This window comes from Nocardioides alpinus (assembly GCF_900112035.1).
Taxonomy (GTDB): Bacteria; Actinomycetota; Actinomycetes; order Propionibacteriales; family Nocardioidaceae; genus Nocardioides; species Nocardioides alpinus.
The window spans coordinates 1-191,201 of the sequence record NZ_FOKC01000008.1; the positions used below are offsets into that span (position 1 = coordinate 1).

The window sequence follows — 191,201 nt, forward strand, 5'->3', positions numbered from 1 at the left end:
GTCATCCTCCGCGACACGACGTGCGTGTTCCCGTGGTGCACCCGACCCGCACGAGGCTGCGACATCGACCACATCACCGCCTACGACCATCAAGCTGACACCGAACACCGGCCACAACCCGGCCCAACAGACACCCGCAACCTCGCGGCACTCTGCCGGTTCCACCACCGCCTCAAAACCCACACGGCCTGGCGCTACGAGATGACCGAACCCGGCACCTTCGTCTGGACCAGCGCCCACAGCCACCGCTTCGCCCGAGACCGAGACGGCAGCACCGCACTCGACCCACCCGAACCACCCGGCCTTCCACGACCCCGCCGACCATGAACCCGCCCCACACCCCGCCGACACCACCTTGGCGGGGCCACAGGCATGTCCGGACTTCGTACAAGATGGACCTGTGTCCACCACCCAGGCCTCTGAGCCCGACGGCGCCGTGTCCCTGATGCCGCGCCACGTCGGCGTCGTGATGGACGGCAACCGTCGATGGGCACGACGCGCGCGACTGTCGAGTGCGAGCGAAGGACACCGCCGAGGCGCCGACCACATCGAAGATCTCCTCCGGTGGTGCGACGACCGACGGATAGAGCACCTGACGGTCTACGTCCTCTCTGCCGACAACATCCGCAAGAGATCGAGCGCCGAGATCGGGTTCCTCTTCGGGCTCGTCACCGACGTGCTCCCCACTCTCATCACCCGAGCAGGCACGTGGTCCCTCCACGTCACGGGTGACACAGGGCTGTTGCCCGAACGTGCCGCGGAGTCCCTGCGCCGAGCGGAGGAGCAGACGGCGGACCGCCCGTCCCACCTGACGCTGGCCATCGGCTACGACGGACGCGAGGACATCGTCGCCGGGATCCGTCGCGCGGTGCGCGAGGGCGCCCTCGATCCGTTGCACGAGCTCGAACCGGACGCGATCACCTCGCGACTCAGTGGCGGACCGGTCAAGGAGATCGACCTCGTCATCCGCACCAGCGGTGAGCAGAGGCTCTCCGGCTTCTGCCCCTGGCAGACCGCGCATGCCGAGGTCCACGTCAGCGACAGGCTGTGGCCGGACTTCGGGGAGCAGGACTTCGACGCTGCGCTCGCCCAGTTCCACGCGGCGAGCGAGCGGGCCCGGCGACACGGATGACACACCACCCGCCACCCACGGACGGCGGGGCCATGGTCAGGTCCGAGGTGTGGCTGGCCCGTCGAGGAACGCCACGATCGAGCTCCAGTAGCCGGGGTCGTCGGAGATGGAGTTGTGGTCTGCCTCGGGGAACGAAGCGACGACCGGGTCCGACAAGGACCCGACCAGCAGGTCGGTCCGCTCCGGTCGCACGATCTCGTCGCGCCCTGCCCGGACGACCAGGACAGGTGCTTCCAGGCTGGCCGCGACGGCGGCGGAGTCCCAGTGGTCCTCGATCAGCCGCGCGACCGGCAGACCGGGGAACAGGTCCATCGCCGTTGCCGCCAGGCTGTCGAACGGCGTGACCAGGACGACGTGCTCGACGGTCCGCTGGGTGGCGACGTGCACGGCGACCCCACTGCCGAGGCTCCTGCCGATGACGTCCACCGGCGCGCCGGGGTGACGTTCGCCCACGTGGTCGACCAGCGCCACGGCGTCGGCGCTCAGGGCGCGCTGACTCGGCTGCCCGTCGCTGGCGCCGTAGCCGCGGTAGGCCATCAGATAGGTCGTGTGGTCCGGGAAGAGGTCGGCCATGACCTCGCGCCACAGGTCGAGTCGCTCGCCGTTGCCGCCGAAGTAGACGAGCACCCGCGTACGGCCGGGGTTGACCACCCATCCGCGCAGGACCGCCCCGTCGACGTCCAGCTCGTGCATCGAGTCGTCGACCGCGACCCGGGTGCCGCGTCGCGGGTAGATCAGCTCCCTCGCGAGGGGAGCCAGCAGAGCATCGAGCACGACCACACCCTAGGGCCCGTTGCCAGACGCCACCGCGCCTCGGACCGCTGCGGGGTTAGCGTGACCGCGTGACCGCCTTCGTGAAGTCCGTGACCTTCGACTGCCACGACCCGCTCGCGCTCGCAGCCTTCTGAGCAGCCGCGCTCGGCTCGACCGTCGACGAGGACAGCACCCCCGAGAAGGCGTGGGTCGAGCCGGCGGGATGGGGCGGCCCGACCCTCTGGTTCCAGCGCGTCCCGGAGCCCAAGGTCGCCAAGAACCGCCAGCACTTCGACCTGCGCGCAGCAGGGCCCCTCGAGGTCGAGCGCGACCGACTCGTGGCTTTGGGCGCGCGGGTGGTCCGCCGGGCCGACGACCTGTTCGTCATGCTGGACCCCGAGGGCAACGAGTTCTGCCTGGAGACCTGACCCCACCGTCGGACGCAGTCGCCACACTGTCCCCATGGACGCAGCCGCCCTTCTAGCCCGCCTCGCGCAGGTGATCGACGCGCACGACTGGGGCGCGCTTGCTGCCCTGCTGCACCCCGACTTCACCTGCCGACTGGTCCACACCGGCGAGGTCTTCGACCGCGACCGGTGGGTGCGGCTCAACGCCGACTATCCCGGCTTCCAGCGCCTCCTCGCCCAGGACCTCGTCGTCGACGGCGACCGCGGCGTGCTGCGCGCCGAGGTCGCCGGGACCGGACCGGACGGCTCCGAGCAGGTCCTCGCCGTCGCCAGCTTCGCGACCGTCCGCGACGGTCTCATCGTCGAGCTCACCGAGGTCTGGGCCGACGTCGACCAGGCACCGCCCGAGGGCACCCGGCCACTAGCCTGACCCGGTGCTGCCCGAGCCCACCGCGCGACTGCGCTTCCGCCCGATGACGATGGCCGACCTGGACGACATGACGGCGGTCCTCTCCGCGCCGGACCCGGTGCGGGTCGACCGTCCCGCCAGGAGCCGCGACGACGCCGTCCGCTGGATCGAGTGGCAGGAGCGCAACTACGCCGCGCACGACTTCGGCCTGTGGGTCGTCGAGACCCACGACGGCGAGTTCGTCGGCGACTGCGGGCTCACCGTGCAGGACGTCGAGGGCACGCCCCACGTCGAGGTCGGCTACCACGTCATGCCGGGGCTGCGCCGTCACGGATACGCCACCGAGGCCGCGACCGCCGTACGCGACTGTGCCGCCGCCGCCGGCATCGAGCACCTGGTCGCGCTCATCCGCCCGGAGAACCTCCCCTCGCAGGGGGTCGCGCGCAAGCTCGGCATGCACGTCGAGCGGACGGCACACGTCCACGGCGGCAGCGCACTGGTGCTCGGGATGCGACTGCACCGGGCCTCGTGAGTCGCGACGCGACCTCCTCGACCACCTCGATCACCGCGGTCCGTCAGTCGTCGACGAGCCCCACGCGCAGGTACTCGGCGGCATAGGTCCCGGCCAGCAGCAGCGAGGCGTAGCGCGCCACCTCGGCGTCGGCGTCGGTGTCGAGCGTCTCGACCCGCACGCCGTGCCGGGCCGCGGCCGCGCGCAGCTGCCCCGCCTGCTCGCGTACGACGGGGTCGTCGGAGCGGTCGTCGAGGATCAGCAGCAGCGGGCGCAGGTCGGCCTGCTCCTCCGCGAACGGGTCGGCGAAGACGTCGTGCGGCTTGGTCGCCTCGATGACGGGCAGCAGGTGCTCGGCGTCGCCGGCGATGGCCGAACGACCGCTGGTGCGACGCAGCCCCTCCGCCAGCCGGCGGGCAGCGCGAGCCGCGAGGACCGAGCCGCCCCACACCAGCGGGTTGGTGTCGGCCATCGCGATCGCCAGCATCTTCGCCGGGTTGACCGCGAGGTCGTGGTGGGGCGAGCAGCTGGTCGCGACCTGGTCGAGGGACTCGGCCACCGACTCCGCGTCGGCCCGGGGGCCGAGGTGGACGTGGGCGAGGTAGTCGAGCATGACCACGGCAGTGGCGAGCTGGTCGCCGGTCACCGTCGGCAGCACCGTGACGTGGCGGCCGGCCGCGTGCTCGCCGACCAGTGACCGCGCGGGGCAGGCGACGACGACCTGGCACCCGCGGCGCACGGCCTCGGCGACGGCGGACGCCGACCCGTGGTCGTTGCCCTCCGGTGCCAGCATCACGACGAGGTCCAGCGAGCCGGCCCAGCCGGGCAGGCCGGGATTGGGCCAGGCGACGAACGGCACCGGGCACCACGGCTCGAGCACCGCCCGCAGCAGGCGCGAGTCCGGGCCGGCGGCGATGACGGCGCGCGGACGCTCCCCGTCGCGGCCCTGCGCGATCAGCTCGGCCGTCGCGCTCGCGGCCTCGTGGGCCTCGCGCCGCACCCGGGCGCCGCTCTCGGCCAGCGTGCGCAACCGCAGGTCCACCGTCTCCAGCACTCCGGCGTCATCGAGCCGGGCCTCGTCGAACCACGTCGCCACAGCTGGATTCCTCAGTGCTCAGGCGGGCTTGCGGGCCTCGTCGACCAGCAGCACCGGGATGTCGTCGCGGACGGGATAGGCATTGCCGCACCCCTGGCAGACCAGCTCGTCGGCACCGTCCACGACAGCTGCCGCCAGCTCACCGTGGCAGGCCGGGCAGACGATGATGCTCAACAGCTGCGGGTCGATGTTCACGCCGATGATCCTAGGGGTGGTCGATCAGTCGGTCGACGAGAGGACCCGCAGGTGGCCACGCTTGGCACCGCGGCTCGGGTCGTCCGTCGAGTGCAGCGGGACCGGCGCCGGAGCAGGTCGACCGGCCTCGCGGACCGCGTCAGCCAACGCGAGGAGGTCGTCGGTGCTCGGACCCTGTGCACGGGGGTCCGGGGCGAGCCGCATCACCTCCCAGCCACGCGGCGCGGAGAGGCGCTCGCTGTGGAGCTCGCACAGGTCGTAGGCGTGCGGCTCGGCGTACGTCGCCAGCGGCCCGAGGACCGCGGTCTGGTCGGCGTAGACGTACGTCAGCGTGTTGACCGCAGAACGGCCACACGCCGTGCGCGAACAACGACGGGCAAGGCTCACGCCGGTGACGCTACCCGCCGGAGGCACGCCCGGCGCTTAGGCTCGCGGCGTGGACGACGTGGGCACGACTCCTCGCGGCAAGCCCAAGGTGCGCGACCGCCGCGGTCGCGGCATGCGCGGACCGGGCGTCGCACCGGCCGTGCCCGGCACCCCCGCGCTGCGCACCGCCCGGCAGAGGTTCGACCAGCTCGTGCTCGACGTGGTCACCCCGCTCGACGAGCGCTGGCAGCGCCACCTCGGCCTGGTCGAGTACGCCGTCGAGGACACGCCGATGCTGCCCGACGACTGGGGCGACGAGACGGTGCCGCTCTCCTCGCTCGTGCGCGGCAAGGGGCAGGACGCCACCCGGCTGGTGCTCTTCCGCCGTCCGATCGAGCACCGCTCGACCAGCCGCGACGAGCTCGAGGCCATGGTGCACACGGTGGTCGTCGAGCAGCTCGCGGAGCTGCTCGGCCTCCCGCCCGGCCAGGTCGACGAGCGCTACGGCGACGAGGGCTAGGTGTGCTCGGGCGCTGCTAGCGCTGGGCCGGTCGCACGTCCGGCACCAGGCTCGTGGTCTCCAGCTGCACGAGCGGCTGCAGCGACAGTCCACGGTCGTCGACCTCGAGCGACAGCACGGCTCCGGTCCGATCGAGCGAGACGTGCGCGAGCACGGCCTCGTCGGGCAGCCGGATCCGGGCCGCGGTCGCCGGGTCGACCTCGACGCGACGCTCGTTGACGACGGCGCTGCCGTCCTCGTCCCAGGCCTGCAGGGTGAGCACGCCGGGAGCATCGGCGCCCGCCACGACCAGTCGCTTCGAGCCGGATGGGAGGGCGAGCGCGGACTCGCTCGACACCGTCGAGCCGGCGACTGCGAAGGCCAGGTCGCCGGGGGTCTGCGTCCGCAGGCTGGCCGTGACCGGTCCGGTCGCCTCGAGCCGCAGGGCCTGCACGCCCTCGGCCGTGCGGCCGCGCAGCACGCCGCTGAGGTCGATCTCGCTCACCGACGCCGGCGCGAGGGTGACCTCCTCGACGCCCGACGGCGCGAACTCGCTGTCCTCGCTGACCAGCTTGAGCGTGACCCGCACCTCGCTGTCGCCCGGGTTGGCGAGGGTGAGGGTGCGATCGGCGGGCGCGGTGCCCACCCCGACGACGTACGACGTCGCGGCGGGCGCGGCCTGCGCGTGGAGCCACTCGCGGACGGGCCGGTCGCGGCCGACAGGGTCCAGCACGTCGACCACGCTGGCGGCCAGCCGCCCGCGGGACACGCTGACCCGGATCGCGAGGGCGTCGCGGTTGGGGGTGACCTCGGACAGGTCGAAGGAGGTCGAGCGCCCGCCCGGCACCCGGACCCCGCGCAGCGCAGGGACGTCGACGAGCCCGCTGCCGTCCCAGACGGTGACGTCGGCGACCGCCGGACCCTTGTCGGGGTTGATGAGGGTCAGCGTGGAGGTGTGCTCGGCGGACGCCCCCAGGCCGGTGAACCAGCGCTCGGGTGCGGGCTGCTCGCAGCCGACGGCCGAGCCGGCACCCGACCGGGTCGCCACCAGCCCCACGGCGAGGTCGCCACTGCCGTTGACGACGACGTACTGCCGCTCGCTGCGCGCGGCGACGCCGTTGTCGAGGGTCTCGGTGTCGTCCGCACGGCCGATCCGCAGCGCGACGTCACCCGAGGCGAGGCTCGTGCTGCCGAGCTGGAGCGCGTCGGCGCCCGGCAGCCGCGGAGGGCAGACCGCGGTCGTCCGGTCGAGCGGCGCGGCCGCAGGGGCCGAGGTGGTGGTGGGCGTGTCGGCCGGGCGGACCAGGCCGAGGGCGGCCACGGTGAGGAGCGGGATGGCGACTGCGAGCAGGGTCAGCGGGGACGGGCGACGGCTGGTCGCCTCGGCGACCCGGCGCCGGCCGCCGCCGGGTGCAGGGGTGCGCTCAGTCATCGGACCGCCCACCTCTCCGTTGCCGCACGGTCGGGGCGGCCAGGACCAGCGCCGCGAGGATCGCGAGGCCCTGGACGACGAGGAGGGCCGTGCGCCACCACGACTCCGGGCCGTCGACCGCCGACGGGTCGAGCGGCCGGTCCACGCGCCAGGCGCGGGTGCTGCGGTCCTCGGCGCTGGCCTGGTCGAGGCCTGCCGTCGCGTCGAGCAGGGCCGAGACCCGACCGTCCGCGGGCGAGGTGAGCACGACGTACTCCACGCCGCGGGCACCGAGCGCCGCCACCACGCCGGGCGTGGGCGAGGAGACCAGCGCGCGGACCTCGTCGGTCAGCTCGGCGTCCTCGCCGGCGAGCGTCAGGACCTCGTCCTCCCCCACCGTGGTGCCGTCGTCGCGCCGGATGCGGTAGGTGATCCCGTCCTCGACCGAGCCGCCCAGCACGAGGACGCCGTGCTCCTGGCCGAGCAGCGAGCTCTGCTGCATGTAGACCGGCACCGACTGCTCCGCCTCGCGCGTCAGGGCGTTCTCCGGAGTGGTGAGCCACCAGCCCAGCCCGCCGAGCGGCACGAGGGCGGCGACGACGGCGAGGGTCGTCGCGAGGCCGCGCTGCCACCAGGGGTGGTGCTCGTCGAGGCGCCGCAGGTAGGCGTCGGCACCGAGCACGACCGCGACGATGGACGTCCCCTGGAGGATCACCACGAACAGTCCCAGGCTGGGCCGGGTGGTGACCGAGGGCAGGTCGAGCGTGACGTGCGACAGCACGCCGGAGACGAGGGCCGCAGCCAGTGCGACGAGCCAGCAGATGACGACCGGGACGCGCGTACGCCGCGGGATCAGCGCCGCGAACGCCAGCACGACGAGCACCACGCCGAGCCACTGCGGTGCGCCGAGGTCGTTGAGCCGGCCGGTCAGCAGGCCGTCGAAGGTCACCCGGTCGACGGTGAGGCGCCCCGCCTCCAGCAGGAGCCCGGCCGCCGAGCCGGTGGTGAGCAGCGGCACCAGCCACGGGGCCAGCAGCACCGGGGTGGCGGCCACCGCGACGACGGGTGGTCCCCAGCTGTCGCGCTCGCGCAGCAGGCGCGGGGAGATGACGGCGGCGGACCCGAGCACCACCCCGGTGGCGAGCAGGGCGAAGAGCCAGAGCCCGGGCACGAAGGCGGCGCCGAGGGCGAGCAGCAGCGCCGTTCGCCAGGCGGCCCGCCAGCGTCGGTCCCGGTCGGGGTCGACGAACCCGAGCGCCGCGTGCGCCGCCCACGGCAGCAGCGCCGCGACGGCGACGGTGCCGAAGCGGCCCTCACCCCAGGCGCCCGAGGTGACCGGCACGAGCGCATAGGTCAGCGCGCCCCAGACCACCAGCCAGCGCGGCAGCCCGAGCGGGTCGACGAGGTGGCCGACCACCTTGAGCAGCCGCCACGCCCCCCACGCGGCGATCGGCACGGCCAGCAGCATCAGGCCCGACACCACGGCGCCGGTGTGGCCGAGCAGGAACGAGGCAGCGAGCGCGAACGGCAGGACGTAGGCCGGGGCCGGCACGTCGGTGCCGGTGCCGAGCGGGAGCCACGTCGCGGTATGGAGCTGCCACCAGTCGGCGGCCGCGGCGGGCACCGGCGACAGCGCGCCACCGGTGATCGAGCCGAACGCCTCGCGACCGGCGAGCAGGGCGAGCACCCCGAAGAGCACGAGCACGACGGCGACCGGGTTGGTGAAGAACCGGGCCACGAGGCCGGTGTCGGTGAGGTAGGCGTCCTCGTCGTCCTCCGCGGACGACCCGGACGACCCGGACGAGGCGGCCGTGCCGCGGCGCTCGCCCCGGCCGGCGGCCGTGCCCGGCGCCCTGGCGAGGCGCCGGCGCTCGGCCACGTCCGCGGCCTGGCTGGTCGCGGCCGACGCGAGGTCGGTGACCACGTCGAGGCCGTGGCGGTAGGGCAGCCAGCGCGGCGCCAGCAGTCGTCGTACGGCCTCCTGCTGAGGGGGCTCGCTCCCACGGCGCGCGGCCCGCTCGCGTCGTGCGGCCAGCACCTGGCGGGGCCGGCCGTGGACCGACAGCACCGCGGCGAGCTCGTCGAGCGCCTCCCCCACCGAGCGCACGCCGAGGTAGCCCAGCACCCGGAGCAGCGAGCCGAGGAACAGGCGGACGTACTGCCAGGCGAACGCGCGCGAGGACACGTTGGCCAGCGAGGTGAAGAGCGCGGCCCGGCGCTCCTGGTAGTGGGTGTGGCGCCCGGTGAGCGGCGTACGGCGCACGCCCCGGTGGGCGGCCTCCGCGTGGAACACCACGGCCTGCGGCACGACCAGGGTCTGGTGCCCGGCCAGTGCGGCGCGCCAGCCGAAGTCGATGTCGTTGCCGAAGATCGGCAGCTCCTCGTCGAGCCCGCCCAGCGACTCCAGCACGTGCCGCTTCACCAGCATGCCGGCGGTGTTGACCGCCAGCACCTCGCGGACGGCGTCGTGCTGGCCCTGGTCGTACTCGCCGCGCTCCAGACCGGTCTCGCGGTGACCGGTGCCGGTGATGGTCAGACCGACCTCGAGGAGCCGGCGCAGCGAGGGCCACTCACGCAGCTTCGGCCCCAGGATCGCGGCGTCCGGGTGCTCGCCCGCCGCCGCGAGCAGCTCGCCCAGCGCGTCGGGATCAGGGTTGCTGTCGTCGTGGAGGAGCCAGATCCACTCGTGCTCGTCGTCCGACGGCGGCGCCGGTGGGACGAGGTCGAGCGCGTGGCGCACGGCGGCGGGATAGCTCACCGAGCCGGGGACCACGTCGAGCACCAGGCGGCCTGAGGCCTCGTCGAGGCCGGCACTGCCGAGCGCGTCACGGATGAGGGCGACGCTGTCGTCGCGGCTCGTGGTGTCGACGACTGCGACGCGGTCGACCGGGAGCGTCTGCCCGGTCAGACCTGCCAGAACTGCTGGGAGCCATCGCGCCCCGTCATGGCTGACGAGAAGCGCAGTGACGGACACCGGAGCACCTTAGCGAGGGGCCCCGCGCCGCCGAAAATGGCGGGAAAGCGTCAGACGGCGCGCTTCTTGAGCTTGCGGCGCTCGCGCTCGGACAGACCGCCCCAGATGCCGAAGCGCTCGTCGTTCATCAGTGCGGACTCGAGGCAGTCGTCGCGGACCTCGCACGTCAGGCAGACCTTCTTGGCCTCCCGGGTCGATCCGCCCTTCTCGGGGAAGAACGCCTCAGGATCCGTCTGCGCGCACAGGGCACGGTCCTGCCAACCGAGCTCCTCGCCCTCGGGTTCGAGGAGAAACAGTTCTGCTCTCATGGTGGTAAGCCCTTTCGACCCGGCTGACGACGAACAACCCAACGACACTGTGGGAATTACATGCCTGTCGTTCCCGTAAGTCAAGCCCGGATCTGATATGCGCGTTCCCCTTCCGGCAGGCTGTCCTTATGCCATCATCCCCGCTGCCGCTCCGTCGTATCACCGTCCTCTCCGGCGGCGTCGGCGGGGCCCGCTTCCTCCAGGGCCTCCTGCACGGCCTGCGCACCGGCGTCGTGCCGGGTGGGTCCGCCGACACCGAGGTCACGGTCGTGGCCAACACCGCCGACGACTGGTGGATCCACGGGCTCAAGGTGTGCCCCGACCTCGACACCGTGATGTACACCCTCGGTGAGGGCATCGACGTCGAGCGCGGCTGGGGTCGCCGCGAGGAGACGTGGAGCGCCAAGACCGAGCTGGAGGCCTACGGCGTGGAGCCGACGTGGTTCGGCCTGGGCGACCGCGACATCGCCACGCACCTCGTCCGCACCCAGATGCTCGAGGCCGGCTTCACGTTGTCGCAGGTGACCGAGGCCCTGTGCCGGCGCTGGCTGACACCCGCGCACGGGTCGAGCGTGCGCCTCCTGCCGATGAGCGACGACCGCGTCGAGACCCACATCGCGATCGCCGATCCCGACAGCGCGAGCGGCCGGTCGGTGATCCACTTCCAGGAGTACTGGGTGCGGCTGCGCGCCGCGGTGCCCGCCGAGGCCGTGCTGGTCGTCGGGCAGGACGCCGCGACTCCGGCGCCGGGGGTCCTGGCGGCCATCACGGAGGCCGACCTGGTGGTCCTGCCACCGTCCAACCCGGTCGTCTCCGTCGGCACGATCCTCGGGGTCCCCGGCATCCGCGACGCCCTCCGCGCCTCGGCGGCTCCCGTCGTCGGGCTCTCCCCCATCGTCGGCGACTCCCACGTGCACGGCATGGCCTCGCAGATGCTCACCAGCATCGGCGTCGAGGTCAGCGCGGGAGCGGTCGGCGTCCACTACGGCGCCCGGTCCGCGGGCGGGGTCATCGACGGCTGGCTGGTCGACAGCCGGGACGCCGCCCAGGTCCCGCGCCTCGAGCAGGCGGGCCTGCGCGCGCAGGCCGTCCCGCTCATGATGAGCGGGCTCGACGCGACGGCGGCCATGGCTGCCGCCGCCGTGTCGCTGGTGGCCGGGCCCGCGTGAGCGAGCGCAGCAGGCTGGAGGCGTGGGCACCGGACGGGCTGCCCGAGGTCCGTGCGGGTGACGACCTGGCGGCCCTGGTGCTCGCCGCCCTCGACGAGGGCCGCGACCTGGCCGACGGCGACGTCGTGTCGGTGACCAGCAAGATCGTGTCGAAGGCGGAGGGCCGGACCCGGATCGGCGACCGCGAGGCGGCGATCGACGAGGAGACGGTCCGCGTCGTCGCGCGTCGCGGCCCCACCCGGATCGTGCGCAACCGGCTCGGCCTGACCATGGCCGCCGCGGGCGTCGACGCCTCCAACGTCGCAGTGGGGTCGATCGTGCTGCTCCCGCTCGACCCCGACGGCTCCGCCCGCACCCTGCGTCGCGAGATCCGCCGGCGGACCGGCCTCAACGTCGGCGTCATCGTGACCGACACGTCCGGCCGGGCGTGGCGCGAGGGCCAGACCGACATCGCCATCGGCGCCGCCGGCGTCCGCGTGGCCGAGGACTTCGCCGGGCACACCGACGCGCACGGCAATCCCCTCGTGGTCACCCTCCCCGCCGTCGCCGACGAGCTTGCCGGTGCCGCCGAGCTGGTGCAGGGCAAGCTCGCGGCGCGACCGGTCGCGGTCCTGCGCGGGCGCGCCGACCTCGTGCTGCCGATCGGGCAGGACGGGCCGGGTGCCGCGTCGCTCGTGCGCCCCGACGGTGCCGACCTGTTCGGCTGGGGCGCCCGCGAGGCCGTCGTACGAGCGCTGGCGGGGGACGCCGCCGACCTCGTCCCGTTCGGCGAGCCCGCGCCGACCGTCGAGCTCGCCGCCGCCCTGGACCGGCTGCCGGACGGTGTGGACCGGACAGCCGTCGCGGCCGTCTGCTTCGCCCACGGCTGGCGGATCGAGGACTGGGAGGGCACGATCGACGGAGCCTGATGCGACGTCGTGTCCCGCGTCTCACCCGTGACTACGTAGACTCTGCCACCGCAGCCCCGCAGTCCGACGAACCGAGAGACACCAGCACCGTGGCCAAGCAGGAAAAGACCGACCGTCAGGCGGTCATCGACTCCATCCGCTCCAAGCAGTCAAAGTCCGAGAACCGGCGCGGCCTCGCGATCGTGGGCGTCTGCGTCCTCGTCGCCGTCCTCATCGTCGGAGCGGCGGCCTTCAAGCCGATCAAGGACTGGTACGACCTGCGGGCGTTCTCCTCGGACTCGCTGACCGACATCGGCGCGGAGGCCACCTCCTGCCAGGAGGTCATCACCAAGAAGGCCGACGGCAACCAGGACCACGTCGAGGTCGGCACCCCGATGACCTATCCCGACGCCCCGCCGGCCTTCGGCTCCCACTGGAACATGTGGGACACGATGGACCGCAAGCTCTACACCGAGTCGGACCGGCCCGAGCTCGGCGAGCTCGTGCACAACCTCGAGCACGGCTTCACGATCCTCTGGTACGACGAGACCATCGCCGACAGCTCCGAGAAGATGGACGAGCTGCGCGGGATCGCCTCCAAGCTCCAGGGCACCACCGACCTGCGTGACAAGTTCAAGGCCGTGCCGTGGACCTCCGCGGACGGCGAGGCCTTCCCCGAGGGCCAGCACGTCGCGTTCACGCACTGGTCGGTCGGCGGCTCCGGCGAGACCGACCCGGCCAAGCAGGTCGGCGTCTGGCAGTACTGCTCGGACCTCAGCGGTGCGGCCCTGGACACCTTCATGAAGGACTACCCCTACACGGACTCCCCCGAGCCCACGGTCGTCTGACCTGACGTGACCTCCCCCGCATGAGCACGTTCGCCGAGGTCCTGACCGCCCAGCTGCGCCGGGACCCCGGCCGGCCGCTGGTCACCTTCTACGACCACGCCACCGACGAGCGGGTCGAGCTGTCGGTGACGACGTACGCCAACTGGGTGGCCAAGGCGTCCGGGCTGCTGACCGACGTCGCCGACCTCGAGCGCGGGATGTCGCTGCGCATCGACCTCCCCCCGCACTGGCTCTCGACGGTCTTTCTCGGCGCGGCCTGGACCGTCGGCCTGCGGGTCACGACCTCCGACGCCCCGGACGCCGTCGTGTGCGGTCCCGAGGGCCTCGACGCGTGGGCACCGCGCGCCTCACGGCTGCCGGTCCTCGCGTGCAGCCTGCGCCCCCTCGGCGTACGTTTCGCCGAGCCGCTGCCCTACGGCGTGCTGGACGTCGGGGTCGAGATCTGGGGCCAGCCCGACGGGTTCGCCGCGTGGGACCCGCCCACCGGTGACGACCCGGCCACGGACGACCTCACCCAGGACCAGCTGTGGAGCAACGACCTGACGGCCGCCGTCGGGAGTTCTCTCACCGACGGCGGCCGTCTTCTGTCGGTGGCCGACCCGGCTTCCCCACCAGGAATGGCCACCTTCACCGAGCCCCTCGGAAGAGGAGGCTCGCTGGTCCTTGTCCGCCATCCCGACCCGGCCCGTCTCGACGGCGTCCATGACGCCGAACGCGTGACTGCCCGGGCCTGATCGCGGCCTGCTGCCTCACCCGGCCAGGTCGAAGGCCCCCATCCCCTCGCCCAGGAGGCGAGGATTCGAGACGCCCGACTTGCGGCCGCTGTAGACGTAGGCGCGCCCGGTCGTGCGGTCACGGACGACGTAGTCGTTGCGACCCTTGAGCGTCATGGCCTGGACGCCGAACACCCAGTCGAAGGCCGACAGGTCCGACGGCAGGCCGGCGGCCACGACGAGGCCGCCGCCCTTGACGGGCGCTGCGGGGCTGAAGCCGGAGCCGTTGCCGGCCCACACCATCAGGGTGGGCCCCGAGGTGCCGATCAGGTCGGGGATGCCGTCCCCGGTGACGTCACCGACGGCGGCGAGGCCGGTGATGGGACCCCAGCCGCTGCCCAGGACCCGGCCTGCGGCCAGCGCGCCCGCGCCGTTGCCGGCGTAGAACCAGAGCTGGCCCGAGGTGTCGCGGGCGAGCACGTCGCCGAAGCCGTCGCGATTGACGTCGCCGGCGTTGAGCAGCAGGTCCATCCCCGCGAACGAGACGCCCGTGTCGATGGGCGAGCCGAGCTCGAAGGTGTCGCGGTTGGCCACCACGACCAGCGTCTTGCCCGAGACCCCGATCAGGTCGCCGCCCGAACCGGCGACCAGCTGGGCCCCGGTGAGCATGCGCATGGACTTGAGGTTGGTCGTCGGCCCGAGCGCGGCGCCGTACGTCCCGTCCCCACGACCCGGGAGCATCCAGATGTTGCCGTTGGACGCGCGGGCGACCAGGTCCGAGCGACCGTCGCCGTTGAAGTCACCGCCGACGAGCCGGTTGTAGCCGGACCAGGAGCCGGCGACCCGCTTGGGCGCGGCGAAGCGGCCGGTGCCGTAGCCGGTCTGGAGGAGCACCCGGTTCTTGGTGCGCAGCAGGAGGTCGGCGCGACCGTCTCCGTTGACGTCGCCGGCGCCGATGAGCTGCCGGTAGTTGCCGTAGCCCTTGCGCGTCGCCTTGCGGTCGAAGCCGCCGCGACCGGTGGCGAGCAGGGTGGTCAGGCGTCCCTTGAAGCGGGCCACCAGGTCGTTGCGTCCGTCACCGTTGATGTCGCCGACCGCCGTGATGAGCGAGTAGCCGCGCAGCGACAGCTTCTTCCTGGTGTCGCCGAACTTCCCGTTGCCCTTGCCCGCCCGGATCCGGACGGCGCCGCCCTTGTCGGCGGTGACGAGGTCGGCCAGGCCGTCCCCGGTGAGGTCGGGCGAGACGATCACGTCCGCGCGCTTGTCCCAGCCGGACTTGCCGACCACGATGCGCTTCTGGAAGGACGTCAGGCCGCCGGTCGGGATGACGACGCCGCGACCGTCCGCGGCCCTACGGACCACGAGGTCCGGGTAGGGCGAGGCGTCGAGGTTGTTCTGCGGGCTCGGCTCCGACACCGCGACCGGCGCAGGTCCGACGGGCGTCACCGGTGCGACGGGCGCCGCCTGGGCGGCGTACTGCCGGATGAGCGGGAGCTGGGCGTAGAGGTACCTGCCCGGGCACGCGGTCGACCCGGCGTCGCGGTGACCGTTGATGGCCTGGAAGGTTCCCCGACCGATCGTCTGCGCGGTGGAGGCGGGGTTCACGCCGTGCAGCGAGAGCTTCCACGCGAAGAGCGCGCCGTAGGCCCGCAGCATCACGTCCGGCGGCTGCACGGTGTCGAAGTTGCCGATGGCCGACATCGCGAACGAGTAGTCGTTGTAGTTGAGCGTGTGGGCGCCCACGACGGGCTGGTCGATGCCGCCGTAGCGGCCCTCCCAGATCCGGCCGAACCGGTCGACGAGGAAGTTGTAGCCGATGTCGCTCCAGCCACGCGACTTCACGTGGTAGGCGTAGATGCTGCGCAGCAGTGCGGGGACCTGGGCCTCGGTGTAGTCGTTGGCGTTGACCGTGTGGTGGACGAAGCCGCCGCTGATCGTGCCGTAGCGCAGCGCGCTCTTGTTGCGGATGCTCTCGTCGGCACCCCACTGGGCGCGGGAGAAGATCGTGGGCTGGGCGGCGGCCTGCGCCTTGGCGCTGGTCGTCGCGGACTGGAGCGTGATGCCGTCGCCGTCCGAGCCCTCCATCGAGACGCTGCCGTCGTAGTCCTTGCCGGCAGACGTCGTCGCGCCGCCCTCGGCGGGGGCCTCGGTCTCGCTCGACCGGGCGGTGCCCGGGTCGACGAGCGCGAGGGAGAGGTCGTCGGGGAGGGTGACGCCGTCGGTGCTGGCCTTGACCTGCACGTCGTCGACCTCACCGACGAACATCGGCTCGGTGCCGGGGCGCGAGGACGCCGCCTCCGCGCTGCCGTCGTCGGGGCCGTGCTCGTCGTGGTACTCGAGCTCCTCCCAGTCGGTCCAGGAGTCACCGCTGCGGGTGCGGACCTTGAGCGAGATCTGGTCCTCCTCGAGGTCCTCGCCGTGCTCCCAGGTGACGCCGATCGCGGCGAAGCCGGTGACCGCCTGGGGCTTGCTCTGCACCCGGGCCTCGGTGGCACCACCGGCGACCGTACGGCCCTGCAGGCCGGCGAAGCTGCCGTCGGTGCCCGTCAGCGGCACCTCGGTGACCGTGGGTGTCACCGCACGGGTCGGCACGGTGGCCGACACCAGTGCTGCCCCTGCGGGGGGCTGCTGACCGGGGTGTCCACCGACGATGTCGAGGGAGACCACACCGGAGGCGGGCGTGAGGACGACGAGGACGACACCCAGGGCCAGCACCTGCTGGCAGAGGGTGACGAGTCGTGCCTGAAGAGGGCGCATGTCAGATCTACTCCTGTGTGGGGGAAGGTCACACAAGGCAGTACTTTCACACCAGTCCCACCAGTCACGGAAGGGTTTCTGAGTAACTACAACGCTGTAATTCCCAGCCGACACGCCGTTACATGCGTGTAATTCTGCAGGAATGACGACTTTTCACGTGAAGGCGCGCCAAAAATCCCCCCGACACGAGGGGTTTCGACGCGCCTGCCGCGCCTTCGTTCCTCAGTCGCGGGGCTCGCTCAACCTGGCCGCGCCCACGTCGACCGCTCGTTCCTCGCGGTCGACTGCGCGTCTCATCAGATGTCGTTGGCGAGCGCGTCGTCGCGCTCGTCCTCGGAGCTCTCCTCGCCGTCCGGCTCCTCGTCGTCGCCGTCGTAGTGGAGGTACTTGATCGCCTCGTCGACGTCACCGTCGAAGCCGACCTTGCCCTTGTCGAGCACGATCGCCCGGTCGCACATCTTCTTGACCGAGCCGGCCGAGTGGCTGACGTAGAACATCGTGATCCCGGACTCGCGGATCTCCTTCATGCGCTTGAGGCACTTGCGCTTGAAGGGCCGGTCCCCCACCGCCAGGACCTCGTCGGCGATGAAGATGTCGCAGTCGACGTGGACGGCCACGGAGAAGCCCAGGCGGGCGAACATGCCCGAGGAGTAGTTGCCCACGGGGGTGTCGAGGAAGCGCCCGACGTCGGCGAAGGAGGCGATGTCGTCGAACTTGGAGTCGGTCTCGTCCTTGGTCATCCCGAGCATCGCGGCGTTCATGTAGATGTTCTCGCGCCCGCTCAGCTCGTTGTGGAAGCCGGCGCCCGTCGCGATCAGGCCCGAGATGCGCCCGCGGGTCAGCACCTGCCCCTCGTCGGGCACCATCACGCCGCTGACCAGCTTGAGCAGGGTGGACTTGCCGGACCCGTTGAGGCCCATGAGCCCGATCGACTGCCCCTGCGGGACCTCGAACGAGACAGCATCGAGGGCCTTGAACGTCTGGTTGGAGCGGTCGCCGCGGAGCCGGTTCTGGAGCACCTTCTTCAAGGTGGGGTGGGACTGGTAGCGGAACGTCTTGGAGACGTTCTCGACCACGATGGAGGTGGTCATCAGAGTCGCTCCGGGATGGTCTTCTCGAGGCGGGAGAACACGAACTGCCCCATCGCCAGGAGGACCAGGCCGATGCCCAGCATGATGAATCCACGGGAGTAGAGGTCGTCCACGAAGTTCGGCAGCGTCGCCCCCGTCACCGGGTCGACGGCGCACGGACCGTCGCAGGTGGGGTACCAGAAGCCGCGCTGGATGAGCATCACGGCCTCGGCGACCGGGTTCGCGACGTAGAGGTCGTGGTACTTGATCGGGATCCGGTCGCCGTCGGCGATCAGGTGGTAGGGGTACATCATCGGCACGGTGAACGGCACGATGTTGATGAAGGTCTGCACGATCCGCTGGAAGTCGCGGAAGATCACGTTGATGCAGGAGAACATCAGGCCGGCCGCTGTGCCGTAGACCATGATCAGCAGGAAGCCGAGCAGCGCCGCGCCCATGCCGACCACGTCCGGCACCCACAGCGGGCCGTCGCCCCACCAACCGGTCAGCACGCACGCGATCACCAGGATGATCAGCTGCGGGACCGCGTGCCAGAGCGAGACCAGCATCGAGGCGACCGGGAACAGCTCCCGTGGCATCGCCATCTTGCCGATGACGCCCTTGTTGGACAGCAGCGAGCGGGTGCCGGCCGTGACCGACTCCGTGAAGTAGGTGACCAGCACCATGCCCGCGAACAGGTGGATGGCGAAGTTCTGCAACCCCATGCCGCGACCCAGCAGGACGCCGAAGACGAAGTAGAAGGTGAGGAACCGCGTGAAGGGGTTGATGTAGGACCACGCCAGCCCGAACGCCGTACCGGCGTAGCGCGCCTTGATCTCGCGGCGGACCATGAGCCGCAGCAGGTAGCGGCGACGGAACACCTCGAGCACGCCCGACGTGCGCGACGGGGGCGCCAGGGGGACCTGCGCCAGGTCGTGGCGGACCTCGACCGGGACCGCGTCAGTGACCGGCTGGCTCACGCATCCTCACCCTCGGTCCACGGCGCGAAAGTCTTCTCCCACGTCTCCGGCGAGGTGATCTCACCGAGCGCGTCGCGGTACTGCTGGGCGAGCTGCGGCCACTCGCGGTGGAAACGTCGGTGGATCGCGATCGTCCGCTTCAGCAGGTCGCGGTAGAGCTCGGGGTCACGCTGGTAGAGGGCGACCGACGAGCCGTCGTTCATCGACACCACGGCGGAGTCGTACTTGACGAGGTTGTACCAGGCGGAGTCCATGGCCGGGAGCTCCGCCTCGGGGAACTCGCGGGACATCTCGCGCACCGGGCGCAGCTGGCGCAGCGGCGCCAGCCCGGCCGCGACCATCGTGCTCAGGCGCCCCGGGATCTCGATGTCGGACTTGCCCTTCTTGGGGGGCTTCTTGCGTCGTACGGGCGGCAGGTCGTCACGGTCGGCGACCAGCTGGGCGTCGGAGAACTGCTTGCGGAACGCGTTGATCTCCGCCAGCTTGGTGCCGAGCTCGCCGTGGAGTGCGTGCGGCCCCCGCAGGATGTCCTCCAGCGCGAGGTGCCGCAGCTCGGCCGTCGAGTACTGCAGCGACGCGAGGTGCTTGACCTGGTGGTTGAGGCTCTCGCGCACCATCCGGCCACCGCGCTCGTAGGGCGAGTGGAGCAGCGCGGCGATGAAGCGGTTGCGCTGGTGGAAGTAGGACTGCCAGTCGACGCCGTCGTTCTTGTCGGTCCACGGGACGTGCCACACCGCCGCGCCGGGGAAGGACACTGTCGGGTAGCCCGCGGCCTTGGCGCGCAGGCCGAACTCCGAGTCGTCCCACTTGATGAAGACCGGCAGCGAGAGACCGACCTCCTCGAGCACGACCCGCGGGATGACGCACATGAACCAGCCGTTGAAGTCGACGTCGGCACGCTTGTGCAGCCAGCGCGAGGAGCGCAGGTTGCGGGCCCCGAGGTCCCACTGGCTGTAGCCGTCGAGACGGGTCTGCCACCAGAAGCGCCAGGGCTGGACGATCTCGCCGAAGGAGTGCAGCTGCGAGCGGCTGTAGAGGTTGAACATGTGGCCACCGACGATGGTGGGCCGCTTGGCGAGGTCGCCGAAGGTGACCGCACGGATCACGCCCTCCGGCTCGCAGACCACGTCGTCGTCCATCATCATGGCGTACGTCGCGGTGCCCTTGCGCACGCTCTCGAGCTGGCCGCGGGCATAGCCGCCGGAGCCGCCGAGGTTGCCCTGGACGAGCACCCGCAGCTTGTCGCCGAGGCCGGCCTTGGCGGGTGCGAAGTACTCGCTGTCGGTGACCTTGTCCTTGCCCTGGTCCATCACGAAGACGGTGTCGAGGTAGGGCTGGAGCTCCTCGGTGGAACCGAGCTGACCGAGCAGCTGGGCGCTCATGTCGGGCAGCATCGTGGTGATGCAGACGTCGACGGTGCCGTGCTCGGCGCGGTCGGCGGGGACCTGGGCGGTCCACTCGGCACCCTCGACGGTGCAGCCGTGGTCGCCGGCGACGACGTCGTACCAGTACCAGCCACCGTCGACGAACGGCTTGAGCGGCAGGCTGAACGTGAAGGTCCCCGCGTCGCCCTCGACCGTGGCGGACTCGACGCGCTGCGAGTGACCGCGCGCCATCGACTTGTAGACCGTGACCGACGAGCCCGCGCCGGTGACGTGGACCGTCAGCTCGACCTCGGTGACGATCGTGTGGCGGCGCCAGTAGGACGCCGGGAAGGCATTGAAGTAGGTGCCGAACGACAGCAGCTGGGACGGCTCGAGCCGCAGCGCGGTGCGCGAGCGGATCTGGTCGGGGTGGAGCTTGCGCCCGGTCGAGGTCGACTGCCGGATCGCGGCGTTGTTGAGGTCCTTGGCCGCCTTGTCGCCACCGACGTCGAAGCGGTCGGTGTCGAGCTTGACGTCCTCGAGGTCGACGTAGAGCGGGAAGACGTCGGTGTCCCGGTCGATCGGGAGGATCTGCCGCTGGAGCAGCCGGGTGACGGTCTCGGTGCTGGTCTCGGTGCTCATGCGTCGATACCTCCGCTGGTCAGCTCCGCGCCCTCGGTGAAGTGCGGCTTGAGCTTGTTGTCGTACATCGACAGTGCGGCCCCGATGGCCATGTGCATGTCGAGGTACTTGTAGGTGCCGAGGCGCCCGCCGAAGAGCACCATCGGCTCGGCCTTGGCGAGCTCGCGGTACTTGAGCAGCTTGGCGCGGTCGTCGGCGGTGTTGACCGGGTAGTAGGGCTCGTCGCCCTCCTCCGCGAACCGGCTGTACTCGTGCACCACGATCGACTTGCCGGGCAGGTAGGTGCGCTCGGGGTGGAGGTGCTTGAACTCCAGCACCCGGGTCCACGGGACGTCCTGGTCGTTGGCGTTGACCACGCCGGTGCCCTGGTAGTCGTCGACGTCGACGGTCTCCTGCTCGAGGTCCACCGTGCGCCAGGACAGGCGGCCCTCGGAGTTGTCGAAGTAGTCGTCGACCGGCCCGGTGTAGACGACCGGGACCTTGCCCTTGAACTGCTCCTTGACGTCACGCCAGTCGGTGTCCACGCGGACCTCGATGCGGGGGTGGTCGGCCATCCGGGTCAGCCACGCGGTGTAGCCGTCGACCGGCAGGCCCTCGTAGGTGTCGTTGAAGTAGCGGTTGTCAAAGGTGTAGCGGACCGGGAGGCGCGTGATGATGTCGGCGCTCAGCTCGGTGGGGTCGGTCTGCCACTGCTTGGCGGTGTAGCCCTTGACGAACGCCTCGTAGAGCGGGCGCCCGATGAGGCTGATCGCCTTCTCCTCGAGGTTGGTGGCGTCCTCGGTGGCGATCTCGCTGGACTGCTCGGCGATCAGCGCGCGCGCCTCGTCGGGTGTGTGCGCCTTGCCGAAGAACTGGTTGATCAGCCCGAGGTTCATCGGGAACGAGTAGACCTGGCCCTGGTACTTCGCGAACACCCGGTGCTGGTAGCCGGTGAACGAGGTGAACCGGTTGACGTACTCCCAGACCCGCTTGTTGGACGTGTGGAACAGGTGCGTGCCGTACTTGTGCACCTCGATCCCGGTCTCCTCGTCGATCTCGCTGTAGGCGTTGCCACCGAGGTGGTGACGGCGATCGATCACGAGGACCTGGAGGCCGAGCTCCTCGGCGCAGCGCTCGGCGATGGTGAGGCCGAAGAGACCGGAGCCGACGACGACGAGGTCGGGAAGCTGTGCTGAACCCTGGGACAAGGGAGGAACTCCTGTGGTGGGACGGCGCCCGTGGATCAGGGGCCGTGGGAGGCGCGTGAAGTCTAGCGAGGGGGAAGGGCAGTCTCCGTCAGGCGGCGCATCCCCCGCGCCGAGGCCATGGCACGGATCACGTTGCCGGCCTCGGCGCGTCCGCCGCGGACCGGGCTCAGCAGGACGACCGCCAGGGTGATCAGCCACGGCTTGAGCCGGACCAGGGCGTTCTCCCCGTGGCGCAGGTGCACCACGAAGAGGTTGCGGTACATGTAGAAGCCCTTCCAGCCCGACAGGTCGTGCTGCTGGTTGAAGTCGAGCTGCCGCACGAGCACGGCGTCGCGGACCGCCCAGATCCGCCGGCCGGCGCGGCGGGCGCGGACGGCGTACTCGGCGTCGTCGTAGAAGATGAAGAAGGCCGGGTCGGGGAAGCCGATCTCGGCGATGACGTCGCGGCGCACCATGAAGCCCTCGAAGGCGACGTTCTGCACCTCGACCAGCGCGGGCATCGAGGCGCGGTCGGCGTAGACCGTGTCGACCGCGGCGCGCTTGGGGCGTACGGCGAGGGGGTTGCGGAGGTCGAAGTCGATGGCCGCCTTCTCCACGAGCGTCCCGGCGAGGTCCTCGCGCACCGCGATCAGGCAGTCCTCGTCGACCGCCATCAGCGCCGCCAGGCAGTCGGGGGCCGGCACCACGTCGTCGTCCATCAGCCAGACGCGGTCGAAGCCGGCGTCGTACGCCGTCCGCACGCCGAGGTGGAAGCCGCCGGCGCCACCGAGGTTGTCGTCCGAGAAGGTCACCCGGAGGGGCAGGTCGGTGCGGGCCTCGAGCACCGCGCGGGTGTGGTCGGTGCTGGCGTTGTCGATGACGATGACTGCGTCGGGCGCGTGGGTCTGCGCAGCCAGTCCGTCGAGCATGCCGACGAGCAGGTCGGCACGGTTGAAGGTCACCACGACGACCGCCACGGTCTCGGCGCTCACGACAGGAACCTCCGGTGGCCCTCGAAGTCACCGGCGATGCCGGCCCGCATCGCGCTCACGCTGAGCCGCAGCCGCGACAGGCTGGGTCGGGTGAAGGCGTAGAACCAGGCGGTCTTCACGACGAACGCGGCGGCGTGGAGCGGGCCGCGGTAGTCGCGGAGGTTCACCAGGTTGTTGCGGGCCATGCAGTAGTGCTTGAGGTCGCTCGGCGAGTCGTTGTAGGTCGTGCGGCCGAACATCATCGGGGTGCCGAGGTTGCCGACGCTGGGGTGGCGCACGGTCGCGGTGACGACGGTGGCGACGCGTGCGCCGGCCTCCTCGGCCCGCAGCCGGTACTCGTGGTCGTCGCCCCAGATGAAGAACTCCTCGCGGGGCAGGCCGATCCGGTCGACCAGCTCCTTGGTGACGAGGACGCCGTTGAAGGGGATCACGATGCCGTCGATGCGGTCGTCGCGCGCGGCCCGGCGTACGTCGTCGACCTGGTGCACGACGCGGGTGCCACCGGGGAGCCGGATCGGGAACACCAGGCGCGACGGGTCGGCCTCGTCGACGACGAGCGGTCCCCAGAAGTCGAGGTTGTCGGTCTCGGCGAGCAGCTGCTCGAGGCAGTCGGGGTCGGGCAGGCCGTCATCGTCCATCAGCCACACCAGGTCGGCCTCGCGGTCGAGGGCCCACGCCAGCCCGTCGTGGAAGCCGCCGGCGCCACCCCGGTTGGTCGTGAGCGAGCGTGAACCGAGCGGGATCTCGCCGGTGTGGCGGTGGGTGGCGAGCCACTCCCCCGTGCCGTCGGAGGACGCGTTGTCGACGACGAGCACCTCCGCCAGCCCGTCGATCTCGCCGAGCCTCGTCACGAGGGTGTCGAGCAGCCCGAGGCGGTTGAAGGTGACCACGACCGCGACGATGCGAGGCAGGGGTCCGGTGGTCACGGCCTCCACCCTAGGGGCCGAGCCGGGGCCTCAACACACCGCGCCGAGGTCCTCCGACTGGTTGGCCGCATATCCCTCGGAGAGCGAGCCGATCGAGCCGCCGGTGACAGACGGGGGGTTCGTCGGGGTGGCCGGGGCGGGGGTCGGGGTGGGGGTGGCCGGGGCGACGGGAGCCGACTCCGACTCCGACTCCGACGCCGGCTCCGAGGCGGGGGCCTCGGCCTCGGGAGCGGCCTCGGCCGTCTCCGCCTCGGGCGCGCGCCCCTCGGCGCGCGCGATCGCGTCGGCCACCTTCTGCTGGACCAGCGCGATGTCGGGGTTGGCCGTGTTGATCATCGGCGGGACCAGCGAGAGCGTGGCGATCTTCTGGCTGCGGGCCTTGAGCGCGAGCTCCACGAAGCGGTCGACCTCGCCGCGCGGGACGTTGGTGGAGACCATGGCCGAGCTCGCGCCGGCGATGTCCTCGAAGTTGCGCAGCGCCACCTGGGGGCTGACCTGCTGGAGCATCGCGCCCATGACGCACTTCTGTCGCGCCATGCGTGAGTAGTCGTCGGAGCCCTCGCGCGCACGGGCGAACCAGAGGGTGTCGTGGCCGTTGAGCGTCCGCTTGCCCGGCTCGATGTAGTGGAACGTCTTCTCGTGGGGCAGTCCCACCGGGATCGGCTGGCGCACGTTGAGCTCGACGCCGCCGACCGCGTCCACGAGGTCCTTGAAGCCCTCGAGGTTGACCATCGCCCAGTAGTTCATCGTCAGGCCGGTGATGCCCTCGACGCCCTGGATGGTGGCGTCCACCCCGGGGCTCTCCGAGCCCTTGAAGAGGTCGGCGTGGTCGAGCGCCCAGGTGGACAGCCCGTTGAGGTACATCCCCTCGACGTCGAAGCCGTCGGGGAACTGCTTGTCCATCACCGAGCCGTCGGCGAACGGGAAGTTCTGCATGTTGCGCGGCAGCGAGATGAGGACCGCCTTGCCGGTCTCGGCGTCGATGCTGGCGACGGTCATCGAGTCCGGGCGCAGGCCCCAGCGGCCGGCACCGGAGTCGCCGCCCATCAGCAGGACGTTGTAGCGACCGTGCGAGGCACCGACGGCTGCGCCGTCGCCGAACATCGAGATCATGAACTGGCGCTGCACGCCGACGACGTGGGCTCCGAAGAGGAGGGCGCCCGCGACGCTGAAGCAGAGGAAGCCGTTCACCCCGACGATGGCGAGCCGGTGCTGGCGCTGGAGCGTCAGCGGCTGACCGATGCGCCAGGCGTCGATGAACAGGTAGGCCCAGCCGACGGCAAGGACCATCAGGCCGAGTCGCAGCACCTGGAGGAACGTCGTGTCGGTGCCGGCCCAGAAGGCGACCCCGTGCCAGACGTACGACGACACGAGGGCGACGGCGCCCAGCACGAGCAGGCCGAGCCAGGTCCGCAGCGCGATCCGGCCGACCCGGCGGTTGCCGGCGACGAGCTGCGCCGAGCCGGGAAGCACGAGGGTCATCAGCATCAGCGTCACCGCGCGACGGAACCGGACGCGCTGTGCGCGGTCGAGCGTGGTGAACCGCGTCTGCGGCGACCCGGGGGGCGGGACGGGCGGCATCGGGGGCCTTTCTTGCTGGGGGAAGTCAGCCCGACCAGTATCACCAGTCACACCCGTCCCACCGGGGTGCGACTCGCCGCAGTCCTCAGACTGTCGGACGCGGGGTGAAGCGCACGTCCAGTGCCGCGCGGATCGCGTCGTCGGGCTCGCGGTCGAGGTAGACCAGGCGCACGGCGTCCGGGTCGTCGTTGCCGGCATCCGGCCCGCTCCAGACGAGGGACAGGCCGACCTTCTCCGCCGTACGCCGCGAGGCGACGTTGATCTCGAGCAGGTAGGCCAGCACCGGTCGGTCGGGGGCCACGTCGCGGGCGGCCTCGAGCGCCGCGCCGGCCGCCTCGGCGGCGTAGCCGCGACCGCGGACGGAGGAGTCGAAGCGGTAGTAGAGGTTCCACCACGGTTCCTCCCCCGCGACGGTGCACCCGGCCATCCCGACGACGGGGCCGGCCGCCGAGTCCCGCACGCTCCAGTAGCCGAGCCCGCGCGCCCAGTCGACCTCGCTCTGGGAGAGCGTCTGCCGGGTGCGGTCGAGGTCGAGGTGACGGCCCTGCGGGAAGTGCGCCCAGCTGTCCGGGTCGGCGTGGATGCGGTGGAGGTCCGCCAGGTCGTCCTGGACCGGTCGGTCCAGCCGGAGCCGGTCGGTCCGGACGTGTCGCCAGTCCCTCACGCCTGGGTCACCCTTCCCGGCCCTCGTCGATCTCGGTCTTGCGGGCCAGCCGGTGCGCGCGGCGGATCTCGGCCTCGCGCTGGCGGCGTACGTCGGCCGGCGTCTCGGTCTCCAGCGGCGGCACCTGCCGCGACCGGCCCTCCTCGTCGATCGCCACGAAGACGAAGTAGGCGCTGGCCACGTGCAGCGGCGCGTCGGCTGCGTTGCCCCACGGCTGGGCCTCGACCCGCACGCCGATCTCCATCGACGACGTCCCGGCCCAGTTGACCTGGGCGTAGGTCTTGATGATGTCGCCGACGTGGACGGGCTCGAGGAAGGTCATCTCGTCCATCGCCGCCGTCACGGCCGGCCCTCCGCTGTGCCGGTAGGCGACGGCGCCGGCGGTCGAGTCGGCGAGCTTCATGATGTCGCCACCATGGACGTTGCCGAGCAGGTTGGCCTCGGTGCCCGAGGCGATGATCCCCAGGCTCACCCGGCTGTACGACGTGGGGCGGGGAACTGCTTGGCTCATGTCCGGCACGGTAGCGTCCGGTCGCATGGCTGATCGTCCGCAGGGCTCCGGTGTGCCCGAGAAGGGAACGCCCGAGTACGACTGGCTCTACGGAGGGAAGTCGCAGTCGCCCCCGGGCGACGCCACCCAGCAGGTCCCGACCCAGGGAGCAGCCCCCCAGGGCCAGCGCCCGGACGAGACCCGGGTGATGCCCGTGGCCCGGCGTGAGGCACGCGGGTCCGGTGGACAGCCGCCGGGCGGCACGCGTACGGCCTCGGCGGCCCCGCCGCCGCGCCCGGCCCCGAAGAAGCGCCGCTGGCGCCCACGGTTCCGCCTCGGGCTGATCCCCCTGCTGCTCCTGCTGGTGCTGGTCTACCTGGCCGGCGTCCCGCTCTACCACTGGACGCAGATCGACAAGGTCGACGCCGAGCCGAGCGGCGACCGGCCCGGTGACCAGCCGGGCACCAACTACCTCATCGTGGGCTCCGACAAGGCCGACGACCTCACCGACGAGCAGCGCGAGGTGCTCCAGACCGGCGAGCGCGGCGGCACCAACACCGACACGATCATCGTGCTGCACACCGGTTCCGGCGGGCGCACGATGATGTCGATCCCGCGCGACACGCTGGCCGAGGTGCCCGGCGAGGGCACCCAGATGATCAACGCCGCCTTCCAGATCGGCGGACCGCCGCTCCTGGTCGCCAGCGTCGAGGGCCTGACCGGCATCCACATCGACCACTACGTCGAGCTCGGCTTCGGCAGCGTCATCAACACCGTCGACGCGTTCGGCGGCGTGGAGATCTGCCCCAAGCAGGACATGGTGGACCCCCGGGCCCGCCTGGACATCAAGAAGGGCTGCCAGCAGGTCGACGGCCTCACCGCGCTGGGCTACTCCCGCTCGCGCTACGTCACCGCGCTGAGCGACCTCGACCGGGTCGCCCGCCAGCGTGAGGTGATCAGCGCCCTCGGCGACGAGGCGCTCTCGCCGTGGACCTTCATCAACCCGGTCCGCTACTGGCGGATCAATGCCGCCGCCGCGGACTCGATCCGCGTCGACGAGGGGATGAACCCGTTCGACATGGGCAGGTTCGCGCTCGCGATGACCGGCGACAGCCAGACCTGCACGATGCCCAACCTGCCGGCGCCGAGCGACCCCAACCGGATCATCGCCGACCCCGACCGGGCGCCCGCGCTCTTCAACGCGATCATCGAGGACTCGACGGTGCCGAAGCGTGCCTGCACCCCGACCGGCCGCGCCCGCTAGCGGTCAGCCCGTGCCACCCCGGGGCGGTGGGTGAGGAGGGTTCCGCCGACTCGGCACCCTCCTCGCGCACCGCCCTTGTGCGCGCCCCGACCTCGGCGTACGCTCGCGATATATCGTGATAGGTCTTCGATACATCACGACCCACCGACTCGAGGGAGCACACCATGGGACACCACTGGCCCGGCGCCGACTGGCCCGCCAACAACAACAACGAGCCCGAGCGCCGCAGCCCCTGGACCTCGGGCTCCGGTGGCGGGCGCCGCGCCGGTGGTCCCCCGCCGTGGCTCAGCGAGATCTTCGGCATGGCCGCCGGCACGCAGACGCCGCCGCAGCGCGGTCCCAAGGTCCGCCGTGGTGACGTCCGCACCGCCATCATCGACGTCCTGCACCGGGCCCGCACCGCTGAGGAGCCGATCAACGGCTACCAGGTGATCCAGGAGATCTCCGAGCTCAGCAACGGCGAGTGGCGCCCCTCCCCCGGCTCGGTCTACCCGACCATCCAGCAGCTGCAGGACGAGGGCCTCGTCGAGTCCGACGACGAGCGCGGCCGACGCACCATCCGGCTCACCGACACCGGTGTGACGTGGGCCGAGGCCAACACGGCCGAGCTGGCCTCGGTCTGGGCGCCGTTCGCCCGCACCGAGGAGCCCGCGGGCGACCAGCCCTCCGGCCAGGCCGACATCAAGAGCGAGATCGGTCAGGTCGTCAGCGCTGTCTGGCAGCTCGGCACCCAGGGCTCCGAGGCGCAGCGCCGCGCCGCGCTCGACGTCCTCGTCGACACCCGGCGCCGCCTCTACGGCATCCTCGCGGACGGACGGGACGGCGAGCGATGAGCACCCCCGATCCGCGCATGCGGATCGCCGACAGCGATCGTGAGCGGGCGATGGCCGACCTGGCCGGGCACTACGCCGACGGCCGCCTCGACCACGAGGAGTACGACGAGCGGCTCGACGCGATCTGGACCGCCCGGACCCGCGCGGACCTGGCGCTGCTGTTCAGCGACCTGCCCCGACCGCAGGTGAGCCAGCCGCCGGTGAAGGCACGCGTGCCGCAGGGCGGGCAGCGCAGGCGACTGCCGCTGCTCCCGGTGCTGGCACTGCTCATCGCCCTCAGCGTGATCGCCGAGGCGCCGCTGTGGCTGCTGATCTTCCCGCTGATGTTCCTCCGGAGCCGGCGCGGGGCCAGCTCTGCGCCTGCGGCCGGGCACCACGACTACCGGCGTACCCCCCGCTCGCAGGGCTGGTAGGTCCACCCGAGCGAGGCCCGACCCCGGCCCGGTGCACGATCTGGGACCATGTGTCCGTGACCGTCGAGGCCGGAGTGGTGCAGGCGCGCGCGCCCCACGCCCCGGCGCGCGCCCTCGCGGCGACGGTCGTGGTCGTCACCGGCGCCCTCGCCGCGCACACCTGGGCCGGCGGGACGGTGCCGACCGGGCCCGGACTCGCGCTCGTGGCAACGGTCGTGATGGCCGGCGGGCTGCTGCTCTTCACCCGTGAGGTCCCCCTCTGGGCGCTCCTCCCGGTCGTCGGCGCGGCGCAGCTCGGCCTGCACGAGTCCTTCGGCCTGGTCGCCGAGCACACGCTCCACCCGGGCCACGCCGCAGTCGCGTCGCCCGACCAGGGCTGGACCTGGCAGATGGTCGCCGCCCACGTCTTCGTCACACTGCTCACCGCGGTCCTCTGGTGGGCCGGGCGTCGCGCTGCGGCGTACGCCGTCTGGTTGCGCGTCCACCCGCAGCTCGTCGTGGTCGCCGAGCTGCGCCGTCGACGCGCCGATGTGCTGGTCCGCGTCTCGCTCGTGCACCTGCTGGTCGCGCCGAGGCGCGGGCCACCGCTGGCGGTCCGTCCCACCTGAGCCCGGTCCGGGTCCGGGTGGGCACAGCCGACCCCAGACCTGCACGACCACTCTCAGGAGAACCCGTATGTCCCACCGCACCCTCGCGCGCCTCTGCGTGCTCCCCGCCGCCACCGCGGCCATCGCCCTGTCCCTCGTCGCACCGGCCAGCGCCCACGTCGGCGCCACCGTGTCCGACGCCTCGGCGGGTGCCTACACGATCGCGACCTTCAGCGTCCCGCACGGCTGCGAGGCGTCGCCCACCACGAAGATCGAGATCCAGATCCCCGAGTCGGTGCTCTCGGTGACACCGACCCGCAACCCCTACTACGACCTCGAGGCCACCATCGAGCAGCTCGACGAGCCGCTCACCGACGGCCACGGCAACGAGGTGACCGAGCGCACCTCCTCGATCGTCTACACCGCCGACACCCCGCTCCCCGACGGCCAGCGGGACACCTTCGAGCTGTCCTTCCAGGTGCCGGACGCCGCAGGCGAGACGCTCGCCTTCCCGACGATCCAGACCTGCGAGAAGGGCTCGACCGACTGGACCCAGGTCGCGGCCGAGGGACAGGACGCGGACGAGCTGGAGTCCCCCGCGCCGTCGTTCGAGATCCTCCCCGCGAGCGGCGAGGGCGGCCACGGCGACGAGGCCGAGGAGTCCGCCGAGCAGACGAGCGAGGAGTCGACCGACGCCGGGTCCGGCAGCGCCCCCGCGACCGAGGACGCGGCCGCCGCCCCTGCTGAGGACGACAGCTCCGCAGCCCTCGGCTGGGTCGGCCTCGGCGCCGGTCTGCTCGGCCTCCTCGCGGGTGGCATCGCCCTGGCCCGGACGCGCTCCACCCCGTGACGTCACGGGCGCGACCGGCGCAGTGGCACCGGGCCCTCCCCCGTGGGTGGGCCCTGGTCGCCGCTGCGCTGGTCGCGCTCGCGCTCGTGCTCGGCAACGGTGCGGCGGCCTCGGCCCACGCCGAGCTCGTCGAGACCGACCCGGCCGAGGGATCCGTCGTCGAGACCGCACCGGAGACCGTCACGCTGACCTTCAGCGAGGCCGTACGCCTCACCTCGCAGGAGATCGCGGTCTACGACGCGCAGGGCGAGCCCGTCGCGTCGACCGCGGGCGCGAGCGGCGAGGAGGTCACCGTCGACCTCACCGGGGCCGCGGACCTGCCCGACGGGACCTACGTCGTGTCCTGGAACGTCCTCTCCGGCGACGGCCACCCGATCGCAGGAGCCCTGACCTTCTCGGTGGGCGCGCCGAGCGCGACGGTGGCCGCGCCCCCCGAGCCCGACACGTCGTCGGCGGTCGTGACCGTGCTGCGCGACGTGGTCACCGTCGCCACCCTCCTCGGGTTGCTGCTGGCTGCCGGCCTCGCCTTCTTCACCGCCTTCGTCCTCCCGCGGTCCTGGACCGGCGCGGAGGTGCGCGGCCGGCTCCGCCGGCTGACGACGTACGCCGCAGGGGCGGGCGCGCTCGGCGCGGTCCTGCAGGTCCCGCTGGCGTCGGTCTACGGCCAGGGTCTCGAGCTGGGCAGCGTCCTGACGTCCTTCGACCCCGGCGCGGTCGTCAACGAGGTGCTGGCTGCCGCGTGCGTCGTCGTGGGCCTGGGGGTCGTCCTCCGGGCGGGGTCGCGATGGCTCGTCGGCGCCGGCGCGCTCGTCGCGCTCGCCGGCCCGTCGTTGGTCGGCCACTCCCGGGCCTTCACCCCGTCAGCACTCCTGGTCGCCGCCGACGTCCTGCACGTCACCGCGGGCGCGGTCTGGCTCGGGGGGCTCGTCGGGCTCGTGCTGACGATCCGGGCCCTGGCCGGTCGCGAGGCGCTGGCCGCCGAGACCCTCGCGCGCTTCTCCACCCTTGCCGGCGGCGTGCTGCTCGCCGTCGCGGCGACGGGCACCTTCCTGGCCTGGCGCATCGTCGGCTCGTGGACGGGCCTGGTCGAGACGTCGTACGGCCGGCTGCTCCTCGTCAAGGTCGCGATCGCACTCGTCGTGGCCGGCATCGGCGGCTGGAACCGCTGGAGGGTCCTGCCGTCGGTGCACGCGGCGGTGGGCTTCGGCGACCGCGAGCGAGCGGCTGCTGCAGTCACCCGGACCGTGCGGGTCGAGGCCGTGCTGCTGGTGGCGCTCCTCGGCGTCACCGGCTTCCTCGTCAACCAGTCCCCGCGCCCGGCGCCGGTCACGCCCGCCTCAGGCACGACGGGCGTCGGGGCCGCGACCGCCGGCGACCTGCGCGTCCTCGCGGTGATGGACCCGCGGCGTACGGGCTCCAACGCGATCCTCGTGCAGGTGCAGGACGCGGCCGGCGAGCCCTACGACCCACCCACCCACCCGGTGGTCTCCGTCAGCACGGACGGCCTCGACATCGGCGAGGTCACCATGACGCCGACCGGCGCGGGCACCTACCGCGGCGAGGTCGTGGTGCCGCGCCCCGGCGAGTGGGACGTGCAGGTGAGCATCCGGCTGAGCCGCTTCGAGAACCCGGTGACGACGGTCAGGCTGACCGTCTCACGCTGAGTCGGGAGCGGGTGCGACGGTGAGCTCGACCGGCACCGTGTGCAGGAAGCCGTCGACGCGCACCTGGACGAAGAGCCGGTAGTCTCCGGGCTCCGCGATGTCTGCGTGGAACGTCAGCTCGGAGCCGTCCTCGGTGACGTCGGGCGCGTCGAGCGGGTGCAGGTGGACCATGGCGCCGGTCTCCGTGTGGAAGCCGGTGACGTGGCTGTAGGAGCCGAGGTAGGTGCCGAGCTCGACCGGGTTGCCCGCGGCGTCGCGCACCACGAGCCGCAGCAGGCCGTTGGGGCCTGCGGTCGGCGCCTGCGAGACCGTCACGTCCACGACGTGGTCCTCGGCGAGCAGGTCGCCCGGGTCACCGGGGGGCAGCGCGAGCGGGCGACCGAGCACCACGTGGTCACCGTTGCCGCCGTCGTCGACGGCGACGAACTCGGTGACGACGCGGTAGCCACCGGCGTCGGGTACGTCGAAGGGTGCGGTCCACGTGCCGTCGTCCGCGCGCGTGGGGTGCAGGTGACGGAAGACGGTGAGGTCGTCGTTGACGACGTAGAGGTGCAGCTCCTTGGTGAGCTCCTCGACGTAGTCGGTGACCGGGTCGCCGTCGAAGTCGTCGATGCGGAACCGCACCTCCCCGATGCCGTCGGGCTTCTCCCGCACCTGCAGCCCGTCCAGCGAGTAGCCCACCTCGGAGACCTGCGTCCCGTCGCCGACGGCCATCGAGACCATCCCGCCCCCGGCGTGGGAGTGGCCGGCTGCGACCTGGGTCTCGGCATCGGCGGAGCAGCCCGCGAGCACGACGAGCGCCGCGACCGACAGCGCGGGGCTGGCGCGGCGCAGGCACATGGTCACCGGGCCAGCGTACGAGGTCGCCCCCGGCTCAGAGCTGCGACTGCACCCCGTTGAGGAGCTGGCGGGCCATCACGATCCGCTGGACCTGGTTGGTGCCCTCGTAGATCTGAGTGATCTTGGCGTCGCGCATCATCCGCTCGACCGGGTAGTCGCGGGTGAAGCCGTAGCCGCCGAGCACCTGCACCGCGTTGACGGTCACCTCCATCGCGACGTCGGAGGCGAAGCACTTCGCGGCCGCACCGAAGAAGGTGAGGTCGTCGTCGCCGCGCTCGGACCGGCCGGCAGCGGCGTACGTCATCTGGCGGGCGGCCTCGACCTTCATGCCCATGTCGGCGAGCATGAACTGCATGCCCTGGAAGTCGGAGATCGACTTCCCGAACTGCTGGCGCTCCTTGGCGTAGTCCAGCGCGTAGTCCAGCGCCCCCTGCGCGACACCGACCGCCTGCGCGGCGATGGTGACGCGGGTGTGGTCGAGGGTCTGCATGGCGGTGACGAAGCCGGTGCCCTCCTCGCCGATCATCCGGCTGGCCGGGATCCGGACCTTGTCGAAGTAGACCTCGCGCGTCGGCGAGCCCTTGATGCCGAGCTTCTTCTCCGGCGCACCGAAGGAGACGCCCTCGTCGGACTTCTCCACCACGAAGGCCGAGATGCCGCCGCGGGTCTTCTTCTCCGTGTCGGTCACGGCCATGACCGTGTAGAACTCCGACTCGCCGGCGTTGGTGATCCAGCGCTTCACCCCGTCGATGACCCACTCGTCACCGTCGCGGACCGCGCGGGTCTTCATGCCACCGGCATCGGAGCCGGCGTCGGGCTCGGAGAGGCAGTAGGAGAAGCCGCCCTCGCCCCTCGCCAGCTTGGTCAGGTAGGTCGCCTTGAGCTCCTCCGAGCCCGCGATCATCACCGGCAGCGAGCCGAGCTTGTTGACCGCCGGGATCAGGCTCGAGCTGACGCACGCCCGGGCGACCTCCTCGATGACCAGGACGGTGGCGAGCGCGTCGGCCCCGGCACCGCCGTACGCCTCCGGCACGTGCGGGGCGTGGAAGTCCGACGCGAGCAGCGCGGCGGCCGCCTCGTGCGGGTAGCGCGCCTCCTCGTCCACCACGGCCGCGAACGGCGCGATCTTCGCGTCGGCGACGGCGCGGACGGCCTCGCGAATGGCCTGGTGCTCCTCGGAGAGGGCGTACATCGGGAAGTCGCTCATGGCCGGAATTGTAGGACGTCCATGCTTTGCGGAGGAGGGGTCTGCAGTGTGGCGAGGACCACCCCGCCACCGGGGTGCGGCGAGGGTGCCGTACGACGAACGCCCGGCCGGTGCCGAGGCACCGACCGGGCGTCCAGGCCGCGGGTCCGGGTCAGCGGACCTTGATCACGACCTTCTTGTCCTTGGACTTCTCGGTGAAGTCGTCACCGAGGTAGAGCACCTTGACCTTGGTCTTGCCGGCCGGGAGGGCCTTCTTGAGCTCGACCTTGACCTTGCCCTTGGCGTTGAGCACGCCCTTGCCGAGCGTCTTCTTGCCGAGCATCACCTTGACCTTGCCGGTCGGGACCTCGTTGGCGGCCTCGACGACGACCTTGAGCTTGGTCTTCTTGCCCAGCGGGGTGACCTTCTTGGTCGGCGTCGCCACGGTGGTCGACTCGTTCTCGGCCAGGACGATCGAGCCCAGGCTCGTCGGCGAGCCCGCCTTGAGGGCGCACGGCACGTCGGCCAGCATCGTCACGTCGCCCTGCTTGGTGGCGGTGAACTTGAACGCCGAGGGGACCACGATGTCGTAGGTGCCGGCACCGGGCAGGTTGACCGGCACGGTGGAGGCCGGCACGGCACCCGCGGTGGTGACCGGGTTCGGCGTGTTGAGCGTCAGCGGGGTGTTGGCCGTCGTGGGCACCGCGGTCTGCGGGAACCGGGCGTTCTGCAGCGGCAGGGCGGCGGCGTCGGAGGACGACAGCTCGTCCAGGGACGCCACCATGTCGTTGGAGAAGCCACCGATGGTGGTCGCACCGAACAGGCCCTTGGCGGCGTCGACGACGTCGCCGGGGAGCGTCACGCTGAGCAGCACCGGGATGGCCGGGGCGTCGAGGCCGGCGTTGGCGGCCGCGGGCAGCGTGGCGGTGATCGACACCGGGATGTCCCGGGCGCCGAGGCTCGGGAAGGTGCAGGTGTAGGTGGTGGCCGCGGTGGCCGCCTGGGCTGCCGGCGCCGCCAGGGCGACGAGCGCACCGGCGCTCAGCGCGCCGGCAGCAGCGAGGGCGCCGAGGCGCCGGGATGCAGTGTGGGGCATGGGGTGGTTTCCCTCCGTGGAAAAGTGTGACGGTGGTCATCCCATCACATGTGACCCCTCCTGCACATCCGCCACACCCGTCCGACTACCAACGGGTAACCGTCGCTGCGGCGCATGCCCCGGCACCGGTGGCGCCGAGCGTTATCGTGACCGGGTGAGCGCGGACTGGCAGGACCCCCGGACCATCGAGAAGATGCTCGACGACGCCGAGACGTGGGCCGTCGTCGGGCTCTCCGACAATCCCGCTCGCACGGCGTACTCGATCGCCACGCTGCTGCAGGAGAGCGGCAAGCGGATCGTTCCCATCCACCCCGACGCCCCTACCGTCCTCGGCGAGCAGGGGTACGCCACGCTCGCCGAGGTGCCCTTCCCCATCGACGTGGTCGACGTGTTCCGCCGCTCCGACGCGGCCGGCGAGTTCGCCGACCAGGCCGTCGCCATCGGTGCGGGTGGGGTCTGGTTCCAGCTCGGCGTCGTCGACGAGGCGGCCTTCGAGCGCACCACGGCCGCGGGCGTGCCGATGGTCATGGACACCTGCCCGGCCATCGAGTGGCGCCGACGCGGTCGCTGACCCGCGTCAGCCCTCCCACACCAGCGCGACGACGTGCGCGGCGATGGCGAGGCTGGAGGTCGCGGCGGGCGACGGCGCGTTGCGGATGCAGGTGATCTGGCCGGAGCTGGTGATCCGGAAGTCGTCGACCAGGCTCCCGTCGCGCTCCACGGCCTGGGCGCGTACGCCGCTGCCGGCGCGGACCACGTCGTCGGCACCGATGTCCGGGACGTAGCGCTGCGCCTTCGCCATGTAGGCGCGCTTCGACAGCGACCCCCGCACCTCGCTCGCACCCGTACGCCAGTGGGCGTGGGCCAGGTGCCAGAAGCCCGGCCAGCCGAGGGTGTCGCGCAGGTCGGCGGCCGAGACGTCGCGGCGCCGGTAGCCCTCGCGCCGGGTCGCCAGGACCGCGTTGGGTCCGACCTCGAGCCCACCGGTGACGCGGCGGGTGAAGTGGACGCCGAGGAACGGGTAGCGCGGGTCGGGCACCGGGTAGACCATGCCGCGGACCAGGTCCTGCTTGGCGGCGGAGACCGCCATGTACTCCCCGCGGAACGGCAGGATCCGCGGTCCGACCTGGCCGTCCACCTGCGCGGAGACGCGGTCGGCGTGCAGGCCGGCGGCGACGACCAGTCGGTCCACCACCACGGGTGCGTCCTCGCCGTCGACCCGCACGTGGACCTGGCCGGCCCGCCGCTCGATCGCGCCGACCGTTGCGCCGAGCCGCACCTGTCCGCCGGCGGCGGTCACCTCGGCCGCCATCGCCTCGGCGACCGCGACGTAGTCCGTGATGGCCGTGGCCGGGGAGTGCAGCGCCGCCAGGCCGGCGGCGTACGGCTCCACGTCACGGATCTGCTCGGGGGCCAGCCGTCGCAGCCCCGGGACGCCGTTGGCCGTGGCCGTCTCCTCGAGCCGGTCCAGGCGGTCGAGCTCGTCGCGGTCGACGGCGACGACGAGCTTGCCGCACTCGTCGTAGGCGATCGCGTGCTCGGCACAGAAGTCGCGGAGCAGGTGGCGACCGCGGGTGCACAGCTCGGCCTTGAGCGTGCCGGGACGGTAGTAGATGCCGGCGTGCACGACCCCGGAGTTGTGGCCGGTCTGGTGGGCCGCGAGGCGGTCCTCCTTCTCCAGGACGATCACGCGGGTCCCGGGTCGCCGGCGCACCAGCTCGCGCGCGATCGCGACGCCGACGATGCCACCGCCGACCACTCCCACCGTCTCGTCCGCCATGGGCATGACGCTGGTGGGTCACCGTGCCCTGCGTCAAGCCACAATGGCGGTATGCGCGACCTCCTCGTCCCCTCCGGCCCCGGGCTGCCCGACGGCCTGGTCGTGCCCGCGGCCGAGCTGGTGGAGCGGTTCTCGAAGTCGCCCGGACCCGGCGGCCAGTCGGTGAACACGACCGACTCGCGCGTGGAGCTGGAGTACGACGTTCGCTCGTCCGCAGCGCTCACCGAGACCCAGCGGAACCGGGCGCTGCGCCGCTGGCCCGAGGGACGGGTGTCGATCGCCGCGTCCGAGCACCGCTCCCAGCACCGCAACCGGGTCGCGGCACGTGAGCGGCTGGCCGACCTGCTGCGCGAGGCGCTCGCCCCGCCTCCGCCTCCCCGACGTCCGACGCGACCCAGCCGGGGCTCGAAGGAACGCCGCCTCAAGGCGAAGAAGGAGCGGGGCCGGACCAAGTCGCTGCGGGGGCGGGTGACCGACTGACCGGGGCGGAGCCGCTCCGGGACCTAGGACAGGTCGACGGTGCCCTCGACGGGGGTGATGCCGAGCTGCTCGAGGGCCTCCTGCATCACCCACTGCACGCCGAGGGTGTCGTCGAGCGGCACCAGCGGGCTCTCGGTGCGGCCTTCGGCCAGGCACTCGCCGACGTGGATGATCTCGTGGGAGTACCCGCGGCCGAGCGCCGGCGCGTCGATCTCCTGCGCCGGGTCCCCCTCGCGTCGCAGCACGAGGCGTGTCGGGTGGTGGAACTCCGGGCCGAGCTCGATCGAGCCCCGCGTGCCGATGATCGTCGCCCGCACGCCGGTCGCCGCCTGCAGTGAGGTCGAGAGGGCTGCCCCGCGCCCGTCGTCGTACGACAGGAGCAGCGAGGCGGTGGCGTCGGTGCCGTTGGGGAAGAGCGTGCCCGATGTCGTGACCCGGTCGGGCGTGCCGAGGAAGTGCTGGGCGAAGGAGATGGGGTAGACCCCGAGGTCGAGGACGGCGCCGCCGCCCAGCTCCGGGGCGAAGAGCCGGTGGGTGGGGTCGTAGCGCCGGTGGGCGCCGAGGTCGGCGTGCACCGAGGTGACCTCGCCGATCTCGCCGGCGGCCACCAGCTCGCGCGCCGTGGCCACCGCGGGCTGGAGGCGGGTCCACATCGCCTCCATGCAGAAGACGCCGGCCTCCCGTGCCGCCGCCACGACCTCGCGAGCGCCGTCGAGGGTCGCGGTGAAGGCCTTCTCGACCAGGACCGGGGTGCCGTGCGCGATCGCGGCCAGGGCGAGGTCGCGGTGCTGGGGGTGCGGGGTGGCGATGTAGAGCACGTCGAGGTCCGCGGCGACCACGTCGGCGTAGGTCATGCCGACCACGCCGCGCGGGGACGCGAAGGCCTCGGCCCGCTCGAGGGTGCGGCTGCCGATCGCGACGAGCTCGGCGTCGGGGACGACGGCGAAGTCGTCGAGGAACGCCTCGGCCATCCCGCCGGTGCCGGCGACACCCCATCGCGTCGTCATCAGAACCCCAGCCGGCGCTCGGCGCCCGCGGCGGCCCGGCGTACGACGTCACCCTTGGCGTGGGCGGTCTCGGCGAGCCCGGCCTGGAAGTCGACGAGGCGCTGCTGGAGATCGGGGTCGCTGGTGCCGAGGATCCGCGCGGCGAGGATGCCGGCGTTCTTGGCGTTGCCGATGGCGACGGTCGCGACGGGGATCCCGCCGGGCATCTGCACGATGGAGAGCAGGGAGTCCATGCCGTCGAGGTACTTCAGCGGCACCGGGACGCCGATGACCGGCAGCGGACTGACCGCGGCCAGCATGCCGGGCAGGTGGGCCGCTCCCCCGGCGCCGGCGATGATCACCGACAGCCCGCGCGTGTGGGCCTGCTGGCCCCACGCGATCATCTCGGTCGGCATCCGGTGCGCGGAGACCACGTCGGCCTCCCACGCGACGCCGAGCTCGGTGAGGACCTCGCCGGCGGCCTGCATCACCGGCCAGTCGGAGTCGGAACCCATCACGATGCCGACCTTCGCCTGCTCACTCATGTCACTCACGCTCGCCTTCATTCGCTTTCGTTGCCGAGGTCGCCGCGGAACCAGGCGGCGGCGTGCCGGGCGCGCTCGAGGCAGTCCTCGAGGTCGTCGCCGTAGGCGTTGACGTGGCCGACCTTCCGGCCGGGGCGGAGGTCCTTGCCGTAGAAGTGCACCCGGAGGTGCGGGTCGCGGGCCATCGCGTGCGGCAGCCCGTCGTAGAGCCGGCCGCTGTCGGTGGGTCCGCCGAGGATGTTGACCATCACGGTCCAGCGCGCACGCGGGGCCGGCGAACCCAGCGGGAGGTCCATGACGGCACGCAGATGATTCTCGAACTGGGACGTCACGGCTCCGTCCTGGGTCCAGTGGCCGGTGTTGTGGGGGCGCATCGCCAGCTCGTTGACCAGGATCCGGCCGTCGGTCGTCTCGAAGAGCTCGACGGCGAGGATGCCCGTGACGTCGAGCGCACCGGCGACGCGCAGGGCGATCTCCTGCGCCTGACCGGCGAGGGCGGGCAGGAGGTCCGGAGCGGGGGCGATCACCTCGTGGCAGATGCCGTCGAGCTGGGTGGACGCGACGATCGGGTAGGCGGCGGCCTGGCCGCTGGGGGCGCGGGCGACGAGTGCGGAGAGCTCGCGGCGGAAGTCGACGAGCTCCTCCGCCAACACCTCCACACCGGCGGCGGTCGCGGCGTCGAAGGCGACCTGCGCCTCGGCGAGGGCACGCACCACCCAGACCCCCTTGCCGTCGTAGCCGCCGCGGGTGGTCTTGAGCACGCACGGCAGGCCGAACTCCTCGACGTCGGCGAGCGTCGTGACGACCGCATTGCGCGGGCACGGCACGTCGAGCTCGGCGAGCCGGCGACGCATGACCGCCTTGTCCTGCGCGTGCACGAGGGCGTCCGGCCCGGGACGTACGGCGATCCCGTCCGCCTCGAGGGCGTGCAGGTGTGACGTCGGCACGTGCTCGTGGTCGAAGGTGACCACCGCGGCGCCCTCGGTCACCCGGCGCAGGGTCGGCAGGTGGGTGTAGTCACCGACGACCTGGTCGGGGATCACCTGGGCGGCCGAGACACCCTCGGCCTCGGCGAGCAGCCGCAGCGGCAGGCCCAGGGCGATCGCGGGCTGGGCCATCATCCGGGCCAGCTGGCCACCCCCGATGACGGCGAGCGTGGGAGCGCGGTGCTGACCGGTCGAGGACACGCCCGGAGCCTATAGAAGGTGGCGGCAGGCTCAGCTGGCGACCGTGTCGGCGGCGGTCTCGAAGCGCAGTCCGCGCCCCCGGTGGGTGGTGATGAGGGTGGGGTGGCGCGGGTCGTCGTCGAGCTTGCGTCGCAGCCAGCCGAGGTGCACGTCGATGGTCTTGGAGTTGGTGTAGAACGACGTCTGCCACACGTCTGCCATCAGCTCGCCGCGCGTGACGATGTCACCGGGACGCGCCATCAGCGCACGCAGGAGCTGGAACTCCTTGCGCGAGAGCCTGATCTCGCGCTCGCCTCGCCACACCTGTCCGGTGAGGGGGTCGAGTCGTACGTCCTGCACAGCCAACACGCGCTGAAACTAGGGACGCGGCGCGCCTCAGGTGGTCCTTATGGGGGAATTGTGGCCGACTGGTCTGGTCCACCCGTCGCGACGGCCAGGTCCCTCCGGACGCCCGTCAGTGCCGGCGCACGGCCACGGGCTCGACCAGCCCGAAGCCGCGGACCGGGCGGGCGGGGAGCCGCCGGTGCTCCCACTCGGAGTCCGGCAGGAGGTCTGCGGTGTTCTGGTCGACGATGAGCCGGTTGCGGCGCGCGACCTGGGTCAGGCGGGCGGCCATGTTGACCGGCGGGCCGAAGATGTCACCGAGGCGCTGGACCACCGGACCGCTCGCCAGTCCCAGGCGTACGTCGGGCATCTTGGCGTCGCGACCGATGACGTTGATGATCCCCTCCGCGACGGCCACGCCGTCCTCGGCGGTGGTGGTCACGAAGAGGACCGAGTCGCCGAGGCTCTTGATGATCCGGCCGCCGTAGCGCGCCACGACGTCCTGGCAGCGGCTCTCGAAGACCTCGACGAGGTCGCCGATCTCGTCGCGGTCGAGGGTGTTGGACAAGGCGGTGAAGGACACCAGGTCCGCGAAGCCGACCGTGACGTCGATGGTGTGCAGGTCCTCGTCCTTGGCGCCCATCGCCTCGATGCGGCCGACGGCCGCGGCCAGGTGGCGACGCCAGGAGTAGATCAGCAGGCGCTCGAACGGCGGGTTGACCTCGTGGATCAGGCGCAGGGCCGACCCGATGCGCGAGCCGGTGGCCTCCTCGCCGCGCTCCATCTCCTCCACCCGGCTGACCAGCGTGGAGACCTCCCAGTCCGCGAGCCGCGCCATGGTCTGGCCCACGCCGCGGGTGAGGTTCACGGCCATGTCGAAGTCGACGGCGCCCGCGTCGACGAAGCTCATCAAGGTGGCGACGGCCTCGACGTCGGCCTTGGTGTAGGCCTTCTCGCCGACGAACTCCGGGAAGCCGAGGGCGCGCCACAACCGACGGGTCTCCTCGATCGTCACGCCGGTCTCGGCGGCGACCTCGAGCGCGCTGAACTCCGGCGCGCTCCTCAGGATGGCGTCGTAGAGCTGCTCCCCCGTCGGTCGGTCCGGGGGCGGGTCGGAGGACCCACCCCGCGGCGTCCGGTCAGGAGCCATCGTCCCTGCGGTCGCCACCGGACAACCGGTGGAGCTCGTCGGCGACCAGCAGCTGGATCTGCTCGACCCGCGGGATGTCGTGGAGCAGGACGCTGCCGTCGGTGCTGGCGTCGGAGACGACGAGCGTGCCGCAGCCGAAGATCCGGTCGATCACGCCGATCTCGAAGTCGACGCCGCTGATCCGGTTCAGCGGGATCGTGCGGCCCTCCTTGGAGATGAAGCCGGAGCGCTTGATGAAGCGGCGGTTCGTGAACGTGTAGGTCGTGGTGAGCCACAGCACGACAGGGCGCAGCACCCACCACAGCGCGACCAGCACCGCCACCGCACCGGTGATGGCGCCGACGACCGTGGAGTCGGTGACCCGGCTCAGGGCGATGACAGCAGCCACGAGGAGCACGAACACCAACGCAGGCCCGATGAGCGCCTTGGGATGGGTCCGGGTGGAGACGACGACGCGCTCGCCCTCGTTGAGGAGGTTGCTCGGGAAGGCCACGCGCCGATCATGTCACTAGGCAGCCCGCGCCGCGACGATCAGGCAGGGCGCACGTGCACCACGTCGCCGGCCGCCACGGTGAACGCGCCGTCGTCGGTGCCGACGACGAGCGCCCCGGTCGCGTCGATGTCGAGTGCCTCGCCACGACGTACGTCGCCTCCCGGCAGGTGCACGTCGACGGTGCGCCCGAGCGTGACGCACACGTCGGCGTACGCCCGACGCAGGGCCGCGGTGTCGTCGAGCAGGCCCTGGAGGCCGTGCAACGAGCCGAGGACCTGTCCGAGGAGTCCGGTGCGCTCGACGGGCTCACCGGTCTCGAGCGCGACCGAGGTGGCCAGCGCGATCGGCAGCTCGTCGAGGGTCTGGTCGACGTTGATGCCCACCCCGACCACGGCCATCGGACCGCTGGCGGTGTCGATCCGCTCGACCAGGATCCCGGCGACCTTGCGTCCCGCGCCCAGGTCTCCGCCGTCGACCAGGACGTCGTTGGGCCACTTCAGCGCGATGTCGGGGAGCCGGTCGGCGAGCGCGGCCTGGACGGCGTACCCGGTCAGGAGCGGCAGCCACGACCACGACTCGGGCGGCACGTCGGGGCGCAGCAGCACCGAGAACGTCAGCGACGACCGCGCCGGCGTCTCCCACACCCGGTCCAGCCGGCCGCGGCCGTCGGTCTGGTGCTCGGTGACCAGCACGAGGCCCGGATCCTCCCCGGCGCGGGCCCGGGCGGCGACGGCAGCATTGGTCGACGGGGTCGCCTCCTCCACCTCGATGCGCCACCCCACGGGCGCACCGAGCCGGGCGGGGTCGATGGGTGGGCGCGATGCCGACGAGTCACTCATGGCACTAGATTGCCGGACGGAACCAGACGGATCTAGGCGACCAGGAGACCATCGCGTGAGTGCACAGCCGGGTGAGGGCACCGACGTCCCCGCAGACATCGACATCCACACGACCGCAGGCAAGCTCGCCGACCTCGAGCGCCGCCTCGACGAGGCCGTCCACGCCGGCTCGGCGAAGGCGATCGAGAAGCAGCACGCCAAGGGCCGCGGGACCGCGCGCGAGCGCATCGAGATGCTCTTCGACGAGGGCACGTTCGTCGAGCTCGACGAGCTCGCCCGGCACCGCTCCACCGCGTTCGGGCTGGAGAAGACCCGCCCCTACGGCGACGGCGTGGTCACCGGCTACGGCGAGGTCAACGGCCGCATGGTCTGCGTCTTCAGCCAGGACTTCACCGTCTTCGGCGGGTCGCTGGGCGAGGTCTACGGCGAGAAGATCACCAAGGTCATGGACCTCGCGATGAAGACCGGCTGCCCGATCGTCGGCATCAACGAGGGGGCCGGCGCCCGCATCCAGGAAGGCGTCGTCTCACTGGGTCTGTACGGCGAGATCTTCCGCCGCAACGTGCACGCGTCGGGCGTCATCCCCCAGATCAGCCTGATCATGGGCAACTGCGCCGGCGGGCACGTCTACTCCCCCGCGGTCACCGACTTCACGATCATGGTCGACCAGACCTCGGCGATGTTCATCACCGGACCCGACGTGATCAAGACCGTCACCGGCGAGGACGTCACGATGGAGGACCTCGGCGGCGCACGCACCCACAACACCAAGTCCGGCAACGCCCACTACCTGGCCTCCGACGAGGAGGACGCCATCGAGTACCTCAAGGCGATGCTGTCCTACCTCCCGCAGAACAACCTCGATCCGGCGCCGGAGCTGGACGAGGTGCCGGACATGGAGGTCACCGACGGCGACCGGGCGCTCGACGTGCTGATCCCCGACGGCGCCAACCAGCCCTACGACATGCACGACGTCATCACCGCGGTGCTCGATGACGAGGAGTTCCTCGAGGTCCAGGAGCTCTTCGCGCCCAACATCCTCGTCGGCTTCGGCCGCGTCGAGGGCCGCCCGGTCGGCATCGTGGCCAACCAGCCCATGCAGTTCGCCGGCTGCCTCGACATCGACGCCTCCGAGAAGGCCGCCCGGTTCGTACGGTTCTGCGACGCGTTCAACATCCCCGTCCTGACCTTTGTCGACGTCCCGGGGTTCCTGCCAGGCACCGACCAGGAGTGGCAGGGCATCATCCGCCGCGGCGCGAAGCTGATCTACGCCTACGCCGAGGCCACCGTCCCGCTCATCACCGTCATCACCCGCAAGGCCTACGGCGGTGCCTACGACGTGATGGGCTCCAAGCACCTCGGCGCCGACATCAACGTCGCCTGGCCCACCGCCCAGATCGCCGTCATGGGCGCCCAGGGCGCGGCCAACATCGTGCACCGCAAGACCCTCAAGGCCGTCGAGGACGAGGGCGGCGACGTCGAGGCCAAGCGGGCCGAGCTCATCGACGAGTACGAGACCACCCTCGCCAACCCCTACATCGCCGCCGAGCGCGGCTACGTCGACGCCGTCATCGCGCCCCACGAGACCCGCATCGAGATCATCCGCTCCCTGCGACTCCTGCGCTCCAAGCGCGAGACCCTCCCGCCCAAGAAGCACGGGAACATCCCCCTCTGATGGCCGACGAGGAGAACGTCCCGCTCCTGCGGATCGTCAACACCGACGCCACCCCCGAGGAGATCGCCGCCCTGGTCGCGGTCTTCTCGGCCCTGGGCTCGGCCACGCAGGACGCACCCGAGCGACCCCGCCCCGCCTGGAACGACCCGGCCCGCGGCGTACGTCCGTCGCACCGCAGCGGTGCCGGCGCCTGGCGCGCCAGCGGCCTGCCGCGCTGATCCACGTACCTGCCTCCGACAGTGGAGCCCCCGGACGTACCTAGCGTCCTCAGGCTCCACTGTCGCCGCCCGTCATCCACAGATCGGCCGGTGCGGGTCGTGCAGGCCATGGCCGCGGGTGATCCTCGGAGGATGCCGAAACGTGCCACGAGCGACCTCGACACCGTCGCCCTCGCCCGTCTGCTGCGAGAGCAGGACGGCGGCGTCGATCGGCGCCAGCTCGTCGCTGCCCCCTCGGCGCGTCAGCCACAGACGTACGACGCCTGCTCTGCCGCGGCGAGCTCGTCCCGGTCCACCCCGGGGTCTACGTCAACCACTCCGGCCGCCCCACCCGCGCGCAGCGCCAGTGGGCTGCGGTGCTCGCCTGCGCGCCGGCTGCGCTGCACCGGGAGTCGGCGCTGGACGCGCACGGGATGACGCGGGATGCGATCGCCCTGCTGTCGGACGCGGTGCACCAGGGACTCACCACGCCGACCCGCCTCCTGGAGGTGATCGCACGGCTGCCGCGACTGCCCCGCCGGGCGATGCTGGCCGAGGTGCTCGCCGACGTGTCGGCAGGCACCCGATCGGTCCTCGAGCAGCGCTACCTCCGCGACGTCGAGCGCGCACACGGACTGCCCGAGGGCGAGCGCCAGCTCCGCCAGGGCACGGCCAGCGGCACCGTGTGGCGCGACATCCGCTACGCCGCCCAACGGGCCCTGCTCGAGCTCGACGGCGCCTTCGGCCACCGTGACGCGGTCGACCGGTGGGCGGACCTCCAGCGCGACCTCGACTCTGCTCTCGACGACCACCTCACACTGCGAGCCGGATGGGCACAGGTCCTCGAGCCGTGCCGGCTGGCCCACGTGGTGGCGACGGTGCTCCGTCGGCGCGGCTGGACCGGGCAGCCGCCATCCTGCGGCGCGGGATGCACGGTCGACAGTGGAGTCCCCGGACGGACCTGGCGTCGCCGGGCTCCACTGTCGCCCCAGCCGCGGCGACTAGGGTCGGCTTCGTGACCGAACGCCGCATCGATGCTCTCTGCAACGCCTACGTCGACGACTTCTGCGCCCTCGACCCGCTGACCGCCACCTCGATCGGGGTGGCCGGCCACGAGCACGAGATGACCGACTACTCCCCCGCCGGCTTCGACGCGCGCGAGGCGCTGGCGCGGGAGGCCGTCGCGGCCGTCGAGGCGGCCACGCCGGTCGACGACCGCGAGGCGGCGGCCAGGGACGCCTTCCTGGAGCGGACGCGCCTCGAGATCGAGCTCGAGGAGGCCGGGGTCAACCGGTCGCGGATGTCGGTGCTGTGGAGCCCGCTGCACGAGATCCGGGGCGTCTTCGACCTGATGCCGACCGAGGGCGAGGCGGCCGTCGCGGCGATCGCGGCCCGGCTCGCCGCCGTACCGTCCGCACTCGAGGGGCTGCGCGTCACGCTCTCCGACGAGGCCCGCAAGGGCCACGTCGTCGCGGCACGGCAGTACGCCGAGGTGGCCGAGCAGGTGCGCCGCTGGACGGGGCAGACCGGCGAGGCCGGCGACTTCTACCTCGGTCTGGTGGACCGGCTCGACGGCGGCGACCCCACCCACCTGCGGGCCCTCGCCGGCGCGGCGAGCGCCGCCACCGCGTCGTTCGGGCTCTTCCTCTGCGACGAGCTCGAGCCGCAGGGCAAGGACAAGGAAGGCGTCGGCCGTGAGGTGTACGCCCTCGCCAGCCGCTACTTCCTCGGCGCCGAGGTCGACCTCGACGAGACCTACGCCTGGGGCTGGACAGAGCTGCAGCGGCTCTCCGACCTGATGCACGCCACCGCCGACCGGATCCTGCCCGGCGCCGACGTCGACGGCGCGGTCGCCCACCTCGACGCCGACCCCGCCCGCGTGGTGCACGGCCGCGAGGCCTTCCGCGACTGGATGCAGGCGCTCGCCGACCGGACCCTCGCCGAGATGGCCGACGTCCACTTCGACATCCCCGAGCCGATCCGTCGCATCGAGTGCATGCTCGCGCCGACCAACGACGGGGGCATCTACTACACCGGCCCGTCCGAGGACTTCGAGCGCCCCGGCCGCATGTGGTGGTCGGTGCCCGACGGCATCGAGGCCTTCCACCCGTGGCGCGAGGTCACGACCGTCTTCCACGAGGGTGTCCCCGGCCACCACCTCCAGGTCGCGCAGACCGCCTACCGCAGCGACACCCTCAACCGCTGGCAGCGGCTGATGTGCTGGTGCAGCGGCCACGGCGAGGGCTGGGCGCTCTATGCCGAGCGGCTGATGGAGGAGCTCGGCTTCCTCGACGACCCCGCCGACCTGCTCGGCATGCTCGACGGCCAGTCGCTGCGCGCCACCCGCGTCATCGTCGACATCGGCATGCACCTCGAGCTGGAGATACCCGCCGACAACCGGCTCGGCGCCGGCGGCACCGCGTTCCACCCCGGCGAGACGTGGACGCCCGAGCTGGGCCTGGAGTTCATGCGGCTGCACTGCCGGATGGACGACGAGTTCATCCAGTTCGAGGTCAAGCGCTACCTCGGCCTCCCCGGCCAGGCACCGTCCTACAAGGTCGGCGAACGCATCTGGCTCGACGCCCGCGCCAGCGTCCAGGAGCGGCAGGGCGACGACTTCGACCTCAAGGCCTTCCACCGCGACGCGCTCGACCTGGGCTCGCTCGGCCTCGACCCGCTCCGCGCGGCACTGGAGCGCCTGTGAGGACACCGCTCGTCCTCGCGTCGGCCTCACCCGCACGTCGTACGACGCTGCGCGCGGCCGGGCTGGACCCGATCGTCATCGTGAGCGGGGTCGACGAGTCCCAGCTGGTCGACCTGCCGCCGGCGGAGCTGGCGCTGCAGCTGGCCGAGCTCAAGTGCGCGGCCGTCGCCGGCCGGGACGACGTACCTCCCGACGCGCTCGTCCTCGGCTGCGACTCCGTGCTCGAGCTCGGTGGCGAAGCCCTGGGCAAGCCCACCGACGCGGAGAACGCCCGGGCCCGCTGGCGGGCGATGCGCGGGCGGTCCGGCGTGCTCCACACCGGCCACTGCCTGCGCGAGGCGGCCAGCGGCCGGGTGGCCGCGGCGACCGGCTCCACCACCGTCCACTTCGCCGAGGTGAGTGACGACGAGATCGACGCCTACGTCGCCACCGGCGAGCCGCTCCACGTGGCGGGAGCCTTCACGATCGACGGGATCGGAGGGGCGTTCATCTCCGGGATCGAGGGCGACCACCACAACGTGGTGGGCGTGAGCATGCCCCTGCTGCGCGAGCTCGTCCTCGAACTCGGGCACGGGTGGCCGGATCTGTGGGCGTGACCCGATAGCATCCCGAGCGTGGGGAGCGGGGAGCCTGGCACGGTGAAGGCAGAGCCCGTTGCCGACCCCGACAACCGGTACGGCATCCGCGAGGAGCGGCTGCTGACCGGTGCGACCGTGATCACGGCCGTCCGCACCGTCGCCTCCGTCGTGCTGGCCGCCATGGCTGCGCACCAGGAGGACCTGACGCTGCTCGTCGTCGCGCTGGTGGTCTACTGGGTCGGCGACATGCTCGACGGGTTCTACGCCCGGGTGCGCGACTGCGAGACCCGCATCGGCGCGGTGCTCGACATCATGTGCGACCGCTTCAACGCCGCCGCCTTCTACATCGGCCTCGCGTGGCTCCAGCCCGACCTCTCCCCGGCGATCTTCGTCTACCTCGCCGAGTTCATGGTGGTCGACTGCTTCCTGTCGATCGCCTTCCTGGCCTGGCCGGTGCGCAGCCCCAACTACTTCTTCGTCATCGACCGCCCGATCTGGCTGTGGAACTGGTCCAAGCCGGCCAAGGCCATTAACAGCGCGCTCTTCGCCGTGCTGCTGCTGGCCACCGGCTGGATGTGGGTCGGGCTGGCCATCGCCTCGGCACTGCTGGTGCTCAAGTGCGTGTCCCTGCACCGACTGGTGCGGATCGGGCTGCCGGTGCCGGAGGCGTCCTCCTGATGTTGTTCTGGAGCGTGTTCGGCGCCTCGATCGCGTCTGCCCTGATCCCGCTCATCAACATCGAGGCCATCCTCGCCGTCTCCATCAGCCAGGCACCGTCGGCGACCTGGGGCCTGGTCATCGCCGCGACGATCGGCCAGATGCTCGGCAAGATCCTCTGGTACTGGGGCGGCATGCACGTCGACCGCGCCCCCTGGGTCAGCCGCCACCTGCAGAAGCCCAAGGCCAAGGCCTCGCTCGACCGGTGGCACGAGCGCGCCGAGGGACGGCCTTGGTTCACCGCCGGGCTGCTCTTCGTGTCCGCGAGCATCGGCTTCCCGCCGTACGCCGTCACAGCCGTGCTGGCCGGCATCCTGCGGGTGCCCTTCTGGGTCTTCTTCGTCACCGGGCTGCTGGGCCGCGGCCTGCGGTTCTGGGCGGTGGTGGGCGGGACCTCGTCGGTCATGCACCTGTTCCAGTAGCGGCTACTCCGCGGCCGACCAGGCCTGGCGCAGGCTGACCCGACCGCCGGTCTGCAGGAGCGCGCGACGGTAGAGCCGCTCCCCCACCCAGACCGTGACGACCGCGAAGCCGGCCAGCAGCCCCAGCGCGAGCAGCGGCTCCCACCACTCGACGCCGCCCGCGAGGATCCGCTTGGGCATCACGACCGCGGAGACCGGCGGGATGTAGGACGCGATGACCTGGCTGCGCCCGTCGAGCGAGAGACCGCCGAAGAACATCGCGAGCATCAGCATGGTCAGCGGGGTCGACGTCGCCTGCAGGTCCTCGGTCCGCGAGGCCAGCGAGCCGGCCACCGCCCAGAGGCAGGCGAGCGCGATGAAGCCGGCCAGGAAGAACCCGATGAACCACGCGGTGGGTCCGGTGAGCGCTGGGACGTAGGACTTGTAGGACGTGAACGACAGGCCGATCAGCCCGACGACGAGGTAGATCAGCAGCTGGATCACCGCCAGGGCGGTGTTGCCGAGGACCTTGCCGGCGAGCAGGTGTCGCAACGGGATCGCCGCGGCGATGATCTCGACGATCCGGCTCTGCTTCTCCTCGATGACCGACGAGGCCAGCTGCATGCCGAAGATCAGTGCCGCGAAGTAGAAGAGGAACACGAAGACGAAACCGACCGCCTCAGCGACCGCCGCCCTCTCCGCGTCGCCGCGCAGGAAGGCCGTCGTGACGGCACTCCCCGCCTCGAGCTCCTCGACCGTCGTGCCTGCTCCGGAGGCGTTCTCGGCCAGCACCTGCTGGCGTACGACCGCCTCGACGACGCTCGTCAGCGACTCCTGCTCACTGGACTCGGAGGTCAGCTCCCACCCGCCGTCGACCGGGTGCAGCCAGGCGTCGACCTCGTCCTCCGTCAGCGCGGTCTCGGCGGCCTCGGCGTCGTCGAGCTCCACGACGGTGACCTGCACCTTGTCGTCGACCTCGGGCGCGGCCTCCTGCACGACGGTGGCCATCGCGACGGCGTCCGGCGTGGCGCCGAGGGTGACCTCGTCGGTCCGCTCGTCCTGCCAGGCGGTGAACCCGATGAAGCCGACGAGCATCACCACCATCAGCAGGGTGCCGATCAGGAAGGACTTGTCGGTGATCCGCGAGACGACCTCGCGGCGGGTCACCAGGAGCCACGCGGGCTCGGCGGTGCCGGTGCTCCTGTCAGGGCTGTGGTCGGGGCTCTGGTCGGTGCTCATGCGGTGGCCTCCCGATAGATCTCGCTCAGCGCCGGGCGGACCCGGACGAACTCGTGGACGTCGCCGCGGCTCGTGGCCTCGGCGATCAGCTGCTGCTCGGCACCGGTCCGGCGGACCTCGACCAGGGCGGTGGTGCCGTCCAGGTCGAGGACCTCGAGCCCGCTGTGGTCGCGGACCCAACCGGCATCGCCGCCGAGCACGAGCCGGAAGCGCGGCACCCCCGCGTCGCGCAGCTCCGACACCGTCCCGGCGGCGACCCGGCGTCCGTGGGCCAGCACGACCAGTCGGTCGCACAGGCGCTCGACCAGGTCGAGCTGGTGGCTGGAGAAGAGCACCGGGATGTCGTCGCGGGTGTATTCGCGCAGGAGGTCCGCCATCGAGTCGACGGCCAGCGGGTCGAGGCCCGAGAACGGCTCGTCGAGGATGAGCGCGGCCGGCTTGGGCAGCACCGACGCGATGATCTGCACCCGCTGCTGGTTGCCCAGGGACAGCTTCTCGAGGTGGTCCTTGCCGCGGTCCCCGAGGCCGAAGCGCTCGAGCAGCTCCTGCACCTGGCTGCGCGCCTCGACACGCCCCATGCCCTTGAGCTGGGCGACGTAGACGAGCTGGTCGATGATCGGCTGCTTGGGGTAGAGCCCGCGCTCCTCCGGCATGTAGCCGAACGTGCGGCGGTCGAGGCGGGTGATCGGCGCACCGCGCCACCTCACCTCGCCCTCGTTGATCCCCAGCACCCCCATGACCATCCGCATGGTCGTGGTCTTGCCCGCGCCGTTGGCGCCGACGAAACCGGTCATCTGACCGGCCGGCACCTCGAACGACACACGGTCCACGGCGGTGGCGTCGCCGAACCGCCTGGTCAGCTCCCGGATCTCCAACATGCCACCGACGCTAGGCCCCGGCGTACGACAGCGGATCCCCCGCGCGACGGAACCTGGGACTGCGCTCAGTCCTCCGTGGGGAGGATGAGCCCGGCCTCGTAGGCATAGATCACGGCCTGCACCCGGTCGCGCAGGTGCAGCTTGCCCAGCACGTTGGACACGTGGGTCTTGACCGTTGCCTCGCCCAGGACCAGCTCTGCGGCGATCTCGCTGTTGGACAGCCCGCGCCCCAGCAGCACCAGCACCTCGCGCTCACGGACGGTGAGGTGGGCCAGCGCCGCCGGCTCGGGACGGTCGGGGGCCGCGTGCTCCGCGGCCATCTTGCCGATGACACGGCGGGTCACCTCGGGGGCGAGCAGCGCGTGGCCGCGCCCGGCAGCGCGTACGGCGTCGAGGAGCTGCTCCGGGCCGGCGTTCTTCAGCAGGAAGCCGCTGGCGCCCGCCTCGAGCGCGTCGAAGAGGTAGTCGTCGCGGTCGAAGGTGGTCACGATGACGACGTGTCCGAGGTCCTCGGCCACGAGGTGGCGCGTCGCCTCGATGCCGTCCATGCGGGGCATCTGGACGTCCATCAGCACCACGTCGGGCCGGGTGGCACGGGCCTGCTCGATGGCCTGCAGGCCGTCCGCGGCCTCGCCGACCACCTCGATGTCGTCCTCGACCGACAGCACCATCGCGAAGCCGGAGCGCACCATGGCGTGGTCGTCGACGAGGAGGACCCGCAACCGCTCGCTCACGTGCCTGCTCCCAGGGGGTAGCGCACCCGCACCCGGTAGCCCCCGGTCACCCGCGGACCGATGTCGACCTGGCCGTCGTGCGTCGCCGCGCGCTCGCGGATCCCGAGCTGGCCCAGCCCGCTGCCGGACGTGCCGTGGCGTGGCCGGCCGTTGTCGACGACCTCCACCTCGGCGTACGCCGTCGGGTGCGACTCGTCGACGCGCACCACTACGGACACGGTGTCGGCGGTGGAGTGCCGGCGCACGTTGGTGAGCGCCTCCTGGACCGTGCGGTAGACCGCGAGGCCGATGCCCCGTGGGAGCCGTTCGGCCGCGTCGGCCTGTGACTCGACCACGTCGAGGCTGACGGTGAGGCCCTGCCCGCTCACCTCGGCGACGAGGCCCGGGAGGTCGCAGACCCCAGCGTCCGTCGTACGCCCCTGCTGGGGTGCATGGGTCTCGCCCTCACGCAGCGTGCCGAGCAGGCGGCGCATCTGGGTGACCGCGTCGCGGGAGGCGTCCTCGACGTTCGACAGGGCCGTACGCGCGGCATCGGGATCGCGGTCGAGCACCCGTCGTGCCGCGCCGGCCTGGATCCCCATCGCGGAGACGCCGTGGGCGACGACGTCGTGGAGCTCGCGGGCGATGCGGAGCCGCTCGTCGACGACGGCCTGCGCGCGGAGCCGGCCGGCCTGCGCGGCGATCGTGGTCGCCTGCGCCTGGAGGCGGTCGCGCTGCCGGGCGGCGCGCCACGAGACACCGCCCCCGATGATGGCGCCGCCGAAGTAGATCGCGTTGACCACGAGGGTGATCCCGACGGCCGCGGGGATCGGTGGGAACAGGCCGACCTGGTCGGTGCCCTGGTCCTCGTCGATCCACTCCTGGGCGGCGGAGCCGACGGCGAACTGCCAGCCGATCCAGGCGAACATGAAGAGGACGATCGTGCCGACCACGACCACCATGGCGCGTCGGTCGCGCGCCCACGCGACGCCCGAGAGCAGCGCGACGAAGTAGACGATCTGCAGGGACATCTGCCCCATCACCTGCGGCATCGTCACGCCCGCCACGAACATGTGCAGCGCAGCCAGGACCGCCACGGTGAGCGGCCACCGGCGGCGGCCCAGCAGCAGCGCAGCGCCACTCGACACGGCCAGCCACTGCGTCCACAGCGGCACCTCGGTGTGCTCGAAGCCGCCGGCGCTCCGCACCAGCTCGAGGGCCAGCAGCCCGATGGCCTCGACGCTCACTGCGAGCACCACGTCCTGGCGCCCGATCACCGGCCGCGGGCGCTCCCACGTGTCGTCCACGCCGAACCACTCGAGGACGCGCTGGCTCGGGCTGGGCATGGGGCGAGGGTAGATCGCCCAGCGGCTCGGCGGATCCGTCGGGAGGGGGAGATCGAGCCGCGATTCGGGGCTCCCGGGCTCTCCACAGGTCTGCCGGTCACTGTCGGACCCTCCTGCTTGTGTGGATCCATGGCCCCCACTCCGCCCCCTCTCACCGCAGCCGCGATCGCGGCGATGCGGCACGAGGTGCGGGCGTCCCTGGACGGCCGGAGCGGGCTCGACGACGCCGGCCGGATCGACGCGATCCGCGCGCTGGAGCAGCTCGCGTGCACGGTGAGTGCCGCGCAGGCCGCCCTCGCCGCAGAGCTCGCCGACTCGGTCGAGGCCGACCACGAGTCGCTGGGCATCCCCGCCGAGAGGCGCGGTCGCGGCGTCGCCTCCAGCATCGCGCTCGCCCGACGCGAGTCACCGCACCGGGGCCAGCGTCATCTCGGGTTGGCGCGCATCGTGCGGCGCGAGCTGCCCCGCACGTGGGCGGCCTGGCGGGCCGGTCGCATCACGGAGTGGCGGGCCACCCTCATGGCCCGGGAGACCGCGTGCCTCACTCTGGAGGACCGCCTCGCCGTCGATGAATTCGTCGCCGCCGATCAAGAGGCGTTCGAGGCCATGAGTGACCGCCAGGTGATCGCCGCCGCGATGGCCGAGGGTGCGCGGCTCGACGCCGAGGCTCACGTCTCGCGACGCCGCAAGGCCGAGTCCGAGCGACGTGTCTCGATGCGACCCGCTCCCGACACGATGGTGTGGCTCACGGCGCTGCTGCCGGTGGCGGACGGTGTCTCTGCCTATGCCGCACTGCTCCGCGACGCCGACAGCGCGCGGGCTCACGGCGACCAGCGGTCCCGGGGTCAGGTGATGGCTGACGAGCTGGTGCGCCGGGTGACGGGCGGCGCCGGCGAGGTGAGCACCGAGCCTGCGGACCGGCCCGTCGCCCTCAACCTCGTCATGCCGCACGACGCACTCCTCGGGAGCAGCGACGACCCGGCCCACCTCGACGGCTTCGGCCTGATCCCCGCCGAGCTCGCCCGCGAGCTGGTGGCCGGAGCGGTGGACGCCGGCGACGAGCTGTGGCTGCGCCGGCTCTACGCCTCGCCGACCTCCGGCGAGCTCGTCGCCATGGACAGTCGGGCGCGCCTCTTCCGCGGTGGGCTGAGACTCTTCATCCGCCTGCGCGACCAGGTCTGCCGCACCCCGTGGTGCAACGCCCCCATCCGCCACGCCGATCACGTCGTCGACGCCGCAGCGGACGGTCCCACCTCAGGCGTCAACGCGGAAGGACTGTGCGAGGCCCGCAACTACGCCAAACGGGCTCCACGCTGGCGGGCCAGACCTGGGCCGGACGGCACCGTGATCACCACGACCCCGACCGGCCACCAGCACCGCAGCCGGGCACCAGCGCTCGCGAGCTTCACTCGCCGAGACGTCCCCCGACTGACCGTCGACTACGTCCTGGCGACCTGAGTCCGCTTCCCGATGCCAGACTCGACCCCATGACCGTCGCCAAGTCGCTCGCGCTCTTCGCCCTCGCTGCGCTTGCGGAGATCGGCGGCGCGTGGCTGGTGTGGCAGGGCGTGCGCGAGCACCGCGGCTGGCTCTGGATCGGCGGGGGCTTCATCGCCCTCGGCCTCTACGGACTGGTCGCCACGCTCCAGCCGGACGCCAACTTCGGGCGGATCCTCGCGGCCTACGGCGGCGTCTTCGTCGCCGGTTCGCTGGCGTGGGGCATGGTCGTCGACGGCTTCCGTCCCGACCGCTACGACGTCGCCGGCGCCCTGGTCTGCCTGGTCGGCGTCGCGGTCATCATGTACGCCCCGCGCACTGCCTAGGCAGGACTCACTCGACCGGCAGGCCGAGCCCCCGGGCGATGAGCATCCGCTGGACCTCGGAGGTGCCCTCGCCGATCTCGAGGACCTTGGCGTCACGGTAGAACCGGACGACCGGGTACTCCTCCATGAAGCCGTAGCCGCCGAAGACCTGCGTGGCGATCCGCGTCGCGGTGACGGCCGACTCGGTGGCGTAGAGCTTGGCGACCGCGGCGGCCTGCTTGAAGGCGCCCATGGACACCGACGAGCCGGCGTCCATGGCGTCCTTCATCGCGGCGGCCTTGTAGGTCAGCAGGCGCGAGGCGTCGAGCATCACCTGCAGGTCGGAGACCTGGAAGGCGACACCCTGCTTGCGACCGATGGGGCCGCCGAAGGTCTGCCGCTCGCCGGCGTACTGCAGCGACATGTCGAGGCACGCCTGGATGCAGCCGACCGCGAGCGCGGCGATCGCGACGCGGCCGTCGTCGAGGGTGGCGAGGAACTGGGCGTAGCCGCGGCCGCGCTCACCGAGCAGGTGGGCCTCGGGGACGCGTGCGTCGACGAAGGAGAGCGGGTGGGTGTCGGACGCGTGCCAGCCGAGCTTGTCGTACGCCTTCTCGGCCGTGAAGCCGGCCGTACCCGAGGGCACGATGATGGTCGAGATCTCCGGGCGCCCGTCGGGACGCTCACCGGTGCGCGCCGTCACGGTGACCAGCGAGGTGATCGAGGATCCCGAGTTGGTGATGAACTGCTTGGCGCCGTTGACGACCCACTCGCCGTCGTCGAGGACCGCCTTGGTCTTGGTCGCACCGGCGTCGGAGCCGGCGCCCGGCTCGGTGAGGCCGAAGCCGGCGACCTTGTCACCGGCGACGAGGTCGGGCAGCCACGACTGCTTCTGCTCCTCGGTGCCGTAGGTGAGGATCGGGTTGATGCCGAGGCCCACTGCGGCCTCGAGCGTGATGCCCATCGACTGGTCGACGCGGCCGATCTCCTCGATGGCCAGGCACAGCGACGTGAAGCCACCGTCCTCCCCCGCCATCCCGGCACCGCCGAACTCCTCCGGCGCGGTGAGGCCCATCAGCCCGAGCGCTCCCATCTTCTGGACCACGTCGGTCGGGAAGTGGTGATCGCGGTCCCACTGCGCGGCGTGCGGCGCGATCTCGGCCTCGGCGAAGTCGCGGACGCTGCGGCGGAACTGCTCGTGCTCGGGGGACAGCTCGAAGGTCATGCTCAGCATGCTAACGCCAGAGGTTAGCGATCGCTAACCCCCAGGATCGGTGTGACGGACGCGATTCCCCACCCACTGTCGTACGGGGTTAGATTAGGCGAGCCTAAGCAAAGTTCTCGCCCGACGAAGGACACCCCCGTGACGACGTCCCCCCGCCGCGCCGCCTCGCGCCTCAGCGTGACCCTGGCCGCGACCCTGCTGACCGCCTCGACCCTGTCGGGCTGCGGCCTCCTCGGCTCGCCCGACCTGGTCATCTACAACGCGCAGCACGAGCAGCTGCTCGACGAGATCATCCCGCTGTTCGAGGAGGAGTCCGGTCTCGACGTCGAGCTGCGCAGCGGCAAGGACCTCGAGATGGCCAACCAGATCGTCGAGGAGGGCGACGACTCACCCGCCGACGTGTTCCTCACCGAGAACTCCCCGGCCATGAGCATCGTCGACAACGCCGGCCTCTTCGCCGAGCTCCCCGAGGCCGCGACGGCGACCATCCCGGAGCAGTACGTCCCCGCGGACCGCACCTGGACCGGCTTCCTGGCCCGCTCGACCGTCGCGATGTACAACACCGACACCATGACCGAGGCCGACATGCCTGCCTCGATCCTCGACTTCGCGGACCCCGAGTGGGAGGGCCGGGTGGCCTTCTCCCCCACCGGCGCCGACTTCCAGGCGATCGTGTCCGCCGTCCTCGAGCTCGAGGGCGAGGAGGCCACTGCTGCGTGGCTCGAGGGCCTCGAGGCCAACGGCGTCATCGTGCAGAACAACCTCGTCGTCATGCAGTCGGTGGACTCCGGCGAGGTCGACGCCGGCATCGCCTACCACTACTACTGGTACCGCGACCGCCAGGAGAACGGCACCGACTCGGACAGCTCCGAGCTCCACTTCTTCGGCGACCAGGACCCGGGTGCGTTCCTCAGCATCTCCGGCGCCGGCATCCTCGCCAGCAGCGAGAAGAAGGACGCCGCGGAGGAGTTCGTCACCTGGTTGACCGGCACCGACGCGCAGCAGGCGATGGCGGAGTCGTACGCCCTGGAGTACCCGCTCAACCCCGACGCCAGCCTCAACCCCGACGTCAAGCCGTTCGACGAGCTCGAGCCGCCGGAGGTCGACGTGTCGAGCCTCAACGGGCCGCAGGTCACCGACCTGATGACCGCGGCAGGCCTGCTCTGACCACGCTCTCCTCGACCACCGGGCGACGTACGCCGCTCCTGCTGCTCGCGGCGGGGACGGCTGTCGCCCTCCTGGCGCTGGTGCCGTTGGCCTACGTGGCGACCTATGTCGTGCTGATCGGGCCGAGCGAGCTCTGGCAGCTCCTGGCCCGCCCGCGGATCGTCGAGCTGCTGCGCAACACGATCACCCTCGCCGTCGCGTGCATGGCTGCCACGGCGGTCCTCGGCGTCGCGCTCGGCCTGCTGGTGGAGCGCACCGACCTGCCCGGCCGACGGCTCTGGCACGGCCTCCTCGTCGCACCCCTCGCGGTGCCCGCCTTCGTCAACGGCTACGCGTGGGTCTCCCTGGACCGCAGCGTCCACGGGTTCGCCGGCGCCTTCGTGGTGGTGACGCTGTCCTACTACCCGCTCGTCTACCTCCCTGTCGTCGCGATGCTCCGTCGCCTCGACCCCGCCCTCGAGGAGTCGGCCTGGTCGCTGGGCCACTCCCGCGCCCGCACCTTCCGCACCGTGGTGCTGCCCCAGCTGCGTCCCGCCCTGCTCGGCGGCGCCCTGCTGGTCGGGCTGCACCTGCTGGCCGAGTTCGGCGCGCTGTCGCTGCTGCGCTTCCCGACCTTCACGACCGCCATCTACGACCAGTACGGCTCGACCTTCAACGGGGCCGCGGCGACGGCGATGGCCGGTGTACTGGTCCTGCTGTGCCTCGTCCTGCTCATGGGCGAGCTCCGACTCCGCGGTGACCGCCGCTACGCCCGCATCGGGCGCGGCGCGGCCCGGGGTGCGACGCCGCTGGCCCTCGGTCGCTGGCGCTGGCCGCTGCTCGGCGCGGTCGGCGCGGTCGTGGCGCTCGCCGTCGGCGTGCCCGCCTTCTCGCTCCTCCGCTGGCTGGTGGCCGGCACCTCGACCGAGTTCCCCCTGGCCGAGCTCGGCGCCGCCCTCGGCTCGACGGTCGTGCTGGCGCTGACCGGCGCCGTCGTCACCACGCTGGCCGCGGTGCCGGTGGTGTGGCTCGCCGTCCGCCACCGCGGCTGGGCCTCGACGGTCATCGAGCGCAGCACCTACGTCGCCAACGCGCTGCCCGGCATCGTCGTCGGCCTCGCGCTGGTGGTCGCCTCGCTCCGCCTGGTGCCGGTGGTCTACCAGACCGCCGGCCTGCTCGTCGCGGCGTACGCCATCCTCTTCCTGCCCCGCGCGGTCGTGACGGTGCGGGCCGGGCTGGAGCAGGCGCCCGTCGTGCTCGACGACGTCGCCCACAGCCTCGGCAGCGGACCGCTGGAGACCGCCCGACGCGTCACCCTGCCGCTGATCGCACCCAGCCTGGGCGCGGGCGCTGCCCTGGTCTTCCTCGCGATCTCGACCGAGCTGACCGCCACCTTGATGCTCTCCCCGATCGGCACCCGCACGCTGGCCACCGAGTTCTGGTCGGCGTCGTCGGAGCTGCGCTACGGCGCCGCAGCCCCCTATGCGCTGCTGCTGGTGCTGGTGTCGATCCCCGCCACGGTCCTGCTGATGCGCATGGACACGCCTGCCGCCGAGAGGCTTCCTGCATGAGTAGCCTGACCCTCACCGGCGTGACGAAGTCCTTCGCCGACACCCGCGCGGTCGACGACGTCACGCTCCACGTCCCGCACGGATCGTTCACGACCGTGCTCGGCCCGTCGGGGTGCGGCAAGACCACCCTGCTGCGCCTGATCGCAGGCTTCCTCGTCCCCGAGTCCGGCAGCATCGCCTTCGGCGACCACGTCGTGTGCGGCGACGGCGTACGACCGGTGCCGCCGCAGACCCGCCGGGTCGGCTACGTCCCGCAGGAGGGCGCGCTCTTCCCGCACCTCGACGTGGCCGCCAACATCGCCTTCGGCCTGCCCCGCGAGGCGCGCGGCACCCAGTCCGGTGACCGTGTCGCGGAGATGCTCGACCTCGTCGAGCTGCCCGCCGACTTCCGCAGCCGTCGCCCCGACGAGCTCTCCGGCGGGCAGCAGCAGCGCGTCGCACTGGCGCGCTCGCTGGCACCCCAGCCCGCCGTCGTCCTGCTCGACGAGCCGTTCTCCTCCCTCGACGCGGGCCTGCGCGGCAGCACCGCCCGTGCCGTACGCCGTGCGCTCGAGGTCACCCACACCACCGCCGTGCTGGTCACCCACGACCAGAACGAGGCACTCTCCCTGGCCGACCAGGTCGCCGTCATGCGCGGCGGCCGACTCGTCCAGTCGGCGACGCCGAGCGAGGTCTACCTCTCGCCCAGCGACCCGCAGGTCGCGGCGTTCGTCGGCCGCGCCGTGGTGCTCCCGGGCATCGCCACCGCGGCCCACGCCACGTGCGCGCTGGGCCAGGTCGTGCTGACCGAGCCCTCCGACGGTCCCGTCTCGCTGATGATCCGCCCCGAGCAGGTCTACGTCGACCTGGCGCACCCCGAAGGCGAGAGGGCTGGTGTCCGCGGCACCGTGGAGGAGGTCAGCTACTACGGCCACGACTGTGCCGTGCAGGTCCGCCTCGCCGACGGCACCGCCGTCCTCTCCCGGATGTCCGGCGTGCTGCACCCGGCGGCCGGCGACACCGTCCACCTCCGCGTGACCGGGCTCGTCCGGGCCTACCGACCGGCGGAGGCGCCGTGACCGTCACCTCCCCCCAGCCCGCCCTCCTCCGTGGCACGACACCGGTCCTGGCGCACGCGCACTTCGGCGATGCGCCGGCGCTGGTGGCCGACGGCCGGGTCCTGACCCACGCCGGTCTCGCCCGCCTCGTCGCCGATCGTGCCCGCACGTGGGGTCCCGCACGCCGACTCGTCCTGGTCGAGGGCGCCAACGACGTCGACTCGCTCGTCGCCTACCTCGCCGCCCTGCAGCACGGCCACGTCGCGCTCGTCGTCCCTGACGGCCGCGAGGCGCAGCGCGACGCCCTCGTCGCCGCGTACGACCCGGACGTCGTCTGCACGGCCGGGGCGCGCGACGACGTACGCCGCCCGGCGAGCGCGCACGCGCTCCACCCCGACCTGGCCCTGCTGCTCAGCACCTCCGGCACGACCGGGTCCCCCAAGCTGGTGCGGCTCTCGCGCGACAACGTCGCCAGCAACGCAGCCGCCATCGCCGACTACCTCGCGCTCACCCCCGCCGACCGCGCGATCACCGCGCTGCCGCTGCACTACTGCTACGGCCTGTCGGTGCTGCACTCCCACCTCGTCGCCGGCGCGAGCGTCGTGCTGACCGGGCTGAGCGTCGTCGACGAGTGCTTCTGGGACCTCGCGGCCAGCACCGGTGCCACCAGCCTCGCGGGGGTGCCGCACAACTTCGACCTTTTGGCCGGCAGCAGCTTCGAGGCCCGTGACCTGCCCAGCCTGCGGCAGGTGACCCAGGCCGGCGGGCGCCTCGAGCCCGACGCCGTACGCCGCTGGAGCCGGTTCGGTCGCACCCGCGGGTGGGACCTCGTCGTCATGTACGGCGCCACCGAGGCGACCGCGCGGATGGCCTGGCTCCCCCCGGACCTCGCGGAGGACCACCCCGCTGCGATCGGCGTCGCCGTGCCGGGCGGCCACCTCCACCTGGACGAGGCCGTGGACGACCGCCCGGGCGTCGGCGAGCTCGTCTACACCGGCCCCAACGTGATGCTCGGCTACGCCACCTCTCCCGCCGACCTGGCCCGGGGCCGCGAGACCACCGAGCTCCGCACCGGCGACCTGGCCCGCTGCACCGACGGGCTCTTCGAGGTCGTCGGGCGGCGCAGCCGCTACGGCAAGGTCTTCGGGCTCCGGATCGACCTCGAGGCAGTGGAGCGCGAGCTCCGGGACGCGGTCGACCGCCACGCCCGCGTCGTGGCCACCGACCGCGCCGTCCACGTCTTCGTCGCGAGCGGCCGCGGCACCGCGTCCGCCACGGCGCTGGTTGCCGGCCGGTGCGGCGTGCCCGCCCATGCCGTCCGGGTGCACGTCCTTCCCGAGGTGCCGCTGACGAGCACGGGCAAGGCCGACTACGCCGCCCTCGGCGAGCTGGCGGCCCTCGCCGAGACGTCCGATGTGCCGCCCCGGGCCACGACGTTGCGGGCCGACTACGTCCGGGTCCTCGGCCGGCCGGACGCTGGGGACGGCCACTCCTTCGTCGACCTCGGCGGCGACTCCCTGTCCTACGTCGAGCTCGCGACCCGGCTCGCCGACCGGTTCCCGCGCGGCCTGCCGGCCGGCTGGCACACGCGCAGCATCGCCGAGCTGGAGCGCCTGGCCGCCGCGGACGCGGCGAGCGCGACCGCCACCGGGGCCGTGCGGCCGAGGTGGGCGCGGGTCGACACGACGGTCACGCTGCGGGCGCTCGCCATCCTGTTCGTGGTCGCCAGTCACGTCGACCTGATCGGCCTCGAGGGCGGCGCCCACCTGCTGCTCGCCCTCGCGGGCTTCAACTTCGCCCGCTTCCAGCTCTCCGCGCCCGGCGACGCGCGCGCCCGTCTGCGCCAGGGGATGTCCGGCCTGGCCCAGCTGATGGTGCCCTCGGTGCTGTGGGTCGGCGCGGTGGCGCTCCTGCTCGGCAGCTACGACCTCACCACGGCCCTGTTCGTGCGGGAGCTGGTCAACAGCTCCGAGTGGGACGACCAGTGGCAGCTGTGGTTCATCCAGTCCCTCGTCTGGATCACCGCCGGCGCCCTCGCGCTCACCTGCCTGCCGGTGCTGCACCGGCTCGAGCGACGCGACCCCTTCCGCTTCGCCCTCGCCGTGCTCGCCGTGGCGACCGTCGCGCGCTTCGCCGAGGTCGGCCTGCGTGCCGGGCACACCCAGCGCTACACCACGCTCGTGGTCGCCTTCTTCTTCGTCCTCGGCTGGGCCGCCGCGCGGGCGTCGACCACCCGTCAGCGGGTGCTCGTGTCGACCCTGGCCGCCGCACTGACCATCGGCTTCTTCGGCGAGCCGCACCGCGAGGCCATCGTGCTGGGCGGCTTCCTGCTGATGCTGTGGCTGCCCCACGTGAGCCTTCCGCCGCTGCTGGCTCGAGCCGCGGGCGTGCTCGCCGGGGCGAGCCTGTTCATCTACCTCACCCACTGGCAGGTCTACCCGTCGCTCGAGGACGCGGGCCACCCGTGGCTCGCGCTCGCCGCCTCGCTCGCGGTCGGCATCGCCTACGGACGCGTCGTACGTCCGCTGCATCAGGCTGTCGGCCGGGCCGTGATCGGCTCGCGGTAACCTGCCCAGCGGTAGGCCCCCTCGGCCACCGGTTGCCGCCCAGTCCAGTGTCACCGCCAGGAGTTCTCGCGTGAGCTTGAAGAAGGTCCTCATCGCCAACCGCGGCGAGATCGCCGTCCGTGTCATCCGCGCCTGCAAGGACGCCGGCATCGGGTCCGTGGCGGTCTACGCCGACCCCGACCGGGACGCCCTCTTCGTCCGGCTCGCCGACGAGGCCCACGCCCTCGGCGGTGCGACCCCGGCGGAGTCGTACCTCGACATCGCCAAGATCATCAAGATCGCCGCCGACACTGGCTCTGACTCTGTTCACCCCGGCTACGGGTTCCTCGCCGAGAACGCCGACTTCGCCCAGGCCGTGATCGACGCCGGGCTGATCTGGATCGGCCCCCCGCCCGCCGCGATCGAGGCGCTGGGCGACAAGGCCAAGGCCAAGCACATCGCCGACCGCGCCAACGCCCCCCTCGCGCCCGGCACCAAGGACCCCGTCAAGGACGCCGACGAGGTCGTCGCGTTCGCCGAGGCCAACGGCCTCCCCGTCGCGATCAAGGCCGTCTTCGGCGGCGGCGGGCGCGGCCTCAAGGTCGCCCGCACCCTCGAGGAGATCCCCGACGCCTACGAGTCCGCGGTGCGTGAGGCCATCTCCGCGTTCGGTCGCGGCGAGTGCCTGGTCGAGAAGTTCCTCGACAAGCCCCGCCACGTCGAGACCCAGTGCCTGGCCGACCAGCACGGCAACGTCGTCGTCGTCTCCACGCGCGACTGCTCCCTGCAGCGCCGCAACCAGAAGCTCGTCGAGGAAGCACCCGCGCCGTTCCTCACCGACGAGCAGGTCAGCGAGCTCTACGAGTCGTCCAAGCGCATCCTGACCGAGGCCGGCTACTACGGCGCCGGGACGTGCGAGTTCCTCGTCGCCCAGGACGGCACCATCTCCTTCCTCGAGGTCAACACCCGCCTCCAGGTCGAGCACTGCGTCTCCGAGGAGGTCACCGGCATCGACCTCGTGCGCGAGATGTTCCGCATCGCCGCCGGCGAGGAGCTCGGCTACGGCGACCCCGAGATCCGCGGCCACTCCATCGAGTTCCGCATCAACGCCGAGGACGGCGGGCGCAACTTCATGCCCGCCCCCGGCACCCTGTCGGCCTGGTCACCGCCGTCCGGCCCCGGCGTACGACTGGATGGCGGGTACGAGAACGGCGAGACCATCCCCGGCTCGTTCGACTCCCTCATCGCCAAGCTCATCGTCACCGGCACCACCCGCACCCAGGCCCTCGAGCGCTCACGTCGCGCGCTCGACGAGTTCGTCGTCGACGGCATGCCCACCGTCATCCCGTTCCACCGCGCCGTCGTGCGCGACCCCGCGTACGTCGGCGCCTCCACGCCCACGGGTGAGGGCGAGTTCACCGTCTACACGCAGTGGATCGAGACCGAGTTCGACAACCAGATCGAGCCCTATGCGGGTGAGCCGGCCGACGCCGGCGAGCCGGCCGAGCGGCAGAAGGTCACCGTCGAGGTCGGCGGCCGTCGCCTCGAGGTCGTCCTCCCCGCCGGTCTCGGCGGGCTGTCCGGGTCAGGGGGAGCCGGCTCAGGCGGCGGTGGCGCGAAGAAGGTCAAGCGGTCCGCCAAGAAGGCCGGCACCGCGGCCTCGGGCGACGCCGTCACCTCACCCATGCAGGGCACCATCGTCAAGGTCGCCGTCGACGAGGGCCAGGAAGTCGCCGAGGGCGACGTCATCGTCGTCCTGGAGGCCATGAAGATGGAACAGCCCCTCAAGGCCCACAGGTCCGGCACCGTCACGGGCCTCCAGGCCGAGGTCGGCGCCACCGTCACCAACGGCGCCGTGATCTGCGAGATCAAGGACTGACCCCTGCGGTCCGCCGGCCCACCCACTGTCAAGCGCTCGAAATGGTGGCTGGACCACCGCCCCAACCGCAAGTTAGATAGCAAGCACTCACTATCTATGTGAGACTGGCTCCGTGATCGAGACCTCCCCCGCACGTCGTACGCAGGCCGAGCGCCGCGAGGGCACCATCGGCGCGCTGCTCGACGCGACGGTGACCTGCCTGACCGAGCGCGGGTACGCCGCCACGTCGACCGCCGCGGTCTGCGCAGCGGCCGGCGTCAGCCAGGGCGCGCTGTTCCGCCACTTCCCCACCCGGCAGGCGCTGCTGGTGGCGACCGCGGAGCACGTCGCGACGCGCAACGTCGAGGCGTTCCGCGCCACTGTCGGCTCTGACGTCGAGACGGTCGACGACGTCGTCGCGGTGCTCAGCCACCTGCGTACGGCCGTGCTCTCCCCCGCCAACCAGACCTGGCGTGAGCTGCTGGTGGCGGCCCGCGCCGACGCCGACCTCCGCGCCGCCCTGCTCCCGGCCCGCGAGTCGCTGCAGGCCCAGCTGCTCGACACGGCGGCCGACCTCTGGGTCGACCGACTGCGTGGCGACGACCTCGGCGCCGTGCTGAGCATCGTCGTCAACATGCTCGACGGCCTCGCCTTCTCCGCACTGGATCCCGATCCCACCGCCGCTCCCGGCCGCACCGTCGAGCGGGCCCTGCGCCTGCTCGCTGAGATGGTCGTCCACCTCTACCCCCAGCAGGAGAACCGATGAGCACCACCGACCTCGACACCGCAGCCGACTTCACCCCCGACGTCATCGTCGTGGGGGCCGGCCTCGCCGGCCTGGTGGCGACCCACGAGCTGGCGCTGGCCGGCAAGAAGGTGCTGGTCCTCGACCAGGAGAACCGCCACAACCTCGGCGGGCAGGCCTGGTGGTCGCTCGGCGGCCTGCTGTTCGTCGACAGCCCGGAGCAGCGGCGGATGGGCATCAAGGACTCCCCCGAGCTGGCGTGGCAGGACTGGCAGGGCTCCGCGCAGTTCGACCGCCTCGGCGACGGCACCGACGGTCACGGCCGCGGCGAGGACTTCTGGCCGCAGCAGTGGGCCAGGGCCTACGTCGACTTCGCGCATCGCGAGAAGCGCGACTACCTCCACGCCCTCGGGCTGAAGTCCCTGCCCTTCGTCGGATGGGCCGAGCGCGGCGACGGTCGCGCGATGGGGCACGGCAACTCGGTGCCGCGCTTCCACCTCACGTGGGGCACCGGTCCCGAGGTCGTGCGGATCTTCGCCGAGCCGGTGGAGCGCGCGGAAGGCGACGGGCTCGTACGCCTCGCCTTCCGCCACCAGGTCGACGAGCTCGTCGTCGAGGACGGCGCGGTCGTCGGCGTCCGCGGCACGGTCCTGGCCGACGACGACTCCGGGCGCGGCGTGAAGTCCGGCCGCGACGCCGCCGGTGCGTTCGAGCACCGCGCGGGCGCGGTCGTCGTCACCTCCGGGGGGATCGGTCACAACCACGAGCTGATGCGGCGCCACTGGCCGACCGAGCGCGTCGGCGCCGCCCCCGACCACATGATCAGCGGCGTCCCGGCCCACGTCGACGGCCGGATGCAGGGGATCTCCGAGGCCGCGGGCGCGACGATGGTCAACAGGGACCGGATGTGGGCCTACGTCGAGGGCATCCACAACTGGGACCCGGTCTGGCCCGACCACGCGATCCGGATCCTGCCCGGGCCGTCGTCGATGTGGTTCGACGCGACCGGCCGCCGGCTCGAGGGCATGTCGGGCGTGCCGGGAGCCGACTCGATCGGCGCCATGAAGCAGATCCTCGCTGCGGGCCACGACTACTCCTGGTTCGTGCTGACCCAGTCGATCATCGAGAAGGAGTTCGCCCTGTCCGGCTCCGAGCAGAACCCCGACATCACCGGCAAGGACCTGAAGTTCCTGGCGAAGACCCGCCTCGCCAAGGGAGCCCCAGGTCCGGTCGAGGCGTTCAAGGAGCACGGCGTCGACTTCGTGGTGGCCGACGAGCTCGGCGACCTCGTGACGGGCATGAACGAGCTGGCCCGCGGCCCGAAGCTCGACGTCGAGGGCCTCGCGCGCGACATCGAGGCGCGCGACCGCGAGATGGACAACGCCTTCACCAAGGACATCCAGGTGATGGCGATCCACAACGCCCGCCGCAGCCGCACCGACAAGCTGGTCCGGGTCGCCAAGCCGCACAAGATCCTCGACCCGGCGCACGGTCCGCTCATCGCCGTACGCCTCAACATCCTCTCCCGCAAGACGCTCGGCGGGCTGGAGACCGACCTCGACGGCCAGTGCGTCGCCGCGGACGGCTCGCGGATCCCCGGCCTGTACGCCGCGGGCGAGGTCGCCGGCTTCGGCGGCGGCGGCGTCCACGGCTACAACGCGCTCGAGGGGACCTTCCTCGGCGGCTGCATCTTCTCGGGACGGGCGGTCGGGCGGGCGCTGGCCCGCTGACTCACAGCCCGACGGTGGCGACGAGCACCCGCAGGTGGTGCTCGAAGAGGTCCTTGGGCTCGGCGAACGCGTCAGCACCGTACTGCCCGAAGACCTCGAAGCTGGTGCACCCGAAGAGGCCGGCCCAGGCGAGCATGCCACGGGCGATGACGACGTCCGGCGCGGTGATGCCCATCTCGCGGCGGATCCTGGCGAGGTCGCGCGACATCCGTCGTGGGCCGACACTCTCGTCAGGGAGGTCGATGGCGCCGGCGACCCAGGCGGCCTCCCAGACCTCGACGAGCCGACCGATCACCCGGGTGCCCGGTCCGGTGGTGCGCTCCGCCGGCGCCTCGTAGCCGGGCACCGGGCTGCCGAAGAGCAGGGCGTACGTCGCCGGCTCGGCGAGCGCCCAGGCGCGGACCGAGCGCCCGATGGCCATCATCCGTGCCGCGTGGTCGGCCGGATCGACCCCTGCCAGGGCCGCGTCCACCGCGTTGCCCAGCTCGTCGTACCCGTCGATGACGAGCAGGGTCAGCAGCTCGTCGCGGCTCTCGACGTAGCGGTAGACCGCGGACGACACGACACCCAGGTCGCGAGCGACGGCCCGTAGCGACAGCGCAGCGGCGCCGTCGGTCGCCAGGTGCTCCCGCCCGATCCGCACGATGTCGCGCATCGTCTGCTCTCGGGCGCGGCTGCGGGGGGTCGAGGCGGTGTCGCTCATGGCTCGATCCTCTCACATGTGCGAGCAGGTATGACGAAAGTGAGCAGTGCTCTTGCTTTTCCCAGGACTGGCGCGCATGCTGGAGAACAGAGAGCACCGCTCTCCTTTCACCACACTCATCCTGGAGATCCCATGAACACCGTCCACGTCGTCACCGGAGCCGGGCCCGTCGGCTCGACCGTCGCCCAGCAGCTCGCCGACAGCGGCCGCCAGGTCCGGCTGCTCACTCGCTCGGGCAGCGGCCCGGAGCACCCCCTCATCGACCGCCGCCGGGTCGACGTCTCGCAGCCCGAGGCGTTGGCCGAGGCCTTCGATGGTGCGATCGCGATCTACCACTGCGTCCACGGGTCGGCCTATGACGCGAAGGTGTGGCGTGCCGAGCTCCCGCAGGCCGAGCGCACGGTGCTCGAGGCTGCAGGTCGCGTCGGGGCGGTCGTCGTCTTCCCGGAGAGCCTCTACTCCTACGGCCCTGTCGACGGGCCGATGACAGAGGAGACCCCCCGCACCGCGACCGTCGGCAAGCTCGGGGTGCGGACGGAGCTGATCGCTCAGCGCGAGGCCTCACCGACGCCGACCGTCAGTGTCGCCGCGTCCGACTTCTACGGACCCCGCGTCCTGACCAGCCACGCGGGAGACCGGCTGGTGCCCCAGGTCCTGGCAGGTCGGACCGTGCGCCCGCTCGGCAGCCTCGACCAGCCGCACTCCTGGACCTACGTGCCGGACCTGGCCGCAGCGATGATCGTCGCGGCCGCCCGCAAGGACCTGTGGAACTCCTTCCTGCACGCACCCACGGCGCCTCCGGTCACCCAGCGCCACCTCGTCGAGGTGGTCGCGAAGGCCGCCGACGTGCCCGCCCCGCGCGTGTCGGCGGTCCCCGGGATCGTGCTCCGCGGCATGGGTCTGGTGCTGCGTGAGATGCGTGGCCTCGTGGAGACCAGCTACCAGTTCGCCCGGCCCTTCGTGCTCGACTCCTCGGCCAGCGAGCAGCGGCTCGGCCTCGCGCCGACTCCCCTGGAGACCGGGATGAAGGAGACCGTCGCCTGGTGGCGCGCGCAGGAGACCGACCAGGAGACGGTGCGCTGAGCCCGGCTGACCGGCGTACGGACGAGTAACCCACGTCACACGCGCCACTCGATAGCGTTCGGCCCATGTTCTCCAAGGTCCTCATCGCCAACCGCGGCGAGATCGCAGTCCGGGCCCTCCGAGCCGCGCGCGAGATCGGCGCGAAGACGGTGGCCGTGTTCCCCCACGAGGACCGCTGGTCCGAGCACCGGATGAAGGCCGAGGAGGCCTACCAGATCGGCGAGCCCGGGCACCCGGTGCGTGCCTACCTCGATCCCGACGCGATCGTCGCGGTCGCCGTGGAGTGCGGCGCCGACGCCGTCTACCCCGGCTACGGCTTCCTGTCGGAGAACCCGGCGCTCGCCGAGGCCTGCGCCGCGGCCGGCATCACGTTCATCGGGCCCAGCGCCGAGGTGCTGACCCTGACCGGCAACAAGGCGCGCGCGATCGCTGCGGCCAAGGCTGCCGGCGTACCGACCCTGGCCTCGGTCGAGCCCTCGACCGACGTCGACGCGCTCCTCGCCGCTGCCGAGGCCCTGCTCGACGAGATCGGCGAGACCCCGCTCTTCGTCAAGGCCGTTGCGGGCGGCGGTGGCCGCGGGATGCGCAAGGTCGACGACCGTGCCGGCCTGCGCGAGGCCATCGAGACCTGCATGCGCGAGGCGGACGGCGCCTTCGGCGACCCGACCGTCTTCATCGAGCAGGCCGTCGTGGACCCGCGTCACATCGAGGTGCAGATCCTCGCCGACGGCACCGGCACCGAGGGCGGCGTGATCCACCTCTACGAGCGCGACTGCTCGGTGCAGCGACGCCACCAGAAGGTCGTCGAGATCGCGCCCGCGCCCCACCTCGACCCCGACATCCGGGCGCGGATGTGCGCCGACGCGGTGCGCTTCGCCCAGGAGATCGGCTACAAGAACGCCGGCACCGTCGAGTTCCTCCTCGACCCGCAGGGCCGCTACGTCTTCATCGAGATGAACCCGCGCATCCAGGTCGAGCACACCGTGACCGAGGAGGTCACCGGGATCGACCTCGTGCAGTCGCAGATGCTCATCGCGGCCGGCGCGACGCTCGCCGACCTCGAGCTCACCCAGGACTCGGTGCAGGTCCGCGGCTTCGCGCTGCAGTGCCGCATCACGACCGAGGACCCCGCCAACGGCTTCCGCCCCGACACCGGCAAGATCACGACCTACCGCTCCCCCGGCGGCCCGGGCGTGCGGCTCGACGGCGGTACGACCTACACCGGCGCGGAGATCAGCCCGCACTTCGACTCGATGCTGGCCAAGCTCACCTGTCGCGGGCGCACCTTCGAGTCGGCCGTGCAGAAGGCCCGCCGCGCCCTCCTCGAGTTCCGGATCCGCGGCGTGTCCACCAATGTCGGCTTCCTCCAGGCCGTGCTCGCCGACCCCGACTTCGCGGCGGGCGGCGTCACCACGTCCTTCATCGAGGACCACCCCCACCTCGTCCGCGCCCGCGTCGGCGGTGACCGGGCGACCCGGCTGCTGGAGTACCTCGCCGACGTCACCGTCAACCAGCCGCACGGCGCGGCCCCGGTGTCGATCTCGCCGTCGAGCAAGCTGCCGGCCCTCGACCGGTCGCAGCCGGTGCCCGACGGCACCCGCCAGCTGCTGCGCGAGGTCGGGCCGGAGGAGTTCGCCCGACGGCTGCGCGCGCAGGACCGGGTCGCCGTCACCGACACCACCTTCCGCGACGCCCACCAGTCGCTGCTCGCGACCCGCGTGCGCACCCGCGACCTCGTCGCGGTCGCCGGGCACGTCTCCCGCACCACGCCCGAGCTGTGGTCCGTCGAGTGCTGGGGCGGGGCGACGTACGACGTGGCGCTGCGCTTCCTGGCCGAGGACCCGTGGGAGCGGCTGGCCGCCCTGCGCGAGGCGATCCCCAACATCGGCCTGCAGATGCTGCTGCGCGGACGCAACACGGTCGGCTACACGCCGTACCCGACCGAGGTCACCGAGGCGTTCGTCCACGAGGCCGCGGAGACCGGGATCGACGTGTTCCGGATATTCGACGCCCTCAACGACGTCTCGCAGATGCGGCCCGCGATCGACGCCGTCCGTGCCACCGGGACGTCAGTGGCCGAGGTGGCGCTGTGCTACACCGGCGACCTGTCCTCGCCGGGCGAGAAGCTCTACACGCTCGACTACTACCTCCGGCTCGCCGAGCAGATCGTCGACGCCGGCGCCCACGTGCTGGCCATCAAGGACATGGCCGGCCTGCTGCGCGCACCGGCGGCCCGCACCCTGGTCACAGCACTGCGCGAGCGCTTCGACCTGCCCGTCCACCTGCACACCCACGACACCCCCGGCGGCCAGCTCGCCACCCTCGTCGCGGCGATCGACGCCGGGGTCGACGCGGTCGACGCCGCCTGCGCGGCGATGGCGGGCACCACCTCGCAGCCGGCGCTCTCCGCGCTCGTCTCGGCGACCGACCACTCGGATCGCGAGACGGGTCTGTCCCTGGCGGCCGTCAACGCGCTCGAGCCCTACTGGGAGGCGACCCGTCGGGTCTACGCGCCCTTCGAGTCGGGCCTGCCCGCACCCACGGGCCGCGTCTACCGCCACGAGATCCCGGGCGGCCAGCTCTCCAACCTGCGCCAGCAGGCGATCGCGCTGGGTCTCGGGGAGAAGTTCGAGCAGGTCGAGGACATGTATGCCGCGGCCAACGACATCCTCGGCAACGTCGTCAAGGTGACCCCGTCGTCCAAGGTCGTCGGCGACCTCGCGCTCGCGCTGGTCGCAGCCGGCGCCGATCCGGCTGCCTTCGAGGCCGACCCCGCGTCGTACGACATCCCCGACTCCGTCATCGGCTTCCTCAACGGTGAGCTCGGCGACCCGCCCGGCGGGTGGCCCGAGCCGTTCCGCGCCAAGGCACTCGCCGGGCGCACGTGGAAGCAGCCGAGCGAGGGCCTGACGCCCGAGCAGCAGGCGGGACTGGCGTCCGACCGGCGCGCGACGCTCAACGAGCTGCTGTTCCCCGGGCCGACGGCAGCCTTCCTCGAGTCGCGCGAGCAGTACGGCGACCTGTCCGTGGTGCCGACCTCGCCCTACCTCTACGGACTCCAGCGCGGCGGCGAGCACCCTGTGCAGCTGCGCGAGGGCAAGACGGTCCTCTACGGGCTCGAGGCGATCAGCGAGCCCGACGAACGCGGCCTGCGCAACGTGATGGCCACCATCGACGGCCAGCTCCGGCCGGTGTCGGTGCGCGACCGCAGCGTCTCCGCCAAGGAGGTGTCGACCGAGAAGGCCGACCCCAAGAGCCCCGGCCAGGTGGCTGCCCCCTACGACGGTGCGGTGACCGTGACCGTGGCCGAGGGCGACACGGTCGAGGCCGGGCAGACGGTCGCGACGATCGAGGCGATGAAGATGGAGGCCTCGATCACCGCGCCCGTCGCCGGCACCGTGAGTCGGCTGGCGGTCCGCACCACCCAGGCCGTCGAGGGCGGCGACCTGGTGCTGGTGATCGGCTGACAGGTGGGGCCAGCGGTCCGGGACTAGCCCGCGACCTGCAGCGCCTTGACCTCGTCGCGGGCCACCACGACCGCGGCACGCTGGCGGGTGACGACCTCGCGGAACCCGGCGCTGAGGTCCATCTCGAGGGCCTTGTCGTACTCGGACACCGCGTGGTCCTCACCGGTGGCCGCGGCCGCGAGCACCGCGCCCGCGTCGTCGCCGGTCAGGGCGTCCTTGAGCGAGAGCCAGCCGCGGTGCACGGCGGCGGCGACCGAACCGCTCTCGTCGACGTCGTCGCCGTACTCGTGGCCGAGCTCGACGATCTCGCGGTGGAACCCGGCGCGCTGCGTCGACAGGCGCCGCAGCGTCTCGGCCCACGCAGGGTGCTCGCTGTCTCGCACCTTGTCCGCGGCCTCGGCAAAACCACGCTCGCCGTCCTTGAGCGTCTCCACGAGCTCCTTGGCGGCCTTCGCGTCGTCCGACATGTGTGTGCTCCTTCGTCAGTGGGTGTCCTGACATGGTCGCCGACCCGGTGTCGCACCGAACCACCCGTCGGGATGACTCCGGCGGGTGGTTGCGGGCCGTCAGCCCTCGTTGAGCACGATCGTGTCGGGGTCCGGCTCGGCGTACTCGGTGACCTCGGGCTCCTCGCCGGTGATCGTCGTGTAGACCTCCGCGGCGACGGCCCGCATCCCGTTGATCTTCGGGTGGAACGGCGCGGCGATGCCGGCGCGGAAACGGGGCCCGTTGACCCACGCCTTCCCCTTGGCACAGACGTCGTGGCCCTCGGAGACGGCCTCCATGTCGACGTACGACGCCCCGGCCGCCGTCGCGCCCCTCTCGAGCGAGGCATTGAGCTGACCGGCGATCTCGGCCACGGGCCCCAGCACGTCGGCCGTGACGCCGACCGCGTCGCAGGTGCCCTCGGTCGGGAGGATGTCGGGATAGCCGACGACGTAGACCGACGCGTCCGGCGCGGCCTTCTGGATGCGGCGCACCGCCTGCTCGATCCGCCCGGCGACCTTGCGGGCATCGGCGGTGAGGTCGGCCACCGGGCAGGGAGCGCCGTCCTGGCACTTGATCAGCGAGTCGTAGATCGCGAAGTCGTTGCCGCCCATGCCGATCGTGACCAGGTCGGTCTCCGCGGTGACGGCGTCCAGCTGGGGGCGGGCGGTGTTGCCGTCGAACATCGTCATCGGTGCGTAGAGGTCCGCCGTCACCGCCGCGGAGCACGAGACGTCGGTGTAGCTGGCGACGTCGAGCCAGTCGGCGAGGAAGGCGGGGTAGTTGTCGAGCGAGCGGGCGCAGCCCTGCGGGTCGGTGCGCATGGTGCCGATGAACGGACCCGCCGAGAACGAGTCGCCCAGGGCGACGTAGTCGATGGTCGAGGTCACCTCGGTGTCGACGGTCAGGTCCGGCAGCGGGCCGTCCGCGTCGGCCGCCCCGCCCGCCTCGCAACCCGTGGCCGCGAGCGCCAGCGCGGCGAGCAGCACCGCCGTCCGTCGAGCACCCGTCACTGGCGGGCCGGACCCAACTGGCGCGGTGCGACGGAGAAGGTGAACCAGTCGGAGTTGAGGCCGAAGTAGGAGCGGACGGTGTCGCCGTCGACGCGCGCGGTCCCGGTGCTGCCGATGAAGGCCATGTCGGTGACCCGGCCGCCCCAGTCGCCGTTGCCGTCGCGTGCGGTGACCTCGATGCTCACGAGGTCGCCGATGGCGGGCCACTGCTTCTCGACCTGGGTGTCGTCGATGGTCGTCGTCCAGGTGGAGTAGCTGGGGTTGGCGAGGCCGTCGTAGGGGTCGGCCTGAGCCACGAGGTAGGGCATGGAGCCGGCCGAGGAGAAGCCGCCGTTGCTCGCGGAGAACTGGGTGAAGGCGGGTCGGCCGTCGTAGTACCGGCCCTGCTTGGCCGTGGCCTTGATCGCCGCGGTCGCGTCGGGGTGCTCGACGTCGACGCCGCCGTAGACCTGGCACTGCGTGGTGTCGCACAGGTCGTAGTGCCCGGCCGACGGGTGCGCACGCTCGAATGCGGCGTAGGTGCGGGCCGCCACCGACTGGGCACTGACCGCGGCCGGCGCCCACAGGGCCGGCACCTCCTGGGGCACGACGCCGCGCAGGTAGGCCTCCATGCTGAGCTTGTTGACCGTCTCCCGCTTGCCCTGGCGCGGCGAGACCGACTGCAGCGTGCCGCGGTAGTCGCGGCGCGCGCCGGGCAGGACCAGGGTCAGGATGCCGTCGAGGGCCGAGAACTCCGCCTCGCCCTTCACCTGCTTCCAGGTCCTCCACCGTCCGCCCTTGGTGTACTGCACCGCGGTGCCGCTGCCGGCGGCGACCAGGCGCCACTTCTTCGCGCCGACCTGCGGCAACCGCCAGGTGCGCTGGCGCGACAGGCTGGCGACCTTGAGGCCACGCTCGGCCGTGACCTGGACGTCACGCCCGGTGTCGGCCGTGATGAGCACGCGGACCTTGCCGCTGATCGTCCCCCACGTCGTGCCGGGGTAGTAGAAGTCGATGATCTGCTGCCACGTCAGGCCCTGCCCGGCCGCCCCCAGGGCGCCGTACTGCGAGAGCCCGTGGCCGTGCCCGAAGCCGTGCCCGGTCAGCGTGATCGCGGTGCTTCCCGGCGTCGCCCACGTCTCGATCTTCCGGCGCTCATCGGCGCTCGAAGCGGCGCTCGCCGGCAGGGCGGGCAGCAGCAGCGCGCTCAACACGAGCGCGAGCAGGATGCGGGAACGGGTCATGGCGTGGCTTCTCCCCCGAGAATCGACGAACAGAACCACCGAGCGTACAGGCGTACGACGAACGCCTGCAGCAGGTCCCTGACACCCGATCGGTGGCATCATGACGGTGTGCTGGGTCGACGGCGCAAGGACAAGCAGCAGCGCGAGCTCGCCGAGCTCGACGCCTTCCGGCACGTGCGCCGCGCAGCCGACGAGGACGTCACCCGCTTCGGCGAGGAGCTGGCCGGCCTGCACCTCGACACGCTCGGGGCCGACCTCGACGAGGCCGTGCGCGCCGACTACCAACGCGCCCTCGACTCCTACGAGGAGGCCAAGGCAGCGCTGGCCCGGTCGGCGACGGCACCGGACGTCACCGGCGTCACGCGGGTCCTGTCCGACGGCCGCTGGTCCCACGCGTGTGTCCTCGCCGCCCAGGCCGGGGAGCCCTGCCCCGAGCGACGAGACCCCTGCTTCTTCGACCCGGCGCACGGCCCGGCCACCCGCGACGTCGAGTGGGCCCCCGTGGGCGGTGTGCCGCGCGCGGTCCCGGTCTGCTTCCGCGACGCCGAGCGACTGGCCCGCGGCGACCAGCCCGAGGTGCGCCTGGTCCGCCTCGGTGACCGGAGGGTCGCCTGGTTCGCGTCCGGTCCGCTCTATGCCGCCTGGGCCGGGGGCTGGTACGCCGAGCTGGTGCGGGAGGGACGCATCGACGCCGAACGGCTGACCATGACGTACGCCGGGACGCTGCCGGGCCAGGGCGGCGTCCAGCTGCCGCTCGCCGCCGGCTGGTCCGATCCCGGCGCCTGGAGCGACGGCGGCATGATCGGCGGTCACGACTACTCCGGCTGGGGCGACGGCGGCGGCGGATTCGGCGACGGCGGCGGGGCCGGCGACGGAGGCGGGGGCGGTGGGGACGGCGGCTGATCCGGTCGCCGTGACCCGCGCGCCGTGCGAGACTCCGAGCATGTTCGGGGGACGCAGACGACGTCGTGAGCGTGAGCTCGCCGCCAAGGACCGGTGGCGCACGGCCCGCAAGCTGATGGACGAGGACGTCACCGTCCTCGGTGAGCAGGTCTCCGGCCTCCACCTCGACACCCGGGCCGACGACCCCGACGAGGTCGCCCACGACCACTACCGCCGGGCGCTGGACAGCTACGACCAGGCCACGCAGCTGCTGGCAGCGAGCGAGACCGCCGAGGACGTGGTCGTGGTGGAGCAGGTGGTCGCCGATGCGCGCTACCACTGCGCCGCCGTCCTCGCGGTCCAGGCCGGCGAACCACTGCCCGAGCGGCGCGAGCCCTGCTTCTTCAACCCCCAGCACGGTCCGTCGATGCGGGACGTGGAGTGGGCGCCGCCCGGTGGGACCCCACGGAGCATCGGTGTCTGCGCCGCGGACGCGCGCAAGCTGTCGGCCGGGGACGAGCCGCTCGTGCGGATGGTGCGGGTCGGGGACCGCTGGGTCCCCTGGCACCAGGCGGGCAGCATCACCGGCGCGATCGACGCCGGAGCCCAGCTGGCGAGGTCGAGCAGCCACGGCGTGCACGGCCAGCAGAACCTCGCCCAGGCCTATCTCAACCAGACCACCAACGGCATGGACGGGTTCCACCGCCGCTGAGCACCTGTCGGTGTCGCCTGTGACACTGGACGGATGCCCGAGGGAGACAGCGTCTGGAAGCTCGCCCGGCGGCTGGACCGCCAGCTCACCGGCCACACGATCGAGCGCTCCGACTTCCGCACGCCCCGCCTGGCGACGCGGGACGTCTCCGGCCGCACGGTCCTCGGCCACCACACCCACGGCAAGCACCTGCTGACCCGCCTCTCGGCGATCGGCACCTCCCCGGCCGCGACGCTGCACAGCCACCTCCGGATGGACGGCTCGTGGTCGACCCTGGCGCCCGGCAAGCACCTCCCGGCCAGGCTCCAGCCGCACGTCCGACTCGTCCTCGCGCTCGACGACGCACGCACGGTGCAGGGCATCCGGCTCCACGACCTCGACCTCGTGCCGACCGACCGGGAGGCGGACCTCGTCGGGCACCTCGGTCCCGACCCGCTGCGGGAGGACTGGGACGCGGCCGAGGCCGTACGCCGTCTCGCGCGCGAGCCGCAGCAGCCGCTGGTCAGCGCTCTGCTCGACCAGCGCGCGATGGCCGGGCTCGGCAACCTCTGGGCCAACGAGCTCGCCTTCCTCACCGGAGTGAGCCCCTGGACTCCGGTCGGCGAGGTGGACCTGGGCCGGCTGGTCGAGCGGGCCGCCACGATGCTTCGGCACTCGGCGACCGTCGAGGGCGCCTACCAGGTCACCACGGGGTCCTCGGCCCGCGGCGACGACCACTGGGTGACCGGTCGTCAGCGCCGCGGGTGCCGCCGCTGCGGTGGACCGATCAGCGTCACCGCGGAGGTGCCGGGCGATGCCGCCAACCGCCGTACGTGGTGGTGCCCCGCGTGCCAGCCGGGCCCCGGGCCCGATGCCCGGGTCGGGGTCAGGCCAGATGTCGGGTCAGGTGTCAGACCCGGTGCAACCGGCGCGCGGCCTCGGCGATCGACCCGCTCATCGAGGGGTAGACGGTGAAGGCGTGGGCCAGCTGGTCGGCGGTGAGCGACTCCGCCACGGCGATCGAGACGGGGTGGATCAGCTCGGAGGCGCGCGGCCCGACGACCACTCCCCCGACGACGATGCCCGTGCCGGGGCGGCAGAAGAGCTTCACGAAGCCGTCGCGCACGCCCTGCATCTTGGCCCGGGCGTTGCCGGCCAGCGGCAGGGTGACGACCTCGGCCTGGATCTCGCCGGCGTCGACGGCCTGCTGCGACCAACCGACCGTGGCGATCTCCGGTGAGGTGAAGACGTTGGAGGAGACCTTCTTGAGGTCCAGCGGGGCGACCGCGTCACCGAGGAAGTGCCACATCGCGATCCGGCCCTGCATCGCCGCGACCGAGGCGAGCATCAGCACCCCGGTGCAGTCGCCGGCGGCGTAGATGCCGCGCGCCGAGGTGCGCGAGACCCGGTCGACGGTGATGAAGCCGCCGTCGTCGACCGCGACACCGGCGTCCTCGAGGCCGAGGTCCGCGGTGTTGGGGACGGAGCCGAGCGCCAGGATGCAGTGGCTTCCCGTGACCGTGCGCCCGTCGGTCAGCGTCACCGTGACGGTGTCGCCGTCCCTGGTCACCGACTGCATGCGGGACTGGCCGAGGACGTTCATCCCGCGACGGGTCAGCACGTCCTCGAGGACCGCGGAGGCGTCGGCGTCCTCGCCCGGCAGCACCCGGTCACGGCTGCTGACCAGGGTCACGTCGATGCCCAACGCGAGGTAGGCGCTGGCGAACTCCGCGCCGGTGACACCGGAGCCGACCACGATGAGCTTGTCCGGCACCTCGGTGAGGTCGTAGACCTGCTCCCAGGTGAGGATCCGCTCGCCGTCCGGCTGCGCGGAGGGCAGGGTCCGCGGCGCGGCACCGGTCGCGACGATGATCGCGTCGGCCTGCAGCGTCTCCTCGCCCACCTCGACGGTGAGGTCCGGCCCGAGGCGGCCACGACCGGTCACGACGCGTACGCCGTCGCGGTCGAGACGGGCCGCGATGTCGGTCGACTGGTCGGCCGCGAGCTGCTTGACCCGCGCGTTGACCCGCGCCAGGTCGACGGAGATCGCCGTCGCCGCGTCGCCATGGTGGTCGTGGAAGTTGACCCCGAGCTCCTGCGCCGTCGACATCTCGGTCATCAGCTCGGAGGTGGCGATGAGCGTCTTGCTCGGCACGCAGTCGGTCAGCACCGCCGAGCCGCCCACGCCGTCGGTGTCGACGATCGTGACCTCGGCGCCGAGCTGGGCCGCGACGTGCGCCGCCTCGTAGCCGCCGGGGCCGCCGCCGATGATGACGATGTGGTCAGTCACTCGGTCTTCCTCTCATCGCTTTCGGTCTGGTCCTCGCGCTCGGTCTCGCCGGTCGAGTGGGTCTCGATATGCCGCGTCGCGGCTTCGTTCCTCAGCCGCGGCGGCTACTCGACCTGGCCGAGCCACACCGGACGCTCGTTCCTCGCGCCCGGCTGCTCGTCTCAGAAGTTGATCATGTGGCCGGCGATGCCGTGGACGGCCTCCTTGACGGCCTCACCCAGGGTCGGGTGCGCGAAGACGTTGCGGGCCACCTCGTCGGCGGTGAGGTCCCACTGCTGGGCCATCGTCAGCACCGGCAGCAGCTCGGTGACGTTGGGGCCGATCATGTGCGCGCCGATGATCTCGTTGTGCTCGGCGTCGGCGACGACCTTGACGAAGCCGATCGGCTCGCCGAGCCCCATCGCCTTGCCGTTGGCGCTGAACGGGAACGACGCGGTCTTGACGTCGTACCCCTTCTCCTTGGCCTGGGCCTCGCTGTAGCCGAACGACGCGATCTGCGGGTTGCAGTAGGTCGCGCGCGGGACGAAGTCGAAGGCGACCGGCATGGTCTCGGCGCCGTTGATCGTCTCGGCGGCGACGATGCCCATCGCCTCGGCGACGTGGGCGAGCATCATCTTCCCGGTGCAGTCGCCGATGGCGTAGACGTTCTCGACGTTGGTGCGGCCGAAGTCGTCGATCTCGATGGCGCCGCGCTCGGAGACGCTGACGCCGGTGTTCTCGAGGCCGTAGCCCTGGGTGCGCGGGGCGAAGCCGAAGGCGGCGAGGAACCTGTCGGCCTCGAGGACCTGCTCGTCGCCGCCCGCTGCGGGGGCGACGGTGACCTTGACGCCGGAGCCGGTGTCCTCGACGTTCTTGACCGCGGTCGAGGTCAGCACCTTCACGCCGAGCTTCTTGTAGTGCTTGGCGAGCTCCTTGGAGATGTCGGCGTCCTCGGTCGGCACCATCCGGTCGAGGAACTCCACGATCGTCACGTCGACGCCGAAGTTGGCCATGACGTAGGCGAACTCGACGCCGATCGCGCCGGAGCCGCCGATGATGATCGACCCGGGGAGCTGGTCGTCGAGGATCTGCTCCTCGTAGGTGACGACGTTGTCGCTGAGCTCGACCCCCGGCACCAGCCGCACGGTCGCGCCGGCGGCGATGATGAGGTTGTCGAACGTGTAGCCCGTGGTCTCGCCGTCCTTGGCGACATCGATCCCGGTCGGACCGGTGAGCGTGCCCCACCCGTCGATCTCGGTGATCTTGTTCTTCTTCATCAGGAAGTGGACGCCCTTGACGATGCCGGCGCTGACGTCACGGCTGCGCTTGTGCGTCGGGCCGAAGGACATCGTGGCGTCGCCCTCGATGCCGAACTTGGCCTTCTCGTGCTGGAGCGTGTGCGCCAGCTCGGCGTTCTTGAGCAGCGCCTTGGAGGGGATGCAGCCGACGTTGAGGCAGACACCTCCCCAGTACTTCTCCTCCACCACGGCCACCTTCTGGCCGAGCTGGGCTGCGCGGATCGCGGCGACGTAGCCACCGGGGCCGGCGCCGAGGACGAGGGTGTCGAAATGGGTGTCGGTCACGGGGTCAGCCTAGTTGTCCACGTCGCGCTGGGACACCCGAGGTCCGGGCTGGGTAGCCTGTGGCCCGTGACGCTCTACGCCGCCTACGGGACGAACCTCGATCCCGCCCGCATGAGCGAGCGCTGCCCCCACTCGATCCTCGAGTCGACCGGGTGGCTGACCGGCTGGCGACTGACCTTCGGCGGCGAGGAGCACGGCTGGGACGGAGCCCTCTCGACCATCGTCCAGGACCCCTTCGAGCAGGTCTTCGTGGCCGTCTACGACGTCACCGACGAGGACGAGAAGGCCCTCGACGGCTGGGAGTCGGCCGACACCGGCCTCTACCGCAAGACCAAGGTCCGGGTGCAGACCATGACGGGCCCCCTGGTGGTGTGGGCCTACGTCCTCGATGCCTACGAGGGCGGCCTGCCGTCCGCCTCCTACCTCGGCGTGCTGGCCAACGCGGCGGACGCCGCAGGGGCGCCTGAGGACTACGTCGCCGCACTGCGCCGCCGCGACTGCCGCTCGACCGGCCTCTGATTCCGGACGGCCTGCGGCTGGCCCTAGAGTTCGGCCCATGAGCGACCAGACGCCGTACGAAGCCGCCACTGCCGCCGCCGCGAAGCTCGCCGAGCTGACCGGCATCGAGCACCACGACGTCGCCCTCGTGCTCGGCTCCGGCTGGCTGCCCGCGGTCGACGCGCTCGGCGAGGCGACCGCCGAGATCGACACCACCGACCTCCCCGGCTTCCACGCCGCCGGCGTGGTGGGCCACAGCGGCAAGATCCGCTCCATCCGCTGCACCGACTCCGAGGGGGCCGACCGCAACCTCCTCGTCTTCCTCTCGCGCACCCACTTCTACGAGGGCAAGGGTGTCGCCGCGGTCGTGCACCCCATCCGTACGGCGGCAGCAGCCGGCTGCTCGGCGATCGTGCTCACCAACGGGTGCGGCGGACTCAAGGAGGGGTGGCAGCCCGGCCAGCCGGTGCTGATCTCCGACCACATCAACCTGACTGCGACCAGCCCCATCGTCGGCGCCAACTTCGTCGACCTCACCGACCTCTACAGCCCGCGCCTGCGCGCGATGTGCCAGGAGATCGACCCGAGCCTCGACGAGGGCGTCTACGTCCAGTTCCCCGGGCCCCACTACGAGACGCCCGCCGAGGTCCGCATGGCCGGCGTCCTGGGCGGCCACCTGGTCGGCATGAGCACCACGCTCGAGGCCATCGCCGCCCGCGAGGCCGGCATGGAGATCCTCGGCATCAGCCTGGTCACCAACCTCGCCGCCGGCCTGAGCGGCGAGCCGCTCGACCACGCGGAGGTCCTCGAGGCGGGCAAGGCGGCGGCCAGCCGGATGGGCGGCCTGCTCAGCCAGGTCGTGACCAAGATCTGATGCGCGTCCTCGTCTCGGGCGCCGCGGGCAGCCTCGGTCGGGTCATCACGGTCGGGCTGGTCGAGCGCGGCCACGACGTGGTCGGCCTCGACCTGGTGCCGGCACCGGAGGGCACCACGTTCCCCTGGCACGAGGCCGACTGCGCGGACGCCGATGCCGTCGCCGCGGTCTTCGCCGAGGAGCGGCTGGACGCAGTCGTCCACCTCGCCGGCGCACCGGAGGAGCTGTCCCTGCCCGACGAGCTCACCTCGCACGTGGTCACCACGGCGGCCCTCCTCGACGCGATGCTCACCCACCGTGTGCAGCGGATCGTCTACGCAGGCTCCAACCACGCCGTCGGCCGCACCCCGCGCGCCGACGGCGAGCTCACCGAGCACGCCCTCCCCCGACCCGACACCTACTACGGCGTGGCCAAGGTGACCGCCGAGGCGCTGATGCAGCTCTTCGTCGACCGCCACGGCATCGACGCGGTCTGCTGCCGGATCGGGTCGTTCCTGGAGGCGCCGACCAGCGTGCGCGCGCTGTCCACGTGGTTGTCCCACGACGACGGTGTCCGCATGGTCGAGGCGGCGCTGACCACTCCCGCGCCCGGCTACGCCGTGCTCTACGGCATCAGCGCCAACACCCGCGCCTGGTGGGACCTCGAGCCGGGCCGGCGCCTGGGCTACGAGCCGCAGGACGATGCCGAGGCCTTCGCCGCCGGCATCGAGAGCGGTCCCGACGACGAGGCCGAGGCCGAGTTCGTCGGCGGGCCCTTCGCGCTCGCGCAGTTCCACCGCCCCGCGCTGGGCTGAGCGGGCACACACCCCCCTTGACTTGGAGCGCACTCCAAGTCGCAGACTGGGGAGGTGACGAGCCTGAGCATCGCCGAGGCGGCCGAGCAGACCGGCCTCACGGCCCACACCCTGCGCTACTACGAGCGCGACGGGCTGCTGCTCCACTCGGTCGAGCGCGCCTCGTCTGGCCACCGGCGCTACACCGCGGACGACCTCCGATGGATCGAGATGGTGACCCGCCTCCGGTCCACCGGCATGCCCATCCGCGACGTGCGCCGCTATGCCGCCCTGGTGCGCGCGGGCGCCGGCAACGAGGCCGAGCGGTTGGCGCTGCTGCTCGCGCACCGCGAGGTCGTCGAGCGCCAGCTCTCCGAGGTCGGCTCGCACCTGCGCGCGATCGACTACAAGATCGCGCTCTACGAGAACAAGGTGTCGCCGGAAGGGTGACGCGGCCCTTGACTTGGAGCGCACTCCAAGGAGCAGGCTGGAGAGCATGAGCATCCACCAGCGACAGATCGGCTCCCTGACCGTCTCCTCCCTCGGCCTCGGCTGCATGGGGATGTCGGAGTTCTACGGCACTCCCGACGAGCAGGGCGGCACCGACACCATCCACCGGGCACTGGACCTCGGCGTGACGTTCCTCGACACCGCCGACATGTACGGCCCGTTCACCAACGAGCGGCTCGTCGGCAAGGCGATCGCCGGGCGACGCGACGAGGTCCAGCTCGCCACCAAGTTCGGCAACGAGCGCCTCCCCGACGGCACCATGGTCGGCATCAACGGCAGCCCCGACTACGTCCGCGCCGCCTGCGACGCCTCACTGCAGCGGCTAGGCGTCGACCACATCGACCTCTACTACCAGCACCGCGTCGACCAGAGCGTGCCGATCGAGGAGACCGTCGGGGCCATGGCCGAGCTCGTCGAGGCCGGCAAGGTCCGGCACCTCGGCCTCTCCGAGGCCTCGGCCACCACCATCCGCAAGGCCCACGCGGTGCACCCGATCACCGCCCTCCAGACGGAGTACTCGCTCTTCACCCGCGACCTCGAGGACGAGATCCTCCCCGTCCTGCGCGAGCTCGGCATCGGCCTGGTCCCCTACTCGCCGCTCGGCCGCGGCCTGCTGACCGGCGCGATCTCCGCCGAGAGCGGCGCCGACGGGGAGCAGGACCGGCGCCGGTCGGAGTACTTCCCCCGCTTCCAGGGCGAGGCGCTCGACGCCAACCTCGCTCTCGTCGAGAAGGTGCGCGCGATCGCGGCCACCAAGGGCTGCACGCCCGGCCAGCTCGCGCTGGCCTGGGTGCTCGCGCAGGGTGACTCCACGTTGGGGGTGGCGCCGATCCCCGGCACCAAGCGGGTGCGCTACCTCGAGGAGAACGTCGGCGCCGCCGACGTCGAGCTCACCAGCGCCGACCTGACCGCGCTGGAGCAGGCCGTGCCGCGCGACGCGGTGGTCGGCGACCGCTACGGCCACATGGGCAGCATCGACGCCTGAGCGTGGTTCACGACCCGCGGGGGTCAGGTGGCGGCGATCCCGACCTGGCCCTCGCGGAAGGCGTCGACGAACAGGGCGTGGTCCTGGCGGACACGCGCCGCGTAGGCGATGCCCCAGTCGCACAGCCACGTGACGTAGTCGTTGCGGCGGCCCTTCAGCGACGCGGCGATCGCCTCCTCGACCTGGAAGTCCACGAGGTCCTGCTGGCTGTCCTCGTCGGACGCGCAGTGGATCTTGGCGGTGGCCCGGCCGAGGAGCTCGACGACGGCACGCATGTCGGCCGGCTCGTTGATCTCGCCCCAGTCGAGGTCGACCTCGTAGGGCGAGACCTCCGAGACGACGTAGCCGACGCCGCCGATGCTGGTGTGGCCCAGCAGCGGGTCGGTGTGGACCTGCAGCGCACGCTGGCTGACGGCCGTGCGGTGGCCCTCGTGCTCGAAGTAGGCATCGACGTCGGCGCTGTCGACGAAGCGGCTCAGTGCCGGGATGTTGGCCTGCTTCATGCTCAGCACCACGTCGTTGTCGAGCGCCTGGCTGTAGCCCTCGACGAGCACGTTGTACGCCGGCAGCCCGGCGCTGCCGATGCCGAAGCCCGACTTGCCGACGACGTCGCGCAGCTCGTAGAAGAGCTCGCGGTCGAAGCGCTTGGACTGCGGGATCGTGTCGAGGTAGGCGCGGAACGCGGCCACCACCTCGGTCCGCTCGTGGGGGGACAGTCGCCGTGTGCTGCCGTCCTCGGCGAACTTCCGGATGCCCTTCTGCATCACGGTCATCTGGTCGAGCAGGTCGGCGCGACGCATCGCGCGCGCCTCCTCGAGGGCGATCAGCACCGGGCCGTCGGCGCGGTCGAGCCGGATCTCGAAGTCGTCGTCGGAGTCGGAGGCGACGTAGTGGTTGACCTGGGCCAGGTAGGCGCGGGCGTAACGGGCGATGAGCTTGCGGATGGCGTCCTCGGGGAGCGCCTTCTGCCACGCCACCAGTGCGAGGCTGGCGGCGAAGCGCTGGAGGTCCCACGTGAAGCGGCCGACGTACGCCTCGTCGAAGTCGTTGATGTCGAAGACCAGCCGACCGTCGGAGTTGAGGTAGGTCCCGAAGTTCTCGACGTGCAGGTCGCCGTGGATCCAGATCCGCTCGGCACCGTGGCGCGACCAGTCGTCGGTCTCCGACGTGACGTCGTTGTAGAACAGGCAGGCGGTGCCGCGGTAGAAGGCGTGCGGGTCGCGGGCCATCTTGCGGTACTTCGCCCGGAACGCTGCCGGTTCGGCGCGCATCAGCGGCGCGAACGCGTCCCGCAGGACGTCGACGATCACGGTGGTCCGGTCCTTGGCAGCCATGCGGGCACTCTAGGCGGCCGCACCTCGGACGGGCGCGAAGGCGATCGGGGGTGGGTGGATAGGTTGGGGCCATGGCAACCACACAGCTCGGAGACAACACCGTCAACACCGTGGGCGAGCTCCCCGCGGTCGGCTCGCAGGCACCCGGATGGGACCTGGTGGGACTGAAGTTCCAGCCGGTCACCGACGCCGACCTCGCGGGCAAGCGGGTCGTCCTGAACATCTTCCCCAGCATCGACACCGGCGTCTGCCAGGCGAGCGTGCGCAAGTTCAACGAGCTCGCCGCGGGCCTGGACAACACCACCGTCGTCAACGTGTCCGTGGACCTCCCGCTGGCACAGGCGCGCTTCTGCGGCGCCGAGGGCATCGAGGCCGTCGAGGTCGGCTCGGCCTTCCGCTCCTCCTTCGGCGAGGACTACGGCGTCGCGATGGCCGACGGCGGCTGGAAGGGCATGCTCGCCCGCGCGGTCGTCGTGCTCGACACCGACCACACGGTCCTGCACACGCAGCTCACCGACGCGATCGGCGTCGAGCCCGACTACGACGCAGCGGTGGCCGCACTCTCCTGATCCTTCGTCACTGACGGACCTCGCGCCAGGACCTCATCACGTCACTGGCGCGAGGCCAACCAGTCGTGCTCGACCTGCGGCAGGACCCTCGCGTCGAGGAACACGCTGCCCAGCTCCTTGTCGCCCATCGCGGCCCGGAAGAACATCGGGACCGTGAGACCGTGCCCGGGACGGTGCACGACCTCGATCGGGTCGCCCGTCGCCAGGGCTCCGGGCTCGCGGACCGCGAGGTAGGCCCCGGTGCGGCCGCGCTCGGTGAACCGCTTCACCCACCGCGGCTCGGCCATGTGCTTGGCGAAGGTCGCGCACGGCACCCGCGGTCCGCAGACCTCGAGCAGCGTGGCTCCGACGCGCCACTGCTCGCCCACCTCGGCGGCGTCGACGTCGAGACCGCTCGTGGTGAGGTTCTCGCCGAACATCCCGTCGGCCAGGTCGCGGTCGAGCTGCTCGGCCCACCAGTCGATCTCCTCGCGCGCCACGGCGTACACGGCTTGGGTCTCCCCGCCGTGGTGCTTGCGACTGCCGATCTCGTCACCGACCACGCCGCTTCCGAGGCCACCCTTCTTGGGGCCCGGGTCGCGGACCTCGATCCGGTCGACCGGGTGCTTGCGGATGGCGCTGGGGCGCTTCATCCCGGGGACGGCCGCCAGGGCGCCGGCGTTGACGGAGCGGAGGGTGGCGGGCATGGGGCAACGCTAGTCGCCGTTGTGGCAGACCGCCTCGACGTTGTTGCCCTCGGTGTCCCGGACGAAGGCGCCGTAGTAGCCGGGGTGGTACTCCGGCCAGAGCCGCGGCTCGTGGAGCGACTCGGCTCCCGCGGCGAGCGCCTCGGCGTGCCAGGCCCGCACCGTCGCGGCGTCGGGCGCGCTGAAGGCGACGTGCACCTCACGGTTGGGGCCGACGCCCTCGAAGGTGCTGATCCAGAAGTCGGGACCCTCGGTGCCGTAGCCGATGGCGACGCCGACATCCATGACGCGGCGGTGGCCGAGCACGCCGAGGACCCGGTCGTAGAAGGCGGCCGCGCGGGCCAGGTCGGTGCAGTTGATGCCCAGGTGATCGATCATGGTCAGATCCTGGCAGCGCCCGCTGACAACGCCTCGCGAGCGGGGAGGGATAGCGTGCGCCCATGACCGATCTGAGCCCCCTCGTCGAGCAGGCCCGCGCCTGGGCCGCCGAGGACCCCGACGAGCAGACCCGCGCCGAGCTCGAGGCGGTGCTCGCCGCTGCCGAGCGCGGCGAGGAGACCGACCTCGCCGACCGTTTCGCCGGCACCCTCGAGTTCGGCACGGCCGGCCTGCGCGGCGCGCTCGGCGCCGGCCCCAACCGGATGAACCGCGTCGTGGTCACGCGCGCGGCGGCCGGCCTGGCGGCCTACCTCAAGGCCACCGGCCACAGCGGCGGGTCCGTGGTGATCGGCTTCGACGCCCGCCACAACTCCGACGTCTTCGCCCGCGACACCGCCGAGATCATGACGGGCGCCGGCCTCAAGGCCCTCGTCATGCCGCGGACGCTGCCCACTCCCGTGCTCGCCTACGCCATCCGCGAGCTGGGCTGCGCCGCCGGCGTGATGGTCACCGCGAGCCACAACCCGCCGCAGGACAACGGCTACAAGGTCTACCTCGGCGACGGCAGCCAGATCGTCCCCCCGGCCGACATCGAGATCGCCGAGCACATCGCCGCGGTGGGGCCGCTGGCCGACCTGCCCCGCGGCAGCGCCGGCACGCTCGTCAGCGAGAGGATCCTCGACAACTACCTCGACACCGCTGCCAGCCTGGTGGAGGACGGCCCCCGCGACCTGCGGATCGTCTACACGCCGCTGCACGGCGTCGGAGGCACGACGGTCGCGCAGGTGCTGGAGACCGCCGGTTTCGACGCTCCCGACATCGTGGAGGAGCAGGAGCACCCCGATCCCGACTTCCCGACCGTCGCGTTCCCCAACCCCGAGGAGCCGGGCGCGATGGACCTCGCCATGGCGCTCGCGGAGAGGTTGCACGCCGACATCGTGGTCGCCAACGACCCCGACGCCGACCGCTGTGCGGTCGCGGTGCCCGACGCCCATGGCTGGCGGATGCTGCGCGGCGACGAGGTGGGTGCCCTGCTGGCCCACCACCTGATCGCGCGCGGGCGCACCGGCACCTTCGCCAACTCGATCGTGTCCTCGAGCCTGCTCGGCAAGATGGCCGCGGCCGCCGGGCAGCCGCACGAGGAGACGCTGACCGGCTTCAAGTGGATCGGCCGCGTAGAGGGCCTCGCGTTCGGCTACGAGGAGGCGCTGGGCTACTGCTGCGACCCCGAGCACGTGCGGGACAAGGACGGCGTCTCCGCGCTGCTGCTCGTCTGCGAGCTCGCCGCGGAGGCGAAGGCGGCAGGCCGCGGGCTCACCGACGTGCTCGACGACATCGCCCACCAGCACGGGCTGCACGCCACCGACCAGCTGTCCGTGCGCTTCGACGACCTCGCCGACATCCCGCAGACCATGGACCGGCTGCGCAGTGCTCCCCCGACCTCGCTCGGCGGCCTGGCCGTCGAGCGCGCCGAGGACCTGGCCGAGGGCTCGGCGGCCCTCCCCCCGACCGACGGCCTGCGCTACACCCTGGCCGAGGGGGCGCGGGTGATCGTGCGCCCGAGCGGCACCGAGCCCAAGGTGAAGTGCTACCTCGAGGTCGTGATCCCGGTCGGGGACGACGCCGACGGTGGCGTCGACGCGGCGCGCATCTCCGCGGTCGGTCGCCTCGACGCGATCAAGGCCGACCTGCGTGGGGTCGCCTTCGGTGTCTGACGCCCGCGCGCCACGGCTGCTCGCCTGCGGGGCGATCGTCCTGGCCTGCACGGTCGCGGTGCCCGGCTCGTACGCCGCCGACTCCCCGCGCACGTGGCGGGTCGGGCCGGACCGCGCCCTCACCACCCCCAGCGCCGCTGCTGCCGTCGCCCGGGACGGCGACACCGTGCTGATCGACGCCGGCACCTACTCGGGCGACGTCGCCACCTGGACCCAGGACGACCTGACCCTCCGCGGGGACGGCGGGCGGGCCCACCTCCGCGCCGACGGGCAGGACGCGCAGGGCAAGGCGATCTGGGTGATCGCGGGCGACCGCACGACCGTGGACCGCATCGAGTTCAGCGGCGCCGCCGTCCCCGACCGCAACGGTGCGGGGATCCGCCAGGAGGGCACCGACCTCACCGTCACGCGGAGCTGGTTCCACGACAACGAGAACGGCATCCTCACCGGCGCCGACCCCGACAGCGACGTGGTCGTCCGGCGTTCCCGGTTCTTCCGCAACGGCGCGGGTGACGGCTACTCCCACAACCTCTACGCCGGGTCCGTCCGCTCACTGACCGTGGTCGGCAGCTGGCTCTCGGACGCCGACACCGGGCACGAGCTCAAGTCACGTGCTGCAGCCACCACGATCGTCGGCAACCGGATCAGCGACGGCGACGGCACCGCGAGCTACTCGATCGACCTGCCCAACGGCGGGCGCTCGCTCGTCGCCGGCAACGTCATCGTGCAGGGGCCGAACTCGGAGAACCCCGCGCTCGTCTCCTACGGCGCCGAGGGGCTGACCCACCCCTCGCGGGTGCTCTGGGTCGTCAATAACACCTTCGTCAACCGGCGTACGTCCGGCACCTTCGTCGCGCTCGCCGACGGCAGTCGCGCCCACCTGCGCAACAACCTCGTCCTCGGGCCCGGCGTGCTGAGCAGTGGTCCCGCCGACGCCCGGCGCAACCGCGTGGTCGGTCCCGGCGGCTTCGTCGACCCGGAGGCCGAGGACTTCCGTCTCCAGCCGTCCTCCCCCGCGGTCGACCGAGGGGGCGCGGTGCCGCGGCGCTGGCGCGCCCGCTGGGAGTACGCCGCCCCGGCGCGGCCGGTCCGTCGTGCGGTCGTCGGGCGGACCGACCTCGGCGCCCACGAGCTGGGGTAGGACCTGCCCGCCATCCACTACGCTCGGACCATGGTCCGGACCGGAGGCGAGCTCCTCGCACCGGTCCGTGCCGCCCTCACCCTGCTGGTCGTGGCCATCGCCTCCATGCTCGCGGCGTCCGTGCTGGCGCCCCAGGTGTCGGCGGAGTCGGTCCTCGTGATCGCCGCCCTCAGCACCGCGACCACCGCACTCGTCGGCTCGCACCGAACGCTCGTCCTGCCGACCACGCGACCGCTGATGCTGCCCGCCCGGTGGGCGCACGAGGTGCTTCCGCACCTCGCCGGTCGCTCCACCGACGTCGACCACCACCCGCAGCGCCCGCGAGCTCCCGGACTCGTCTGACCCGTCGCGCCACCGCGCCCGACCCGTCCGACCCGTCCCTTCGTCCTCCCCAGGAGCTCGCATGTCCCCCCTCGCACCCATCAAGCACGCCCTCGCCGCGATCCTCGCGGCCGCCCACGACGGACTCACCGCGCTCGGCGCCGACCCGGCCGCCGGCCTCACCTGGCTGCTCTGCGTCGCCGCCGTCGTCGTCACCCTCCGCCTCGCCCTGCTGCCGATCGTCGTGCACGGCGTACGCCAGGCCCACGCCGGTGCGCGTGCCCGGCCGCACCTGCAGGAGCTGTCCAGCCGCCTCGGGACGCGCCCCGACCGCGACAGCCTGCGCCAGCACCTCGAGGAGCGGCGCATGGTGTCTGCCGAGCACGGCGTCAGCCGCCTCGGCTGCCTGCCCGTGCTGCTCCAGCTCCCTGTCTGGCTGGGGCTCTACCACCTGATCTCCGACGTCTCGTCGGGCACCGCCGTGGGCGCGATGGGCCCGGCACTGGTGTCGTCGCTCGGTGCGGCATCGGTCCTCGGCGTCACCCTGGCCGGCAGCGGCTACCTCGGCGGCGGGCCTGCGCACCTCGCCGTCGTCGCCGGCCTGGCCCTCACCGCGGCCACGCTCTCGTACGTCACCCAGCGCTACGTCGTCGCCTCCAACACCCTGACCGAGGGGCTCCCGGAGGCGATGGTCGCGGCACAGCGCATCGTGCCGGCCGTCTCCGCCCTCGGCCTGGTGATGGCCGGTGGGGTGGTCCCGGTGGCCCTGCTCGCCTACTGGGTGTGCAACTCCGCCTGGACCCTGGGCCAGACCGCGGCCATCGCCCACTGGTTCCCCACGCCGGGGACCCCCGCCCACGCCCGGCGCGCGGCTAGGGCGTGACGACGAGGCTGCCCACCTTGCGACCCGAGTCGACGAGGCGGTGCGCCTCGACGATGTCGGCCAGCGGCACCGTGCGGTCGACGACCGCCCGCAGCTCGCCGGCAGCGATCCGCTCGAGCAGCCACGCGAAGGCGACAGGATCCTCCGAGGAGACGCCGGCCCGCACGTTGCCCCGCGCCAGGACGGTGTCGGCCAGCCCAGCGGCCACGAGGACCAGGACACCGTCGGGTGCCAGCAGCCGCAGCCCCGTGCGGCGGTCGAGGTTGCCGACCGTGTCGAGCACGACGTCGTACTTCTCGGGGAGGTCGAGCACGGACGTCGACGCGTGGTCGACCACCTCGTCCGCCCCGAGGGATCGCACCAGGTCGGCGTTGCGCGCGCTGCACACGGCCGTGACGTGCGACCCCGCGAGGTGCGCGATCTGGACGGCTGCGGTCCCGACCGCGCCGGAGGCGCCGTTGACCAGCACCCGCTTCCCGGGACCGACCAGGTCGCGCAGGAAGTGGCGGGCCGTGCTGCCGCCGAAGAGGATCGCGGCGGCCTGGTCGTGGCTGACCTCGGCAGGCTTGGGTGCCAGTCGGTCCACCCGTACGGCGGCCAGCTCGGCGTGCGCACCCATGCGGGCGCCGGTCATCCCGCAGACCTCGTCGCCGACGGCCACCCCGGTCACGCCCCGGCCCACCTCCTCGACCACTCCGGAGTAGACACCTCCCAGGACCGCGCGGCGAGGACCGCGGAGGCCGAGGGCGAGCCGCCCCGGCACGGCGAAGCCCGGAGGGAAGCGACATCCGCGGATGCGGGCGTCACCGGAGTTGAGGGTCGTGGCGTGCACGCGCACCAGCACCTGGCCCTTGCCCGCGACCGGGTCCGGCAGGTCGAGCACCGACACCACCTCGGGCGGGCCGTACCGCTCCACCACTGCTGCCTTCACGTCGTCTCCCTCACGTGCCTTACACCTGTAAGTCAGGGTGCCGTCAGAGTAGCCTTACGCCCGTAAGTCAGCCAACCCGGGAGCAGCCCATGTCCAGACCACCTCCCCCTCGACCAGCACTCTCGACGCAGCGCGTCATCGACGCGGCGAGCCGCGTGGCCGACGCCTCGGGGCTGGCCGGGGTGAGCATGCGCAGCGTCGGCCGTGAGCTGGAGGTGGAGGCGATGTCGCTCTACCACCACGTCGCCAGCAAGGACGCGCTGCTCGACGGGCTGGCCGACTGGGTGTTCGAACGCATCGAGACGCCCTCCCCGTCGGGTCCGTGGCGCGCCGAGATGGAGGGGCGGGCGCACTCTGCCCGCACCGTGCTGGCCGCGCACCCGTGGGGCCTCGGCCTCATCGAGTCGCGCCGCTCCCCCGGCCCGGCGACCCTGCACCACCACGATGCCGTCCTCGGCTGCCTGCGCGCGGCCGGCTTCACCGTCGCACTGGCCGGGCACGCCTTCTCGGTGCTCGACGCGTACGTCTACGGCTTCGTGCTCACCGAGGTGAACCTGCCGTTCCAGCCCGGCGAGTCGGCCGAGGACTTCGTGGCAGACCTCGGCCCGCTCATGAGCGCGTACCCGCACCTGGCCGAGATGGTCGCGGAGCAGATCGTCGGGCGCGACTACGCCTACGGCAACGAGTTCGCCTACGGCCTCGAGCTGGTCCTCGACGGGCTCGAGGAGAGGTTCGGGACCGGACTCAGAGGAGGAGGGTGACCAGGAGCACGACCGCGGAGGCCGCCATCAGCCCCAGCGGCACCCACGCCGGCTCGCGTCGTACGGCGTCGGGCAGCGCGAGCTGCTCGGTCGAGCCCGGCCGCACACCGGCAGCCGTGCGTGCGTCGTCGACGAGGTCGTGGAGGCGGGTCTCCACGAAGTCGGCGTAGGGCATCCCGTCCTGCGGTGTCGCCCCGCCCGAGGTGGGCCGGGTGCGGATCGCCTTGCGCCACGAGCGACCGATCACCGTCGAGACCCAGCGCCGGTCGGCCGCCCGCACCGCGAGGACCTGGCGCACGGCCAGCTCCTCGACCGCGGCGAGCCGGATGTGGACGGTCTCGGCGAGGTTGCGCATGACCAGGTGCTCGCCGGTGACCCAGAGCGCGGGACGCAGCATCGCCGCCCAGGCGGCGACTCCCACGAGGAGGGCGGCGCCGATCACCCAGCGGGGGAACCCGGCGTCGAGATAGGCCAGACCGGCCACCACCACGGCTGCCGCCATGACCACCGTCATCCATCCGGTCACCCGACCGCTGGTCGGGTGGAAACGCTCGACCGGCGCCTTCGGGTCGTCCTGCAGGCGTGCCATGTTCTCCTCGTCAACTTGGGCAGATTCTGGTCCTCCGTGGATTGCCGGGGGCCTCGACGCCAACTCTATGCTGGGGCGGTGACGCCCACTTCCAGCTCAACGGCGAGCTCTCCCCCGACCTCAGGTGTCTTCGACGACATCGTGCGTTCGGACTCCTCGCTCCGCCGATTCCTCCACGGCCTCCCCGGGGTCGACCAGGTCGGGTGCGAGGCCCGCGCCGCCGGTCTCGGCACCCGGTCCATCAAGACCACGTCGAAGGCCTACGCCATCGACCTGGCCATCCGGATGGTCGACCTGACCACGCTCGAGGGCGCCGACACCCACGGCAAGGTGCGCGCGCTCGCCTCCAAGGCGATGCGCCCCGACCCCGCCGACCCCTCGTGCCCGGCCACCGCCGCCGTCTGCGTCTACCCCGACATGGTCGGCACGGCCAAGCAGACCCTCGGCGACAGCGGCGTCCACGTGGCGGCCGTGGCGACGGCCTTCCCGTCCGGTCGCGCCTCGATGGACATCAAGCTGGCCGACACCCGTGACGCGGTCGAGGCCGGCGCCGACGAGATCGACATGGTCATCGACCGTGGCGCCTTCCTCTCGGGCCGCTACCTCGACGTCTACGAGGAGATCGTCCAGGTCAAGGAGGCCTGCGCCCGGGCTGACGGGTCGAGCGCGCACCTGAAGGTGATCTTCGAGACCGGCGAGCTGCAGACCTACGACAACGTCCGCCGCGTGAGCTGGCTGGCGATGATGGCCGGTGGCCACTTCATCAAGACGTCGACCGGCAAGGTCCAGCCGGCGGCGACGCTGCCGGTCACGCTGATCATGCTGGAGGCCGTACGCGACTTCCGTGAGCAGACAGGCCAGATGGTCGGCGTGAAGCCGGCCGGTGGCATCAAGACCACCAAGGACGCCATCAAGTACCTCGTGATGGTCAACGAGATCGCCGGTCCCGACTGGCTCGATCCCGACTGGTTCCGCTTCGGCGCCTCCACCTTGCTCAACGACCTGTTGATGCAGCGCACCAAGATGACGACCGGTCGCTACTCCGGTCCCGACTACTTCACGCTGGACTGAGGCACCCCATGAGCACTTTCGACTACGCACCCGCGCCCGAGTCGCGCGCCGTCGTGGACATCAAGCCGTCCTACGGCCTCTTCATCAACGGCGAGTTCGTCGACGGCTCCGGCACGTCGTTCAAGACGATCAACCCGGCCACCGAGGAGGTCCTCGCCGAGGTCGCCGAGGCCAGTGACGCCGACGTCGACGAGGCCGTGAAGGCCGCCCGCCGCGCCTACACCCGCGTCTGGTCGAAGATGTCCGGCGCCGAGCGCGCCAAGTACCTCTACCGGATCGCCCGGATCATCCAGGAGCGCGGCCGCGAGCTCGCCGTCCTGGAGTCGATCGACAACGGCAAGCCGATCAAGGAGTCCCGCGACGTCGACATCCCCGTCGTCGCCGCCCACTTCTTCTACTACGCCGGCTGGGCCGACAAGCTCGAGCACTCGGGCTACGGCTCGACCCCGCTCGGCGTCGCCGGCCAGATCATCCCGTGGAACTTCCCGCTGCTGATGCTGGCGTGGAAGATCGCCCCGGCCCTCGCGTGCGGCAACACCGTCGTGCTCAAGCCCGCCGAGACCACCCCGCTCACCGCGCTGCTCTTCGCCGAGATCTGCCAGCAGGCCGACCTCCCTCCCGGCGTGGTCAACATCGTCACCGGCGCCGGCGAGACGGGCCGCGCGATCGTGTCGCACCCCGACGTCGACAAGGTCGCCTTCACCGGCTCCACCGAGGTCGGCAAGGCCATCGCCCGCTCGGTCGCGGGCACGGACAAGAAGGTCACCCTCGAGCTCGGCGGCAAGGCGGCCAACATCGTCTTCGACGACGCCCCGCTCGACCAGGCCATCGAGGGCATCGTCAACGGCATCTTCTTCAACCAGGGCCACGTCTGCTGCGCCGGCTCGCGCCTGCTCGTGCAGGAGTCCGTGGCCGACGAGGTCATGGAGCGCCTCAAGCGCCGGATGGCCACGCTGCGCGTCGGCGACCCGCTCGACAAGAACACCGACGTGGGTGCCATCAACTCCGCCGAGCAGCTCGCCAAGATCCGCGAGCTCTCGCAGATCGGTGAGGACGAGGGCGCCGAGCGCTGGTCCGCGCCGTGCGACCTCCCGTCCAACGGCTACTGGTTCGCCCCGACCGTCTTCACCGGCGTCACGCAGGCCCACCGGATCGCCCGCGAGGAGATCTTCGGCCCGGTCCTGTCGGTGCTGACCTTCCGCACGCCGTCCGAGGCGGTCGAGAAGGCCAACAACACGCCGTTCGGCCTCTCCGCCGGCGTGTGGACCGACAAGGGCTCGCGCATCCTGTCCATGGCCAACCGCCTGCGGGCCGGCGTGGTCTGGGCCAACACGTTCAACAAGTTCGACCCGACCTCGCCGTTCGGCGGCTACAAGGAGTCCGGGTACGGCCGCGAGGGCGGCCGCCACGGGCTCGAGGGCTACCTCAAGACCAACGAGATGGGAGCGGACAGCTGATGTCCCGCATCGACGTGCGCAAGACGTACAAGCTCTACATCAACGGGCAGTTCCCCCGCTCGGAGTCGGGCCGCTCCTACGTCGTCAACGACGCCAAGGGCCGCCTGATGGCCAACGCCGCCCAGGCCTCGCGCAAGGACGCCCGCGACGCGGTCGTGGCTGCCCGCGCGGCCTTCGGCGGCTGGTCGGGGAGGACGGCCTACAACCGCGCCCAGGTCGTCTACCGCATCGCCGAGGTGCTCGAGGGGCGCCGCGAGCAGTTCGAGGCCGAGCTCCGCGCCTCGGAGGGTGTCAGCGCCGCCAAGGCCCGGACGTACGTCGACGCCGCCGTCGACCGCCTCGTCTGGTACGCCGGCTGGGCCGACAAGATCACCCAGGTGACCGGCAACGCCAACCCGGTCGCCGGCCCCTACTTCAACCTGTCCACCCCGGAGCCGAGCGGCGTCATCGCCGTCGTCGCCCCGCGCGGCGCGCTCCTGGGCCTCATCAGCGTGGTGGCCCCGGCGATCATCACCGGCAACACCGTCGTCGTCATCGCCAGCGAGCAGAACCCGCTGACCGCGATCACCCTCGGTGAGGTCATGGCCACCAGCGACCTGCCCGGCGGCGTGGTCAACGTGCTCACCGGCTCGGTGGCCGAGATCGCCCCCTGGCTGGCCTCGCACATGGACGTCAACGGCCTCGACCTGACCGGTGTCACCGACGCCGACCAGGCGAGGGAGCTCGAGGTGGCCGCGGCCGACAACCTCAAGCGCGTACGCCGTCCGGCCCCCGACACCGACTGGCTCCTCGAGCCCGCCCTGGACCGGATGACCCGGTTCATGGAGACCAAGACGGTCTGGCACCCGATCGGGGTCTGAGAGACCAGGCGCACACCACGACGAAGGCCCCCGGAGGATCTCCGGGGGCCTTCGTCGTACGTGCGGGTCGATCAGCGGTTGAGCAGGGCCGAGGCCAGCACCCCGAGGATCTCGTTGGGGTCCTTCACCAGGTAGTTCTGCCCACCGGTCGCCGCGGCGATCTGGTCGAGCTCGCCGGTGTCGGCGTCGTCGGAGATGCCGATGATGATCACCTTGACGGGCTTGGCCGGGTCACGCAGCGACTTCAGCTGGTTGACCAGGGAGTCGAGCGACAGCGAGCTGGAGTCGTCGCTGGCGCCGTCGGTGAAGATCACCACGGAGTTGAACCACGCCGGGTCCCACTTCTCCTGGGCGTACTTGTAGGCCGCCAGCGTCGTGTCCATGACGCCCGTGCCGCCCTTGACGCGCCCGACGAGCTTGTCGGCCTCGGCGCGGACCAGGTCGCCGTGCGTGCCAGCGTCACCCGCGGGGGCGTCGAGACGGTCGAGGGTGGCGTACTCCGCGTAGGAGACCCCGCCCTCCCCACGGTTCTTGGAGAAGCCCCAGATGCCGATGCGGGCCTGGGCCGGGAAGGCGTCGAGCGCCACCTGCGAGGCGTTGACGGCCAGCTGGATGCGGGTGATGTCGCCGATCGAGGTCTTCATGGAGCCGGACAGGTCGACCACCGCGAGGATGCTCGACGGGACGGCGAGCACGCGCCACTGGCGCAGCGTGTCGTCGGTCGTCTTCTGGGGCACCGTGGCCAGCACCTTCGTGTCGCCGAGGCCGATGCCACCGGCCAGGGGCGCACCGTCGGGGCCGCGGAGCTCGGCTGCAGCGATCGCCTCGACCCCTGCCGTCGAGGTGAACCAGCGGGTCAGCGCGCGTCCGACGCGCGCCGAGAGGTCGCCGCCGGAGGCCAGGATGTCCTTGCTGCCCCGGTTCACGTCGATGAGGGGGTACTGGAGCATCGGTACGCCGGTGTTGGGCGCGACCATGTTGATCTGGTCGTTGCTGCGACGCGCCGCGAGGTAGGCCTGCTCGGTGGCGGGCACCAGCTGGGTGCTCGAGGCCGAGATGGTGGTCAGGTCGGTCTCGGTGGAGGCGCCGGCGACGGCGCGCTCCCCGTAGGTCTGGGCGACCGGGACGGTCTTCTCCTCGATGGTCAGCGCGGTCTCACCGGTCTGCTTCATCTCGGCGTAGGGAGCCAGCAGCGCGAGCGCGGACGCGCCCTCGGCACTCGGGTCGGCCATGGCCAGCGTGCCGCCGCCCAGGACTCCGGTCCACGAGGCCGGCGCCTTCGCCGCGGGTCCGCCGATGAGTCCGACGGGGGTCTGGGCCAGGACGTCGGCGACCGGCGTGCCGGTCCAGCCGGCGGCGGTGAGCTGCCCCTTCCAGGTCGGGCTGTCCGGGATCCAGATCTCGGGGAGCACGGCGTTGGGGTCGGCCAGGAGCGCCACGACGTCCTTCACCGTGCCGCTGGTGACCTGGATGTCGATGCAGGGCTCGTCGGCGTTGACGTCCTTGACGGCCTCCGCGACGAGGCTCTCCATCACCGGTGCGGTGGTCAGGGTCACCTCCTCGGACACGCAGGAGGCGGCCTCGGTCTCGTCGTTGCTTCCGGTCAGCACGACGAAGGCGATGACACCGACGACGAGCGCGAGGGCAAGGCCGACGAGCATCGGCACCTTGCCGGCGAGGCCGGAGCGCCGGTCGGCACTCACAGAATTGGGCGCAGTTTCGGGCGCGGTCGAGTCGTCCTGACTCATGAAGTCCTCCCACAAGGAACGTTCAATCGGGGGTCTGGGCGAGACTAGTCTTGGATGTCAGCGTGCGTGGCCGAACGAGGAAATGAGTCCGTGACAATGCAGCGTGCCCAGGTGGTCGTCCTGGCCGGCCCGAGCGGTGCCGGGAAGTCCCGGCTGGCCGAACGGCTCGGCTTCCCGGTCCTGCGCCTCGACGACTTCTACAAGGACGGCGACGACCCGACCCTGCCCCGGATCACCCACGGCGCCAACGCCGGGCTCGTCGACTGGGACGACCCCGCGTCCTGGCACCGCGAGGACGCCCTCGCAGCGCTCCGGGAGCTCTGCGCCACCGGGCGCAGCGAGGTGCCGGTCTACGAGATCGCGCAGAACGGACGCTGCGGCTCCCGCGCCGTCGACCTCGGCGGGAGCACCCACTTCGTGGCCGAGGGGATCTTCGCGCCGGAGGTCGTCGCGGCCTGCCGCGAGGAGGGGATGCTGGAGGCTGCCTACTGCATCACCCAGCATCCGCTCGTCACGTTCTGGCGACGCCTGACGCGTGACCTGCGCGAGCACCGCAAGCCTCCGCTGATGCTCATGCGGCGGGGGGTCGCCCTGATGCGGGACCAGCAGCAGGTCGTCGGGCGGGCGGTCCGGCAGGGGTGCCGCCGGGCGACCGGCGACCAGGCCTACGCCGAGCTGACCGCGCGGAGCCAGACCTCGACCCACTCCTCGTGAGCCTGCGCCAGCCCGATCGCCGGTCCTGCGGCGCCGCCTCCCTGGTGATGGCCCGCCGGTTGGTGCGCCCGCGCTACGCCGGACTGGTCACCGACCAGACAGTCTTCGCCCACGAGGTCAGCACCCTCCACCGTCGGCTCACCTCGCTCTCCGACACCGCGGGCGGCTGGCAGGTCCCGTGGCTGCGCGCCATCGGCACCCCGCCCTGGGCGGTGGCCCGCGAGCTGCGCCTGCTCACCGGGGTGTCGTACGCCGTCCGCCCGGTGCGGCTGCGCCGCCGGGTCTGGCGCCACCTCGCGGCCGCCGTCCCGGACCGACCGGTCGCGGTGTTCGTCGGCGACCGGTGGCTGCCGCGGCACGTCGTGCTCGTGACGGGGCTCGACGACGCCGGCGCGACGACGTACGAGCCCGCCTCGGGACTCACCCCGACCGTCAGCCGCGAGCGCTGGGAGCGCGGCGACCTCGGGCTCGCCGGCTGGGACCGGCCGTGGCTGGTCGTCAGCCCCAGGTGACTACCGCTGCCCGATGAGGGAGGCGTAGCCCGGCTTGACGACCTTCTCGATGATCGCGAGCCGCTCGTCGAAGGGCAGGAACGCCGACTTCATCGCGTTGATGGTGAACCAGCGCAGGTCCTCGAGCGTGTAGTCGAACGCCTCGACGAGACCGAACATCTCCTGGGTCATCGAGGTGCCGCTCATCAGCCGGTTGTCGGTGTTGACCGTGACCCGGAAGCGGAGCTCGGTGAGCAGCCCGATCGGGTGCTCGGCGAAGGACTCGGCCGCACCCGTCTGGATGTTGGAGCTGGGGCACATCTCCAGCGGGATCCGCTTGTCGCGGACGTAGGCCGCGAGCCCGCCGAGCTCCACCGTCCCGTCGTCGTGCACGGTGATGTCGTCGATGATCCGCACGCCGTGGCCGAGCCGGTCGGCCCCGCACCACTGCAGGGCCTCCCAGATCGACGGCAGGCCGAAGGCCTCGCCGGCGTGGATGGTGAAGTGGGCGTTCTCGCGCTGGAGGTACTCGAACGCGTCGAGGTGCCGGGTGGGCGGGAAGCCCGCCTCCGCGCCGGCGATGTCGAAGCCGGCCACACCGCGGTCGCGCCAGGCGATCGCGAGCTCGGCGATCTCCATCGACCGCGCCTGGTGACGCATGGCGGTCAGCAGCTGCCGTACGACGATCCTGCCGCCGCTGGCGGCCATCCCCTCCTCGAAGCCCTCCTGGACCGCGGCGACGACCTCGTCGAGGGTCATGTCTCCCGACACGTGCTGCTCGGGGGCGTAGCGGACCTCGGCGTAGACGACGCCGTCCGCGGCCAGGTCCTCGACGCACTCGCGGGCGACCCGGGCGATCGCGGGACCGTTCTGCATGACCGCGACGGTGTGGTCGAAGGTCTCCAGGTAGCGCACCAGCGACCCCGAGTCGGCCGACTCGGCGAACCAGCGACCGAGCGACTCGGCGTCGTCGGCGGGCAGCCGGTGGCCGATCTCCGCGGCGAGCTCGACGATCGTCTGCGGGCGCAGGCCGCCGTCGAGGTGGTCGTGCAGGAGCACCTTGGGCGCCGCGTGCACCTGCTCGCGGGTGGGCGGGGTCGGCGTCCTGCCGGAGGTCTGGGTCACGTCGGTCACAGGGCCATCCAACCAGTCGCCCTAGGGTTGCCCCATGCGCACCTTCACCACGCTCGAGGACGTCGCTGCGGCCGCCGGTTCCGACATCGGGACCAGCGAGTGGCTCGACGTCGACCAGGCCCGCATCTCCGCGTTCGCCGACGCCACGCTGGACCACCAGTGGATCCACGTGGACGTCGAGGCGGCAGCCGCCGGGCCGTTCGGCACCACGATCGCCCACGGCTTCCTGACCCTGAGCCTGCTCCCCCACTTCGCCTCGCAGGTCTTCCGCCTCGAGACGCCGGGGGCCCGGCTCAACTACGGGTTGGAGAAGGTCCGCTTCCCCGCGCCGGTGCCCGTCGACTCCCGGCTGCGCTCACACGTGCGTTTCGGCGAGGTCCGCGACCTGCCCGCGGGCAAGCAGCTCATCGTCGAGCACACTGTCGAGATCGAGGGCCAGGACAAGCCGGCCTGCGTGGCCGCTCACGTGGTGCTCCTGCTGGCCTGAGGACCCGGCCTACCCGATCCGGTCGAGGACGATCGGACCCGGGGCGTACGACGACCCGTCGCCGATGTCGAAGCCACCCTCCAGCGAGGCCAGCGCGCGGTCGAAGCGCTCCGGCTCGTCGGTGAGCAGCGTGAGGAGCGGCTGACCCTCGGTGACCTCGTCGCCGGGGCGGGCGTGCCACACGACGCCGGCGCCGGCCTGCACGGGGTCCTCCTTGCGGGCGCGGCCCGCACCCAGCCGCCAGGCGGCCAGGCCGACGGCCATCGCGTCGAGGCGGGTGAGCGTGCCGGTCGCGGGCGCGGTGACCACGTGCGACTCCTTCGCCACGGGCAGGTCTGCCTCGGGGTCGCCGCCCTGGGCGCGGATCATCGCCTTCCAGGCGTCCATCGCGGAGCCGTCTGCGAGCTTGTCGGCGGGGTCGATGTCGGTGACGCCGGCCCCGGCGAGCATCTCCCGGGCCAGGGCGAGCGTGAGCTCGACGACGTCGGCGGGGCCACCTCCGGCCAGCACCTCGACCGACTCGGCGACCTCGATCGCGTTGCCGGCGGTGAGCCCGAGCGGGGTGGCCATGTCGGTGAGGAGCGCGACCGTGTGGACTCCCGCGTCGGTGCCGAGCGCGACCATCGTCTCGGCGAGCTCACGAGCCGTGGCGAGGTCTTTCATGAAGGCGCCGCTGCCGACCTTCACGTCGAGCACCAGCGCACCGGTGCCCTCGGCGATCTTCTTGCTCATGATCGAGCTCGCGATCAGCGGGATCGCCTCGACGGTGCCGGTGACGTCGCGCAGGGCGTAGAGCTTCTTGTCCGCCGGGGCGAGCCCGTCGCCCGCCGCGCAGATCACTGCCCCTACGTCCTCGAGGATCGCGAACATCTCCTCGTTGCTGAGCGCCGCGCGCCAGCCGGGGATCGACTCGAGCTTGTCCAGGGTGCCGCCGGTGTGGCCGAGCCCGCGACCGGAGAGCTGCGGCACGGCGACGCCGCAGGCCGCGACGAGCGGCGCGAGCGGCAGCGTGATCTTGTCCCCCACCCCGCCGGTGGAGTGCTTGTCGGCCGTGGGACGAGAGAGCGTGGAGAAGTCCATCCGCTCGCCCGACGCGATCATCGCGGCGGTCCAGCGCGCGATCTCGGTGCGGTTCATCCCGTTGAGCAGGATCGCCATCGCAAGGGCCGACATCTGCTCGTCGGCGACCTCGCCGCGGGTGTAGGCGTCGATCACCCAGTCGATCTGGCTGTCGCTGAGCTCGTGGCGGTCGCGCTTGGCCAAGATGACCTCGACGGCGTCGTGGGCAGGCATCAGGGGGTTCCTCCGAACGTGGTGAGGTCGTCGGGCCCGAAGGCGTCGGGGAGCACCTCGGACATCGACTTGATCCCGGAGACGGTCCAGAGCTGCAGGTCGCGCCCTCCGTGCTCGAACAGGAGCTGGCGGCAGCGCCCGCACGGCATGATCACGTCGTTGTCGCCGTTGACGCACACGAAGTGCGTCAGCCGGCCGCCCCCGGTGGCGTGGAGCTGCGAGACCACTCCGCACTCGGCGCAGAGCACGACGCCGTACGCCGCGTTCTCGACGTTGCAGCCGACCACGACCCTGCCGTCGTCGACCCGCGCGGCCGCCCCGACGGGGAACTTCGAGTACGGCGCGTAGGCCCTCCCCATCACGTCGACGGCGGCTGCCTTGAGCTCGTCCCACTCCCTCTGATCCACGGCGCAACTATGGCGCATACCTCGAAGCCGTCGTCTTCGGCAGGTTCCGCCGAAAGATCTCCTGACGGTTTTAGGTCTCAAACCGGTTTCAGTAGTAGCGATCCTGATGACGGGGCCCTCAGGGCGCGGCATCATGCTCCCGAACGCTGACCCCATCCCGGGGTTCAAGAACTTGGAGGCATTTGTGTTGAAGACGAGGAAGGTCGTCGCGAGCGGCCTCGTGACGCTGCTGGCGGCCGCCACCCTGGCTGCGTGCGGTGACGCGCCCGAGGAAGACACCACCACCGGCAGCGAGAGCAGCAGCTCCGCCGAGCCGGCAGTCGCTGACTTCCTGCCGTGCATCGTCTCCGACGCGGGTGGGTTCGACGACAAGTCGTTCAACCAGCTCGGCTACGAGGGCGCCAAGCAGGCCGCCGACGAGCTCGGTGTCGAGCTCAAGCCGGTCGAGTCCAACAGCGAGAACGACTTCGGCCCCAACCTGGAGAGCCTCGTCGGCGAGGGCTGCGACGTCATCGTGACCGTCGGCTTCGCGCTGGCCTCGGCCACCAAGGAGTCCGCTGCCGCCAACCCCGACATCGAGTACGTCCTCATCGACGACTCGGCCGACGGCGGCGACGACGGTGCGACCTTCGACGGCAAGGCCGACGTGGAGAACATCAAGCCGCTGCTCTACAACACCGCCCAGGCCGCGTTCCTGGCCGGCTACGCCGCTGCTGACTACACCAAGACCGGCAAGGTCGGCACCTACGGCGGTATGCCCTTCCCGACCGTGACGATCTTCATGGACGGCTTCAAGCAGGGCGCGGAGTACTACGCCAAGGAGAACAAGAAGGACGTCGAGGTCGTCGGCTGGGACGGCAAGAACGGTTCCTTCACCGGTGGCTTCGAGGCCAACGAGGCCGCGACCAGCACCGCCAAGCAGATCCTCGACCAGGACGTCGACGTGATCCTGCCGGTCGGTGGCCCGATCTACCAGGGCGCGATCACCGCGATCGAGGACTCCGGCAAGGACATCGCGATGCTCGGTGTCGACGCCGACCTCTTCGAGACCGACCCGACCACGCAGGACTACGTCATGACCTCGATCCTCAAGGGCATGAAGGTCTCGACCTACGAGGCCGTCATGGCCGCGGGTGCCGACGAGTTCGACTTCGCCCCCTACGTGGGCACGCTCGAGAACGAGGGAGTCGGCATCGCGCCGTTCCACAACTTCGAGAGCAAGGTGAGCCCTGAGCTCGCCGACAAGCTCGAGACGGTCAAGGCCGGCATCATCGACGGCTCGATCACGGTGAACTCCTACCTGGGCTGATCACCAGCACGCTCCACCACGGAGGGAGGTCGACGTACGCGTCGGCCTCCCTCTGCTGTTGCCAGACACCGGGCCCGAGCTTTGGCACATCTTTGTCCAGACCACCGGGCCGGTGACGGCTAGCCTTCCCCGCGGCCGGCCCACCCATTCAGACCCCTAGGATGCGATGCCATGAGACTCGTCCTGCGAGGCATCACCAAACGCTTCGGCAGCGTGGTGGCCAACGAATCGATCTCCCTCACCGTCGAGCCCGGAGAGATCCACTGCCTGCTCGGCGAGAACGGCGCGGGCAAGTCGACGCTGATGAACGTCCTCTACGGCCTCTACAAGGCCGACGAGGGCGAGATCGAGCTCGACGGCGAGGTCCAGCACTTCACCGGCCCCGGCGACGCCATGGCGGCCGGCATCGGCATGGTCCACCAGCACTTCATGCTCATCCCCGTCTTCACCGTCGCCGAGAACGTGATGCTCGGCAACGAGTCCACCGGCTTCGCCGGCACGCTCGATCTCGACGCCTCCCGCGAGCGCGTCACCGAGATCTCCGAGCGCTTCGGCTTCCACGTCGACCCCGACGCCCTGGTCGAGGACCTCCCCGTCGGCGTGCAGCAGCGGGTCGAGATCATCAAGGCCCTCTCGCGCGACGCCGAGCTGCTCGTCTTCGACGAGCCCACCGCGGTCCTGACGCCCCAGGAGACCGACGAGCTGATGGAGATCATGCGCCAGCTCAAGGAGGCCGGCAAGGCGATCGTCTTCATCACCCACAAGCTCCGCGAGGTCCGCGCCGTCGCGGACCGCATCACCGTCATCCGCCTCGGCAAGGTCGTCGGCGAGGCAGACCCCAAGGCCAGCAACGTCGAGCTCGCCTCGATGATGGTCGGCCGCCCGGTCGAGCTGGTCGTCCACAAGGACGCCCCGACCCTGGGCGCCGACGCGCTGGTCGTCAAGGACCTCCGCGTCGTGGACCTGGCCGGTCACAAGCAGGTCGACGGGCTCAGCTTCACCATCCGTGCCGGCGAGGTCCTCGCCGTCGCCGGCGTGCAGGGCAACGGCCAGACCGAGCTGACCGAGGCCCTCCTCGGCCTCCAGGACGACGTCAGCGGCTCGATCGTGCTCGACGGCATCGAGCTGGTCGGCAGGTCGACGCGCAAGATCCTCGACTCCGGCGTCGGGTTCATCCCCGAGGACCGCCAGGTCGACGGACTGGTGCCCCAGTTCACCATCGCCGAGAACCTGATGCTCAACCGCAGCTTCAAGTCCCCCTTCGTCAAGAGCGGCAACCTGCGCATCGGCGCGCTGCGCGAGTTCGCCGAGGTGAAGCTCAAGGAGTACGACGTCCGCGCCCGCGACATCGACTCGCTGGCCGGCAACCTGTCGGGCGGCAACCAGCAGAAGGTGGTCGTCGCCCGGGAGCTCTCGCGCGACCTGCGCCTGCTGGTCGCCGCGCAGCCCACCCGCGGCGTCGACGTCGGCTCGATCGAGTTCATCCACAAGCAGATCGTCGCGACCCGCGACAGCGGCATCCCGGTCCTGGTGGTCTCCACCGAGCTCGACGAGGTGGTCGCCCTCGCCGACCGCATCATGGTGCTCTACCGCGGCCAGGTCGTCGGGATCGTCCCTGCGGACACCCCCCGCGAGACCCTCGGCCTGATGATGACCGGCGAACGCCCGAAGGACCTGAAGGACGTAGTGGCATGAGCGACACCGACAAGCCGCAGCCGGACGACAAGCCCGACGCGGCCACCGAGGCACCGAGGACTCCGGAGGTCGACGCCACGGAGGACGCGAGCGCCGCGGCCGACCCCGACGCCCGGTCCCGCTCGCTGCTGCGTGAGATCGCGTCCGGTGACGCCCTCGCAGGCGTGCTGGCCGTGTTCCTCGCGGTCTTCGTCGGCTCGGTGATGATCGCCGCGACCAACGAGGGCGTGCGCGAGACCGCGACCTACATCACCGCGCGGCCCTCCGACTTCTTCAACGCCCTGTGGGAGGCCATCTCCGGCGCCTACAGCGCGATGTTCCGCGGCGCGATCTTCAACTACAACCTCACCGAGCCGGCCCAGCAGTGGCGCCCGCTCACCGAGACGCTGAAGTTCGCCGGCCCGCTCATCGCAGGTGGCCTCGGCGTCGGCATCGCGTTCCGGGCCGGCATGTTCAACATCGGTGGCCGCGGCCAGATGCTCATGGCCGGCGGCGCCGCCGGCTGGGTGGGCTTCGAGCTCGACCTGCCGACGATCATCCACCTCCCGCTCGCGATCCTCGTCGGCATGGTGGTCGGCGCCCTCTGGGGCGGCATCGCCGGCCTGCTCAAGGCCCGTACGGGCGCCCACGAGGTGATCGTGACGATCATGCTCAACTACGTCGCCTACTACCTGCTCTTCTACGCCCTCTCGCGGCAGTTCCTCCTCCAGGCACCGGGCTCGGCCAACCCCAAGTCGCTGCCGATGAAGGAGACCGCGATCCTGCCCAAGGTGCTGGGCGACCAGTTCAACCTGCACCTCGGCTTCGTGCTCGCACTGGTCGCGGTGGCCTTCGCCTGGTGGCTGCTCAGCAGGTCCACCCTCGGCTACCGGATCCGTGCGGTCGGCGAGAACCCGCACGCGGCCCGCGCCTCGGGCATCAACGTCGGCAAGACGTACACGATCGTGATGCTGATCGCGGGCTCGCTCCTCGGGCTCGCCGGCGTCAACCAGGTGCTCGGCACCGTCACCAGCGGCGTCTCGCTCGACCTCGACGCCTCGATCGGCTTCGACGCCATCACCGTGGCCCTGCTCGGTCGCTCGCGGCCCTTCGGCATCCTGGCCGCCGGTCTCCTCTTCGGCGCCCTGAAGGCCGGTGGCTTCACCATGCAGACGTCCGAGAACATCTCGGTCGACCTGGTGCTGGTGGTCCAGTCGCTGATCGTCCTCTTCCTCGCCGCACCTCCCCTGGTGCGCGCGATCTTCCGGCTCCCCGCCCAGGAGGCCAAGTGAGCACCGTGACCACCCCCACCCCCGCCGAATCCGGCGGGCTCGCACCGGACCCGGCCGTCGTCGCCCGCAAGGGCTCGGGTGCCAAGAAGCTGCCGATCATCTTCGGGGTGATCTCAGCGCTGCTCGCGATCGTCCTGCTCCGGTCCGGCCACACGGGCGACACCACCTTCCAGCTCTCCGCCGAGACCGACTTCGTGACGCTGCCGGACATCGTGGTGCCCTCGATGCTCACCGCGTGGCTGATGGTGCTGGTCTGCGTCGCCCTCACCGCTGAGTCCGTACGCCGCATGCTGGCGCACACGCCCCAGCCGATCTGGATCCCGATCGCCTTCGCGCTCGCGTGGATGACCGGCTTCCTGAGCTGGGCGGCCGCCGACGAGCGGATCCGGGTGGTCAGCCTCTTCGCGGGCGCGGTCGCGCTGGCCATCCCACTCATCTTCGGTGCGCTCGGCGGCGTCCTGGGCGAGCGGGCCGGCGTGGTCAACATCGCCATCGACGGCCAGCTCCTCTTCGGTGCGTTCGCCGCGGCGATCGCCGCCTCGACGACCGGGTCGCCGTGGGCAGGTCTCGTCGCCGCCGCGGTGGCCGGCGCCCTGGTGGCGCTTGTCCTGGGCCTGTTCGCGATCACCTACCTCGTCGACCAGGTCATCGTCGGCGTGGTGCTCAACGTGCTGGTGATCGGACTGACCAACTTCCTGTTCCGCCAGGTCCTCACGCCCAACGCCCAGACCCTCAACGCTCCCGAGGGGTTCAACCGGCTGCCGATCCCGATCCTGGGCGAGATCCCGCTGGTCGGTCCGATCTTCTTCCGCCAGACCGCGCTGGTCTACGTGCTCTACGCCGTGGTCGCACTCGTGGCGTTCGGCCTCTACCGCACCCGGTGGGGCCTCCGGGTCCGCGCGGTCGGCGAGCACCCGAAGGCGGCCGACACCGTCGGCATCAAGGTCAACCTGACCCGCTACCGCACGATCCTGCTCGCCGGCGCCATCGCCGGCATGGGTGGCGCCTACTACACCCTGGTCTCCGTGAACCAGTTCAACCGCGAGCTGACCAGCGGTGCCGGCTACATCGCGCTCGCCGCGGTCATCTTCGGCAAGTGGGACCCGATCCGGGCGACCCTGGCCGCGCTGCTCTTCGGCTTCGCGACCAACCTCGGTGGCGTGCTGTCGGCGATCGGCTCGCCGGTGCCGACCCAGTTCATGCTGATGCTCCCCTACCTCGTCACCATCTTCGCGGTGGCGGGCCTGGTGGGCCGCTCGCGCCCGCCGGCCGCGGTCGGCATCCCCTACCAACAGCAATGACCGTCCCTCGGTGACGAGGGGCCCGGGCAGGAGTCGAACACTCGGAGGTTCTGATGGATGCTGAGCAGCCCGGCCCGAGCCCGTCGTCGGCCGCGTCGCTGGGGGACAGCGCGCTCTCCCAGAGCAGCGAGCGCTATGCCTCGATGTTCACCCACCACCCGCACGCGGCCTACTCGGTGGACCGGCACGGCTACTACACCGACGCCAACGACCGGGCGCTGGAGATGACCGGGCTGAGCCTGCAGCAGATGAGGCAGACGCACTTCGCCCAGGTCATCCACCCCGAGGACCAGCACCTGTTGCGGGAGGCCTTCGACCGCGCGATGGCGGGCGAGCCCCAGCTGGTCGAGGCACGCGTCCTGCGTGCCGACGGCGGGATCGTCGACATCCGGTGCACGGCCATCCCGGTCGTCGTCGGCGGTGAGGTGGTCGGGGTGCACGGGATCACCGAGGACACGACCGAGGCCAAGCAGCTGGTGCGACAGCTGAAGGAGGCGCATGCCGCCAAGTCGCTGTTCCTGGCCACCGTGAGCCACGAGGTCCGCACACCGCTGGCCGTGCTCATCGGGGCCACCGACCTCCTGATGGATGCCGAGCTGGAGGCAGAACCGGACCACTACGCACGCCTGGTGCATCGTTCCAGCGAGCGACTGATGCGGCTGGTGGACGACATCCTGGAGTTCTCGGGTCTCGAGGGCGACCGGGGGTTGCTGCACACGGGTCCGTTCGAGGTGCACGCGGTCATCGAGGACATCGAGGAGTGGGCGGTGCCGCTCGCCGAGGACCGTGGCCTCGCGATGTCCTTCGTCGTCGACGCGTCCGTGCCGGCGACCGTACTGGGCGACGCCCTGCGCGTCAGCCAGGTCGTGACGAACCTCGTGCAGAACGCCATCGGGTTCACCGAGCGCGGCAGCGTCGACGTACGCGTCCGCGCAGGTGTCCGCGAGGCCTGGATCGAGTTCGCGGTGACCGACACGGGCATCGGGATCAGCGAGCACCACCTGGACAGCCTGTTCGAGCCGTTCACCCAGGCGGATCCCTTCGCCGCGCCGGGCGACCAGGGCGTCGGGCTGGGCCTCGCCATCTGCCGTGAGCTCGTCGACCTCATGGACGGTCAGCTGGAGGTGTCCTCCACGCTGGGCCGCGGGAGCACGTTCACGTTCGGCGTGCCGCTCGGCCCCGCACCTGACCAGGGCGCGGACTCAACCCGCAGCTGACAGCGCCGTGACCGCTGCCTCGGCCAGCACGCGGGCCGCGATGCAGGTCGCCGACTCGTCGATGCGCAGGTTGCCCTGGTGGAGGTCGTACGTCGGTCCGCCGGGCGTGCGCGTGCCGAGCCGGGCCATCGCCCCGGGCACCGAGTCGAGGTACCAGCCGAAGTCCTCGCCGCCGAGGCTCTGCGTCGTCGTGACGTGGCCGTGCGGACCGAGGACGCGGTCGAGCGCCTCGCCGAGCAGCACGGTCGAGACAGGATGGTTGACCACCGGCGGCACGCCGCGCTGGTAGGTCACCTCCGCGGTGACGCTGTAGGGGGCCACGATCGAGGTGATCAGCTGGCGGATCAGGTGCTCGGCGTCCGCCCAGGCGACCGCGTCGAGCATCCGGACGGTGCCCGCGACGATGCCGCCGTGCGGGATCACGTTGGGGGCAGAGCCGGCGCGCACCATCCCCCACACCACGCTGACCCCGGCGCGGGGGTCGAGGCGGCGGCTGAGGATGGCCGGCAGCTCGGTGATCACCTTGCCGAGCGCGAAGGTGAGGTCCTCGGTCAGGTGGGGGCGCGAGGTGTGCCCGCCCTTGCCGATCAGCCGTACGGTCAGCGAGTCGGCGGCGCCGGTCAGCGGCCCCTCGCGCAGGCCGATCCGGCCCACGTCGAGGCTCGGGTCGCAGTGCAGGCCGAAGACGTGGCTGACACCCTCCAGGGCGCCTGCCGAGATGAGGTGCAGCGCCCCGCCCGGCATCACCTCCTCGGCGGGCTGGAACAGCAGCCGCACCCGTCCCGGCAGCAGCCCGCGCGCCGAGACCTCGGCCAGCGCCAGCCCGGCACCGATGAGACCGGCGGTGTGCACGTCGTGGCCGCAGGCGTGGGCCACGCCGGGGGTGGTGCTGCGCCACGGGTCGGAGATCAGGTCGTCGACGGGCAGGGCGTCGAGGTCGGCGCGCAGGGCGACGAGGCGGCCGCCGGTGCCGATGTCGGCCAGCACTCCCCCGCCCGCGGGACGGGTGACCGCCCAGCCGGCTCCCTCGAGGGCGGAGAAGACCGCGTCGGAGGTGCGGTGCTCCTCCCAGCTCAGCTCGGGGTGGGCGTGCAGGTCGCGGCGCAACGCGACGAGGTCGTCGGCGTGCTTGTCGACGACCTCGGCGATGACGGTGGTGGCGGGGGTGGCTGCTTGAGGCATGACCGGTCCACCCTAGTTCGTCCTGCCGTCGTAGGCGGCAAGTAGCCGATCCGCGGCCAACGGCGCCGCGAGCTCGCCCGACAGCACCGCACGTCGTACGTCGTCGCGCACCGCAGCCACCCCGGCCGAGGACCGCAGCCGCTGCGCGAGCTCGTCGCGCACCAGCGCCCACATGAAGTCGAGCTGCTGCTCGGCACGCTTGTGCGCCAGCCCGTCGACCCCGAGGTGCTCGCGGTGGGAGCCGATCCGCTCCCACACGTCGTCCACGCCGGCACCTGTGAGGGCCGAGCAGGTGACGACAGGTGGCGCCCACTCCGAGTGGCCGCGCACGAGGCGGAGCGCACCGGAGAGCTCGCGCGCGGCGACCCGGGCGCCGGCCTCGAAGTCGCCGTCGGCCTTGTTGACCGCGACCACGTCGGCGATCTCGAGGATGCCCTTCTTGATGCCCTGGAGCTGGTCACCGGTGCGCGCGAGGGTGAGGAAGAGGAAGGTGTCGACCATCCCGGCCACGGTCACCTCGGACTGCCCGACGCCGACCGTCTCGACCAGGACGACGTCGTGCCCGGCGGCCTCGAGCACCAGCATCGCCTGCGTGGTGGCCCGTGCGACGCCACCGAGGGTGCCGGCCGAGGGTGAGGGCCGGATGAAGGCGCGCGGGTCGACCGCCAGCGCGGCCATGCGGGTCTTGTCGCCCAGCACCGAGCCGCCGGTGCGCACCGAGGACGGGTCGACCGCGAGCACCCCGACGCGGTGCCCGGCGGCCGTCAACCGGGTGCCGAGGCTCTCGATGAAGGTGGACTTGCCGACGCCGGGGACCCCGGAGATGCCGACGCGCGTCGCGAGCGGCCGATCGACGGAGGCGAGCGCGGTGAGGAGCTCGCGCGCCGCGGCCCGGTGCTCGGCCGTCGACGACTCGACGAGCGTGATGGCACGGGAGACGTCTGCGCGCCGACCCGCCACCACCCCCTCGACGAGCGCGGGGACGTCCACCGGACGCGGCATCAGGCGTGCTGCTCCCGCAGGCGCGCGAGGAGGTCGAGCGCGGACTCCGCGATGACGGTGCCCGGCAGGAACACCGCCGCCGCGCCCATCTCCCGGAGCGTCTCGACGTCGTCGGGCGGGATGACGCCGCCGATCACGATCATGATGTCCGGGCGGCCCTGGTCGGCCAGCGCCTGCTTGAGCGCGGGCAGCAGGGTGAGGTGGCCCGCCGCGAGCGAGGAGACCCCGACGATGTGCACATCGGCGTCGATCGCCTGCTGGGCGACCTCCTCCGGCGTGGAGAACAGCGGGCCCACGTCGACGTCGAAGCCGAGGTCGGCGAAGGCGGTGACGACGACCTTCTGGCCGCGGTCGTGGCCGTCCTGGCCCATCTTGGCGACCAGGATGCGCGGGCGACGCCCCTCCTCGGCCTCGAACTCCTCGGTGGCGGCGAGCACCTCGGCCACCTTGGTGCCGGCTGCGGTGCCTGCCTCGTCGCGGTACACGCCGCTGATCGTACGGATCACGGCCTGGTGGCGGCCGTAGACCTTCTCCAGCGCGTCGGAGATCTCACCGACCGTGGCCTTGGCCCGGGCCGCGTCGACGGCCAGCGCGAGGAGGTTGCCCTCGAGGGAGCCGCCACCGACCGGTCCGCGCTCGGCGGAGGCGGTCAGCGCGTCCAGCGCACGGCGTACGTCGTCGTCGTCGCGCTCGGCACGCAGCCGCTCGAGCTTGGCGACCTGCTGGCGGTAGACGTCGTCGTTGTCGACGCGCAGCACGTCGAGCTTGTCCTCGACAGGGAGCCGGAACGTGTTGACGCCGATGACCTTCTGGCTACCGGAGTCGATCCGCGCCTGGGTGCGGGCGGCCGCCTCCTCGATGCGCATCTTCGGGATGCCCTGCTCGATCGCCGCGGCCATGCCGCCGGCCTGCTCGGCCTCGAGGATGTGCGCCCACGCACGCTCGGCGAGGTCGTGGGTGAGCTTCTCGACGTAGTAGGAGCCGGCCCACGGGTCGATGATCTCGGTGGTGCCGCTCTCCTGCTGCAGCAGGAGCTGGGTGTTGCGGGCGATCCGGGCCGAGAAGTCGGTCGGCAGCGCGATCGCCTCGTCGAGGGCGTTGGTGTGGAGCGACTGCGTGTGGCCCTGGGTGGAGGCCATCGCCTCGATGCAGGTGCGGCCGACGTTGTTGAAGACGTCCTGCGCGGTCAGCGACCATCCGGAGGTCTGGCTGTGGGTGCGCAGCGAGCGCGACCTGGGGTTCTGCGGGTCGAAGTCGTCGACCAGCCGGGCCCAGATCGCCCGGGCTGCGCGCATCTTCGCGACCTCCATGAAGAAGTTCATCCCGATCGCCCAGAAGAAGGACAGTCGCGGTGCGAACTGATCGATCGTCATGCCGGTCGCGAGGCCAGCGCGGATGTACTCGACACCGTCGGCCAGCGTGTAGGCGAGCTCGAGGTCGGCCGTGGCTCCGGCCTCCTGGATGTGGTAGCCGGAGATCGAGATCGAGTTGAAGCGCGGCATCTTCTGCGACGTGAAGGCGAAGATGTCGCTGATGATCCGCATGCTCGGCGACGGCGGGTAGATGTAGGTGTTGCGGACCATGAACTCCTTGAGGATGTCGTTCTGGATCGTCCCCACGAGCTGCTCCGGCTTCACCCCCTGCTCCTCGGCGGCCGCGATGTAGAGCGCGAGCACCGGCAGCACGGCGCCGTTCATCGTCATCGACACCGACATCTCGTCGAGCGGGATGCCGTCGAAGAGGGTGCGGGTGTCGTAGATCGAGTCGATCGCCACGCCCGCCATGCCGACGTCGCCGCGCACGCGCGGGTGGTCGGAGTCGTAGCCGCGGTGGGTGGCGAGGTCGAAGGCGACGCTCAGGCCCTTCTGCCCGGCGGCGAGGTTGCGCCGGTAGAAGGCATTGGACGCCTCCGCGGTCGAGAAGCCGGCGTACTGCCGGATCGTCCACGGCTGGGTCGTGTACATCGTCGGGTAGGGCCCGCGCAGGAACGGCGCGATGCCCGGCCACGTGTCGAGGCCGTCGAGGCCGTCGAGGTGCTCGGGGCCGTAGACGGGGAGGATGTCGATGCCCTCCGGGCTCGTCCACGGCTCGCCGCTCATCGAGCGCGCAGCCGCTGCCGCCCGCTGGTTGAGCAGGTCGCCCTGCGACCGTGTCGAAACCAGGGGCACGTCGGCGAAGTTCTCCGGGACGGTCATCGGCTGAGCTCCTCTCGGACCCGGCCCAGGAAGCCGAGCGCATCGACCCCCATGGCACACGAGTCGTCCACGTCGGTCACGGTCCGGTCCCCCGGCTTGCCCGCCAGCACGACGTACGACGCTCCTGCCGCTCGCAGCGCGGCGACCAGGTCGGCACCCCACTCGGCGTAGGCCGCATCGGTGCCGGCGAGGCACACGACGCGCTGGCCGGCGTAGGCCGCCATGACAGCGGCGGCGTCGGCGGTCGCACCGGCCGCCTCGACGGCCACGCCCCCGGCAGCGAACAGGTTGGTGGCGAAGGTGGCCCGGGCGGTGTGCGCGGAGATCGGGCCGAGGGTGGCCAGGAAGACCGGGCGTGCGGCGGGTTGGGCGCGCATGTCCTCGTAGGCGTGGCCGTAGCGGCGCGCGTAACGGTGCGGAGCGTGGTCGCGCTCGGGCAGCACCTCGTCGAGGTTCGGGAACTCCGAGACCCCGGTCAGCGGCCGCGAGCGGTCCGCGACCTGGGCGTCGCGCGCTGCGGCCACGGCCTTCACCCGCTCCTTCACGCCGGCGCGGGCATCGTCGGCGAGCGCACCGCCGGCCGCCTCGATGTGGCCGAGCTCGGCCCAGCCGGCGATCGCGAGGTCGTCGGTGAGCTTCTCGACCGCGTAGGAGCCGCCGGCAGGGTCGGCCACCGCGGCGAGGTGGGACTCCTCGATCAGGAGCGAGGAGGTGTTGCGGGCGATCCGGCGACCGAAGGTGTCGGGCAGGCCGATCGGCTCGTCGAAGGGCACCACGGTCAGCGCGTCGGCGCCGCCCACCCCGGCGGCGAAGGCCGCCACCGTGCCGCGCAGCATGTTGACCCACGGGTCGCGGCGGCTCGTCATCGGACGACTGGTGACCGCGTGGAGCGACATCTCACCGTCTCCCCCGCTGGCCTCCAGCACACGTGCCCAGAGTCGCCGCACCGCACGGAGCTTCGCGATCGTCGGGAACTGCTCGTCAGTGGCCGCGAGCCGGAACTCGATCATCGCGGCCGACTGGTCGACGGTGAAACCCTCCGCCGCGAGCAGGCGCAGGTAGGCGGCTCCGGTCGCGATGACCCACCCGAGCTCCTGCGCGTCGCTGGCTCCCTGGTCGTGGAGTGCAGTGCCGTCCACCACCAGGGAGCGGACGCCGAGCTGGAAGCCACGGCGCACGACGGGCGCGAACAGGTCGCGGGCGGTGGCGCCGTCGTCGCGCACGGCGTAGGACAGCATCTCGAGGGTCTGCAGGTCGAACGACAGGTTCGTCCCAGGGTGCACGGCACCGTCGACACCCTCGAGGAAGTCGGCGAGGCTCTCGACCTGCTCGGTCGAGGGACGGTCCAGCACGACGGGCGCCAGGTCGAGCAGCACGCCGGTCAGCACGGTGTCCCAGTCAGGACCGTCGTGGCCCTCGACGTGGAACAGCAGCGAGGTCGCACCGTTCTCCAGGTCCTGCAGGGCAGCCTCGTTCGCGGCCTCGGCGTCGACGACCTCGACCTGGGTGCGTACGTCCCAGGCGCCGGCACGCACCGGCCGCCCGGCGGTGGTGAGGCGCTCGAGGTCGGACTGCTGCCCGATGGGCGCGACGTCGATGCCGTCCAGCGTGGTGCGGGTCAGCGTCGTCCACACGTCGGAGTCGGGCGCGTCCTCGCCGAGGCGGCGGGCCTTGCGCAGCACCGCGGCCGTGGCGGCCTCCCACGCGGCGGCGTCGTAGGCGTCGTCGTCGCCCACGAGGCGCAGCGTGCCCTCTTCGGGCTGGAGCTCCTCGGGCTCGGCCAGGCCACCATCGAGGGCGCCGTCGCTGTCGGTCATGAGTCGCAGGATAGGACGAGCGTCACCTCGGGGACACTGCGCGTGTCTATGGGATACCTCTCACAGAGGTCCGGATCGTCCCGGCGGGCCGGGACTGCAGCCCCATGCGCCGGGCGTGGCAGCGTGCCTAGCGTCGCCGTCATGACCGACGTCTTCTTCCACGTGGGACTGGCCAAGACCGGCACGACCACCATCCAGGCAGCGCTCGAGGCGAGCGCTGGGAGGCTCGCGGCCGAAGGGGTGCTCTTCCCTGGCGGGCACCACCGCGCCCAACGGCTGGCGGTCTACGACCTGCTCGGACAGAGGGTGCGGGGCGAGGAGGGCGAGCGCGTCGCTGGGTCGCTGCAGCGACTGCTGGACGAGGTGTCCGCGCATGACGGCCCGTCGGTCGTGGTGTCGGAGGAGGAGTTGTCGCTCGCCCGCCCCCGCGAGGTACGACGGCTGGTGCGCCGGCTCGACGGCCACCGGGTCTTCGTGGTGGTGGGCGCGCGCGATGTCGCCCGCACCGTGGTCTCGGCGTGGCAGCAGACCGTGGTCAACGGCGGGACGATCAGCTGGCAGGACTTCATCGCGTCCGTGCGCGGCGAGATCGGCGCCGCACCCAGCGAGGGCATCTCGTTCTGGTGGCGGCACGATGTCTGCCGCGTCATCGACGCCTGGGCCTCGGCCGTCCCGGTGGACCGCATCCGCCTGGTCACAGTCCCTCCCCCGGGGGCCGGTCCCGGCGCGCTGCTGGAGCGCTTCGGTGAGGCAGCGCGCCTGCCGGACGGCTGGAGCGGATCGCAGCAGGTCCCGCGCAACGCATCCCTCGGCGCGGCCCAGCTCGAGGTCGTGCGCCGGCTGAACGAGTCGGTCACGGGCCGGCTCAACACCAGCCAGCACCGGTTCGTGGTGGAGGCCGGCATCCGGACCCGGCTGGTCGGAGCCCCCGACCGGTCCCTCAGGCTGCCGGCGGAGCACTGGGCGTGGGCGCGGGCCCACGGCGAAGCGCTGGTGGCCGAGCTGGAGCAGCGCGGCCTGGCAGTGCACGGCGACCTGGGCGACCTGCTGCCCGAGTGTCCGGTCGCCCCCACGCCGAACCTCGACGAGGTGGGGGGCGAGGAGCTGCTCGCGGCGACGCAGGCCGCGCTCACCTCACTGGCCCTCGACCACGGACGACTCTTCCGCCGCTACCGGCGCGCGTTCCTCGAGACCGAGGGACGGCTGCCCGGGCCGGCCGAGGTGCTCGCGAGCCAGGCACGCGCCGGCAGCTTCCACCTCCGGAAGTGGACGCTGCACCAGGCCGACCACCACCCCCTCGTGGCGCGTGCCTCACGCGCCTACCTCGGCCGTACGACGCGTCCTCGGGTCGTCGACCGCTGAGCGCTCCCACGACTACAGTCCGCCCATGACGACTCGGGGGGAGGGTTGGTACGCCGACCCTCAGGACACGCAGAGGCTTCGCTGGTGGGACGGAACGGCCTGGACCCTCCACACCCACGACCGCATCACCGCGCCCCCGGACCACCATGCGCCGCTGCCGCGCTGGTGGTCGGGCCTGTCCGTCGCGGTCCAGCTGGCCTTCGGGCTCTCGCTCCTCGCCGCGGCCTTCACCCTCTACGTGGACCTGGAGATCCTCGGCTTCGTCGACGAGGTGGAGCTGCGACCCGACACGGTGGTGGAGGCCGACGGTGCCCGCATCGACCGGCTCATCGCCCTGTCGACGGTGGAGGTCGCCACCTCGCTGCTCACCGCAGTGCTCTTCATCGTGTGGCTCTACACCGCCCACCACAGCGCGCGCATGGACCGGACCGTGCTCAAGCACGGCTCGGGATGGGCGATCGGCGGCTGGTTCGTCCCGGTGCTCAACTTCTGGCGGCCCTTCCAGATGGTGACCGACGTACGCCGTGGCGCGACCGGCGAGGCGACGGTCGACGTCCCCCTGCGACAGGGGTGGTGGTGGGGCACGTGGCTGCTCTCGACCGCCCTGGCGACGGTCTGCGACGTGTTCTACCAGCTGGCTGCCGAGGAGCCCGCGGGCGGCTACTTCCAGCTGCTCGCGAGGGCGGCCTCGTGGGAGCGCTTCGCATCGGCCCTGACGATCCTGGCCGCGGTCCTGGGCATCCTGGTCGTCCGCGAGATCAAGGCGCTGGTGCTGGCTCCCACCGACTGACCGTCGGCGACCACGTCAGACCTCGGTGCGGCCCGCGTCGTCCTTGTTGCGCAGGCCGATCTTGTTGCCCAGCCAGACCAGCGGGTCGTACTTCCTGTCCACGACGCGCTCCTTCATGGGGATGATCGCGTTGTCGGTGATCTTGATCCCCTCGGGGCAGACCTCGGTGCAGCACTTGGTGATGTTGCACATTCCCAGGCCCGCGGCGCCCTGGGCCAGCTCGCGTCGGTCGTGGGTGTCGAGGGGGTGCATGTCGAGCTCGGCGTAGCGCAGGAAGAAGCGCGGTCCGGCGAACGCCTCCTTGTTGTCCTCGTGGTCGCGCACGACGTGGCAGACGTCCTGGCACAGGAAGCACTCGATGCACTTGCGGAACTCCTGGCCCCGCTCGACGTCGATCTGCGCCATCCGCCGCTTGCCGTCAGCGTCACGCGGGCCGAGCTGCGCCGACGGCAGCTCCTTGGCCTTCTCGTAGTTGAACAACACGTCGGTCACGAGGTCGCGGATCACCGGGAAGGCGCGCATCGGCGTCACCGTGATGGTCTCGTCCTCCTCGAAGTCCGAGAGCCGGCACATGCACATCAGCCGCGGGCGGCCGTTGACCTCGGCGCTGCACGAGCCGCACTTGCCGGCCTTGCAGTTCCACCGCACGGCCAGGTCGCCCGCCTGCGTCGCCTGCACACGGTGGATCGCGTCGAGCACGACCTCGCCCTCGGAGACCTCGACCGGGAAGTCCTTGACCTCCCCGCCCTCCTTGTCCCCGCGCCAGATCCGCAATTTCAAGGTGTAGCTCATGCGAAGTACCCCTTCAGCTCGTCGGGCATCTCGGGCAACGCCTTCTCGTGGAGGTCCACGCCGGTGCCCTCGGCGTTGAGGTTGACCACCAGGTTCTTGGTGCCCCACTCGGCGTCAGGTCCCGGGAAGTCGTCGCGCGTGTGACCGCCGCGAGACTCCTCGCGGGCGAGCGCGGCCTTGGCGATGCACTCGCTGACGATGAGCATGTTGCGGAGGTCGAGCGCGAGGTGCCAGCCGGGGTTGTACTGCCGGTGCCCCTCGACGACCATCGTGCTCGCGCGCACCTTGAACGCCTCGATCTCGGCCAGCGACTCCTCGAGCTCGGTCCGCGTGCGGATGATGCCGACCAGGTCGTTCATCGACTGCTGCAGGTCGGACTGGATCGTGTACGGGTTCTCCCCGCCCTCGACCTCGAACGGGGCCAGCGCGCTCTTCTGCGCCGCCTTCACGTGGGCCTCGTCCACCTGCGGCCGCGTGCCGCCCAGCGACGCGGCGTAGGACGATGCGTGCTCGCCGGCGCGCTTGCCGAAGACCAGCAGGTCACCGAGCGAGTTGCCGCCGAGCCGGTTGGAGCCGTGCATCCCGCCGGAGCACTCGCCCACGGCGTACAGGCCGGTCACGGCGCTCTCCTGGGTGTCGGCGTCGACCTCGACGCCACCCATCACGTAGTGGCAGGTCGGGCCGATCTCCATCGCCTCGGCGGTGATGTCGACGTCGGCCAGCTCCTTGAACTGGTGGTACATCGAGGGCAGCCGCTTGCGGATGAACTCGGGGGTACGCCGTGACGCGATGTCGAGGTAGATCCCGCCGTGCGGGGTGCCGCGACCGGCCTTGATCTCGGAGTTGATCGCGCGGGCGACCTCGTCGCGGGGCAGCAGCTCCGGGGGGCGCCGGTTGTTCTTCTTGTCGTCGTACCAGGCGTCGGCCTCCTCCACCGTGTCCGCGGTCTCTGCCTTGAAGAACTCCGGGATGTAGTCGAACATGAAGCGCTCGCCCTCGGAGTTCTTCAGGATGCCGCCGTCACCGCGCACCGACTCCGTGACCAGCAGCCCCTTCACCGAGGGCGGCCACACCATGCCCGTCGGGTGGAACTGCACGAACTCCATGTTGATCAGGCTCGCGCCGGCCCGCATCGCGAGGGCGTGGCCGTCGCCGGTGTACTCCCACGAGTTCGACGTGACCTTGAAGGACTTGCCGATCCCGCCGGTGGCGAGGATGACGGACGGGGCGTCGAAGACGATGAAGCGGCCGGACTCGCGCCAGTAGGCGAAGGCCCCTGCCACCACCCCTGGTCCTGCGCCTGCCGAAGGGTCCTTGAACACGTCGGTGACGGTGCACTCCATGAAGACGTCGATGCCGAGCGCCACCGCGCGCTGCTGGAGCGTGCGGATCATCTCGAGGCCGGTGCGGTCGCCGACATGCGCGAGCCGCGCGTACTTGTGGCCACCGAAGTCGCGCTGGGAGATGAGTCCGTCGTCGGTGCGGTCGAAGAGGGCACCCCAGTCCTCGAGCTCCTGCACCCGCTCCGGCGCCTCCTGCGCGTGCAGCTGCGCCATCCGCCAGTTGTTGAGCATCTTGCCGCCGCGCATGGTGTCCCTGAAGTGGACCTCCCAGTTGTCCTCCGGCCAGCGGTTGCCCATCGCCGCGGCGATCCCGCCCTCGGCCATGACCGTGTGGGCCTTGCCGAGCAGCGACTTGCACACGATCGCCGTACGCGCGCCCGCGTCGTGCGCTGCGATCGCAGCGCGCAGGCCCGCCCCGCCGGCACCGACCACCACGACGTCGTAGGAGTGGCGCTCCATGCCGCCGCGCGCATCACCGGACAGGGCGTTGCCGGTCATCGGGTGGCGACCCTCGGCGGGGCCGCTCGTCTCTGTGGAAGTCAAAAGAACCTCACGTCCTGGATCGTGCCCGTGGCGAGCAGGAAGATGTAGAGGTCGACGAGGGCGACCGAGAAGAGCGAGTACCACGCCCACCTGCCGTGGCTGGTGTTGAGCCGAGAGACCCAGGTCCACAGCCGGTAGCGGACCGGGTGCTTGGAGAAGTGGCGCAGCCGGCCGCCGACGACGTGGCGGCAGGAGTGGCACGAGAGCGTGTAGAGCCAGATGAGGACGACGTTGATGATCATCAGCAGCGTCCCGAGGCCCATGTGGATGCCACTGGTCTCGCCGTCGCCGACGGCGTACTCCGCCGGCATCGGGCGGAAGGCGAGGAACACGTCGAAGGTGAGCACGAGGCCGACCAGCACCGCGGCGTACCAGAAGTAGCGGTGGACGTTCTGCAGGACCAGCGGCAGCCTCGTCTCACCGGAGTAGGACTGGTGCGGCTCCGCCACCCCGCACGCGGGCGGCGAGAGCCAGAACGCGCGGTAGTAGGCCTTGCGGTAGTAGTAGCAGGTCATCCGGAAGCCCAGCGGGAAGATCAGGATGATCAGCGCCGCCGACAGAGGGAACCAGGCGAACGGCTGGCCGAAGTCGGAGGCGCCCTCCACGCAGTCGCCGAGGCACGGCGAGTAGAACGGCGAGAGGTAGGGCGAGGCGTAGTAGTCGCGGCCCATGAAGGCCCGGACGGTGGCGTAGACGACGAAGGCCGAGAAGACGACGAACGTGGTCAGCGGAGCCAACCACCATCGATCCTGGCGCAGCGTGCGCGCGTCGATGCGCGCACGGGTCGGACTGGTCACGCCCTGGTCGGTCGATGCCATGCATCCTCCACAAGGTCCGGAACGAGGGTCCGGGCAACACAGGCGACTATGTCTTGTGTCACACCCGAGCGGAAGACAACGCGCCCAGCAAAACCTCACACGGCCTCGGCGCGTCGGGTGTGTGCGCGGGGCGATACGGTGGATCAGTGGCAACCCAACTCACAGATCCGCGCAAAGACGGCCCGACCCTGGTGAAGGGCGCGCGGGCCTCGCGCACCACGATCGCGCTCAAGCTCGGCATGGCGCTCAGCGGCATCGTCTTCCTGGGCTTCGTGCTCGCGCACATGTACGGCAACCTCAAGGCCTTCGCCGGTCACGACGCGTTCAACGAGTACGCCGAGCACCTCCGTGAGATCGGCGAGCCGATGCTCCCGCACGAGGGCCTGCTCTGGATCCTCCGCGTCGGCCTGATCGCGGCGCTCGTCGTGCACGTCTACTGCGCCGTCGTGCTGTGGCGTCGCGCGGCCCGCGCCCGGACGACGAAGTACGTCGTGAAGAAGCAGACCGGTGCCACCCGCGCCAGCCTGCTGATGCGCTGGGGCGGCCTCACCATCTTGCTGTTCCTCGTCTGGCACCTGCTCAACTTCACGATCGGCAAGGTCAACGTCCAGGGCGGGGCGACCAACGACCCCTACAACCTGCTCGTCGACACGTTCGACGTCTGGTGGCTGACCCTCATCTACATCGTGGCGATGCTCGCGCTGGGTGCACACCTGCACCATGGGATCTGGAGCGCCGCCCAGACGCTCGGTTGGACCGGCACTGCCGCCAAGCGCCAGCGCGCCAAGACGATCGGCTTCGTCATCGCGCTGATCGTCTCGGTGGGCTTCTCCCTCGTTCCCCTCGGCGTCCTCGCCGGCATCATCACCAAGTAAGGGGTCACCACGTGAGCCACGACTACGACATGCCCGACACCGTCAGCGCCGCCGAGGCGTCCGCCTCCGGTTCGCTGGACGGCGACTACGACGACGCGGCCGGCTACTACACGCCCGGCACGCCGCTGGTGGACACCAAGGCGCCTGATGCTCCGGTCGCCGAGCGCTGGCAGACCCGCAAGTTCGAGGCGCGCCTGGTCAACCCGTCCAACCGCCGCAAGCTCTCGATCATCATCGTCGGCACCGGCCTGGCCGGCGCCTCGGCCGCGGCGACCCTCGGCGAGGCCGGCTACAACGTGAAGTCCTTCTGCTACCAGGACTCCCCGCGCCGGGCCCACTCGATCGCCGCGCAGGGCGGCATCAACGCCGCGAAGAACTACAAGGAGGACGGCGACTCCGTCCACCGCCTCTTCTACGACACGGTCAAGGGCGGTGACTACCGCTCGCGCGAGTCCAACGTCTACCGCCTGGCCGAGGTCAGCGCCAACATCATCGACCAGTGCGTCGCCCAGGGTGTCCCGTTCGCCCGCGAGTACGGCGGCCTGCTCGACAACCGCTCGTTCGGTGGCGTGCAGGTCTCGCGCACGTTCTACGCCCGCGGCCAGACCGGCCAGCAGCTGCTGATCGGTGCCTACCAGGCCCTCGAGCGCCAGGTCGCCGCCGGCACCGTGACGACCTACACCCGCCACGAGATGCTCGAGCTGATCGTCGTCGACGACAAGGCGCGCGGCATCATCGCCCGCGACATGGTCACCGGCGCGGTCGAGACCCACCTGGCCGACGTCGTCGTGCTCGCCTCCGGTGGCTACGGCAACGTCTTCTACCTCTCCACCAACGCGATGGGCTGCAACGTCACCGCCGCGTGGCGCGCGCACCGCAAGGGCGCCTACATGGCCAACCCCTGCTTCACGCAGATCCACCCGACCTGCATCCCGGTCTCCGGCGAGCACCAGTCCAAGCTGACGCTGATGTCGGAGTCGCTGCGCAACGACGGCCGGATCTGGGTGCCCAAGAGCCAGGCCGACTGCGAGAAGGACCCGCGCGACATCCCCGAGGACGACCGCGACTACTTCCTCGAGCGGATCTACCCGTCCTTCGGCAACCTGGTCCCCCGCGACATCGCCTCGCGCGCCGCGAAGTACATGTGCGACGAGGGCCGCGGTGTCGGGCCCAAGGTCGACGGCGTACGCCGTGGTGTCTACCTCGACTTCGCCGCGGCGATCGAGCGCCTCGGCCGCGACGGCGTGGAGGAGAAGTACGACAACCTCCTCGACATGTACGAGCGGATCACGGGTGAGAACCCCTACGAGGTCCCGATGCGGATCTACCCCGCCGTCCACTACGTCATGGGCGGCCTCTGGGTCGACTACGACCTGCAGTCCACGATCCCGGGCCTGTTCGTGACCGGTGAGGCCAACTTCTCCGACCACGGCGCCAACCGCCTCGGCGCCTCGGCACTGATGCAGGGCCTGGCCGACGGCTACTTCGTCCTCCCGCACACCATCCGCGACTACCTCGCGGACGGCCCGTTCGAGGCGATCTCCGAGGACCACCCGGCAGTCGTCGAGGCGCGCGAGTCCGTCCAGGGCCGCATCGACCACTTCCTGTCGGTCAACGGCACCCGCAGCGTCGACTCCTACCACCGCGAGCTCGGCAACATCATGTGGGAGTACTGCGGGATGGAGCGGACCGAGACCGGTCTGAAGAAGGCGATCGACCTGATCCGCTCGCTCAAGGACGACTTCTACCGCAACGTCAAGGTCCTCGGCACCGCCGAGAGCCTCAACCAGTCGCTCGAGAAGGCCGGCCGCGTGGCCGACTTCTTCGAGCTCGGCGAGCTCATGTGCATCGACGCCCTCAACCGGCGCGAGTCCTGCGGCGGCCACTTCCGTGGCGAGTCGCAGACCGAGGACGGCGAGGCGCTGCGCCACGACGACGGCTACGCCTACGTCGCCGCGTGGGAGTGGGCCGGCGAAGAGGCCGACCCCGTCCTGCACAAGGAAGACCTCGTCTACACCGCCATCGAGATGAAGCAGCGGAGCTACAAGTGAGCATGAACCTGACCCTGAAGATCTGGCGCCAGCCCGACGCGGAGTCGGCGGGTGCCATGCACACCTACCAGCTCTCCGACGTCTCCCCCGACATGTCGTTCCTCGAGATGCTCGACGTGCTCAACGAGCAGCTCAACGACAAGGGCGAGGACCCGATCGCCTTCGACTCCGACTGTCGCGAGGGCATCTGCGGTGCGTGTGGCCTGATGATCAACGGTGACGCGCACGGGCCGGAGGTCACCACGACCTGCCAGCTGCACATGCGCTCGTTCACCGACGGCGAGACCATCACCATCGAGCCGTGGCGCTCCGACGCCTTTCCGGTGCTCAAGGACCTCGTGGTCGACCGCAGCGCCTTCGACCGGATCATCCAGCAGGGCGGCTTCATCTCGGTCAACACCGGCTCGGCCCCCGAGGCCCACTCGGTGCCCGTGCCGCGTGACGACGCGATGCGCGCCTTCAACGTCGCCACCTGCATCGGCTGCGGCGCCTGCGTCGCGGCGTGCCCCAACGGCTCCGCCTCGCTCTTCATGGGTGCCAAGATCACCCACCTCGGCGAGCTCCCGCAGGGCCAGCCCGAGCGCGACAGCCGCGTGGTCAACATGGTCGCCCAGCACGACCACGAGGGCTTCGGTGGCTGCACCAACATCGGCGCCTGCACCGCCGCCTGCCCCAAGGAGATCCCGCTCGACGTGATCTCGCAGCTCAACAAGGACCTGCGGACCGCGATCAAGCACGGCCACTGATCCGTACGGCCTTGGTGCTCCTGCGCGAGCGGTGAGTGAGGCAGGTTCTGCGGCCCGCGAACCTGCCTCACGCACCGCGTCCGGCCTCACCTCCCTGCCGGCGGTGAGCAGAGCAGGTTTCGTACGCTCAGAACCTGCCTCACTCACCGCCCTCGGGGGTGCGGTCGGCGGACCAGCCGGTGGACCGGCTGGAAGAGGGCGTCCCAACGCGCCCCGAAGTCCGGCGCGGGACCGTCGTAGCCCCGGGCGACGAGTGCCGCGTGGATCCCGCGCACCGTCGTCTTCGGGGTCCGCATCCGTTCCTTGGTCACGAGCTCGTACGCCGCTCCGTGCCGACGGTAGGCGGCGTAGCGGTCGATGTCGGCGTTGTACTGGGCACGGTCCTCCTGGTGCTGGCTCCCCTCGTACTCGACGGCCAGGAGGAACAGCAGCCACCACAGGTCGGGCGTGACCTGGACGCCCGGGGCGAGCTCGACCTTCGAGTTCACCTCCGGCTGCGGCAGGCCCGCACACACGACGTACGTCAGCAGCTCGGCCTCCGGCATCGAACGGCAACGGTCGTCGAGGAAAGGCAGGACGTACGTCGTCTCCGCCACTCCGCGGCGCCACTTCTCCTCGATGAGCAGCTGGTCGAGGAGGTGCAGGTCGAGGTGCGCCAGACGCAGCAGCTCGCACCCGACCTTGACCGCGTCGATCAGCCTCGCCTCGGCGCAGTAGGCCACGAACGCGGCTTCGGTCGAGACGGAGCCACCGACGCTGGGCGGCAGCTTGACCGTCCGGTGCAGGAAGATCCCGTCGACGGCGAGGTGCAGGGTGCCCTGGACGACGAAGTGGAGCGGCACACGCGGTCCGTGGTCGATGCCCATCTCCTGCAACGTGGTGATGCCCGTCGTGAGGGCGTCCGGAGGGAGCGCCAGCCGGGCGGCCGCGATGCGGTCCGCGAAGGACGGGTCGTGCGCGACATGGCAGTAGACGGCCTCGTGCACACGACGGAACTGCGGCCCCTGGAGGACGCTGCGTGTGATGCCTGACGCGAGTGCCTCAGCTCGGCGGAAGGGGCGGTGGAGGAAGTCCTCGGGAACGGCGTGCATGCGTCCATGCAGCCAGCCACGACTCACGGCCGCCACGGTCGGCGCTGCAGCCTGTGAACGAGGTCCCGGGCCGCGCGCCTGGGGACATCTCCCGGTCCGCGTCTGCCCTCTGAGCGGTGTGTGAGGCAGCTTCCAGCGCCTCGGAACCTGCCTCACACACCGCTCCAGGCGGTCCGGGGTTCGCTCGGTGAGCAGAGCAGGTTCTGTGGAAGCAGAACCTGCCTCACACACCGCTCGGCGGGGACTCAGGAGGTCAGCGACGTCGACGCAGGAGCGCGAGCAGCCCGAGGGTCGAGGCCGCGCCCGCGACGAAGGCGGCCTTCGGCGAGGTGGAGGAGGCGGCAGGACCGGCAGGACGTACGACGCTCGCTGCCGCCGCGAGGTCGATCCGCGGGCCCTCGACGGTCTGCTCGGCCACCGTGCGTGCCTCTCGGGCGGCCCGGGCCTCTGCCGAGGTGTACGCCCAGGCGGCGGCGTAGACGACGACGCGGGAGAAGTAGTTGATCCACACGAGCAGGATCAGGGCGATGCCGAAGGCCTGGAACGCGTCGGAGCTGGAGGTGATCTTCAGCAGGAAGGTGGACAGCTGCTTGAGCACCTCGAACGCGACCGCGCCGAGCAGCGCCCCCGACCACAGCGAGCGTGTGGGGATCTCAGGGGTCGCGAGGAGACGGAAGAAGGCGAAGAAGAGCACGGAGTTGGCGCCGAGGCCGAGCGCGAGGGCCACCACCCACAGCAGCGGCTCGAGGCCCGCGCCGAGCCCGAGGAAGTCGAGGATCGGGGTGATCAGCTTGGTCGTGACGCCGGAGACGACGACGCTGAGGATGAGCACCGAACCGAGGGACAGCAGCGCGAGGATGTCGCGCGCCTTGCCCATCACGAAGCTGGGCTGCTCGCGCGGCGGCTCCTCGAAGACCGCGACCAGCGCCTCCCGCATGCCCGAGAGCCAGCCCAGGCCGGAGTAGAGGGTCAGCAGGATGCCGACGCTGAAGATGCCCGGCGCCGCTGCCTGGAGGGTGTCGAGGCTGACGCCGTTCTCGCCGCCGACGAGGCCGGGCAGGACCGAGTTGGCGGCATCGACGAGCGTGTCCTGCGCGTTGTCGTAGACCTTGGCGACCTGGCCGAAGATCGCGAACGCGAGCGCCAGGATCGGGAAGAAGGAGAGGAACGCGAAGTACGTCACGGCGCCGGCCAGGGCGTTGCCCTTGACGGTGCCGTAGTGCTCGACCATCCGCACCACGTGGTCGAGGAAGGGACGGCGCTCACGGGCCTCGGCGACCTTGGCCTTGACGGAGGAGATCAGCGACATCAGCCGAGGGCGTAGTGGTGGGTGGGCTGCCAGCCGGCCTGCTGGTCGTGGACGTAGAGCGCGAACTCGTCGACGGCGAAGCGGCAGTCGAAGGCCGCGAGCTCGTCGAAGGCACGGTCGAGCGTCGGGTCGTCGAGGTGGTGCGCGACGGTCACGTGCGGGTGGTAGGGGAAGTCGAGGTCGACCGCCAGCGGCCCCTGGCGTACGGCGTCCGCGAGCAGCTCGCACGCCGAGATCCCCTCGGCCAGGGTGACGAAGACGACCGGCGAGACCGGCCGGAAGGTGCCGGTGCCGCGCAGGTGGATGTCGAACGGTTCCACGGCCGCGGCGGCCCCCGCGAGGTGGTCGGTCACGGCGGCGAGCTCGGCCTCGTCGACCTCGGCCGGCGGGATCAGCGTGATGTGCGTGGGGATCTGCGCGGCGGTGGTGTCGCCGACGGAGGTGCGGTAGTCCTGGAGCTCGGTCGCCCAGGGCTCAGGGATCGCGATCGCTACTCCTATGGTCGGCACCCCACGGACCCTACAGAACCCCTTCGCGCCACGAACCGGCCCCGTGAGAGGATCGGCCGTCGTGAGTGACACCTTCCGTGCGGCACAGGCCCGCAGCGACGAGATCGAGCAGCAGATGGCCGACGATCCGGCCTCTCTGCGGATGCTGACCGGGGACCGACCGACCGGCGCGCTGCACATCGGCCACTACTTCGGCTCGATCCGCAACCGCCTCCGGCTGCAGGACAGCGGCGCCGAGATCTGGCAGCTGATCGCCGACTACCAGGTGATCACCGACCGCGACGTCGCCGGCGACATCGCGGGCAACGTGCGCAACCTGCTGCTGGACAACATCGCCGCCGGGCTGGACCCGGAGAAGGCGACGATCTTCACCCACTCCTCGGTGCCGGCGCTCAACCAGCTGATGCTGCCGTTCCTCAGCCTGGTCAGCGTCGCCGAGCTCCAGCGCAACCCCACGGTCAAGGACGAGGCCAAGTCGGCGGGCATCACCTCGATCGGCGGGCTGCTGCTGACCTACCCGGTCCACCAGGCCGCGGACATCCTGTTCTGCAAGGCCAACGTGGTGCCGGTGGGCCGCGACCAGCTCCCCCACCTCGAGCAGACCCGCGTCGTCGCGCGCCGCTTCAACGACCGCTACGCCCCCGTCTTCCCCGAGCCCGGCGCGCTGCTCTCGGAGGCCCCGCTGATCCTCGGCACCGACGGCACCAAGATGAGCAAGTCCAAGGGCAACGTCGTCGAGCTGCGGATGACCGCCGACGAGACGGCCAAGAAGCTCAAGGGCGCCAAGACCGACAGCGACCGGGTCATTACCTACGACCCCGAGCAGCGCCCCGAGGTCGCCAACCTGCTCACCCTCATCGCGCTCTGCGAGGGCGTCGAGCCTGCGGCCGTGGCCGAGGAGATCGGCGACGGCGGCGGCGGTGCCCTCAAGGGGCGTCTCACCGAGGCGATCAACGCCGAGCTCGCCCCGCTGCGGGCCCGGCGGACCGAGCTCGAGGCCGACCCCGGCTACCTCCAGGACGTGCTGCGGCGCGGCAACGAGCGCGCGAACGAGGTTGCCGAGGCCACCCTCGACGAGGTCCGTGCGGCGATGGGCATGGTCTACCTGTGACGGACGTCACACAGACGCACTGTGTGACTCGCCAGTAGGTTCCCGAGCACGGCCGGACGGCCCGGTCGGGGAGGGAACCCCATGGGAGCACCATCACGTCGTCGGACTCGGACTTCTGGCGCGATCGCGACACTCACCATCCTGCTGGCCGGCGGGCTCACCGCCCTCGGATCGACCACGACACCAGCAGGCGCCGTCGTCCCCGAACCACCACGGCCCGCGTTCTACGAGGCCCCGGCCACCCTGCCCGCCGCCAACGGCGCGGTCATCCGCAGCGAGCAGGTCGGCTTCCTGCTCGACCCGCTCGACGCGACCAGCTTGGTCCGCAACGCCCAGCGTGTGCTCTACCGGACGACCAACCGCACCGGGAAGGCGATCGCCGCCTCCGGCACGGTCCTGGTCCCCACGACACCCTGGGTCGGCGTCGGCTCACGTCCGGTCATCGGCTACGCGCCAGGCACCCAGGGCATGGCCGACCGCTGCGCCCCGTCGCGGCTGTTCTCCGAGGGCATCGAGTACGAGGGCCTCGGCATCGAAGGCCTGCTGCTGCGCGGCTATGCCGTCGCGATGCCCGACTACGAGGGCCTCGGCACCGCCGGCGTCCACACCTACATGGACCGGGTCTCGCAGGGGCGCGCCACGCTCGACGTCGTACGCGCCGCGCAGCGCCTCTCCGGCACCGGCCTGAGCAGCGCCAGCCCGGTCGGCCTGATGGGTTACTCGCAGGGCGGGGGCGCTGCGGCGTCCGCGGTCGAGCTGGCCTCGACGTACGCCCCCGACCTCAAGGTCAGGGGCGCCGTCGTCGGTGCCGTGCCAGCCGACCTCACCCAGGTGGCGACCAACCTCGACGGCGGCCTCTACTCCGCGTTCGCGTTCTTCGCGCTGCGGGGGCTCTCGGCGAGCTACGACGTCGACCTGTCTCCCTACCTCAACGCCACCGGCCGCGCGACCAGCGACCGCGTGGAGACCGAGTGCGTCTTCGACCTCCTCAACAACGCGTTCGTGAAGTCGTCGACGCTCAGCGCCAACGGCCAGCCGATGTCGACCTTGATGGCCGCCGAGCCGTTCAGGTCGATCGTGGAGTCCCAGCGGATCGGGACGATCAGGCCGACCGTGCCGGTGCTGGTCACGCACTCGGTGCTCGACGACGTGATCCCCTACGGCGTCGGCAGGGCGATGGCGAGGTCGTGGTGCGGCAAGGGCGCCAACGTCCGGTTCTCCAGCAACGTCGCGCCGCTGCACGTCGGCGGCATCGTGCCGCAGACGGCGGAGGCGCTGCCGTTCTTCGAGGCGAGGTTCGCCGGCCTGCCGCAGCTCAGCAACTGCTGGCTGCTCTGAGAGTGGGAAGGTGGGCCATGCCCCGGACGAGTGCGGTGGATCGCGCGCAGGAGGTGTACGCCACCTCCTACCGCCGTCTCGTCGGACAGCTCACCGGTGTGACCGGCGACCCGGTCGAGGCCGAGGACGCCGTCGTGGAGGCGTTCGCCCGGGCGGTGAGCTCCCCGCGGTCCTTCCGAGCCGCGGACAACCCGGAGGCCTGGCTGCGCACCGTCGCAGTCAACGTGACCCGCACCCGCTGGCGTCGGAGCCGGTTCTTCCGCGACGTCAGCGAGCAGCTCGTGCGGGCGGAGCCGCCCGGGTTCGGCGCGATCGTCGAACGCGCCCGCACCGCCCGCCGGCGCCGACGTACGACGATCGGGCTCGCCGCCGTCGTGGTGGTCGTAGGCCTGGCGTTCGCCGTCGGCGGGCCGGGCGACCGGTCCGCCGACCCCTCGCCGCCCGCGCCTACCACCACGACCTGGGACGGCACCTCGGCGGTCGACGCGACGCTGCCGTCCGACGTACGGGCCGTCCTGGACGACGACCGGCTCGACCTGTGGACAGCGGCCGGCTCGTCGGGTGCGGTGGCGGTCCTGTGGCGCGGGTGCGACCAGGAGCCGTGCCGCTTCGCACTGGTGACCCGTGACGGCGACCAGGTGTCCGGATCCGCCCTCGGGGCATCGTTCCCCCGGCTCTCGGCGGTCCCGAACGGCTGGCTGGTCGAGGACGCGACCGGCACCATCCGTCTCAGTCCCTCGGGCGATCGCGCCCAGATCTACGTGACAGGCCCCGGTGGCGACGACGTCATGGAGGGCGACACCGCGGTCGAGACCGCCGCGGGGTGGCGGCTGCTGCGCGGCGACAAGGTGATCGCGCTCCCTTCCCCCTCCGGCCGTGACACCGTTGGCGCCTACGTCACGCCGACCGGCCGGCTGATCGCTGCCACCACCTCAGGCTTCGACGTCTCCGTCTCGACGACAGACGACGGCCGCACCTGGGAGATGAGCATGCCGAGCAGCGCGACCGAGCCCGCGACCGCGGCCGTCGTGCCGGGCAACGGCGACCACGTCGCGATCGCATCCCTGGGCGACGCCCCGGACGGCTCGATGCCGGTCGTCGAGGTCCAGCTCTCCCACGATGCGGGCGCGACGTGGACCGCGGCCCGGGGGCTCGACACTGTCGGCGGCGACCGTGTCAGGGACCTGTCGGCGGTGGCGGTGGCGCCCGACGGGACGACGTACGTCACCACCGGTTCGCACCACCTCGTGCGGATCGACCCGGAGGGCAACGCACTGCCCATCCAGCTCTCGTCGTTCGACAGCTCGGTCTTCGTCGTCGACGACACGGTCTGTGTGGTCAGCGAGCGCGGCCGCATCGACCAGCTCTCGTGCTCCGACGACGGGGGCACGGCCTGGGCTGGCCGCTCGCTCCCCGGCTTCGGGTGAGACTCAGACGACCCAACCGACGTTGTCCGCGACCAGGTCGGCCATCGGGTAGATGCCGCGGATGTCCTGGCGGCGCTCGAAGAGGTTGACCACGTCGTGCACGTTGCGGTCGGCGAGCTCGCGACGACGCTCCATCTCGTCGTCGATCGTGTTGTCTTCCATGTCCCCACCTCCGGAATCTCCGGGCGGACCCCCCGCCCTGATGACTTGGATCGTTCCAAACCTAGTTTAAGCAGGAGTTCCGGTTGTGTTAACTCCAGGAAAATCAGCCGGGGAGGACGGCCCGGCCGCGCACGTGGAGTGCGGCCGAGAGGAGCAGGATCGCGACACCGGCGAGCGACAGCGCGAGCCCCACGAGCGCCGGGGCGCGCAGGCCCCAGCCGGCGGCGATGACGAGACCGCCCAGCCAGGCGCCGAGCGCGTTGGCGATGTTGAGGGAGGCGTGGTTCATGGCCGCGCCGAGGGTCTGGGCGTCCCCGGCGACGTCCATCAGGCGCAGCTGGAGGTTCACCACGAGCACCGAACCCAGCAGGGTGATGAGGAAGACGACCGGCAGCGAGGCCCAGCCGTGCGGGGCGGCGACCCAGAAGGCCAGCATGGTGCCCGCCATGCCGATGCCACCGATGATGAGCGAGCGGAAGATCGACCAGTCGGCCATGATCCCGGCGACGAACGTGCCCGCCACCATGCCGAGGCCGAAGGACAGCAGGAAGACGGGGACGGCGCGCTCCCCCAGCCCGGCGACGTCGGTGACGACCGGGGCGATGTAGGAGTAGACGGCGAACATGCCGCCGAAGCCGACGGCGCCGGCCAGCAGCGTCAGCCACACCTGCGGCACCTTGAAGGCGGCGAGCTCGCGGCGCCCGCTCGCGGCGGGATCGCCGGGGAGCGACGGGACGAACCACGCGAGCAGTGCCAGCGTCGCCAGGGCGAGCACGGCAGAGGCCCAGAAGGCGGAGCGCCAGCCGAGCTCCTGGCCGAGCAGCGTCGCGGCGGGGACACCGACGACGTTGGCGACCGAGAGCCCGAGCATCACCTGGGCGACCGCGCGACCCTTGCGCGACGGCGGCGCCAGGCTCGCGGCCACGAGCGACGCGACGCCGAAGTAGGCGCCGTGCGGCAGGCCGGCGGCGAAGCGCGCGAGCATCAGCTGCTCGTACGACGTCGCGAGCGCGCTGACGGCGTTGCCGACCGCGAACGCCGCCATCAGCGCAACCAGCAGGGCGCGTCGCGGCAGGCGGGCACCCAGGAAGGCCAGCACGGGCGCGCCCACGACCACGCCGACGGCGTACGCCGAGATCACGTGGCCGCCGGTCGGGATGGAGACGTCCACGCCCGCGGAGATCTGCGGCAGCAGGCCCATCGTGACGAACTCGGTGGTGCCGATCGCGAAGCCACCCATCGCCAGCGCGACCACCGCCAGACCGAAGTGGCGGGCGGTCACCGAGGGGACGTCGAGGTCCTCCTCGGGCATCGGGTCGGTGCGTGCGGCAGCGGTCGTCATCACTGGGCGCAAGACAGGACCCCCGAGGAGTATTCCCCGGGGGTCCTGGATGTGATGCGGGTCGCGCCCGCTGTCGACGCGTCAGCCGATGGTGGCGATGGCCTCGTTGAAGGTGGCGGACGGGCGCATGACGGCCGCGGTCTTCTCCGGGTCGGGCCGGAAGTAGCCACCGATGTCGGCCGGCTTGCCCTGCACCGCGAGCAGCTCGTCGACGATGGTCTGCTCCTTCTCGCGCAGCGTGCCGGCCAGTGCGGCGAACGCAGCGGCCAGGTCGGCGTCCTCGGTCTGCGCGGCCAGCTCCTCGGCCCAGTAGAGGGCGAGGTAGAAGTGCGAGCCGCGGTTGTCGGTCGTGCCGAGCTTGCGCCCGGGCGAGCGGTCCTCGTTGAGGAACGTCTCGGTGGCCCGGTCGAGGGCGTCGCCCAGCAGCTTGGCCCGCTGGTTGTCGTCGTAGCCGGCGAGGTGCTCCAGCGACGCGGCCAGGGCGAAGAACTCACCGAGGCTGTCCCAACGGAGGTAGTCCTCCTTGACCAGCTGCTGCACGTGCTTGGGCGCCGACCCGCCGGCACCGGTCTCGAAGAGTCCGCCACCGTTCATCAGCGGCACGATCGAGAGCATCTTGGCGCTGGTGCCGAGCTCGAGGATCGGGAAGAGGTCGGTGTTGTAGTCGCGCAGCACGTTGCCGGTGACGGAGATGGTGTCCTCGCCCCGGCGGATCCGCTCCAGGGAGTACGTCGTCGCCTCGGCCGGGGCCATGATCTCCAGCGTCAGGCCCTCGGTGTCGTGCTCCGGGAGGTAGGCCTTGATCTTGGCGATCAGGTTGGCGTCGTGGGCGCGGCCCTCGTCGAGCCAGAAGATGGCCGGGGTGGCACTGGCGCGGGCGCGGGTGACGGCGAGCTTGACCCAGTCGCGGATCGGCGCGTCCTTGGTCTGGCAGGCACGCCAGATGTCACCGGCCTCGACGGTGTGCGACATCAGCACGTCGCCCGCGGCGTTGCGGACCTCGACGGTGCCGGCGGCGGGGATCTCGAAGGTCTTGTCGTGCGAGCCGTACTCCTCGGCAGCCTTGGCCATCAGGCCCACGTTGGGCACCGATCCCATGGTCGAGGGGTCGAGCGCGCCGTGGGTGCGGCAGTCGTCGATGGTGGCCTGGTAGATCCCGGCGTAGCACGAGTCGGGGATCACGGCGAGGGTGTCCTGCTGGGCGCCCTCGGCGTTCCACATCTGGCCGGAGGTGCGGATCATGGCCGGCATCGAGGCGTCGATGATGACGTCGGACGGCACGTGCAGGTTGGTGATGCCCTTGTCGGAGTCGACCATCGCGAGCGACGGACCGTCGGCCAGGCCGGCCTCGAAGGCAGCCTTGATCTCGGCCCCGTTGTCGAGGGCGTCGAGCCCGCCGAGGATGCTGCCCAGTCCGTCGTTGGCCGAGAGGCCGGCAGCGGCCAGGTCCTCGCCGTACTGCGCGAAGACGTCGGCGAAGTAGGCACGCACGACGTGGCCGAAGATGATCGGGTCGGAGACCTTCATCATCGTGGCCTTGAGGTGGGCGGAGAAGAGGACGCCGTCGGCCTTGGCCCGGGCGACCTGCTCCTCGAGGAAGGCGTCGAGCGCCGCGGCGCTCATGAAGGTGCCGTCGACGACCTCGCCGGCCAGGACCTTCAGGTCCTGCTTGAGCACGGTCTCCTCGCCGCCGACGCCCACGTGCACGATCGAGAGCGTGTCGTCGGCGTCGAGGACGACCGACTTCTCGTTGCTGTAGAAGTCGTCGTGGCCCATCGTGGCGACCGACGTCTTGGAGTCGCTGCTCCAGGCACCCATCGAGTGCGGGTGCGACCTGGCGTAGTTCTTCACCGAGGCGGGCGCGCGGCGGTCGGAGTTGCCCTCGCGCAGGACCGGGTTGACCGCGGACCCCTTGACCTTGTCGTAGCGGGCGCGGGTCTCGCGCTCCTCGTCGGTCTGCGGGTTCTCCGGGTAGGCCGGCAGGTCGTAGCCCTGCGACTGCAGCTCGGCGATGGTCGCCTTGAGCTGGGAGATCGAGGCGGAGATGTTGGGGAGCTTGATGATGTTGGCCTCGGGCTTCGTGGCCAGCTCGCCGAGCTCGGCGAGGGCGTCGTCGACGCGCTGCTCGGCCGGGAGGCGGTCCGGGAACTGCGCCAGCACGCGAGCGGCCAGGGAGATGTCACGCGTCTCGACCTCGACTCCGGCGGTCTTCGCGTAGGCGGCGATGATCGGGAGGAAGGAGTACGTCGCCAGCAGCGGCGCCTCGTCGGTGTGGGTGTAGATGATCTTGGCCATGGGTACGACAGCTCCTGGGTGCTCGATGAACGAGAGGGGCAACACTCTTGACGTCAAGATACCTGACGCGGCGAACGGTTGCGACTCGCCTACCCTCGCACCCGGCGCCGACACGCGGCTAGAGTGCCGATCGGCCTACGCGGGGTAGGGCCACACGACTGGGAGGACAGCTCGCGATGAGCGACACCATCGACACACCGACCACCGGCCAGAAGTTCACGGCCGAGACGCTGGGCACCTTCGTGCTCGTGTTCTTCGGCTGCGGCGCCGCCCTGATCAGCGGTGGTGACTACGTCGCCACCGGCCTGACCTTCGGCCTCACCGTGGTCGTCATGGCGTACGCCGTGGGCCGCATCTCGGGCGGACACTTCAACCCGGCCGTGACGCTCGGCGCCGTGCTCGGCGGGCGGCTGCCGTGGAACCAGGTCGGCATCTACATGGCCGCCCAGCTCCTCGGCGGGCTCCTCGCCGGTGCCGCGCTGTTCGGCCTCATGCACGGCTTCCCGGGCTTCTCCGCCGAGGGCAACATGGCGCAGAACGCCTTCGGCGACCAGAGCGCCCTCGGCTACGCCTGGTGGGCGGCGCTGCTGCTGGAGACGCTGCTGACGGCGGTGTTCCTCTGGGTGATCCTCGCGGTCACCGACGAACGCAACGAGATCAACGTCGCCATGGGACCGCTGGCCATCGGCCTGGCACTGGCGATGATCCACTTCGCGTCGATGGGCGCCACCGGCACCTCGGTCAACCCGGCCCGCTCGATCGGCGTCGGCGTCTTCGCCGGCACCGACGCGATCATCCAGCTCTGGCTCTTCGTCGTCGCGCCGCTGCTCGGCGCCGCGATCGCCGGTCTCACCTACCCCGTCCTCTTCGGCCACGGCGCCGAGCCCGTCGCGGGATCGGGCCTCAACTTCGGCGGCGGCCGCAAGGGCGACCAGTTCGTCCCGGGCAGCTACGAGGCGCAGTGGAACCAGGGCCAGCAGGGCAGCTGGGGCCAGCCCGGCTCCGCCTGGGGAGCTCCCCCGCAGCAGCAGTGGGGCCAGGGCGCTCCGCCGCAGCAGCAGCCCGACCCGTCCTACGGCGCCCCGCAGGCGCAGCCCGGCCAGCAGCAGCCGGGCCAGTGGGGTGCGCCGCCGGCCCAGCAGCAGCCCGGTCAGCCCGGCCAGTGGGGTGCGCCGCCGGCCCAGCAGCAGCCCGGCCAGCCCTACCCCGGTGAGCAGGGCGGCCAGCAGGGCCAGCCCGGCGCCCCCGGCCACTGGGGCAACCCCGACGGTGACGACGACGGTCGCACCCAGGTGCGCCGACCCGACTGATCCCTACTGCTGGGGCTCCAGCACGGCCTGCCAGCCCGCGTCGAGGTCCTCGATGCTGACGAGGCCGGCACCCGACTCGTACATGGTGCGCGTGGTGGTGCCGGCCTCGTGCCGCGTCTGCACCATCTCGCGTGACTGGTCCTCGACCCTCGTGGTGGCCTCGAGCAGGTTGGGCAGGCGGTAGGTCACCCACCCGTCGCCGAGCCGAGGGTCGGCGGGCATGGCCAGGCCCGCCTCGGCGCCGTCCTCGCCGGCGCGCCACGAGACGCCGGTCTCGGAGTCGGCGCCCACCAGCCAGACGTTGCCGTCGACGTCCTGGGCGTAGAAGCGGGTCTCCTCGTCGCCGGCACCGTCGATGTCCGTGACCGTGCGCACCGCGGTGGCGCTCAGTCCCGCGACCTCGCTGGCGCCCGGGACGACCTCGGCATCGATGGTGCCGAGCGTGCGGCCGTCCTCGATCACGTCGTAGTGCCACGTGGCACCGGGCTCGAGCGCGAGCCACGGGTTGTCGACGGTGGCGACGAAGTCCGCCGGGTCCGCCGACGGCGTCGGGATCTCGAGACCGTTGATCCCCGGGGAGTCGTACGGCGCGGGCTGGCCGAGCCCGGCGCACGCCGACAGGCCGGCGGTGAGCAGCAGTCCTCCCAGAACCGCGACCGTGCGGCGTCGTCGTACGGCGGGGGGCATGGGCGCCAGCATGCCAGTCGCCTGGGCGAGAACCGGCGCTGCTAGCGTCGGAGGGACAGCCCACCTCACCTCTCGAGGAGTACCTCCGTGACCTCCGAACCGCTCAAGGTCGCCGTCACCGGCGCCGCCGGCCAGATCGGCTACAGCCTGCTCTTCCGCCTCGCCAGTGGTGCGCTGGCCGCGGACCGCCCGATCGAGCTGCGCCTGCTCGAGATCGAGCCCGCGCTCAAGACGCTCGAGGGCGTCGTCATGGAGCTCGACGACTGCGCCTTCCCGCTGCTGTCCGGCGTGCAGATCGGCTCGGACGCCGAGAAGATCTTCGACGGCGTCAACCTCGCCCTCCTCGTCGGCGCCCGCCCCCGCGGACCCGGCATGGAGCGCGGCGACCTCCTCTCGGCCAACGGCGCGATCTTCACCGCGCAGGGCAAGGCCCTCAACGCGGTCGCGGCCGACGACGTGCGGATCGGTGTCACCGGCAACCCGGCCAACACCAACGCCCTCATCGCGATGACCAACGCCCCCGACATCCCGCGCGAGCGCTTCTCCGCGCTGACCCGCCTCGACCACAACCGCGCGATCTCGCAGCTCGCGGCGAAGACCGGCGCCAAGGTCACCGACATCAAGAAGATGACGATCTGGGGCAACCACTCCGCCACCCAGTACCCCGACCTGTTCCACGCCGAGGTCAACGGCCAGAACGCCGCCGAGCTCGTCGGTGACCAGGCCTGGCTGGAGAACGACTTCATCCCGACGGTCGCCAAGCGCGGCGCCGCGATCATCGACGCCCGTGGCTCGTCCTCGGCGGCGTCGGCTGCGTCGGCGACGATCGACGCCGCCCGCGACTGGTTGTTCGGCTCGGCGCCGGACGACTGGGTCTCGATGGCGGTGGCGTCGCAGGGCGAGTACGGCGTGCCCGAGGGCCTGATCTCCTCGTTCCCGGTGACCACCTCCGGCGGCGACTGGTCGATCGTCGAGGGCCTCGAGATCGACGAGTTCTCCCGCGCCCGGATCGACGCGTCCACCGCCGAGCTCGCCGAGGAGCGCGCTGCGGTGACCGAGCTCGGGTTGATCTGATCCACCACGTGAGCGGTGCGTGAGGCGGCTCCCGGACACCGGGAACCCGCCTCCCGCACCGCTCGTGCGTTGTCGGGCCGGGTCCCGGCTCGGCGCGTCCTGCCTAGAACCCCGGCTGGTCCGGGATGGAGCCGGCGAGGAAGATCAGCGCACCGCCGAGCACCAGCAGGATCACCGCGTCGAGCACCTTGTGGCGCACGGCGAGCATGCCGGCGTCGCGACTCCTGAGCACCAGGCGTACGGCGGCGGCGAAGACCAGCGCCCCGCCCATCAGCCGGATCCCGGTGCGCCACTCGTCGAGGGCGACGATCACCAGGGCCACCGCCACGACAGCGAGCACCAGCAGGTAGAACATGCCGCCGATCGTCGAGGGATAGCGGCGCGGGTCGTCCGGGTCGACCGGCTCCGCGGAGGTCGGCTCGACCGACTCGGGCGGCTCGATGTGCTCGGAGTCCGTCACGTCAGGACCGGGCGGACTTCTCGGCGATCTCGACGATGTTGCTCAGCAGCATCGCGCGCGTCATCGGCCCGACGCCCTTGGGGTTGGGCGAGACCCAGCCGGCCACGTCCCAGACGTCGGGGTGCACGTCGCCGGTGACCTTGCCGTCGACGCGGGAGACCCCCACGTCGAGGACAGCGGCCCCCGGCTTGACCATGTCGGCGGTGATGATGCCGGGCACGCCCGCGGCGGCCACGACGATGTCGGCGTGCCGCACGTGGGCGGCGAGGTCGACGGTGCCGGTGTGGCAGAGCGTGACGGTGGCGTTCTCGGAGCGACGCGTCAGCAGCAGGCCGAGCGGCCGACCGACGGTGAGGCCGCGGCCGACGACGACCACCTCGGCACCGGCGATCTGCACGCCGTGGCGGCGCAGCAGCTCGATCGCCCCGACCGGGGTGCACGGCAGCGGGCCGGACTCACCCAGGACCAGCTTGCCGAGGTTGGTCGGGTGCAGCCCGTCGACGTCCTTGTCGGGGTCGACCCGCGACAGCAGGGCGAACTCGTCGAGACCGGTCGGCTGCTGCACGAGGAAGCCGGTGCACCCCTCGTCGGCGTTGAGCTCGTCGATGACGGCCTCCACCTCGGCCTGGGTGGCCGTGGCCGGCAGGTCGCGCCGGATCGACGTGATGCCGATCTCCGCGCAGTCCTTGTGCTTCGCACCGACGTACCACTGCGAGCCGGGGTCGTCGCCGACCAGCACCGTGCCCAGGCCGGGAGTGATCCCCTGCTCCTTGAGGGCGGCGACGCGCTGGGCGAGCTCTGCCTTGATGGTCCGCAGCGTGGCTGCGCCGTCCAGGGTCTGTGCCGTCACGTGGTCATCCTAGGGAGAGGGAAGCGGGCCCCGCTGAGCGGCCGCGATCAGTGAAAAAAGTGGCGGGTGCCGGTGAGGTACATCGTCACGCCTGCGGCCTCGCAGGCGGCGACGACCTCGGGGTCGCGCACCGATCCACCGGGCTGCACGATCGCCTTCACCCCGGCGTCGATGAGCATCTGGGGACCGTCGGCGAAGGGGAAGAACGCGTCGGACGCCGCGACGGCGGACGGGGCCCGCTCCCCCGCGCGCTCGACCGCGAGCCGGCACGAGTCGACCCGGTTGACCTGGCCCATCCCCACGCCGACCGACGCGCCGTCGGCGGCGAGCAGGATCGCGTTGGACTTCACCGCGCGGCAGGCACGCCACGCGAACGCGAGGTCGGCCAGCACCTCGGCGGAGGCGGCCTCGCCGGTGGCGAGGGTCCACGTGGAGGGGTCGTCGCCCTCGGCGGAGATGACGTCGCGGTCCTGCAGCAGGAGTCCGCCCGAGATCGCGCGCATCTCGCCGCCGCCGCGCGCCAGCGGCGGGCACTCGAGGATGCGGATGTTCTTCTTCGCCTGCAGCGCCTCGATCGCGCCGTCCTCGTAGGCCGGGGCGACGATGACCTCGGTGAAGATCTCGGCGACCTGCTGCGCCATCTCGACCGAGACCGGCACGTTGGTGGCGATCACGCCGCCGAAGGCGCTGACCGGGTCGCACGCGTGGGCCTTGCGGTGCGCGAGGGCGACGTCCGTGCCGACCGCGATGCCGCACGGGTTGGCGTGCTTGATGATCGCCACGGCAGGCTCGTCGAAGTCGTACGCCGCCCGCCGGGCCGCGTCGGCGTCGACGTAGTTGTTGTAGGACATCTCCTTGCCGTGGTGCTGCGTCGCCTGGGCGAGGCCGGGGCCGCCGGGCAGGAAGCCGTTGGAGTAGAGGGCCGCCCCCTGGTGGGGGTTCTCGCCGTAGCGCAGCACCGCGTCCTTGGTCCAGGTCGCACCCATCCACGCGGGGAAGCCGGAGCCCTCGCTGGTGTCGGTGAGCACGTTGCCCATCCACGACGCCACGTGCACGTCGTACGTCGCGGTGTGCACGAAGGCCTCGGCAGCGAGGCGCTGCCGCTCGGCCAGCGTGAAGCCTCCGCCGGCCACGGCGGCCAGGACGGCGCCGTACGCCGCGGGCGAGGTCACGATCGCGACGCTCGGGTGGTTCTTGGCGGCGGCGCGCACCATCGACGGCCCGCCGATGTCGATCTGCTCCACGCACTCGTCGGGGCTGGCGCCCGATGCGACGGTCTGGGTGAAGGGGTAGAGGTTGCTGACGACGAGCTCGAACGGCTCGACGCCGAGCTCCTCGAGCTGCGCGACGTGGGACTCGAGGCGGCGATCGGCGAGGATGCCGGCGTGCACGCGCGGGTGCAGCGTCTTGACGCGGCCGTCGAGGCACTCGGGGAAGCCGGTGAGGTCCTCGACCTTGGTCACCGGGAGGCCGAGCGACTCGATGAGGGCGGCGGAGCCACCGGTGGAGACCAGCTCCACGCCGGCGTCGTGCAGGCCGCGGACCAGGTCGTCGAGCCCGGTCTTGTCGTAGACGGACACCAGCGCTCGCCGGATCGCGATGCGCGTCGGGGTGGGCTGGTCGGGCTCAGCAGACACGGGACTCCTCGGATGTTGATTGAGTCGAGGCACCCAGGCGTTCGATGTCCTCGCGCGTCACTCCCTGGTGGTGGCCCACCTGCGCCAGTCGTGTGGCAGCAGACTAGCGACCAGCCGCGCCGATGCGAACCCGGCGGCCCTCGACGGTGATGCCCTCGCGGGCGATGCGTCCGACGGACTCGACCAGCATCGCGCGCTCGGCGGTCTTGATCCGCTCGTGGAGCGACTCCACGTCGTCGTCCTCGGCGACCGCGACCGGCACCTGGGCGACGATCGGGCCGGTGTCGACGCCGGCGTCGACGACGAAGAGCGTCGCCCCGGTGACCTTGACGCCGTGCTCGAGCGCGTCGCGGGGACCGTGCATGCCGGGGAAGGCCGGGCAGAGCGCGGGGTGGGTGTTGAGGGTGAGGAAGCGCTCGAGGAAGTCGGGCGACACCAGCTTCATGAAGCCTGCGGAGACCACCAGGTCGGGCTCGAAGGCGCCCACCTTGTCGCCCAGCGCCCGGTCCCAGTGCTCGCGCGAGGAGTAGTCGTCGACCTTGGCGACGAACGTCGGCACCCCGGCCCGGTCGGCCCGCGCCAGGCCTTCGATGTCGTCCCGGTCCGCGCCGACGGCGACCACGCGAGCTCCGTACGACGTCTCGGTGCAGGCGTCGAGCAGGGCCTGCAGGTTGGTGCCGGAGCCCGACACGAGGACGACGACACGGGCAGGACTCGACAGAGCTGGCACGGGCCGAAGTCTAGGCGCGGTGGGAGGGCCCGACGTCCGTCGTCCGCCCCTCGCGGACCAGCCGGCCGGCGACCAGGGCAGCGATGGCCGTGGTGACAGGCACGGCCGCGAGGATCCCCAGCCCGCCCACGAGGCCGCGCACGACCTCCTGGGCCACGATCTCCTGGCTGACCGCGATACCGAAGGGCAGGTCGAGGGCGGAGAAGACCAGCATCAGCGGCAGGGTCGCCCCGACGTAGGCCAGGACGAGGGTGTTGACGGTGGAGGCGGCGTGGGAGCGGCCGATGCGCATCGCCCGCACGAAGAGCGAGCGCGCACTGGCGTCGGGGTCGAGGTCGGCCAGCTCCCAGACGGCCCAGGTCTGGGTGACGGTCACGTCGTCGAGCACGCCGAGCGCGCCGATGACCAGCCCGGCCAGGAGGAGGCCCCGGAGGTCCACCTGCGCGGCGATGCCGGAGATGTACTGGCTGCCCTCGTCGACGACGCCCGTGAAGTGTCCGACGCCGGTGAAGACCCAGCCGAGCAGCCCGATCACGACGAGCGAGACGAGGGTGCCGAGCATCGCCACGGTCGAGCGGACGTCGAAGCCGTGGGAGAGGTAGAGGGTGACCAGCATGATGGCGGCGGCGGTGACCACCGCGACCGCGAGCGGCGAGGACCCCTCCATGATCGCGGGGAGGGTGAACAGCGCGATGAGCACCAGCGAGTACGCCAGGCTCGCGAGGGCGCCGATCCCGCGCCACCGCGACAGCGCCAGCACCCCGACCGCGAAGAGGATCGTCAGCGTCAGCAGCGGCGGCCCGCGGTCGAAGTCCTGGAAGGCGTACTGCTCCCCCTCGGGTGCCTGCGCGGTGAAGGAGACGATGATGCGGTCACCCGGCTCGACCGCGGGGGCGAGTTCGCCGTACGGCAGCAGCGCGGCGGCCGTCCCCGGGGCTCCCGGCCCGCTGAGGAGCTCGACCTGCGCGACCTGGCAGCCCTCGACGTCGATGGCCTGCGGGCACGCCCCGACCTCCTGCACCTCGGCGGTGCCGCGCTCGACGTCCGCGCCGGGAGAGGTGATCTCGAGGTCTCCGTCGGGCCACAGGAGCGCCAGGCCCACGACGGTGGCCAGCACCAGCGGACCGACCAGGAGGCCGATGAGCACCTTGAGGTGCCGCGGCACGGGACCGAGGGAGGTTCCGTGGCCGTGGCTGTGGCCAGCACCCACGCTCAGTCCTCCGGCGGCGCGTCGGTCGTGTCGCCGTCGCCCCACGCGCGGGCCGCTCGCCGGACGAGCAGCGCGACCACGCCGGCGCCGAGGAGGGCGCCGATGCCGCAGGCGGTGACGCCGTGCACGAGCACGTCACGCGAGAACGGGCCGACGAAGCGCATCCGCCCGGGGCCTGCAGCCCCACCGGAGATCGAGGCGAGGACAGCGAAGCCGATGCCGGCGACCAGTCCGCCGCCGCAGCCGGCGAGCGCGACCTGGTCCCAGCGCAGCGGTCGCCCGCGCAGGGTCCGGAAGGCGGCGACGGCGGCCGCCACCGGCGGGAGCACCAGCAGGGCGCCGACCCAGCCGGCGGGCGTACCGACGGCGGGCAGGGCGGCCACGAGCGGCACGAGCGGCAACGGTCCGAGCACCACGGCGCTGGGCGAGACCAGGGTGGCCCCGCCGACCGCGAAGCCGGGGCCCAGCAGGTAGGAGCCGGTGAAGAGGGCCGCGTTGGGGACGAAGGCGGCATTGACGAGGGCGTAGAGACCGGCCTCGGACGGGCTCGGGTGCAGCTGCGAGGTGAGCGTCGCCGCCTCGTCGAAGGAGAGCGCCAGCGCCACGACGAACACCAGGCCCGAGGTGATCAGGAGGGTGCTGAGCACCGCGCCCGCCACGGCGGCGCCGGCGCGCACGGTCGCGGGGAGGAAGGCCGCCCAGATGGCAGCGCGCCCGGATCCGACGGCGATCGCGGGCGCGGCCACGAGCACCGTCATCACCACCGTCCAGGACAGCACGCGCGGGACCGACGGGTCGGCGCTGGAGCCTGCTGCGAGCGTCGCGACGACGACCGCCACGACCGCGTAGCCGGCGAAGAAGGTCATGATCGCGGTGGGCACGGTGAGGTCGCGCTCGCCGTCGGAGATCCGGTCCGCGTCGGGTCCGTGGCTGGAGACCGCGTCGCCGACGCGGTGGCCGAGTCGCCACATCGACCACGCCGCGATCGCGGTGATGCCCAGCGGGACGATCGTGATCCGCGCGCCCATCACGGTGACTCCGGAGCCGTGGCCGGCGAGCCAGGCGAGGGCGCCCATCCGCATGCCGTCGCGGGGCGCACCGTGGACGCCGGCGTCGGTGACGAACCAGCCGATCACGCCCACGGCGAGCAGCACGACCAGCGGGCCGAGGGCGGCGAGCACGCCGCCGAGGGTCGCGATCAGCACCAGGGGACGGGGGCGGGCAGGGTCGACCCGCGCGCTGTCGGGTCGGGTGAGGAGCGACGTCATGGCCGAGCCATCATCACTCGGGCCGCGGCAGGGATCGTGCTCCCACGCCGCCCCGGGACCGCGGGGACCAATGTGCGCGGCGTGTGCCGTTCGGCGTACCGTGGAACGGCCATGAGAAGCCCGGAGACCTTCGACGCCTACTACGTCGAGACACGCGCGCGACTCCTGCACGAGGCCTACGCGCTGACCGGTGACGCACCGGCCGCCCGGGCCGCCGTGCGGGACGCCTTCGTCGTCACCTGGCACCACTGGCGCAAGGTCGGGGTGCTCGACGACCGCGACGGCTACATCCGTCCGTTGGCGTTCCGCCGCGCCCGTCGCCGCCACACCGCGCGCATCTGGCACCGCGACAAGTCGCTGGCCCCCGAGGCGCGGACCACGCTGGACGCCCTGTCCAAGCTCACCGCCCGCCAGCGCGAGGTGCTCGTCCTCAACGGGCTGTCCGCGCTGAGCCTGACCGACATCGGCCGGATGGTGGGTCTCCCCCGGTCCGACGCCGAGCGCGAGCTGCAGACCGCCACGTCCCAGTTCGCCCTGCACCGTGACGTCCAGACGACCGAGGTCCGGCGGCTGCTGGACGACCTCACGGAGCCCCTGGAGTCGATCCGCTGGCCACGCGCCACCGTGATCCGGCGCTCCGGCGCTGCCCGACGGCGCACGCACACGGTGATCGGGGCGGGCCTGGCGGCCGCCGCCCTCGTGGCGTCAGGCTCGTTGGTGGCGACCGGCGCGGACGCCGAGCCCACCAGCCTGAGCCAGGAGAAGGCCACCGAGGGCGTCACCGTCCATGCCCCCGAGCCCGCCACCGGCGAGCCGATCATCGACGAGGCGTCGCTGATGTCCGACCCGCAGCTCGCGCGCTACGGCCCCGGCCTGGACTGGGCGGAGACCGCCACCACGGACAACCTCTCGGGCGACGGCCTGCTGGGACCCTGCCAGCGCGAGCGCTTCGCCGACCCGCGCAGCGTCACGGCGCTCGCCCGCACCTGGGACGGCACGGCGACCCGTCAGGTCACCCGCACGGTCGGGAAGGGCGCTCAGCAGCGCACCCGCAAGCGGCAGGTGACGGACGTCGAGTCGACGGCCGTCCAGATGGTCGAGATGTCCCGCAACGCCGACCAGGCGGCCCGGGGCTTCGAGACCGCATCCTTGTGGTTCGCCGGCTGCACCGACCCCCGCACCCAGCTGCTCACGACGCGGACGGTCAAGCGCGTCGGCGACGACGCCCGGGTGTTCCGGCTGCGCTCGTGGGGCAGGTCGCCGGCCACGATCAGCGTGGGCATCGCCCGCAGCGGCAGCCTCGTGGTGACCAACGTCGTCCGCAGCGAGGGCCGGGCGGTCAGCGACAAGGCCGCCCTCACCGGCCTCTCGGCGGCCGTCAACGGGCTCTGCGGCTCCGACGGCGCTGCCACCTGCGCCGGACGCGCCCGGGCGCGCACGACCCTCCCCCTCGACCTGGGTACGCCGCCGGGGCTGCTGTCGGCGGTCGACCTCCCGCCGGTCGCGGCTGTCCGCGGGCCGTGGGTCGGCACCGACCCCGAGCGGGCGCGCAACAACTACGCCGCCACCCGCTGCGACCGCACCACCTTCCAGGGCAAGGGCATCAGCCGGGCCCTGACCCGGACGTTCCTCTTCCCCGAGACCCCCAACGCCTCCCAGCTCGGCCTCACGCAGACCGTCGGGTCGATGGACCAGGGCGCCGCCCGTGAGTTCGTCGAGACCGTCCGCACCCGGATCAGGCAGTGCGGCCAGGCCAACCTCGGCACCAGCGTCACACCGCTCGCCTCTGTCTCGTCGAAGGGCGTGGACCTGAGCGCGTGGGCGCTCTCGATCGAGCTCAACGACCGCCAGTCGTTCCCCTTCCTCATGGCGATCGTGCGCGACGGGACAGCGGTGTCCCAGCTCGGGTTCGCCCCGGACCGCAACATGACGATGACCCGCACCGACTTCGTCGCCCTGTCGCGACGGGTGCTCGCACGGCTCGAAACCCTCCGCTCGCGAGGTTGACGCAACCTTTTCGCCGTTCGCGGGGTCTCTACATGCATGACGTTGCGCGCCACCCTCCCCGCGGCCGTGCTGACCTGCGCCCTCGCGCTCGTCGGATGCGCGAACGACGCTGACCCGGAGCCTGCCCCGGACGGCGGCACGGGATCATCCGACGACGCCGGCGCGAGCACGGACGCCGACGCCTCCGGGGTGACCGGGGCGGACGTCCCCGTCACGACGATCCCCGACGACTTCCCCCTGTCCGCGGGCATGGGCGGGCCCGGGGACACCATCCCCACGACCCGCACCGGCACCGGACTGCGCGACCTGATGCTCTGCGACACCGCGCCGATGCGCGGGCTCGGTGTCCGCGACCGGATGACCGCCGACAACAGCGGTGGCGAGTCGGCCGACACCCGTGAGCTGGTGCTGCTCGGCAGTCCGGACGAGGCCGCGCAGGTCGCCGGGTCCTTCAGCGACCTCAGCCTCGACTGCGACGCGACCACGGTCCGGGGTGACACGGAGATCGCCACCGAGGTGCGCGAGACGCCGCTCGGGCCACCACCGGCGGCCACCATCCTCCAGACCTACACCTTCGACGGCGAGCCCGGCAGCGGCGCGACGATCATCCACGTCGTACCCGTGGGGTCCGCGCTCCTCGTCACCTCCACGTTCTACGGGTGGAGCGACGACGCCCTGGAGCAGGGCCTCGCGGAGACCGTCGAGGCCGTGCGCCCCGCAGTGGACGCGATGGCCGCCTTCGACGACGGCGCGGCCAGCACCCCGAGCAGCACCCCGACCCCGGAGAGTGCCCCGTCGGGCCCTGCGGGCGTGTCCGAGGACCTCCCGCTGGCCGTCGGGCTCCCGGAGGGCGACAGCGGTTCGGCACGACTCGTGCTCAGCACCTACGGTGAGGGTTCGCTCGCATCGCTGGACCAGCAGGCCGACCGGGTCACGGGGACCACGGAGAAGATCGTTCCAGCCATGTGCGTGTTCACGAATACGGGGTGCTAGACATGTCCATTCCATCGACGCTGGCCAGCTCGGCCTGCCCGACCCTGCCGTCGCCGCAGCGGCTCAACGCGGTCGCACCGGTGCGTCTCCTCGGCGCCCACGTGGTGTGGCGGGTGCTGTGGGAGACCAGGCGCCCCGAACGCCAGACGGCCCCGCAGGTGGACCTGCAGGGCCGTCTGGAGCAGACGAGCTAGTCGCCTCAGAGGTTGCGCAGGACCTCGCGCATCAGCTCGGCGGTCTCGGACGGCGTCTTGCCGACCTTGACCCCGGCGGCCTCGAGGGCCTCCTTCTTGGCCTGCGCGGTGCCCGAGGAGCCCGAGACGATGGCGCCGGCGTGGCCCATGGTCTTGCCCTCCGGGGCGGTGAAGCCGGCGACGTAGCCGACGACGGGCTTGGTGACGTGGTCCTTGATGTAGGCCGCGGCACGCTCCTCGGCGTCGCCACCGATCTCGCCGATCATCACGATCGCCTTGGTGTCGGGGTCGTTCTCGAACGCCTCGAGGGCGTCGATGTGCGTGGTCCCGACGATCGGGTCGCCACCGATGCCGATGGCGGTCGTGAAGCCGAAGTCCTTCAGCTCGAACATCATCTGGTAGGTCAGCGTGCCCGACTTCGACACCAGGCCGACCGGGCCCTTGCCCGCGATGGTGTGCGGCGTGATGCCGGCCAGCGACTCCTCCGGCGTGATGATGCCGGGGCAGTTGGGGCCGATCATCCGGGTGGACTTGCCCTCGAGGTAGGCCACGACCTCGGCCGTGTCGAGGACCGGAACGCCCTCGGTGATCACCACGAGCAGCGGGATCTCGGCGTCGATGGCCTCGATGCAGGCGTCCTTGGTGAAGGCCGGAGGAACGAACGCGACCGACACGTTGGCGCCGGTCTCCTTCATCGCCTCCTCGACCGTGCCGAAGACCGGGAGCTCCTTGCCGCCGAGCTCGACGGTCGTGCCGGCCTTGCGGGCGTTGACGCCACCGACGATGTCCGCGCCGGACTCGACCATGAGGGTGGTGTGCTTGGCACCCATCCCGCCGGTCATGCCCTGGACGATGATCTTCGAGCCGGAGTTCAAGTAGATAGACATCCTGTTTTCTCTCTCTCAGGCCTGGTGGGCGAGCTCGGCGGCCTTGTCGGCCGCGCCGTCCATGGTGTCGACCTGGGTGACCAGCGGGTGGTTGAGCTCGTCGAGGATCGCGCGACCCTTGTCGACGTTGTTGCCGTCGAGGCGGACGACGAGCGGCTTGGTGGCGCTGTCGCCGAGGATCTCCAGGGCACCCTTGATGCCGTTGGCGACCTCGTCGCAGGCAGTGATGCCGCCGAAGACGTTGACGAAGACGCTCTTGACCTGCTCGTCGTTGAGGATCACGTCGAGGCCGTCGGCCATCACCTGGGCGTTGGCGCCGCCGCCGATGTCGAGGAAGTTGGCGGGCTTCACGCCGCCGTGCGCCTCGCCGGCGTAGGCGACGACGTCGAGGGTGCTCATCACGAGACCCGCGCCGTTGCCGATGATGCCGACCTGGCCGTCGAGCTTGACGTAGTTGAGGCCCTTGTCCTTGGCCTTCGACTCGAGGGCGTCGGCCTCCTCGCGGATCTCGAACTGCGCGTGCTCGGGGTGACGCACCTCGGAGGCGTTGTCGTCGAGGGAGACCTTGCCGTCCAGCGCCTCGAGCTTGTCGCCCTCGAGGCGGGCCAGCGGGTTGACCTCCACCAGGGTGGCGTCCTCCTCGACGTAGACCTTCCACAGCGCCTGGACCATCTCGATGGCCTGGTCACGCAGCTCGGCGGGGAACTTCGCCTCGTCGACGATCGCGGCAGCCTTCTCCGGCGTCACGCCCTCGAGGGCATTGATCGGGATCTGCGCCACGGCGTCGGGGTTGGTCTTGGCGACCTCCTCGATCTCCACGCCGCCCTCGACCGATGCGATGCACAGGTGCGAGCGGTTGGACCGGTCGAGCAGGAAGGAGAAGTAGTACTCCTCCACTGGCGGCGTCGCCGGGGTGACCAGGACGCGGTTGACCCGCAGTCCCTTGATCTCCATCCCGATGATGTCGCGGGCGTAGGACTCGGCCTCGTCGGCGGTCTTGGCGATCTTGACGCCACCCGCCTTCCCGCGGCCGCCGGCCTTCACCTGCGCCTTGATGACCGTCACGCCGCCCATCTCCTCGGCGGCTGCGCGTGCAGCCTCGGGGGTCTCGGCGATCACACCCAGGGTGGTCACGACTCCATGCTTGGCGAAGAGCTCCTTCGCCTGAAACTCCATCAGATCCACGACGTACCCAGTCCTTTTCGTCTGCAAACAGTGCGCGGGATTTCCTCTCGGCACCCTAGACCTGTCGCTGGGCTCGCACGAGTGCGGGCCTGCGTGGTGCTGGTCACCCCCGGCTACGTTGGCGGGCATGTCCTCCTCGACCCCGGCCTCGACCTCGGCGGTGATGTGGTTCCGGCGCGACCTGCGGGTGCGCGACAACCCCGCGCTCCTGGCGGCGCTCGACGAGGGGTCGGTCACCGCCCTCTTCGTCGTCGACCCGGCGATCTGGTCCGGCGCCGGCGCGGCGCGGCAGGCCTGGCTGGCCGCCAACGTGCTGGCCCTCGCCGAGCGCATCCCGCTGAGCATCCACCTCGGCGACCCGGCCGACGTCGTGCCCCGCGTGGCGGGTGATCGCCGCGTCCACGTGGCCGCGGAGACGACGCCCTACGGCCGGCGGCGCGACGACGCCGTGGGGAAGAAGGTGGAGCTCGTCGCCACCGGGTCGCCGTACGCCGTCGGGCCGGGGCTGGTGCGCAACGGCAGCGGCGACCCCTACCAGGTGTTCACCCCCTTCGCCCGCGCCTGGCGCGAGCGCGGCTGGCCGGAGCCGGCCGCCACCCCGCGCTCCCCCGACCTCGCGTCGGCCGACTCGCACCAGAAGGCGGTCGGCATGCTCGAGAAGGCGGTCGCCGACGCACCGTTCGACCTCCCCGGCGCGGGCGAGGACGCGGCGTGGCGACGCTGGCACGAGTTCCGCAAGGACGGGCTCGGGGGCTACGCCGAGGAGCGCGACCGCCCCGACCACGACGGCACCTCGCGGCTCTCGCCCTACCTCCACCTCGGGGTGCTGCACCCGCGCTCGCTGCTGGCCGAGATCGACACCAGCACGACGTACGCCACCGAGCTGGCGTGGCGCGAGTTCTACGCCGACGTGCTGTGGCACTCCCCGGGGTCGGCCTGGAACGACCTCAGGCCGGCCCTCGAGGGGATGACGTACGACGAGCCGGAGGACGCGATCGAGGCGTGGCGCACCGGCACCACCGGCTACCCGATCGTCGACGCGGGGATGCGGCAGCTGCTGCACACGGGCTGGATGCACAACCGGGTCCGGATGATCACCGCGTCCTTCCTCACCAAGGACCTGCACGTGTGGTGGCCCGTCGGCGCGCGGCACTTCCTGGACCTGCTCATCGACGGCGACGTCGCGTCGAACAACCACGGCTGGCAGTGGGTGGCGGGCACCGGGACGGACGCCTCGCCCTACTTCCGGGTCTTCAACCCGATCACGCAGGGCCTCAGGTTCGATCCGCAGGGTGACTACGTACGCCGCTGGGTGCCCGAGCTGGACCACCTGCCCGGCAAGGCGGCGCACGAGCCCTGGAAGTCCGACGTCGGCTACGAGCAGGACTACCCGCTGCGCATCGTCGACCACGCCGACGAGCGGCGCGAGGCACTGGAGCGCTACCAGGCTGCTCGTGGCTGACCTGCTGGCGTCCGCATATCGACCGCCCGAAGGGGGTACTGACCCAACTTGCTCCAGAGTTGCACGATCCCGTGATCTTTCCGTTACAGTCGTGCGCGGTCTTGCCGACCACCCCCCTGACCCGGCAGATTGGTAACAACCCCTATGGGCAACCACCGAGCGGAGCGCGCTCCCCAGCGACGCACCTCGGCGACTGCAACTCCTGTGAACGGCAAGCGACGCGCTTCGACGCCGCCCCGCCGTTCCCTCGTTCGCAGCCTGCCGTCACTGCCCCTCGTGGCAGGCGTAGCTGTGCTGGCCATCTCTGCCGGTGGTGCTGTCACCGCCTCGGGCGCAGGTCCGACCGCGCTGACCGCGGGGTCCTCCTTGGACGCCGCCGGGTCCATCGGCTCCGTTGCCGGGCAGGCGCTCTCGCGCCGCGGCGCGCTCGTCAGCCGTGACTCCACCCGTGACTCCGGCGAGGAGACCGACCCCGAGCTGGTCGCCCTGGCCGAGAAGCAGATGGCCGAGCGCGAGGCCAAGCTGGCCGAGATGCGCCGGGCCGCGGAGAAGCAGGCGGCGAAGATCAAGGAGAACAAGTGGGTTCTCCCCCTCGCCAGCTACCAGATCACCGCGACCTTCGGCCAGTACGGCCTCTGGGCGAGCTATCACACCGGCCTGGACTTCAACGGCAACTCCGGTGACCCGATCCTGGCCGTCGCCAACGGCACGGTCACCGAGACCGGCTACGACGGCGCCTACGGCAACAAGACCGTGGTCACGCTCGATGACGGCACCGAGATCTGGTACTGCCACCAGACGTCGATCTACGTCTCCGTCGGCGACCGCGTCAACGGCAGCGAGGTCATCGGCACCGTCGGCGCCACCGGCAACGTGACCGGCTCCCACCTGCACCTCGAGGTCCGCCCCGGTGGTGGCGACCCGATCGACCCCTTCGGCGCCTTCGTCGACCACGGCATCGTCCCCTGACCAAGACCGCGAAGCGGGCTTGGCAGTCAGGGGAGATCGAGCAAGCCCCGCGGCTGAGGAACGAAGCCGGTGAGAGCGTGACGCCCAGCGGCCTTGGTTTCGACACGCTCGCTGCACTCGCTGCTCAACCAGCGGCGGCCTGCTCGCTGCACTCGCTGCTCAACCATCGGCGGCCTGCTCAACCAACGGCGGCCCGCTCGACCAGCGGCGGGCTAGAGCTTCTCGACGGGCGCGTAGCGCAGCAGCAGCCGCTTGACGCCGTCGGACCCGAAGTCGATCGAAGCCACGGACTTCTCCGCCACCCCGTCGACGGCCACGACCGTGCCCATGCCGAACGAGTCGTGCACGACCCGATCACCGGGTGAGAGGCTCGGGATCTCGCGCGCGGGCTTGGACTTGGCCGCGACGTCGGCGCGCATCGCGGCCGAGGAGAAGTTGCGCCGGCCGGCGTCGGTGGGGCTGCCCAGGCGCGCCGAGCCGCCGGTGTGGTCGGCTCTCCCCCAGCGCGTCTGCTCGGCGGCCGTACGACGCCAGTCGACGAGGTCGACCGGGAGCTCGTCGAGGAACCGGCTGGCGGGGTTGTGGCTCGGCGCTCCCCACGCGGACCGGACGAGCGCGCGGGAGATGTAGAGGCGCTTCTCGGCGCGGGTGAGACCGACGTAGGCGAGCCGCCGCTCCTCCTCCAGCTCGGGCTGGTCGCCCAGGGAGCGCTGGTGGGGGAAGACGCCGTCCTCGAGGCCGGTGAGGAAGACCACCGGGAACTCCAGGCCCTTGGCCGTGTGGAGGGTCATGAGGGTGACGACGCCGGAGTCGTCGCCGTCAGGGGAGTCGGGGATCTGGTCGGCGTCGGCCACGAGGGCGACCCGCTCGAGGAAGTCACCGAGCCCGACCGAGACGGTGCCGGCCTCCACCTCGGCCGGGTCGGCGCTCGGCCCGGGCTGCGGGTCCTCCGCGAACTCGCGCGCGACCGCGACGAGCTCGGCGAGGTTCTCCACGCGGGTGGCGTCCTGCGGGTCCTCGCTGGCCTCGAGCTCGCCGAGGAGGCCGGAGCGCTCCAGCACCGACTCGAGGATGACGTCGGGCCGCTCGTCGGCCGCGACCATCGACTGGAGCTCCTGCACCATCGCGACGAAGGCCTCGATGTTCCTGAGGCTGCGGGTGGCGAGCCCGGGGGCCTCGGCCGCACGGCTCAGCGCCTCCCAGAACGTGGTCCGGTCACGGTCGGCCAACGCAGCGATGCAGGCCTCAGCGCGCTCGCCGATGCCGCGCTTGGGGGTGTTGAGCACCCGCCGCAGGGAGATCTCGTCGGCGGTGTTGACCAGCATCCGCAGGTAGGCCAGCGCGTCACGGACCTCCTTGCGCTCGTAGAAGCGCACCCCGCCGACGACCTTGTAGGGCTGGCCCGTGCGGATGAACACCTCCTCGAAGACCCGGGACTGGGCGTTGGTGCGGTAGAACACGGCGACGTCGGCGGGGCGTACGTCGCTCTCGTCGACGAGGCGGTCGATCTCCTGGCTGACGAAGCGGGCCTCGTCGTGCTCGTCGTCGGAGACGTAGCCGACGATCCGCTCCCCCGCGCCGGCGTCGGTCCACAGCCGCTTGGCCTTGCGGCTGCGGTTGTTGCCGATGACGGAGTTGGCGGCGGTGAGGATGGTCTGCGTGGAGCGGTAGTTCTGCTCCAGCAGGATCGTCGTGGCATCGGGGAAGTCCTGCTCGAAGTCCATGATGTTGCGGATGTCGGCGCCCCGGAAGGCATAGATCGACTGGTCGGCGTCGCCGACGACCATCAGCTCGCTCGGCTCGACGAGCTCGTGACCTGTCTCCTCCAACGACTGTCCGCACAGCTGCTGGATCAGGCTGTACTGGGCGTGGTTGGTGTCCTGGTACTCATCCACCAGCACGTGGCGGAACCGGCGGCGGTAGTTCTCGCGCACGTCGGGGAACGCCTGCAGGATGTGGACCGTCGTGGAGATCAGGTCGTCGAAGTCGAGGGCGTTGGCCTCGCGGAGGCGGCGCTGGTAGGCGGCGAAGGCCTTGGCGTAGGTCTCCTCGAAGGAGTTGCGCGCCTCCTTGGCCGCGTCCTCGGGGTCGCGCAGCTCGTTCTTCTGGTCGGAGACCCAGTGGAGGACGGCGTTGGGCTGGTACTTCTTCGGGTCGAGCTCGAGGTCGCGCAGCACCAGCGTCATCAGCCGCTTGGAGTCGGCGGCGTCGTAGATCGAGAAGTTGGACTTGAAGCCGACCCGGTCGATCTCCTTGCGCAGGATCCGCACGCACGAGGAGTGGAAGGTCGAGACCCACATGATCTTCGCCCGGTTGCCGACGAGGTGCTGGACCCGCTCCTTCATCTCGGCCGCGGCCTTGTTGGTGAAGGTGATCGCCAGGATCGACCCGGGGTGCGCCTTGCGCTCGGAGATCAGCCACGCGATGCGACGGGTCAGCACGCGGGTCTTGCCGGAGCCGGCACCGGCCACGACGAGCAGCGGGGCACCGGAGTGCGTCACCGCCGCGCGCTGGGGGTCGTTGAGACCCTCGAGGAGCGGGTGGTCGATCAGGCCCTGGTCGGAGGTGGCCTGATCGGGGGTGGCTGCATCGGAAGGACTCATGACCGACCCAGCCTATGCGGGAGGTGGGACAGCCGCCGACCGGGCTCGAGCCCCGGATCGGGCCCACGACCGGGCCCGCGATCGGGCGCTGGATCAGGCGTGCACGGGCGACCAGAAGACGGCCACGGCGATGTTGGCGACCGTCAGCGCGAGCAGGCCGAAGTAGAGCCCCTGCGGGATGGCCGGCTTGCGCACGTTGACCATCACGAGGACGAGGATGACCAGCCCGACGGCGAACTTCACGCCGATCTTGGCGTGGTCGGGAGAGCCGAGGCTCTCGAGCACCCCGACGAGGAGCAGACCGGCGAGGAACGCCGTACCGATGCCGTCACGCATCAGCGGGTTGACGACCTTGGTCTCCTCCCGCACCTGCACCAGGAGGCCGCCGAGCAGCGCCGCGTAGCCGAGGATGTGCACGAACAGCAGCGCCAGCCGCAGGGTCTCCATGCGCCACACCCTAGCCAGCGTGCGACGCCGGCCGGGTCACCGCTTCTTGCGCGGCGCGGGGCGTACGACGAGCACCGGGCACGGCGCGTAGTGCTGCACGCGCTGGGCGGTGCTCCCCACGAGCACGCTGTCGCTCAGCCCGCGCCCACCGGCGGCGACCACGACCAGGCCGGCGTCGTACTGCTGGGCCGCCTTGATGATCTCGTTGGCCGCCGACCCGCTGCGCACGCGCTTGTTGACCTTGGGACCCCACCCGTCGAACACCGCGGCGATCGTGGCGACCGCGCTGTCGGCGGCGTCTCGGAACGAACCGGACGACGGCCACTTGCTGTCCGAGGTGTCGTCGGCGAAGGCGACGGAGGCCAGCGGGCGGATCACCGCCACGACCGAGATCTCGGTGATCTTGGTCGGGTCGGCGAACGACTTGAGGTGCTTGGCGGCTGCCAGCGACTGCTTCGAGCCGTCCGTGGCGACGATGACGTGCATGTCAGACCTCCTTCAGGTCGGGCGTCTGGGAGCCCGTGCCGCGGCTGCCGAAGAAGTACTCGGCGAGGAACAGGACCAGGCCGACACCGAGCAGGCCGGCGCACCAGATCAGGGAGTGCGGGTCGTCGTAGATGGTGAAGTAGAGGATCGCGAGGTTGCCCACCAGGCCGACGAACAGCAGCGGGGTGTTGGCGCGGAAGAAGGGCTGGTCCTCGTCCTGCCCGCGCAGCTTCAGGCAGGCCACGATCACGATCGCGTAGATCGCCAGCAGCAGCACGACGGTGACGGTGGCGAGGCGGCCGACCAGGTCGATGCCGCCCCCGGCCTCGGTGACGAGCGTGCCGATCACGAGCAGCGACCCGACGACGATCCCGGAGAAGATCAGGCCGACCCACGGGCTGCGTCGGACCGGGTGGATCTTGGCGAAGATGCCGGGGACGACGTCCTCGCGAGCCATGCCGTAGAGCACACGCGGCTGCGTCACGATGGTGACGAGCGTGGTGTTGGTGATCGCGATCAGCGCGATGATCGAGAACAACGTGGTCATGAAGTCGGTCGAGAACGGCAGGATGCCCTGCTTGACGACCTCGAGGAGCGCGGCGTCGGAGCTGGCCAGCGTCTCGACGGGCACGGTCAGCGCGGCGGCCATCGACACGAGCACGTAGACCAGGCCGGCCACGACCATGCCGCCGACGAGCGAGCGCGGGAAGGCCTTGTAGGGGTCGATGGTCTCCTCGGCGACGTTGGCGGTGTTCTCGAAGCCGGTCATCGCGAAGAAGGAGAACGAGATGCCGGCGAGGACGGCGAGGGCGGGGCTGCCGTAGTCACCGCTCGTGTCGATCTGGGTGAGCACCCCGAAGTCGGCGTCGCCGTTGGAGATGTGGACGATGCCGATGATCAGCACGATGGCCAGGCCCGCGACCTCGACGAAGGTCATCAGCATGTTCATCCACACCGACTCGGTGATGCCGATGAAGTTGACGACCACGAGCAGCGCGACGAACACCAGCGACACCAGCAGCGCCGGCGGACCGGACCAGAGCGTGTCGAAGTAGGACGCGAAGCCGACCGCCAGCGACCCCGACGCCGCCATGCTGGCCGCCAGGAACGACACCGTGACGAGGAAGGTCAGCGGGCGGTTGCCGAACGCCTTGTTGACGTACAGCGAGGCGCCGGCCGCCTGGGGGTACTTCGTCACCAGCTCGGCGTAGGCCGCACCGGTGATCGCCGCGACCGTCACGCCGAGCGCGAAGGCGATCCAGAACGCGCCGCCGACCGCTGCGGCGACCAGTCCGATGAGGACGTAGATGCCCGATCCGAGGACGTCTCCGAGCGTGTAGAAGAAGAGGAGGCGACCGGTGATGGAGCGCTTGAGCTCGCTGTCCTGCTCGTCCGGCCGAGGGACGGTGGCGGTGTCTGGCATGCACAGACCCCACCCTCTTGGCGGGGTGTTGTCAATCATCGCCCACCCCCACGGAGGGATCCCGCGCCTAGAGGAGGCGTCGGTCCGAGGCCCACTTCGTCAGCTCGTGACGACTGGAGAGCTGGAGCTTGCGCAGCACCGACGACATGTGGGTCTCCACGGTCTTCACGGAGATGAAGAGCTCCTTGGCGACCTCCTTGTAGGCGTAGCCGCGGGCGATCAGGCGCATCACCTCGCGCTCGCGCTCGGTGAGCCGGTCGAGGTCCTCGTCGACCGCGGCGACGTCGATCGACCCGGCGAAGGCGTCCAGCACGAACCCGGCGAGGCGCGGCGAGAAGACGGCGTCCCCCCCGGCCACCCGGGTGATCGCATCGACCAGCTCGGGGCCGGTGATGGTCTTGGTGACGTAGCCGCGCGCCCCGCCGCGGATGGTCCCGATGACGTCCTCGGCGGCGTCGGAGACCGACAGCGCGAGGTAGAGGGTGTCGGGCGACGGCTGGCGGCGCATCACCTCGACCCCGCCGCCACCGGGCAGGTGCACGTCGAGCAGCACCACCTGGGGACGGAGATCGCGGACGACCGCGATCGCGGCGTCGGCGTCGGCGGCCTCGCCGACGACCTCGACCAGCCCGGCGCCGGTGGTGGCCAGCTCACCCCGGACACCGGCCCTGAACATCGCGTGGTCGTCCACCAGGACGACGCGCACGGGCGCCCGGTCTGCGCTGGGCTGGGTCATCGGTTCTCCTCGTCGGGGGCATGGGGCGTGCGGGGCATGTGCAGGCGGACCTCGGTGCCCTCGTCGGGAGCAGAGCGTACGTCCGCCCGGCCGCCGTGCCGGGCCATCCGGTCCACGATGCTGCTGCGGACGCCCTGCCGGTCGCCGGCGACCGCCGCGACGTCGAAGCCCGCGCCGCGGTCGCGGACGAAGACGTCGACGGCGCCGGCAGATGTCTCGGCGAAGACGTCGGCGCGCTGGGTGCCGGCGTGCTTGGCGACGTTGACGACGGCCTCGCGGGCTGCGTGAACGACGGGGCGCAGCTCCTCGTCGAGGGGACAGTCACCGACGGTGACGACGTCCACGACGACGTTGTGCTGGGACTCCACGTCGGCGGCCATCTCCTTGAGGGCACCGGCCAGCGTGGTGGCGTCCGAGGTCTCCGCCTCGAACAACCACTGGCGCAGGTCGCGCTCCTGCGACCGGGCGAGGCGGGCGACGGTGGTGGCGTCGTGGGCGTTCTTCTGGATCAGGGCGAGGGTCTGGAGCACCGAGTCGTGGAGGTGCGCGGCCATGTCGGCGCGCTCCTGGGTGCGGACCCGCTCGGCGCGCTCGGCGCCGAGGTCGTTGATCAGGCGCACCGCCCAGGGTCCGACGACGATCGCGAGGCCGACCAGGCCGAGCAGCCCGGCAACCAGCACCGGCACCGCGAAGGTCGCCTGACCGGCGGCCACGGCGAAGACGATCAGGGCGGTGACGACGAGGCCGAGGCCCGCCGCGATGCGGGCGTACGCCGCCCAGCCGCCACTGCCGAAGACCGCGCGGAACGGGTCGATGCGGCCCGAGGAGTCGATCCAGCGCTCGCGCTGCGCCTCGTCGGCCTGGCGCCACAGCAGGGCGATGCCGGCGATGCCGAGCACGACCGGCCAGAAGAGCGCGCCCTGCCCGAAGATCCCCTCGAAGCCGAGCACGACACCGAAGAGCAGCGCGCCGATCGCGATCGCCGGACCGGCATCACGCAACCGCGACCGGCGACCGGGACGCTTGCCGGTGCGGGTGGCGCTCTCCAGACCGGGGGCGCTGACCTCGAAGCCCTGGTCGGCGGGCAGGAAGACCCACAACCCGGCGTAGAGCATCAGCCCGAAGCCACCGAGGAAGCCGGTGGCCACGAAGAAGCACCTCACCCACAGCACCGGCACCGCCAGGTGCGCAGCCAGACCGGCCGCGACGCCCCCGACGATCGGGGAGGTGGTGTCGCGGTAGGCGCGGCGCGACTGCCCGGCGCGCGGAGGGAGTGTCTGGGTCATCGTGTCTCCATCGTCGCAGGCACGCACGTGCGCGACCATGAGGACTGACCCCGAGCCGACCCTGAGTCGGCCCCCGGTGCGAGCACCGCGGACCGGGGGTCACGAATCAGGGCTGTCCCCGATGGTGCAGGCCGCCCCCGCCGACGAGAGTGGAGCCATGGACAACCCCAGCCCCACCCCTCCAGGATCCGGCACCGGACCCGGCAGCGCCGCCGGCACGGACGAGCAGCCCACGCCACCCGCGCCGTCGGCCGGACCCCGCGTCAGCCGTGACGAGATGAAGGACCTCGGCCGCCTGCGCCGCAGCGTCACCAACCGCCACATCGCGGGGGTCGCCGGTGGCATCGCCCGCCACCTCGACGTGGACCCGATCATCGTCCGCGTGACGCTGGTCGTCGCCACCTTCTTCGGGGGCGCCGGGCTGCTCGCCTACGTCGGCGCCTGGATCCTCGTCCCCGAGGAGGGCACCGACGACCAGCCGCTCGGCCTCGACCAGCGCAGCCGCTCCCTCGCCCTCGCCGGGGTCGGCGTGCTCGCCGTCCTGTGCGCCGTCGGCGACTGGGCGGGAGCGTTCTGGTTCCCGTGGCCGCTGGCGATCGTGGCCGCGATCGCGGTGTGGTTCCTCAACCGCAAGGAGAGGCCGACCCCCACGAGCGGCTACGGCTTCGACCAGGCGACGGTCACCGGCGACGCCGCGGCCGGCGCGACGGCGTACGCACCCGCGACGTCCGGCACGACCTACGACCAGGCCTACGCCCCGGCCTACGGTCCGACCGACGCACCCGGCCAGTGGGGGCAGTACGCCCCCGTGCCCCGCACCCCGCGCAACCCGCGTCGACGTGGACCGATCCTCTTCTTCTTCACGCTCGCGCTCGTCGCGCTGGCCGAGGGCGTCCTCGGCGTGGCCGACCTGGCCGGCGTCGGCGTCGCCGACAGCGCCTACCCCGCGCTGGCCCTCGGCATCATCGCGGTGATGCTCATCGTCGGGTCGTTCTGGGGACGGGCCGGCGGCCTGATCGCCCTCGGCGTGGTCGCCGCACTGGCGACCGCCGCAGCGACGCTCGGCAGCTCCTTCCCCGACGACCGCTTCGACTACGCCCCCACGAGCGCCGTGCAGGTCGAGGACACCTACGACTTCGACGGCGGTGAGCTCACCCTCGACCTCTCGAACATTTCGGACGTCGATGCCCTCGACGGCCGCGACATCACCATCGACGGGGTCGGCGGACGCGTCGAGGTGATCGTGCCCGACGGCATGGACGTCTCCGTCGAGACGCAGGTCGTGGCCGGCGACAGCCGGGTCTTCAACCAGCGCGAGGGCGGCTTCGACGTCGCCCTCGACCACTTCCGGGACGGCGGGGACGAGGTCCCCGACATGTCCCTCACCATCGACCTGGTCGCCGGCGAGATCATCGTCCGCGAAGCGGCCTGAGGAGCCTGACCATGACCGAGAACAGCAGCTACGACTCCAGCTACGACTCCAGCTACGACACGGACGTCTACGGCACGGCGCCGGACGTGTACGGGGAGCCGATGATCGGCCCGCTCGACGCCCCCGAGAAGCCGTCCGGCCTCCACCCGGTCAACATCACCCAGCTCGTGCTGGGCGTCGCGTTCGCCGGCATGGTGCTGGTGTGGGCGCTCGTCCAGGGCGACGTGGTCGACACCAGCGAGCTGCGCTGGCTGATGCCGATCCCGTGGCTGGCCGCCGGCGCCGCCGGGCTCGCCGCCACGGTGTGGCCCTCGCGCTCGCGCTGAGCTGCTAGACCAACGAGCAGGCGGGCAGCGCGAACCACCTGAGGTCGTCGAAGTCAGCGCCCAGGTGGGCCGGGTCCGACCAGTCCGGAGGCGTGGCGGCGGCCATGATCGCGCGGCCCTCGTCGAGGTGCTCCCTGAGCACCGAGACGGGGGCCGTCGTCGTGTGCGAGGGCCAGGTCATCGTGCCGTCGGCGGCGTACGACACGTCCGCGAGGCGCAGCGGCGGCTCGACGGTGCCGGTGCGGTGGTGCCACAGCCCGGTCAGCGGGTCGAAGCGGTAGTCACCCAGCAGGCGCCAGCCCTCGCGCGCGACGAGGCGGACGGCCTCGACCACGTAGGTGAAGACCTCCTCCTCGACGAAGTAGTTGAAGTTGACCCGCACCCACCCGGGCTTGATGCCCTCGCACCCGCCGGCGATCTGGGCCTCGAACTGGTGGCTGGTGGCCAGGTCGATGTCGAGCAGCCGGTGGCCGTAGGGGCCCGCACACGAGCAGCCGCCCCGGGTCTGGATGCCGAAGAGGTCGTTGAGCAGCGCGACGACGTAGTTGTGGTGGAGGTAGGAGCCGTCCGGCGCCTTCAGCACGAAGGAGACGATCGAGAGCCGCTGCGCCTCGAGGTTGCCGAGGATCTGGATCGTCGGCTCGGCCACCCACGCCTCGACGGCGCGGGCGAGCATCTCCTCCTCGTGCGCCTGGATGGTCTCCACGCCGACCGCCTGCTTGAGCTGGAACACCAGCCCGGCACGGATCGACTCCACGATCGCAGGGGTGCCGCCCTCCTCGCGGTGGGCCTTGTCGTCGAGGTAGCGGTGCTCGGTCGGGTTGACGTACATGACCGTGCCGCCGCCGGGCACGACCGGCACCCGGTTGGTCATCAGCTCACGGCGCACGACGAGCACGCCGGGGGTGCCGGGGCCGCCGATGAACTTGTGCGGGCTGAGGAAGATCGCGTCCTTGACCGAGCGGCCGGGGCCGTACATCTCGATGTCGACGTAGGGGGCGCAGGCTGCGAAGTCCCAGAAGCTCAGCGCGCCGTGCTCGTGGAGCAGGTCGGCGACGCCCTCGGTGTCGGTGACGATGCCGGTGACGTTGGACGCGGCGGAGAAGGTGCCGATCTTGAGCGGCCGGTCGGCGTGGCGCTCCAGCTCCTCGCGGAGGTGGTCGAGCGAGACCCGGCCGTCGGCGTCCTCGTGGATCGTCACGACGTCGGCGATGGTCTCGCGCCACGGGACCTCGTTGGAGTGGTGCTCGAAGGGTCCGATGAAGACGACCGGGCGCTGGTCGGCGGGGATGAGCGCGCTCAGGTCGTACTGGTCGTCGAGCCCGGCCGGGATCCGCAGGCCGAGGATGCCGATCAGCTTGTCGATCGCGGCGGTGCTGCCGGAGCCGCAGAAGACCACGACCGTCTCGTCGTCCCCGCCGACGCCGTCGCGGACGATGCGGCGCGCGTCCTCGCGCAGCCGGGTCGTCTGCAGGCCGGTGCCGCTGGCCTCGGTGTGGGTGTTGGCGTAGGCCGGCAGGACCTCGGTGCGGATGAAGTCCTCGATGAAGCTCAGGCTGCGACCCGACGCGGTGTAGTCGGCATAGGTCACCCGGCGCGGGCCGTAGGGCCCCTGCATCACCTGGTCGTCGCCGATCACCGACGCGCGGATGCGCTCGAGGAGGGCGGCTGACGGGTCGGGCTGCTGCGTCACGGCCCGAGCGTACGCCGGTGCAAGGCTGCGCCTGCCCCCCTGCCCGTCACCTCTCGGCGAGCACCCGGTCCATCTCCCGGGCGACGAGGTCCGGGTTGTCGCTGAAGATCCCGTCCACCCCCGCGTCGAGGAAGGCGCGAGCCTCCGCCGCGAGGTCGCCGGGGGCGTTGGGGTCGGTGCCGATCCGGAAGTTCGTCGCCATGAACTGGTTCTCCCGGCGCAGGGTCCACACGTGCACGATGAGGCCGGCGTCGTGGGCGTCCCCGACCACGGCGCTCGGCACCGTGGTGGCGCCGTCGGTGCGCGGCAGGACGCGGTCCTTGTGGGCGCCGAGGCCGTCGGCGTAGGTCGCGATCCAGGCCAGGCCGGCCGGGGTGAGCAGGTCGGTGTAGGTGCGCTGGTCGCCGGCGGCGGTGAAGTCGTAGGGCTTGCCGGTGCCGTCGACGAGCTGGGCGAGCGGCACGTCGATCATCGTGTCGAGGTCGCGCAGGTTGGCGGTCTCGAAGGACTGGATGATCACCGGGTCGTCGGCGTCGTCCCACTTCCGCTTCTCGAGGGCCGCCACGAGCGGCTCCTCCAGCGAGAGGCCGATCGCGTCGAAGTAGGTCGGGTGCTTGGTCTCGGGGTAGATGCCGACGCCCTCGCGGCGGGCGAGCTTGATGACCTCGTCGAGGGTCGGGATCCGCTCCTGCCCGTCGTACGCCGTGTTGTCGGGGCGCACCTGCGGCAGCCGCTCCTTGGCGCGCAGCGTGCGCAGCTCCTTGTAGGTGAAGTCCTCGGTGAACCAGCCTGTGACCGGGCGGCCGTCGATGGTCCTGGTGGTCCGGCGGGCAGCGAACTCCGGGTGGTCGGCAACGTCGGTCGTGCCGCCGATCTCGTTCTCGTGACGGGCGACCAGGACGCCGTCCTTGGTGGAGACGAGGTCGGGCTCGATGTAGTCGGCACCCTGCGCGATGGCCAGCTCGTAGGCGGCGATCGTGTGCTCGGGGCGGTAGCCGGAGGCGCCGCGGTGGCCGATGAGGACGGGCTCGACGAGCGGGGCCTCGGCCGCCTCGGCGGGTGCCGCGGTGGCAGGGGCCGAGAGGGAGGCGAGGGTGGCGGCGAGCGCCAGGGCGAGGGTGGCTGCAGGAGCCTTCCGAGAGGTCATGCACCGAGCCAACCGGTGCGGTGCGGCATCGGGGACACGCCCCGGTGAACGCTCCGTGACAGGTCAGCTACCGACGTGTGCGCTCTCGCGGACCGCGGCCAGCGCCGCCTCGGGGTGGTCGGTGATGACGCCGTCGACCCCGGCGGCCAGCAGCTCGCGGACCATCGTGGTCATGTCGCCGAGCGCGTCGGGCGCGGGCCCGTGGCGCAGGTTGGTCGGCAGGAAGCGGTTCTCGCCGCGCACCGTCCACACGTGCACGGTCAACCCGCGGCGGTGGGCGTCGCGGACCAGGCACGAGGGCTCGCCGATCGCTCCGGTCCGGTCGCGCGGCAGGACCAGCGAGGTGTGCGGACCGATGCCGTCGGCGTACTCGTCGATCCCGTCCAACGCCTCCGGGGTCAGCTCGTCGCCGACGTCGAGCAGCTGGACGATCGGCAGCCGCGTGCGGCCGGCGAGCCGCCGCAGGACGGCCGCCTCGAACGACATCAGCACCACCCGCGCCCACGGGTGGTCGAGCCCCTGGCGCGACAGCTCGCGCAGCAGCGGGACGTCGAGGGGCAGGCCGAGGGCGTCGTGGTGGGTGGCGTGCTTGAGCTCCAGCAGCACCCCGACCGGGCGGCCGCGACGGATCGACTCCGCGCCGACCATCGCGAGCACCTCGGTGAGGGTCGGGATGCCTTCGGCACCGTCGTACGCCGTGTTGCCGGGGCGGGTGCCCGGCATCCGCTCGCGGGTGGCGAGCGTCTTGAGGTCGTGCAGCGTGAAGTCCTGCACGAACCAGCCGTGCTGCTCCTCCCCGTCGACGACGAGGGTGCGCAGCAGGTGGGCGAACTCGGTGCGACCCGCAACGTCTGTGGTCGCGCTGAGCTCGAGGTCGTGACGGGCGACCAGCACCCCGTCCCTGGTGGAGACGAGGTCCAGCTCGATGTCGTCGACACCCATCCGGATCGCGGTCCGGTAGGCGTCGAGGGTGTGCTCGGGACGGTGGCCGCTGGCGCCGCGGTGCGCAACCACCGCAGGCGAGAGGACCAACGACGGGGCCCTCTCGAGCGCCTCGCGGGTCACCGTCATGCCCTCAGGCTGCACCCCCCGCGGGACCGTCCGGTGACCTCAGAGTGAATGGCGCATGATGAGCGCGTGACGCTCCCGAGCTTCCCGACCCTGACCTCCCTCCCCGCGGTCGACCGGCCCGACCTCGTGGCCCCTCCGGTCGCCGCGGCCCTGGCCACCTGGCCCGGAGCCGCCGACATCGCCGTGGTGGACATCGACCCGGACCTCGCCGACACCGCCGCGATGAGCGAGGCGTACGACATCCCGATGACCGCGGGCGGCAACTGCGTCGTCGTCTCCGGCGCGCGGGCGGGCGACGAGCGGGTCGCCGCGTGCGTGGTCCGCGCCGACACCCGCGCCGACGTCAACACGCTCGTGCGCAAGATGCTCGACGTCCGCAAGGCGTCGTTCCTGCCGATGGAGCGGGCGGTCGCCGAGACCGCCATGGAGTACGGCGGGATCACCCCGATCGGGCTGCCGGACGGCTGGCGGATCCTCGTCCACGACGCACTCCTCGACGAGCCGGTGGTCGTGATCGGCAGCGGCGTACGCCGTTCGAAGCTCCTGGTGCCGGGTCGGCTGCTCGCCGACCTCCCGGGCGCCGAGGTGGTGCCGGGCCTCGGCCGTTAACCATTCGTCGGCAGGGCCCTGCCGAACCTAGGATCGGGCCAGTGAAGAGCCTGCCCGTCGTCGAGCCCGGAACCCCGGACCACCGCTCCCCCGGCAGGTTCCTGTGGTGGCTGGCCCGGCAGCAGCTGCCGACGCTGGCCGGCGGGATGGCGTTCGGCATCGTGTGGATGTCCTGCCAGGCGGTGATGCCCGCCGTGCTGGGTCGCGCGATCGACCTTGGTGTGGCCGACAAGGACCAGCAGCAGCTGCTGCTGTGGGCCGGTGTGATGCTGATGATCGGCCTGCTGCAGGCGGTCACCGGGATCATGCGGCACCGCTTCGCGGTGACGAACTGGCTGACCGCGTCCTACCGGATCGTGCAGCTCACGACCCGGCAGTCGGTGCGCCTCGGTGGGTCGCTGCCGCGCAAGGTCAGCACCGGCGAGGTGATCGCCATCGGCACCACCGACCTCGACCACATCGGCAACGTGATGGACGTGACCGCCCGCTTCGCCGGCGCCATCGTCTCCTTCTTCCTGGTCTCCGCGATCCTGCTCAGCACCTCGGTCCAGCTCGGCCTGGTCGTGCTGATCGGTGTGCCCCTGCTGCTGCTCGTGATGGGCCCCCTCCTCAAGCCGCTCCAGGCCCGCAGCGCCGTCGAGCGCCAGATGCGCTCCGACCTCTCCAACACCGGCACCGACATCGTCGGCGGCCTCCGGGTCCTGCGCGGGATCGGCGGCGAGGGGGTCTTCCTCGACCGCTACCGCCGCGAGTCGCAGGCCACCCGCACGGCCGCGGTCAACGTCGCCAAGCTGCAGTCGGTCCTCGACGCGCTGCAGGTCTTCCTGCCGGGCGTCTTCGTCGTGCTCGTGGTCTGGCTGGGGGCTCGCTCGGCGGTCGCCGGCGAGATCTCGGCGGGCGAGCTCGTCGCGTTCTACGGCTACTCCGCCTTCCTGATGCTGCCGCTGCGCACGGCGACGGAGTTCGCCAACAAGCTGATCCGCGGCCGGGTCGCCGCGTCGCGGGTGTGCCGGGTGATGGCGCTCGAGCCCGACGTCGTCGAGCCGGCCTCGCCCGCTGCCGTCCCTGCGCCCGACTCGGAGCTCCACGACGCCCGCTCGGGGCTGCGGGTCCGGCCCGGGCTGCTGACGGCGATCGTCTCGGACCAGCCGGACGACTCGGCGCTGCTCGCCGACCGCCTCGGGCTGTGCGCGGCCGAGCAGGACGACGAGGTCCACCTCGGCGGCACGCCGCTCACGTCGCTGCGCCACGCCGACGTCCGCGAGCGGATCATGGTGTCCGACACCGGCGCCGCCCTCTTCGCGGGACGGCTGGCCGACCGGATCGACGAGCGCGGGACCGGCGACGTCGAGAAGGCGCTCTTCACCGCGTCCGCCGAGGACATCCTCGAGGCGCTCCCCGAGGGCCTCGAGTCCGTCGTCACCGAGAAGGGCCGCTCGTTCTCCGGCGGCCAGCGTCAGCGCCTGGTGCTGGCGCGTGCCCTCGCCGCCGACCCCGAGATCCTCGTGCTCGTCGAGCCGACCAGCGCGGTCGACGCCCACACCGAGGCGCGGATCGCGGACCGGCTGCGCGCGCACCGTGCGGGTCGCACCACGGTCGTCACGACGGTGAGCCCGCTGCTGCTGGACGCCGTCGACGAGGTGGCCTTCCTGGTGGACGGCCGGGTCGTCGCGGTCGGCACCCACACGGACCTGCTGTCCAAGGTCGCGGCCTACCGCCGGGTCGTCGTACGCGATGTGGAGGCGGCGGTATGAGCGTCACGACTCGCCTTCCGATCGCGGACGGCAGGGCCGTGCGCCGATATGTCGGCCAGGTCGCGCACCGCCACCCGCGCCTGCTCTGGACCGCGCTCGGCCTGCACGTGCTGGCCGCGCTCACCGCGCTGGCGGCGCCCCGCCTGCTCGGCGACCTCGTGGAGTCGGTCGAGAACGGCACGACGCGCTCGTACGTCGACGAGATCGTGATGTGGCTGGCGATCTTCCTGGTGCTGCAGTCGGTGCTGACCCGCTATGCCCGTTACCGCTCGCAGGTGATGGGCGAGCTGGTGCTGGCCGAGCTCCGCGAGGACTTCGTCGCGAACACGCTCGCGCTGCCTGTCGGCACCGTCGAGGCGGCCGGCTCCGGCGACCTGCTGACCCGCACCGGCTCCGACATCGACCGCCTCGGCTGGTCGGTGCGGTGGGCGCTGCCCGAGTGGACGATCGCGGTCGTCTCCGCGGTCCTCACGTTCGCCGCCGCACTGAGCGTCGGCTGGTGGGTGGCGCTGCCCTGCATGCTGGCGCTGCCGCCGCTCGTCGTCGGGCTGCGGTGGTACCTCGCCCGCGCCAAGGACGGCTACCTCGCCGAGACGGCGTCGTACTCCCAGATCACCACCACGCTGTCCGAGACCGTCGAGGGCTCGCGCACCGTCGAGGCGCTCGGGCTCGGTGCGAAGCGCGTCGAGCTGTGCGACGACGACTGCGCGAAGTCGTTCACCGCCGAGAAGTACACGCTGCACCTGCGCACCGTCTTCTTCCCGAGCATGGAGCTCAGCTATCTCCTGCCGGTGGTCGGCACGCTGCTCTTCGGTGGCTGGCTCTACACGCGCGGTGAGGTGTCGCTCGCGGAGGTCACCACCGCGACGCTCTACGTCCAGATGCTCATCGACCCGGTCGACCGGATCGTGTCCATCCTCGACGAGCTCCAGCTCGGCGCAGCCGCGCTCGCCCGCCTGCTCGGTGTCGCCCAGGTGCCCGACGACCGCACCGTCTCCGGGCGGGTGCCGTCGTCGGAGAAGCTCGACGCCGAGGACGTGCGGTTCTCCTACGTCGAGGGTCGCGACGTGCTGCACGGCATCGACCTCGACGTCGGCGTGGGCGAACGGATCGCGATGGTCGGGCCGTCCGGTGCGGGCAAGTCGACCCTGGGTCGACTCCTCGCGGGCATCCACCCGCCGCGCACCGGCGCGGTGACCGTGGGCGACGTCGGGCTCGTCGAGCTGCCGCTGGGCGACCTGCGTGGCCACGTCGCCCTCGTCACCCAGGAGCACCACGTCTTCGTCGGCACGCTGAGGGAGAACGTCGTCCTGGCCAGGCCGGGATCGTCCGACGACGCCGTCCGCGCCGCGCTCGGGGCGGTCGACGCGCTGGAGTGGGTGGACCTCCTTCCCCTCGGCCTCGACACGGTCGTCGGCTCGGGTGGGCGGGCGGTGACGGCGGCGCAGGCGCAGCAGATCGCCCTGGCCCGGCTCGTCCTCGCCGACCCCCACACGCTCGTGCTCGACGAGGCCACGTCGCTCATCGACCCGCGTGCTGCCCGGCACCTCGAGCGCTCGCTCGCGGCCGTGCTGGAGGGACGTACGGTCATCGCGATCGCGCACCGCCTCTTCTCCGCCCACGACGCCGACCGCGTCGCGGTGGTGGAGGACGGCGTGATCTCGGAGTTCGGCTCGCACGACGACCTCGTCGCCGCCGGCGGGTCGTACGCCGCGCTCTGGGAGTCGTGGCACGGCAAGTCCTGACCGTCCCTCGGGGAGCGGTGGTGCAGCCACCTCCGGGCGCGGGTGGACTGTGGCTGGGCCCCCGCCGGGCAGGACGATCGGAGATCGTGGAGCTCCCGTGCTGGATGGTGGCTCGCGAGCTCCACGATCACGGTTCGGTGACGAGGCTTCCGCCTGTCGCGCTCCGGGCTGCATGCTCGCCCCATGCGCGGACGGGGGTGGGCGGTGGCGGCGACGGTTGCCGTGGTGGCGCTCGCCGTGCCCGTCTCGCTGGCGGCCCTGGCCGGGGTGGGCGAACCGCCCACCCCACTCGCTGTCGCTGAGCCGACCCACGCCTCACCCGCGGGCGATCCCGCCGCCGCGGTCGCCCTCTCCTGCTCCGGGGCGGCTTCCCCGGCGGAGGTGGTGCCGGCGACGAACGCGGTCGTCGCAGCCCGGATGTGCGACACCGACAGCGGCGTGGCGGCGTGGTTCGCCCCGCAGGACGGGCTCCACGAGGGCCTCGAGCCGCTCCTGGCCGTCCTGACGGATGCCGAGGCCGTGCCGGAGACCAGCGGCAGCGGCGACCGGTACTTCTGCACCGACGACGGCGGCTACGGCTTCGACCTGCGGCTGGCCCTGGGCTCCGGTGAGGTCGTGTCGATCCCCGGTGACACCGGAGGCTGCAGCACGGTCCGGATCGGCGGCGCTGACCTGGTCGGTTCCGACGAGGTGCTGGCGACCTTCCTGGAGGCGCTCGACGCGCAGCGCGCCGACGCCCGGCCGCCGGCCGCGGTCGAGCCCCTCGACCTCGGGTGTCGCAACGCCGAGCCGCCGGTGGATCACCGGCTGTCGCTCATCGGCGACCCTTCCGACCTCGTCAGCGCCGTGACGTGCTGGCGACCGGATGCCGACGAGACACCGCCGTGGCGCGACCGGAAACAGGTCCCGGTCCGTGCGCTCGCAGTGCTCGTCGACGACCTGACCGCGAGCTCTCGGCTCGCCGGGGGGTTCGGTGAACCGAGCTGTCCCGACGGCTACTACACCCAGGACCTGGTCGGCCTCACCCGTCGGGGAGACGTGGTCGCCGTGCGCGGCGTGTGCCGCGAGTTCCTGACGACGCCGCCCCGGTTCATCGCCACGGGCACGACCGACGTCGACCTGGAGCTGCCCTACTGGACCCCGTCCCCGCGCGCCCAGCGGATCCTCGACGGGTTGCGCCGATGAAGGCCGTGATCGGCGGTGCGCTGGCCGTGCTGGTGCTGGCCCTCGTCACGCTGAGCGTGGTGCAGCGCGTCAAGGAGGCGCGGGACGAACCCGTCGTGACGCCGATCTCCGCCGACGCGTACTACGCACTCGGCGGAGCGCTCACGTGCGACAGCGAGCTGCACGAGGTGCCGCACCTGCCGCTGGAGGCCGAACCGGTCGCGATGCTGGTCTGCGCCGACCCGGCCCCTGTCGGCTCCGTCCCGTGGACCTCCCCCGACGACCTGGTCGAAGGTGATCTCGCCCCGCTCGTCGAGGTTCTGGGAGACCTCGAGCCGACGCCCGACGAGCCCTATGACTGCACCTTCCAGGGCGGGCCGGCGTACGACCTGCTCCTCCGCTTCTCGCGCGACCGGTACGCCCGGATCCACGGCGACACCGGCGGTTGTGGAGTCGTCACCGTGGCGTCGGGCGAGTGGTTCGGTGCGAACGAGGTGCTGGACGCGGCACTCGCGCTGGTCGAGGAGCAGCGCGCAGCTCGTCCGGTGCCGACCGCGATCCCCGACCCTCCCGGCTGCCCCGTCGACGGAGACCTCGGACCGGCGTACTCGCTCACCGGCGAGGTGACCGACCTGGTCGTCGCGGTCTCGTGCTGGCGGCCGGACGCCAAGCAGCGTCCGCCCTCCGGTGATCCCGTGCCCGTCCCGCCCCGCGAGCTCGGGCTCCTGCTGACCGACGTGGAGCGGAACAGCAAGCCGCTGGAGACGCCGGGTGACTACGACTGCCCGGGCGGACCCAGGGAGCTCTACTCGCAGGTGCTCCTCGGCCGCACCGCGTGGGGGGACCTCGTCGCCCTCTCGGGCATGTGCCGCGAGTTCTACGTCGACGTGTGGTCGCAGCGCCCCGGAGACGAGGCTCCGCGAGTCTGGCACCCGTCCCCCACTGCCCAACGGATCCTCGACGACCTCCGCCGCTGACCGAGGACGTCATGCGGACGGCGTACCCGCTGGCCCCGTCCGTACGACGTCCTCGCACCACGACGGTTGCACCGTGACAGTTCCACTGTCACGATTGGCGGCATGCGCCTCGCCACCCTCCTGATGTACGACGGCAACCCCCGCAACGCGGCCGACCAGGTGGTCGCCCTGGAGAAGGCCGGCCTCGACAGCGTGTGGGTCGCGGAGGCCTACGGCTTCGACTCCCCGACGCTGATGGGCTACCTCGCGGCGAAGACCGAGACCGTGCAGATCGGCTCGGGGATCATGAACATCTACTCCCGCACCCCGGGCGCCCTGCTCCAGACCGCCGCCGGCCTCGACAACGTGAGCGCCGGCCGCGCGATCCTCGGGCTCGGCGTCAGCGGCCCGCAGGTGATCGAGGGGTTCCACGGCGTGCCCTACAGCAAGCCCATGGCGCGCACCGCGGAGGTCATCGAGATCATCCGCAGTGGCCTGAAGCGCGAGCCGCTGAGCGCCGACGGCGAGTTCCACCTGCCACTGACCAAGGAGCACGGCGCGGTCACCGGCCTGGGCAAGCCGCTCAAGCTGCTGACGAGGCCCGAGCGGGACACCATCCCGATCTGGATCGCGTCGCTCGGTCCCAGGAACGTCGAGCAGACCGCCGAGATCGCCGACGGATGGATCCCGCACCTCTTCCACCCCGAGAAGGCCCACCTCGTGTGGGGTGACGCCCTCGCTGCGGGCAACGCCAAGCGGCTCGACGGGCTCGCTCCCCTGCAGGTGATGGCCGGCGGGATGCTCGCCATCGGTGAGGGCCCGGAGACCAAGGCGCTGCTCGACTTCGCGCGGCCGATCTTCGCGCTGTACGTCGGCGGCATGGGCGCCAAGGGCAAGAACTTCTACAACGACGTCGCCCGGTCCTACGGCTACGAGAAGGAGGCCGAGGAGATCCAGGACCTCTACCTCTCCGGCAAGAAGAAGGAGGCCGAGGCGCTCATCCCGACCGAGTGGCTCGAGGCCGCCAACCTCGTCGGACCCGAGTCCTACGTGAAGGAGCGGATCGCCGCCTTCGAGGAGGCCGGCGTCACCGACCTCAACATCACTCCAGTCTCCGACGACCCGGCCGCGACGGTCGCGCAGGTCAAGGAATGGGTGTCCTGAGGCCGTGCACGCCCCGGGTCGCTACGCCAACCTCCGCCGGATCCAGTCGCTGGATCCGGAGGTCGACTTCGACCAGATCGTCAGGCTGACGGCACGCCACGAGTTCCCCTGGGACTACGTCCAGGGCACCGGCATCGCCTTCATGCGTGACTACGGCATCCCTTCCATCGCCGACCTGCTCGACCGGACGCGCGAGTTCGAGGACCACGGCGTCAAGCGCTACGACGACACCATCCTGATCGGCGACGAGGCGACGCTGGACGGCATCGACTCGCCCCGCTCGCACGCCGCGCTGCGCCGGCTCAACCGGATCCACGGCCACTACGACATCCCGCAGGACGAGCTCGCCTACGTCCTCGCCACGACGATCGTCGGCCCGGTCCGCTGGATCTCGGCCTACGGCTGGCGACCGCTCGACCCGCACGAGCTGGTCGCGATCACCCGCGTCACCACGCGCTTCGGCGAGCTGATGGGCATCAAGGACCTGCCCACGACGTACGACGGCTACCTCACGCTGCTCGTCGACCACGAGCGCCGCCACTTCGCCCACACGCCTGCGAGCACCCGCCTCGCGGAGGCCTCGATCCGCATCGCCCGCGAGGTGTCCCCCGCGCCTCTGTGGCCACTGCTGCGCCGGGTGACGATCGCGGTGATGGACGAGCCGCTGCGCACGGCACTCGGCCTGCCGCGCCAGCCCGGGTGGTTCGTACGGGCAGTGCGCGGTGGCCTGCGACTGCGCGGTCGACTGCTCCGCTTCGCTCCCCCGCGTCGTACGCCGTACGCGCACCGTCCCACCACCTACCCGTCCGGCCACCGGCTCGAGGACCTCGGTCCCACCGCGATGCTCGAGCACCTCAACGGACCAGTTCACCGAAAGGGATCACATGCCTGAGCGCCCCAGCATCCTCGAGCAGGAGCACGAGGACTTCCGCGCGATCGCCCGCTCCTTCTTCGACAAGGAGGTCGTGCCCTTCCACGAGCAGTGGGAGCGCGACGGCATCGTCGACCGCGAGGTGTGGCGCAGGGCGGGCGAGCGCGGACTGCTCTGCTTCGATGTCGACGAGGCCTACGGCGGCGCGGGGATCAGCGACTTCCGCTACAACATGGTGCTCGCGGAGGAGTCGGCACGCGCCGGCGCATCGGGCCCGGGCTTCGCCGTCCACACCGACATCATCGTCCCCTACATCTCCACGCTCGGCACCGAGGAGCAGAAGCAGCGGTGGCTGCCCGGCTGCGTCTCCGGCGACCTCGTCACCGCCATCGCGATGACCGAGCCGGGCGCGGGCTCGGACCTGCAGGGCATTCGTACGACGGCCGTCGACGCCGGCGACCACTACGTCCTCAACGGGTCGAAGACCTTCATCTCCAACGGGATCATGTCCGACCTGGTGGTCGTGGTCTGCCGCACCGATCCCGAGGCCGGCCACCAGGGGATCTCGCTGCTCGTGGTCGAGCGCGGGATGGAGGGCTTCGAGCGCGGCCGCAACCTCGACAAGATGGGCCTGCACGCGCAGGACACCGCCGAGCTGTCGTTCACCGACGTCCACGTCCCGAAGGAGAACCTGCTCGGCGCCGAGGGCTCCGGCTTCGTCTCGCTGATGGAGAACCTGCCCCAGGAGCGGATCTCGATCGGCTGCATCGCCGTCGCCGCGATCGAGCACGTCCTCGACCTGTGCCTGACGTACGCCAAGGAGCGGGAGGCGTTCGGCAAGCCGATCGGGAAGTTCCAGCACAACCGCTTCGTGCTGGCCGAGATGGCGACCGAGGCCCACATCGCGCGGGTCTTCATCAACGACTGCGTGCTGCGGCTCAACGCCGGCGAGGTCGACACCGCGCTCGCGTCGATGGCGAAGTGGTGGACCACCGAGCTGCAGAAGCGCGTCGTCGACGCGGGCGTCCAGCTGCACGGCGGCTACGGCTACATGAACGAGTACCCGATCTCCAAGGCCTACACCGACTCCCGGATCCAGACGATCTACGGCGGGACGACCGAGATCCAGAAGGAGATCATCGGTCGGATGCTCGGCCTGTAGAAGCCTTGTGGACACCTTGTCGCCCTCCACTAGGTTCGGTGGCATGGACCTCTTCGAGATGGACGAGACCCGCACGATGACCCGCGAGGAGGCAGCCACCAAGCTGCGTGCCCTCGCCGACTCCCTGGCCAAGCACAACTCGATCGAGTTCGAGCGCGACGGCGGCCGGATCACCGTGGCCGTGCCCGACGAGGTGCACCTCAAGGTCGAGGTCGAGCTCGGCGAGGAGAACGAGGTGGAGATCGAGCTCACCTGGTGACCGGTTGCGGACGTCGATCGTCCGCATCGGTCCCTACGGTAGGGACATGACCGCTCCCACCGGACGACACTTCACCGAGCAGGACCTCAGCGGGGCGACGTTCGCGCGGGTGCTCCTGCGGGACGCCACCTTCCAGGACGTCGACCTCAGCGGCACCCGCATCAGGGCCGCCTACCTCGACGGCGTGCGGATGACGGGCGTCGAGGTGCCGGACCTCGAGATCTACGGTGAGCTCGGTCGGCTGGTGGTCAACGGCGTCGACGTCGTCGCCCACGTCGAGGCCGAGCTGGACCGGCGTACGCCCGAGCGCGCGCTGATGCGCCCGACGGACGTCGCTGGGTTCCGCGAGGCCTTCGCGGTGCTCGACCGGCTGTGGGCCGGCACCGTCGAGAAGGCCCGGTCACTCGGGTCGGCACAGCTCCACCAGCAGGTGGACGGCGAGTGGTCCTTCACCGAGACGCTGCGCCACCTCGGCTTCGCCCATGCCTGCTGGGTGGGCGGTGTGGTCCTCGCCGCCCCCTCGCCGTGGCACCCGCTGGACCTCCCGTGGGACGAGGCGCCGTCGGTCGACGGCGTGCCGTGGGACCGCGACGTACGCCCCTCGCTCGACGAGGTGCTCGCCCTGCGGGCCGCTCGCCGCGCGAGCGTGGGCGAGGTGCTCGCCGGGCTCGACGAAGACGGGCTGGCTCGACCCGTGACCTCTGCGACACCGTTCATGGCCGAGGCCGACTCACTGACCGTCGCGCAGTGCCTGCGCGTGGTCCTCAACGAGGAGTGGGAGCACAGGCTCTACGCCGAGCGCGACCTGGCCGCACTGGCTGGCTGATTCAGATGTACTTGCCGATCGCGTGGTCGGCCGCGCCGCCCGAGTCCCGGTTGCCGCGACCGCGTGTGCGTCGGTCGGCCCAGAACAGGAACAGCAGCACGAGGACGGCGAGTGCGATCCACCACCACATGGCGCCACCTCCTTCCCCTCTACGGTAGGCCCGCTCCCGCGCGCGGGAGCGGGTGTCCAGACCACTTGGGAGGGACGGAGCCGAGGTCAGCCGAACCGGACCGCCAGCTCGCGCCCCAGCCGGGCGCCCGAGAGCCACGCCGTCTCGACCTTGGGCTTCGGTCCCCATCCGTCCCCGCAGACGCCGACAGGTCCACCGGCGCCGTCGACCAGGGCGTACGACGCCGCTCGCTCACCCACCGGCCGGGCGAAGGTCCACCGGTGCACGTGCACGTCGGCGGGCTCGTCGAGGTCCATCAGGCGACGCACCGCCGCGACGAGATCCGGGGCCGCTGCCGACGGGTCGGCGAGGTGCTGCGCCGCCAGCTCGGGAGTCGAGTGGACGACCAGCACGGGCGCACCGTCACCCCGGCGCCGGCCGTCGTCGGCCACCCACCCGATCGCCGGGTCGTCGTTGACGAAGGCGCCGTCGAAGCGGCCCGAGGGGCTGAGGTCGTCCCAGGTGCGCTCCGGCCACCGTGCCGCGAGGGCGAGCACCGGCTCCCACTCGCGGGTCAGCAGCTGGGCCACCGGGTGGTCGCCACAGAGGCGGACCGCCTGCGGGTCGGGCATCGCGAGCACGACGGCCGCCGCTCCGTCGAGGTCGGCGACGTCGGCCAGCTCCACCTTCTCGACGTCCAGGTCGCTCGCGACGTCCTCGACCAGGGAGCGGAGTCCGCCGAGGGCGCCCCAGCGCGTCGGGCCGGAGGTCATCCGGGGCTCGTCCTCACCCAGCACGCAGAAGGCGTCGGTCCACGGGGCCGCGAGGCCGCGTGCGGCCCAGCCGTCGACGACCGCCCCGAACTCCGGGTCCGTCACGGTGAGGTAGGAGGCGCCGAGGTCGGTGGCACGCTCGAGGCCCCAGAGCCGCCGCGACGCCATCCGGCCCCCGACGCGATGGCCGCGGTCCAGGACACGTACGCCGACTCCCGCCGACCTCAGCTCGCGCGCGCAGGCCACGCCGGCGAGCCCCGCACCGACGACGACGACGACGTCCGACGGCGTCACAGGAGTGCCTCGGCGGCGCGCTGTCCGCTGACCAGCGCGCCCTGGATGGAGCCGGTGTCGCGGTGGTCACCGCAGACGACCAGGTCGCCGACCTGCACGGGTCGGCGGGCGTCGTACGGCGCGGGCTGGGCCGGCAGGGCGTCCGGGACCTCGTGGCGGACCACCACCTCCCACTGCGTCGGGTCGGTGCCGAGCAGGTCGCCGGCGTGCCGGCGCATCGACGCCTCGCCGGTGTCGCGGCCGGCGCCCATGAGGGCCGATCCCTGCAGGAGGTGGCGTCCCGCAGGCGCGTAGGACGGTGCGGCGCGCGAGACGACCGCAGCGTTGACGAGGGGGCCGGTGGGAGCGCGGCGGGCGTCGACGTGGAGGAGGTCGGTGTCGGGCGCGTCCGCTGCCGCCCACCACATCGTGACGACGCCCTTGGTGGCCGGGACGGCGAGCCCGGTCAGCTCGGCGGCCGCCGCTGCTCCTGTCGCCACCACCACGTGGCGGGCTGTCCACGTGCCGGCGTCCGTGGTCACGGCAGTGCCGGTCACCGCCTGGACAGGCTGCCCGAGCCGGACGCGGTCGCCGAGGGAGGCCGCCAGCTGGGCCGGCAGCGCGGCCATCCCGTTGCGGGGCAGCGAGGGCACCCCCTTCGCGAACATCCACGCCAGCAGCAGCGCGAACCGGTCGGCCGTGCTGCCGTCGTCCTCGAGCAGGACTCCTGCGTAGAACCGGTCGACCACCCGCCGCAGCAGGCCGTCGACGTGCGCGGCGTCGAGTGCCGTACGCCGGTCGACATCGGGTCGTGACGCGAGGACGTGCGACAGGGAGGTTCCGCGGCGCGGCCGCAGGAGGGGGGCGGCCCACCGCGCGAGGGCGGCGACCTCCTTCGGGCGGCGGGCGACGGCGCGCAGGGTGCCGGGGACGAGGCCCGGCTCGCGCACCGGGTGACCGAGGACCGTCGTCCCGTCCTCGGTGCGCGCGGCGACGCCGGCGCCGAAGGGCTGCAGGCCCAGGGCCTCGACGTCCACCCAGCGGCGTACGGCCGGGTAGGCGGGGTTGAGGAGCTGGAAGCCACGGTCGACGAGGAAGCCGTCGATCCGCTCGGTGCGGATCCGCCCACCGGCCACGTCCGAGGCCTCCAGCACGACGACGTCGCGACCCGCCTCGGTCAGCGCCTGCGCGCAACGAAGCCCGGCCAGGCCCGCACCCACGACCACCACGTCTGCGTCCACGCGTCGACCCTAGTGAGCCGCTCCTAGGTCGTGGGGACGTTCCGGGTCGTCACGATCTGCTCGGCCACCTCGCGGAGCTTGACGTTGTTCTGCTGCGACATCCGGCTGAGCACGGAGAAGGCCCGGTCGGGGGTGAGGTCGAAGCGCTCCATCAGGATGCCGGTGGCCTGGCCGATCACCGTGCGACCACCCAGCGCCTTCTCCAGCTGCTCGACCTCCTGCGCCGCCGCCAGGGCCACCCCGACGTGCGCGGCGAGCGCCAGGCCGTCCTGGACGTCCTCTCCGGTGAACGCCGACGGTTCCTTGCCGTAGAGGTTGAGCGCGCCGAGGTCCTTGTCGTTGGAGTACAGCCGATAGCTCACGCTGCTGTGGAGGCCCAGCCGCTCGACCACCTGCGGCCCCCAGCTCGGCCAGCGGTCGTCGGTGGCCAGGTCGTCGCTGACGACGGTGTGGTCCTCGCGCAGGGCGTCGAGGCACGGCCCCTCGTCGAGCTCGTGCTGCAGCGCGTCGATCTGGCGCAGGGAGTCGTCGCTCGTGGCGTGCGTGTCGATGCGCTCACCCCGGTAGACGACGCACACCCCCGCCGCCTCGCACCCGGGGATGATCTTCGTCGCGACCATCACCGCCCGCTCCATGGCCTGCTGCGGGCTGTCGTCGTCCTGCATCTCACGCGCAGCGGCGGCCAGCTCGTCACGGAAGTCATCCTGGGGAGGCACTCCTGAAGCATGACCCACGACGGCAACCCGTGGCGACCCGGCGCCTGCCCGGGGCGCCCACGACGGCACTCCGTCGGGTAGACATGCCCCATGGCCACCTCGAAGCTCGTCCGCCCCCGTCAGGGCAAGATCATCGCCGGCGTCTGCGCCGGCCTCGCCGACCGGTTCGGCATCTCCCGCGGCCTGGTGCGCCTGGGCTTCGTGCTCTTCGGCCTCATCGGCGCCGGGGAGATCGCCTACATCGTGGCGTGGATCATCATGCCCAAGGACAGCTGAGCCTCACTCCGAGGCGCCGCCCTCGCGCCTGTCGTGTAGGCGCTGCTGCGCCTCGGCGAGGAACGCGAGGCACGGCGCATCCGCGTCGGGGTGCTTCTCGACGAGGTGGAACGTCCAGCGGTCCATCGCGGACATGAAGCCGTTGTCCCCACCGGCACGGTGCGTCGACCACGCCCTGTGTCCGCGCGCCACACACGTGGAGCAGCTGATCCGGTAGAGGAACTGCTGCTCGCCGTCGAGGTCGATCTTGACCCGCGCGAGCGGGCCCGCCTGCGCAGCAGCCTTCCTCTCGCGGGCCGATCGGCTCGCCACCATCAGAGCGCGCCGTTCACAGCGGGACGTCCTCCGGGATGACCCGGAGCACGGAGACGGTGCCGGCCTCGCGCCCCACGACGACCTTGAGGCCGTCGAGGCGACCCAGCGCCGCGCGTACGTCGTCCAGCTCGAGGTGCGTGTCGACGGCGATGTCGGCGTCGCGCACCGGCACCGTGTCCTCCGGCCACTCCGCCGACGGGAGCTCGAAGGGGTCGAAGTCGGTCTGCGCGGCCGACCACAGCTGCAGGGCGGACTCGGCGACGACCTCGTCGTGGGGGGCATCGTTCGTGGAGTCGTCAACGGGCATGGGTCGACGTTACTTGCCCCCTTCAGTTGACTGGAGCCATGCCCACCCGACTGCTGCTCATCGCGGACACCCACGTGCCGAGACGGGCGCGTGACCTGCCGGACGAGGTGTGGCGGGCGGTCGACGAGGCGGACGTCGTCGTGCACGCGGGCGACTGGGTCGACGTACGCCTCCTCGACGCGCTCGAGGCGCGAGCGCGGTGGCTCGTGGCGGTCTTCGGCAACAACGACCACGGCGCCCTGCGGGAGCGGCTGCCCGAGGTGGCGCGCGTCGAGATCGAGGGGGTGCGGCTCGGTGTGGTGCACGAGACCGGGCAGGCCGCCGGCCGGGAGGCGCGGATGAGCGCCCTCCACCCCGACCTCGACGTGCTCGTCTTCGGCCACAGCCACATCCCGTGGGACACGACCACGGCGACCGGTGTGCGGCTGCTCAACCCCGGCTCCCCCACCGACCGCCGCCGCCAACCCGCGTGCACCTACATGACGGCGATCGCCGAGGACGGCGACCTGCGTGCGGTCACCCTGCACCGGCTTCCGCCACGGGCGCAGGCACGGAGTACACGTCCAGACCCTAGCCAGCCACCTCTGCCTCCACCATGATGTGACCCCCGCCACCTCGAGGATCACCCCCAGGAGAGCCGATGCACGACGAGATCCCTGCCGACGTCGCGGCAGTCCGCGAGGAGTACGAGGCCCGCATCCTCGGGCTGCACATGCCGGCCACCGTGCGCCAGGCAGCGGAGCGGTACGGCGACCAGCCCGCGTTCTCCGACAAGTTCGACGTGCCTGAGGGCGAGACCTGGTCGACGATCAGCTGGGCCGAGACGTGGGAGCAGACCCAGCAGGTCGCTGCTGCGCTGATCGACCTCGGCGTCGAGATCGGCGACCCGGTCGCCATCATGGCCGACAACCGCACCGCGCACACGCTGGCCGACTACGGCGCGATGACGGCGGCCGCGGTGCCCATGTCGATCTACAACACCCTCGCCCAGGACCAGGTGGCCTTCATCGCCGGCGAGGCCCGCCCGGTCGTGGTGATCCTCGAGGACCACGACCGCTACCAGCGCTGGGAGAAGGCGCTCGACGAGGTCGACTCCATCCGCCACGTGGTCATGTTCGCCGACGCCGACCGCGTCGACGACGCACGCGTGATGACCTGGGCCGACTTCCTCGCCCGCGGCTCCGACACGAGCGGGATCGAGGCGCGGATGGAACGCATCACGCCCGACCTGCCGGCCACCTTCCTCTACACATCCGGCACGACGGGCAACCCCAAGGGCGTCGTGCTCACCCACCACAACGTCATGTACGAAGCGGTCTCCACGCTCGACGCGGCAGGGCTGCACGGACAGCAGCGGACCATCAGCTACCTCCCGCTCGCGCACATCGCCGAGCGGGTGCTGGCGACGTACGGCCCCCCGTTCCTGGGCAGCCACGTGCACGCGATCCCCGACCCCGCCGGGCTCCTCGGTGCGCTCGGCGAGGTCCACCCGACGGCGTTCTTCGGCGTGCCGCGCGTCTGGGAGAAGATCAAGACCGGCATCTCCGCCAAGCTCGCCGAGGACCCGAACCCCGACAACCAGACGATGGTCACCAACGCCATGGCGGCCGGTCTCGCGTGGACCCAGGCCCACGAGTACGGCAACGCGATGACCCCGGAGGTCGAGGCGGCGTACGCCCAGGCCGACGAGGGCATCCTCGCCTTCCTGCGCCTGCTGCTCGGCCTCGACCAGGTGCAGTGGGCGGCCAGCGCCGCGGCGCCGATGCCGCTGGAGGTCGCCAAGTTCATGGGCGGTCTCGGGCTCAAGGTGTACGACGTCTACGGCATGACCGAGACGACCGGGGCCTTCACCTCCAACGGCCCCGAGCACTTCAAGCTCGGCACGGTCGGCGTGCCCAACCCCGGCATCGAGGTGCGTCTCGGCGAGGACGGCGAGATCCTGTGCCGCGGACCGGTCAACACCCCCGGCTACCACCGCCAGGAGACGGCCACCCGCAACCTCATCGACGAGGACGGCTGGATCCACACCGGCGACATCGGCACGGTCGACGAGGACGGCTTCTACTCGATCATCGACCGCAAGAAGGAGCTGATCATCACCTCCGCGGGCAAGAACATCGCGCCGTCCAACATCGAGAACTACCTCAAGGAGTCCCCGATCGTCGGCCACGCGATGGCGCTCGGCGACAACCGCTCCTACGTCGTCGCGATCCTCACCCTGGACGGCGAGATCGCCCCGCTGGTGGCGGCGAAGATGGGCATCGAGTTCACCGACCTCGCCGACCTGTCGCAGAAGCCGCAGATCCGCGCGATGGCCCAGGCAGCGGTCGACAGGGCCAACGAGCGGCTGTCGCGGCCCGAGCAGGTCAAGGCGTGGGAGCTCCTGCCCGACGAGTGGACCGCCGAGTCCGAGGAGCTCACCCCGACGCTCAAGCTGAAGCGGCGGGTGGTCAACACCAAGTACGCCGACGTGGTCGAAGGTCTCTACGCTGACTGAGGTGCGACCTGCGAGGCCCTTCGACGCTCCGCCCAGGCCCCTCTTCGACGTCGAGGCCCACCGCGGCGGTGCCGGCCTCTGGCCGGAGAACACGCTCGAGGCCTTCGGTCGCGCACTCGCGCTCGGCGTCTCGACGCTGGAGCTCGACGTCCACCTGACGGCCGGCGACGACGTCGTGGTCGCGCACGACCCCGCGCTCGCGGACGCGCGACGGATCCGCGAGCTCACCCGCGCCGACCTGCCGCCCACGATGCCGCTGCTGCGACAGGTCGCGGCGCTGCTCGAGGAGCGTCGGGCCGACCCGGTACGGATCAACCTGGAGATCAAGTACGACGCCCTCGACGCGGCGCAGCTGACCAGCCGCGAGGCCTTCGTCGCCAAGGTCGTCGACGCCCTGCGGATCGACGGTCTCGTCGCGCGCACCAGCATCCAGTGCTTCGACTGGGGCGTCCTGCGACGGGTGGGCGAGGCCGAGCCCGAGCTCGCCCGCAACCTGCTGGTGTCGCCGAAGTACCTCGCGGCGAGCCCCGACGCCCCCTCCCCCTGGTTCGACGGGCTGGCGGTCGGCGCCGACTTCGTGCGTACGGCGGCGGCCGAGGGCTTCACTGCGATCTCCCCGATCCACGGCTCACCCTTCCGCAGCGGCGTGGCGGACCCGGCGTACACGCCGTTCGCCACCGAGTCCCTGGTCGACGAGGCCCACGCTGCCGGGCTGGTGGTCATCCCCTACGTCGTCGACGACGAGCCCACGATGCGCCACCTGGTCCGGGCCGGCGTCGACGGCCTCATCACCAACCGCCCCGACCTCTTGCGCGACGTCCTCGCCCAGGAGGAGCGTGAGCTGCCACCGTCCTTCGCCCGGCAGACAACCTCCGGGGGTCCCGAGGAGTCCTAGAGTCATGACCACCTTCCGTGCTCCGCTGCTCGTCGCAGGACTCGCCGCGCTCGCCCTCGTGTCGCCGACCGCGCCCGCAGGTGCGCGACCGGCCGACAGCGGCGTCGAGGTCCGCACCGCCCCCACCACCCGCTTCGACGTCTCCGACCTCGAGACCGGCGCACCACCGGCGATCGCCTGGAGCGAGCGACGTGGCGGGAGGACCGTGATCCACGGACCGGGCGGCACCACGACCCCCGTGCCCAACAACCTCGTCGAGCTGGCGCCGATGGGCTCGGGCTACGTCGTCCAGACCGGACTCAGCCGCCCGACGACGGTGCGCTGGGTCGCTGCTGACGGCACGGCAGGTCGGCGCGAGTGGCGCACCGGCGACGGGATCGCCGTCTCCGCCCGGGGCAGGGCCGTGGCCTTCTCCGGCAGGGGAGGCAGGGTGTGGTCGATCGACCGCGACGGCGACCGCGTGCTGAGGTTCAGCCCCGTGCCGATCACCGGCAGGGGCACCGCCGTGGCGCTCTTCGGCGAGGACTGCAAGGAGAGCGCGACGAGCAACGGCTGCGCGGTCTACGTCAATGGTGCCCGCGGGTGGCTCACCTCCTCGCACGGCATCGTCGACCGCGCGCCCCACGTCCGCCTCACCTCCACCGGCCGCGGCCGCTGGCTCGGCGGCATCACCTCCGTCAGCGACACCGGCACGTGCAGCGCGATGCTGCGCGACGCCCGGGTCAGGTGGCGCACGTGCGACAACCGGTTCTCCGACATCTCCCCCGACAACCGGCACGTCCTCGGCCTCCCGGCGTACGGCGACGGCTTCGGACCGCAGACGCTGGACGTGCTGGCCACTGCGGACGGCTCCGTCGTGCGCTCCTTCGCCTCCGCGCGCGACGGCAGCTCGGCGACGTACTTCGAGGAGGTCTGGGAGGACGCGGAGCACGTCCTCGTCGTGACCTACCAGGACGGCGAGTGGGCGGTCGTGCGCCTCGGCGTCGACGGATCGATGGAGTACGCCGTCGCGCCCCGGCGCCGGTCGATGGACGTCCGGTCGTTCCCGATCGGCCTCCAGACGCGGTAGCGGCGGGGTCGCCCTGGTCTAGACCTCGGGGGAATCACCGATGCACGATGTCGGTCCCTCCTGTTCGACTGGCCCCATGCATCGACAGATCGCTGGTTCGCTCACCGGCCGCATCACCAAGTGGTTCGTCCTGGTCGCGGTGCTGGCGATCACCGGGGTCATGGCCGTCTTCTCGAGCCAGCTGGCCGACGTCCAGAACAACGAGGCGTCGTCCTGGCTGCCGGAGTCGGCCGAGTCGACCCAGGTGCTCGACGAGCTCTCGCAGACCGTCGACCCCAACGACATCCCCACGCTCGTGGTCTACCACCGGGCAGGCGGGCTGACCGACGACGACCTCGCCGCGATGGAGGCCCACGGCGCAGAGATCGCCGAGCTCGACGGCGTCACCGAGCAGGGCGTCCTGACGCCCGCCGCCGCGGAGGCCGCCGCAGCCCAGGGGGCACCCGTGCCGACCCTCGTGTCGGAGGACGGGGAGGTCGCCTACCTCTACTTCGTCCTCAACTTCGGCGCCGACGGGTGGAACGCCATCCCCGACGCCGCCGAGGAGATCCGCGGCATCGCCACGATCGACGGCGGTGAGGTGCACCTCGCCGGCTACGGCGGCCAGGCGGCCGACTCCGCAGCGGCCTTCGAGGGCATCGACACCAACCTGATCCTGGCCACGCTCGGCGTGGTCATCGTGATCCTGCTCTTCACCTATCGCAGCCCCGTCCTGTGGCTGCTGCCGATCCTCTGTGCGGTCTCCGCCAACTTCATCGCCACCGGCCTGGTCTACCTCCTCGCCAGGTACGCCGGGCTCACCGTCAACGGTCAGAGCCAGGCGATCCTGAGCATCCTGGTGATCGGCGCCGGCACCGACTACGCCCTGCTCCTGGTGGCGCGGTACCGCGAGGAGCTGCGCCGCCACGAGGACCGCCACGAGGCGATGGCCTTCGCGCTGCACCGTGCCGCGCCCGCCATCTTCGCGAGCGCCGCCACCGTCGCGGTCGGCATGCTGTGCCTGTCGTTGGCGGACCTCAACTCCACGGCCGGGCTCGGCCCGGTCGCCGCCATCGGCGTCACCGTCACCATGATCGTGATGGTCACGCTGCTCCCCGCGCTGCTCGTCATCTGCGGGCGCTGGGTGTTCTGGCCCAAGCGCCCCGGCTTCCAGAGCGCCGAGCCCACGAGCGACGGCCTCTGGGCCCGCGTCGGCCGTGCGATCAGCCACCGCCCGCGCCGCGTCTGGCTCATCACGACCGGGCTGCTGCTCCTCGCCTGCCTCGGGCTCTTCCGGCTCGACACCTCCGGGCTGTCGACCGAGGAGACCTACACCCAGGAGTTCGACTCCATCAAGGGACAGCGGCTGCTCAACGAGCACGACCTGACCGACAACTCCAACACCATCCAGGTCGTCACCAACACCGACAGCGCGGCCGACGTGGCCGCGTCGCTCGAGGGCATCGACGGCCTCGGGGAGCTCGGCGAGCCGCAGCCGCTCACGGACGGGCGCTCGTGGTTCGAGGCGACGATCGACGCCGACATCTCCTCCAGCACGGCCGCCGACATCGTCGAGTCCTCGCGTGACGCCGTACGCGGTGTCGACGGTGCCGACGCCCTCGTGGGTGGCGGCTCGGCGTTCTACCTCGACACCAAGATCGCGTCCGTGCGCGACAGCTGGGTGATCATGCCGCTGGTGCTGCTGGTCGTGCTGCTGATCCTGATCGGGCTGCTGCGGGCGCTCGTCGCTCCGCTGATCCTGATGGCGACCGTCGTGCTGTCCTTCGGTGCGGCACTGGGCATCTCGGCCCTGCTCTTCGAGTACGTCTTCGGCTTCGCCGGGTCCGACCCAGGATTCCCGCTGTTCGCGTTCGTCTTCCTCGTGGCCCTCGGCATCGACTACAACATCTTCCTGATGACGCGCGTGCGGGAGGAGACCGCCACCCACGGCACGCGCAAGGGATCGCTCATCGCGCTCGCCTCCACCGGCGGCGTGATCACCTCGGCTGGCGTCGTGCTGGCGGCGACCTTCCTGGTGCTCGGCTCACTGCCGCTGGTGTTCCTCGCGGAGCTGGGCGTGGCCGTGGCGCTGGGCGTCATGCTCGACACGCTGATCGTGCGCTCGGTGCTGGTCACGGCGCTCAACCTCGACCTCGGCGGCAAGATCTGGTGGCCGAGCAGGCTCGACACGGCCGACGTCCCGCTCACCCCGGCCGAGGCCGAGGCCCCGCTCGAGACGGTGCACTGAAGGTCGGCCGCCTCAGGCCCGGCCCGACGGGAGCGTCAGGATCTCCGCGCCGTCCTCGGTGATGGCGATGGTGTGCTCGCTGTGCGCGGTGAGGCAGCCGGTCGCGCTCCGCAGCGTCCAGCCGTCGGCGTCGGTGACGAGCTCGTCGGTGTCGACCATGATCCACGGCTCGAGCGCCAGCAGCAGGCCCGGCCGGAGCCGGTAGCCGCGGCCGGGGCGTCCGTCGTTGGAGACGTGCGGGTCCTGGTGCATCGTCGTGCCGATGCCGTGGCCGCCGAACTGCATGTTGATCGGGTAGCCAGCGGCGTGCAGCACGGTCCCGATGGCGTGGGAGAGGTCGCCGATCTTGGCACCGGGCCCGGCGGCGGCGATGCCGGCGGCCAGGGCGCGCTCGGTGGTCTCGATCATCTCGACGCTCCCCGCGGGTCGGCTGTCGCCCACCACGAAGCTGATCGCCGAGTCGGCGGCGACGCCGTCGAGGCGTACGGCGAGGTCGAGGGTGAGCAGGTCGCCGTCGGCGAGCCGCTGGTCGCGCGGACGGCCGTGGAGCACCGCGTCGTTGACCGAGGTGCAGACGTAGTGGCCGAACGGGCCCTCGCCGAACGCCGGGGCGTAGTCGACGTAGCAGGACTGCGCGCCCGCCTCGCGGATCATCTCCGCGGTCCACCGGTCGAGGTCGAGGAGGTTGGTCCCGACGCCGCTGCGCGAGCGGAGGGACTGGAGGATGTCGGCGACGAGGGCGCCGGTGGCGCGGGCCTTGTCCACCTGGGCGGGAGTGAGGATCTCGATCATCGCGACCTCATCATCTCAGGCCCATCCTGGCGCAGCTCCTGCGCGTGTCACCGCTGCACAGCTCGTCCAGCGTGATGACGCCCTGGGCGACCAGCACGGAGGTGAGCGTGTCGACGGTGACGTCCTGGTCGCGGAAGAGCCAGGACTGGACCCCGTCGACCTCCTCGCCGTCCTCGAGCGGGGCGTCGGCGAGGAAGCCCACGGCCGCGTCGGCCGCCTGCTGGCTCATGGCATGGGTGGGCACGTAGGTCATCGACTCCTCGTCGCCGAGGAGCACCTCGCGCGCGGCCTCGAGGTCCGACCCCGACTGGACCGGCTCCGCCCCGCCCTCCAGACCGACGAACTGGTCGGAGCCGGGCACCAGGGTGCCGAGGGAGATGACCGGGAGCTCGCCACCGGTCATGGCACCCAGGTCGTCGGCGTCGACGGGCACGACGACAAGGACGTCGGCCGCGTCCGCCTCGGCCTGGCGGGCCTGGCGCTTCTGGGCCTCGGCGTCACCCTCGGCGTCGTACACCGTCACCTGGCACTCGTCGCAGGTCGCCTCGACGCGGTCGGTGAAGTCCTCGACGTCGACGGCCCGCGACGTGTCGTCGGAGGCGTCGGCGACGAGCAGCACGATGGTCGGCTCGTCGCTCACACACCCCGACAGCAGGGGGGCGAGGAGGACCAGCAGGAGGGTCAGGAGTCGGGCGCGCAGCATCGCGAGGAGGTTATCGGGCCGGACCCGACTTCAGTGCGTCGGAGGTCGCTTGCGCTGCGGGGCCGGGCGGGTGGGGTCGTCGTCCGGGCGGTCGAAGTCAGTGGGCACGACGATCGGGCGCAGACGCGCCCAGCCGATGAATACCGCGGACACGACGAGCAGGGCCAGTCCGGTCCAGAGGTTGGCGTTGACGTCGCCGGTCTTCTCGAACTCCGGGTCCCCGAAGATCCCGGCGAGCGTGAGGATCACGCCGTACACGCCCATGAGCGCGCCGATGATGTTGCGGACGTCGAAGACCCCCGCCTTGTGGGGCTTGCTGTCGGTGGTGTCGGTCGTGTCGGACATGGTGGCCCCTCTCTCAGAAGGCGAAGTTGAGGACGATGACCATCGCGAGTGCGATGCCCGCCAGCGGGACCGTACGACGCCACCACGGCATCGCGGCCTCGTCGGGATCGGTGCGGTCCTCGCGCGGTGTCTCGGAGTAGACGAGGCCACGCAGCTCGGACGGATCCTTGGGCTTGGTCACCAGCGAAACCAGGATGCTCAGCACGATGTCGACGACGAAGGCCGTCGAGGCGGCGAGGAACGCGGCCCCCTGACCGGGCAGGTCGATGACACCGGCCGCCGCGAGGCGGTCCACCGCGACGGCAGACAGGGTGCCGGCGACGAGGCCCACCCAGCCCGCGGTGGGCGTCATCCGCTTCCAGAACATGCCGAGGATGAAGGTGGCGAACAGCGGTGCGTTGAAGAAGCCGAACAACGTCTGGAGGTAGTTCATGACGTTGTCGTAGCCCATGGCGATCTGGGCGGTGAAGATCGCGATGACGGTCGCTCCCACGGTCGCGAGGCGGCCGATGCGGAGGTAGTAGTCGTCGCTGTGGTCCTTGCGGATGTAGCGCTGCCACAGGTCGTAGGAGAACACGGTGTTGAAGGCCGAGATGTTGGCTGCCATGCCGGCCATGAAGGCGGCCAGCAGTCCTGCGATCGCCAGGCCCAGCAGGCCGTTGGGGAGCACGTCGCGCATCAGCAGCAGCAGCGCGTCGTTGTAGGCGACGCCCTCGCCCGAGGCACCTCCATCCGGCGAGCCGCCGTTCTTGAGGTCGATCATCTCGGTGACGAGGACGGCCGAGATCATGCCGGGGATGATCACGATGAAGGGGATGAACATCTTGGGGAACGCGCCGATGATCGGCGTCTTGCGGGCCGCGGAGATCGAGTCGGACGCCATCGCGCGCTGCACCTCGACGAAGTTCGTCGTCCAGTAGCCGAAGGACAGCACGAAGCCGAGGCCGAAGACGATGCCGATCACCGAGAAGAGGGGCGAGTCGAAACCCGACAGCGCCGTGCCGGGCCACGACTCGAGCTGCTGGGCAGCCGTGGCGACCTCGGCCTCGGGAGGCGCGCTGTCGGCGGCCGCGGTGATCTTGTCGGTGAGGCCGTCCCACCCGCCGACGCGGTGGAGGCCGATGAGGGTCAGCGGCAGCAGGGAGGCGACGATGACGAAGAACTGCAGGACCTCGTTGTAGATCGCCGCGCTGAGGCCACCCAGCGTGATGTACGACAGCACGACGGCGCCGGCCACGATGAGGGCGATCCAGATCGGCCAGCCGAGCAGCGCGTGCACGATGCCCGCGAGCAGGGCGAGGTTGACGCCGGCGATGAGCAGCTGGGCGACGGCGAAGCTGATCGCGTTGACCAGGTGGGCGCCCGTGCCGAACCGCCGGAACATGAACTCCGGGACCGAGCGGACCTTGGAGCCGTAGTAGAACGGCATCATCACGACGCCGAGGAACAGCATCGCCGGCACCGCGCCGACCCAGAAGTAGTGCACGGTCGGCATGCCGATCTCCGCACCGTTGGCCGACATGCCCATGATCTCGACGGCACCGAGGTTGGCCGAGATGAAGGCCAGGCCCGTCACCCACGCCGGCAGCGAGCGGCCGGAGAGGAAGAAGTCGATCGAGTCGGACACCGATCGTCTCGCCATCACGCCGATGCCGAGGACGAATCCGAAGTAGATCGCGACGAGCAGGTAGTCCAGCCAGGACGCGTCGATCAAGGTGTCTGAGCTCACGGGTGCCTCCGAGGTGCAGTTTGGGCCACCGGACAACCTAGACCGGCGTGCCGGCCCTCGCGACCACCCCTAGGGGCATCGTCACTCCCCGACGACGACCTCGACCTCGAAGCCCTCGGAGCTCTCGAGGTAGAGCGCCACGTGCGCGTCTCCGCCGGCGTGCGGGTAACGGTCGGCGTACATCTCGTGCCACCCGTGCTCCGTCGACTCCGCGCGCATCCGGTCGAGCTCGTCGCGGGTCTCGACGACCAGCGCGACGTGGTTGATCCCCGGGCGCAGCCGGTCGTGGTCACCGTGCTGGTCGGGCGAGTGCTCCATGAAGACGTACGTCCCGTCGTCGTGCAGCCACGACAGCTTCCCCTCCTCGCGCTGCCACCCGCACCAGGCCAGGAGCCACCCCCACTCCCCCTCGGCGGTCGCGACGTCGTCGACCCACAGGTCGAGGTGGTGGAGGGCGCGGGTCATGCGGTCAACCTAGCCCCCGCCGCCGGTCGAGGAAGGCGCGAAGCGCGCCACCGCCGCTGGTTGAGCAGGTCGCGCAGGAAGGCCCGTCCGCTGGTTGAGCAGGTCGCGCAGCGATGACGCCGCTGGTTGAGCAGGTCGCGCAGGCCAGCCTCCGCTGGTCGAGCAGGTCGCGCAGCAAGCCCCGTCCGCTGGTTGAGCAGGTCGCGCAGCGACCGTGTCGAAACCAAGGATCCGAGGCCCCGACCCTTGGGGGGATCACCTGTTCGAGAATACTTGTCCACACCGGTCTTCTAGCAGCCCCGAGTGTCGGTGGGTCCTGCTTGACTGGTACCCATGACCACCACCTCGGACCTCCGCTCCCCGACCAGCAGCCCGCTGGTCGAGGACCTTGACGCGTCCGGGATCCTCACCTCCATCCGCTCCCGCAAGACCGCCGAGGATCAGGCCGCAGCAGACGTCCTCGCCCTCGCCGCCGGATGGGCCGACCTCCACCCACCGGAGTCCCTCCACTCCGCCGCGTCCTTCACCACCACCGGCGGCCTCGGTCG

184 protein-coding genes, 1 pseudogene and 1 riboswitch are annotated in these 191,201 nt (G+C 71.6%); of the genes and pseudogenes, 94 read left to right on the top strand and 91 right to left on the bottom strand.

What is annotated here, in order from left to right; all coding sequences use genetic code 11:
- The first annotated feature begins 400 nt into the window (after nucleotides 1-400).
- Nucleotides 401-1,132: a polyprenyl diphosphate synthase gene (gene uppS / locus BM127_RS15360; protein WP_091199902.1), complete on the top strand. Its 732-nt coding sequence runs from the start codon at nucleotides 401-403 to the stop codon at nucleotides 1,130-1,132.
- 36 nt (nucleotides 1,133-1,168) lie between these two features.
- On the opposite strand, the gene BM127_RS15365 is transcribed toward uppS, so the two are convergent.
- Nucleotides 1,169-1,906 carry an alpha/beta hydrolase gene (locus tag BM127_RS15365; RefSeq protein WP_198554230.1) on the bottom strand — a complete coding sequence of 246 codons (738 nt, stop codon included), beginning with the start codon at nucleotides 1,904-1,906 and terminating at the stop codon, nucleotides 1,169-1,171.
- Nucleotides 1,907-2,052: 146 nt separating this feature from the next.
- On the opposite strand from BM127_RS15365, the pseudogene BM127_RS22880 reads away from it, so the two are divergent.
- The 3 genes and pseudogenes from BM127_RS22880 to BM127_RS15380 form a co-directional block, all read left to right on the top strand.
- A pseudogene (locus BM127_RS22880) lies at nucleotides 2,053-2,313 on the top strand (VOC family protein); the annotation flags it as partial.
- 34 nt (nucleotides 2,314-2,347) lie between these two features.
- On the top strand, nucleotides 2,348-2,722 hold the full coding sequence (locus tag BM127_RS15375; RefSeq protein ID WP_091199903.1) for a nuclear transport factor 2 family protein: 375 nt from the start codon (nucleotides 2,348-2,350) through the stop codon (nucleotides 2,720-2,722).
- Nucleotides 2,723-2,726: 4 nt separating this feature from the next.
- On the top strand, nucleotides 2,727-3,233 hold the full coding sequence (locus BM127_RS15380) for a GNAT family N-acetyltransferase (protein WP_091199904.1): 507 nt from the start codon (nucleotides 2,727-2,729) through the stop codon (nucleotides 3,231-3,233).
- 43 nt (nucleotides 3,234-3,276) lie between these two features.
- On the opposite strand, the gene BM127_RS15385 is transcribed toward BM127_RS15380, so the two are convergent.
- The 3 genes from BM127_RS15385 to BM127_RS15395 are packed head-to-tail and all read right to left on the bottom strand — an operon-like array spanning nucleotide 3,277 to nucleotide 4,890.
- The gene (locus BM127_RS15385) at nucleotides 3,277-4,308 is read right to left on the bottom strand and encodes an SIS domain-containing protein (RefSeq protein WP_091199905.1); all 1,032 of its coding nucleotides are present in this window, start codon (nucleotides 4,306-4,308) and stop codon (nucleotides 3,277-3,279) included.
- Between the two features lie 18 nt (nucleotides 4,309-4,326).
- Nucleotides 4,327-4,503, bottom strand: coding sequence for a Trm112 family protein (locus tag BM127_RS15390; protein WP_091199906.1), 177 nt, complete (start codon nucleotides 4,501-4,503; stop codon nucleotides 4,327-4,329).
- A gap of 24 nt (nucleotides 4,504-4,527) precedes the next feature.
- Nucleotides 4,528-4,890, bottom strand: coding sequence for a DUF3499 domain-containing protein (locus tag BM127_RS15395; RefSeq protein ID WP_091199907.1), 363 nt, complete (start codon nucleotides 4,888-4,890; stop codon nucleotides 4,528-4,530).
- 49 nt (nucleotides 4,891-4,939) lie between these two features.
- On the opposite strand from BM127_RS15395, the gene BM127_RS15400 reads away from it, so the two are divergent.
- Complete coding sequence (locus BM127_RS15400; protein WP_231263221.1) at nucleotides 4,940-5,389, top strand: metallopeptidase family protein; 450 nt, start codon at nucleotides 4,940-4,942, stop codon at nucleotides 5,387-5,389.
- Between the two features lie 16 nt (nucleotides 5,390-5,405).
- Here the strand turns inward: BM127_RS15400 and BM127_RS15405 are convergent, their stop codons facing one another.
- Genes BM127_RS15405 through BM127_RS15415 form a run of 3 tightly spaced genes read right to left on the bottom strand, consistent with a single transcriptional unit; the run spans nucleotide 5,406 to nucleotide 10,061 of the window.
- Entirely contained in the window at nucleotides 5,406-6,800 is a 1,395-nt protein-coding gene (locus BM127_RS15405) for a DUF5719 family protein (RefSeq protein ID WP_139227752.1), read from the bottom strand.
- Complete coding sequence (locus BM127_RS15410; protein ID WP_091199909.1) at nucleotides 6,793-9,753, bottom strand: glycosyltransferase family 2 protein; 2,961 nt, start codon at nucleotides 9,751-9,753, stop codon at nucleotides 6,793-6,795. The genes BM127_RS15405 and BM127_RS15410 overlap by 8 nt, the downstream gene beginning before the upstream one ends.
- A gap of 50 nt (nucleotides 9,754-9,803) precedes the next feature.
- On the bottom strand, nucleotides 9,804-10,061 hold the full coding sequence (locus tag BM127_RS15415) for a WhiB family transcriptional regulator (RefSeq protein WP_091199910.1): 258 nt from the start codon (nucleotides 10,059-10,061) through the stop codon (nucleotides 9,804-9,806).
- 128 nt (nucleotides 10,062-10,189) lie between these two features.
- Between BM127_RS15415 and cofD the strand changes: the two genes are divergently transcribed.
- The 4 genes from cofD to BM127_RS15435 all read left to right on the top strand — a co-directional run bounded on the left by cofD (nucleotide 10,190) and on the right by BM127_RS15435 (nucleotide 13,699).
- Nucleotides 10,190-11,230 (top strand): 2-phospho-L-lactate transferase, encoded by a 1,041-nt coding sequence (gene cofD / locus BM127_RS15420; protein WP_091199911.1) that lies wholly within the window; start codon nucleotides 10,190-10,192, stop codon nucleotides 11,228-11,230.
- Nucleotides 11,227-12,138 carry a coenzyme F420-0:L-glutamate ligase gene (cofE, locus tag BM127_RS15425; RefSeq protein ID WP_091199912.1) on the top strand — a complete coding sequence of 304 codons (912 nt, stop codon included), beginning with the start codon at nucleotides 11,227-11,229 and terminating at the stop codon, nucleotides 12,136-12,138. Before cofD ends, cofE begins: the two co-directional genes overlap by 4 nt.
- Before the next feature lie 89 nt (nucleotides 12,139-12,227).
- Nucleotides 12,228-12,965, top strand: coding sequence for a DUF3105 domain-containing protein (locus tag BM127_RS15430; protein ID WP_091199913.1), 738 nt, complete (start codon nucleotides 12,228-12,230; stop codon nucleotides 12,963-12,965).
- Nucleotides 12,966-12,985: 20 nt separating this feature from the next.
- The gene (locus BM127_RS15435) at nucleotides 12,986-13,699 is read left to right on the top strand and encodes a TIGR03089 family protein (RefSeq protein WP_091199914.1); all 714 of its coding nucleotides are present in this window, start codon (nucleotides 12,986-12,988) and stop codon (nucleotides 13,697-13,699) included.
- Between the two features lie 15 nt (nucleotides 13,700-13,714).
- On the opposite strand, the gene BM127_RS15440 is transcribed toward BM127_RS15435, so the two are convergent.
- From BM127_RS15440 to BM127_RS15485, 10 genes are all read right to left on the bottom strand, one after another.
- Complete coding sequence (locus BM127_RS15440) at nucleotides 13,715-16,435, bottom strand: FG-GAP-like repeat-containing protein (protein ID WP_091199915.1); 2,721 nt, start codon at nucleotides 16,433-16,435, stop codon at nucleotides 13,715-13,717.
- A 296-nt stretch (nucleotides 16,436-16,731) separates the two neighbouring features.
- Nucleotides 16,732-17,526: an ABC transporter ATP-binding protein gene (locus tag BM127_RS15445; protein ID WP_091199916.1), complete on the bottom strand. Its 795-nt coding sequence runs from the start codon at nucleotides 17,524-17,526 to the stop codon at nucleotides 16,732-16,734.
- The gene (locus tag BM127_RS15450; RefSeq protein ID WP_231263220.1) at nucleotides 17,526-18,485 is read right to left on the bottom strand and encodes an ABC transporter permease; all 960 of its coding nucleotides are present in this window, start codon (nucleotides 18,483-18,485) and stop codon (nucleotides 17,526-17,528) included. Before BM127_RS15450 ends, BM127_RS15445 begins: the two co-directional genes overlap by 1 nt.
- Nucleotides 18,482-20,491 (bottom strand): glycosyltransferase, encoded by a 2,010-nt coding sequence (locus BM127_RS15455; RefSeq protein WP_091199917.1) that lies wholly within the window; start codon nucleotides 20,489-20,491, stop codon nucleotides 18,482-18,484. Before BM127_RS15455 ends, BM127_RS15450 begins: the two co-directional genes overlap by 4 nt.
- On the bottom strand, nucleotides 20,488-21,678 hold the full coding sequence (gene glf, locus BM127_RS15460; RefSeq protein ID WP_198554231.1) for a UDP-galactopyranose mutase: 1,191 nt from the start codon (nucleotides 21,676-21,678) through the stop codon (nucleotides 20,488-20,490). The genes BM127_RS15455 and glf overlap by 4 nt, the downstream gene beginning before the upstream one ends.
- 62 nt (nucleotides 21,679-21,740) lie before the next feature.
- Nucleotides 21,741-22,649, bottom strand: a complete 909-nt coding sequence (locus BM127_RS15465) for a glycosyltransferase family 2 protein (protein ID WP_091199918.1) — start codon at nucleotides 22,647-22,649, stop codon at nucleotides 21,741-21,743.
- Complete coding sequence (locus BM127_RS15470; protein ID WP_231263219.1) at nucleotides 22,646-23,575, bottom strand: glycosyltransferase family 2 protein; 930 nt, start codon at nucleotides 23,573-23,575, stop codon at nucleotides 22,646-22,648. The genes BM127_RS15465 and BM127_RS15470 overlap by 4 nt, the downstream gene beginning before the upstream one ends.
- A gap of 30 nt (nucleotides 23,576-23,605) precedes the next feature.
- Nucleotides 23,606-25,156 carry an LCP family protein gene (locus BM127_RS15475; RefSeq protein WP_091199919.1) on the bottom strand — a complete coding sequence of 517 codons (1,551 nt, stop codon included), beginning with the start codon at nucleotides 25,154-25,156 and terminating at the stop codon, nucleotides 23,606-23,608.
- Between the two features lie 85 nt (nucleotides 25,157-25,241).
- Nucleotides 25,242-25,820: a GNAT family N-acetyltransferase gene (locus tag BM127_RS15480; protein WP_091199920.1), complete on the bottom strand. Its 579-nt coding sequence runs from the start codon at nucleotides 25,818-25,820 to the stop codon at nucleotides 25,242-25,244.
- A gap of 7 nt (nucleotides 25,821-25,827) precedes the next feature.
- Nucleotides 25,828-26,331, bottom strand: a complete 504-nt coding sequence (locus BM127_RS15485; protein ID WP_091199921.1) for an acyl-CoA thioesterase — start codon at nucleotides 26,329-26,331, stop codon at nucleotides 25,828-25,830.
- A 25-nt stretch (nucleotides 26,332-26,356) separates the two neighbouring features.
- On the opposite strand from BM127_RS15485, the gene BM127_RS15490 reads away from it, so the two are divergent.
- The 6 genes from BM127_RS15490 (at nucleotide 26,357) to BM127_RS15515 (ending at nucleotide 31,921) form a co-directional block, all read left to right on the top strand.
- A complete protein-coding gene (locus BM127_RS15490; RefSeq protein WP_091200151.1) occupies nucleotides 26,357-27,574 on the top strand; it encodes an LCP family protein in 1,218 nt (405 codons plus the stop codon).
- Nucleotides 27,575-27,738: 164 nt separating this feature from the next.
- The gene (locus BM127_RS15495; protein ID WP_198554232.1) at nucleotides 27,739-28,407 is read left to right on the top strand and encodes a PadR family transcriptional regulator; all 669 of its coding nucleotides are present in this window, start codon (nucleotides 27,739-27,741) and stop codon (nucleotides 28,405-28,407) included.
- Nucleotides 28,404-28,820 (top strand): DUF1707 SHOCT-like domain-containing protein, encoded by a 417-nt coding sequence (locus BM127_RS15500; RefSeq protein WP_091199922.1) that lies wholly within the window; start codon nucleotides 28,404-28,406, stop codon nucleotides 28,818-28,820. The genes BM127_RS15495 and BM127_RS15500 overlap by 4 nt, the downstream gene beginning before the upstream one ends.
- A 56-nt stretch (nucleotides 28,821-28,876) precedes the next feature.
- Entirely contained in the window at nucleotides 28,877-29,428 is a 552-nt protein-coding gene (locus BM127_RS15505; protein ID WP_139227753.1) for a hypothetical protein, read from the top strand.
- 67 nt (nucleotides 29,429-29,495) lie between these two features.
- Nucleotides 29,496-30,257, top strand: coding sequence for a YcnI family copper-binding membrane protein (locus BM127_RS15510; RefSeq protein WP_091199924.1), 762 nt, complete (start codon nucleotides 29,496-29,498; stop codon nucleotides 30,255-30,257).
- Entirely contained in the window at nucleotides 30,254-31,921 is a 1,668-nt protein-coding gene (locus BM127_RS15515) for a copper resistance CopC/CopD family protein (RefSeq protein WP_091199925.1), read from the top strand. The genes BM127_RS15510 and BM127_RS15515 overlap by 4 nt, the downstream gene beginning before the upstream one ends.
- Here the strand turns inward: BM127_RS15515 and BM127_RS15520 are convergent.
- From BM127_RS15520 to BM127_RS15530, 3 genes are all read right to left on the bottom strand, one after another.
- Nucleotides 31,913-32,767, bottom strand: coding sequence for a hypothetical protein (locus BM127_RS15520; protein WP_101228791.1), 855 nt, complete (start codon nucleotides 32,765-32,767; stop codon nucleotides 31,913-31,915). The genes BM127_RS15515 and BM127_RS15520 overlap by 9 nt on opposite strands.
- Before the next feature lie 28 nt (nucleotides 32,768-32,795).
- Entirely contained in the window at nucleotides 32,796-33,968 is a 1,173-nt protein-coding gene (locus tag BM127_RS15525; protein WP_175507421.1) for an acyl-CoA dehydrogenase family protein, read from the bottom strand.
- Between the two features lie 151 nt (nucleotides 33,969-34,119).
- Nucleotides 34,120-35,043, bottom strand: a complete 924-nt coding sequence (locus tag BM127_RS15530) for a DUF6801 domain-containing protein (protein WP_091199928.1) — start codon at nucleotides 35,041-35,043, stop codon at nucleotides 34,120-34,122.
- A 154-nt stretch (nucleotides 35,044-35,197) separates the two neighbouring features.
- Here BM127_RS15530 and BM127_RS15535 point away from each other — a divergent pair, with 154 nt between their 5' ends.
- Nucleotides 35,198-35,614 (top strand): CoA-binding protein, encoded by a 417-nt coding sequence (locus BM127_RS15535; protein WP_091199929.1) that lies wholly within the window; start codon nucleotides 35,198-35,200, stop codon nucleotides 35,612-35,614.
- 6 nt (nucleotides 35,615-35,620) lie between these two features.
- Here BM127_RS15535 and lhgO read toward each other — a convergent pair whose 3' ends face one another.
- Nucleotides 35,621-36,823 (bottom strand): L-2-hydroxyglutarate oxidase, encoded by a 1,203-nt coding sequence (lhgO, locus tag BM127_RS15540; protein ID WP_091199930.1) that lies wholly within the window; start codon nucleotides 36,821-36,823, stop codon nucleotides 35,621-35,623.
- Between the two features lie 51 nt (nucleotides 36,824-36,874).
- On the opposite strand from lhgO, the gene arfB reads away from it, so the two are divergent.
- A complete protein-coding gene (gene arfB / locus BM127_RS15545) occupies nucleotides 36,875-37,303 on the top strand; it encodes an alternative ribosome rescue aminoacyl-tRNA hydrolase ArfB (protein WP_091199931.1) in 429 nt (142 codons plus the stop codon).
- 23 nt (nucleotides 37,304-37,326) lie between these two features.
- Here the strand turns inward: arfB and BM127_RS15550 are convergent, their stop codons facing one another.
- From BM127_RS15550 to BM127_RS15580, 7 genes are all read right to left on the bottom strand, one after another.
- Entirely contained in the window at nucleotides 37,327-38,310 is a 984-nt protein-coding gene (locus tag BM127_RS15550) for a Gfo/Idh/MocA family protein (protein ID WP_091199932.1), read from the bottom strand.
- Entirely contained in the window at nucleotides 38,310-38,834 is a 525-nt protein-coding gene (gene purE, locus BM127_RS15555; RefSeq protein ID WP_091200155.1) for a 5-(carboxyamino)imidazole ribonucleotide mutase, read from the bottom strand. Before purE ends, BM127_RS15550 begins: the two co-directional genes overlap by 1 nt.
- A gap of 17 nt (nucleotides 38,835-38,851) precedes the next feature.
- Entirely contained in the window at nucleotides 38,852-40,021 is a 1,170-nt protein-coding gene (locus BM127_RS15560) for a 5-(carboxyamino)imidazole ribonucleotide synthase (RefSeq protein WP_091199933.1), read from the bottom strand.
- A gap of 30 nt (nucleotides 40,022-40,051) precedes the next feature.
- Complete coding sequence (locus BM127_RS15565) at nucleotides 40,052-40,369, bottom strand: winged helix-turn-helix domain-containing protein (RefSeq protein WP_091199934.1); 318 nt, start codon at nucleotides 40,367-40,369, stop codon at nucleotides 40,052-40,054.
- A gap of 106 nt (nucleotides 40,370-40,475) precedes the next feature.
- Complete coding sequence (locus tag BM127_RS15570) at nucleotides 40,476-41,495, bottom strand: adenylate/guanylate cyclase domain-containing protein (RefSeq protein WP_091200157.1); 1,020 nt, start codon at nucleotides 41,493-41,495, stop codon at nucleotides 40,476-40,478.
- Nucleotides 41,485-41,988, bottom strand: a complete 504-nt coding sequence (locus BM127_RS15575) for a PH domain-containing protein (protein WP_091199935.1) — start codon at nucleotides 41,986-41,988, stop codon at nucleotides 41,485-41,487. The genes BM127_RS15570 and BM127_RS15575 overlap by 11 nt, the downstream gene beginning before the upstream one ends.
- Before the next feature lie 38 nt (nucleotides 41,989-42,026).
- Nucleotides 42,027-42,827, bottom strand: coding sequence for a biotin--[acetyl-CoA-carboxylase] ligase (locus tag BM127_RS15580; RefSeq protein WP_091199936.1), 801 nt, complete (start codon nucleotides 42,825-42,827; stop codon nucleotides 42,027-42,029).
- A gap of 55 nt (nucleotides 42,828-42,882) precedes the next feature.
- Between BM127_RS15580 and BM127_RS15585 the strand changes: the two genes are divergently transcribed.
- Both BM127_RS15585 and BM127_RS15590 read left to right on the top strand, forming a co-directional pair.
- Nucleotides 42,883-44,502: an acyl-CoA carboxylase subunit beta gene (locus BM127_RS15585; RefSeq protein ID WP_231263218.1), complete on the top strand. Its 1,620-nt coding sequence runs from the start codon at nucleotides 42,883-42,885 to the stop codon at nucleotides 44,500-44,502.
- On the top strand, nucleotides 44,502-44,720 hold the full coding sequence (locus BM127_RS15590) for an acyl-CoA carboxylase subunit epsilon (protein ID WP_091199938.1): 219 nt from the start codon (nucleotides 44,502-44,504) through the stop codon (nucleotides 44,718-44,720). Before BM127_RS15585 ends, BM127_RS15590 begins: the two co-directional genes overlap by 1 nt.
- A gap of 242 nt (nucleotides 44,721-44,962) precedes the next feature.
- Here BM127_RS15590 and BM127_RS22345 read toward each other — a convergent pair whose 3' ends face one another.
- A complete protein-coding gene (locus tag BM127_RS22345; protein WP_157829532.1) occupies nucleotides 44,963-45,130 on the bottom strand; it encodes a hypothetical protein in 168 nt (55 codons plus the stop codon).
- A 3-nt stretch (nucleotides 45,131-45,133) separates the two neighbouring features.
- Between BM127_RS22345 and BM127_RS21920 the strand changes: the two genes are divergently transcribed.
- The 5 genes from BM127_RS21920 to BM127_RS15615 are packed head-to-tail and all read left to right on the top strand — an operon-like array spanning nucleotide 45,134 to nucleotide 49,120.
- The gene (locus BM127_RS21920; RefSeq protein WP_139227754.1) at nucleotides 45,134-45,718 is read left to right on the top strand and encodes a hypothetical protein; all 585 of its coding nucleotides are present in this window, start codon (nucleotides 45,134-45,136) and stop codon (nucleotides 45,716-45,718) included.
- A complete protein-coding gene (locus BM127_RS15600) occupies nucleotides 45,715-47,403 on the top strand; it encodes a DUF885 domain-containing protein (protein ID WP_231263217.1) in 1,689 nt (562 codons plus the stop codon). The genes BM127_RS21920 and BM127_RS15600 overlap by 4 nt, the downstream gene beginning before the upstream one ends.
- Nucleotides 47,400-47,999: a Maf family protein gene (locus BM127_RS15605; protein ID WP_091199941.1), complete on the top strand. Its 600-nt coding sequence runs from the start codon at nucleotides 47,400-47,402 to the stop codon at nucleotides 47,997-47,999. The genes BM127_RS15600 and BM127_RS15605 overlap by 4 nt, the downstream gene beginning before the upstream one ends.
- 42 nt (nucleotides 48,000-48,041) lie before the next feature.
- Complete coding sequence (locus tag BM127_RS15610; protein ID WP_091199942.1) at nucleotides 48,042-48,659, top strand: CDP-alcohol phosphatidyltransferase family protein; 618 nt, start codon at nucleotides 48,042-48,044, stop codon at nucleotides 48,657-48,659.
- Complete coding sequence (locus BM127_RS15615; protein ID WP_091199943.1) at nucleotides 48,659-49,120, top strand: YqaA family protein; 462 nt, start codon at nucleotides 48,659-48,661, stop codon at nucleotides 49,118-49,120. Before BM127_RS15610 ends, BM127_RS15615 begins: the two co-directional genes overlap by 1 nt.
- Nucleotides 49,121-49,123: 3 nt before the next feature.
- Here the strand turns inward: BM127_RS15615 and BM127_RS15620 are convergent, their stop codons facing one another.
- The 4 genes from BM127_RS15620 to BM127_RS15635 all read right to left on the bottom strand — a co-directional run bounded on the left by BM127_RS15620 (nucleotide 49,124) and on the right by BM127_RS15635 (nucleotide 53,275).
- Nucleotides 49,124-50,338: an ABC transporter permease gene (locus BM127_RS15620; RefSeq protein WP_091199944.1), complete on the bottom strand. Its 1,215-nt coding sequence runs from the start codon at nucleotides 50,336-50,338 to the stop codon at nucleotides 49,124-49,126.
- Nucleotides 50,335-51,216, bottom strand: coding sequence for an ABC transporter ATP-binding protein (locus BM127_RS15625; RefSeq protein ID WP_091199945.1), 882 nt, complete (start codon nucleotides 51,214-51,216; stop codon nucleotides 50,335-50,337). Before BM127_RS15625 ends, BM127_RS15620 begins: the two co-directional genes overlap by 4 nt.
- A 65-nt stretch (nucleotides 51,217-51,281) precedes the next feature.
- Nucleotides 51,282-51,950, bottom strand: coding sequence for a response regulator (locus BM127_RS15630; protein WP_091199946.1), 669 nt, complete (start codon nucleotides 51,948-51,950; stop codon nucleotides 51,282-51,284).
- Nucleotides 51,947-53,275: a sensor histidine kinase gene (locus BM127_RS15635; RefSeq protein ID WP_091199947.1), complete on the bottom strand. Its 1,329-nt coding sequence runs from the start codon at nucleotides 53,273-53,275 to the stop codon at nucleotides 51,947-51,949. Before BM127_RS15635 ends, BM127_RS15630 begins: the two co-directional genes overlap by 4 nt.
- A 129-nt stretch (nucleotides 53,276-53,404) precedes the next feature.
- On the opposite strand from BM127_RS15635, the gene BM127_RS15640 reads away from it, so the two are divergent.
- Both BM127_RS15640 and BM127_RS15645 read left to right on the top strand, forming a co-directional pair.
- A complete protein-coding gene (locus tag BM127_RS15640) occupies nucleotides 53,405-54,733 on the top strand; it encodes a 13E12 repeat family protein (RefSeq protein ID WP_091199948.1) in 1,329 nt (442 codons plus the stop codon).
- 29 nt (nucleotides 54,734-54,762) lie between these two features.
- Nucleotides 54,763-55,098, top strand: coding sequence for a YnfA family protein (locus BM127_RS15645; protein ID WP_091199949.1), 336 nt, complete (start codon nucleotides 54,763-54,765; stop codon nucleotides 55,096-55,098).
- Nucleotides 55,099-55,105: 7 nt separating this feature from the next.
- Here the strand turns inward: BM127_RS15645 and BM127_RS15650 are convergent, their stop codons facing one another.
- On the bottom strand, nucleotides 55,106-56,302 hold the full coding sequence (locus BM127_RS15650) for an acyl-CoA dehydrogenase family protein (protein ID WP_091200159.1): 1,197 nt from the start codon (nucleotides 56,300-56,302) through the stop codon (nucleotides 55,106-55,108).
- 138 nt (nucleotides 56,303-56,440) lie between these two features.
- Here BM127_RS15650 and BM127_RS15655 point away from each other — a divergent pair, with 138 nt between their 5' ends.
- From BM127_RS15655 to BM127_RS15685, 7 genes are all read left to right on the top strand, one after another.
- Entirely contained in the window at nucleotides 56,441-57,469 is a 1,029-nt protein-coding gene (locus BM127_RS15655; protein ID WP_198554234.1) for an iron ABC transporter substrate-binding protein, read from the top strand.
- An 80-nt stretch (nucleotides 57,470-57,549) separates the two neighbouring features.
- Nucleotides 57,550-59,019, top strand: a complete 1,470-nt coding sequence (locus tag BM127_RS15660; RefSeq protein WP_198554235.1) for an ABC transporter permease — start codon at nucleotides 57,550-57,552, stop codon at nucleotides 59,017-59,019.
- On the top strand, nucleotides 59,016-60,077 hold the full coding sequence (locus tag BM127_RS15665) for an ABC transporter ATP-binding protein (protein ID WP_091199950.1): 1,062 nt from the start codon (nucleotides 59,016-59,018) through the stop codon (nucleotides 60,075-60,077). The genes BM127_RS15660 and BM127_RS15665 overlap by 4 nt, the downstream gene beginning before the upstream one ends.
- A complete protein-coding gene (locus tag BM127_RS15670) occupies nucleotides 60,074-62,623 on the top strand; it encodes an AMP-binding protein (RefSeq protein WP_231263216.1) in 2,550 nt (849 codons plus the stop codon). The genes BM127_RS15665 and BM127_RS15670 overlap by 4 nt, the downstream gene beginning before the upstream one ends.
- Before the next feature lie 70 nt (nucleotides 62,624-62,693).
- On the top strand, nucleotides 62,694-64,481 hold the full coding sequence (locus BM127_RS15675; protein WP_217642326.1) for an acetyl/propionyl/methylcrotonyl-CoA carboxylase subunit alpha: 1,788 nt from the start codon (nucleotides 62,694-62,696) through the stop codon (nucleotides 64,479-64,481).
- A 112-nt stretch (nucleotides 64,482-64,593) separates the two neighbouring features.
- Nucleotides 64,594-65,226, top strand: coding sequence for a TetR/AcrR family transcriptional regulator (locus BM127_RS15680; RefSeq protein ID WP_157829533.1), 633 nt, complete (start codon nucleotides 64,594-64,596; stop codon nucleotides 65,224-65,226).
- A complete protein-coding gene (locus BM127_RS15685) occupies nucleotides 65,223-66,935 on the top strand; it encodes an FAD-binding dehydrogenase (protein ID WP_091199952.1) in 1,713 nt (570 codons plus the stop codon). The genes BM127_RS15680 and BM127_RS15685 overlap by 4 nt, the downstream gene beginning before the upstream one ends.
- A gap of 1 nt (nucleotide 66,936) precedes the next feature.
- Here BM127_RS15685 and BM127_RS15690 read toward each other — a convergent pair whose 3' ends face one another.
- Entirely contained in the window at nucleotides 66,937-67,638 is a 702-nt protein-coding gene (locus BM127_RS15690) for a TetR/AcrR family transcriptional regulator (protein ID WP_091199953.1), read from the bottom strand.
- A gap of 132 nt (nucleotides 67,639-67,770) precedes the next feature.
- Here BM127_RS15690 and BM127_RS15695 point away from each other — a divergent pair, with 132 nt between their 5' ends.
- Both BM127_RS15695 and BM127_RS15700 read left to right on the top strand, forming a co-directional pair.
- Complete coding sequence (locus BM127_RS15695) at nucleotides 67,771-68,721, top strand: NAD-dependent epimerase/dehydratase family protein (protein WP_091199954.1); 951 nt, start codon at nucleotides 67,771-67,773, stop codon at nucleotides 68,719-68,721.
- A gap of 65 nt (nucleotides 68,722-68,786) precedes the next feature.
- The gene (locus BM127_RS15700) at nucleotides 68,787-72,188 is read left to right on the top strand and encodes a pyruvate carboxylase (RefSeq protein WP_091199955.1); all 3,402 of its coding nucleotides are present in this window, start codon (nucleotides 68,787-68,789) and stop codon (nucleotides 72,186-72,188) included.
- 23 nt (nucleotides 72,189-72,211) lie between these two features.
- On the opposite strand, the gene BM127_RS15705 is transcribed toward BM127_RS15700, so the two are convergent.
- The 3 genes from BM127_RS15705 to BM127_RS15715 all read right to left on the bottom strand — a co-directional run bounded on the left by BM127_RS15705 (nucleotide 72,212) and on the right by BM127_RS15715 (nucleotide 74,910).
- Nucleotides 72,212-72,655, bottom strand: a complete 444-nt coding sequence (locus BM127_RS15705; RefSeq protein WP_091199956.1) for a PA2169 family four-helix-bundle protein — start codon at nucleotides 72,653-72,655, stop codon at nucleotides 72,212-72,214.
- Nucleotides 72,656-72,754: 99 nt separating this feature from the next.
- Nucleotides 72,755-73,687, bottom strand: a complete 933-nt coding sequence (locus BM127_RS15710; protein ID WP_091199957.1) for an SGNH/GDSL hydrolase family protein — start codon at nucleotides 73,685-73,687, stop codon at nucleotides 72,755-72,757.
- Nucleotides 73,684-74,910, bottom strand: a complete 1,227-nt coding sequence (locus BM127_RS15715) for a SpoIID/LytB domain-containing protein (protein ID WP_157829534.1) — start codon at nucleotides 74,908-74,910, stop codon at nucleotides 73,684-73,686. Before BM127_RS15715 ends, BM127_RS15710 begins: the two co-directional genes overlap by 4 nt.
- A gap of 108 nt (nucleotides 74,911-75,018) precedes the next feature.
- Here BM127_RS15715 and BM127_RS15720 point away from each other — a divergent pair, with 108 nt between their 5' ends.
- Genes BM127_RS15720 through BM127_RS15730 form a run of 3 tightly spaced genes read left to right on the top strand, consistent with a single transcriptional unit; the run spans nucleotide 75,019 to nucleotide 77,458 of the window.
- Nucleotides 75,019-75,813 carry a hypothetical protein gene (locus BM127_RS15720; RefSeq protein ID WP_091199959.1) on the top strand — a complete coding sequence of 265 codons (795 nt, stop codon included), beginning with the start codon at nucleotides 75,019-75,021 and terminating at the stop codon, nucleotides 75,811-75,813.
- Between the two features lie 40 nt (nucleotides 75,814-75,853).
- Nucleotides 75,854-76,504, top strand: a complete 651-nt coding sequence (locus BM127_RS15725; RefSeq protein WP_139227756.1) for a hypothetical protein — start codon at nucleotides 75,854-75,856, stop codon at nucleotides 76,502-76,504.
- A 33-nt stretch (nucleotides 76,505-76,537) separates the two neighbouring features.
- Nucleotides 76,538-77,458: a DNA-formamidopyrimidine glycosylase family protein gene (locus BM127_RS15730; RefSeq protein ID WP_091199961.1), complete on the top strand. Its 921-nt coding sequence runs from the start codon at nucleotides 76,538-76,540 to the stop codon at nucleotides 77,456-77,458.
- Here BM127_RS15730 and BM127_RS15735 read toward each other — a convergent pair.
- Together BM127_RS15735 and lpdA are read right to left on the bottom strand one after the other, a co-directional pair.
- On the bottom strand, nucleotides 77,394-78,773 hold the full coding sequence (locus BM127_RS15735) for an NAD(P)H-quinone dehydrogenase (protein WP_091199963.1): 1,380 nt from the start codon (nucleotides 78,771-78,773) through the stop codon (nucleotides 77,394-77,396). The genes BM127_RS15730 and BM127_RS15735 overlap by 65 nt on opposite strands.
- A 161-nt stretch (nucleotides 78,774-78,934) precedes the next feature.
- Nucleotides 78,935-80,335 (bottom strand): dihydrolipoyl dehydrogenase, encoded by a 1,401-nt coding sequence (lpdA, locus tag BM127_RS15740; RefSeq protein WP_091199964.1) that lies wholly within the window; start codon nucleotides 80,333-80,335, stop codon nucleotides 78,935-78,937.
- Nucleotides 80,336-80,401: 66 nt separating this feature from the next.
- On the opposite strand from lpdA, the gene BM127_RS15745 reads away from it, so the two are divergent.
- Genes BM127_RS15745 through BM127_RS15765 form a run of 5 tightly spaced genes read left to right on the top strand, consistent with a single transcriptional unit; the run spans nucleotide 80,402 to nucleotide 83,975 of the window.
- Complete coding sequence (locus BM127_RS15745; RefSeq protein WP_091199966.1) at nucleotides 80,402-80,854, top strand: gamma-glutamylcyclotransferase family protein; 453 nt, start codon at nucleotides 80,402-80,404, stop codon at nucleotides 80,852-80,854.
- A gap of 37 nt (nucleotides 80,855-80,891) precedes the next feature.
- The gene (locus BM127_RS15750) at nucleotides 80,892-81,707 is read left to right on the top strand and encodes a purine-nucleoside phosphorylase (protein WP_091199968.1); all 816 of its coding nucleotides are present in this window, start codon (nucleotides 80,892-80,894) and stop codon (nucleotides 81,705-81,707) included.
- Nucleotides 81,707-82,501 carry an NAD-dependent epimerase/dehydratase family protein gene (locus tag BM127_RS15755; protein WP_091199970.1) on the top strand — a complete coding sequence of 265 codons (795 nt, stop codon included), beginning with the start codon at nucleotides 81,707-81,709 and terminating at the stop codon, nucleotides 82,499-82,501. Before BM127_RS15750 ends, BM127_RS15755 begins: the two co-directional genes overlap by 1 nt.
- 54 nt (nucleotides 82,502-82,555) lie before the next feature.
- Entirely contained in the window at nucleotides 82,556-82,930 is a 375-nt protein-coding gene (locus tag BM127_RS15760) for a MerR family transcriptional regulator (RefSeq protein ID WP_091199972.1), read from the top strand.
- Nucleotides 82,931-82,976: 46 nt separating this feature from the next.
- Nucleotides 82,977-83,975, top strand: coding sequence for an aldo/keto reductase (locus BM127_RS15765; RefSeq protein WP_091199974.1), 999 nt, complete (start codon nucleotides 82,977-82,979; stop codon nucleotides 83,973-83,975).
- A 23-nt stretch (nucleotides 83,976-83,998) separates the two neighbouring features.
- Here BM127_RS15765 and BM127_RS15770 read toward each other — a convergent pair whose 3' ends face one another.
- The gene (locus tag BM127_RS15770) at nucleotides 83,999-85,309 is read right to left on the bottom strand and encodes a DUF2252 domain-containing protein (protein WP_091199976.1); all 1,311 of its coding nucleotides are present in this window, start codon (nucleotides 85,307-85,309) and stop codon (nucleotides 83,999-84,001) included.
- A gap of 71 nt (nucleotides 85,310-85,380) precedes the next feature.
- Between BM127_RS15770 and tpx the strand changes: the two genes are divergently transcribed.
- On the top strand, nucleotides 85,381-85,878 hold the full coding sequence (gene tpx, locus BM127_RS15775) for a thiol peroxidase (protein ID WP_091199977.1): 498 nt from the start codon (nucleotides 85,381-85,383) through the stop codon (nucleotides 85,876-85,878).
- Nucleotides 85,879-85,919: 41 nt separating this feature from the next.
- Here tpx and BM127_RS15780 read toward each other — a convergent pair whose 3' ends face one another.
- Together BM127_RS15780 and BM127_RS15785 are read right to left on the bottom strand one after the other, a co-directional pair.
- Nucleotides 85,920-86,564, bottom strand: a complete 645-nt coding sequence (locus BM127_RS15780; RefSeq protein ID WP_091199979.1) for an MOSC domain-containing protein — start codon at nucleotides 86,562-86,564, stop codon at nucleotides 85,920-85,922.
- 9 nt (nucleotides 86,565-86,573) lie between these two features.
- Entirely contained in the window at nucleotides 86,574-86,942 is a 369-nt protein-coding gene (locus tag BM127_RS15785) for a VOC family protein (RefSeq protein ID WP_091199981.1), read from the bottom strand.
- Nucleotides 86,943-87,004: 62 nt separating this feature from the next.
- On the opposite strand from BM127_RS15785, the gene BM127_RS15790 reads away from it, so the two are divergent.
- From BM127_RS15790 to yidC, 4 genes are all read left to right on the top strand, one after another.
- A complete protein-coding gene (locus tag BM127_RS15790; protein ID WP_091199983.1) occupies nucleotides 87,005-88,657 on the top strand; it encodes a phospho-sugar mutase in 1,653 nt (550 codons plus the stop codon).
- Nucleotides 88,650-89,798: a right-handed parallel beta-helix repeat-containing protein gene (locus BM127_RS15795; protein ID WP_157829535.1), complete on the top strand. Its 1,149-nt coding sequence runs from the start codon at nucleotides 88,650-88,652 to the stop codon at nucleotides 89,796-89,798. The genes BM127_RS15790 and BM127_RS15795 overlap by 8 nt, the downstream gene beginning before the upstream one ends.
- Nucleotides 89,799-89,828: 30 nt before the next feature.
- Nucleotides 89,829-90,140 carry a hypothetical protein gene (locus BM127_RS15800; RefSeq protein WP_091199987.1) on the top strand — a complete coding sequence of 104 codons (312 nt, stop codon included), beginning with the start codon at nucleotides 89,829-89,831 and terminating at the stop codon, nucleotides 90,138-90,140.
- A gap of 61 nt (nucleotides 90,141-90,201) precedes the next feature.
- Nucleotides 90,202-91,002 (top strand): membrane protein insertase YidC, encoded by an 801-nt coding sequence (gene yidC, locus BM127_RS15805; RefSeq protein WP_091199989.1) that lies wholly within the window; start codon nucleotides 90,202-90,204, stop codon nucleotides 91,000-91,002.
- On the opposite strand, the gene BM127_RS15810 is transcribed toward yidC, so the two are convergent.
- Nucleotides 90,992-91,933 carry an NAD(P)-dependent alcohol dehydrogenase gene (locus tag BM127_RS15810; protein WP_091199991.1) on the bottom strand — a complete coding sequence of 314 codons (942 nt, stop codon included), beginning with the start codon at nucleotides 91,931-91,933 and terminating at the stop codon, nucleotides 90,992-90,994. The genes yidC and BM127_RS15810 overlap by 11 nt on opposite strands.
- Before the next feature lie 89 nt (nucleotides 91,934-92,022).
- Between BM127_RS15810 and BM127_RS15815 the strand changes: the two genes are divergently transcribed.
- Nucleotides 92,023-92,694: a TetR/AcrR family transcriptional regulator gene (locus BM127_RS15815; RefSeq protein ID WP_091199993.1), complete on the top strand. Its 672-nt coding sequence runs from the start codon at nucleotides 92,023-92,025 to the stop codon at nucleotides 92,692-92,694.
- Here the strand turns inward: BM127_RS15815 and BM127_RS15820 are convergent.
- Nucleotides 92,678-93,283: a hypothetical protein gene (locus tag BM127_RS15820; protein ID WP_091199995.1), complete on the bottom strand. Its 606-nt coding sequence runs from the start codon at nucleotides 93,281-93,283 to the stop codon at nucleotides 92,678-92,680. The genes BM127_RS15815 and BM127_RS15820 overlap by 17 nt on opposite strands.
- 78 nt (nucleotides 93,284-93,361) lie before the next feature.
- Between BM127_RS15820 and deoC the strand changes: the two genes are divergently transcribed.
- The 3 genes from deoC to BM127_RS15835 are packed head-to-tail and all read left to right on the top strand — an operon-like array spanning nucleotide 93,362 to nucleotide 96,671.
- Nucleotides 93,362-94,354, top strand: coding sequence for a deoxyribose-phosphate aldolase (gene deoC / locus BM127_RS15825; RefSeq protein WP_091199997.1), 993 nt, complete (start codon nucleotides 93,362-93,364; stop codon nucleotides 94,352-94,354).
- 8 nt (nucleotides 94,355-94,362) lie between these two features.
- Nucleotides 94,363-95,811 carry an aldehyde dehydrogenase family protein gene (locus BM127_RS15830; RefSeq protein WP_091199999.1) on the top strand — a complete coding sequence of 483 codons (1,449 nt, stop codon included), beginning with the start codon at nucleotides 94,363-94,365 and terminating at the stop codon, nucleotides 95,809-95,811.
- Complete coding sequence (locus tag BM127_RS15835; protein ID WP_091200001.1) at nucleotides 95,811-96,671, top strand: aldehyde dehydrogenase family protein; 861 nt, start codon at nucleotides 95,811-95,813, stop codon at nucleotides 96,669-96,671. The genes BM127_RS15830 and BM127_RS15835 overlap by 1 nt, the downstream gene beginning before the upstream one ends.
- A 71-nt stretch (nucleotides 96,672-96,742) precedes the next feature.
- Here the strand turns inward: BM127_RS15835 and BM127_RS15840 are convergent, their stop codons facing one another.
- Nucleotides 96,743-98,419, bottom strand: coding sequence for a substrate-binding domain-containing protein (locus BM127_RS15840; RefSeq protein ID WP_091200002.1), 1,677 nt, complete (start codon nucleotides 98,417-98,419; stop codon nucleotides 96,743-96,745).
- A gap of 96 nt (nucleotides 98,420-98,515) precedes the next feature.
- On the opposite strand from BM127_RS15840, the gene BM127_RS15845 reads away from it, so the two are divergent.
- Together BM127_RS15845 and BM127_RS15850 are read left to right on the top strand one after the other, a co-directional pair.
- Entirely contained in the window at nucleotides 98,516-99,133 is a 618-nt protein-coding gene (locus BM127_RS15845; RefSeq protein ID WP_091200004.1) for a nucleoside/nucleotide kinase family protein, read from the top strand.
- The gene (locus BM127_RS15850; RefSeq protein WP_091200006.1) at nucleotides 99,130-99,645 is read left to right on the top strand and encodes a hypothetical protein; all 516 of its coding nucleotides are present in this window, start codon (nucleotides 99,130-99,132) and stop codon (nucleotides 99,643-99,645) included. The genes BM127_RS15845 and BM127_RS15850 overlap by 4 nt, the downstream gene beginning before the upstream one ends.
- On the opposite strand, the gene BM127_RS15855 is transcribed toward BM127_RS15850, so the two are convergent.
- Entirely contained in the window at nucleotides 99,646-100,749 is a 1,104-nt protein-coding gene (locus BM127_RS15855) for an adenosine deaminase (RefSeq protein WP_091200169.1), read from the bottom strand.
- A 43-nt stretch (nucleotides 100,750-100,792) separates the two neighbouring features.
- Between BM127_RS15855 and BM127_RS15860 the strand changes: the two genes are divergently transcribed.
- Nucleotides 100,793-101,245 carry a MaoC family dehydratase gene (locus BM127_RS15860; RefSeq protein WP_091200008.1) on the top strand — a complete coding sequence of 151 codons (453 nt, stop codon included), beginning with the start codon at nucleotides 100,793-100,795 and terminating at the stop codon, nucleotides 101,243-101,245.
- Nucleotides 101,246-101,254: 9 nt separating this feature from the next.
- Here BM127_RS15860 and BM127_RS15865 read toward each other — a convergent pair whose 3' ends face one another.
- Complete coding sequence (locus tag BM127_RS15865) at nucleotides 101,255-102,538, bottom strand: thymidine phosphorylase (protein WP_091200010.1); 1,284 nt, start codon at nucleotides 102,536-102,538, stop codon at nucleotides 101,255-101,257.
- A complete protein-coding gene (locus BM127_RS15870) occupies nucleotides 102,538-102,963 on the bottom strand; it encodes a cytidine deaminase (RefSeq protein ID WP_091200012.1) in 426 nt (141 codons plus the stop codon). Before BM127_RS15870 ends, BM127_RS15865 begins: the two co-directional genes overlap by 1 nt.
- 166 nt (nucleotides 102,964-103,129) lie before the next feature.
- Here BM127_RS15870 and BM127_RS15875 point away from each other — a divergent pair, with 166 nt between their 5' ends.
- From BM127_RS15875 to BM127_RS15895, 5 genes are all read left to right on the top strand, one after another.
- Nucleotides 103,130-104,254 carry a BMP family lipoprotein gene (locus BM127_RS15875; RefSeq protein WP_231263214.1) on the top strand — a complete coding sequence of 375 codons (1,125 nt, stop codon included), beginning with the start codon at nucleotides 103,130-103,132 and terminating at the stop codon, nucleotides 104,252-104,254.
- Between the two features lie 171 nt (nucleotides 104,255-104,425).
- Nucleotides 104,426-105,949, top strand: coding sequence for an ABC transporter ATP-binding protein (locus BM127_RS15880; RefSeq protein WP_091200016.1), 1,524 nt, complete (start codon nucleotides 104,426-104,428; stop codon nucleotides 105,947-105,949).
- Nucleotides 105,946-107,220: an ABC transporter permease gene (locus tag BM127_RS15885; RefSeq protein ID WP_091200018.1), complete on the top strand. Its 1,275-nt coding sequence runs from the start codon at nucleotides 105,946-105,948 to the stop codon at nucleotides 107,218-107,220. The genes BM127_RS15880 and BM127_RS15885 overlap by 4 nt, the downstream gene beginning before the upstream one ends.
- Nucleotides 107,217-108,521 carry an ABC transporter permease gene (locus BM127_RS15890; RefSeq protein ID WP_231263213.1) on the top strand — a complete coding sequence of 435 codons (1,305 nt, stop codon included), beginning with the start codon at nucleotides 107,217-107,219 and terminating at the stop codon, nucleotides 108,519-108,521. The genes BM127_RS15885 and BM127_RS15890 overlap by 4 nt, the downstream gene beginning before the upstream one ends.
- A gap of 53 nt (nucleotides 108,522-108,574) precedes the next feature.
- The gene (locus BM127_RS15895) at nucleotides 108,575-109,738 is read left to right on the top strand and encodes a sensor histidine kinase (protein WP_091200020.1); all 1,164 of its coding nucleotides are present in this window, start codon (nucleotides 108,575-108,577) and stop codon (nucleotides 109,736-109,738) included.
- Here the strand turns inward: BM127_RS15895 and BM127_RS15900 are convergent.
- The 4 genes from BM127_RS15900 to BM127_RS15915 are packed head-to-tail and all read right to left on the bottom strand — an operon-like array spanning nucleotide 109,724 to nucleotide 115,934.
- A complete protein-coding gene (locus BM127_RS15900) occupies nucleotides 109,724-110,920 on the bottom strand; it encodes an amidohydrolase (protein ID WP_091200021.1) in 1,197 nt (398 codons plus the stop codon). The genes BM127_RS15895 and BM127_RS15900 overlap by 15 nt on opposite strands.
- Before the next feature lie 12 nt (nucleotides 110,921-110,932).
- Nucleotides 110,933-111,922: a methylmalonyl Co-A mutase-associated GTPase MeaB gene (meaB, locus tag BM127_RS15905; RefSeq protein ID WP_091200023.1), complete on the bottom strand. Its 990-nt coding sequence runs from the start codon at nucleotides 111,920-111,922 to the stop codon at nucleotides 110,933-110,935.
- The gene (gene scpA, locus BM127_RS15910) at nucleotides 111,922-114,117 is read right to left on the bottom strand and encodes a methylmalonyl-CoA mutase (protein WP_091200025.1); all 2,196 of its coding nucleotides are present in this window, start codon (nucleotides 114,115-114,117) and stop codon (nucleotides 111,922-111,924) included. Before scpA ends, meaB begins: the two co-directional genes overlap by 1 nt.
- Nucleotides 114,114-115,934 carry a methylmalonyl-CoA mutase family protein gene (locus BM127_RS15915; RefSeq protein WP_091200027.1) on the bottom strand — a complete coding sequence of 607 codons (1,821 nt, stop codon included), beginning with the start codon at nucleotides 115,932-115,934 and terminating at the stop codon, nucleotides 114,114-114,116. The genes scpA and BM127_RS15915 overlap by 4 nt, the downstream gene beginning before the upstream one ends.
- Before the next feature lie 141 nt (nucleotides 115,935-116,075).
- Between BM127_RS15915 and BM127_RS15920 the strand changes: the two genes are divergently transcribed.
- The gene (locus BM127_RS15920; protein ID WP_091200029.1) at nucleotides 116,076-117,296 is read left to right on the top strand and encodes a hypothetical protein; all 1,221 of its coding nucleotides are present in this window, start codon (nucleotides 116,076-116,078) and stop codon (nucleotides 117,294-117,296) included.
- Between the two features lie 25 nt (nucleotides 117,297-117,321).
- Nucleotides 117,322-118,086, top strand: a complete 765-nt coding sequence (locus tag BM127_RS15925) for a DUF4328 domain-containing protein (protein WP_091200173.1) — start codon at nucleotides 117,322-117,324, stop codon at nucleotides 118,084-118,086.
- A 15-nt stretch (nucleotides 118,087-118,101) separates the two neighbouring features.
- Here the strand turns inward: BM127_RS15925 and BM127_RS15930 are convergent, their stop codons facing one another.
- The 3 genes from BM127_RS15930 to BM127_RS15940 are packed head-to-tail and all read right to left on the bottom strand — an operon-like array spanning nucleotide 118,102 to nucleotide 121,582.
- A complete protein-coding gene (locus BM127_RS15930; protein ID WP_091200031.1) occupies nucleotides 118,102-118,878 on the bottom strand; it encodes a succinate dehydrogenase/fumarate reductase iron-sulfur subunit in 777 nt (258 codons plus the stop codon).
- A complete protein-coding gene (locus BM127_RS15935; protein ID WP_175507422.1) occupies nucleotides 118,875-120,719 on the bottom strand; it encodes a fumarate reductase/succinate dehydrogenase flavoprotein subunit in 1,845 nt (614 codons plus the stop codon). Before BM127_RS15935 ends, BM127_RS15930 begins: the two co-directional genes overlap by 4 nt.
- 41 nt (nucleotides 120,720-120,760) lie before the next feature.
- The gene (locus BM127_RS15940) at nucleotides 120,761-121,582 is read right to left on the bottom strand and encodes a hypothetical protein (protein WP_091200033.1); all 822 of its coding nucleotides are present in this window, start codon (nucleotides 121,580-121,582) and stop codon (nucleotides 120,761-120,763) included.
- 146 nt (nucleotides 121,583-121,728) lie between these two features.
- Between BM127_RS15940 and BM127_RS15945 the strand changes: the two genes are divergently transcribed.
- The 3 genes from BM127_RS15945 to BM127_RS15955 are packed head-to-tail and all read left to right on the top strand — an operon-like array spanning nucleotide 121,729 to nucleotide 125,254.
- Nucleotides 121,729-122,457 (top strand): succinate dehydrogenase cytochrome b subunit, encoded by a 729-nt coding sequence (locus BM127_RS15945; RefSeq protein ID WP_231263212.1) that lies wholly within the window; start codon nucleotides 121,729-121,731, stop codon nucleotides 122,455-122,457.
- Nucleotides 122,458-122,486: 29 nt separating this feature from the next.
- Nucleotides 122,487-124,508 carry a fumarate reductase/succinate dehydrogenase flavoprotein subunit gene (locus tag BM127_RS15950; protein ID WP_091200177.1) on the top strand — a complete coding sequence of 674 codons (2,022 nt, stop codon included), beginning with the start codon at nucleotides 122,487-122,489 and terminating at the stop codon, nucleotides 124,506-124,508.
- A gap of 2 nt (nucleotides 124,509-124,510) precedes the next feature.
- A complete protein-coding gene (locus BM127_RS15955; RefSeq protein WP_091200037.1) occupies nucleotides 124,511-125,254 on the top strand; it encodes a succinate dehydrogenase/fumarate reductase iron-sulfur subunit in 744 nt (247 codons plus the stop codon).
- 143 nt (nucleotides 125,255-125,397) lie between these two features.
- On the opposite strand, the gene BM127_RS15960 is transcribed toward BM127_RS15955, so the two are convergent.
- The 3 genes from BM127_RS15960 to BM127_RS15970 form a co-directional block, all read right to left on the bottom strand.
- The gene (locus tag BM127_RS15960) at nucleotides 125,398-126,345 is read right to left on the bottom strand and encodes a hypothetical protein (protein WP_091200039.1); all 948 of its coding nucleotides are present in this window, start codon (nucleotides 126,343-126,345) and stop codon (nucleotides 125,398-125,400) included.
- Between the two features lie 253 nt (nucleotides 126,346-126,598).
- Complete coding sequence (locus BM127_RS15965; RefSeq protein ID WP_091200040.1) at nucleotides 126,599-127,654, bottom strand: YihY/virulence factor BrkB family protein; 1,056 nt, start codon at nucleotides 127,652-127,654, stop codon at nucleotides 126,599-126,601.
- Nucleotides 127,654-128,163 carry a 2'-5' RNA ligase family protein gene (locus tag BM127_RS15970; protein WP_091200179.1) on the bottom strand — a complete coding sequence of 170 codons (510 nt, stop codon included), beginning with the start codon at nucleotides 128,161-128,163 and terminating at the stop codon, nucleotides 127,654-127,656. Before BM127_RS15970 ends, BM127_RS15965 begins: the two co-directional genes overlap by 1 nt.
- Between BM127_RS15970 and trpS the strand changes: the two genes are divergently transcribed.
- The 3 genes from trpS to BM127_RS15985 all read left to right on the top strand — a co-directional run bounded on the left by trpS (nucleotide 128,153) and on the right by BM127_RS15985 (nucleotide 132,039).
- Nucleotides 128,153-129,274, top strand: coding sequence for a tryptophan--tRNA ligase (trpS, locus tag BM127_RS15975; RefSeq protein WP_091200042.1), 1,122 nt, complete (start codon nucleotides 128,153-128,155; stop codon nucleotides 129,272-129,274). The genes BM127_RS15970 and trpS overlap by 11 nt on opposite strands.
- A gap of 81 nt (nucleotides 129,275-129,355) precedes the next feature.
- Nucleotides 129,356-130,612 (top strand): lipase family protein, encoded by a 1,257-nt coding sequence (locus tag BM127_RS15980; protein WP_091200044.1) that lies wholly within the window; start codon nucleotides 129,356-129,358, stop codon nucleotides 130,610-130,612.
- 17 nt (nucleotides 130,613-130,629) lie between these two features.
- Nucleotides 130,630-132,039 (top strand): sigma factor, encoded by a 1,410-nt coding sequence (locus tag BM127_RS15985; RefSeq protein WP_091200046.1) that lies wholly within the window; start codon nucleotides 130,630-130,632, stop codon nucleotides 132,037-132,039.
- A gap of 3 nt (nucleotides 132,040-132,042) precedes the next feature.
- Here the strand turns inward: BM127_RS15985 and BM127_RS22350 are convergent, their stop codons facing one another.
- From BM127_RS22350 to BM127_RS15995, 3 genes are all read right to left on the bottom strand, one after another.
- Nucleotides 132,043-132,201 (bottom strand): hypothetical protein, encoded by a 159-nt coding sequence (locus BM127_RS22350; protein WP_157829536.1) that lies wholly within the window; start codon nucleotides 132,199-132,201, stop codon nucleotides 132,043-132,045.
- A 103-nt stretch (nucleotides 132,202-132,304) separates the two neighbouring features.
- Nucleotides 132,305-133,543 carry an MFS transporter gene (locus BM127_RS15990; RefSeq protein WP_231263210.1) on the bottom strand — a complete coding sequence of 413 codons (1,239 nt, stop codon included), beginning with the start codon at nucleotides 133,541-133,543 and terminating at the stop codon, nucleotides 132,305-132,307.
- Nucleotides 133,544-133,624: 81 nt separating this feature from the next.
- Nucleotides 133,625-135,838 (bottom strand): NADP-dependent isocitrate dehydrogenase, encoded by a 2,214-nt coding sequence (locus tag BM127_RS15995; RefSeq protein ID WP_091200048.1) that lies wholly within the window; start codon nucleotides 135,836-135,838, stop codon nucleotides 133,625-133,627.
- A gap of 176 nt (nucleotides 135,839-136,014) precedes the next feature.
- Between BM127_RS15995 and BM127_RS23065 the strand changes: the two genes are divergently transcribed.
- Nucleotides 136,015-137,148, top strand: a complete 1,134-nt coding sequence (locus tag BM127_RS23065; RefSeq protein WP_091200050.1) for an aquaporin — start codon at nucleotides 136,015-136,017, stop codon at nucleotides 137,146-137,148.
- A 3-nt stretch (nucleotides 137,149-137,151) separates the two neighbouring features.
- Here the strand turns inward: BM127_RS23065 and BM127_RS22360 are convergent, their stop codons facing one another.
- Complete coding sequence (locus BM127_RS22360; protein WP_091200052.1) at nucleotides 137,152-137,847, bottom strand: hypothetical protein; 696 nt, start codon at nucleotides 137,845-137,847, stop codon at nucleotides 137,152-137,154.
- A 75-nt stretch (nucleotides 137,848-137,922) separates the two neighbouring features.
- Here BM127_RS22360 and BM127_RS16010 point away from each other — a divergent pair, with 75 nt between their 5' ends.
- Nucleotides 137,923-138,909, top strand: a complete 987-nt coding sequence (locus tag BM127_RS16010; protein WP_091200055.1) for a malate dehydrogenase — start codon at nucleotides 137,923-137,925, stop codon at nucleotides 138,907-138,909.
- Between the two features lie 103 nt (nucleotides 138,910-139,012).
- Here BM127_RS16010 and BM127_RS16015 read toward each other — a convergent pair whose 3' ends face one another.
- The 6 genes from BM127_RS16015 to BM127_RS16040 all read right to left on the bottom strand — a co-directional run bounded on the left by BM127_RS16015 (nucleotide 139,013) and on the right by BM127_RS16040 (nucleotide 145,064).
- Nucleotides 139,013-139,369 carry a DUF3017 domain-containing protein gene (locus tag BM127_RS16015; RefSeq protein WP_091200057.1) on the bottom strand — a complete coding sequence of 119 codons (357 nt, stop codon included), beginning with the start codon at nucleotides 139,367-139,369 and terminating at the stop codon, nucleotides 139,013-139,015.
- Between the two features lies 1 nt (nucleotide 139,370).
- Nucleotides 139,371-140,219 (bottom strand): bifunctional methylenetetrahydrofolate dehydrogenase/methenyltetrahydrofolate cyclohydrolase, encoded by an 849-nt coding sequence (locus BM127_RS16020; protein WP_091200059.1) that lies wholly within the window; start codon nucleotides 140,217-140,219, stop codon nucleotides 139,371-139,373.
- A 47-nt stretch (nucleotides 140,220-140,266) separates the two neighbouring features.
- Nucleotides 140,267-141,856, bottom strand: coding sequence for a bifunctional phosphoribosylaminoimidazolecarboxamide formyltransferase/IMP cyclohydrolase (gene purH, locus BM127_RS16025; protein ID WP_175507423.1), 1,590 nt, complete (start codon nucleotides 141,854-141,856; stop codon nucleotides 140,267-140,269).
- A gap of 24 nt (nucleotides 141,857-141,880) precedes the next feature.
- A riboswitch (ZMP/ZTP riboswitch) is annotated at nucleotides 141,881-141,958 on the bottom strand.
- Between the two features lies 1 nt (nucleotide 141,959).
- Entirely contained in the window at nucleotides 141,960-142,586 is a 627-nt protein-coding gene (gene purN / locus BM127_RS16030) for a phosphoribosylglycinamide formyltransferase (protein ID WP_091200061.1), read from the bottom strand.
- 10 nt (nucleotides 142,587-142,596) lie between these two features.
- Nucleotides 142,597-143,751: a YibE/F family protein gene (locus BM127_RS16035; protein WP_157829537.1), complete on the bottom strand. Its 1,155-nt coding sequence runs from the start codon at nucleotides 143,749-143,751 to the stop codon at nucleotides 142,597-142,599.
- Between the two features lie 47 nt (nucleotides 143,752-143,798).
- Nucleotides 143,799-145,064 carry a cell division protein PerM gene (locus BM127_RS16040; RefSeq protein WP_175507424.1) on the bottom strand — a complete coding sequence of 422 codons (1,266 nt, stop codon included), beginning with the start codon at nucleotides 145,062-145,064 and terminating at the stop codon, nucleotides 143,799-143,801.
- Between the two features lie 111 nt (nucleotides 145,065-145,175).
- Here BM127_RS16040 and BM127_RS16045 point away from each other — a divergent pair, with 111 nt between their 5' ends.
- From BM127_RS16045 to BM127_RS16055, 3 genes are read left to right on the top strand one after another with little or no spacing between them, the layout of a single operon-like run.
- Complete coding sequence (locus BM127_RS16045; RefSeq protein WP_091200065.1) at nucleotides 145,176-147,071, top strand: SigE family RNA polymerase sigma factor; 1,896 nt, start codon at nucleotides 145,176-145,178, stop codon at nucleotides 147,069-147,071.
- Between the two features lie 36 nt (nucleotides 147,072-147,107).
- A complete protein-coding gene (locus BM127_RS16050) occupies nucleotides 147,108-148,064 on the top strand; it encodes a hypothetical protein (protein WP_091200067.1) in 957 nt (318 codons plus the stop codon).
- 2 nt (nucleotides 148,065-148,066) lie between these two features.
- A complete protein-coding gene (locus BM127_RS16055) occupies nucleotides 148,067-148,258 on the top strand; it encodes a hypothetical protein (RefSeq protein ID WP_139227757.1) in 192 nt (63 codons plus the stop codon).
- A gap of 5 nt (nucleotides 148,259-148,263) precedes the next feature.
- Here the strand turns inward: BM127_RS16055 and sucD are convergent, their stop codons facing one another.
- Nucleotides 148,264-149,145 (bottom strand): succinate--CoA ligase subunit alpha, encoded by an 882-nt coding sequence (gene sucD, locus BM127_RS16060; protein ID WP_091200071.1) that lies wholly within the window; start codon nucleotides 149,143-149,145, stop codon nucleotides 148,264-148,266.
- Nucleotides 149,146-149,160: 15 nt separating this feature from the next.
- Entirely contained in the window at nucleotides 149,161-150,330 is a 1,170-nt protein-coding gene (sucC, locus tag BM127_RS16065; RefSeq protein WP_091200073.1) for an ADP-forming succinate--CoA ligase subunit beta, read from the bottom strand.
- A 127-nt stretch (nucleotides 150,331-150,457) separates the two neighbouring features.
- On the opposite strand from sucC, the gene BM127_RS16070 reads away from it, so the two are divergent.
- Together BM127_RS16070 and BM127_RS16075 are read left to right on the top strand one after the other, a co-directional pair.
- Nucleotides 150,458-151,792, top strand: coding sequence for a cryptochrome/photolyase family protein (locus tag BM127_RS16070; protein ID WP_091200075.1), 1,335 nt, complete (start codon nucleotides 150,458-150,460; stop codon nucleotides 151,790-151,792).
- A gap of 276 nt (nucleotides 151,793-152,068) precedes the next feature.
- Entirely contained in the window at nucleotides 152,069-152,761 is a 693-nt protein-coding gene (locus BM127_RS16075; RefSeq protein WP_198554236.1) for a M23 family metallopeptidase, read from the top strand.
- Between the two features lie 212 nt (nucleotides 152,762-152,973).
- Here the strand turns inward: BM127_RS16075 and pcrA are convergent, their stop codons facing one another.
- The 6 genes from pcrA to BM127_RS16105 all read right to left on the bottom strand — a co-directional run bounded on the left by pcrA (nucleotide 152,974) and on the right by BM127_RS16105 (nucleotide 159,742).
- On the bottom strand, nucleotides 152,974-155,364 hold the full coding sequence (pcrA, locus tag BM127_RS16080) for a DNA helicase PcrA (RefSeq protein WP_091200079.1): 2,391 nt from the start codon (nucleotides 155,362-155,364) through the stop codon (nucleotides 152,974-152,976).
- A 93-nt stretch (nucleotides 155,365-155,457) separates the two neighbouring features.
- Nucleotides 155,458-155,811 (bottom strand): hypothetical protein, encoded by a 354-nt coding sequence (locus tag BM127_RS16085; protein WP_091200080.1) that lies wholly within the window; start codon nucleotides 155,809-155,811, stop codon nucleotides 155,458-155,460.
- A 36-nt stretch (nucleotides 155,812-155,847) separates the two neighbouring features.
- Nucleotides 155,848-156,297: a universal stress protein gene (locus BM127_RS16090; RefSeq protein ID WP_091200082.1), complete on the bottom strand. Its 450-nt coding sequence runs from the start codon at nucleotides 156,295-156,297 to the stop codon at nucleotides 155,848-155,850.
- A gap of 1 nt (nucleotide 156,298) precedes the next feature.
- Nucleotides 156,299-157,720 carry an APC family permease gene (locus BM127_RS16095; RefSeq protein WP_091200084.1) on the bottom strand — a complete coding sequence of 474 codons (1,422 nt, stop codon included), beginning with the start codon at nucleotides 157,718-157,720 and terminating at the stop codon, nucleotides 156,299-156,301.
- 67 nt (nucleotides 157,721-157,787) lie between these two features.
- On the bottom strand, nucleotides 157,788-158,456 hold the full coding sequence (locus BM127_RS16100) for a LuxR C-terminal-related transcriptional regulator (RefSeq protein WP_091200085.1): 669 nt from the start codon (nucleotides 158,454-158,456) through the stop codon (nucleotides 157,788-157,790).
- On the bottom strand, nucleotides 158,453-159,742 hold the full coding sequence (locus BM127_RS16105; protein ID WP_091200186.1) for an ATP-binding protein: 1,290 nt from the start codon (nucleotides 159,740-159,742) through the stop codon (nucleotides 158,453-158,455). Before BM127_RS16105 ends, BM127_RS16100 begins: the two co-directional genes overlap by 4 nt.
- 157 nt (nucleotides 159,743-159,899) lie before the next feature.
- On the opposite strand from BM127_RS16105, the gene BM127_RS16110 reads away from it, so the two are divergent.
- Both BM127_RS16110 and BM127_RS16115 read left to right on the top strand, forming a co-directional pair.
- The gene (locus BM127_RS16110) at nucleotides 159,900-161,174 is read left to right on the top strand and encodes a PspC domain-containing protein (RefSeq protein ID WP_175507425.1); all 1,275 of its coding nucleotides are present in this window, start codon (nucleotides 159,900-159,902) and stop codon (nucleotides 161,172-161,174) included.
- 11 nt (nucleotides 161,175-161,185) lie between these two features.
- Nucleotides 161,186-161,500: a hypothetical protein gene (locus BM127_RS16115; RefSeq protein ID WP_091200089.1), complete on the top strand. Its 315-nt coding sequence runs from the start codon at nucleotides 161,186-161,188 to the stop codon at nucleotides 161,498-161,500.
- A gap of 4 nt (nucleotides 161,501-161,504) precedes the next feature.
- On the opposite strand, the gene BM127_RS16120 is transcribed toward BM127_RS16115, so the two are convergent.
- The 3 genes from BM127_RS16120 to BM127_RS16130 form a co-directional block, all read right to left on the bottom strand.
- On the bottom strand, nucleotides 161,505-163,193 hold the full coding sequence (locus BM127_RS16120) for an aminotransferase class V-fold PLP-dependent enzyme (RefSeq protein WP_231263209.1): 1,689 nt from the start codon (nucleotides 163,191-163,193) through the stop codon (nucleotides 161,505-161,507).
- 46 nt (nucleotides 163,194-163,239) lie between these two features.
- Nucleotides 163,240-164,340, bottom strand: a complete 1,101-nt coding sequence (locus tag BM127_RS16125; protein ID WP_091200091.1) for a glycerophosphodiester phosphodiesterase — start codon at nucleotides 164,338-164,340, stop codon at nucleotides 163,240-163,242.
- A 63-nt stretch (nucleotides 164,341-164,403) separates the two neighbouring features.
- Nucleotides 164,404-165,411 carry a glycerophosphodiester phosphodiesterase family protein gene (locus BM127_RS16130; protein WP_091200092.1) on the bottom strand — a complete coding sequence of 336 codons (1,008 nt, stop codon included), beginning with the start codon at nucleotides 165,409-165,411 and terminating at the stop codon, nucleotides 164,404-164,406.
- A gap of 66 nt (nucleotides 165,412-165,477) precedes the next feature.
- Between BM127_RS16130 and BM127_RS16135 the strand changes: the two genes are divergently transcribed.
- The 10 genes from BM127_RS16135 to BM127_RS16180 all read left to right on the top strand — a co-directional run bounded on the left by BM127_RS16135 (nucleotide 165,478) and on the right by BM127_RS16180 (nucleotide 175,921).
- Nucleotides 165,478-166,020 (top strand): YbaK/EbsC family protein, encoded by a 543-nt coding sequence (locus tag BM127_RS16135; protein ID WP_231263208.1) that lies wholly within the window; start codon nucleotides 165,478-165,480, stop codon nucleotides 166,018-166,020.
- A gap of 41 nt (nucleotides 166,021-166,061) precedes the next feature.
- Complete coding sequence (locus BM127_RS16140) at nucleotides 166,062-167,774, top strand: ABC transporter ATP-binding protein (protein ID WP_175507426.1); 1,713 nt, start codon at nucleotides 166,062-166,064, stop codon at nucleotides 167,772-167,774.
- The gene (locus BM127_RS16145; RefSeq protein WP_091200096.1) at nucleotides 167,771-169,519 is read left to right on the top strand and encodes an ABC transporter ATP-binding protein; all 1,749 of its coding nucleotides are present in this window, start codon (nucleotides 167,771-167,773) and stop codon (nucleotides 169,517-169,519) included. Before BM127_RS16140 ends, BM127_RS16145 begins: the two co-directional genes overlap by 4 nt.
- 183 nt (nucleotides 169,520-169,702) lie before the next feature.
- A complete protein-coding gene (locus BM127_RS16150; protein ID WP_139227758.1) occupies nucleotides 169,703-170,704 on the top strand; it encodes a hypothetical protein in 1,002 nt (333 codons plus the stop codon).
- The gene (locus BM127_RS16155; protein ID WP_091200100.1) at nucleotides 170,701-171,660 is read left to right on the top strand and encodes a hypothetical protein; all 960 of its coding nucleotides are present in this window, start codon (nucleotides 170,701-170,703) and stop codon (nucleotides 171,658-171,660) included. The genes BM127_RS16150 and BM127_RS16155 overlap by 4 nt, the downstream gene beginning before the upstream one ends.
- A 102-nt stretch (nucleotides 171,661-171,762) precedes the next feature.
- Nucleotides 171,763-172,803 (top strand): LLM class F420-dependent oxidoreductase, encoded by a 1,041-nt coding sequence (locus BM127_RS16160; protein ID WP_091200102.1) that lies wholly within the window; start codon nucleotides 171,763-171,765, stop codon nucleotides 172,801-172,803.
- 4 nt (nucleotides 172,804-172,807) lie between these two features.
- Complete coding sequence (locus tag BM127_RS16165; protein WP_091200104.1) at nucleotides 172,808-173,695, top strand: oxygenase MpaB family protein; 888 nt, start codon at nucleotides 172,808-172,810, stop codon at nucleotides 173,693-173,695.
- Entirely contained in the window at nucleotides 173,688-174,836 is a 1,149-nt protein-coding gene (locus BM127_RS16170; RefSeq protein WP_091200106.1) for an acyl-CoA dehydrogenase family protein, read from the top strand. The genes BM127_RS16165 and BM127_RS16170 overlap by 8 nt, the downstream gene beginning before the upstream one ends.
- 43 nt (nucleotides 174,837-174,879) lie before the next feature.
- On the top strand, nucleotides 174,880-175,095 hold the full coding sequence (locus BM127_RS16175) for an amphi-Trp domain-containing protein (RefSeq protein ID WP_091200108.1): 216 nt from the start codon (nucleotides 174,880-174,882) through the stop codon (nucleotides 175,093-175,095).
- Nucleotides 175,096-175,141: 46 nt separating this feature from the next.
- Nucleotides 175,142-175,921 (top strand): DinB family protein, encoded by a 780-nt coding sequence (locus tag BM127_RS16180; protein WP_091200192.1) that lies wholly within the window; start codon nucleotides 175,142-175,144, stop codon nucleotides 175,919-175,921.
- 1 nt (nucleotide 175,922) lies between these two features.
- Here BM127_RS16180 and BM127_RS23070 read toward each other — a convergent pair whose 3' ends face one another.
- The 4 genes from BM127_RS23070 to BM127_RS16195 all read right to left on the bottom strand — a co-directional run bounded on the left by BM127_RS23070 (nucleotide 175,923) and on the right by BM127_RS16195 (nucleotide 179,033).
- On the bottom strand, nucleotides 175,923-176,051 hold the full coding sequence (locus BM127_RS23070; RefSeq protein WP_269213072.1) for a hypothetical protein: 129 nt from the start codon (nucleotides 176,049-176,051) through the stop codon (nucleotides 175,923-175,925).
- 86 nt (nucleotides 176,052-176,137) lie between these two features.
- A complete protein-coding gene (locus BM127_RS16185; protein WP_091200111.1) occupies nucleotides 176,138-177,097 on the bottom strand; it encodes an NAD(P)/FAD-dependent oxidoreductase in 960 nt (319 codons plus the stop codon).
- The gene (locus tag BM127_RS16190; RefSeq protein ID WP_091200113.1) at nucleotides 177,094-178,317 is read right to left on the bottom strand and encodes an NAD(P)/FAD-dependent oxidoreductase; all 1,224 of its coding nucleotides are present in this window, start codon (nucleotides 178,315-178,317) and stop codon (nucleotides 177,094-177,096) included. The genes BM127_RS16185 and BM127_RS16190 overlap by 4 nt, the downstream gene beginning before the upstream one ends.
- A gap of 23 nt (nucleotides 178,318-178,340) precedes the next feature.
- Entirely contained in the window at nucleotides 178,341-179,033 is a 693-nt protein-coding gene (locus BM127_RS16195; protein WP_091200115.1) for a GAF and ANTAR domain-containing protein, read from the bottom strand.
- 90 nt (nucleotides 179,034-179,123) lie between these two features.
- Between BM127_RS16195 and BM127_RS16200 the strand changes: the two genes are divergently transcribed.
- Nucleotides 179,124-179,309, top strand: coding sequence for a PspC domain-containing protein (locus BM127_RS16200; RefSeq protein ID WP_091200117.1), 186 nt, complete (start codon nucleotides 179,124-179,126; stop codon nucleotides 179,307-179,309).
- A 3-nt stretch (nucleotides 179,310-179,312) separates the two neighbouring features.
- Here the strand turns inward: BM127_RS16200 and BM127_RS16205 are convergent, their stop codons facing one another.
- Together BM127_RS16205 and BM127_RS16210 are read right to left on the bottom strand one after the other, a co-directional pair.
- A complete protein-coding gene (locus BM127_RS16205; RefSeq protein WP_091200119.1) occupies nucleotides 179,313-179,624 on the bottom strand; it encodes a hypothetical protein in 312 nt (103 codons plus the stop codon).
- Nucleotides 179,625-179,637: 13 nt separating this feature from the next.
- Nucleotides 179,638-179,931: a hypothetical protein gene (locus tag BM127_RS16210; protein WP_091200121.1), complete on the bottom strand. Its 294-nt coding sequence runs from the start codon at nucleotides 179,929-179,931 to the stop codon at nucleotides 179,638-179,640.
- 38 nt (nucleotides 179,932-179,969) lie between these two features.
- Between BM127_RS16210 and BM127_RS16215 the strand changes: the two genes are divergently transcribed.
- The 5 genes from BM127_RS16215 to BM127_RS16235 all read left to right on the top strand — a co-directional run bounded on the left by BM127_RS16215 (nucleotide 179,970) and on the right by BM127_RS16235 (nucleotide 186,619).
- Nucleotides 179,970-180,530: a metallophosphoesterase family protein gene (locus BM127_RS16215; RefSeq protein ID WP_091200124.1), complete on the top strand. Its 561-nt coding sequence runs from the start codon at nucleotides 179,970-179,972 to the stop codon at nucleotides 180,528-180,530.
- A gap of 41 nt (nucleotides 180,531-180,571) precedes the next feature.
- Nucleotides 180,572-182,428, top strand: a complete 1,857-nt coding sequence (locus BM127_RS16220) for an AMP-dependent synthetase/ligase (RefSeq protein ID WP_091200126.1) — start codon at nucleotides 180,572-180,574, stop codon at nucleotides 182,426-182,428.
- Between the two features lies 1 nt (nucleotide 182,429).
- A complete protein-coding gene (locus BM127_RS16225) occupies nucleotides 182,430-183,323 on the top strand; it encodes a glycerophosphodiester phosphodiesterase family protein (protein ID WP_157829538.1) in 894 nt (297 codons plus the stop codon).
- Between the two features lie 4 nt (nucleotides 183,324-183,327).
- Nucleotides 183,328-184,392 carry a hypothetical protein gene (locus BM127_RS16230; protein ID WP_091200130.1) on the top strand — a complete coding sequence of 355 codons (1,065 nt, stop codon included), beginning with the start codon at nucleotides 183,328-183,330 and terminating at the stop codon, nucleotides 184,390-184,392.
- Nucleotides 184,393-184,468: 76 nt separating this feature from the next.
- Complete coding sequence (locus BM127_RS16235; RefSeq protein WP_091200131.1) at nucleotides 184,469-186,619, top strand: MMPL family transporter; 2,151 nt, start codon at nucleotides 184,469-184,471, stop codon at nucleotides 186,617-186,619.
- A gap of 12 nt (nucleotides 186,620-186,631) precedes the next feature.
- On the opposite strand, the gene map is transcribed toward BM127_RS16235, so the two are convergent.
- From map to BM127_RS16260, 5 genes are all read right to left on the bottom strand, one after another.
- Nucleotides 186,632-187,411: a type I methionyl aminopeptidase gene (gene map, locus BM127_RS16240; protein ID WP_091200133.1), complete on the bottom strand. Its 780-nt coding sequence runs from the start codon at nucleotides 187,409-187,411 to the stop codon at nucleotides 186,632-186,634.
- Between the two features lie 10 nt (nucleotides 187,412-187,421).
- On the bottom strand, nucleotides 187,422-188,114 hold the full coding sequence (locus BM127_RS16245) for a type 1 periplasmic-binding domain-containing protein (protein ID WP_091200135.1): 693 nt from the start codon (nucleotides 188,112-188,114) through the stop codon (nucleotides 187,422-187,424).
- 30 nt (nucleotides 188,115-188,144) lie between these two features.
- A complete protein-coding gene (locus BM127_RS16250) occupies nucleotides 188,145-188,459 on the bottom strand; it encodes a hypothetical protein (protein WP_091200137.1) in 315 nt (104 codons plus the stop codon).
- A gap of 13 nt (nucleotides 188,460-188,472) precedes the next feature.
- On the bottom strand, nucleotides 188,473-190,188 hold the full coding sequence (locus BM127_RS16255) for a sodium:solute symporter family protein (RefSeq protein WP_091200138.1): 1,716 nt from the start codon (nucleotides 190,186-190,188) through the stop codon (nucleotides 188,473-188,475).
- An 81-nt stretch (nucleotides 190,189-190,269) separates the two neighbouring features.
- Nucleotides 190,270-190,653 (bottom strand): VOC family protein, encoded by a 384-nt coding sequence (locus BM127_RS16260; protein WP_091200139.1) that lies wholly within the window; start codon nucleotides 190,651-190,653, stop codon nucleotides 190,270-190,272.
- A 333-nt stretch (nucleotides 190,654-190,986) separates the two neighbouring features.
- On the opposite strand from BM127_RS16260, the gene BM127_RS16265 reads away from it, so the two are divergent.
- A partial coding sequence (locus BM127_RS16265; RefSeq protein ID WP_139227759.1) for a hypothetical protein occupies nucleotides 190,987-191,201 on the top strand: 215 nt, incomplete at its 3' end.

Excerpts from the sequence above, each read along its gene's own strand:
- BM127_RS15995 (WP_091200048.1), bottom strand. The coding sequence starts at position 135,838 with ATGGCCAAGATCATCTACACCCACACCGACGAGGCGCCGCTGCTGGCG.
- BM127_RS15620 (WP_091199944.1), bottom strand. The coding sequence starts at position 50,338 with ATGAGCACCGACCAGAGCCCCGACCACAGCCCTGACAGGAGCACCGGC.
- sucD (WP_091200071.1), bottom strand. The coding sequence starts at position 149,145 with ATGTCTATCTACTTGAACTCCGGCTCGAAGATCATCGTCCAGGGCATG.
- BM127_RS16235 (WP_091200131.1), top strand. The coding sequence starts at position 184,469 with ATGCATCGACAGATCGCTGGTTCGCTCACCGGCCGCATCACCAAGTGG.
- BM127_RS15625 (WP_091199945.1), bottom strand. The coding sequence starts at position 51,216 with ATGTTGGAGATCCGGGAGCTGACCAGGCGGTTCGGCGACGCCACCGCC.
- BM127_RS16110 (WP_175507425.1), top strand. The coding sequence starts at position 159,900 with ATGGACAACCCCAGCCCCACCCCTCCAGGATCCGGCACCGGACCCGGC.
- BM127_RS15615 (WP_091199943.1), top strand. The coding sequence starts at position 48,659 with ATGTTGTTCTGGAGCGTGTTCGGCGCCTCGATCGCGTCTGCCCTGATC.
- BM127_RS15685 (WP_091199952.1), top strand. The coding sequence starts at position 65,223 with ATGAGCACCACCGACCTCGACACCGCAGCCGACTTCACCCCCGACGTC.
- BM127_RS22350 (WP_157829536.1), bottom strand. The coding sequence starts at position 132,201 with ATGGAAGACAACACGATCGACGACGAGATGGAGCGTCGTCGCGAGCTC.
- BM127_RS16200 (WP_091200117.1), top strand. The coding sequence starts at position 179,124 with ATGGCCACCTCGAAGCTCGTCCGCCCCCGTCAGGGCAAGATCATCGCC.
- BM127_RS16230 (WP_091200130.1), top strand. The coding sequence starts at position 183,328 with ATGACCACCTTCCGTGCTCCGCTGCTCGTCGCAGGACTCGCCGCGCTC.
- trpS (WP_091200042.1), top strand. The coding sequence starts at position 128,153 with ATGGTCGGCACCCCACGGACCCTACAGAACCCCTTCGCGCCACGAACC.
- BM127_RS16260 (WP_091200139.1), bottom strand. The coding sequence starts at position 190,653 with ATGACCCGCGCCCTCCACCACCTCGACCTGTGGGTCGACGACGTCGCG.
- BM127_RS15700 (WP_091199955.1), top strand. The coding sequence starts at position 68,787 with ATGTTCTCCAAGGTCCTCATCGCCAACCGCGGCGAGATCGCAGTCCGG.
- BM127_RS15715 (WP_157829534.1), bottom strand. The coding sequence starts at position 74,910 with ATGACCCGTTCCCGCATCCTGCTCGCGCTCGTGTTGAGCGCGCTGCTG.
- purE (WP_091200155.1), bottom strand. The coding sequence starts at position 38,834 with ATGAGTGAGCAGGCGAAGGTCGGCATCGTGATGGGTTCCGACTCCGAC.
- BM127_RS15950 (WP_091200177.1), top strand. The coding sequence starts at position 122,487 with ATGCCCGACACCGTCAGCGCCGCCGAGGCGTCCGCCTCCGGTTCGCTG.
- BM127_RS15940 (WP_091200033.1), bottom strand. The coding sequence starts at position 121,582 with ATGGCATCGACCGACCAGGGCGTGACCAGTCCGACCCGTGCGCGCATC.
- BM127_RS16050 (WP_091200067.1), top strand. The coding sequence starts at position 147,108 with ATGACGTTGCGCGCCACCCTCCCCGCGGCCGTGCTGACCTGCGCCCTC.
- BM127_RS16245 (WP_091200135.1), bottom strand. The coding sequence starts at position 188,114 with ATGCTGCGCGCCCGACTCCTGACCCTCCTGCTGGTCCTCCTCGCCCCC.
- BM127_RS15765 (WP_091199974.1), top strand. The coding sequence starts at position 82,977 with ATGAGCATCCACCAGCGACAGATCGGCTCCCTGACCGTCTCCTCCCTC.
- BM127_RS16130 (WP_091200092.1), bottom strand. The coding sequence starts at position 165,411 with ATGACGGTGACCCGCGAGGCGCTCGAGAGGGCCCCGTCGTTGGTCCTC.
- BM127_RS15965 (WP_091200040.1), bottom strand. The coding sequence starts at position 127,654 with ATGTCGCTGATCTCCTCCGTCAAGGCCAAGGTCGCCGAGGCCCGTGAG.
- scpA (WP_091200025.1), bottom strand. The coding sequence starts at position 114,117 with ATGACCGTCCCGGAGAACTTCGCCGACGTGCCCCTGGTTTCGACACGG.
- BM127_RS15835 (WP_091200001.1), top strand. The coding sequence starts at position 95,811 with ATGTCCCGCATCGACGTGCGCAAGACGTACAAGCTCTACATCAACGGG.
- BM127_RS16170 (WP_091200106.1), top strand. The coding sequence starts at position 173,688 with ATGCCTGAGCGCCCCAGCATCCTCGAGCAGGAGCACGAGGACTTCCGC.
- BM127_RS16105 (WP_091200186.1), bottom strand. The coding sequence starts at position 159,742 with ATGACCCAGACACTCCCTCCGCGCGCCGGGCAGTCGCGCCGCGCCTAC.
- BM127_RS15650 (WP_091200159.1), bottom strand. The coding sequence starts at position 56,302 with ATGACCTTCGAGCTGTCCCCCGAGCACGAGCAGTTCCGCCGCAGCGTC.
- BM127_RS15845 (WP_091200004.1), top strand. The coding sequence starts at position 98,516 with ATGCAGCGTGCCCAGGTGGTCGTCCTGGCCGGCCCGAGCGGTGCCGGG.
- BM127_RS15980 (WP_091200044.1), top strand. The coding sequence starts at position 129,356 with ATGGGAGCACCATCACGTCGTCGGACTCGGACTTCTGGCGCGATCGCG.
- lhgO (WP_091199930.1), bottom strand. The coding sequence starts at position 36,823 with ATGGCGGACGAGACGGTGGGAGTGGTCGGCGGTGGCATCGTCGGCGTC.
- BM127_RS16070 (WP_091200075.1), top strand. The coding sequence starts at position 150,458 with ATGTCCTCCTCGACCCCGGCCTCGACCTCGGCGGTGATGTGGTTCCGG.
- BM127_RS15955 (WP_091200037.1), top strand. The coding sequence starts at position 124,511 with ATGAACCTGACCCTGAAGATCTGGCGCCAGCCCGACGCGGAGTCGGCG.
- BM127_RS15445 (WP_091199916.1), bottom strand. The coding sequence starts at position 17,526 with ATGACCACCTCCATCGTGGTCGAGAACGTCTCCAAGACGTTCCGCTAC.
- BM127_RS15690 (WP_091199953.1), bottom strand. The coding sequence starts at position 67,638 with ATGAGCGACACCGCCTCGACCCCCCGCAGCCGCGCCCGAGAGCAGACG.
- BM127_RS15570 (WP_091200157.1), bottom strand. The coding sequence starts at position 41,495 with ATGGCTCCTGACCGGACGCCGCGGGGTGGGTCCTCCGACCCGCCCCCG.
- BM127_RS15935 (WP_175507422.1), bottom strand. The coding sequence starts at position 120,719 with ATGACCGGCAACGCCCTGTCCGGTGATGCGCGCGGCGGCATGGAGCGC.
- BM127_RS16095 (WP_091200084.1), bottom strand. The coding sequence starts at position 157,720 with ATGCCAGACACCGCCACCGTCCCTCGGCCGGACGAGCAGGACAGCGAG.
- BM127_RS15415 (WP_091199910.1), bottom strand. The coding sequence starts at position 10,061 with ATGAGAGCAGAACTGTTTCTCCTCGAACCCGAGGGCGAGGAGCTCGGT.
- BM127_RS15870 (WP_091200012.1), bottom strand. The coding sequence starts at position 102,963 with ATGCGCCATAGTTGCGCCGTGGATCAGAGGGAGTGGGACGAGCTCAAG.
- BM127_RS15820 (WP_091199995.1), bottom strand. The coding sequence starts at position 93,283 with ATGGCACGCCTGCAGGACGACCCGAAGGCGCCGGTCGAGCGTTTCCAC.
- BM127_RS15960 (WP_091200039.1), bottom strand. The coding sequence starts at position 126,345 with ATGCACGCCGTTCCCGAGGACTTCCTCCACCGCCCCTTCCGCCGAGCT.
- BM127_RS15695 (WP_091199954.1), top strand. The coding sequence starts at position 67,771 with ATGAACACCGTCCACGTCGTCACCGGAGCCGGGCCCGTCGGCTCGACC.
- BM127_RS15375 (WP_091199903.1), top strand. The coding sequence starts at position 2,348 with ATGGACGCAGCCGCCCTTCTAGCCCGCCTCGCGCAGGTGATCGACGCG.
- pcrA (WP_091200079.1), bottom strand. The coding sequence starts at position 155,364 with ATGAGTCCTTCCGATGCAGCCACCCCCGATCAGGCCACCTCCGACCAG.
- BM127_RS15770 (WP_091199976.1), bottom strand. The coding sequence starts at position 85,309 with ATGGCTGCCAAGGACCGGACCACCGTGATCGTCGACGTCCTGCGGGAC.
- arfB (WP_091199931.1), top strand. The coding sequence starts at position 36,875 with ATGCGCGACCTCCTCGTCCCCTCCGGCCCCGGGCTGCCCGACGGCCTG.
- yidC (WP_091199989.1), top strand. The coding sequence starts at position 90,202 with ATGTCCCCCCTCGCACCCATCAAGCACGCCCTCGCCGCGATCCTCGCG.
- BM127_RS15880 (WP_091200016.1), top strand. The coding sequence starts at position 104,426 with ATGAGACTCGTCCTGCGAGGCATCACCAAACGCTTCGGCAGCGTGGTG.
- BM127_RS16150 (WP_139227758.1), top strand. The coding sequence starts at position 169,703 with ATGCGCGGACGGGGGTGGGCGGTGGCGGCGACGGTTGCCGTGGTGGCG.
- BM127_RS15525 (WP_175507421.1), bottom strand. The coding sequence starts at position 33,968 with ATGAGCGACTTCCCGATGTACGCCCTCTCCGAGGAGCACCAGGCCATT.
- map (WP_091200133.1), bottom strand. The coding sequence starts at position 187,411 with ATGATCGAGATCCTCACTCCCGCCCAGGTGGACAAGGCCCGCGCCACC.
- BM127_RS15985 (WP_091200046.1), top strand. The coding sequence starts at position 130,630 with ATGCCCCGGACGAGTGCGGTGGATCGCGCGCAGGAGGTGTACGCCACC.
- BM127_RS15755 (WP_091199970.1), top strand. The coding sequence starts at position 81,707 with ATGCGCGTCCTCGTCTCGGGCGCCGCGGGCAGCCTCGGTCGGGTCATC.
- BM127_RS15500 (WP_091199922.1), top strand. The coding sequence starts at position 28,404 with ATGAGCACCCCCGATCCGCGCATGCGGATCGCCGACAGCGATCGTGAG.
- BM127_RS15800 (WP_091199987.1), top strand. The coding sequence starts at position 89,829 with ATGGTCCGGACCGGAGGCGAGCTCCTCGCACCGGTCCGTGCCGCCCTC.
- tpx (WP_091199977.1), top strand. The coding sequence starts at position 85,381 with ATGGCAACCACACAGCTCGGAGACAACACCGTCAACACCGTGGGCGAG.
- BM127_RS16220 (WP_091200126.1), top strand. The coding sequence starts at position 180,572 with ATGCACGACGAGATCCCTGCCGACGTCGCGGCAGTCCGCGAGGAGTAC.
- BM127_RS22360 (WP_091200052.1), bottom strand. The coding sequence starts at position 137,847 with ATGCTGGCGCCCATGCCCCCCGCCGTACGACGACGCCGCACGGTCGCG.
- BM127_RS15485 (WP_091199921.1), bottom strand. The coding sequence starts at position 26,331 with ATGAGCCAAGCAGTTCCCCGCCCCACGTCGTACAGCCGGGTGAGCCTG.
- BM127_RS15495 (WP_198554232.1), top strand. The coding sequence starts at position 27,739 with ATGGGACACCACTGGCCCGGCGCCGACTGGCCCGCCAACAACAACAAC.
- cofD (WP_091199911.1), top strand. The coding sequence starts at position 10,190 with ATGCCATCATCCCCGCTGCCGCTCCGTCGTATCACCGTCCTCTCCGGC.
- BM127_RS16055 (WP_139227757.1), top strand. The coding sequence starts at position 148,067 with ATGTCCATTCCATCGACGCTGGCCAGCTCGGCCTGCCCGACCCTGCCG.
- BM127_RS15915 (WP_091200027.1), bottom strand. The coding sequence starts at position 115,934 with ATGACCGACAGCGACGGCGCCCTCGATGGTGGCCTGGCCGAGCCCGAG.
- BM127_RS16125 (WP_091200091.1), bottom strand. The coding sequence starts at position 164,340 with ATGACCTCTCGGAAGGCTCCTGCAGCCACCCTCGCCCTGGCGCTCGCC.
- BM127_RS16250 (WP_091200137.1), bottom strand. The coding sequence starts at position 188,459 with ATGTCCGACACGACCGACACCACCGACAGCAAGCCCCACAAGGCGGGG.
- BM127_RS16115 (WP_091200089.1), top strand. The coding sequence starts at position 161,186 with ATGACCGAGAACAGCAGCTACGACTCCAGCTACGACTCCAGCTACGAC.
- BM127_RS16040 (WP_175507424.1), bottom strand. The coding sequence starts at position 145,064 with ATGACGTCGCTCCTCACCCGACCCGACAGCGCGCGGGTCGACCCTGCC.
- BM127_RS15790 (WP_091199983.1), top strand. The coding sequence starts at position 87,005 with ATGACCGATCTGAGCCCCCTCGTCGAGCAGGCCCGCGCCTGGGCCGCC.
- BM127_RS15490 (WP_091200151.1), top strand. The coding sequence starts at position 26,357 with ATGGCTGATCGTCCGCAGGGCTCCGGTGTGCCCGAGAAGGGAACGCCC.
- BM127_RS15405 (WP_139227752.1), bottom strand. The coding sequence starts at position 6,800 with ATGACTGAGCGCACCCCTGCACCCGGCGGCGGCCGGCGCCGGGTCGCC.
- BM127_RS15475 (WP_091199919.1), bottom strand. The coding sequence starts at position 25,156 with ATGCCGCCCGTCCCGCCCCCCGGGTCGCCGCAGACGCGGTTCACCACG.
- BM127_RS15665 (WP_091199950.1), top strand. The coding sequence starts at position 59,016 with ATGAGTAGCCTGACCCTCACCGGCGTGACGAAGTCCTTCGCCGACACC.
- BM127_RS16085 (WP_091200080.1), bottom strand. The coding sequence starts at position 155,811 with ATGGAGACCCTGCGGCTGGCGCTGCTGTTCGTGCACATCCTCGGCTAC.
- BM127_RS15865 (WP_091200010.1), bottom strand. The coding sequence starts at position 102,538 with ATGCCTGCCCACGACGCCGTCGAGGTCATCTTGGCCAAGCGCGACCGC.
- BM127_RS15900 (WP_091200021.1), bottom strand. The coding sequence starts at position 110,920 with ATGCCTCAAGCAGCCACCCCCGCCACCACCGTCATCGCCGAGGTCGTC.
- meaB (WP_091200023.1), bottom strand. The coding sequence starts at position 111,922 with ATGCCGCGTCCGGTGGACGTCCCCGCGCTCGTCGAGGGGGTGGTGGCG.
- BM127_RS15785 (WP_091199981.1), bottom strand. The coding sequence starts at position 86,942 with ATGATCGATCACCTGGGCATCAACTGCACCGACCTGGCCCGCGCGGCC.
- BM127_RS15730 (WP_091199961.1), top strand. The coding sequence starts at position 76,538 with ATGCCCGAGGGAGACAGCGTCTGGAAGCTCGCCCGGCGGCTGGACCGC.
- BM127_RS15440 (WP_091199915.1), bottom strand. The coding sequence starts at position 16,435 with ATGCGCCCTCTTCAGGCACGACTCGTCACCCTCTGCCAGCAGGTGCTG.
- BM127_RS16160 (WP_091200102.1), top strand. The coding sequence starts at position 171,763 with ATGCGCCTCGCCACCCTCCTGATGTACGACGGCAACCCCCGCAACGCG.
- BM127_RS16205 (WP_091200119.1), bottom strand. The coding sequence starts at position 179,624 with ATGGTGGCGAGCCGATCGGCCCGCGAGAGGAAGGCTGCTGCGCAGGCG.
- BM127_RS23070 (WP_269213072.1), bottom strand. The coding sequence starts at position 176,051 with ATGTGGTGGTGGATCGCACTCGCCGTCCTCGTGCTGCTGTTCCTGTTC.
- BM127_RS16045 (WP_091200065.1), top strand. The coding sequence starts at position 145,176 with ATGAGAAGCCCGGAGACCTTCGACGCCTACTACGTCGAGACACGCGCG.
- BM127_RS15530 (WP_091199928.1), bottom strand. The coding sequence starts at position 35,043 with ATGCCCCACACTGCATCCCGGCGCCTCGGCGCCCTCGCTGCTGCCGGC.
- BM127_RS15815 (WP_091199993.1), top strand. The coding sequence starts at position 92,023 with ATGTCCAGACCACCTCCCCCTCGACCAGCACTCTCGACGCAGCGCGTC.
- BM127_RS15640 (WP_091199948.1), top strand. The coding sequence starts at position 53,405 with ATGGCCCCCACTCCGCCCCCTCTCACCGCAGCCGCGATCGCGGCGATG.
- BM127_RS16175 (WP_091200108.1), top strand. The coding sequence starts at position 174,880 with ATGGACCTCTTCGAGATGGACGAGACCCGCACGATGACCCGCGAGGAG.
- BM127_RS15510 (WP_091199924.1), top strand. The coding sequence starts at position 29,496 with ATGTCCCACCGCACCCTCGCGCGCCTCTGCGTGCTCCCCGCCGCCACC.
- BM127_RS16100 (WP_091200085.1), bottom strand. The coding sequence starts at position 158,456 with ATGACCCAGCCCAGCGCAGACCGGGCGCCCGTGCGCGTCGTCCTGGTG.
- BM127_RS15830 (WP_091199999.1), top strand. The coding sequence starts at position 94,363 with ATGAGCACTTTCGACTACGCACCCGCGCCCGAGTCGCGCGCCGTCGTG.
- BM127_RS16090 (WP_091200082.1), bottom strand. The coding sequence starts at position 156,297 with ATGCACGTCATCGTCGCCACGGACGGCTCGAAGCAGTCGCTGGCAGCC.
- BM127_RS15550 (WP_091199932.1), bottom strand. The coding sequence starts at position 38,310 with ATGACGACGCGATGGGGTGTCGCCGGCACCGGCGGGATGGCCGAGGCG.
- BM127_RS15645 (WP_091199949.1), top strand. The coding sequence starts at position 54,763 with ATGACCGTCGCCAAGTCGCTCGCGCTCTTCGCCCTCGCTGCGCTTGCG.
- BM127_RS15885 (WP_091200018.1), top strand. The coding sequence starts at position 105,946 with ATGAGCGACACCGACAAGCCGCAGCCGGACGACAAGCCCGACGCGGCC.
- BM127_RS16180 (WP_091200192.1), top strand. The coding sequence starts at position 175,142 with ATGACCGCTCCCACCGGACGACACTTCACCGAGCAGGACCTCAGCGGG.
- BM127_RS21920 (WP_139227754.1), top strand. The coding sequence starts at position 45,134 with ATGACGCGGGATGCGATCGCCCTGCTGTCGGACGCGGTGCACCAGGGA.
- BM127_RS15435 (WP_091199914.1), top strand. The coding sequence starts at position 12,986 with ATGAGCACGTTCGCCGAGGTCCTGACCGCCCAGCTGCGCCGGGACCCC.
- BM127_RS15895 (WP_091200020.1), top strand. The coding sequence starts at position 108,575 with ATGGATGCTGAGCAGCCCGGCCCGAGCCCGTCGTCGGCCGCGTCGCTG.
- BM127_RS15925 (WP_091200173.1), top strand. The coding sequence starts at position 117,322 with ATGACGACTCGGGGGGAGGGTTGGTACGCCGACCCTCAGGACACGCAG.
- BM127_RS15930 (WP_091200031.1), bottom strand. The coding sequence starts at position 118,878 with ATGAGCTACACCTTGAAATTGCGGATCTGGCGCGGGGACAAGGAGGGC.
- BM127_RS15635 (WP_091199947.1), bottom strand. The coding sequence starts at position 53,275 with ATGCCCAGCCCGAGCCAGCGCGTCCTCGAGTGGTTCGGCGTGGACGAC.
- BM127_RS15840 (WP_091200002.1), bottom strand. The coding sequence starts at position 98,419 with ATGAGTCAGGACGACTCGACCGCGCCCGAAACTGCGCCCAATTCTGTG.
- BM127_RS16145 (WP_091200096.1), top strand. The coding sequence starts at position 167,771 with ATGAGCGTCACGACTCGCCTTCCGATCGCGGACGGCAGGGCCGTGCGC.
- BM127_RS23065 (WP_091200050.1), top strand. The coding sequence starts at position 136,015 with ATGAGCGACACCATCGACACACCGACCACCGGCCAGAAGTTCACGGCC.
- BM127_RS15580 (WP_091199936.1), bottom strand. The coding sequence starts at position 42,827 with ATGAGTGACTCGTCGGCATCGCGCCCACCCATCGACCCCGCCCGGCTC.
- BM127_RS16155 (WP_091200100.1), top strand. The coding sequence starts at position 170,701 with ATGAAGGCCGTGATCGGCGGTGCGCTGGCCGTGCTGGTGCTGGCCCTC.
- BM127_RS15990 (WP_231263210.1), bottom strand. The coding sequence starts at position 133,543 with ATGACGACCGCTGCCGCACGCACCGACCCGATGCCCGAGGAGGACCTC.
- BM127_RS15455 (WP_091199917.1), bottom strand. The coding sequence starts at position 20,491 with ATGAGCACCGAGACCAGCACCGAGACCGTCACCCGGCTGCTCCAGCGG.
- BM127_RS15920 (WP_091200029.1), top strand. The coding sequence starts at position 116,076 with ATGACCGACGTCTTCTTCCACGTGGGACTGGCCAAGACCGGCACGACC.
- BM127_RS15705 (WP_091199956.1), bottom strand. The coding sequence starts at position 72,655 with ATGTCGGACGACGCGAAGGCCGCCAAGGAGCTCGTGGAGACGCTCAAG.
- BM127_RS15750 (WP_091199968.1), top strand. The coding sequence starts at position 80,892 with ATGAGCGACCAGACGCCGTACGAAGCCGCCACTGCCGCCGCCGCGAAG.
- BM127_RS16210 (WP_091200121.1), bottom strand. The coding sequence starts at position 179,931 with ATGCCCGTTGACGACTCCACGAACGATGCCCCCCACGACGAGGTCGTC.
- BM127_RS15725 (WP_139227756.1), top strand. The coding sequence starts at position 75,854 with ATGTTCGGGGGACGCAGACGACGTCGTGAGCGTGAGCTCGCCGCCAAG.
- BM127_RS15780 (WP_091199979.1), bottom strand. The coding sequence starts at position 86,564 with ATGCCCGCCACCCTCCGCTCCGTCAACGCCGGCGCCCTGGCGGCCGTC.
- BM127_RS16215 (WP_091200124.1), top strand. The coding sequence starts at position 179,970 with ATGCCCACCCGACTGCTGCTCATCGCGGACACCCACGTGCCGAGACGG.
- BM127_RS15860 (WP_091200008.1), top strand. The coding sequence starts at position 100,793 with ATGCGCACCTTCACCACGCTCGAGGACGTCGCTGCGGCCGCCGGTTCC.
- BM127_RS15590 (WP_091199938.1), top strand. The coding sequence starts at position 44,502 with ATGGCCGACGAGGAGAACGTCCCGCTCCTGCGGATCGTCAACACCGAC.